The 188049-nt window shown below is 68.3% G+C and carries 175 protein-coding genes and 1 pseudogene (1 of these 176 running past the window's edge); 110 read left to right on the top strand and 66 right to left on the bottom strand.

Annotated elements, in window-relative coordinates; all coding sequences use genetic code 11:
- The 4 genes in view from ACXJKM_RS15045 to ACXJKM_RS15060 are tightly spaced (at most 50 nt apart) and all read left to right on the top strand, a layout consistent with a single transcriptional unit that may run on beyond the window.
- A protein-coding gene (locus ACXJKM_RS15045; RefSeq protein ID WP_457353346.1) for an MFS transporter crosses the window boundary here: on the top strand, nt 1–123 show its final stretch. Its footprint begins 1236 nt before the window's first position; only the last 123 of its 1359 coding nucleotides appear in the window; the start codon falls outside the window, past its left edge; the stop codon is at nt 121–123.
- A 50-nt stretch (nt 124–173) separates the two neighbouring features.
- The gene (locus ACXJKM_RS15050) at nt 174–1973 is read left to right on the top strand and encodes a GMC family oxidoreductase (protein WP_457353348.1); all 1800 of its coding nucleotides are present in this window, start codon (nt 174–176) and stop codon (nt 1971–1973) included.
- 2 nt (nt 1974–1975) lie between these two features.
- Entirely contained in the window at nt 1976–2590 is a 615-nt protein-coding gene (locus ACXJKM_RS15055; RefSeq protein WP_457353350.1) for a gluconate 2-dehydrogenase subunit 3 family protein, read from the top strand.
- The gene (locus ACXJKM_RS15060) at nt 2590–3252 is read left to right on the top strand and encodes a 3-keto-disaccharide hydrolase (protein WP_457353352.1); all 663 of its coding nucleotides are present in this window, start codon (nt 2590–2592) and stop codon (nt 3250–3252) included. Before ACXJKM_RS15055 ends, ACXJKM_RS15060 begins: the two co-directional genes overlap by 1 nt.
- Nucleotides 3253–3265: 13 nt before the next feature.
- On the opposite strand, the gene ACXJKM_RS15065 is transcribed toward ACXJKM_RS15060, so the two are convergent.
- Complete coding sequence (locus ACXJKM_RS15065) at nt 3266–4039, bottom strand: PEP-CTERM sorting domain-containing protein (protein ID WP_457353354.1); 774 nt, start codon at nt 4037–4039, stop codon at nt 3266–3268.
- A 185-nt stretch (nt 4040–4224) separates the two neighbouring features.
- On the opposite strand from ACXJKM_RS15065, the gene ACXJKM_RS15070 reads away from it, so the two are divergent.
- Entirely contained in the window at nt 4225–5238 is a 1014-nt protein-coding gene (locus tag ACXJKM_RS15070) for a hypothetical protein (protein ID WP_457353356.1), read from the top strand.
- A 147-nt stretch (nt 5239–5385) separates the two neighbouring features.
- Here the strand turns inward: ACXJKM_RS15070 and ACXJKM_RS15075 are convergent, their stop codons facing one another.
- The 4 genes from ACXJKM_RS15075 to ACXJKM_RS15090 form a co-directional block, all read right to left on the bottom strand.
- On the bottom strand, nt 5386–6111 hold the full coding sequence (locus tag ACXJKM_RS15075; RefSeq protein WP_457319764.1) for a response regulator: 726 nt from the start codon (nt 6109–6111) through the stop codon (nt 5386–5388).
- Between the two features lie 122 nt (nt 6112–6233).
- Nucleotides 6234–7472, bottom strand: a complete 1239-nt coding sequence (locus ACXJKM_RS15080) for a glycerophosphodiester phosphodiesterase (RefSeq protein WP_457353358.1) — start codon at nt 7470–7472, stop codon at nt 6234–6236.
- Between the two features lie 92 nt (nt 7473–7564).
- Nucleotides 7565–8725 carry a sensor histidine kinase gene (locus ACXJKM_RS15085; RefSeq protein ID WP_457353360.1) on the bottom strand — a complete coding sequence of 387 codons (1161 nt, stop codon included), beginning with the start codon at nt 8723–8725 and terminating at the stop codon, nt 7565–7567.
- Nucleotides 8715–10007, bottom strand: a complete 1293-nt coding sequence (locus ACXJKM_RS15090) for a sigma-54-dependent transcriptional regulator (protein WP_457353362.1) — start codon at nt 10005–10007, stop codon at nt 8715–8717. The genes ACXJKM_RS15085 and ACXJKM_RS15090 overlap by 11 nt, the downstream gene beginning before the upstream one ends.
- A 152-nt stretch (nt 10008–10159) precedes the next feature.
- On the opposite strand from ACXJKM_RS15090, the gene ACXJKM_RS15095 reads away from it, so the two are divergent.
- From ACXJKM_RS15095 to ACXJKM_RS15115, 5 genes are all read left to right on the top strand, one after another.
- Nucleotides 10160–12637 (top strand): FtsX-like permease family protein, encoded by a 2478-nt coding sequence (locus ACXJKM_RS15095; RefSeq protein ID WP_457353364.1) that lies wholly within the window; start codon nt 10160–10162, stop codon nt 12635–12637.
- Nucleotides 12638–12644: 7 nt separating this feature from the next.
- Nucleotides 12645–13904 carry an efflux RND transporter periplasmic adaptor subunit gene (locus ACXJKM_RS15100; protein ID WP_457353366.1) on the top strand — a complete coding sequence of 420 codons (1260 nt, stop codon included), beginning with the start codon at nt 12645–12647 and terminating at the stop codon, nt 13902–13904.
- A 3-nt stretch (nt 13905–13907) separates the two neighbouring features.
- Entirely contained in the window at nt 13908–14591 is a 684-nt protein-coding gene (locus tag ACXJKM_RS15105) for an ABC transporter ATP-binding protein (protein ID WP_457353368.1), read from the top strand.
- 16 nt (nt 14592–14607) lie between these two features.
- Entirely contained in the window at nt 14608–15441 is an 834-nt protein-coding gene (locus ACXJKM_RS15110) for a CPBP family intramembrane glutamic endopeptidase (RefSeq protein WP_457353370.1), read from the top strand.
- A gap of 125 nt (nt 15442–15566) precedes the next feature.
- Entirely contained in the window at nt 15567–18659 is a 3093-nt protein-coding gene (locus tag ACXJKM_RS15115) for a ligand-binding sensor domain-containing diguanylate cyclase (RefSeq protein WP_457353372.1), read from the top strand.
- On the opposite strand, the gene ACXJKM_RS15120 is transcribed toward ACXJKM_RS15115, so the two are convergent.
- Nucleotides 18646–19470 (bottom strand): alpha/beta hydrolase, encoded by an 825-nt coding sequence (locus tag ACXJKM_RS15120; protein ID WP_457353374.1) that lies wholly within the window; start codon nt 19468–19470, stop codon nt 18646–18648. The genes ACXJKM_RS15115 and ACXJKM_RS15120 overlap by 14 nt on opposite strands.
- Nucleotides 19471–19493: 23 nt before the next feature.
- Between ACXJKM_RS15120 and ACXJKM_RS15125 the strand changes: the two genes are divergently transcribed.
- The 4 genes from ACXJKM_RS15125 (at nt 19494) to ACXJKM_RS15140 (ending at nt 25794) form a co-directional block, all read left to right on the top strand.
- The gene (locus ACXJKM_RS15125; RefSeq protein WP_457353376.1) at nt 19494–20795 is read left to right on the top strand and encodes a M20/M25/M40 family metallo-hydrolase; all 1302 of its coding nucleotides are present in this window, start codon (nt 19494–19496) and stop codon (nt 20793–20795) included.
- An 82-nt stretch (nt 20796–20877) separates the two neighbouring features.
- Nucleotides 20878–23700, top strand: a complete 2823-nt coding sequence (locus ACXJKM_RS15130; protein WP_457353378.1) for a xanthine dehydrogenase family protein molybdopterin-binding subunit — start codon at nt 20878–20880, stop codon at nt 23698–23700.
- 595 nt (nt 23701–24295) lie between these two features.
- Entirely contained in the window at nt 24296–24820 is a 525-nt protein-coding gene (locus ACXJKM_RS15135; RefSeq protein ID WP_457319791.1) for a (2Fe-2S)-binding protein, read from the top strand.
- The gene (locus tag ACXJKM_RS15140) at nt 24817–25794 is read left to right on the top strand and encodes a hypothetical protein (protein ID WP_457353380.1); all 978 of its coding nucleotides are present in this window, start codon (nt 24817–24819) and stop codon (nt 25792–25794) included. The genes ACXJKM_RS15135 and ACXJKM_RS15140 overlap by 4 nt, the downstream gene beginning before the upstream one ends.
- Before the next feature lie 10 nt (nt 25795–25804).
- Here the strand turns inward: ACXJKM_RS15140 and ACXJKM_RS15145 are convergent, their stop codons facing one another.
- From ACXJKM_RS15145 to ACXJKM_RS15155, 3 genes are all read right to left on the bottom strand, one after another.
- The gene (locus ACXJKM_RS15145) at nt 25805–26485 is read right to left on the bottom strand and encodes a class I SAM-dependent methyltransferase (RefSeq protein ID WP_457353382.1); all 681 of its coding nucleotides are present in this window, start codon (nt 26483–26485) and stop codon (nt 25805–25807) included.
- 147 nt (nt 26486–26632) lie between these two features.
- On the bottom strand, nt 26633–27298 hold the full coding sequence (locus ACXJKM_RS15150; protein WP_056191087.1) for a glutathione S-transferase family protein: 666 nt from the start codon (nt 27296–27298) through the stop codon (nt 26633–26635).
- 32 nt (nt 27299–27330) lie between these two features.
- Nucleotides 27331–27789, bottom strand: coding sequence for a hypothetical protein (locus ACXJKM_RS15155; protein ID WP_457353384.1), 459 nt, complete (start codon nt 27787–27789; stop codon nt 27331–27333).
- A gap of 88 nt (nt 27790–27877) precedes the next feature.
- Here ACXJKM_RS15155 and ACXJKM_RS15160 point away from each other — a divergent pair, with 88 nt between their 5' ends.
- Nucleotides 27878–28456 (top strand): hypothetical protein, encoded by a 579-nt coding sequence (locus ACXJKM_RS15160; RefSeq protein ID WP_457353386.1) that lies wholly within the window; start codon nt 27878–27880, stop codon nt 28454–28456.
- A gap of 6 nt (nt 28457–28462) precedes the next feature.
- Here ACXJKM_RS15160 and ACXJKM_RS15165 read toward each other — a convergent pair whose 3' ends face one another.
- Nucleotides 28463–29878 (bottom strand): peptide MFS transporter, encoded by a 1416-nt coding sequence (locus tag ACXJKM_RS15165; RefSeq protein WP_056191091.1) that lies wholly within the window; start codon nt 29876–29878, stop codon nt 28463–28465.
- Nucleotides 29879–30032: 154 nt separating this feature from the next.
- Here ACXJKM_RS15165 and ACXJKM_RS15170 point away from each other — a divergent pair, with 154 nt between their 5' ends.
- Nucleotides 30033–31415 (top strand): ribonuclease E inhibitor RraB, encoded by a 1383-nt coding sequence (locus ACXJKM_RS15170; protein ID WP_457353388.1) that lies wholly within the window; start codon nt 30033–30035, stop codon nt 31413–31415.
- 5 nt (nt 31416–31420) lie between these two features.
- The gene (locus ACXJKM_RS15175) at nt 31421–32437 is read left to right on the top strand and encodes an NAD-dependent epimerase/dehydratase family protein (protein ID WP_457353390.1); all 1017 of its coding nucleotides are present in this window, start codon (nt 31421–31423) and stop codon (nt 32435–32437) included.
- A 38-nt stretch (nt 32438–32475) separates the two neighbouring features.
- Here ACXJKM_RS15175 and ACXJKM_RS15180 read toward each other — a convergent pair whose 3' ends face one another.
- From ACXJKM_RS15180 to ACXJKM_RS15190, 3 genes are read right to left on the bottom strand one after another with little or no spacing between them, the layout of a single operon-like run.
- Complete coding sequence (locus tag ACXJKM_RS15180) at nt 32476–32778, bottom strand: type II toxin-antitoxin system RelE/ParE family toxin (RefSeq protein ID WP_056191098.1); 303 nt, start codon at nt 32776–32778, stop codon at nt 32476–32478.
- Nucleotides 32775–32996 (bottom strand): hypothetical protein, encoded by a 222-nt coding sequence (locus ACXJKM_RS15185; RefSeq protein ID WP_056191100.1) that lies wholly within the window; start codon nt 32994–32996, stop codon nt 32775–32777. The genes ACXJKM_RS15180 and ACXJKM_RS15185 overlap by 4 nt, the downstream gene beginning before the upstream one ends.
- Before the next feature lie 17 nt (nt 32997–33013).
- Nucleotides 33014–35245 (bottom strand): helicase-related protein, encoded by a 2232-nt coding sequence (locus tag ACXJKM_RS15190; RefSeq protein WP_457353392.1) that lies wholly within the window; start codon nt 35243–35245, stop codon nt 33014–33016.
- Nucleotides 35246–35361: 116 nt separating this feature from the next.
- On the opposite strand from ACXJKM_RS15190, the gene ACXJKM_RS15195 reads away from it, so the two are divergent.
- Nucleotides 35362–35763, top strand: a complete 402-nt coding sequence (locus ACXJKM_RS15195) for an SRPBCC family protein (protein ID WP_457353394.1) — start codon at nt 35362–35364, stop codon at nt 35761–35763.
- Between the two features lie 19 nt (nt 35764–35782).
- Here ACXJKM_RS15195 and ACXJKM_RS15200 read toward each other — a convergent pair whose 3' ends face one another.
- Nucleotides 35783–36361: an ankyrin repeat domain-containing protein gene (locus tag ACXJKM_RS15200; RefSeq protein ID WP_457353395.1), complete on the bottom strand. Its 579-nt coding sequence runs from the start codon at nt 36359–36361 to the stop codon at nt 35783–35785.
- A 25-nt stretch (nt 36362–36386) separates the two neighbouring features.
- Complete coding sequence (locus ACXJKM_RS15205; RefSeq protein WP_457353397.1) at nt 36387–39125, bottom strand: polysaccharide deacetylase family protein; 2739 nt, start codon at nt 39123–39125, stop codon at nt 36387–36389.
- 107 nt (nt 39126–39232) lie between these two features.
- On the opposite strand from ACXJKM_RS15205, the gene ACXJKM_RS15210 reads away from it, so the two are divergent.
- Nucleotides 39233–41017 carry a DUF885 domain-containing protein gene (locus ACXJKM_RS15210; RefSeq protein WP_457353399.1) on the top strand — a complete coding sequence of 595 codons (1785 nt, stop codon included), beginning with the start codon at nt 39233–39235 and terminating at the stop codon, nt 41015–41017.
- On the top strand, nt 41014–41436 hold the full coding sequence (arsC, locus tag ACXJKM_RS15215) for an arsenate reductase (glutaredoxin) (RefSeq protein WP_457319820.1): 423 nt from the start codon (nt 41014–41016) through the stop codon (nt 41434–41436). The genes ACXJKM_RS15210 and arsC overlap by 4 nt, the downstream gene beginning before the upstream one ends.
- Before the next feature lie 3 nt (nt 41437–41439).
- On the opposite strand, the gene ACXJKM_RS15220 is transcribed toward arsC, so the two are convergent.
- Nucleotides 41440–42291, bottom strand: a complete 852-nt coding sequence (locus tag ACXJKM_RS15220) for an oxidoreductase (RefSeq protein ID WP_457353401.1) — start codon at nt 42289–42291, stop codon at nt 41440–41442.
- Between the two features lie 115 nt (nt 42292–42406).
- Here ACXJKM_RS15220 and ACXJKM_RS15225 point away from each other — a divergent pair, with 115 nt between their 5' ends.
- Together ACXJKM_RS15225 and ACXJKM_RS15230 are read left to right on the top strand one after the other, a co-directional pair.
- Entirely contained in the window at nt 42407–43360 is a 954-nt protein-coding gene (locus tag ACXJKM_RS15225; protein WP_457353403.1) for a LysR family transcriptional regulator, read from the top strand.
- A 91-nt stretch (nt 43361–43451) separates the two neighbouring features.
- Nucleotides 43452–44639: a DUF4382 domain-containing protein gene (locus tag ACXJKM_RS15230; RefSeq protein WP_457353405.1), complete on the top strand. Its 1188-nt coding sequence runs from the start codon at nt 43452–43454 to the stop codon at nt 44637–44639.
- On the opposite strand, the gene ACXJKM_RS15235 is transcribed toward ACXJKM_RS15230, so the two are convergent.
- Nucleotides 44636–45535: an SDR family NAD(P)-dependent oxidoreductase gene (locus ACXJKM_RS15235; protein WP_457353407.1), complete on the bottom strand. Its 900-nt coding sequence runs from the start codon at nt 45533–45535 to the stop codon at nt 44636–44638. The genes ACXJKM_RS15230 and ACXJKM_RS15235 overlap by 4 nt on opposite strands.
- Nucleotides 45536–45549: 14 nt before the next feature.
- Nucleotides 45550–46308: an SDR family oxidoreductase gene (locus tag ACXJKM_RS15240; protein WP_457353409.1), complete on the bottom strand. Its 759-nt coding sequence runs from the start codon at nt 46306–46308 to the stop codon at nt 45550–45552.
- A 144-nt stretch (nt 46309–46452) separates the two neighbouring features.
- Here ACXJKM_RS15240 and ACXJKM_RS15245 point away from each other — a divergent pair, with 144 nt between their 5' ends.
- Nucleotides 46453–47349, top strand: a complete 897-nt coding sequence (locus ACXJKM_RS15245; protein WP_457353411.1) for a LysR family transcriptional regulator — start codon at nt 46453–46455, stop codon at nt 47347–47349.
- 128 nt (nt 47350–47477) lie between these two features.
- Here the strand turns inward: ACXJKM_RS15245 and ACXJKM_RS15250 are convergent, their stop codons facing one another.
- Entirely contained in the window at nt 47478–48380 is a 903-nt protein-coding gene (locus ACXJKM_RS15250) for a LysR family transcriptional regulator (RefSeq protein ID WP_457353413.1), read from the bottom strand.
- 344 nt (nt 48381–48724) lie between these two features.
- Here ACXJKM_RS15250 and ACXJKM_RS15255 point away from each other — a divergent pair, with 344 nt between their 5' ends.
- The 4 genes from ACXJKM_RS15255 to ACXJKM_RS15270 are packed head-to-tail and all read left to right on the top strand — an operon-like array spanning nt 48725 to nt 53119.
- The gene (locus tag ACXJKM_RS15255) at nt 48725–50332 is read left to right on the top strand and encodes a GMC family oxidoreductase (protein WP_457353415.1); all 1608 of its coding nucleotides are present in this window, start codon (nt 48725–48727) and stop codon (nt 50330–50332) included.
- A 17-nt stretch (nt 50333–50349) separates the two neighbouring features.
- On the top strand, nt 50350–52296 hold the full coding sequence (locus ACXJKM_RS15260) for an alkyl/aryl-sulfatase (protein WP_457353417.1): 1947 nt from the start codon (nt 50350–50352) through the stop codon (nt 52294–52296).
- Between the two features lie 14 nt (nt 52297–52310).
- Nucleotides 52311–52760 (top strand): VOC family protein, encoded by a 450-nt coding sequence (locus tag ACXJKM_RS15265; protein WP_056191129.1) that lies wholly within the window; start codon nt 52311–52313, stop codon nt 52758–52760.
- Nucleotides 52757–53119 carry a hypothetical protein gene (locus tag ACXJKM_RS15270; protein WP_056191131.1) on the top strand — a complete coding sequence of 121 codons (363 nt, stop codon included), beginning with the start codon at nt 52757–52759 and terminating at the stop codon, nt 53117–53119. The genes ACXJKM_RS15265 and ACXJKM_RS15270 overlap by 4 nt, the downstream gene beginning before the upstream one ends.
- Here ACXJKM_RS15270 and ACXJKM_RS15275 read toward each other — a convergent pair.
- The 4 genes from ACXJKM_RS15275 to ACXJKM_RS15290 are packed head-to-tail and all read right to left on the bottom strand — an operon-like array spanning nt 53116 to nt 55396.
- Complete coding sequence (locus ACXJKM_RS15275) at nt 53116–54255, bottom strand: MBL fold metallo-hydrolase (RefSeq protein ID WP_056191133.1); 1140 nt, start codon at nt 54253–54255, stop codon at nt 53116–53118. The two genes, ACXJKM_RS15270 and ACXJKM_RS15275, sit on opposite strands and share 4 nt — an antisense overlap.
- Nucleotides 54252–54611: a YkgJ family cysteine cluster protein gene (locus ACXJKM_RS15280; protein ID WP_457353420.1), complete on the bottom strand. Its 360-nt coding sequence runs from the start codon at nt 54609–54611 to the stop codon at nt 54252–54254. The genes ACXJKM_RS15275 and ACXJKM_RS15280 overlap by 4 nt, the downstream gene beginning before the upstream one ends.
- An 8-nt stretch (nt 54612–54619) precedes the next feature.
- Nucleotides 54620–55000, bottom strand: a complete 381-nt coding sequence (locus ACXJKM_RS15285; RefSeq protein WP_457353422.1) for a RidA family protein — start codon at nt 54998–55000, stop codon at nt 54620–54622.
- A gap of 12 nt (nt 55001–55012) precedes the next feature.
- Nucleotides 55013–55396, bottom strand: coding sequence for a cupin domain-containing protein (locus ACXJKM_RS15290; protein WP_056191139.1), 384 nt, complete (start codon nt 55394–55396; stop codon nt 55013–55015).
- Between the two features lie 94 nt (nt 55397–55490).
- Between ACXJKM_RS15290 and ACXJKM_RS15295 the strand changes: the two genes are divergently transcribed.
- Nucleotides 55491–55814, top strand: a complete 324-nt coding sequence (locus ACXJKM_RS15295; protein ID WP_457322171.1) for a hypothetical protein — start codon at nt 55491–55493, stop codon at nt 55812–55814.
- On the opposite strand, the gene ACXJKM_RS15300 is transcribed toward ACXJKM_RS15295, so the two are convergent.
- The 5 genes from ACXJKM_RS15300 to ACXJKM_RS15320 form a co-directional block, all read right to left on the bottom strand.
- The gene (locus ACXJKM_RS15300; protein ID WP_457353424.1) at nt 55815–57878 is read right to left on the bottom strand and encodes a sensor histidine kinase; all 2064 of its coding nucleotides are present in this window, start codon (nt 57876–57878) and stop codon (nt 55815–55817) included.
- Nucleotides 57879–57984: 106 nt separating this feature from the next.
- Entirely contained in the window at nt 57985–58689 is a 705-nt protein-coding gene (locus ACXJKM_RS15305; RefSeq protein WP_457353426.1) for a response regulator transcription factor, read from the bottom strand.
- 58 nt (nt 58690–58747) lie between these two features.
- Entirely contained in the window at nt 58748–59335 is a 588-nt protein-coding gene (locus ACXJKM_RS15310) for a hypothetical protein (RefSeq protein ID WP_457353428.1), read from the bottom strand.
- A gap of 55 nt (nt 59336–59390) precedes the next feature.
- Nucleotides 59391–59792 (bottom strand): DUF1801 domain-containing protein, encoded by a 402-nt coding sequence (locus ACXJKM_RS15315; protein ID WP_457353430.1) that lies wholly within the window; start codon nt 59790–59792, stop codon nt 59391–59393.
- A 41-nt stretch (nt 59793–59833) separates the two neighbouring features.
- Nucleotides 59834–60370 (bottom strand): hypothetical protein, encoded by a 537-nt coding sequence (locus ACXJKM_RS15320; protein WP_457353432.1) that lies wholly within the window; start codon nt 60368–60370, stop codon nt 59834–59836.
- A 60-nt stretch (nt 60371–60430) separates the two neighbouring features.
- Here ACXJKM_RS15320 and ACXJKM_RS15325 point away from each other — a divergent pair, with 60 nt between their 5' ends.
- Together ACXJKM_RS15325 and ACXJKM_RS15330 are read left to right on the top strand one after the other, a co-directional pair.
- The gene (locus tag ACXJKM_RS15325) at nt 60431–60745 is read left to right on the top strand and encodes an NIPSNAP family protein (RefSeq protein WP_457353434.1); all 315 of its coding nucleotides are present in this window, start codon (nt 60431–60433) and stop codon (nt 60743–60745) included.
- A 102-nt stretch (nt 60746–60847) separates the two neighbouring features.
- On the top strand, nt 60848–61228 hold the full coding sequence (locus ACXJKM_RS15330) for a VOC family protein (RefSeq protein WP_457353436.1): 381 nt from the start codon (nt 60848–60850) through the stop codon (nt 61226–61228).
- Here the strand turns inward: ACXJKM_RS15330 and sodC (ACXJKM_RS15335) are convergent.
- Nucleotides 61225–61746: a superoxide dismutase [Cu-Zn] SodC gene (gene sodC / locus ACXJKM_RS15335; RefSeq protein WP_457353438.1), complete on the bottom strand. Its 522-nt coding sequence runs from the start codon at nt 61744–61746 to the stop codon at nt 61225–61227. The genes ACXJKM_RS15330 and sodC (ACXJKM_RS15335) overlap by 4 nt on opposite strands.
- A gap of 255 nt (nt 61747–62001) precedes the next feature.
- Here sodC (ACXJKM_RS15335) and ACXJKM_RS15340 point away from each other — a divergent pair, with 255 nt between their 5' ends.
- The 3 genes from ACXJKM_RS15340 to ACXJKM_RS15350 all read left to right on the top strand — a co-directional run bounded on the left by ACXJKM_RS15340 (nt 62002) and on the right by ACXJKM_RS15350 (nt 65209).
- Nucleotides 62002–63246: an SPFH domain-containing protein gene (locus tag ACXJKM_RS15340; protein ID WP_457353440.1), complete on the top strand. Its 1245-nt coding sequence runs from the start codon at nt 62002–62004 to the stop codon at nt 63244–63246.
- 6 nt (nt 63247–63252) lie between these two features.
- Nucleotides 63253–64743, top strand: coding sequence for a hypothetical protein (locus ACXJKM_RS15345; protein ID WP_457353441.1), 1491 nt, complete (start codon nt 63253–63255; stop codon nt 64741–64743).
- A gap of 118 nt (nt 64744–64861) precedes the next feature.
- On the top strand, nt 64862–65209 hold the full coding sequence (locus ACXJKM_RS15350; RefSeq protein WP_457322187.1) for a YciI family protein: 348 nt from the start codon (nt 64862–64864) through the stop codon (nt 65207–65209).
- Nucleotides 65210–65218: 9 nt separating this feature from the next.
- On the opposite strand, the gene ACXJKM_RS15355 is transcribed toward ACXJKM_RS15350, so the two are convergent.
- Complete coding sequence (locus ACXJKM_RS15355; protein WP_457353442.1) at nt 65219–65917, bottom strand: PEP-CTERM sorting domain-containing protein; 699 nt, start codon at nt 65915–65917, stop codon at nt 65219–65221.
- Between the two features lie 174 nt (nt 65918–66091).
- Here ACXJKM_RS15355 and ACXJKM_RS15360 point away from each other — a divergent pair, with 174 nt between their 5' ends.
- From ACXJKM_RS15360 to ACXJKM_RS15395, 8 genes are all read left to right on the top strand, one after another.
- Nucleotides 66092–66496: a YciI family protein gene (locus ACXJKM_RS15360; RefSeq protein ID WP_457322192.1), complete on the top strand. Its 405-nt coding sequence runs from the start codon at nt 66092–66094 to the stop codon at nt 66494–66496.
- A gap of 10 nt (nt 66497–66506) precedes the next feature.
- The gene (locus ACXJKM_RS15365) at nt 66507–67049 is read left to right on the top strand and encodes an SRPBCC family protein (protein ID WP_457353444.1); all 543 of its coding nucleotides are present in this window, start codon (nt 66507–66509) and stop codon (nt 67047–67049) included.
- Nucleotides 67050–67119: 70 nt separating this feature from the next.
- The gene (locus ACXJKM_RS15370) at nt 67120–67560 is read left to right on the top strand and encodes an SRPBCC family protein (protein ID WP_457353446.1); all 441 of its coding nucleotides are present in this window, start codon (nt 67120–67122) and stop codon (nt 67558–67560) included.
- 11 nt (nt 67561–67571) lie between these two features.
- The gene (locus tag ACXJKM_RS15375; protein WP_457353448.1) at nt 67572–67973 is read left to right on the top strand and encodes a VOC family protein; all 402 of its coding nucleotides are present in this window, start codon (nt 67572–67574) and stop codon (nt 67971–67973) included.
- An 8-nt stretch (nt 67974–67981) separates the two neighbouring features.
- Nucleotides 67982–68386 (top strand): VOC family protein, encoded by a 405-nt coding sequence (locus ACXJKM_RS15380; RefSeq protein ID WP_457353588.1) that lies wholly within the window; start codon nt 67982–67984, stop codon nt 68384–68386.
- 24 nt (nt 68387–68410) lie between these two features.
- Nucleotides 68411–68902 (top strand): VOC family protein, encoded by a 492-nt coding sequence (locus tag ACXJKM_RS15385; protein ID WP_457322368.1) that lies wholly within the window; start codon nt 68411–68413, stop codon nt 68900–68902.
- A 4-nt stretch (nt 68903–68906) separates the two neighbouring features.
- Nucleotides 68907–70166, top strand: a complete 1260-nt coding sequence (locus tag ACXJKM_RS15390) for an RNA polymerase sigma factor (protein ID WP_056191174.1) — start codon at nt 68907–68909, stop codon at nt 70164–70166.
- Between the two features lie 18 nt (nt 70167–70184).
- Nucleotides 70185–70829 carry a glutathione S-transferase family protein gene (locus tag ACXJKM_RS15395; RefSeq protein WP_056191176.1) on the top strand — a complete coding sequence of 215 codons (645 nt, stop codon included), beginning with the start codon at nt 70185–70187 and terminating at the stop codon, nt 70827–70829.
- Between the two features lie 36 nt (nt 70830–70865).
- On the opposite strand, the gene ACXJKM_RS15400 is transcribed toward ACXJKM_RS15395, so the two are convergent.
- From ACXJKM_RS15400 to ACXJKM_RS15410, 3 genes are all read right to left on the bottom strand, one after another.
- On the bottom strand, nt 70866–71060 hold the full coding sequence (locus tag ACXJKM_RS15400; RefSeq protein ID WP_056191178.1) for a PEP-CTERM sorting domain-containing protein: 195 nt from the start codon (nt 71058–71060) through the stop codon (nt 70866–70868).
- A 186-nt stretch (nt 71061–71246) separates the two neighbouring features.
- Nucleotides 71247–73760: a putative bifunctional diguanylate cyclase/phosphodiesterase gene (locus ACXJKM_RS15405; protein WP_457322374.1), complete on the bottom strand. Its 2514-nt coding sequence runs from the start codon at nt 73758–73760 to the stop codon at nt 71247–71249.
- 95 nt (nt 73761–73855) lie between these two features.
- Entirely contained in the window at nt 73856–74416 is a 561-nt protein-coding gene (locus ACXJKM_RS15410) for a DUF2242 domain-containing protein (protein ID WP_457322376.1), read from the bottom strand.
- A 300-nt stretch (nt 74417–74716) separates the two neighbouring features.
- Between ACXJKM_RS15410 and ACXJKM_RS15415 the strand changes: the two genes are divergently transcribed.
- Both ACXJKM_RS15415 and ACXJKM_RS15420 read left to right on the top strand, forming a co-directional pair.
- Entirely contained in the window at nt 74717–75379 is a 663-nt protein-coding gene (locus ACXJKM_RS15415; RefSeq protein WP_457322378.1) for a hypothetical protein, read from the top strand.
- Nucleotides 75380–75405: 26 nt separating this feature from the next.
- Nucleotides 75406–75861, top strand: coding sequence for an OsmC family protein (locus tag ACXJKM_RS15420; RefSeq protein ID WP_457322380.1), 456 nt, complete (start codon nt 75406–75408; stop codon nt 75859–75861).
- Nucleotides 75862–75997: 136 nt separating this feature from the next.
- Here the strand turns inward: ACXJKM_RS15420 and ACXJKM_RS15425 are convergent, their stop codons facing one another.
- The 8 genes from ACXJKM_RS15425 to ACXJKM_RS15460 form a co-directional block, all read right to left on the bottom strand.
- Nucleotides 75998–76774 carry an ABC transporter ATP-binding protein gene (locus ACXJKM_RS15425; RefSeq protein WP_057297562.1) on the bottom strand — a complete coding sequence of 259 codons (777 nt, stop codon included), beginning with the start codon at nt 76772–76774 and terminating at the stop codon, nt 75998–76000.
- Nucleotides 76764–77525 (bottom strand): ABC transporter permease, encoded by a 762-nt coding sequence (locus tag ACXJKM_RS15430; protein ID WP_235531765.1) that lies wholly within the window; start codon nt 77523–77525, stop codon nt 76764–76766. The genes ACXJKM_RS15425 and ACXJKM_RS15430 overlap by 11 nt, the downstream gene beginning before the upstream one ends.
- Nucleotides 77522–77956 (bottom strand): cupredoxin domain-containing protein, encoded by a 435-nt coding sequence (locus ACXJKM_RS15435; RefSeq protein ID WP_056191195.1) that lies wholly within the window; start codon nt 77954–77956, stop codon nt 77522–77524. The genes ACXJKM_RS15430 and ACXJKM_RS15435 overlap by 4 nt, the downstream gene beginning before the upstream one ends.
- Nucleotides 77953–78525: an SCO family protein gene (locus ACXJKM_RS15440; protein WP_457353450.1), complete on the bottom strand. Its 573-nt coding sequence runs from the start codon at nt 78523–78525 to the stop codon at nt 77953–77955. The genes ACXJKM_RS15435 and ACXJKM_RS15440 overlap by 4 nt, the downstream gene beginning before the upstream one ends.
- Nucleotides 78522–79562: an ABC transporter substrate-binding protein gene (locus ACXJKM_RS15445; RefSeq protein ID WP_457353452.1), complete on the bottom strand. Its 1041-nt coding sequence runs from the start codon at nt 79560–79562 to the stop codon at nt 78522–78524. Before ACXJKM_RS15445 ends, ACXJKM_RS15440 begins: the two co-directional genes overlap by 4 nt.
- A 143-nt stretch (nt 79563–79705) precedes the next feature.
- Entirely contained in the window at nt 79706–80977 is a 1272-nt protein-coding gene (locus ACXJKM_RS15450; protein WP_457353454.1) for a Glu/Leu/Phe/Val family dehydrogenase, read from the bottom strand.
- A gap of 201 nt (nt 80978–81178) precedes the next feature.
- The gene (locus ACXJKM_RS15455; RefSeq protein ID WP_457322392.1) at nt 81179–81775 is read right to left on the bottom strand and encodes a hypothetical protein; all 597 of its coding nucleotides are present in this window, start codon (nt 81773–81775) and stop codon (nt 81179–81181) included.
- Between the two features lie 14 nt (nt 81776–81789).
- Nucleotides 81790–82401, bottom strand: a complete 612-nt coding sequence (locus ACXJKM_RS15460) for a hypothetical protein (RefSeq protein WP_157280991.1) — start codon at nt 82399–82401, stop codon at nt 81790–81792.
- 183 nt (nt 82402–82584) lie between these two features.
- Here ACXJKM_RS15460 and ACXJKM_RS15465 point away from each other — a divergent pair, with 183 nt between their 5' ends.
- Both ACXJKM_RS15465 and ACXJKM_RS15470 read left to right on the top strand, forming a co-directional pair.
- Nucleotides 82585–84573 (top strand): cation:proton antiporter domain-containing protein, encoded by a 1989-nt coding sequence (locus ACXJKM_RS15465; protein ID WP_457353456.1) that lies wholly within the window; start codon nt 82585–82587, stop codon nt 84571–84573.
- Between the two features lie 115 nt (nt 84574–84688).
- Nucleotides 84689–85951 (top strand): acyl-CoA dehydrogenase family protein, encoded by a 1263-nt coding sequence (locus ACXJKM_RS15470; protein WP_457353458.1) that lies wholly within the window; start codon nt 84689–84691, stop codon nt 85949–85951.
- A gap of 299 nt (nt 85952–86250) precedes the next feature.
- Here ACXJKM_RS15470 and ACXJKM_RS15475 read toward each other — a convergent pair whose 3' ends face one another.
- On the bottom strand, nt 86251–87006 hold the full coding sequence (locus tag ACXJKM_RS15475) for an esterase/lipase family protein (RefSeq protein ID WP_457320055.1): 756 nt from the start codon (nt 87004–87006) through the stop codon (nt 86251–86253).
- 178 nt (nt 87007–87184) lie between these two features.
- On the opposite strand from ACXJKM_RS15475, the gene ACXJKM_RS15480 reads away from it, so the two are divergent.
- Nucleotides 87185–87418, top strand: a complete 234-nt coding sequence (locus ACXJKM_RS15480) for a DUF2805 domain-containing protein (RefSeq protein WP_056191214.1) — start codon at nt 87185–87187, stop codon at nt 87416–87418.
- A 1-nt stretch (nt 87419) separates the two neighbouring features.
- A complete protein-coding gene (locus ACXJKM_RS15485) occupies nt 87420–88643 on the top strand; it encodes an AGE family epimerase/isomerase (RefSeq protein ID WP_457353460.1) in 1224 nt (407 codons plus the stop codon).
- Nucleotides 88644–88646: 3 nt separating this feature from the next.
- Here ACXJKM_RS15485 and ACXJKM_RS15490 read toward each other — a convergent pair whose 3' ends face one another.
- Nucleotides 88647–89924: a peptide MFS transporter gene (locus ACXJKM_RS15490; protein ID WP_457320051.1), complete on the bottom strand. Its 1278-nt coding sequence runs from the start codon at nt 89922–89924 to the stop codon at nt 88647–88649.
- Nucleotides 89925–90172: 248 nt separating this feature from the next.
- Between ACXJKM_RS15490 and ACXJKM_RS15495 the strand changes: the two genes are divergently transcribed.
- The 15 genes from ACXJKM_RS15495 (at nt 90173) to ACXJKM_RS15565 (ending at nt 113865) form a co-directional block, all read left to right on the top strand.
- Nucleotides 90173–92815 (top strand): TonB-dependent receptor, encoded by a 2643-nt coding sequence (locus tag ACXJKM_RS15495; protein ID WP_457320049.1) that lies wholly within the window; start codon nt 90173–90175, stop codon nt 92813–92815.
- Between the two features lie 75 nt (nt 92816–92890).
- Entirely contained in the window at nt 92891–93844 is a 954-nt protein-coding gene (locus ACXJKM_RS15500) for a glycoside hydrolase family 43 protein (protein ID WP_457320047.1), read from the top strand.
- Between the two features lie 152 nt (nt 93845–93996).
- On the top strand, nt 93997–95751 hold the full coding sequence (locus tag ACXJKM_RS15505) for an IlvD/Edd family dehydratase (RefSeq protein ID WP_457320045.1): 1755 nt from the start codon (nt 93997–93999) through the stop codon (nt 95749–95751).
- Nucleotides 95752–95760: 9 nt separating this feature from the next.
- Nucleotides 95761–97347 (top strand): aldehyde dehydrogenase (NADP(+)), encoded by a 1587-nt coding sequence (locus tag ACXJKM_RS15510; protein ID WP_457320043.1) that lies wholly within the window; start codon nt 95761–95763, stop codon nt 97345–97347.
- 35 nt (nt 97348–97382) lie between these two features.
- Nucleotides 97383–98936 carry an alpha-N-arabinofuranosidase gene (locus tag ACXJKM_RS15515; RefSeq protein ID WP_056191226.1) on the top strand — a complete coding sequence of 518 codons (1554 nt, stop codon included), beginning with the start codon at nt 97383–97385 and terminating at the stop codon, nt 98934–98936.
- A 3-nt stretch (nt 98937–98939) separates the two neighbouring features.
- On the top strand, nt 98940–100496 hold the full coding sequence (locus ACXJKM_RS15520) for a glycoside hydrolase family 43 protein (RefSeq protein ID WP_082532317.1): 1557 nt from the start codon (nt 98940–98942) through the stop codon (nt 100494–100496).
- A complete protein-coding gene (locus ACXJKM_RS15525) occupies nt 100493–102859 on the top strand; it encodes a beta-L-arabinofuranosidase domain-containing protein (protein ID WP_457320039.1) in 2367 nt (788 codons plus the stop codon). The genes ACXJKM_RS15520 and ACXJKM_RS15525 overlap by 4 nt, the downstream gene beginning before the upstream one ends.
- A gap of 140 nt (nt 102860–102999) precedes the next feature.
- Nucleotides 103000–105045: an alpha-L-arabinofuranosidase C-terminal domain-containing protein gene (locus ACXJKM_RS15530; protein ID WP_457320037.1), complete on the top strand. Its 2046-nt coding sequence runs from the start codon at nt 103000–103002 to the stop codon at nt 105043–105045.
- Between the two features lie 209 nt (nt 105046–105254).
- Complete coding sequence (locus ACXJKM_RS15535) at nt 105255–106205, top strand: ABC transporter substrate-binding protein (RefSeq protein WP_457353462.1); 951 nt, start codon at nt 105255–105257, stop codon at nt 106203–106205.
- Between the two features lie 89 nt (nt 106206–106294).
- Nucleotides 106295–107833: a sugar ABC transporter ATP-binding protein gene (locus tag ACXJKM_RS15540; protein ID WP_457353464.1), complete on the top strand. Its 1539-nt coding sequence runs from the start codon at nt 106295–106297 to the stop codon at nt 107831–107833.
- An 11-nt stretch (nt 107834–107844) separates the two neighbouring features.
- Nucleotides 107845–110772, top strand: a complete 2928-nt coding sequence (locus ACXJKM_RS15545) for a TIM-barrel domain-containing protein (protein WP_457353466.1) — start codon at nt 107845–107847, stop codon at nt 110770–110772.
- A 17-nt stretch (nt 110773–110789) separates the two neighbouring features.
- Nucleotides 110790–111776: an ABC transporter permease gene (locus tag ACXJKM_RS15550; RefSeq protein ID WP_457353468.1), complete on the top strand. Its 987-nt coding sequence runs from the start codon at nt 110790–110792 to the stop codon at nt 111774–111776.
- A complete protein-coding gene (gene yjfF, locus ACXJKM_RS15555; protein ID WP_457353470.1) occupies nt 111773–112750 on the top strand; it encodes a galactofuranose ABC transporter, permease protein YjfF in 978 nt (325 codons plus the stop codon). Before ACXJKM_RS15550 ends, yjfF begins: the two co-directional genes overlap by 4 nt.
- Before the next feature lie 103 nt (nt 112751–112853).
- Nucleotides 112854–113549, top strand: a complete 696-nt coding sequence (locus ACXJKM_RS15560; RefSeq protein ID WP_457353472.1) for a DUF6250 domain-containing protein — start codon at nt 112854–112856, stop codon at nt 113547–113549.
- A gap of 16 nt (nt 113550–113565) precedes the next feature.
- Entirely contained in the window at nt 113566–113865 is a 300-nt protein-coding gene (locus ACXJKM_RS15565; protein WP_457353474.1) for a hypothetical protein, read from the top strand.
- A 93-nt stretch (nt 113866–113958) separates the two neighbouring features.
- On the opposite strand, the gene dnaA is transcribed toward ACXJKM_RS15565, so the two are convergent.
- Nucleotides 113959–115419 carry a chromosomal replication initiator protein DnaA gene (gene dnaA, locus ACXJKM_RS15570; RefSeq protein WP_056192510.1) on the bottom strand — a complete coding sequence of 487 codons (1461 nt, stop codon included), beginning with the start codon at nt 115417–115419 and terminating at the stop codon, nt 113959–113961.
- Nucleotides 115420–115801: 382 nt separating this feature from the next.
- Between dnaA and rpmH the strand changes: the two genes are divergently transcribed.
- The 8 genes from rpmH to ACXJKM_RS15610 all read left to right on the top strand — a co-directional run bounded on the left by rpmH (nt 115802) and on the right by ACXJKM_RS15610 (nt 122269).
- The gene (gene rpmH, locus ACXJKM_RS15575; RefSeq protein ID WP_054021782.1) at nt 115802–115936 is read left to right on the top strand and encodes a 50S ribosomal protein L34; all 135 of its coding nucleotides are present in this window, start codon (nt 115802–115804) and stop codon (nt 115934–115936) included.
- 47 nt (nt 115937–115983) lie between these two features.
- Nucleotides 115984–116463: a ribonuclease P protein component gene (locus ACXJKM_RS15580; protein ID WP_457353476.1), complete on the top strand. Its 480-nt coding sequence runs from the start codon at nt 115984–115986 to the stop codon at nt 116461–116463.
- A gap of 26 nt (nt 116464–116489) precedes the next feature.
- Entirely contained in the window at nt 116490–116777 is a 288-nt protein-coding gene (yidD, locus tag ACXJKM_RS15585) for a membrane protein insertion efficiency factor YidD (RefSeq protein ID WP_056192512.1), read from the top strand.
- Nucleotides 116770–118491 carry a membrane protein insertase YidC gene (yidC, locus tag ACXJKM_RS15590; RefSeq protein WP_056191247.1) on the top strand — a complete coding sequence of 574 codons (1722 nt, stop codon included), beginning with the start codon at nt 116770–116772 and terminating at the stop codon, nt 118489–118491. The genes yidD and yidC overlap by 8 nt, the downstream gene beginning before the upstream one ends.
- A gap of 199 nt (nt 118492–118690) precedes the next feature.
- A complete protein-coding gene (gene mnmE / locus ACXJKM_RS15595) occupies nt 118691–120055 on the top strand; it encodes a tRNA uridine-5-carboxymethylaminomethyl(34) synthesis GTPase MnmE (protein WP_457353478.1) in 1365 nt (454 codons plus the stop codon).
- 169 nt (nt 120056–120224) lie between these two features.
- A complete protein-coding gene (locus tag ACXJKM_RS15600) occupies nt 120225–121490 on the top strand; it encodes a choice-of-anchor K domain-containing protein (protein WP_162247719.1) in 1266 nt (421 codons plus the stop codon).
- 115 nt (nt 121491–121605) lie between these two features.
- The gene (locus ACXJKM_RS15605; protein WP_157280993.1) at nt 121606–121917 is read left to right on the top strand and encodes a hypothetical protein; all 312 of its coding nucleotides are present in this window, start codon (nt 121606–121608) and stop codon (nt 121915–121917) included.
- Nucleotides 121918–122095: 178 nt separating this feature from the next.
- Complete coding sequence (locus ACXJKM_RS15610; RefSeq protein WP_157280995.1) at nt 122096–122269, top strand: hypothetical protein; 174 nt, start codon at nt 122096–122098, stop codon at nt 122267–122269.
- On the opposite strand, the gene ACXJKM_RS15615 is transcribed toward ACXJKM_RS15610, so the two are convergent.
- Genes ACXJKM_RS15615 through ACXJKM_RS15630 form a run of 4 tightly spaced genes read right to left on the bottom strand, consistent with a single transcriptional unit; the run spans nt 122270 to nt 125492 of the window.
- A complete protein-coding gene (locus ACXJKM_RS15615) occupies nt 122270–123190 on the bottom strand; it encodes an SMP-30/gluconolactonase/LRE family protein (protein ID WP_457353480.1) in 921 nt (306 codons plus the stop codon).
- Nucleotides 123180–123650, bottom strand: a complete 471-nt coding sequence (locus ACXJKM_RS15620; protein WP_457353482.1) for an acyl-CoA thioesterase — start codon at nt 123648–123650, stop codon at nt 123180–123182. The genes ACXJKM_RS15615 and ACXJKM_RS15620 overlap by 11 nt, the downstream gene beginning before the upstream one ends.
- A gap of 16 nt (nt 123651–123666) precedes the next feature.
- Nucleotides 123667–124728 (bottom strand): aldose epimerase family protein, encoded by a 1062-nt coding sequence (locus ACXJKM_RS15625; RefSeq protein WP_457353484.1) that lies wholly within the window; start codon nt 124726–124728, stop codon nt 123667–123669.
- On the bottom strand, nt 124728–125492 hold the full coding sequence (locus ACXJKM_RS15630; protein WP_457326003.1) for an SDR family NAD(P)-dependent oxidoreductase: 765 nt from the start codon (nt 125490–125492) through the stop codon (nt 124728–124730). The genes ACXJKM_RS15625 and ACXJKM_RS15630 overlap by 1 nt, the downstream gene beginning before the upstream one ends.
- 217 nt (nt 125493–125709) lie before the next feature.
- Here ACXJKM_RS15630 and ACXJKM_RS15635 point away from each other — a divergent pair, with 217 nt between their 5' ends.
- The 17 genes from ACXJKM_RS15635 (at nt 125710) to ACXJKM_RS15715 (ending at nt 144416) form a co-directional block, all read left to right on the top strand.
- A complete protein-coding gene (locus ACXJKM_RS15635; protein ID WP_457353486.1) occupies nt 125710–126639 on the top strand; it encodes a dihydrodipicolinate synthase family protein in 930 nt (309 codons plus the stop codon).
- 75 nt (nt 126640–126714) lie between these two features.
- Nucleotides 126715–127638 (top strand): arabinan endo-1,5-alpha-L-arabinosidase, encoded by a 924-nt coding sequence (locus ACXJKM_RS15640; protein ID WP_457353488.1) that lies wholly within the window; start codon nt 126715–126717, stop codon nt 127636–127638.
- Between the two features lie 16 nt (nt 127639–127654).
- Nucleotides 127655–128746: an ABC transporter ATP-binding protein gene (locus ACXJKM_RS15645; protein WP_457353490.1), complete on the top strand. Its 1092-nt coding sequence runs from the start codon at nt 127655–127657 to the stop codon at nt 128744–128746.
- A complete protein-coding gene (locus ACXJKM_RS15650; protein WP_457353492.1) occupies nt 128743–129633 on the top strand; it encodes a carbohydrate ABC transporter permease in 891 nt (296 codons plus the stop codon). The genes ACXJKM_RS15645 and ACXJKM_RS15650 overlap by 4 nt, the downstream gene beginning before the upstream one ends.
- Nucleotides 129630–130466 carry a carbohydrate ABC transporter permease gene (locus ACXJKM_RS15655; protein WP_457353494.1) on the top strand — a complete coding sequence of 279 codons (837 nt, stop codon included), beginning with the start codon at nt 129630–129632 and terminating at the stop codon, nt 130464–130466. Before ACXJKM_RS15650 ends, ACXJKM_RS15655 begins: the two co-directional genes overlap by 4 nt.
- Entirely contained in the window at nt 130463–131776 is a 1314-nt protein-coding gene (locus ACXJKM_RS15660) for an extracellular solute-binding protein (RefSeq protein WP_457353496.1), read from the top strand. The genes ACXJKM_RS15655 and ACXJKM_RS15660 overlap by 4 nt, the downstream gene beginning before the upstream one ends.
- A complete protein-coding gene (gene arfA, locus ACXJKM_RS15665) occupies nt 131773–133299 on the top strand; it encodes an arabinosylfuranosidase ArfA (protein WP_457353498.1) in 1527 nt (508 codons plus the stop codon). Before ACXJKM_RS15660 ends, arfA begins: the two co-directional genes overlap by 4 nt.
- Nucleotides 133296–134234 carry a glycoside hydrolase family 43 protein gene (locus ACXJKM_RS15670; RefSeq protein ID WP_457353500.1) on the top strand — a complete coding sequence of 313 codons (939 nt, stop codon included), beginning with the start codon at nt 133296–133298 and terminating at the stop codon, nt 134232–134234. The genes arfA and ACXJKM_RS15670 overlap by 4 nt, the downstream gene beginning before the upstream one ends.
- Before the next feature lie 7 nt (nt 134235–134241).
- Entirely contained in the window at nt 134242–136137 is a 1896-nt protein-coding gene (locus ACXJKM_RS15675; RefSeq protein ID WP_457353502.1) for a glycoside hydrolase family 97 catalytic domain-containing protein, read from the top strand.
- A gap of 29 nt (nt 136138–136166) precedes the next feature.
- Nucleotides 136167–136919 (top strand): FadR/GntR family transcriptional regulator, encoded by a 753-nt coding sequence (locus ACXJKM_RS15680; protein WP_457353504.1) that lies wholly within the window; start codon nt 136167–136169, stop codon nt 136917–136919.
- A gap of 170 nt (nt 136920–137089) precedes the next feature.
- Nucleotides 137090–138070, top strand: coding sequence for a LysR family transcriptional regulator (locus tag ACXJKM_RS15685; RefSeq protein WP_457353506.1), 981 nt, complete (start codon nt 137090–137092; stop codon nt 138068–138070).
- A 118-nt stretch (nt 138071–138188) separates the two neighbouring features.
- The gene (locus tag ACXJKM_RS15690; RefSeq protein ID WP_457353508.1) at nt 138189–138542 is read left to right on the top strand and encodes a hypothetical protein; all 354 of its coding nucleotides are present in this window, start codon (nt 138189–138191) and stop codon (nt 138540–138542) included.
- A complete protein-coding gene (locus ACXJKM_RS15695; protein ID WP_457353510.1) occupies nt 138539–139699 on the top strand; it encodes a hypothetical protein in 1161 nt (386 codons plus the stop codon). The genes ACXJKM_RS15690 and ACXJKM_RS15695 overlap by 4 nt, the downstream gene beginning before the upstream one ends.
- 369 nt (nt 139700–140068) lie before the next feature.
- Nucleotides 140069–141181: a DNA polymerase III subunit beta gene (gene dnaN / locus ACXJKM_RS15700; RefSeq protein ID WP_457326050.1), complete on the top strand. Its 1113-nt coding sequence runs from the start codon at nt 140069–140071 to the stop codon at nt 141179–141181.
- Nucleotides 141182–141276: 95 nt separating this feature from the next.
- Nucleotides 141277–143826: a DNA topoisomerase (ATP-hydrolyzing) subunit B gene (gene gyrB, locus ACXJKM_RS15705; protein ID WP_457353512.1), complete on the top strand. Its 2550-nt coding sequence runs from the start codon at nt 141277–141279 to the stop codon at nt 143824–143826.
- A gap of 37 nt (nt 143827–143863) precedes the next feature.
- Nucleotides 143864–144178 carry a nucleotidyltransferase family protein gene (locus ACXJKM_RS15710; protein ID WP_457353514.1) on the top strand — a complete coding sequence of 105 codons (315 nt, stop codon included), beginning with the start codon at nt 143864–143866 and terminating at the stop codon, nt 144176–144178.
- Nucleotides 144168–144416, top strand: coding sequence for a HepT-like ribonuclease domain-containing protein (locus ACXJKM_RS15715; RefSeq protein WP_457353516.1), 249 nt, complete (start codon nt 144168–144170; stop codon nt 144414–144416). The genes ACXJKM_RS15710 and ACXJKM_RS15715 overlap by 11 nt, the downstream gene beginning before the upstream one ends.
- 172 nt (nt 144417–144588) lie before the next feature.
- Here ACXJKM_RS15715 and ACXJKM_RS15720 read toward each other — a convergent pair whose 3' ends face one another.
- Nucleotides 144589–146181 carry a tetratricopeptide repeat-containing sulfotransferase family protein gene (locus ACXJKM_RS15720; protein ID WP_457353518.1) on the bottom strand — a complete coding sequence of 531 codons (1593 nt, stop codon included), beginning with the start codon at nt 146179–146181 and terminating at the stop codon, nt 144589–144591.
- Nucleotides 146178–146315, bottom strand: coding sequence for an adenylyl-sulfate kinase (locus tag ACXJKM_RS15725; RefSeq protein ID WP_157280997.1), 138 nt, complete (start codon nt 146313–146315; stop codon nt 146178–146180). The genes ACXJKM_RS15720 and ACXJKM_RS15725 overlap by 4 nt, the downstream gene beginning before the upstream one ends.
- A gap of 60 nt (nt 146316–146375) precedes the next feature.
- Here ACXJKM_RS15725 and ACXJKM_RS15730 point away from each other — a divergent pair.
- The 7 genes and pseudogenes from ACXJKM_RS15730 to ACXJKM_RS15760 form a co-directional block, all read left to right on the top strand.
- A pseudogene (locus ACXJKM_RS15730) lies at nt 146376–146588 on the top strand (hypothetical protein); the annotation flags it as partial.
- Nucleotides 146589–146750: 162 nt separating this feature from the next.
- Nucleotides 146751–148877, top strand: a complete 2127-nt coding sequence (locus ACXJKM_RS15735) for an N-6 DNA methylase (protein WP_457353520.1) — start codon at nt 146751–146753, stop codon at nt 148875–148877.
- Nucleotides 148877–150121, top strand: coding sequence for a restriction endonuclease subunit S (locus tag ACXJKM_RS15740; protein ID WP_457353521.1), 1245 nt, complete (start codon nt 148877–148879; stop codon nt 150119–150121). The genes ACXJKM_RS15735 and ACXJKM_RS15740 overlap by 1 nt, the downstream gene beginning before the upstream one ends.
- A 41-nt stretch (nt 150122–150162) precedes the next feature.
- Nucleotides 150163–153423 (top strand): type I restriction endonuclease subunit R, encoded by a 3261-nt coding sequence (locus ACXJKM_RS15745; RefSeq protein ID WP_457353523.1) that lies wholly within the window; start codon nt 150163–150165, stop codon nt 153421–153423.
- Nucleotides 153424–153601: 178 nt separating this feature from the next.
- The gene (locus tag ACXJKM_RS15750; protein WP_457353525.1) at nt 153602–154306 is read left to right on the top strand and encodes an ATP-binding protein; all 705 of its coding nucleotides are present in this window, start codon (nt 153602–153604) and stop codon (nt 154304–154306) included.
- 178 nt (nt 154307–154484) lie between these two features.
- Nucleotides 154485–154646, top strand: coding sequence for a hypothetical protein (locus ACXJKM_RS15755; RefSeq protein WP_457353527.1), 162 nt, complete (start codon nt 154485–154487; stop codon nt 154644–154646).
- 60 nt (nt 154647–154706) lie between these two features.
- On the top strand, nt 154707–156218 hold the full coding sequence (locus ACXJKM_RS15760; RefSeq protein WP_457353529.1) for an N-6 DNA methylase: 1512 nt from the start codon (nt 154707–154709) through the stop codon (nt 156216–156218).
- Nucleotides 156219–156269: 51 nt separating this feature from the next.
- On the opposite strand, the gene ACXJKM_RS15765 is transcribed toward ACXJKM_RS15760, so the two are convergent.
- Nucleotides 156270–157223: an alpha/beta hydrolase gene (locus ACXJKM_RS15765; protein ID WP_457353531.1), complete on the bottom strand. Its 954-nt coding sequence runs from the start codon at nt 157221–157223 to the stop codon at nt 156270–156272.
- A 347-nt stretch (nt 157224–157570) separates the two neighbouring features.
- On the opposite strand from ACXJKM_RS15765, the gene ACXJKM_RS15770 reads away from it, so the two are divergent.
- Nucleotides 157571–158824 carry a D-alanyl-D-alanine carboxypeptidase family protein gene (locus tag ACXJKM_RS15770; protein ID WP_457353533.1) on the top strand — a complete coding sequence of 418 codons (1254 nt, stop codon included), beginning with the start codon at nt 157571–157573 and terminating at the stop codon, nt 158822–158824.
- Nucleotides 158825–158839: 15 nt separating this feature from the next.
- On the opposite strand, the gene ACXJKM_RS15775 is transcribed toward ACXJKM_RS15770, so the two are convergent.
- From ACXJKM_RS15775 to ACXJKM_RS15785, 3 genes are all read right to left on the bottom strand, one after another.
- Nucleotides 158840–159595: a ThuA domain-containing protein gene (locus ACXJKM_RS15775; protein WP_457353535.1), complete on the bottom strand. Its 756-nt coding sequence runs from the start codon at nt 159593–159595 to the stop codon at nt 158840–158842.
- Complete coding sequence (locus ACXJKM_RS15780) at nt 159592–160452, bottom strand: alpha/beta hydrolase family protein (protein WP_457353537.1); 861 nt, start codon at nt 160450–160452, stop codon at nt 159592–159594. Before ACXJKM_RS15780 ends, ACXJKM_RS15775 begins: the two co-directional genes overlap by 4 nt.
- 73 nt (nt 160453–160525) lie before the next feature.
- The gene (locus ACXJKM_RS15785) at nt 160526–161482 is read right to left on the bottom strand and encodes a DMT family transporter (RefSeq protein WP_457353539.1); all 957 of its coding nucleotides are present in this window, start codon (nt 161480–161482) and stop codon (nt 160526–160528) included.
- Nucleotides 161483–161614: 132 nt separating this feature from the next.
- Here ACXJKM_RS15785 and ACXJKM_RS15790 point away from each other — a divergent pair, with 132 nt between their 5' ends.
- Nucleotides 161615–162496, top strand: a complete 882-nt coding sequence (locus tag ACXJKM_RS15790; RefSeq protein WP_457353541.1) for a LysR family transcriptional regulator — start codon at nt 161615–161617, stop codon at nt 162494–162496.
- Here ACXJKM_RS15790 and ACXJKM_RS15795 read toward each other — a convergent pair.
- Complete coding sequence (locus tag ACXJKM_RS15795; RefSeq protein WP_457353543.1) at nt 162493–163527, bottom strand: hypothetical protein; 1035 nt, start codon at nt 163525–163527, stop codon at nt 162493–162495. The two genes, ACXJKM_RS15790 and ACXJKM_RS15795, sit on opposite strands and share 4 nt — an antisense overlap.
- Nucleotides 163528–163928: 401 nt before the next feature.
- Here ACXJKM_RS15795 and ACXJKM_RS15800 point away from each other — a divergent pair, with 401 nt between their 5' ends.
- Both ACXJKM_RS15800 and eutC read left to right on the top strand, forming a co-directional pair.
- On the top strand, nt 163929–165299 hold the full coding sequence (locus ACXJKM_RS15800; protein ID WP_457353545.1) for an ethanolamine ammonia-lyase subunit EutB: 1371 nt from the start codon (nt 163929–163931) through the stop codon (nt 165297–165299).
- 145 nt (nt 165300–165444) lie between these two features.
- Nucleotides 165445–166239: an ethanolamine ammonia-lyase subunit EutC gene (gene eutC, locus ACXJKM_RS15805; protein ID WP_457353547.1), complete on the top strand. Its 795-nt coding sequence runs from the start codon at nt 165445–165447 to the stop codon at nt 166237–166239.
- Here the strand turns inward: eutC and ACXJKM_RS15810 are convergent.
- The 4 genes from ACXJKM_RS15810 to ACXJKM_RS15825 form a co-directional block, all read right to left on the bottom strand.
- Nucleotides 166236–166433 (bottom strand): hypothetical protein, encoded by a 198-nt coding sequence (locus ACXJKM_RS15810; protein WP_056191317.1) that lies wholly within the window; start codon nt 166431–166433, stop codon nt 166236–166238. The genes eutC and ACXJKM_RS15810 overlap by 4 nt on opposite strands.
- A 70-nt stretch (nt 166434–166503) precedes the next feature.
- On the bottom strand, nt 166504–166854 hold the full coding sequence (locus ACXJKM_RS15815; protein WP_056191319.1) for a PRC-barrel domain-containing protein: 351 nt from the start codon (nt 166852–166854) through the stop codon (nt 166504–166506).
- 202 nt (nt 166855–167056) lie between these two features.
- Nucleotides 167057–167509, bottom strand: a complete 453-nt coding sequence (locus tag ACXJKM_RS15820; RefSeq protein ID WP_457353549.1) for a RidA family protein — start codon at nt 167507–167509, stop codon at nt 167057–167059.
- Nucleotides 167506–168369: a TolB family protein gene (locus tag ACXJKM_RS15825; protein ID WP_457353551.1), complete on the bottom strand. Its 864-nt coding sequence runs from the start codon at nt 168367–168369 to the stop codon at nt 167506–167508. The genes ACXJKM_RS15820 and ACXJKM_RS15825 overlap by 4 nt, the downstream gene beginning before the upstream one ends.
- A 645-nt stretch (nt 168370–169014) precedes the next feature.
- Here ACXJKM_RS15825 and ku point away from each other — a divergent pair.
- Nucleotides 169015–169944: a non-homologous end joining protein Ku gene (ku, locus tag ACXJKM_RS15830; protein ID WP_457353553.1), complete on the top strand. Its 930-nt coding sequence runs from the start codon at nt 169015–169017 to the stop codon at nt 169942–169944.
- Nucleotides 169945–170044: 100 nt separating this feature from the next.
- Here the strand turns inward: ku and ACXJKM_RS15835 are convergent, their stop codons facing one another.
- A complete protein-coding gene (locus tag ACXJKM_RS15835; RefSeq protein ID WP_457353555.1) occupies nt 170045–170977 on the bottom strand; it encodes a LysR family transcriptional regulator in 933 nt (310 codons plus the stop codon).
- 88 nt (nt 170978–171065) lie between these two features.
- Here ACXJKM_RS15835 and ACXJKM_RS15840 point away from each other — a divergent pair, with 88 nt between their 5' ends.
- From ACXJKM_RS15840 to ACXJKM_RS15855, 4 genes are all read left to right on the top strand, one after another.
- Nucleotides 171066–172046 carry an MBL fold metallo-hydrolase gene (locus ACXJKM_RS15840; protein ID WP_457353557.1) on the top strand — a complete coding sequence of 327 codons (981 nt, stop codon included), beginning with the start codon at nt 171066–171068 and terminating at the stop codon, nt 172044–172046.
- 3 nt (nt 172047–172049) lie between these two features.
- Nucleotides 172050–173426, top strand: coding sequence for a M28 family peptidase (locus ACXJKM_RS15845; RefSeq protein WP_457353559.1), 1377 nt, complete (start codon nt 172050–172052; stop codon nt 173424–173426).
- 174 nt (nt 173427–173600) lie between these two features.
- Nucleotides 173601–174359 carry a cytochrome c oxidase assembly protein gene (locus ACXJKM_RS15850; protein ID WP_457353561.1) on the top strand — a complete coding sequence of 253 codons (759 nt, stop codon included), beginning with the start codon at nt 173601–173603 and terminating at the stop codon, nt 174357–174359.
- Complete coding sequence (locus tag ACXJKM_RS15855; protein WP_457353563.1) at nt 174356–175018, top strand: cytochrome b; 663 nt, start codon at nt 174356–174358, stop codon at nt 175016–175018. Before ACXJKM_RS15850 ends, ACXJKM_RS15855 begins: the two co-directional genes overlap by 4 nt.
- On the opposite strand, the gene ACXJKM_RS15860 is transcribed toward ACXJKM_RS15855, so the two are convergent.
- The gene (locus tag ACXJKM_RS15860; RefSeq protein WP_457353565.1) at nt 174942–175592 is read right to left on the bottom strand and encodes a c-type cytochrome; all 651 of its coding nucleotides are present in this window, start codon (nt 175590–175592) and stop codon (nt 174942–174944) included. The two genes, ACXJKM_RS15855 and ACXJKM_RS15860, sit on opposite strands and share 77 nt — an antisense overlap.
- Here ACXJKM_RS15860 and ACXJKM_RS15865 point away from each other — a divergent pair.
- The 3 genes from ACXJKM_RS15865 to ACXJKM_RS15875 all read left to right on the top strand — a co-directional run bounded on the left by ACXJKM_RS15865 (nt 175591) and on the right by ACXJKM_RS15875 (nt 179845).
- Nucleotides 175591–176025 carry a c-type cytochrome gene (locus ACXJKM_RS15865; RefSeq protein WP_457353567.1) on the top strand — a complete coding sequence of 145 codons (435 nt, stop codon included), beginning with the start codon at nt 175591–175593 and terminating at the stop codon, nt 176023–176025. The two genes, ACXJKM_RS15860 and ACXJKM_RS15865, sit on opposite strands and share 2 nt — an antisense overlap.
- A gap of 254 nt (nt 176026–176279) precedes the next feature.
- Complete coding sequence (gene coxB / locus ACXJKM_RS15870) at nt 176280–177245, top strand: cytochrome c oxidase subunit II (protein ID WP_457353569.1); 966 nt, start codon at nt 176280–176282, stop codon at nt 177243–177245.
- Nucleotides 177242–179845 carry a cbb3-type cytochrome c oxidase subunit I gene (locus ACXJKM_RS15875; protein WP_457353571.1) on the top strand — a complete coding sequence of 868 codons (2604 nt, stop codon included), beginning with the start codon at nt 177242–177244 and terminating at the stop codon, nt 179843–179845. The genes coxB and ACXJKM_RS15875 overlap by 4 nt, the downstream gene beginning before the upstream one ends.
- Nucleotide 179846: 1 nt before the next feature.
- Here the strand turns inward: ACXJKM_RS15875 and ACXJKM_RS15880 are convergent, their stop codons facing one another.
- Nucleotides 179847–180857 (bottom strand): NADP-dependent oxidoreductase, encoded by a 1011-nt coding sequence (locus ACXJKM_RS15880; RefSeq protein ID WP_457353573.1) that lies wholly within the window; start codon nt 180855–180857, stop codon nt 179847–179849.
- Nucleotides 180854–182089, bottom strand: coding sequence for an MFS transporter (locus ACXJKM_RS15885; protein ID WP_457353574.1), 1236 nt, complete (start codon nt 182087–182089; stop codon nt 180854–180856). The genes ACXJKM_RS15880 and ACXJKM_RS15885 overlap by 4 nt, the downstream gene beginning before the upstream one ends.
- Before the next feature lie 76 nt (nt 182090–182165).
- Between ACXJKM_RS15885 and ACXJKM_RS15890 the strand changes: the two genes are divergently transcribed.
- Nucleotides 182166–183134, top strand: coding sequence for an AraC family transcriptional regulator (locus tag ACXJKM_RS15890; protein ID WP_056191348.1), 969 nt, complete (start codon nt 182166–182168; stop codon nt 183132–183134).
- A gap of 21 nt (nt 183135–183155) precedes the next feature.
- Here the strand turns inward: ACXJKM_RS15890 and sodC (ACXJKM_RS15895) are convergent, their stop codons facing one another.
- On the bottom strand, nt 183156–183692 hold the full coding sequence (gene sodC / locus ACXJKM_RS15895; protein ID WP_457353577.1) for a superoxide dismutase [Cu-Zn] SodC: 537 nt from the start codon (nt 183690–183692) through the stop codon (nt 183156–183158).
- Nucleotides 183693–183727: 35 nt separating this feature from the next.
- On the bottom strand, nt 183728–184351 hold the full coding sequence (locus tag ACXJKM_RS15900) for a hypothetical protein (protein WP_457353579.1): 624 nt from the start codon (nt 184349–184351) through the stop codon (nt 183728–183730).
- A gap of 157 nt (nt 184352–184508) precedes the next feature.
- On the opposite strand from ACXJKM_RS15900, the gene ACXJKM_RS15905 reads away from it, so the two are divergent.
- The gene (locus ACXJKM_RS15905; RefSeq protein ID WP_457353581.1) at nt 184509–184826 is read left to right on the top strand and encodes a helix-turn-helix domain-containing protein; all 318 of its coding nucleotides are present in this window, start codon (nt 184509–184511) and stop codon (nt 184824–184826) included.
- Between the two features lie 13 nt (nt 184827–184839).
- Here ACXJKM_RS15905 and ACXJKM_RS15910 read toward each other — a convergent pair whose 3' ends face one another.
- Nucleotides 184840–185631: a PEP-CTERM sorting domain-containing protein gene (locus ACXJKM_RS15910; RefSeq protein WP_457353583.1), complete on the bottom strand. Its 792-nt coding sequence runs from the start codon at nt 185629–185631 to the stop codon at nt 184840–184842.
- 192 nt (nt 185632–185823) lie between these two features.
- Here ACXJKM_RS15910 and ACXJKM_RS15915 point away from each other — a divergent pair, with 192 nt between their 5' ends.
- Nucleotides 185824–187077, top strand: a complete 1254-nt coding sequence (locus tag ACXJKM_RS15915; protein WP_457353584.1) for a cation:proton antiporter — start codon at nt 185824–185826, stop codon at nt 187075–187077.
- A gap of 87 nt (nt 187078–187164) precedes the next feature.
- Nucleotides 187165–187629, top strand: a complete 465-nt coding sequence (locus tag ACXJKM_RS15920) for a hypothetical protein (protein WP_457353586.1) — start codon at nt 187165–187167, stop codon at nt 187627–187629.
- Nucleotides 187630–188049 lie beyond the last annotated feature (420 nt).

The raw sequence follows: 188049 nt of genomic DNA on the forward strand, positions 1-188049 counted from the left end.
GCCCTGGCCGGCCTGCTGTTCGACCCCGTCACGCGCCAGGTCTTGCCGGTGCTGCTGCTGGCGCTGGGGCTCGTCACCGTCGCTGCCTTGATCAGCCCCCGAGCCCAACCCAACAACCACTGAAAACGCTTTCTGCTGGTGGCACACTGCGCCGTCTTCCGCGGGAGAGGTGCATGGGTTTCGTGACGACGCGCAGCTTGGCCAGGGACTACGACGTCATCGTCGTCGGCTCAGGCGCCGGTGGCGGCCAAACGGCCTACACGCTGGCGCTGGAGGGCGTGAAGGTGCTGATGCTGGAGGCCGGCCGCAACTACGACTTCCGCACCGAGACGCCGATGTTCCAGACCAGCGTGGACGCGCCGCTGCGCGGTGCCGGCACGCCGGACAAGCCCTTCGGCTTTTACGACGCGACGGTGGACGGCGGCTGGCAGGTGCCCGGCGAGCCCTACACGCAAGCTTCCACTGACCCCCAGCAGCGCTTCGACTGGTGGCGCTCACGCATGTTGGGCGGCCGCACCAACCACTGGGGCCGCATCTCGTTGAGAAACGGCCCCTACGACTTCAAGCCCCACAGCCGTGATGGCCTGGGCTTCGACTGGCCCATCGGCTACGACGACCTGGCGCCCTACTACGACAAGGTTGAGATGCTGGTCGGCATCTACGGCAGCGACGAGGGCCTGGAGAACACACCTGACTCGCCCGAGGGCTGCCTGCTGCCCGCGCCAGCGATGCGCGTGGGCGAGCGACTCATCAAGAAGCACGCGGCGACGCTGGGCGTGCCCGTCGTGCCCATCCACCGCGCGGTGCTGACGAAAAAGCTCGACGACGCCCGCATCCCCGCCCTGCTGCACCCCGGCAACCCGCGCGCTCAAGGTTTGGTCGCCCAGGCCATGCGCGACCGCGCCGCCTGCTTCTGGGCCACGCCCTGCGGGCGCGGCTGCAGCATCGGCGCCACCTACCAGAGCCCGGCGGTGCACCTGCCGCCGGCGTTGGCCAGCGGCAATCTGGACGTGCTCTGCGACGCCATGGTCTACGAGGTGACGACCGCCGGCGGCAAGGCCAGCGGCGTGCGCTTTGTCGACCGCAAGACCGGCAAGCACATCAAGGCCAAGGCCCGCGCCGTCGTGCTGGCGGCCAGCGCCTGCGAATCGGTGCGCATCCTGCTGAACAGCAAGCCGGGGGGCCTCGCCAACGCCAGCGGCAAGCTCGGCCGCTACATCATGGATACCGTTGGCAGCGACCTGTCGGGCCAGGTGCCGGGCCTGGAAGCCTTGCCGCCCCACAACGAGGACGGCGCCGGCGGCGGCCACGCCTATTCGCCCTGGTGGCTTTACCAGCAGCAGGGCCGCGACTGGCACAGGAAGCTGGGCTTTCCGCGCGGCTATCACATCGAGATCAGCACAGGCCGGCGCATGCCCACCTCGGGCACCGGCGCGGGCTTGGAGTGGCTGACCCAGGGCAGCTATGGCGCGCGCTTCAAGCAGGACGTGAGGCGGCTGTACGGCTCCTTCGTCCACTTCGCCGGCCGCGGCGAGATGATCCCCAACGAGCAGTCCTGGTGCGAAATTGACCCGACGGTGAAGGACCGTTTCGGCATCCCGGTGCTGCGCTTTCACTGGCAGTGGGCCGAGCACGAGACCCGCCAGGCTGCGCACATGCAAAGGACCTTTGCCGACATCATCACCGCCATGGGCGGCCGCGTGCAGGACGGTGGGCCGGAACTGGACGGGGCCAAGGCCATCGCGCCGGGCGGTTCCATCATCCACGAGGTCGGCGGCGCCATCATGGGCGCGGATGCGCGCAACTCGGTCACGAATGGCTGGGGTCAGACCTGGGACGTGCCCAACCTCTTTCTGTCCGACGGGGCGCCCTTCGCGTCCAACGCCGACAAGAACCCGACGCTGACCATCATGGCCCTGGCCTGGCGCCAGGCGGACCACATCGTCGAGCGCATGCGCAAGAAGGAGCTCTGAGCATGGACCGCAGACAGACCCTGCAATGGATGCTGGCCGCCAGCGCCGCCATGGGCGTGGAGGTGTCGGCCGGCGCTACACCCGCTGCGCGCAAAGGCAGGGGCTATGGCACGGATCCTCAACTCACCAGGACCTATCGTGGCGGCGAGCTGTGGCCGCTGACCTTCACGGCTGATCAGGCGCGCGCCGCGCAGGCGCTGTGTGGCCTCATCATCCCGGCCGACGAATACTCACCCAGCGCCGCGCAGCTCAAGGTCCACTTCTTCATCGACGAGTGGATCAGCGCGCCCTACCCAGATCAGGTCAAGGACAAGGACGTCATCGTCGCGGGCCTGGGTTGGCTGGACGCCGAGAGCCGCTTGCGCTTCGGCAAACGCTTCGCCGAACTCGATGTCACCGCGCAATCGCAGATCGCCGACGACATCTGCTGGGTGCAGAAGGCCAAGCCCGAGCGCGCCGCCGCGGCACGCTTCTTCAAGCGCTTCCGCGACCTGACGGCCGGGGGCTTCTACACGACGCCCGAGGGTTCGAAGGACCTCGGCTTCGTCGGCAATGTCCCATCCGTCACCTTCGACGGCCCCCCTCTCAAAGTCCTTCAGATCGTCGGAGTCGCCTGATGCGCCAACTTACCGCAATTGCCGCCAGCCTCGCTGTCGCCACCGCTGCCCACGCCGCCGACATGAATATCAACACGCTGAGCGCCGAAGAAACCGCCGCCGGCTGGAAGCTGCTGTTCGACGGCAAGACGCTGGAGAACTGGCGTGCGAGCGACGCGCCCGGGAGCTTCAGCGTCAAGGACGGTGCCCTCATCGTGCAGGGCCCGCGCTCCCACCTCTTCTACGTCGGCCCCGTGCAGCAGCACGACTTCAGGAACTTCGAGTTCAAGGCCGACGTGATGACCTTTGCCAAGGCCAACTCCGGCGTCTATTTCCACACCAAGTGGCAGGACGTCGGCTGGCCCAGCCTGGGCTACGAGGTGCAGGTCAACAACTCCCACAGCGACCCCAGCCGAACCGGCGGCCTGTGGGGCGTGCAGGACTTCCCCAAGGTCATCGCCCCCGACGGCCAATGGTTCACGCTGACCATCCGCGTCGAGGGCAAGCACGTCACCACGTTCGTCGGTGCCGAGAAGACAGCCGACTACACCGAAGAGTCGCCCATCGTGCGCAAGAAGGGCTTGGAGCAGCGCTACCTCGCCAGCGGCACCTTCGCGCTGCAGGGCCACGACCCCGAGAGCACGGTGCACTTCAGAAATATCAAGGTGAAGGTGCTGCCCTGAAGACCGGCGACCTTCAGCCGCACCTTGCCAGCCGCCGCCGGGCCCAGGGCAGCACGGCCAGGCCGGCCAGCATCAGGCCGTAGGTGGACGGCTCCGGCACGGCCGCGGTCATGAAATGGCCCGAGGCCGACGTGGCCGTGACGCCCATGGGCAGGTCCCAGTTGAAGCGGGCGGTGTGCGAGAAGTCTGCCACCGCGCCGCCTTCGGCGAACACGGACAGCGAGCCATAGATGTAGACCACCAGCGATTGGCCATGCGCCGGCACCAGGAAGGTGCTGCTGATCTCGCGTGAACTGTTCTTGGCGTCGAGCGTGATGGCGTTGCGCCAGCCCTCGGGATTGGTCCCGACATAGAAGCGACTGGTGGCCGAGGAGCCGCTCCACCATTTGCCGCGTTTGGTCTCGCCCTCGACCGACCAGCTCCAGCTGACCGGGTCGCCCGGGTCATGGCTCTCGTCGGCCTGCAGCGTGACCTTGTCGTAGAACCAGGCGTCGGCGCTGGTGCCCCAGTTGCACGACAGCATGTCGGGCCGGCAGCCCTTGGGCAGCGTCGGGTTGTTGCTGGACCAGGCCAGGGCATGCAGGCTGCCCGTGTTCAGCGACGCCTCGGCGGAAGCCTGCACGTTCACGTTGGCAAAGCTGTTGCTGACGTGCGACTGGCCGGCACCGCCGGCGGTCTGGCCGCCCGCGCTGGCGTGAACACCGGAAGTGGCGAAAGGCTGACCGGCCGCCGCATTCGCGGTCAGCACGGTCGAAGCCAGCAAGAGGGGGGTCAGGAGCAGTTTCATGGCGGTGATGGCAGGGTTGTTGACGGCCGGAAGTGTGTTTTTCAGGCCCTCCCGGCGCATCGCCCGCGAAGAGCCACGTGAGAGCCATGGCACTGTCATAAATCCATGGCTCCCCATGGGTGATGCGCCGCTGGCGCCTGCGGCCGACGATGCCGGCCATCACATCCCTGCCGGAGTTCTTCCCCATGCCTTCACATCCCACCGCCCCGACGCTGCTGCTCGCCCTCGCCGCCTTCAGCCTGCTGGCCGACACCACGCAAGCGCAAACCGCTCAGCAGCGCCGCCTCGTGCTCGACGTCGAACTGCTGCGCCAGGGCCCCGTGCAGGCCGGCGCGGACCGCGGCGAGCAGACGCTGAGCCAGCGCTGGCAGTTCAGCGCCCTGCTGCAGAGCGACGGCACACCCATCCCCTACAACCCGCTGGACCCCGACGATCACCGCCGCCAGCTTGAAGCCGCCCAGCGCGCCGTCACGGCCGCGCCCGCCGCCCCCACACCCGACTGGCGCGCCATGCAGGCCAAGGCGCAGGCGCTGCAGGCACGCTGCGGGCAGGACAGTGCCTGCCTGATGCGCGAGGCGTCGGCCTTGAGCGCGGGTGCGATGCCCGGCGTCAACCGCGGCAGCCAGGGCGTCATGCAGGGCTATGGCCAGGCGGTGGCCGCCTGCGAGCGCCAGCCTGCCGGCAAGGCCCGCGAGGCCTGCCGCGCCGACGCACGCCGCGCCGCCGGTGGCGGTGCCGATGCACCCGACGATAGCGGCCCGGCCACGCCTTACTTGCTGTTCACCGGACCGATGGCCTGCAACCTGCAGTTGAGCGCCAAGCTGGACGAGCGCGTGCAGGGGCGCTTCAACGATGTGCAGGGCGTTGTCCCCTTCACCGAGACGGCCCAGGGCAGCGAGACTCGCCGTGACGATGCGCCCTGCCCGACGCTGCAGGCCGTGCTGGACACCCGCAACGGCCGGGTCTGGACGGCGCTGGGCCTGGTGCCGCAGGATGTGCAGGGCGTGCAGACCCGCGAGGAGGCCAATCGCCGCAAGCAGCGCCACGAGGGCCGCATCGGCCTGCAATGGCGCGAGGCCCAGCCCTGGCTGCAGCAGCGCCTCGTGCAGCTCAGTTCAGGGGGCCAGGATCAGGCGCGCCTGCCGGCCGGCACCGGTCAGGCGGAGATCAAGATGAAGTGGAGCTTCAGGCCGACGTGACTGACGCCCCTCGTCCGGTCAGGCCTCGCTGAACGTGGGCCTGACCGGCCGGTCCCCCGAGGGGACGGCGATGCTCGCGGCTTCGAGCCGCGAGCACATCGCCAAACGCGGGCCGGCTAGGGAGCGGCCCGGCGCTCGGCCCGCAAGTTACGTGCTCGGCGGTGGCGGGGCGCGCAGGTCGCTGACGCGGCGGCCGCGCTTGCTGGCGGCGCTGCGCAGGTGCACCAGCGACTCCACGCGCTTGAGCAGTTCGCGGTCGTTCCAGGGCTTCTTGAAGATGCCGTAGACGCCCTCGATCTGGCCGACGCGGCCGTGCAGCTCGTCGTGGCCGGTGATGGCGATGACGGGCAGGTCTTCGGTGATCAGGCTGCCATGCACGTCGGCGATCAGCTCGAAACCGTCCTTGTTGGGCATCTCGAGGTCGGTGATCAACACGGCGATCTCGGGCTTCTCGTCCAGTTGTGCCATGGCCTCGTTGCCGTCGTTGACCTGGACGACCACGAAGCCCGCACCTTCCAGCAGGCGCTTGAGCTTGGTGCGCACGACGGCCGAGTCATCAGCGATCAGCACGGTGGGTGGCCCCTCCGGCACCACGGGCGCGGGGGCGGCCGGCGGCTGCATCGGCGTAGGCGCCGTGACGAAGGCGCTGGCCATCGACGGGCCAGCAGTGGCTGAGCCAGGCAGCGGCGGCAACACCACAGGCGCGTTGGCGCGCTGGCCCCCTTGCGGCGGGCGTGGCGGCGGCGTGTATTCGCGCGGCGGACGGTAGTCGTCACGCTTGAAGGCGGCGATGAGCACGATGATGGCCAGCGGTATCGCGATCAATACCGGCATCAGATAGGCGCCCAGCAACTCCTGCAGCTCGTGAAACATCGACTCCATCCCCGGGGTGTAACAGCGGGCAGCCTAACACCCGCCACACGGTCACACCACCGAGGAAATCAGGCATAAGTCGACGATTTGCCGCGACTTTGCACGCCTGCCGCAGTGCAACCTCAGTCGCGGCTGCTCACACAGCCACGGCCGTTGACCAGGCAGCGGGCGTAGCCGGCGTCGTTCTTCAGCAGGAACATGGCCCGCGCCGCGAAGGCCGAGTCGGCAAAGTCGGCGAACACACCGTCCACGCCCAGCTCGTAGAAGGCCAGGTATTCGTTGACCGGGCTGCCCTGGTAGTCGCTGGCCAGGCGCTTTTGTTCGCTGCGGAAGGTGTAGGGGTGCACCACCAGGCCGAGCTTGTGCGCGTTGGCGACGATGTCGCTGGCGGGCAGCAGCTTACGGTCGCGCTCGTCGACCAGGCCGTCGCCGTTGCTGTCGGCACAGCCACCGCCCGCGGCGACCGTCTTGCAGGCGCTGGACATCAGGTAGACCTTCCACGGGCCGATGCCATCGGCATAGGTCTTCACCTCGGCCAGGCCGGCTGGCGTCAGCAGGTCCTTGAACAGGCCGGCGCGGCCGGACACGACCCAGTCGTAAGGCTTGTCATAGGGCTTGTTGAAGGCCAGGCTGCCGTCGGCATTGACGTCGTCGGCATCCACCAGCTGCACCAGGCGCAGGCTGGACTTGCTGCGCAGGTATTTCAGGTTGGCCGTCTCGAAGGACTGCACGATGACCGGCGCGCTGCGATGGTTCCAGCCAGCTTTGGTCAGCACGCGCAGCAGGCGGTCTTCCAGGGCCAGGCCGAGGCTCTGGTGATAGGTCGGGTGCTTGGTTTCCGGGTAGATGCCGATGCGCCGCCCTTCCTCGGCCGACTTGCGCTTCACGAAGGCGATGACCTCCTCCAGCGTCGGGATCTCGAATTGGCCATTGAAGGATGGGTCGCGGTCGGCCAGCGGCTGGATGGCGCGCAGCGTCTTGATCTCGGCCAGCGTGAAGTCGCTGGCGAAGAAGCCCGTCTCGGTCGCGCCATCGATGACGGCGGTGCGCTTGCGCGAGGCGAACTGCGGCAGCGAGGCGACGTTGGTCGTCGCGATCAGGTTGGGCTCGTGGCGGACGATCAAATGGCCGTCCTTGGTCGCGACAAGATCAGGCTCGACATAGTCGGCGCCCATGGCGATGCCCAACGCGTAGTTCTCCAGCGTGTGGTCGGGCAGATAGCCGGTGGCGCCGCCGCGGTGGCCGATGACCAGCGGCGCGTTCTCGGCGCGGCCGCGGTCATGGGCGGTAGCGCTGAATGACGAACTCAGCGAGGCGAGGGCGAGCAGGCACAGGCCGGCCCAGCGAAGGGGTTTGAACATCGGATGGCTCCTGGGTGACCGAGCGCCGCAGGGTAGGCGGCGGCGGTGACGAGGCCGTGAACCTGGAACCCCCTAGCTCCGCTGCAACTGCATCAAAACGTCAAGACGAAGCAGGCGCCGCCACCCGGCCGTTTGGCGTGGCGCACCGAGCCGCCAAGGCCATGCACCAGCTGGCGCACCACGGCCAGGCCCACGCCGCTGCCGCCCTCGCGCGTCGTGAAGAAGGGCGTGAAGATGCGGCTCTCCAGCCCCGGCGCCACGCCCGGACCGTTGTCGGCCACCGTCAGCCGCAGCCGTGCGCCGCGGCTCAGCCGGGCTTCGATCAGCAGCTCGGGCTTGGAATAGCCGGCGCAGGCCTGTAGCGCGTTCTGCGCCAGGTTGATCAGCACCTGTTCCAGCTGCGCCGCGTCCGTGCGCAGGGCCAGGCTTTCGGGTTCGACCACGATCCTGACCGCGCCGCCGGCCACTTCCCAGGCCGGCGCCAGCAGCCGCTGCACCGCCTGCAGCAAGGGCAGCAGCGGCGTGTCGGCCAGCGTTGGCGCGGGCGGCTGGCTGACGCTGCGGTAGCGCTCGACAAAGGCCTGCAGATGCGCCGCCCGCCGCGCCAGCGTCGCCAGCGCCGCCTGCAGCTCGTCGTGCTCGCCGGCGTCCAGCAGGGCCGGCGCGCTGGTGGCGAGCGACGCGATCGGCGTCAGCGAATTCATGATCTCGTGGGTCAGCACCTGCACCAGCTGGCGCCAGGCGGCCAGCGTCTCGGTCTCCAGCTCGGACTCGATGGGTGCCAGTGCCGCCAGCCGCCAGGCCTGGCCTTGCACGGTCAGCGCCGACACGGCCAGCACGGCGCGCTCCTGGCCATGCTCGGTGGGCAGGGTGACGACGCGCCGGCCGGGGCCGGTGTCCAGCAGAGCAAGCAGCGCCGCAGGTTCGGCGGCTCGGCCCGGGGCGATGAGCCGGCGCGCGGCGGCGTTCAGCGCGAGAGGCGGTGTACCGGCCATGAGGCGCCACAGCGCGAGCGGGGCGTGTTCGAGTGCGGCATCCAGGTCCGGGCGCGGTGCGGGCGGTGGGTCGGGTGGGAGCGGCGTCGGCCGGTGGGCAAGGCGACTCAGTGCAGTCCACCCAATGGCAGCGGCGAGGCAGCCGGTCAGCGCGCAGGCGACGAGCAGGCGCGGGGCGTCCAGTGAAGCGGCGGCGCCCGCCGCGCTTGCTGCCAGCCCCATCGCAGCCACCACGACACGGGTTCGTTCAAAGCCCATGCTTCTCAAGCCGTCGATACAAGGCCGCGCGGCTGACGCCCAACAGCTTGGCCGCCTGGCTGATATTGCCGTCGGCCTGTGCCAGCGCCGCCTGCACGGCCTCGCGCTCGCGCTGGGCCAGGTCCAACCCCTGCTCGGCAGGCGCAAGCGGCGCGGCGTTGAGGCCGAAGTCGTCCCACGCGAGCACCGGCCCGCGTGCCAGCAGCGTCGCGCGCTCGCAGGCCTGGCGCAGCTCGCGCACATTGCCAGGCCAGCGGTAGGCACAGAGCCTGGCCAGGGCGTCCGGTGTCACCTCGACGGTGCGCTCCTTGGCGAACTGCGCGAGGTAGTGGCGCAGCAGCAGCGCGATGTCGCCGGCACCGCGCTCGCGCAGCGGCGGCACGCGCAGCACCACGGTGTTGAGGCGGTACAGCAGGTCGGGCCGGAAGCGCCGCGCGTCGAACAGCTCGGCCTCGGCCACATTGGTGGCGGCCAGCACACGCACATCGACCGGCACCGGCTTGTCGCTGCCCAGTGGCGTCACCTCGCGGCGCTCCAGCGCGGCCAGCAGCTTGGCCTGTTGGGCCAGTGGCAGGTTGCCGATCTCGTCGAGAAACAACGTGCCACCGGCCGCTGCGACGAAGCGCCCGGGCCGTGACTCGCGGGCGTCCGTGAAGCTGCCGCGGCGGTGGCCGAAGAGTTCACTCTCCACCAGTGCCTCGGGCAGCGAGCCCATGTCCACGGCCAGTAGCGGCCCGGCCGCACGCGGCGAGGCGCTATGCAGTGCGCGCGCCACCAGCTCCTTGCCGACGCCGTTCTCGCCCAGGATGAGCACGCTGGCTTCGCTGGCGCCGACTTGCGCGATCTGCGAGCGCAGGGATTGCATCGCCGTCGACTCACCCAGCAGCTCGCCCGCGGCAGGCGCGGGAGCACGTCGGGCCAGCGCCGCCTGCACGCAGGCCACCAGCCTGTCGTTCGCCCAGGGCTTGGTGATGAAGTCCACCGCGCCGCTCTTGAGCGCCTGCACGGCCAGTTCCACCTCGGCATAGGCGGTCATGACGACCACCGCCGGCGCGTTGCGGCGCGCCACCACCTCACGCAGCAGCGCCAGGCCGGCCACGCCATCGCTGGCGCCGGGTGTGAAGTTCATGTCCAGCAGCAGCACGTCGGGCGCCATCTCGTCCAGTGCGGCGGCCAGCTCGCGCGGGTCGTTGCGCACGGCCACCGCGCTCAGCCTGCGCAGCGCAAGCCGCGCGGCCAGGGCCACGTCGGGGTCGTCGTCGAGGATGAGGATGCCGGGCATGAGAGGGCGCGACTCTAAGCGGGGCCGGGGCTGCGGGGAAGGTGGTGTTCGGAAGCGGACAGTCGAGCTGTCCGCTTGCGGACGGTCGCCATGCCTTCAGGCCGCGTTGGCCTGGGAGAACGCGCCTGGCCCGCCTCTTGCAAAACCCGGGCATGACCCTGCTCCCCACCTCCACCGCCTGGCGCGGCGCCTGGCGGCAACTGCGCGCCGAACCCGGCCCGGCCGCCCTCGTCATCGCCGGCCTGGCGCTGGGCCTCGCGCTGACGCTGCTGACCGCGAGCTTCCTGCAGGACACGCTCTGGCCCGATGCCCGCCTGCCCGAGCGGGATCGCCTGGTCACCTTCGAGTGGCGGGTGCGCGGCCCCGGCGGCATCACGACCGACTGGTTCGGCGACGTGCCGGCCGTGCCGCTGCACGCCGCCTTGCGCGACACCGGCGCACCGGTGGGGCCGATGAGCCGCGTGCTCTACACCTTTTTGCACGCGCGCGCCAGCGAGGCGCAGGGCCAGCCCCGTGGCGTGCGGCTGGTCATCGCCATGGCCGATCCCGACCTGCAGACGCTGCTGGGCTTGCAGCCGGTCGCCGGCGACCTGAAGGCCGCGACGTCGTCGCCCGAAGGCATTGCGCTGACGGAAGTCGCCGCGGAGCGGCTCTTCGGCACCGCGCAGGTCCTCGGCCGCACCTTCACCCTGTCCTTGCCGCCCGACCCCGAGGGGCACACGCCGGCCATGCAGTTCGCGCTGACCGTCAAGGCGGTGCTGCCCACGCCCAACATGAACGGCCCGCTGATCTACGACGCCATCGCCGGCTTCCAGGCACCGGCCGCCAAGGCCTACCTGGCGCGCTCCAACAACTGGTATCAGAACTCCGGCCGGCTGTTCGCACGCCTGCAGCCGGGCGCGACGGCCGAGCAGCTCAGCGACCTGGCGCAGCGCCTGGTCGACCGCCAACCCCTGCCACCGGGCTTTCCGATGGACTTCCTCAAGGGGGGCGGCAAGCCGGCCTATCTGCGCGCCCTGCCCGTGGCCGATATCGGCCTGCACGGCGCCGGCAGCCCACAGCGGCGCCAGCAACTGGCCGGCCTCGCCGCAGCATCGGCCGGCGTGCTGGGCCTGGCGGTCATCAACTTCGTCAACCTGTGGAGCGTGCGCACGCTCAGGCGACAGCGCGAGATCGGCCTGCGCAAGTCCCTGGGCGCGGGCGCCGGCCAGCTGGCCGTGCAGTTCTTTGCCGAGGCGGCCGTTGTCGCGGGCCTGGCCGGCGCGCTCGGAGTGCTGCTGGCCTGGTGGGCTTCGCCCACGGCGTCGGTGCTGCTGCAGCATCCCTTCGACGCGCCGGTGCTGTCGCCCGTCATGGTGGCGCTGACGGGCCTGCTGTGCCTGGCCATCGCGGGGCTGAGCTCGCTGCCCCTGGCGGCCATCGCGCTGCGGGTGCGGCCGGCGGAGTCGCTGGCCGGCCGCAGCCACAGCGAGGGCGCGGCCAGCCGCTGGCTGCGCCGGCTCATGACGGCGCTGCAGTTCGGCGCCGCCGCGCTGTTCGCGTCGCTGGCGCTCACCGTGCTGTGGCAGGCCGAGCATGCCGGCGGCATGCCGCGTGGTTTCGAGCTGCAGGACCGCGTCGCCGTCGACCTGCCCTGGGAAGCGCAGCCGGCGCAGACGATGGCGGTGCTCGAGGAAGTCCGCCGCTGGCCCGAGGTCGTCACCGTGGCCGCCGCCGACGACGTGCCGGGGCGGGATTTTTCGAGCTGGTTCTCCGAGTTCAACCGCCCAGGCGCCCCGCCCATGAACCTGCGCACCGGCGTCGGCTTCACCCCTGGCTATCTGCAGGTCTATGGCATGCGGGTCATCGCCGGCCGGCTGTCGGCCGACCATGTCGCGGAGGTGGCGCAGAACGGCCTCGTGCTGGACCGCAGCGCCGTGCGCGCGCTCGGCTTTGCCAGCCCCGAGGCGGCGGTTGGCCAGACGCTGGGGGTGTCCCCCAACTTCCACGATGGCAAGCCCGCCACCGTCGTCGCCGTCATCGAAGACATCCGCCTGGAAGGCCCGCGCAGCCCGCCGCAGCCGCACGCCATCTCGGCCGTAGCGACGCGCGGCGCGGGCGCCATCGGCGTGCACAGCCGTGACCCGCAGGCCACACGTCGCAAGCTCACGGCACTGCTCAACGAACGCTTTCCCGACTCGTTCATCGAGGCCCTGCCAATGCGCGACATGCTGCTGCAGAAGGTCGCAGAGGACACCCGCCTGGGCCGGCTCATCGGCTTCGCGGGTTTGCTGGCCCTGGCGCTGGCCGCCGTGGGCATCTACGCCCTGGCCGCCTACACGCTGCGCCGCCGCGAGCGCGAGATCGTGCTGCGCAAGCTGCACGGTGCCGGCCCCGGTGCAGTAGCGGGATTGCTGGCCGCCGAGTTCGTCGGCGTGCTGGCCGCCGCCTGCGCCGTGGCGCTGCCGCTGGCGGCCTGGCTGTCGCAGCTCTACCTGAGCGGCTTCGTCGAGCGTGCGCCGGTGGGACCGTTCTCGCTGTGGGCGCTGCTGGCCGCCGTCGCGCTGCTGACCGTGGTGACGACGCTGGCCGTGGCGCGGCACCTGCATGCGGCGCTGGCGCAGCGGCCACTCCAGGCGCTGCGTGGCTGACGCGCCAATGAGTGCCGCGCTCTCCGGCGCCGCCATGGACCGCCGCGTCGCGGTGCCCAGGCGCTACGGCCTGATCGTGCTGGCGGTCCTGGCTGCGCTTGCCGCGGCCTTGCTGCTGGTGCGCTACTGGCCGCGCGGAGTGGCGGTGGCGCGCGCCGATATGGAAATTGCCACCGCGAAAACCGGTGCGTTCCGCGATGTCGTCGTGGGCCGCGCGACCGCGCAGCCGCTGCAGTCCGTGCTGCTGGACGCGACCGAGGATGGCCGCGTCGAGCAGGTGCTGGTGAAGGATGGCGCCAGCGTCGCGGCCGGACAGCTGCTCGTCGTGCTGAGCAGCACCCAGCGCGCCCAGGAGCTGATGGCGCGCTCCAGCGAGGCGGCGCAGCAGCTGGCCAACCTTGCCACCTTCCGCGCCGGGCTGGCCCAGGCGAAAGCCGCGCAGCGCCGCGAGCTGACGCAAGGCGAGTTCGAGCTGGAGCGCGTGCGCCGCCTGCACCAGCGCAACGTCGGCCTGGCCGCGCAGGGCTTCCTGTCGCCGTCGGCGCTCGAGGACTCGGCCGACAAACTGGCCATGGCCCAGCACCTGCTCACGCAACTGCAGGCCGACGGCCGCGAGGAGCTGCGCACCCGCGAGCAGTCCGTGCAGGCCATGCAGCGCGCCGTCACCGACCTGGACCAGCGCCTCACCGCCATGCGCGCCGCCAGCGAGGGCCTGGCCGTGCGCGCGCCGGTGGCCGGCCGCGTGACGGGCCTTGCGCTGCAGGTCGGCGAGAGCGTGCGCAGCGGCACTCGCATCGCGCGACTGGACAGCCTGGGCCGCTTCAAGCTCGACCTGCGGCTGGACGATTTCCACCTCGGCCGCGTGCACGAAGGCCTGGCCGGCGCGCTGGCCCACGAAGGCCGCAGCCATGCGCTGCACGTCGCGCGCATCGACCCGCAGGTCAAGGACGGCCGCTTCACCGTCGAGCTGGCCTTCGACGCCGAGCCGCCCGCGCTGCAGGTCGGCCAGGGTCTGGACGTGCGCCTGACGCTGGGCCAGGCGCAGGACGCGCTGCTGTTGCCCGACGGCGGCTTCTATGCCGACACCGGCGGCGCCTGGGCCTTTGTGCTCGACTCGGACGGCCGTCATGCCCAGCGCCGCCCGCTGCAACTGGGCCGGCGCGCCGACGGTGTCGTCGAAGTGCTTGGCGGCCTGCGGCCCGGCGAGCAGGTCGTCGTCTCCCCCTACCGCGCCTTCACCGGTGCTTCCGCCCTGGACCTTCACTGAACCATGTTCAAACTCCGCCACCTCACCAAGACCTTCCACACCGGCGACATCGAAACCACCGCGCTGGATCGCATCGATCTCGACATCGAGGCCGGTGAATACCTCGCCATCACCGGCCCTTCGGGCTGCGGCAAGTCCACGCTGCTGGGCATCCTCGGCCTGCTGGACGCGCCGAGCGGCGGCGAATACTGGTTCGACGGCCAGAACGTCGCCGGTTGGACCGAGAAGCAGCTCAACACGCTGCGCCGCGGCCGCATCGGCTTCGTGTTCCAGAGCTTCAACCTCATCGACGACCTCAGCGTGGCCGAGAACATCGCGTTGGCGCTGGAATACGGCGAACTGCCCGCGCGCGCTCGTCGCGAGCGCATCGCAGAGGTTATGGAGCGCCTGGGTATCGCCCATCGCGCAGGCCACCGGCCCAGCCAATTGAGCGGCGGCCAGCAGCAGCGTGTGGCGATCGCCCGTGCCATTGCCGCCAGGCCCGCGTTGCTGCTGGCGGACGAGCCCACCGGCAACCTCGACAGCGCCCATGGCGCGGAGGTCATGCGGCTGCTGCGCGAGCTCAACGCCGAGGGCACGACGCTGGTCATGGTCACGCACTCGCTGGAGCATGCGGCGCAGGCGTCGCGAACGCTGCGGCTGCTGGATGGCAGGGTGGTGGTGGATGCGGTGAGTGCGGTGGGTTGATATTAGAGTGCGGCCGATGCCGCACGTTGCCGACACCGCGCTGACAACCCAAGCCCGCCGTTGGCTGGCACTGCGCAGCATGGCTTTTCTGCTGTGCGCCTTCCCGCTCGTGGTCGTCGTCTACCAGGGCCTGCCGTTTCCGGTCGGTCCGCACAGGCCGATGTTGTACGGCCTGGCGACCGCGCTGTTGCTGGCCGCGCTTGCGCGTGCCCTGATGCGCCGCGAGGGCCGGTCGCTGGCCGACCTTGGCCTCACGGTGTCGGCCCGTGCCTTCAGCCACCTGGGCCTGGGACTGGTGGCGGGCCTGCTGCTTTTCGCCGCGGCGACACTTGTCATGGCGCTGTGGCTGCCCGTTGAATGGCGGATGAAGGCGGCGCTGCTGCCGGCTTCTATCGGTGGCGCCCTGCTCTTTCACCTCCTGACCAATGCCTGCGAGGAACTGGCCTGGCGCGGCTACGCCCTGGACGGCCTGCTGCGCAGCCTCGGCCATTGGCCGGCGCAAATCATCGTGGCGCTCGTCGCGGCTGTCTTTCATGTGCTGTCCGGCTGGAGCTGGCAGGTTGCGCTGGTCAGCACGACGGCCGGATCCTTGCTGTTCGGTCTGGTCTTCATCCGCTGGCGCAGCGTGCCGGCCGCCATCGGCGTGCATGCAGGCTGGAACTGGGCGCGCGACCTGGTGATGTCGCCCGACGGCGCCGCCGCGGTACTGGACGTGCGCGGTCCGCAGGCCTGGAGCCTGGGCCAGTGGGAGGTGGCACAGGCCGTCTATGTGGGCGTCACGCTGCTGGCCTGCGTTGCGCTGCTGCGGTCGCTGAACCGCCGGCCGCCTGCCGTGCAGGCGTGGACATAGCCGCGGCATTACGCGCGACTGTGGCATGTCAAGTCGCCGATCGCCGACAGCACCGCACATCTCCCCCGTCCGCGCTAACCCCAGCAGGCCGGCGCCGTCAATCGCCGCCTTTAGGATGCCGGCCCATGCACCCCCTAATTCAAGGCCTGCTTGGCCTGATGCTGCTCGGGGCGGGTCTGGCCCGCGCCGACGCCGGCGTGGGCCCGCTGGAGGTGCAGTTCCGCAGCGTGACAGTGCCGCAGAACTCGGTGCCGGCGATCTCGCAGGACCGGGCCGGGTTCATGTGGATCGCCACGAGCAAGGGGCTGACGCGCTACGACGGCTACCGGCTGCGGCCCATCGAGCAGGCCGGTGACACGACGGCCAAGCGCAGCCTGGGCTGGGTGCGGGCACTGGCGCCAGCGGCCGACGGGCGCATGTGGATAGGCACGGAGTTCCAGGGCCTGGTGGCCTACGACCCCGAACAGGACCGCGTCGAAAGCCATGGCAGCGCCCAGGGCGGCGCGGGCCCGCAGCCGCCCATACGCGCGCTGGCGGCGGCGCCGGACGGTGCCATCTGGGTCGGCACCCTGGGCCAGGGCCTGTACCGCTACGACCCGGCGGCCAAGCGCTTCGAGGCCCACGAGCTGCGCTGGCGCGGCCAAGTTGAGAAGCGGGTGCTGGCCCTGCAGGTGGGCGCCGACGGGGTCGTCTGGGCCGGCCACTGGCGCGGCCTGGCCCGCTTTGTCAACGGTGCCTGGGAAAGCCTCGCCCTGCCCGGCCTGGAACGGGGCATGCCCGTGCCGGCCCTGGCCGAGGATCGCGGCGGGCGCATCTGGCTGGGCACGCAAGACGGGCATCTGGGCGTCGTCGAGCAGGGCCAGGTGCGCTGGGTGCAGACGCTGGACATGCCCATCAACGCGCTGGCGGAAGGCCCGGACGGGCGGCTCTGGGTGGGCGGCAAGGTCGGGCTGTTCTGGGTCAACCCGGCTAGCGGCGCCATCGAGGCCAGGCTGCGCCAAGACCCGCGCCGCGCGATGGGCCTGGCCGGCAACGACATCAGCGGCCTGCTGCGCGACCGCAGCGGCGCGATGTGGGTCAGCGGCTATGGCCTGGGCGTGCAGCGCCATCTCTCCCACCCGGCCCTGGCCGTGCGCGGCCCCGATGCCGACCTGAACAGCCCGCTGGCCGAGGCCGATGTGCGCGCGGTGCTGGCGCTGAAGAACGGCGAGGTGCTGGCACCGACGCAGACCGGCCACATCGCCCGCCTGGACGGCCGCCCGGGCCGCGACCTGGCGACGCTGGGCGAATGGCCGCGCGAGCGGCGCAGCGTCGTCGAGCTCATGGCCGAGGCGGGCGACGGCAGCCTGTGGATGGCCGCGGCCGGCCGCCTGGAGCACCGCGCCGCCGATGGCCGCCTGTTGCGCGACTGGGCGCTGGACGGCGGCCGTGCCCAACAGCTGCTGCTGCGCGCCGACGGCAGCATCTGGCTGGGCATGCAGGAGGGCCTGTACCGCCTCGCCGGCGATGGCGCCGCAGCGCTGGAGCGGGTGCATCCGCTGAGCGGGCCGCTGCACGGTGGCGTCTATGTGTTGAGCGCCGCGCCGGACGGGCGCCTCTGGGTGGGCGGCCAGCAGGGCCTGTTCCGCGAGAGAACCGCTGGCCAGGGCGGCCTGGAGGTGGTGCCACAGGCACCCGCCGAGTCCCTGGCCAGCCCCATCGTCATGAGCCTGCTGTGGGGGCGCGACGGGCGGCTGTGGGTGGACACGCCGGTCAGCGGCCTGCATCGCCTCAAGGGCTGGGACGGCGAGGGCCGCGCGCGCTTCGAGCGCATCAGCGAGCGCCATGGCGTGGAGGGCGTATTCGGCGGCAATCTGCACGAGGACGCGCAGGGCCGTATCTGGAGCCAGCTCTATGTCTACGACCCGGCGGCCGACCGCCTGGACAGCTTCGGCAGCGCCGAGGGCGCCAACTTTGGCAGCTTCTGGTTCTTTGCCAGCACCGAGCTGCCCGGCGGCGGCCTGCTGTTCGGCGGCAGTCGAGGCCTGCTGCGCGTGCTGCCTGACGCCTACCGCGCGCAGCGCACCAGCCCGCCGCTGGTCGTCAGCGGCCTGCGTGTCAACGGCCAGCCCTGGGAGCAGCCCCGCAATCTTCTGGACGGCCTGAAACTGCCGCCCGGCAAGCGCAGCCTGTCCATCGAGTTCGCGGCGCTGGACTATGCCGACCCGTCTCGGCTGCGCTACGAATACCGTCTGGAAGGCCTGGACAGCGACTGGACGCGCGTCGACGCCAGCGGCCGCAACCCCAGCTTCGGGCCGCTGCGGCCCGGCCACTACACGCTGCAGGTGCGTGCCACGGCCCACCACAGCCTGTGGGGCACCGAGCAGCTGCAACTGCCCATCACGCTGGAGCCGGCCTGGTGGGAGACCACGTCGGCCCGCATCGGCGGCGGGCTGCTGGCCCTGCTCGCCATCTGGGCCTGGATGCGCTGGCGCACGCGGCTGCTGCGCCGCCGTGAGGTCGAACTCAAGGCCCTGGTGGACGAGCGCACGGCCGAGCTGCGCGAGTTGAGCCTGACCGATGCACTGACAGGTCTGCGCAACCGCCGCTACCTCGAGCTGCGCCTGGACGACGACCTGCGCCTGTGCCTGCGCCGCTTCGAGACCCCCGGAATTGAAGGAGCGGGCGAAGGTCCCGGCCCGGATGCCGACCTGCTGCTGATGCTGCTGGACCTGGATCATTTCAAGCGCGTCAACGACGTGCATGGCCACGCGGCCGGCGACGCGGTGCTGGTGCAGGTGGCCGAGCGGCTGCGCCAGGTTTTTCGCGAGACCGACTCCCTGGTGCGCTGGGGCGGCGAGGAAATCCTGGTGCTGGCCCGCGAGACCGAGCGGCGCGATGCCGCCGAGCTGGCCGCGCGCGTCTGCGCCGCGGTGCGCGACCAGCCCTTCGAGATCGGCCCCGGCGAGACCGTGCACGTGACGGTGTCCATCGGCTTTTGCGCCTTCCCGCTCGACCCGCGCCACCCGCGGCTGTGGGACTGGCGCGCCTGCCTGGCCCTGGCCGATTCGGCGCTGTACGCCACCAAGGCCCAGGGTCGCGACGGCTATATGGGCGCCATCCGCGCCAATGGCCTGTCGCCGCGCGAGGCGCCCGACGGCCTGGCCGCCTGGCGCGGAGAAAAGCGGCTGCAGGTCGCGCGCAGCACCGCCGTCGACGACGCCGTCAGCCCAGCCTGAACAGGGTTTTCAGCGCCGCCGGCAGCTCGGCGCGCCAGGCCGCCTCGTTGTGGCCCGCCTCGGCGGCGATGTGCAGGCTCAACTGCTCGGGCGGCATTTGGCGCGCCAGCTGCTTGTGCATCTGGCGCGTCTGCCCCGCCATGCTGCCGCCTTCCCGGCCGCCACAGTAGAGGTGGATGCGCGTGTCGGCTGGCAGCCGGGCCGCAGCGGTCGCTTCGAAGAGCTGGGGCGCCGCCCAGTAGGACGGGCTGAACAGGCCATAGCGGCCGAACACCTCGCCATGGCTGAGCAGGGCCGCATGGCTGATGAGGCCGCCGAGCGAGCTGCCGATCAGCGCCGTGTGCTCGCTTCGGGGCCGCGTGCGCCAGCCGTTGTCGATGAAGGGCTTGACCGTGTTGACGATGAAGTCGAGATAGGCCGGGCCCTCGGCCTTGCCGAGTTCCTTGTGGTCGTAGGGCGCCATCTCGCTGTTGCGCTTTTCGGCGCCGTTGTCGATACCGACGACGAGGGCCTCGAAGCCGGTCTCCTTCCCCAAGGCTGCCATCGTCTCGTCCACGCCCCATTCGCCGGCAAAGCCGGTGGCCGCATCGAACAGGTTCTGGCCGTCGTGCATGTAGATGACCGGGTAGCGACGCTCGGGCGCGCTGTCGTAGCTGGTCGGCAGGCACAACCGCAGCGTGCGGCTGCGGGCGAGCCCCGGCATGGCCAGCGGCTCGGGCAGGACCCGCACGCTGGGCAGGGCCGTCGACGGGGCGGACCGTGCCGGCAGACAGGACATTAGGGGCAGGGTCAGCAGCAGGCGGCGTTGCATGGCGGGTGTTGGACACTCAAGGCATGAAGACCCCGCACGCTATCCGAACCGCCCTCGCCCTGCTGCTCGTCACGTCCTCGGCGGTGGCCGCCGGGCTCGACGCCCAGGAGCAGCAGATCGTCGCCAACGTGAAGCGCCACACACCCGACGCGCTGAAGCTGCTGGAGCACAGCGTCCTCATCAACAGCGGCACGCTGAACCCGACCGGCGTGCGCGAAGTGGGCGCCGTCTACGCCAAGGCCTTCGAGGCCATCGGCTTCAAGGCGCACTGGGTCGACATGCCGGCCGAGATGAAGCGCGCTGGCCATCTGGTGGCCGAGCGCGCTGGCGACAAGGGCAAGCGCGTGCTGCTGATCGGCCACCTGGACACCGTCTTCGAGAAGGACAGCCCGGTGCCGCCCTGGCAGAGCGACGGCAGCAAGGTGCGCGGCCAGGGCGTGTCCGACATGAAGGGCGGCGACGTCATCATCCTGCTCGCGCTGCGGGCGCTGAACGACGCCGGCGCGCTGGATGGCCGCACCGTGCGGGCCGTCTTCACCGGCGACGAGGAGCGTGTCGGCAGCCCCGCCGAGGTGGCGCGGGCCGCCTTGATCGATGCGGCCAAACAGAGCGACGTGGCCCTGGCCTTCGAGGGCGCGACCAAGGACGAACAGGGCTGCGACGCCGCGACCATCGGCCGGCGTGCCTCGGGCGGCTGGCATCTCAACGTCACGGCACGCACCGGCCATTCGGCAGGCGTGTTCGGCAAGGATGGCTACGGCGCCGTCTACGAGGCGGCGCGTGTGCTGAACGCCTTCCGCGAGCAGCTCATCGAGCCCGACCTGACCTTCAATGCCGCGACGATCGTGGCCGGCACCAGCGCCAAATGGGATGACGGCGAGAGCCAGGGCCAGGCCTTCGGCAAGACCAATGTCATCCCGCGCGACGCCCAGGTGCGCGGCGACCTGCGCTACCTGACCGCCGAGCAGGGTGCGAAGGCGCGCGAGCGCATGCAGGCCATCGTCGACCAGGCCCTGCCCGGCACGCGCTCGAAGATCAGCTTCCACGAGAGCTACCCGCCGATGGCGCCCACGCCGGGCAATCTGAAGGTGCTGGAGGCCTATTCCCAAGCCAGCGCTGACGCCGGCCTGAATGCCATCGTGCCCTTCCCGCCCGGCCTGCGCGGCGCGGGCGATGTGCAGTTCGTCGCGCCGCTGGTCGACAGCCTGGATGGCCTCGGCGCGGCGGGTGGCGGTGCGCACACGCCTGACGAGTGGCTGGAGATCGCCTCCATCGAGCGTGGTGCCATCCGTGCGGCCTTGCTGATCTATCGACTGACTCGATAGGGCATCGACTCAGGCAAAACCCCCGCCAGACAGGGCGGCTGGCGGCGCCAAACTCCCCCCATCGCATGGAAGGGAGACAAGCGTGTCGCAGAACACAAACGGGCCATTCCAACTGACGCGGCGCCGCGTCATTGGCAGCGGCGCAGCCGCAGTGACGCTGCTGGTGCATGAGCTGGCCCTGGCCTTCAAGCCACCAGCCCTGAAGAACCCCGGCGCCCTGCCGCAGCCGGAAGGCACGCCCGTCCAACCGCATGCGCCACCGGGTGCGCCCGACTGGTCCGGCGGCCCCGGCAAGGCGCGCTTTCGCATCGACGGCCTGGCCAAGGTGACGGGTCAGAAGATCTACGCCCGCGACTTCCGCGCCGTCGACATGCCCGGCTGGCCGCAGACCGAGCGAATGGCGATGATCCTGCGCGCGACCGATCCCGGCCTCGCCTTCGCGGGCCTGGACCTGTCCCGCCTCGACGCCGCCGATGCGCGGCCGCTCCTGATCATCACGCAAACGCCTCTTCCCGGCTACACCGGGCCGCAGCGCGACCTGGCCTCCCTGAACCTTCAACTGCCCTTCTCCAGCGCGGGTGCCGATGGCGTCTACCAGCTGCTGGTGCCGGTCGGTACGGCGCCGCAGTTCTACGGCCAACCCGTGGCCATCCTGATCTTTGCTGATGGCAACACCTACCGCCGCGCCAAACGTGCATTGCAGTTCCAGCCCGGCGTCGTGCAGACCGCCGGCTTGGCTGCGGCTCCCGCCCAGCCCTGGGTGATGGCCTACAGCCCGGTCAACTACCTGACGCGTTATGAGGCGGCGGGCATCGAGCCGTTCTCGCAGGTGCAGGTGGGCTGTGCGTCCGACCCCTACCAGCCCGACTCCAAGACCCAGCCCTACAACAGCACCGCCCGCCGGCTGCGCGGCCGCATCGACGCCGCGCTGCAGTCGCCCAACCCCGCCGTGCTGCAGCTCGGCGGCAGCTACAGCACCCAGGTGCTGGACCCGATGTTCATGGAGCCCGAGGCGGGCCTGGCCTGGCTGGACCGCTCCGGCACCGGCACGCTCAACCTCGTGCTCGGCACCCAGGCCACCAACGGCGACTCGGGCGACAGCCTGGCGCTGTTCAGCAAGGACTGCCCCGTCAAGGTCGCGACCGTGGTGCTGAACTCCTGCTATCCCGGCGGCGGCTTTGGTGGGCGCGACGTGTCCACCTTCCCGCCGCTGCTGGCCGTCACGGCGGCCCTGGCCGACGGGCCGGTGCGCATCGCCCAGGACCGCTACGAGCAGTTCCAGGGCGGCCTCAAGCAGCTGGCCAGCCACATCACCCAGCGCATCGCGGTGGACGCGAAGACCGGCAAGTTCCTCGCCTTCGGCAGCCAGCAGGTGCTGCCGTCGGGCGGGCAAAACAACTACAGCCAGTTCGTCGCCATGCTGGCGGCTTATTGCGGCCTCAGCGGCTACGACATCCGCCAAGCCTATGTCGATGCCATCGCCCAGCCCAGCACGGGCGTCGTCGCCGGCTCCATGCGCGGCTTCGGCGGGCCGCAGGCCAGCTTCGCGGTGGAGACGCTGGTCGACGAGGTGGCCGTGGCGCTCAAGCGCGACCCGATCGCGCTGCGCGAGCTCAACGCGCTGCGTGAAGGCGACCGCACCATCACCGGCGCGCCGTTGAACCAGGCAACGACGCTGCGCGAGATCTGCCGCCGCTCGCGCGAGCACGCGCTGTGGCGCGACCGCGAAGCGGTGAAGGCCCGCAAGGCGCGCGAGGGCATCCGCTACGGCGTCGGCTTTGCGCTGGCCAACCAGGCCTATGGCACGGGCAAGGATGGCGTCATGGCCGAGGTGGCCATGGACGGCATCGGGCGCCTGACCGTGCGCACCAACTGCGTCGACATGGGCAATGGCTCGGCGACGACGCTGGCGATCAGCACGGCCGCCTGGCTGGGCCACAACGCGCATGACATCGTCATGGGCGACGTCGGCAGCTTCAATGCGCTGGACGTCAGCACCTATGCCGGCGGTGACTGGAGCAAGCCGAACTGGACGGCGGGCTTCGCGATGTCCAGCAGCGCCTGCCTGACGGCCTTCCACCAGGTGCATGTGACGGAGCAGGCCAGCCAGGTGCTCTTCCAGGCCGGGCTGCTGCCCGCCGCGGCGGCGCTCTGGGGCGTGCCGCTGGTGCAGGTCCAGGGCAAGACGAAGTGGGACAAGGGTCATCTCACCGCGCCCGGCCTGGCGCCCTTGGCGCTGCGTGCGCTGGCCACCAAAGTCCACCAAATGGGCCTGACCTCGGCTGCCATGGTGCATGGGCTCTACGAAGGGTCCTGGGTGGTCGGCACCTACGCCGTGCCGGCCGGGCCGCCGCTGCAGCTGCCCATCGACGGCTTGTCGCTGCGCGCCGCGGGCCAGGCGAGCTGGACGCCGGTGCTGCGCCAGAACGTCATCCCGCCCAAGCCCGAGGCCGCGCTTTACGGTCGCAGCCTGTATGCGCCGTCGGGCGTGCTGGTGGCCGTCGAGATCGGGCCCAAAAGTTTTGCACCACGCGTCGTCGACGTGCAGCTGCTGGTGGATGCCGGCAAGGTGCTGCAACCCGACCTGCTCTTGGGCCAGGCCCAGGGCGGCATCGCGATGGGCATTGGCTATGCGTTGCTGGAAGACCTGCCGCTGGAGGCGGGCGGCGCGGGCGACGGGCGCTGGAACCTGGACCGCTATCACGTGGCATTGAGCGCCGACGTGCCGCTCGCGCGCATGAGCATCACGCCGCTGCCAACCACCGAGACGACGGCCAAGGGCATTGCGGAGGCGGTGCTCTGCCCCATTGCGCCGGCGATCGGGAATGCGATCGCCCATGCGACAGGGAAGCGGTTTCGGTCGTTGCCGATTACTGGCGCTGACATTGAGAGGGCTTTGTCATGAGCGGCTTTGTGGCAAGGCCCAGCGGGGATTTCGCCCCCGCGGGCGACCTACTTTTTGCGCCGCCAAAAAGTAGGCAAAAAGCTCTCCCCTGCGAAACCGCCCCTGTCGGGGTCCCCTGCGATGCTCGAAGCCCGGGGCCGCGCCCAACTCACTTCGCTACGCTCCGTTCAAACAAAGGGGCGCGAAGTCAGAAGTTGATGCGAGCTGCGCTCGCGCCCCGGGCTCCTGGGCTTCTCGGCGGTTTAGAAGGGGAGGCTCCTGAACAGCCAACAGCCAAACCCGGAGGCCGTTCGCAACGAGGCATTTCTATTGCCCCCTCTGAGCCTGCCGAGGAACGGAGGGCCTTGAGGCCGCGTGCGCAGCACGCTTCAAGAACTGACTCCGCGCAACTGTTTGACCGCAGCGTAGCGAAGGGAGTTTTGCGCGGGGCCTCAAGGCCTGAGTACCGCAGGGGACCCGAAGCGCAGCGAAGGGCGGGCGGATCGGGGGTCGTTTCTTTGCCTACTTTCTTGTCGACACAAGAAAGTAGGTCGCCCGCCGGGGCGAACTCCCGGCTGGGCCTCGCCATCAACCAACACCAACGAGAGGCCTCCCAATGACCGACCTCGTCCCCGTCCAATTCCACGTCAACGGCCGCCCCATCAAGACCGAGGTGCCCACCGACCTGCCCCTTGTCGACTTCCTGCGCGAAGAGCTCGGCTTGTCCGGCACGCGCCTGTGCTGTGGCATCGGCGTCTGCAAGGCCTGCACCGTAGCCGCGCGGCGTGCGCCATCGAGCCAGGCCCAGCCCATGCTGGCCTGCTCGACGCCGGTGGCCCTGCTGCAAGGCCAGAGCATCACGACGGTGGAGGGCACCGGCAGCATGGAAAAACCCAGCGCTGTGCAGCAAGCCTTCCTCGACCACTTCGCCTTCCAGTGCGGCTACTGCACGCCGGGCTTTGTCATGGCGACGGAGATGCTGCTCGGGCGGCTGCGCGCGCAGCCCATCCGCCGCGAGCAACTGGACGCGGCGATTGAAGACGCCGTCGGCCAGCACATCTGCCGCTGCACCGGCTACGCCCGCTACCACCAGGCCATACGCACCGTCGTGCTGGCGGAGAAAGGACTGGTGGTCGCATGAGAGCCCTGTTGCTACTGCTGCTGGCCGGTGCCGCCCAGGCCGAGACCTTGTACGAATACGGCCGCCAATGCGCCGAGCAGATCAGCGAGATCCCTGCTTTCAACTGCATGGCGGGCGAGGAGATCCCCATCACCGTCGACGGCAGGCCCGTGCCATCGCAACCCGCGCCACCGCGCTGCGACAGGCCGTCGCTGCTGCCCCAGCACGATGTCGGCAGCCAGGGCCAGTGCGTGCCCGGCAGCCGCGCCCTGGTGCTGCGCGACGACAAGACCGCGCAGATCAGTGCCGTCTGCCGCAAGCAAGTCGCGCGGCCCGTCGGCAGCCCGCTGTTCGACGAGATCAACGTCATCTCGCACAGCCTCAAGGACGGCAAGACCTGCTGGTTCACCGCCAAGGCCAAGGCGCCACTGACTGAGGGCGCGGGCATTGATGGCCGCGCCGTGCCGTCGCCCAGCACCCTGAAGCGGCCTGCGGTGCCGGCCGACAAGATCTGGCTGTCACCCTACGAGGTGGCCTTCAAGCAGCCCGCCTGCATCGGCTGCCACGACAGCGGCCCCTTCATGTACAGCCCCTACATCGCCCAGACGACCATGTTGCCCGGCGATCCCTTTGGCTTTTACCAACCCAAGGCCATTGGCGAGGACTTCAAGCGCGCCTGGGCGAAGTTGAATGCGTTCGGCATCACCACGCGCGGCAACACCTGCACGGCCTGCCATCGCATGGGCAACATGAACTCCTGCCAGGTGGCGATGAAGCAGTCCACCGGCAATGCGCCTCAGGAGGGTGGCGACGAGTGGTCCAAGAAGTTCCCGCAATCACACTGGATGAGCCCGGGCAACCTGCACAGCCAGGCGCAGTGGAACGAGCAGTTCAGCGAGAGCCTGAAGAAATTGGCGGCTTGTTGCGAGAACCCACAGGGGGCGGGGTGCAGGGTGGTGGAGTACGGGCCGAAGGGAGCGCTGCCCAAGCGTTGAGGCAGCCGCGTCAGCCGCGCACAAACCGCATCAACCGCCCGCGGTAGTCCGGCCTCCCCGCTTCCGCCCCTAACAGCACCTCACTGAACTCAAACCCCAGCCCCGCCATCCGCTTGCCAAACGCCGCGCGGTTGCCCCGGTTCGGGTCGACGATCAACAGCTCGCACTGCGGCAGCGCGTGCTTCTCGACGAAGGCCGCCAGTGCGCCGCCGTCGTCGCGCTCGTAGAGCACATCGCTGCCGATGATGAGGTCGAAGCGGCCCTGCACGCGGGGTGCGCCGCCTTCCGCCGCAACCGCGTCCTCGCTCCAGTCGCCATGGCAGTAGCGCATGGGCGTGAGCTCGTTCAGGCGCAGGTTCTCGAGCAGGAAGGCGCCGGCCAGCGGGTGGATGTCGCTGGCCGTGACCTCGGCGCCGCGGCGGTGGCACACCAGGCTGGCCAGGGCCAGACCGCAGCCGATCTCCAGGATGCGTTCGCCCTCTAGCAGGGGCCGGATCGCCATCGCGGCGGCCAGATGCAGCCCGGAGGGCCAGACCTGGCCGAACAACGGCCATTGCGCGGGCGAGATGCCCAGGGCCTCGGCCGCACCCGCCGGGTCGGCGAACTGGTCGTTGTCCAGCAGCGAGCGGATCTGCAGATCCGCCGCGCCATCGATGGCGAGCGCCTGGACTTTGATTTCATAGCCGGGCATGAGAGCCCCAAGGTGACCTGCGTGTCAGAGCGCAATGCGACACGGGGAGGTCAGCGCCGCTGTTCGTTCACAGCGGCCGGGCGACAGGCCGGCGGGGCAAGACGGTAGCGGCCGCGCGGAGCGCGCGGCCGTTGAGCCAGTGTAGGGTCAGCTCATCAGGCTGTAAGGCCCGCCGCGTTCCAGGGCCTTCTTGTAGGCCGGCCGCGCGTGGATGCGGGCCAGGAAGTCCTTCAGCTTGGGGTAGCTGTCCATCGTGCCCCGTGCTGCCGCGGCTTCGACAGGAAAGCTCATCTGCACGTCGGCCGCGCTGAACTCGGCGCCGGCAAACCAGGGCCGCGACGCCAGCTCGCCCTCCAGGAACTTCAGCTGCGCGTCGATATTGGGCTGCACAAAGCTGTTCAGCACCTTGTCGGCAATGCCCTTGGCGATGGGCTTGACGAAAAAGGGCATGGGCGCGCGCTTGACCTTGTTGAAGACGAGCTTCATGACCAGCGGCGGCATCGCCGAGCCCTCGGCGAAGTGCATGAAGTAGCGGTAGTGCAGCAGGTCCTGCTCGCCCGTGGGCTTGAGCCGACCCTGGCCGTAGCGGTCCACCAGGTACTCCAGGATGGCGCCGCTCTCGGCGACCGTCAGCCCGCCGTCGGTGATGACGGGGCTCTTGCCCAGCGGGTGCACCTGGCGCAGCTCGGGCGGCGCCAAGCCGGTCTTGGCATCGCGCTGGTAGTGCTTGATCTCGTAGGGCAGGCCCAGTTCTTCGAGCAGCCACAGCACGCGCTGCGAACGGGAGTTGTTGAGGTGGTGGACGGTGATCATGTGCCGCAGTGTAGGCAGGCACCCTACCGACGCTACACCGGCACTTCAGCGGCAAGGCGGCGCAGCTCCTCCAGCTGCCAGTCGAACTCGGGCTGGAAGGACTCGCGCTGCTGCACGGCGCCATAGCCGCCCTCGCCATAGACCGTGGCATAGGCGGCGTACTCGGCGGCTTGCAAAGCCCGGCCGGCGAGAGCGTTGGCGACGGCATAGGAAGCCGACACGGCCGCGTGGCCTACGCCGTCCAATGACCGCGAACCAGGGTGGTGGTTGGCCAGCTGCGCAGCTTCGGCAGCCGCCGCGTCCAGGTCTTCCCGCGTCGCACCTGCAGCCACCAAACGGGCCAGTACATCGAGGCAGGCGACCACCGCTGCGTCCTCCAGCAGATGCCGCACACGCTGTACGCAGGCCAGGCCAAAGCGCAGCCGCAGCGCCTGCTGCGCCGGTGCGTCCAGCGCAAGCTCACGGGCCAGGCGGTCAAGGGCGTCGTTCATGGCCACCCAGTTTAGGCAGACGGGATTGCACCGCAAGGCCGCGGCCGGCTACTCTGCGGCGCGGCACGCCGTGCCGAAGGAGGGTCGCATGGCTCAATGGCCGACACTGGAAATCGCCAAGCTCATCGTCGGCGTGTTGACGCCGCTGTCGGTGGCCCTGCTGGGCTGGCTGTTCAGTCGCCAGCTCAAGCGCCTGGACGTCAGCAACTGGACCAACCAGAAGCTCATCGAGAAGCGGCTGGCCATCTACGACGACATCGCGCCTAAGCTGAACCAGCTGCTGTGCTTCTTCACCTGGGTGGGCTACTGGAAGACCATCTCGCCGGCTGATGCCATCCATGCCAAGCGCGACCTGGACAAGACGCTCAACATCTACCGGCATGTGTTCGAAGCCGAGGTCTACGAGGCCTACCAGGACTACATCCACGTCCTGTTCGAGACCTACACGAGCGCGGGCCACGATGCCAAGCTGCGCGCGCTGGTGCGCAGTCCCGATGGCGACCGCCGCACCGACAGCGGCTATGCCTGGAGCGAGGCCTGGAATGCCTGCTTCTCGGAGCCCGAGAACGCCGTGGACAAGCGTGAGGTGCGCGACAAGTACAAGGCGTTGATGGCGGCCCTGACACGCTCGCTGGGCGTTGGCACGGCCCAGCACGCGCGGGCATGAGCCCGGTCAGGCCTGGGCCGGCGCCTCGTCCGGCGCCAGCAAGCGGCCAAACACCAGCTTGACGATGAGCAGCCCCACCCCGGCCGCGGCCACCAGTACCGCATGCAGGCCCCAGAACTGTGAGCCCGGCATGGTCTCAAGCAGCCCGGCCAGCCAGCCGACGAAGGTGTTGCCGAAGAACAGGTGCAGGTAGTAGATGCCGATCATGACCCCCTGCAGGCCGCGCGGCGCGGCGCGTGAATACAAGGCCAGGCCCACTGGCATGATGTTGGCGAAGCCGATGTCGTTGACCAGGGTGTAGGCGAAGGTCCACAGGATGCTGATCTTGCCGCCGCCGGCTTCGATGGCGAAAGCCGGGATCAGCAGCAGCAGCGGCGCGCCAGCCGCGACAAAGGAGCCCAGCGCCATCTTGGTGACCTCGTCGGGTTCGCGTCGCCGCGTGGCCCACCAGCGCCAGAAGGCGATCGAACCCAGCATCGTGATGAAGCTCACCGTGGCGTCCACGGCCTGCAGCCAGGTCACTGGCACCTGGAAACTGCCGACCATCATGTCCATGTGCTGCTGCGACCACAGTGGGTAGGCGTTGTTGAACTGCTGATTGCCGACGATGGACAGCATCAGCAGCGGCAGGATGCCGACGAGCAGGGCGACCTGCACGACGCCACGGCGGCCCAACGGCGGACGCACCTCGGCTTTGGCTGCGCTGCGCTGCGGTTCGGGCGGCAGCCAGCGACGGCCCGCCAGATAGACGAACAGACCGATCAACATGCCCACGCCGGCCGAGCCGAACCCCCAGTGCCAGCCCACCTTCTCGCCGAGGGTGCCACAGACGATGGGGGCGGCGATGACGGCGATCTGAATCGCCAGCATGAAGATCTGGAAGGCGCTGGCGCGGCGCTTGTCGCCCGGCGCATAGAGGTCGCCCACCTGGGCCGCGATATTGCCCTTGAAGCAGCCCACGCCCAGCAGCAGGCAGCCCAGGGCCGGCAGCAGCGCGGCCTCGATGGCCATCAGGAAGTGGCCAGTGGCCATCAGCAGCGCGCCGATGACGACGGTCTTGGTGCGGCCCAGCAGCCGGTCGGCGATCAGCCCGCCGAAGATGGGCAGCAGGTAGACCAGGCCCACATAGAGGCCGAACACGGCAGACGCCAGCTGCTGCGGCGAGCGCGGACCGGTGACGTTCTCTATTGCCGAGCGCAGCGCATCCATGCCGGCCACATGGCCGATGTGGGCCGGCAGGAAGAGGTAGTTGCTCAGATAGAGCACCAGCAGCGCCTGCATGCCGTAGTAGCTGAAACGCTCCCACAGCTCGCAGAAGGACAGCCAGCCCAGGCCGGCGGGGTGGCCCAGGAAGGATCGGTCATGGCGGGCGCGTGCGTCGCTTGTGGCGTCGGCGGCCGCGGTCAGGGTGGCGGAGGTCAAGGGGGTGTCCCGGAAACTTGCGGAAAGCCGAGACTGTCCATGCCGGGTGACCGTCTGGCAATGGGAATGGCCCGGGCATGACGGGCGTCATGGGGGCGGCCCGTCGTTTTCGTTGCTTACGATGGGGCGCATTCATCCAGGGAGAGGCGTCGGCATGGAAAGCTTTGTCACCGAGGAGCGTTTCGAGCGCAGCGTGGCTCGGGCGGCTTGGAAAACGCCCCAGCAACTGGCCTCGCTGCGGGCCTGGCGAGTCCAGCCGACCGACGAAAAGCCGCTGAAGTTCTTCTTCCACACCAACACGCAGGCCAAGGCCGACGCGCTGGCGGCGGTGCTGAAGGCGCGCGGCTATGAGCCGCAGGCGCGCAAGACGGGCGCTTTCGTGGACTGGACCGCCGCTTCGCTGGTGGTGGCGTCGTGGGTGGTCACCGGCCACACCCCGCCTGTGCTGATGACGGAAGACGCCTTGCTCGCATGGACGAAGGAGATGTGCCAGCTCGGCCCGCAGCATGACTGCGAGTTCGAGGGATGGTTCGGCGAGACGCCGGACTTTCTCGAGAAGAGCGATGACCACTGGCTGCAAGGGCGCCCTGATGGCACGCTGGATCTGGACATCTACCGCTGGAGCGCCGCCTCGGAGGCCGCACTGGCGGAGAACGACGTCTACTGGGTCAGCCCTGGTGCCGGCGTGGGTTCGCTGGGGGCGCTGCAACCCTACGCCCACAAGATCCGCGGCCTCAGGAGCCCGTCTGAAGAGCTGAGCCTGGAGAGCATCGATCTGCTGCCGGCGCTGGAGCAGATCTACCTGCACAAGGCGCCGCAAGCTCATGGCGACTACCGCAAGCTGCCCAGGCTGCGCGGCTTTCGCTGCCTGGATGCGGAGAAGCTCGATCCCCGAGGGCTGAACAACCCCAGCCTGCGCCGCGTGGAGCTGAGGCGGCCCCGCAAGCTCAAGTCCTTGAATGCACTCGACGGCTGGAGCGGCCTGGAATCGCTCATCCTTGCCGGCGCGCCGCTGACCTCGCTGGAAGGCCTGGCGCGGTTCTCGGCGCTGCGTGAACTGCGCCTGGCGCATTGCCTGAGCCTCACGGACATCAGCGAGCTGGCTCAGACCCCGGGCATCGAAATGCTGGAGATCTACAAGACCCCCAAGGTGCAGAGCTTCGAGCCCATCGCGGGGGTGAACCGGCTGCGCTGGGTCTTTGTCTGCAGCCGCGGCGGGACGCTGGCCAGCTACGAGACCTTGAGTCACTGGCCGGAGCTGCAGAACGCCGGCGTGTTGCTGCACATGGGCCAGGTCGACTTCGCATCGCTCGCCCGGCATCCTTCGGCAGCGGAGCTGCTGCTGTACACCCAGCCAGGATTCCAGCTGCCCAGCGAGGATGAGCTGCGCCGCGCACTGCAGGCCCAGGGCAGGCAGGTTCGCAGCGTGTTCCTGCGGCCGAAGGACGAGTGCCCATCCATCCACGTCACCTTTGAATCGCCCTACTGGCGCTCGCCCGCGGCGCACGAGGGGCACGCGCGCGTGTTCGTGGAGTGAAGCGTATGAACACCCCTCCCCGCGTCCTCGTCACCGGCGGCAGCGGCTACATCGCCGGCGTGCTGATCCGCCAGCTGTTGGCCAACGGTTGGCAGGTGCACACCACCGTGCGCGACCTCAGGCGCGAGCCGGCGTTGCGCCAGCTGCTCGGCGTTGGCGCGAGTGACCAGTTGCGCTGCTTTGCCGCCGACCTGATGGCCGACGCCGGTTGGGCCGAGGCGGCCGCTGGTTGCAGCCACATGGCCCACCTCGCGTCGCCGCTGCCGGTGGGCGTGCCGCGCGACGCCAACGAGCTGATCGTGCCCGCCCGCGACGGCGCCCTGCGCGCGCTGAAGGCCGCGCGCGATGCCGGCGTGCAGCGCGTCGTCATGACCTCATCCGTCGCGGCCATCTCCTATGGGCATGGCCCGGGCGAGCACCATTTCACCGAGGACGACTGGACGCGGCTGGAGACGCCCGGCATCCCGCCCTACATCCAGTCCAAGACCATCGCCGAGCGGGCGGCGCGCGACTGGGTGGCGCGCGAGGGCGGCGGGCTGGAGTTCTGCACGGTCAATCCGTCAGTCGTGCTCGGCCCGGTGGCGAGTGCCGACTACTCGGCCAGCGTCGTCATCGTCAAGAGCCTGCTGCAGGGCAAGGTGCCGGCCCTGCCCAACATCGGCTTCGGCATCGTCGACGTGCGTGACGTGGCCGAGCTGCACTGGCGCGCGCTGACCGCGCCGGGCATGGCCGACGAGCGCTTCATCGCCTGCGGCGGCTTCCTGTGGCTGCGCGAGATTGCGGCCATCCTGCGTGCCGAACTGGGCGAGCAGGCCCAGCGCGTGCCGACACTGCAGATGCCGGACTGGGCGGTGCGCCTGCTGGCCAAGGTCAGCCCGGCGGTGCGGGCGGCGGCGAGCGAGCTGGGCACGGCGCGGCATCAGGATTCAAGCCATGCGCGGGAGCGGCTGGGCTGGGTGCCACGGCCGCCGCGGGAGGCGATCGTGGCGACCGCTCGCGATCTGATCGCACTGTGCATGTGACGCGGCGTTGAGCCGATTTGGCTGACCTGCCAGCGAACTCAGAGAGACGGCGACTGCCTGCTGGCGTGCCAGAACGCGAGGATCACCACCTTGTCCGGCAGCGCCTGGTAGTAGACGTGATAGCGGATGCGGGCGAGGAAGAGCCGTCGCAGGTCCGGGTAGTGTGGCGACGCAGAGCGCGCACCCAATTCGGGTTGAAAGGCCAGCAGACGCAGTGCGTCCTCGAAATCGTTCGCCACGGCGTCAGGCGCAGCCGGCCGGTTCTCGCGCCACCACGATGCTGCCCGCTCCAACTGGGTGGCGGCCCTGCGGGTCACCACCACGGCGACGCGGCCACTCACGATGCCATGCGAAGTCGTTGCAGCAGCACGTCGGCCGGCATCGTTTCGTCGCGCTCCAACTCGCCGAGCGATGCTTGCAGCTCGGCTTCGAGTTCAGGAGACACAAGGAAGGTCTCGTTCCTATCGCGTGTCAGGATTGTGACGACCGTGCCCTCGGGCAGCGGATCTCCTTCGACGACGATCTTGCCGCCAACGACGGTGCCAGTGGTGAGCTGCATGGCTGCAATGGTACGCCTCACCTTCCCCGTCTCTGCCACAACGGCTTCTTCCCTTTCAGGTGCCTCTCGATGCCGTCGTTGAGCCGGCCGCGCAGGTCGATGACCGCCTCCACGTGCCCGAACACCTCGGGGAAGCGCAGGTCCAGCCACAGCCACAGCGTGCACTGGCGCAGCGCCTGTTCCATGCGGTCCAGGCGGCTGTGCTCGTCGACGTCATCCAGGAACCAGGGCGTGCCGGCCTTGCCGGTGCGCGCGTGGCTGGCGGCCCAGGCCTGGAACTGCTCGACGACCTGCGGCAGGCGGTCGTCCACCGGCGCCTGCGCGTAGCGGAAGCGCTCCTGCAGCGACAACGCGCCCGCGTTGCGGTCCAGCATCTCGGCCAGGCCCAGCATCTGCTCCAGCTCGGCCACTTCGAAGTGGGCGTCGTCCAGGCGCAGCTGCTGCATGAAGACGGTCAGCACCTGGTGCAGGCTGTTCACGCCCAGGCGCGCCGAGATCGTCTGCACATGGCGCCAGTTGGGCGCCACCGGGCATTTGAAGTCACGCGGCGCGCGCGGCTCCTTGGGCAGCAGCTCGCGCAGCGTCTTCATCGCGTCGGCCTCGGCCTCCTTCAGCACGCTGACGAAGCCTTCGTCATGCATGCCGTAGCGGCCGGCGCGGCCGGCGATCTGGTGCACCTCGCTGACCGTCAGCGCGCGGTCGCCGACGCCGTCGTACTTCTCCAGCGTCGAGAACAGCACGCGGCGGATGGGCAGGTTCAAGCCCATGCCGATGGCGTCGGTCGCGACCAGCACCTGGCTGGCGCCGACGGCAAAGCGCTCGGCCTCGCGGCGGCGCACCTCGGGTGGCAGCGCACCGTAGATGACGCTGACAACGTGGCCGTTCTGCGCGATCTGGTCGCGCAGCATCAGCACGTCGCGGCGGCTGAAGGCCACCACCGCGTCGCCCGCGTGCAGATGCGTCATCGGCACCGGTGCCGGCATCAGCTGCACATGCTGCTTGCGCTCGAAGACGCGGCGCTCGGGCTTCTCGCCGCACAGCTGCAGCAGCCGCTCGATGGCCGGCGCGGCATAGGCCGAGGCAATGATGATGAGCTCGCGCGCCGGCACGCCGACGATGGCCTGCGTCCAGGCCCAGCCGCGCGAGTCGTCGAAGATCATCTGCGCTTCGTCGATGACGGCCACGTCGATGGTGTCGCGCGTGTTGACCATCTCGATGGTGCTGCTCACGACGCGGGCGTCGTTGGCAGGCACGTTCTCTTCGCCGGTCAGCAGCGAGCAGGGCACGCCGCGGCCCACCAGCCGGTCGCGGCCCTCCAACGCCAGCAGGCGCAGCGGTGCCAGGTAGGCGCCGTCCAGTGCCTGCGCCAGCCGCTCGAAGGCGGCATAGGTCTTGCCGCTGTTCGGCGGGCCCAGGTAGAGCGTGACCTTGCGGCCCAGCTTGCGCGCCGCGTCGAAGCTGTCCGGGTAGCCCTGGAAGGCCAGTTCGCGGCCGAGGCTGGCCAGCGTGTCCTGCTCCTCGACCGTCTGCTCCCAGCGGTCCTGGGCGCGGTTCAGTGCGGCCTTCAGGTCCTCGTAGGGCATGGGCACGCCGCACTCGGCCTGCAGCCGCGGCAACAACGACGCGAGCTGGCTGGCATGGCCCATGGCCTCGCTGCGGGCGATGAGGTGGTTCAGGTGCAGGATCAGCTCGGCCGTGTAGGAGTACTCGGGCGCCTGGCCCAGGTTGTGGCGCAGCGCGGCCGTGTCGCCATCACGGAAAAAGGCCCAGACGGGCTCCTCGGGCACCGGCACGCGGTGCGACAGGTCGATGCGCCAACCCTCGTGCGCGAGCGTGATCGGGTGCACGCACAGCCGCGTGAACACCAGGCCTTCGCGGCGCAGCCCCAGGCTTTCGAGCTGGTGCAGGCGCTGCTGCAGCTGTGGGCGCAGCGTGTTGGTCTGCGGCGTGGCTTCGAGCTGGGCCAGGGCGACCGGGATATGGGCCGGCAGGATCCAGCGGCTCGGCCGGCCACCGCCAGCGGCCCGGGAGATCTGGATGCAACCCAGGCGATCCAGCGACTCGTCGCTGCCATCGTCGAAATCGGCGGGCACCAGCACCTGGGGCAGCGCGTGCGCGGCCTGGCGGATGCGGGCCCAGTCCTCAGGCGCGAGGCCCGCGGGGAAGCGGGCGGCGTGGCTGGGTTGCGGGAGGGGAAAAGCGGGTGCGGGCGGCTTGGCCGGCTTGGGCGAGGAGACTTCGGAATTCACGGCGGAAGTGGAACACAGGCGAGCTGACTGCGTCCTCGCCACGAGGGCCGACGGGCGCGCGGTTTGCCGGTGCCCATTCCTTCGTGACAAGCTCTGCAACTGCTTTGGAGGCCTGCATGCCACGCGAAATCAAGGTCGTCAGCGAAACCGTCGCCGCACCGGCGCACGAGGTCTACGAGTTCGCCAGCCGGCGCGAGAACCTGCATCGCTGGGCCTCGGGCCTGGCGTCGGCCGACATCGAGCAGGAAGGCGACCACTGGGTGGTGACCGACTCACCCATGGGCCGCATCCAGATCAGGATGGCGCCGCGCAATGACTTCGGCGTGCTGGACCATGACGTGACGACGCCGGATGGCGTGACCACGCACAACGCGTTCCGCGTCACGCCTGTGGATGAGGGCTGTGTGCTGACGTTCGTGGTGCTGAGGATGGCCGGGGCGAGCGACGAGGACTTTGAGCGGGATGCGGCGCATGTGCGCAAGGATTTGCGGGCGTTGAAGGTGTTGATGGAGAAGTAGGCCGACAGGCGGCGCAGACTCAGTGCTTGCTCGACAAAAGCGCGACGCAGCGTTCGCTGTTGTGGCGAATCGCCATGTCAAGCGCGGTCCCGTCATAGCTGTTTTGAAGGTTGGGATCAGCGCCGTGCTCAAGAAGCAGTTGCGCAATCTCCAGGAGGTCATCTTCAGCGGCAAGATGCAACGGGGTATCGGCAAAGTCCGCTTGCTGATTCACGTCCGCGCCGGCTTCCAGGATCAGGCGGGCGGCCTCAACATGGCCTCCGCGAACTGTCTGGTGCAACGTTGGTTCGAGTTGGCCATCCAGCCAAATTGAAGCGCCTGAATCGAGCAGCAGGCGAACCAGTTCAACGCGTCCGATTGAGGCCGCATCCGACAAAGGGGTCGACCCACAGTCGCTGAGGGTGTCGACCTCGGCGCCGCGCCTGATCAGTTCTTGGATTGCGGTTATCGGGCTATCAAAGCAAGCCAAATGCAGAGCCGTTTCGCCGAGGCTTGTCCTCAAATGAACAGCTGTTGGATCTGTCGCCAGTACCGCTAGGCCCTCCTCCAAAGAGGAATCGAATGCCTGCACCAGCCGGACAACGCGCTCGTCGCTCATAAGGTCATACGGTCAGCTTCGATCATCACACCGGCTTCGGCCGCGTCCCCTCCGACGGATTCGCAATCCACCCCTGCAGCTCCGCCGCCCTCGCATGCTTGGGCGCCAGCTCCAGGAAGGTCTTGTAGGCCGCCATCGCCTTGCCCTCGTCGCCGGCCAGCAGGCGCGCGTCGCCGAGGTTGAGCCAGGCCAGGGACCGGCTGCCGTCCATCTCGACGGCCTTCTCGAACCACACGGCCGCATCGGCCGGCTTGCCACGCCGGTACAGCACAAAGCCCAGGTTGTTGGCCGCCAGCGCGAACTTCGGCTGCAGCTGCAGAGCCTCCTTGAACGCCGCCTCGGCCTCGTCGTAGCGGCGCTCGCGATACAGCTGCAGGCCGCGGTCGTTGGCGCGCTGGGCGGCGACGCGGGCGCCGGGGTCGACGCGGGCGGTCGTGGCGGCCAGGGCCTGGTCCTTGCCGTCCAGGCCCTTGATGGTCACTTGAACACCACTGGCCGCGCCACTCGCGGCGGTGGCGACCTGGCGGCCGGCGCTGCTGGCCTCGTCGAGCTTGGCGGCGAACTGGCTGGCCTTGTCATCGAGCTGGGCCACGGCGCCGCTCAGTGCGGGCTCCTGCGCGGTTGGCAGCTCAAAGATGAACTCACCGCCTTCGCTGCCCGGCAGGCTGCCGAAGGCCGGCGTCTGGTGGGCGATGGCTGACACGGCGGGCGCCACGTAGGCGGCCAGCTCGGTGGCGGTGATGAGGCCGTCGCCGTTCAGGTCGGCCTTGCCGTTGAGGGCCTGCAGCAGCGTCCACGTGAACACCGAATGGCCGCCGGGGCCGTCGTCGGCCACCTGCTGATCGGCGCCGCCGGCCGTCATCATCTGGCGGCCGATGCGGCGCGCGTTGGTGCGAGCGAAGTTGCTGTCGGCTGCCGCCGAGCCGCCGCGCGTCAGGCCGAGACCCGAGTAGCAGGCGTCGATGACGAACAACGCATGCTTGGCCGTGATGGCCTCGGCCACCTCCTGCAGCTGGGGCATCGCGATGGCGTCGGCCTGCAGGTCGTTGAGCCCCGCGTCTACCGGCACGATATAGCCGACCTCGCGGCCGCTCGGCAATTTGCGCGTGCTGCCGTGGCCGGCGAAGAAGACAAACACCCGGTCGTCGCGCTTCACGCGCTTGGCGTCGCCGAAGCGCTCGTTGAGCGCTTTCAGGATGTTGGCGCGGGTGGCGTCGCCGTCAGCCAGCAGCGTCACGTTGTCGGCCCGAAAGCCGAAGCGCGTGACCAGGGACTCGCGCACGGCCTGGGCGTCGCGCACCGCGTGAGACAGCTTGGGCCAGGCGGTGTATTGGTTGATGCCGATGACCAAGGCATGGCTGTCGCGGTAGAGCTCACCCGGGGTGACAGGAGGCGGGGCGGCGGCGCGCTCTGACGACACGACAAACTGCCCATCCTTCCAGCTCGCAAAGCGCCAGCCCTCGGCGGCGAGCTGGTCCAGCACCAGGGGCAGCGCCTGCACCGTGCGGGCGTGGATGTCGTGGAAGAGCACGATGCCGCGCTGCTGCTTGTCCAGCTCGGCCATCACCCGCGCGGCGATGCTCTTGGGAATGGGGTCGCTCCAATCCAGCGAGTCGACGTTCCACATCATCGAGCGCAGCTTCAGCGCCTCAATGGTGGTCAACGCCCCATCGTTGCGCGCGCCATAAGGAAAGCGAAACAACGCGTCGCCGTTGCGACCCGCCGCGTCCAGCAGCGCCTCCGTGTTGGCGGCTTCTTCCTTGACCTTGACGAGCTCGAACTTGGACATCAGCCCATGCGTGAAGCTGTGGTTGGCCAGCTGGTGGCCGGCCGCGAGAACGCGCTTGGCGACGGCGCTGCCATTGCCCGGCTGGATCTTGCCGTCGGCGCCCACCTTGCCGAGGTTCTGGCCGAGCTGGAAGAACACAGCCGGTGCGTTGTAGCGCTTCAGGATCTCCAGGATCTCGTCCGTGTAGCGCGCATGCGGGCCGTCGTCGAAAGTCAGCAGCACGGTCTTGGGCGGCAGCTTGTCGCCAAAGACCTCGCGCTCCTTGGCGGCGACACCGCGCATCGCACCTGACGCGGCGGGCTCCGGCGCCAGGTCAGCCGCGGCCGGTAGCTGGGCGCCATGTTGCTTCATGACAGCGTCGCGCGTGTGCAGGGCCTTCAGCTTGGCCACGTAGTCGCTCCAGCGCTCGCGCTTGAGCTCGATGCCGCGCTTGGCAAAGCCGCCAAACACTTCCTTCAGCTCCTGCTCATACGCCTTCTCGACTTCGGCCAGCGTGTCCAGGTCCTCCTGGGCGCGGCGGGCGAGCTTGATGCCGTCCAGCGTTTGCGCGCTCTTCAGTCCGGTGGCGAGCTGGCCCAGCACTTCCTTGAAGGCGAGGCGGTCGGCGTCGAACCAGCTCGGCTCGCTCTCGATGCGCGCCAGCAGCGCGGCGGTGGCGTCCAGCGATTCGGGCTTGAGCGCCAGATCGGCCAGGCGCTGCTGGCGCTGCAGCAGCTCGTGGAAGAGCTGCTGGCCCAGGGCCTGGACCTCGCGGCGCTGGGCGGCCGGCAGGGTGGCCTCGCCGTCCATCAGCACGACGATCTGGCGGTGCAGGGCCAGCATGCCGTCGCCTTCCTCACGCAGCTTGGCCGTGGCACTGCTGTCCTGCGCGGCCGAGGCGGCTGGCAGCGCGGCTGGCACTTCACTGAGGCGTTTGTTGCAGCCGGGCAGGGCAAAGGCGGTGGTCAGCAGCAGGGCGAGTGAGATGAGGCGCATTGCGGGGTGAAAAAGTCAGCCGCGAGATTGTGGGGCTGCCCGCGCTGCTGACAGCGCCAGGCCGCGGACGCCGACAGAATGCCGTCCTCCCAACAAGGACGATAACGATGAGACTGCTCGCCCTGACCCTGGCTCTTGCCTGCTTCATCGCCCCCAGCCAGGCCGCCACCCCCGCCGAGCGCCTGGCCGATGTGGCGACGCGCTACTACGACACCCGCTCCCGCTTCGACCCGCTCAACGCCACCCAGGCCGGCGACAACCGCTTTGACGACCAGCTGGGCCTGGACATCGCCCCGGCCGAGCGGGCCAAGCGGTTCGCCGCCTGGCGTGGCTTCCTGAAGGAGCTGGCCGCCCTGCCCGCCGCCGGCCTGCCACCGGCCGAGCGCCTGAACCGCGAGCTGCTGGAGCAGCAGCTGCGCGCCCAGCTCGCCTTCGAGCGCTACCCCGACCACCTGCTGCCCTTGCACCAGATGGGCGCCACGCCCTTCCAGTTGGCCTTCTTCTCCAGCGGCCAGGCCGGTCAGCCGCTGAAGACGGCCGCCCAGCTCGACGCGTATCTGAAGCGCGTCGCCGGCCTGCCCGCCTGGTGCGACCAGGCCATCGCCAATATGCGCGAAGGCATCAAGCGCGGCGTTGTCCAGTCACAGCCCGTCGTCGAGGCGGCGCTGCCGCTGCTGCGCAACCTGGCCGAGGCCGACGCCGAGCACAGTGCCTACACGGCGCCGGTGCGCGCCCTGCCTGCCGACATCAGCGCGGCCGACCGCACCCGCCTGACCGAGGCCTACCACCGGGAGCTGACCGAGCGCGCCCAGCCGGCGCTGCGCCGCCTGCTCGCCTTTGTCGAGATCGACTACCTGCCCGCCGCGAAGCGCCGCGGCAGCATCGGCTGGGCGTCCCTGCCCAATGGCCAGGCCTGGTACCGCCAATGGGTGCGCGAGCAGACGACGACTGACATGACGCCCGAGCAGATCCACGAGCTGGGGCTCAAGGAGGTGGCGCGCATCCAGGGCGAGATCACGCGCATCGCGCCGCAGCTCGGCTTCACGGGCGACCCGCTGAAGAACGGCGGCCTGCTGGCCTGGGCGCGCAGCGATGAGCGCTTTCGGCCCTTCAAGACCGAGGCCGAGATCCTGGACGCCTATCGCGCCATCAACGCCCGTGTCGCGCCGCAGCTGCCCAAGCTCTTCGGCCAGCTGCCGCGCATGGCGCTGGACATCCGCGCCGAGCCCGAGCTGACGCGCGAGACGGCTTCCGATCACTACACCGCCGGCCAGGCCGACGGCAGCGCGCCCGGCGTGTTCTGGGCCGTCATCAACGACCCCAGGGACTACTCCGTGGCGACGATGACCGCCCTCTTCCTGCATGAGGGCCAGCCCGGGCACCATTTTCACTTTGGCCAGCAGGTGGTGATGCCCATGCCCGAGTTCCGCCGTCGCATGTGGATCAATGCCTATGGCGAGGGCTGGGCGCTGTATGCCGAGACCCTGGGCCATGAACTGGGCCTGTATGGCAACGACCCCGTGGCCTACGCCGGCATGCTGCGCATGGAGATCAGCCGCGCAGCGCGCCTGGTCGTGGACACCGGCATGCACGCCAAGGGCTGGAGCCGCGAGCAGGCGCTGAAGTATTGGATGGACACGACCGGTGCTGGCGAACAGCAGGCCGTCGCCCAGATCGACCGCTACCTCGCCTGGCCGGGCCAGGCCCTGGGCTACAAGATCGGCGCGCTGAAGATCCAGGAACTGCGCCGTCGCGCCGAGCAGAAACTGGGCGCGAAGTTCAGCCTCGCCGCCTTCCACGACCAGGTGCTGGGCGAGGGCTCGCTGCCGCTGTCGGTGCTGGAGAAGCGCATCGATGCGTGGATCGCCACACAGGCTAAGGTGGCGCGATGAGCGACATCACGATCTTCCACAACGCGAAGTGCGGCACCTCGCGCAATGTGCTTGCGCTGATCCGCCATGCCGGCCTGGAGCCGCGCGTCGTCGAGTACATGCAGACGCCGCCGAGCCGCGACGAAATCCGCGCGCTGGCGGCGGCCGCCGACCAGCCCTTGCGCGCGTTGCTGCGCGAGAAGGAGGCCGTCTTCACCGAGCTGGGCCTCGCCGATCCGGCTCTGAGCGATGACGCCCTGCTGGACGCGGTTCAGCAGCATCCGGTGCTGCTGAACCGCCCCATCGTCGTGACGTCCCTGGGCACGGCGCTGTGCCGTCCGTCGGAGGCGGTGCTGGAGCTGCTGCCCGTCGGGCCGTTGCCGCCCTTCACCAAGTCTGACGGCGAAGTCGTGCACGACCACGGCCGTCGGCGCGGCTGAGGTTCAGGCCGGAAAGTCCGTCGATGCCGCGAGACCGCGCCATTCGGCCGTCTCGCGCTCGACAAAGGCGTGCTTGTCGGCAATGGCCTGCAGCGTGTCCGTGCCCAGCGGCAGGCGCAGTGGCGGGGTCTTGGCATCGACCAGCGTCAGCATGGCTTGCGCCAGGCGCTCGGGGTCACCGGGCTGGTTGAGGCTGATGCGCTTGGCGGCCTCGCGCACCTGGCCGGCGCTGGCGGCGTAGTCGGCCAACTCGCGCGGCGAGGTGACCAGGGACTGGCCTTCCAGGAACTCGGTGCGGAAATAGCCGGGCTCGACGACGGTGGCGTGGATGCCCAGCGGCGCGAGCTCGGCATGCAGGGCCTCGGTGATGCCCTCGACGGCGAACTTGGTCGAGCAGTAGACGCCGAAGCCCGCGGCCGAACGGACGCCGCCGAGCGACGAGATGTTGATGACATGGCCGCTGCGGCGCTCGCGCATCTGCGGCAGCACGGCGCGGGTCACGTTCAGCAGGCCGAAGACATTGGTCTCGTACAGCCGGCGCACTTCATCGGCACTGGCTTCCTCGACGGCACCGAGCAGGCCATAGCCAGCGTTGTTGACGAGGATGTCGATGCGGCCGAAGCGGCTCAGCGCGGCGGCCGTGGCCTGGGCGGCCTGGGCTTCGTCGGTGACGTCCAGGGCCACGGCCAACAGGCCGGGCTGGGTGCCCAAGCGCTTCTTGATGCTCGCGGCGTCACGGGCCGTAGCGACGACGGCGTCGCCATGGGCCAGGGCGGCTTCGGTGATGCGTGCGCCGATGCCGCGCGAGGCGCCGGTGATCATCCAGACGCGCTTGAAGGTGGGGGTGGTGGTCATGTTGGGCTCCGGTGTGGGGTGAAGGGTGGATCGGCCGATGGAGCGAAATTTAGGATCGGGATTGATCTTCAACTAGCCCAGAATCGCTTCATTGATTGGCAAGTAAATCCTGACAATGGCCTTCAACGAACTGCGCGCCATCACCACCTTCACCAAGGCCGCCGAGCTGGGCAGCCTGCGCCAGGCCGCGGTGGCCCAGGGCATCACGCCGCAGGCGGCGAGCCAGGCGCTGACGCAGCTGGAGGCCCACCTTGGCGTGCGCCTCTTCCACCGCACGACGCGTCGGCTCAGCCTGACCGAGGAGGGCGAGCGCTTCCTCGGCGCCGCAGCGCCCGGGCTGCAAGCACTGCAGCGCGCATTGCATGGCGCGCGCCTGGGTCGTGACGTCATTGCCGGGCCGCTGCGCATCACGGCCTCGCGCTCGCTGATGCTGCCGGTGCTGTGGCCGGTGCTGGAGGAGTTCTGCGCCCGCCACCCCGACGTCGAGCCCGATGTGCAGTTGGACGACCGCATCGGCGACTGGGTGGCAGACCGCGTCGACGTGGGCTTTCGCGCCGGCACGCCGCCGGGCGAAGGCCTGATTGCCCGCCACCTGCTGCCACTGCAGCTCATCGTCTGCGCCGCGCCCGCCTACATCGCCCGCCATGGCGCACCGCAAAGCATCGACGAGCTGGCCCGGCACCGCTGCAGCGGCTTTCGCCACCCGAGCACGGGCAAGCCCATGCCCTGGGAGTTCCTGGTGGGCGACGAGATCGTCGGGCGCGACGTCGCCTCGGTCTTCATGACCAACGACGTCGAGCTGGAGGCCAATGCCGTCGTGGCCGGCCAGTGCATCGGCCAGCTCGTCGGCGCCACTGCCGCCCCGCTGATCCGCAGCGGCCAGCTCGTGCCGCTGCTGACCGAGCATGTCTGCGCCCACCTTGGCCTGTACCTGTACTACGGCAGCCGCGTGGCCCAGCCGGCGCGGGTGCGGGCCTTCATCGACCTCGTCGTTGAGCGCGTGGTGGGCAACCCGGCCTGGGTGGTCAGCGCTCAGGAGCTGGCTGCGGCCGCCCGCAAGCGCCGCTGAGCGGGTAACAAGCCGACGCGATTGGTAAAGCCTGGGCACACGGCGAAAGCCAACACTGCAGACGGGGAGGGCATCTGAATTGGAGGCTCTCATGAGCTACAGAACTCTGGGCGTATGTGCGGCGGCCGTCGCCCTGGCGGCTTGCGGCGGTGGTGGCGGCGATGCCGGCACTCCTGTCACGACGCCCTCGAACAGCACCTCGGGCACGCTGGCTCTGAGCCTGACCGATGCGCCGGCCTGCGGCTTCGACCATGTCTATGTGACGGTGCAGAAGGTCCGCGTCAACGCCAGCGCCGACGCCGCCGAAGATGGCGCCGGCTGGACGGACCTGGTGGTGGGCCCGACACAGCGCTTTGACCTGCTGGCGCTGCAAAACGGCGTGCTCGCCAGCCTGGGCCAGGTGCCGCTCGCCGTGGGCCATTACGCGCAGCTGCGCCTGGTGCTGGCCGAGAACGGCGGCGCCACACCGCTGGCCAACTCGGTCGTTCCCACGGGCGGCAGCGAGGTCGCGCTGAAGACGCCCAGCGGCCAGCAGAGCGGCCTCAAGCTCAATGCCAGCATCGACATCGCGGCCAACCAGATGGCCGACTTCGTGCTCGACTTCGACGCCTGCAAGTCCGTCGTCACGGCTGGCAACTCGGGCCAATACCTGCTCAAGCCCGTCGTCGCCGTCGTGCCCAACTTGCTGTCGGGCGTCAGCGGCTATGTGGATGCGAGCGTCGCCTATGGCGGCACCCAGGTCAGCCTGCAACAGGGCGGCGTCGTGCTCAAGGCCACCGCGCCGGACAGCAGCGGCAAGTTCGTGCTCACGCCGGTGGCACCGGGCAGCTACGACCTCGTCATCAAGTCCGCGGCCCGAGCCACCATGGTCGTGACCGGCGTGCCGGTGACGGCGAATACCGTGACGGCTGTCAGCACCAGCGTCGCGCCGCTGTCGCCCGCCCCGGCCATCGATGGCCAGGCCATGGGCACGGTGATGGTGGATGGGGTGGTCAACACGGCGGCCGTCGCGGCGACGCAGAAGCTGGCCAGCGGCGGCATCATCACCATCGCCGAGACCCTATCGGACTCGACGACCGGCGCCTTCAATCTGACCCTGCCCGCCGCGCCGCCCTGGGTGGCGCCCTATGCCGCGCCACCGGCCGGGCTGGTCTTTGCGGCGGACGTGACGGCCGGGCTGTCCTACTCCTTCAACGCCAGCCTCAACGGCACGGTCAAGGTTGTCGGCCCCTTGGCCGTCACGGCGGGTGGCACGCTGACGGTCAACTTCGGCTTCTAAACGAGAGTGGGCTTGAGCAGGTCCGCGATGCCGATGCGCGCGGCAAAGTCCTCGCGCACCCGCTCGGCCACCTCGGTCACCGCCGCCGCGCCGTCGTCCATGAAGTCGACGACCGAGCGGAAGGGCCGCTCGCCATGCGCCAGGCCGACGACGCGCACGACCTCGTCGGCGACGGCCTGCGGGTCGGCTTCGGGCGGCATCAGCGCGGTCAGGCGGGCGCCGATCTGGTCCATCAGGCCGGCGTAACGGGCGTAGGCCGCGGCCTTGGCTTCGTCGGCTGGCTTGCCGGCGTTGGCGAAATGGTCGGTGCCGCTGGTGAAGGCGCCGGGCACGACGATGCTGGTCTCGATGCCAAAGCGGGCCAGCTCGAAGCTCATGGTCACGGCCAGCGAGTCCATGGCCGCCTTGGCCGCCGCATAGGGGCCGAGGAAGGGCGGGAAGCCGCCGCGTGTCGTCGTGCTGCCTATCCACAGCAGCAGGCCACGCTCCTGCGCCCGTAGCACCGGCAGGGCCGCGCGGTTGACGCGCTGGGCGCCGAGCACATTGGTGTCGAAGACGGCCGTGATCTCTTCCGGCGTGTAGGCCTCGGTCGGCCCGACGACGAGGTGGCCGGCGTTGTGCATGACGACGTCCAGGCGCCCCTGCTCGGCCACGATGGTGGCAACGGCCGCGTCGGCACTGGGCTGCGACAGCACATCCAGCTCGACGACGCGCAGGTCCAACCCGCGGGCAAAACTCCAGTCGCGCAGCTCGCGGGCCTTGGCCGCGTTCTTGGCGGTCACGCCGCGCATGCTGGCGTAGACGGTGTGGCCGGCGGCGGCCAGGGCCAGCGCGCTCAGCTTGCCGATGCCGCTGGAGGCGCCGGTGACGAGGATGACTTGTTGTTGGTCGTTCATGGTGCGGTCCTCCTTCAGACGATGCCGCCGTTGACACGCACGGTCTGCCCATTGACCCAAGCGCCCTGCGGCCCGGCCAACACGCCGACCATCGCCGCGATGTCCTCGGGTTGGCCCAGGCGCTCCAGCGGCGCCATCTTGGCCAGGCGCTCGACCTGCTCGGGCGTCTTGCCGTTCAGGAACAAGTTCGTTGCCGTCGGGCCGGGGGCCACGGCGTTGACGGTGATGGCCTTGCCGCGCAGCTCCTTGGCCAGGATGTTGGTCATGGTCTCAATGGCGCTCTTGGTGGCCGCGTAGACGGCATAGCCTGGCAGGCCCAGGCCGATGACGCTGGTCGAGAAATTGATGATGCGCCCGCCCTGGCGCAGGCGCTTGGCCGCCTCGCGCATGGCCAGGAAGCTGCCCTTCACATTGATGTCGAAGAGGCGGTCGAAGGTCTCGTCGCTGGTGTCGGCCAGGTGGGGCAGTTCGTTGGCCATGGCGCCGGCGTTGTTGACGAGCACGTCCACGCCGCCGAAGGCCTCGGTGGCGGCATCGAACAGCAGCCTGGCGGCGCCCGCGTCGGCCACGTCGGCCTGCACGGCGATGGCGCGGCCGCCGCGGTCGGTGATGGCATCGACAACCTTTTGCGCTTCGACGGCATTGCCGGCGTAGTTGACGACCACGGCATGGCCATCGGCCGCCAGTTGCTGCGCGATGGCCGCGCCGATGCCACGCGAGGCGCCGGTGACGATGGCGACGCGGGAAGAGGAAGAAGAATTGGTGTTGTTCACGGGGTGCTCCAGTCGTTGGGTTGGAAGGCAGAACCGGGTGGTGGCGGCCCTGTGAGTTCAATGTATTGTTCGAGCAGGTTCGGATAAATCAGACGAACAAGACATCACAATCCAATCCAACTAAACAATCGGAGCCAAACGGCCATGGACCGACTCGATGCGATGCGCCTCTTCGTGCGCATCGTCGACCTGGCCAGCTTCACCAAGGCCGCCGACGAGCTGCAGCTGCCGCGCGCCTCGGTCAGCCTGGCCCTGCAGCAGCTGGAGGCGCGCCTGGGCGTGCGCCTGCTCAACCGCACGACGCGCCATGTCAGCCCGACGCTGGATGGCCAGGCCTATCACCTGCGCTGCCAGCAGATCCTGCAGGACGTGGGCGAGGCCGAGGACCTGTTCCGCAGCGCCCAGCTCAAGCCGCGCGGCAAGCTGCGCGTGGACATGCAGGGCAACCAGGCCCAGCGCTTCGTGCTGCCCTATCTCGGTGACTTCCATGCCCGCTTCCCCGACGTCGAGCTGGAGATCGGCCTGGGTGACCGCTTTGTCGACCTTGTGCGCGAGGGCGTGGACTGCGTGCTGCGCTCGGGCGAGCCCAAGGATTCATCCATGGTGGGCCGGCGCGTCGCCCAGCTGCGCCAGGTGACCTGTGCGAGCCGCGACTACATCGCCCGCCGCGGCCTGCCGCGCACGCTGGAGGAGTTCGCCAACGAGCACCTGGCCGTCAATTACATCGGCAGCAGCGGCCGCGTGCTGCCCTTTGACTTCATCGTCGATGGCGAGGCGCACAGCCTCACGCTGCCCGGCCCGGTCACCGTCAGCAGCGCGACGGCATATGGCGCCTGCTGCCTGGCCGGCCTGGGCTTCATCCAGGCGCCGCGCTACAACTTCGAGAAAGAACTGGCGAGCGGCGAGCTGGTCGAGGTGTTTGCCGACTGGCAGCCGACGCCTATGCCGGTCTATGTGCTGTATCCCCATGCCCGCCAGCTGTCGTCGCGGGTGAGGGTGTTTGTGGATTGGTTGGCGGAGCGGATGGCGGCGGCGGGCTGAGCGACGTTGACCGGTGAGCGCTTATGAATCGCTGCACTCGGTGGGCCTAGGGGCCGACGTGGTTGCCTATCTGCATCGAGGCGCTGTCGTGAGCATCTGGACGCGGTTCGGCGCTGCGGGCCTCCTCGTCACCCACCCGACCCCGCCACCGCCCTGAACAGCCGGATCGCCGTCTCCGCCGCCGGCGCCAGCGTGCGGCCGCGCAGCCAGACGGCGTGGGCGTCCACGTAGAGTTCGCTCATGGTCTTGAGCCCGCGCACGGGCTGCAGGCCCAGGGTCTGGATGATGGGCAGGGCACGCGGCAGCGCGGCCAGCAGGTCGCCGTCGGCCGCCAGCCGGGCCAGTGTGACGAGGTCGTCGCATTCGACGACGACGGGCAGCTCGGCCGGCGTCGCAAAGCCCAGGCCCTGGGCCACATAGGCCTGCAGCTGCGGCGACACCGACACCATGGCCAGGCCGTAGTGCACCAGGTCGGCCGCTGTCACGGTCGTGGCGTCCAACAACGGATGGCCCGCGCGGGCATAGACGGCGCCGCGGATGCGCGTCACCGGCGCCATCTCCAGCCGGCTGGCGTCGGTCAGCATGCGCGGGTCGGCGACGAAGAACTCGATGGCCTCGTCGGTGAGCAAGGTCAGCAGGCTGTCGACATTGCCGTAACGCACGCGGGCGACGACGCCCGGCGCCTGGCGGCGCAGTTCGGCCAGCAGCGGCGGCACCAGTACGGCGGCCGGCACGGGCCCCGCGCCAAAGGCCAGTTCGCCCAGCAGGCCGCCGCGCAGCAGGTCGGCGTCGCGCTCCAGGCAGTCGGCGTCGAAGACGAGGCGGCGGGCGCGCTCCACCAGCGTGCGGCCGGCTGGCGTCAGCAGCGCGCCCTGCGGCCCGCGCTCGAACAGACGCAGGCCCCAATGGGCTTCGAGGGCCTGGATGCTGCGGCTGAAGGCGGCCTGGCTCAGGTGCACACGCTCCGCCGCGGCGACGAAGCGGCCCTCGTCGGCCAGCGCGATCAGGTGGGAGAGCTGGCGGAGGTTCAACCTAGATCCGGCAGTTGGACACGTCCGAGGGGCGGACGAGGCGAGCCGCCGGCAAGGCGCGCCGACGAAGTGGGCTGATGCCCACGAGGAGAAGCAACGCCGCCTGCGGTTTGCAGCGGCCGACCAGCGGGCGTGCAGCGTTGTTCATCGAAGCGGCGAGGGTGGCAAATCGGCCAGCGTGCCGAGGTTGAAGGCATGGCGCCATGGGGAGCGGCCGACTGCCGGATCTGGGTTGCTATGCAGTGAACGCAATGAATGCCGACCAATTATGCGTTGGACGTAACGCCGGCCGGCTTTCATCCTTCGCTCCCCGGCCCGCTCAGAGGCTGGAGGAGGCAAGCGCCGTGGAGTTCGATTACGTGATCGTGGGCGCCGGTTCGGCGGGCTGCGTGCTGGCCGCGCGCCTGAGCGAAGACCCCGGCGTGACGGTGGCCCTGCTGGAAACCGGCGGGCCGGACAGCAGCGTGCTCATCCACGCGCCGGCCGGCGTCGTCGCCATGGTGCCCACCCGCATCAACAACTACGCCTACCAGACCGTGCCCCAGCCCGGCCTGATGGGCCGCCGCGGCTACCAGCCGCGCGGCAAGACCCTGGGCGGCAGCAGCTCCATCAACGCCATGCTCTATGTGCGCGGCCACCGCCACGACTACGACCAATGGGCGAGCTTCGGCAACGCCGGCTGGTCGTATGACGAGGTGCTGCCCTATTTCCGCCGCGCCGAGCACAACGAGCAGTTCGGCGACTGCCCGCTGCACGGCCGTGGCGGGCCGCTGAACGTGACGCTGCCGCGCAGCGCGAGCCCCATCAACCAGACCTTCCTGACCGCCGCGGCGCTGCAGGGGGTGCCCCATATCGGCGACTACAACGGCGCCGAGCAGTTCGGCTCTTTCGTCTACCAGGTCACGCAAGTCAACGGCGAGCGCTGCAGCGCCGCCAAGGCCTATCTGACGCCCAATTTGGGCCGCCCGAACCTCAAGGTCATCACCCACGCGCAGGCGACGAAGCTGCGCCTGGCCAATGGCCGCGCGGTGGGCGTGGACTACCGCGTCCACGGCCAATCCCGCTTCGTGCGTGCGCGCCGCGAAGTCCTGCTCAGCGCCGGCGCCTTCGGTTCGCCGCAGCTGCTGATGCTCTCGGGCATCGGGCCTGGCGCACACCTGCGGCAGACGGGTGTCGAGGTGCAGCACGACCTGCCCGGCGTCGGCCAGAACCTGCAGGACCACATCGACTATGTGCAGACCTGGCGCTGCAGCTCGGACACGCCCACCTTCGGCGTCTCGCTGCGCGGCGGCGCGCGGCTGGCGCGGGCGGTGGGCGAATGGCGGCGCCATCGCACCGGCCTGCTGACGAGCAGCATTGCCGAGTCCGGCGCCTTCCTGCGCTCTTCGGCGGATGTCAGCGTGCCCGACCTGCAACTCGTCTTCGTGCTTGGCATCGTCGACGACCACGCCCGCAAGCTGCACTGGGGCCACGGCATTTCCTGCCATGTCGACGTGCTGCGGCCGCACAGCCGCGGCACGGTGGAGCTGGCCGGGCCCGACCCGCAGCTGGCACCGCGCATCGACCCACGCTTCCTCAGCGACGAGCGCGACATGCGGCTGCTGCTGAGGGGCGCCCGGTTGCAGCAGCGCCTCATCGAGTCCAAGCCTTTCGACGGCCTGCGCGGCGACATGCTCTACCCGGTGCGCGCCGACGACACCGAGGCGCTGGCCGCCGACATCCGCGCCCGTGCCGACACGCAATACCACCCGGTGGGCACTTGCCGGATGGGCCCCTTGGGCCGCGACCCATTGGCCGTTGTCGACGACAGGCTGCGCGTGCACGGCATCGGCGGCCTGCGCGTCGTCGACGCCTCGGTGATGCCCACCATCGTCGGCGGCAACACCAACGCCCCCACCATCATGATCGGCGAGAAGGCCGCCGACATGATCCGCAACGACGCACGGCAATGAACCGGAGGAGACAAACAATGAAGACAACGACGACCGTCCTGATGGCGGCTCTCATGCTGGCTGGTTGCAGCCGTGAGACCGCAGCGCCCTCCGGCGACGCGAGCGCGACCACGGTGCAGGCGAACGCGCAGTTCGCACAGACCCTGCCGCTGGACGAGGCCCAGGGCTTCGAGGATGCCAAGCGCGGCCTCATCGCCCGCCCGGAGGGCAAGATCCTCGCGGTCGACGGCAGCGTGCTGATCGACTTCGACGCCTTCAAGTTCGTCGATGGCGCGGCGCCGCCCACCGTCAATCCGAGTCTCTGGCGCCACGCCAAGCTCAACGCGCAGATCGGCCTCTTCAAGGTCGTCGATGGCGTCTACCAGCTGCGCGGCTTCGACATGGGCAACATCACGCTGATCGAGGGCAAGACCGGCTGGATCGTCGTCGACGCGCTGACCTGCCGCGAGACCGCGAGCGCGGCCATGGCCTTCGCCCGCAAACACCTGGGTGACAAACCGGTCACCGCGCTGCTGTTCTCGCACAGCCACATCGACCATTTCGGCGGCGCTCTGGGCGTGCTGACGGCCGAGCAGGCGCGCACCGTGCCGGTCATCGCTTCGGCTGGCTTCATGGAAGAGGCCACCAGCGAGAACGTCATGGTCGGCACCGCCATGGGCCGACGCTCCGCCTACCAGTTCGGCAAGAACCTGGAACGCTCGCCCAAGGGCCTGGTCGACACCGGCCTGGGCAAGGCCGTGGGCTACGGCAGCTTCGGCGTGTTGGCGCCGACCGACCTCATCACGCAACCCACCGAAGAGCGCGTGCTGGACGGTGTGCGCGTCGTCTTCCACAACGTGCCCGGCGCCGAGGCGCCGGCGGAGATGACCTTCTCGGTGCCGTCGCTCAAGGTCTACGGCGGTGCCGAGAACCTCGCGCAGACCATGCACAACCTGCTGCCCGTGCGCGGCGCCAAGGTGCGCGACGCGCTGCGCTGGGCCGCCTACATGCAGGGCGCGCTGGACCAGCTCGGCGATGCCGAGGTCTATGTCGGCCAGCACAACTGGCCCGTCTGGGGGCACGACCGCATCGCCGACTTCATCACCAAGCACCGCGATGTCTACAAATACACCCACGACCAGACCGTGCGCCTCATCAACGCGGGCCTGACGCCGGCCGAGATCGCCGACCAGATCCGCTTGCCCAAGTCGCTGCAGGGCCACTTCGGCGCACGCGGCTACTACGGCGACCTGCGCCACAACGTCAAGGCCGTCTACCAGTTCTACCTCGGCGCCTACGACGGCAACCCCGCCCACCTGGACCCACTGCCGCCGGTGGACGTCGCCAAGCGCTATGTGGCCCTGGCCGGCGGCGCCGACAAGGCCGTGGCCGCCGCGCAGACGGCCTTCGACCAGGGCGACTACCGCTGGGCTGCCGAGCTGCTGAACCATGTCGTGTTCGCCGATGCCGGCAACAAGACGGCGCGCGAGCTGCTGGCGCGTGCCTACGACCAGCTCGGCTATGTGGCCGAGGCCTCCACCTGGCGCAACAGCTACCTGACGGCCGCGGCCGAGTTGCGCGGTGGCGCGCCCAAGCAGGGCGTCAACCGCGCGGCCTTCCTCGACATGCTGGCCCAGACGCCCATCGAGCGCTTCCTTGAGGCCATGGCCGCCGGCCTCAACGGCCCGGCCGCCGAGGGCAAGGACTTCAAGATCAACCTGGTGCTGACCGACACCAAGGAGAGCTATGTGCTGTGGATCGAGAACGCCGTGCTGCACCACCGCCGCGCCGAGCCGGCCGCGGATGCCAACGCCACGTTGACGCTGACCCAGGCCTTTTTCGTCCGCATGATGGCCGGCACGGCGGGCGCCAAGGACCTGCTGCTGTCGGACGACGTCAAGGTGAGTGGCAGCAAGATTGACCTGGGCCGCTTCCTGAGCCTGATGGACAAGGCGACGGGCACCTTTCCCATCGTGTCGCGCTGACGCAAACTGCGGGCATGCAAGCCAATCGCTCCATTCCCGCTGCGACCGTCCTGCCCGAACTGGCCTATCCGGACGTCAACGCCGCGGCCGATTGGCTCTGTCGCGCCTTCGGCTTCGCGGTGCGGCTGCGCATTGCCGACCATCGTGTGCAGATGAGCGTGCCGGGCGGTGGCGCCTTGGTGGTCAAGCAGGGAGAGGTGGCGCCTGACAGCTGTTCGTCGCACTCGGTCATGGTGCGAGTGGCCGATGTCGATGCCCACCACGCCCGTGCGGCAGCGGCTGGCGCCGCGGCGGCCGGCGCGCCGACAACCTACCCCTTCGGCGAGCGGCAATACGGCGTGCGCGACTTCGCCGGCCACCACTGGGTTTTCACGCAGAGCGTGGCCGATGTGGACCCGGCGAGCTGGGGCGGCGAGCTGCATGCAGAATCAGCCACTCCTCCCCACGGATTGGAAGACTCGTGAAGCGCATGTCCCCTGCCCTGGTACTTGCCGGCCTGTTGATCGGTGCGCCCGCGATGGCGGCCGATGAACCTCCGTCAACGCTCGAAAAGATCGAAGGCGCCGTGACGCGCGGCGCCCAGGCTGCGGCCAGCGGGGTTGCCCGTGGCGTGCACGCGGCGGCGAGCGGCATCGAGCGCGGCGCCAAGGCGACGGTGCGCGGCGTGGAAAAGGGCGCCAGTGCGGCCGCCCGCGGTGTCGCACACGGTGTGGATGCGGCGGCCAGCGGCGTCAAGCGCGGTGCCGACGCCACCAGCAATGCCGTGCGCAAGACGGCGAACAAGGTCGAAGGCAGCGGCTCAGCCGCCAGCTCCTCGAATTAATCCAAGGGCCAGGGCATGGCCTTGGGCATCTTGGCGGGGTCTTGGGGCTCCGCCGGCCTGGTGCTCTTGCGCGCCGGCGCATCGGCCTCGCGCCACCACGGCGTCGCGGGCTCGCCCTTGGCCGGCTCCACGGCCTCACCCAGACGAGGCATCAGCAGCTGGGCGCCCTGCTTCGGGCCAAGTTCCAGCAATGTCTCGGCCGGTGCATCCCAGTCATGCAGGGCTAATGAAAAGGTGCCCCAGTGCACCGGCAGGAAGGCGCCGCCGCCGAGCAGCTGGTAGGCCTTGAGCGCGTTCTCAGGCCCGAGGTGGATGTCGCCCCAGGACGGGTGGAAGGCGCCCACTTCGAGCATGACCAGATCGAAGGGCCCGAAGCGTTCGCGGATGGCCGCGTACTCGCTGGTGAGGCCCGTGTCGCCGCTGAAGAAGACGCGGTGTTTCGGCGTCTCGATGACGATGGACGACCACAGCGTGGCGTTGCGGTCGGTCAGCGAGCGGCCCGAGAAATGCTGCGACGGCGCCGCATGGATGCGCAGTTCGGAGTTCGGCGCCTGCCAGTGCTCCCACCAGTCCAGCTCGACGATGCGCTCCGCCGGGATGCCCCAGGCCTCCAGGTGGGCGCCGACGCCCAGCGAGGTGATGAAGGGCACCTCCTGCAGCTTCACCAGCTCCTTGACCGTGCCCATGTCCAGGTGGTCGTAGTGGTCGTGGGAGATGACGACGGCGTCCAGCTTGGGCAAGGCCTTCAAGGCCAGCGGCACCGGCTGGAAGCGTTTCGGCCCGGCCAGCTGCGAAGGTGAGGCGCGCTTGCCCCAGACGGGGTCGGTCAGCACACGCAGGCCGTCGATCTCGATCATCACCGTGGAGTGGCCGAGCCAGGTGGCGCGCAGGCCGGTGTCGGTGGGCTTGAGCCAGGCGTCCAGCGGGTTGACGGAGGGCAGGGTGCCGGCCGGTGTGCGGCGGCCTTCGGAGCAGATGAAATCGCCCAGCGATGGCCGCTCGCTGCGGTCACGCAGCCCCGGCTGGATGGGATGGACGTTGCGAAAGCCCTCGCCTGCCTCCGTGGCCAGGTAGCGCGGCGACGCCCGCATGCGTTCAAGACGGAGGCCGGTGGCGCGTTTGCCGAGTGACTTCATGGCAGCAGGTGTTGGGGCAGACCTGCCGAGATGGCGGCGTGGCGCGGGCTTTCAAGGCCGTGGGCCGCACGGGCCTTCAGGCATTGGCTGTCGCCGGGCTGCACGCCGCGGCAGGTGCTGGAGCGCTGGGCGTAGATGCTGCAGCCTACTTCCTGGCCCACCTCGCCGCGCAATGCGATGCAGCGCACCGGCCGCGTCTCGGTGCCAGCCATGCAGCGGTGCAGCGAGCCGACCGGCCGCGTCAGCGCCACGGGTACGGTGCCGCCCGGCACGTCATCGGCTTCGGCCCAGTAGAAGGACACGCGGAACACCGCGCAGCAGGCGCCGCAGCGCTGGCAGTCGAGTTCGTCGTCCATGCGAGGTCTCAGGCCTCGGCAATTGCCGCGATGGACACCTTCGGCCCCGGGACGCGCGCCGGCAGCTTGGCGCCCTGGCGGGCCGGCGGGTTGACCGGGAACCAGCGCAGGTATTCCTCATTCATGCCGGCGAAGTCATCCTCGTCGGCCAGCACGATGGTGATGCTGACGATCTTGTCCATGGCGCTGCCTGCAGCGTCGAGGATGGCGGCGATGTTGGTCAGGCACTGGCGGGTCTGTTCCTGCACCGTCGTGCCGACGAACTGGCCGGTCTCGGGATCTGTCGGCGCCGTGCCGGACACGAAGACCAGCCCCGCCGCCTTGACGGCCTGGCTGTACATCGGGGGCGGCTTGGCGGCCTTGGGGGTGTAGACGATGTCGCGGGGCATGGGAGGTCCTCTTCACGCGGGTTGGTGCTGGGTGCCGGCGCCCATCGTGATGAAAAACATGCGGCTGGGCCGGAGCACCTTGGCCGTATGCCAGACGCCGCGCGGCACGACGACGGCGCCGCGGTCGGTGATGCGCTGGGCGGTGGCAACGCCTTCGGCCGTCTCCATCAGGAATTCGATGTCGCCGTCCAGCAGGTAGACGAACTCCTCGCCGTGGGGATGCATCTCCCAGCTGCCCCAGTCGGCGTCGCAGAGGAACTCCGACACCAGCCAGTCCTTGCCCAGTGCGTCCAGGGCCTCTTGCGGCTGGTTCCAGAACTCGCGGCCGCCCACCTCCTGGCGGATGCCGCCGTTGGCGTCGAGCAGGGCATAGGTTTCATCGGGCAGGAACTTCATCGGGAGGCCTCCTGGCGCTGATTGTGCGGGCCGGTGTGCAACATGCCGCAACCGGGCGGCTTGAAATGTGTGGGGGTGGCGGCATGTGGGACGCATGCCTTCCGTCATCAAGCTCGCTGTCCCCGCCGAACTGCTGTCCCTCGTGCGCCTGGCCCAGTTGCTGCAGGCGCTCGAAGGCCAGGGTCATGCGGCGGACCCTCATCAATACCAACTCCTCGTCCAGAAGCTTGGTGCCGAGTTGCACGAGCACCAGGGCCATCCGACGCTGGCGGGCCTGCTCGACCACTTCCCCGCTGCGGCCGAGGTCTACGAGAACCTGCAGTACGGCCATGCCGGGCTGGTGCGGGCGCCGCTGGAGATGTCGCTGAGTTCCGAGCTCGCAGTGCGCGAGCTGCTGGGCCGCGTCCGCAAGCGCTGATCAGCTGCGCCGCAGCGCGATCTCGAACACGACGCCGTCGGCGACATTGCGCGCCGCGATGCTGCCGCCCATCTTGGCCAGATAGGTCTTGGCAACGAACAGCCCCTGGCCGCGACGCTGGCCGTTCTCCGGCTCGGCATCACTGACGCCGTAGTCGAAGATGCGCGTGAGCTGATCCTCGGCGATCTGCGGGCCCTGGTTGTGGATGTCGATGATGGACAGCTCGCCTTCGATGCGCAGCGCCAGCGTGATGGGCGTGCCGGGCACGCGGTAGCGGTCGGCATTGGTCAGCACATGGGTGATGGCGTCTTCCAGCGGGTACTCGTCGGCCTGTACCCAGACCGGTTCGTTCGGCGCGTAGGTGACGTTGGCGATGCCCGCATAGGCCGCGTTCCCGGCCACCTGGCGCAGGAAGGCGTCCAGGTCCAGCCGGCCCACGGCCAGCGTCGCGGCGGCGAGGGCCTCGCTCGGTGAGGCCTGGCCGTAGAGCACCTTGACGGCCTGCTGCATGCGCTGCACATAGCGCCGGCTCGGATCGGCTTCCGATCCGTGCAGCAGCATCAGCGACTGCAGCGGCGACATGATCTCGTGGCCCACGGCATGCCACTGGTCGTGCTCGCGCTCGGCGCGCAGCTGCTCGCGGCGCAGGCTGTCGCGGGCGTGCTGCAGCAGGTCCGACAAGCTGCCGGCCAGGATGCCCAGCTCGTCGCGGCCGCGCAGGTCGGCCACGTCCAGGGTGCCGAGCTCGAAGCGCTCGGGCGACTGCAGCTGGTGCGACAGCGCGGCGGCGCGTTTCGTCAGCATCGCGACGCGGCGGATCAGGCCCATCTCGATGATGAGCCAGGCCAGCGCTATTGATCCCAGCATCGCGCCCACGGGCCAGGCCAGGCGGGCAGCGCTGGCGCTCAAAGACCGGTCCAGTCCTTGCAGGTCACCGCTCAGCGTGATGTCGAAGCGGCCCGCCGGCGTCGTCACGCTGTCCCGGGCCTGCAGCGTGCGCGGCGTGGCCGGCGCGGGCAGGTGCTGGATCAGGGCCGTCAGCCAGGGCGAGGGCGGCGTGCCGGTTTCGTCGGCGCCCTGCAGCAGGGCGATGACGTTGCTGCCGTGGGTGATCCTCAGCGTCTCGCCGGGCGCCAGCGTGCCGGACAGCCGCGCCAGCGATAGCGGCGCTTGAGCCGCGGCACTGCTGCTGTCGAACAGCACGGTGCCACCGGGGCCGAGCAGGGCCAGGCGCAGGCCGGTACGGGACAGGTCCGCCGGCGGCCATTGCGGGCCGCCGGGGCGGAACAGCGCCTCGCGAAAGGCCTCGACCGGCAGGCGGATCGAGACCGTCGTGCGGCGCGGGCAGGGCTCGGCCGTGCTCAGGCAGGGGCCCTCGCGCCAGACCCAGCCACGGAAGTYGCGTTGCGGCCGGGCCTTGTGCGGCAGCGTCGCAGTGTTGCCGGCCTCGTTGACCGTGAAGCCGGGCAGCTGGCCGCGCTGGGCGTCCAGCATCTCGACGGGAGCCAGCCAGTACTGCTCGGCGCCGTCGCGCTTCAGGCTAATGCGCACGCGGTGCACGTCGGCCAGGTCCAGCGTGCCGCGCTCACGCGAGACCAGCGGCGGCGCATCCAGTGCCGCCACGAGATAGATGAAGCCGCCCGCATAGGCATTGCTGCCCACTGCCGTGCACAGGCTGGCGCCGCCCGGGTATTGCAGTGCGCAGCCGGCCATCTCGACGGCTCGCTGGGCCTTGGTGGCGTCGTCAAAGTCGATGGCCGCAAAAGGCAGCAGCAGCGGCGCGACCCAGCCGGCCTCGACCTGGGCCGGCTCGGGGTTCATCAGCGCCAGCTGGCCCGACGGGTGGCGCAGCTGCGCCACGATCTCGGCCAGGGACTTGGCAAAGGTCTGCTCGTAGCGCTGCGCATTGCGCTGCCGCTCCTCGTTCAACAGGGCCAGGGCCAGGGCCAGCGTGGCCAGGGCCAGGGCGATGAAGACGAGGTGGAAGACGATGCGGTTGCGGAAGGCCGCGACGCCGAGGCGCGGCATGTCGGGCAGCGGGAAATCAACCCGGCCGAGCTTCATGGCGCGCGATGAGCTTTGGAAACAAAGCCACAGAGACACAGAGGCACAGAGATGCGCACGGAGAAATTCGCCATTCCTCTGTGTCTCAGTGCCTCAGTGGCTGTGTTCAAGAATTCCTCGGCGTCCAGCGGAAACCGCGCATGGGGATGTTTTCAATCCCGTCAAACGTCGGGTCCACGTCCCTGAACGCATCGCGGATGGTCGCCACATGCTTGCGCACGTTGTCGCGGTTGCGGCCGCTCTTGACGACGTCGAACAGTTCCTCGTAGCTGACCACCTCGCCGGCGCGAGCGTGCAGGGTCGCGAGGATGCGTTGGGCCGTCAGCGGCAGGTTGATGCGCTGGCCGCGCCACATGGGGGTGCGCTGCTTCAGCGGGTCGAGCTGCAGGCTGCTGTCCTCGGCCTTGGCGATGGCCTTGACAGGTTCCTTCAGCCGAGCCGTGCGCAGGATGTCGAGGAAGGTCTCGATGAACTCGGCCTCGTCGAAGGTCGTCTTCTGCAGATAGTCCCAGGCGTCCAGCGCCTTCATGATGCTGCGGTAGATGGCCGCCGGCATGGCAGACACGACCAGCACCGGCGTGCCCAGGCCCTGCTTGTTGATCTCGTTGATCAGCGCCACGCCGGCATTGCGCTCGCGGCCCAGCTCGATATCCAGCACGACGAGGTCATAGCGCTCGCGCAGCAGGGCCGCTTCGGCGGCGTCGCGGTCGAACCATTGGTCGACGGTCAGCTCTGGGCGGGCGGTGCGAATCCAGCCGGCCAGCTGTTCGCTGGTGGTGGGGTCGTCTTCGATGACGGCGATGCGGGGCATGGCGGGGATTATGTGAAGGCCTGCCGGAGAGCAGCGCGGAAGGAATCCTCCGCGCTCGTTAGCAGCCTGCCTGCGAGGTCGCGCTGCGCTTGACTTCGCCCGTCTTCAAGTGGACCTCCAGCGTGGCGCCCAGCGCATCCATGAGTTCCAGGGTCGGCCCACGAGCGTCCAGCCGAGGCTCCGATCCACATCGCCACCAGACCGAAGAAGAGCTCAGACGGAACTTCTGCAACTCGGCAGGTGAATAGAGATCCTCCAAGCCGAGACTGCGCACGACCTTGCCGTCGGGTGAATAGACAACGATGACGGAGGGTCCGATGCCCATGTTGTGCCAGTTGTCCAGAGTGATCAGCTCGCCCGAGTCCGCGATCGCCGCAAAGACAGGCGAGATCGGATTCACCAGCTGGACCTCCTGGCGCTCTTTGTAGTTGCCCGATGCATCGAGTCGGTACACACGCGCCTTGGCTGCATGTCCTCGCTGAGCGCCGGCGAAGCCAAAAACTGCGCCCATGTCGGTTCCGGGGATGACACGGATAACCCGCTCGCCTTTGGGGCTTGCATGGCCAGACACCTCGGGCGCTTGCCAAGAGTCCGCAGCCGCAGCGCAGACGGCAACGCACAACAGCAGCGCAAGCAAGTACTTCATAGGCATGTGGTTCCGTGGTGGCTTGGCGGTGAGGCTTGGCGTCGCAACGATAGCTTCAGACGTGGGCAATCCATTGCTTGACGAGGGCTTGCAGCGCAGGAAGCTTGGTCTGGAAATCTGTGGCTGACCCGAACTCGACTTGCGCGCGGTCCTTGCCCAGCCACCTCAGCAGGCCGGCGGGGTCCGCGATCAGCAGGCCGCCTGCGGGCGACACGCGCGCCTTGGCGCCCCGATGCAGGATCAAGCCCAGCCCGGCCTTGCTGCGCAGATGCGTGGTGGCGAAGTACTCGGTCGTGCGCCAGCTCGGCGCATTCCACTTGATGCCTTCGGCGATGGACGGGTCCACGGCGAGCATGGCCTGGCGCAGTGCCTCCATCTCGGTCTTGAAGGGGTGGTCCAGGGCCGCCATGAACCGGTCCACGGCGGCGGTGGTGTCGGCGGCGGTCAGCTTGGGCATGGTGGGATTCTCGGCAAAGCGAGCCCTGCTGCAGGATCGCATTACATCCAGACGTTGTGGGGAAGGTAATGCCGCAGCTCTTCGCAACGCTTTTCAACTTCGGCTTCAAGCTTTTCGACGATGCGTCTCATGTGACGCAGTTCAGCTTGTCTAAAAGGGGTTCGCGTGGCGCGGCATATGCCTCCGTCGCCGTCGGGAAAAACCTCGATCGACATATCGAGGATGTCCGCATCTGAATGTGCAACCTCATGGTTGCGAATGTTGAGGAGTGCGTCGTGAGACCTTCTTTCAACCGCGGTTAGAACCCGAAGGCAAGACCCGGGGACTGCCTTCTCAGCGACTGATTGACCTCGTGAAGTGATGAAGGGCCGTGCATAGGCGACAACGAGAGCAGTTGTTAGTGCTTGCAGCAGCGGGCTCGGCTTCTTGCTGCGAGGCAAAGGGATTTTTCGGCGAATCAATTCGTCGACGGTTTCCCGCGTTTCCTCTAGATCGATTCGAGTGAGCCACAGCCTTCGATACAGGCGCAGGTGGGACTCTTGCTCGGTGGAAAGAGCAGTTTCGGACTGGCGAAGCATTTGTCGACCCTTTTGAGCGCACCGCAGAATCGGTGGCTCATCGAACCACCATCCAGCCCCATGATCACCTGCTATCTGCGCTACGTCATCGATCCCAACAAGACCAAGGARTTCGAGCACTACGGCAAGCTSTGGMTKCCSCTGGTCGMGAARTTCGGCGGCACGCACCAYGGCTACTTCCTGCCGTCGGAGGGCGCCAACAACATCGCGCTGGCCTTGTTCTCTTTTCCGTCTCTGGCGGCCTACGAGGACTACCGCAACCGCTCGCTTCAAGACCCGGAATGCCAGGCTGCCTTTGCGTATGCGAAGGAAACGCAGTGCTTCCTGAGCTACGAGCGCAGCTTCTTCAGGCCCGTGCTGGCGGGCGATGCCTAGGAATCCCATCCACTGATCGGAGGTGGCGCCGGCTTGGCGCCCGTCCTATGCTCGACGCCCGGCCAGCCTCCCGCGTGACCGGCACGAGCGAAAGGACTGCATATGCTGAACAGCGCTCCCGTCACGACGATGCTGCCCGTGGCCGACATGGCCCGGGCGCGGGCTTTCTATGAAGGCTGCCTGGGGCTGGTGCCCGGCGGCCTGAAGCCGGATGGCAAATTCGTCTACAGCGTGGCCGGCAGCACGCTGGCTCTCTTCCCCAAGCCGGGCGGCACCAAAGCCGACCACACGGCCATCAGCTTCAAGGTGGACGATATCGCTGCCAGCATCGCCGAGCTCAAGCGGGCGGGCGTCGTCTTCGAGGACTACGACTTCCCGGACTTCAAGACCGTCGACCACGTCTGCGTGCTGGGGTCAGAGAAGGCGGCCTGGTTCAAGGACACCGAGGGCAATTACCTCTGCATCCACGAGGATCTGGCTTAGCCGCCAATCACGCCACAGCCCATGCGTGCACCACCGCCGCCCAGCGGCATCGGATGGTCAGCGTGGTTGTCGCCGCCGGCGTGAACCATCAATGCATGGCCTTTGACATCGGCCAGCTTGAGCCGCGGGCCCAGCACGGGCGACGTGGCGGTGCCGTCGGCACCCACATACAGCGGCGGCAGGTCGCCCAGGTGGCCATCGCCCCAGGGCTCGCCATGCTTCTTCGTGCCCTGCGGGTCGAGGTGGCCGCCGGCGGCACCGGCCGGCACGACGGCGCCGTTGCTCTCGGCGGGCGCGCAGGAGGGCTTCTCGTGGACATGGAAGCCATGCAGGCCGGGCGGCAGGCCCTTCAGCTGGGGATAGAAGGCCAGGCCATAAGGTGTCTCGACAATGCGGACGGTGCCGAGCGCAGCGCCATCGCCCTGCTTTTCGGCCAGGTTGAGGGTCACGGTGGCTTCGGCGGCCACGGCCAGCGAGCTGGCAAGCAGGCAGGCACCGGCGATGAACAGGCTTTTCATGAGGTCTCCTTGGTAGGTTGCCAAGCGTAGGCAATGGCTCACGGCGTTCGAATGTGACATGTACCGGCTTGACGGTACATGTCGTCTGCGTTGAGGGGATGGCCCACGAAGGTGGATGCTGACATGTCCGGAAGATTCCTTCCATGACGTCGGAAGACACCCACCGCGCGTCGCTCTCGTCCCTTCCCGCATGACTGGGAACCATGGCCGCCATGCATCGAACACCGGTGCACATCGCCCAAGGAGCCCATCACCATGCTGCAACGCCTCAAGACCCTCGCCGCTTCCATCCGCCACGCCTTCAGCCGCGGAGCCAGCCGCGGCCTTGAAGCTGCGCCCAGGGCCGCCCGTTCGCTGCGCCGCGCCCTGCCTCCGCTGCTGATCCTGACGGCCGTGACCGGCGTCGGCTATGCCGTCGTCACCCACCCGCCCCTGCAGGCCGTGCCCCACGGCCAGGCCGCGCTGCGCACCAACCAGTTCAGCGGCGGCACCAGTGAGTTCCGCGAAGGCAGCTTCATCCGCATTCCCGGCCTGCACGAGGTGCGCCTGTTCCCGCTGCGCGATCAGAGCTACCACCCTGAAGCCATCGCCAAGGCCCAGGGCTCGGCGCCGCTGCAGTCGGTGGAGGGCCTGTCCCTGGGCCTGGACATGAATGTGCGCTGGGCCGTGGATGAGAAACGCCTGGCCGAGCTGTCGCGCAAACTGCCCGACAACATCGAGGCCGACGTCATCGCGCCGGCCGTGCAGGCCGTCGTCTACAAGCAGATCGCCAAGCGCACCGTGCGCGAGATCTTCTCCAGCCAGCGCGCCGAGATCGCCGCGGCCCTGGAAGCCGAGCTGCGCGCCAAACTGGCCAACGACGGCATCGTGCTCAAGGGCGTGCAGATCGGCTCGGTGGACCTGCCGCCCGACTATCGCCGCGGCATGGACAGCCTGCTGGCCGACAGCCTGGCCAGCGAGCGCATGCGCTACACGCTGGAGATCGCCGACAAGAAGGTCAAGGAGACCGAGCTGACCGCCGCCGCCGACAAGGTGCGCCGCGAGACCGCCGCCGAGGCTGCCGGGCGCGAGCAGATCATTGCTGCCAAGGCCCAGGAAGAGGCCATGAAGCATGTGCTGCCCTTCAAGCAAAAGCAGATCGAGCAGCGCGCTCTCGAGGCGCAAGCCGACAGCGCCGCGCGCATCCAGCAGGCCGAAGGCCAGGCCAAGGCGCGCCGCATCGAGGTCGACGCCGAGGCCTCTGCGCGCCAGAAGCTGGCCGATGCCGAGGCCTACCGCCTGGGCCAAGTGGGCAAGGCCAATGCCAGCCAGATGGCGGCCGAGGGCGCGCTGCTGACCAAGCACCCGCTGCTGGTGCAGAAGGCCATGGTCGACAAGCTGTCGGACAAGGTGCAGGTCATCATTGCCCCGCCTGGTTCGGGCGGCTTCATCGGCAGCGCGCTGCTGGGCGGCACCTCGGCTCAGCCGCGGGCCACTGAAGCCACCACGGAGAGGGAGTAAGCCATCATGCGTCGCATTGCGCTGATCGTCGTCGCCTCCGCCGTCGCCGCCGTCGTCATGACCAAAGCTGAAGCCGCGCCTTCCGCCGAGCTGCCCGCGTTCCCGCGCGCCGGCCTGGTGGTGCAGGACGCGCCGCTACGCGGTGCGCCGCGCGACACCGCCTCGCTGCAGGCCCAGATGGCGCGCGGCGAGGCGCTGGAGATCCGCGCCGAGCGCGGCGACCACTGGCAGGTCTGGGACTACCGCCGCGAGCGCGGGGGCTGGCTGCGCAAGGGCCAGATCCTTGTGGTGCCGCGTGGCGAGGGCGCCAGCGCCGAGCTGCTGTCGCAACTGCGCCTGGCTCGCCAGCAATGGGGCACCGAGGGCCTGGGGCTGGGCCTGGCCGCGGCCTATGTGCAGCTGGCCACGCCGGCCGAGTTCGCCGGCCCCGGCGGCGCCGAGGCGCTGGAGGCCATGGGCATGTTCGCCGAGCGCATTGCCGACCGTGCCTCACAGCCGGCCGCCAAGCCGACCGAGGGCCAGCTGGCCGCGCAGATGGACGTCGCGGCGCGCTATGGCCTCAAGTTCGAGTCCTTCGACGTGGAGGAAGGGCGTGTACAGGTCTGCTACGACGGCGAGGTGTTCCGCCGCATGCTGGTCACGGCCGCCACACCCGAGCAGCGCGTGCGGGCCGTGCTGGCGATCACGCGGCCCGACTGCCTGAACCCGCGCGCCACCCCGCGCGAGGCCGAGGCGCGGGATCAGTGGCGCCAGCAGGTGCTGGCCCAGGTCGATGCGGCCAGCCTGCCCGCCTACTGGAAGAACCGTCTGTTGATGCGCCGCGCCAGCGTTGCCGCCAGCCTGGCCTTTGCCCAGGCGCGCCGCGGTGCGGGGGGCGAGGCCGTGCCGGCCCTGGCCGAGTTTGCCGGCATCACGCCGACCGAGCTGACCGAGGACGACCAGGCCGCCTATGCCGACGCCGCCATGCGCGTGAACGCGGCGCGCTGGCTGGGCACGGCCGCCACGGCACGTGACTTCGGCGCCGTGCAGCTCACGCTGCAGCCAGGTGCGGACGGCGAGCGCTGCGTGGAGTTGAAGGAGGGCGGCAAGCTGGCTGCGCGCCGCTGCAGCTATGGCCAGATCGCGCTGGCCTCGGCCTCGCTGAACCGCGAGGGCCGTGCTCTGGCCCTGGCCGCCCAGCCGCTGGATGGCTGGCGCGAGCTGTGGGTGTTCCTGAAGGAGCCGGGCAGGAGCGGCGGCTGGCGCATCGAGGTGATGCCGCCGGCGCCGGCCCAGCCGGGCCTGGGCGTGGCCGAGTTCGCCGGCTGGGTGCCGGGTGGCGCGCAGATGCTGCTGGCCCGCGAGTTCCGCGCCGAGGGCAAGTACCGCCGCAGCTTCGAGGTCGTGTCGCTCAGCAACCTGGCGACCGAACGCCAGTCCAGCGAGCCGGCATTGATGGGCGCCTTCCAGCGCTGGGCCGACCCCGCCTGGCGGGGCAGCTCGCCGATGCGGCGTTGAGCGAAACCTCGCTGGCGCTTCGGCTGTGGCTCATGACGTCGTTCAACCCAACTGCCAGGAATGAGATTCGACAGGCGCCAGAATGCCGGCCTGTTGCCACGGACTGCGGAACCCGACCATGCCCCAGATGCTGCTCATCGTCGAACCCACGGGCCAGCGCGCCGAACGCGGCCGCGTTGCCGGCGAGGCTGTCTACCAGCGCATGCTGGACTTCACCGCCGAACTCAAGGAGACCGGCCTGCTGCTGGGCACCAACTCCCTGGGCACGGCGGCCAAGCGCTATGCCAAGCGCAGCGGTGACGCCCAGGTCTGGGACGGCCCATTTGCGGAGGCCAAAGAGATGGTGGGCGGCTATTTCCTGCTCGACACCGAAGACCCCGCCGTTGCCATGGCCTGGGCCGAGCGATGCCCGGCAGCGGAATGGGCCACCGTGGAGATCCGCGGCGTCGGGCCTTGCTACATGTAGGCCTCCCGTTCAGCGCCGCCGCCGTGCCAGTGCCGCCAGGCCGCCGAGCATCAAGGCCCAGGTTCCCGGCTCGGGCACGGCGGCGATGCGCAGGCTCAAGTCCACCGTGTCGCCGTTGAAGGCCCCGTCGGCGCCGAAACCGACGGCGAAGTCCAGGTGGTCGCCGGCCGCGAGCACGATGGTCTGCGAGAACGACGACCCGGGGTGGGACGCGTCGAGCGCGACGGCGTGCAGCGCCAGCTGGTTCCTCAACACGTGGACGTCGGTCAAGCCGACGTCGTCGCGCGTGAAGGTGGCCTCGACGCGGAAGCTGCCCGCCTGCGGTGCCGTCCATCGCACGATGCTGAGCCGGCCGTCATTGCCCGGGTGCAAACCCAGCTCGCCGGGCAGGACGGCGCCGCTGCCATAGTCGATGGCGGCGGCGGTGCCGTTGTGGAACACCAGCGGGTACATGCCGGGAAAGGTGAGCCCGCCGGCATTCCAGCTGCTGGCGCCGTAGAACACCGTGCCGGGCGTGCCATAGGCCTCGAAACTGCCGCCCAGCGTCGCCGTCGAGCCATAGGCCCACGGCCCCGTGGGGTTGGCCGCGCTGGAGAAGTCGGCCGCGGCATCGAACACCTGGGCCGAGGCCAGCAGCGGCGCCACTGCCAGTGCAGCGAAGGCCACGGCGCGAGGAAGACGGGTGCAGCGCAGGGAGAAGGGGTTCATCGCAGTGGCCTGGATCGTGGAGACACCACCAATGTGCCGGGCCACCGTCTCCGCTCCGTCTCCACGGCGCAGGCGGCCTAGGTAATTTCCCTAGGCATGTCGATTCGGGCCCATCTGCATCGTCGTGCAAGTGAAGGCCGCGAAAGCCGCCGCCTCGTCACCAGGAGACCTGCCATGCGATTCATGATCCAAGTCCGCGCCCGAGCCACCAGCGAGCGCGGCGACCCGCCCGGCCCCGAATACGCCAAGCTGTTCGAGGAGATGGGCGCCTTCCACGAGGAGATGGCGCGCGCCGGCGTGCTGCTCGACGGTGCCGGCCTGCGGCCCAGCCGCGACGGCTGGCGCCAGCGCTACGGCAAGGACGGCAGCCGCACCATCATCGACGGCCCCTTCGCCGAGACCAAGGAGCTGATCGCCGGCTACACGCTGATCCAGGTGCGCTCCGTCGAGGAGGCCCGTGCCTGGGCCAGCCGCTTCCCGCAGCCCTTCCTGAGCGAGGACTGCGAGATCGAGGTGCGGCGGCTCTACGAAGACGCCGATTTCGCCCCCGGCGGCGACATGGCCATCCGTGCCGAATGAGGAGCGCACCATGAGCAACCTCACCATCATCTTCATCTGCCTGGGTGTCGCCCTCGTGCTGCTGCTGGCCTATGCCGCCACCCGGCCCGACGTTTTCCGGGTCGAGCGCCACGTGCGCATCGCCGCACCGGCCGACAAGGTCTGGCCCCTGGTCAGCGAGTTGCGCGCCTTCAACCGCTGGAACCCCTATGAGCGCAAGGACCCGCTGATCAAGAGCGCCTACAGCGGCGCCTCGAGCGGCATCGGCTCCCGCTACGACTGGGACAGCAAGGAAGTTGGCAGCGGCAGCCTGGAGATCGTCAGCCAACAGCCCGGCCGCGCCGTGCAGATGAAGCTGGATTTCGTGAAGCCCTTCGAGGCCCACAACCAGGCCGAGTTCGTGCTGCAGCCCACGCCCGACGGCGCCACCGAGGTGCGCTGGGCCATGCACGGCCCGGCCAACTTCATCAGCAAGCTGATGGGCGTCTTCATCGACATGGACAAGATGGTGGGCCGCGACTTCGAGGCCGGCCTGCAGAACCTGCGGCAGCTCTCGGAGGCCCAGACGTCATGAGCGCCGCCCGGCCGTCCGAAGGCGCTCAACTCCCGCTTGGCGGGACAGCGCGCAGCACGAAGGGTGCCCAATGACCGACCTCGACTTCAGCATCGACATTGCCGCCCCGGTCGCGCGGGTCTGGGACTGCATGTTCGACCCCACCGCCTACCGCGACTGGACCCGCGCCTTCGCCGAGGGCTCCTATTACGAAGGCGTCTGGGCGGCGGGCCGGCGCATCCGCTTCCTCGACCCCAAGGGTTTTGGCATGGAGGCCATCGTCGACGAATGCATCCTGCACGAGCGCTTGTCGCTGCGCCTGGTCGGCGAGATCAAGGACGGCCGTCCGCTGCCCGACAGCCGCCTGTACGACGAGCCCGCGCACGAGCGCTACGTCTTCAGCGCCACGCCCGCCGGCACGCAGCTGACGGTGCACCTGCAAAGCTGGGACGACGGCTTCACCGACTTTCTCCAGACCACCTGGCCCCAGGCGCTGCGCCGCCTCAAGGCCCTGGCCGAATCCATTCACTGAAAGGAATCACCATGCAGATCAAGATTGCGAGCGTCATGGTCGATGACCAGGACAAGGCCTTGGCCTTCTATACGGGCAAGCTTGGCTTCAAGAAGATGGCCGACATCCCCATGGGGCCGACCTACCGCTGGCTGACCGTCGTGTCGCCCGACGGCATTGCCGGCGTCGAGCTGGCCCTGGAGCCCATGGGCTTTGCGCCGGCCAAGGTCTACCAGAAGGCCTTGTTCGAGGCCAACATCCCGGCCACCGCCTTTGTCACCGAGGACGTCGAGGCCGAAGCCCGCAAGCTGCGCGAGCGCGGCGTCGTCGTGCGCGGCGAGCCCGAGAACATGGGGCCGATCAAGGCCGTCATGTTCGAGGATGGTTGCGGCAACCTCATCCATCTCGTCCAACCCCTCGTCAAACCCGAGTGAGCATCACTATGCACAAGCAGATCTACGTCAACATGCCTGTCAAGGACCTGGCCAAAAGCAAGGCCTTCTTCGAGGCTGTGGGCTACAAGTTCAATCCGCAATTCACCAACGACAAAGGCGCCGCCATGGAGCTGGGCGAGAACCTCTTCGCCATGCTGCTGGCCGAGGACTTCGCCAGGACCTTCACCCCCAAGGCCTTTCCGGACGCCAAGACCGCAACCACGGGCTGGGTGTGCCTGAGCTGCGAAAGCCGCGAGGAGGTCGACGCCTTGGTCGCGAAGGCGAAGGCTGCCGGCGGCAACATCCCGAGCGAGCCGCAGGACCATGGCTTCATGTACGGCCATGGCTTCGAGGACCTGGACGGGCACCACTGGGAACTCGTCCACATGAGCGGCATGCCGCCGCAAGCCTGACCCCGCAACGTCAAGGAGACGACCATGCAGATCCAGCAAAAACTCGCACCCTTCATCTGGTACCAGCGCGGTGCCGAAGACGCGGTGGCGCACTACCTGAAGGTGTTCGGCGCCGACAAGGGCCGCATCATCCACACCCAGCGCTGGGGCCAGGACTCGCCCGGCGAGGCCGGCAGCGTCATGCTGCTCAACTTCGAGCTGTTCGGCGTGCACATGACGGCCTTCAATGGCGGCACCCACTTCAAGCTCGACGAGGCTTTCTCGTTGACCGTCGCTTGCGAAGACCAGGCCGAGATCGACAAGCTCTGGGAGCAGTTGCCCGCGGGCGGTGGCAAGACGTCGGAATGCAGCTGGCTGAAGGATGCCTGGGGCCTGTCCTGGCAGATCCTGCCCGCAGCCTGGTTCGACATGATCCGGGACCCCGACCCGGCCCGCGTGCAGCGCGTCTTCCAGGCCATCTGGCGCATGCAGAAGATCGATCTCGCGGCCCTCAAGCGCGCCTACGACGGCACCTGACGCCGTGAGCCATGCTGAACTTGCCGCCGGCGTCTGGCGCATCGAGCGCAGCCGCCTCGTGGGCGCGGCGGCCAAGATGCTGCGCGACCTCGACGAGGCCGAGGACTGTGCCCAGGACGCCCTCATCGCTGCCATGGAGAACTGGCCGCGCGACGGCCAGCCCAACAACCCTGCCGCCTGGCTGATGACCGCCACCCGCAACAAGGCCCTGGACCGGCTGCGCCGCCGCGCGATGCTGGAGCGCGAGCATGAGCACCTCGCGGCCGACGATGAGGCCGCCGGCACCCACGTCGTGCCCGACTTCGTCGACCACCTCGACGCCGCCCGTGACCAAGCCGAGATCGGCGACGAGCAGCTGCGCCTGATCTTCATCGCCTGCCACCCGGTGTTGCCGCGCGAGGCCCAGGTCGCGCTGACGTTGCGCCTGCTCGGCGGCCTGGAGACGCCCGAGATCGCACGCGCCTTCCTGCAGCCCGAGGCCACCGTGGCCCAGCGCATCGTGCGCGCCAAGAAGGCGCTCAACGGCCAGGCCTACGAGCTGCCGAGCGCCGACGAGCGCGAGCAGCGCCTGGGCGCCGTGCTGGCGGTCGTCTACCTGATCTTCAACGAGGGCCACAGCGCCGGCAGCGGCGCCAGCCTGCTGCGGCCGGCGCTGTGCGACGAAGCCCTGCGCCTGGTGCGCCAGCTGCAGCACCTGCTGCCTCAAGACGCCGAAGTGCATGGCCTGGCCGCCCTGCTGGAGATCCAGGCCTCGCGCCTGCCCGCGCGGCTGGACGCCCAGGGCCGCCCCGTGCTGCTGCCCGACCAGGACCGCCGCCGTTGGGACCCGCTGCTGATCCGCCGTGGGCTGGCGGCGCTGGAACGCGCGCTGAGCCTGGGCGAGCCAGGGCCTTACACCTTGCAGGCAGCAATTGCGGCTTGCCATGCGCGCGCGGCGCGCGCCGAGGACACCGACTGGCACGCCATCGTCGGCGGCTACGACCGCCTGCTCGCGCTCAACCCCTCGCCCGTGATCGCGCTGAATCGCGCCGTGGCCGTCAGCTTCGCCGACGGGCCGGCCGCCGCCTGGCCGCTGCTCGAGCAACTGGCCGCCGAGCCGCAGCTCAAGCGCTACCCCTTCCTGGCCGGCGCCCAGGCCGACGTGCTGGAGCGCCTGGGCCGCGTCGGCGAGGCGCGCGAGGCCTATCTGCGGGCCGCGGAGCTGACGGACAACGAGGTGCAGCGCGAGCTGCTGACGGAACGGGCCAGGCGACTGGCCAACTGAACCGGAAGGATTGCCACCATGACCATCACCATCACCGCCTTTGACCGTTCGCCCGACGGCGGCAAGGGGCTGGCGCGCGACACGCGCGTGCGCTGGGCCCTCGAGGAAACCGGCCTGCCCTACGAGGTTCGCCTGGTGCCCATGCCGGCGATGAAGGAGGCCGCTCACCTGGCGCTGCATCCCTTCGGCCAGATCCCCACCTACGAGGAAGGCGACCTCACGCTGTTCGAGACCGGGTCCATCGTGCTGCACATCGCCGAGCGCCGGCCGGGCCTGTTCCCCGCCGATGCCAACGCCAGGGCACGGGCCATCACGTGGATGTTCGCCGCGCTCAACTCGGTCGAGCCGCCCATCCTCGAACTCGTCATCGTCAAGTTCGCGGAAGGCGACAAACCCTGGAAGGACGAGCGCCAGCCTCTGGTCGAGAACCGGGTGCGGGCGCGGCTGACCCAACTGGCCGCCCGCCTGGGTGATGCCCAATGGCTGGACGGCGATTTCAGCGCGGGTGACCTGCTGATGGTGTCGGTGCTGCTGCGCGTCAGGCCGTCCGGCCTGCTGAACGAGTTCCCCAGCCTGGCTGCCTACGTCGCCCGCGGCGAAGCCCGCCCTGCCTACCAGCGGGCCTTTGCCGCCCAGCTGGCCGTCAACACGCGCGCAGCCTAGGCATGGGCCGGTCTCTGGCGAGCCCGGCGGGCGGGGTTACTTGCGCCGAATGAACTTGACGGCGACCAGTACGCCCAGGGCCAGCGCCACCAGGGGCCAGCTGCCGGGCTCCGGCGTCGGGCACGGCGGCGTGCCCGGCTGGCCGCAATTGGCCTGGGCCTGAGCCAGGGCGGGCAGCAAAGCCATGCCGGCCACGGCCGCGCGGCTCATCAGGGTGGACAGGGTTCTCATGCTTGTCTCCTTGCCCGGAATCCCTCCGGTGTGAAGAGCTTGGGCGGCGCTTCACCCGCTTTCAACCGGGCTTGTCCTGCAAACGAGTGGCAGACCCCGCAGATCCGGGGGAGGTTCGCCTTCGCCTGAGGACGGCCGCGCGACGGTACGGACCCCTGAAAGCCGTCAGGCCGCCGACTTGGCCGCTCAGAATTCGCCGCCGCTGAAGCGCGTGTCAGGCAGCTGCAGCAGGCTGCGCAGCTGCAGCCGTGTCGACGGCCAGACCGTCAGCGGGGGATTGACGGAGTCGAGGTGGGCCTCGCGCGCGGCGCCCAGGCCCTGGCGGTGGGCCAGCTCGACGAAGGCCTGGGTGGCATCGCGCGGCAGGGCCTGGGCGAACAGAAAGCCCTGGCCCAGGCTGCAGCCCAGCTCGGTCAGCACCTGGTGCTGCTCGGCGGTCTCGATGCCCTCGGCCACCGTGTGCAGGCCCAGGGCCTGGGCGAGGTCATGGATGGCCGCGACGATGGCGCGTGCCGTCGCGCCGGCCTGCGGGTGGTCGAGATCGGCGATGAAGGCGCGGTCGATCTTGAGCTGGTCCAGCGGCAGGCGGCGCAGATAGGCCAGCGACGAGAAGCCGGTGCCGAAGTCGTCCAGCGCAGTGCGCACACCCAGGGCGCGCAGCCGCGTCAGCAGGTCGATGGCGTGTTGGCTGTCCTTCAGCAGGGCCGATTCGGTCAGTTCGATCTCCAGGCGGTCGGCAGGCAGGCCGGTGCGCTCCAGCGCCTCCAGCACATGCAGCTCGATGGGGCTGCGCTCGAACTGCAGGGCCGACACGTTGACGGCGACGCGCAGCTCGCCCGGCCAGCGCGCTGCGTCGCGGCAGGCGATGAGCAGGGCCCAGGCGCCGATGGTGATGATGAGGCCGCTGTCTTCGGCCAACGGGATAAAGACGGCCGGTGGCACCAGGCCGCGCACGGGATGGCGCCAGCGCATCAGCGCCTCGAAGCCCCGCAGCTTGCCCGTGGCCAGCTCGATCTGTGGCTGGTAGTGCATCTCCAGTTGATCCGCGTCCAGCGCCAGCCGCAGGTCGGCCAGCAGGGCGAGGCGGTCCTGGGCGGCCTGCTGCAGGGCCGGCTCGTAGAGCACGAGGCGGTCGCGCCCGGCGGCCTTGGCGGCGAACAGGGCCAGGTCGGCAGCGCGCAGCAGCGGGTCGGCTGCCTGGGCATGGCGAGGCGCGCAGGCCGCGCCGATGCTGACGCGCACGTCGATCTCGTTGCCGTCGATGGAAACCGGCACGCGCAGGGCCGAGCGCAATTGCTTGCCCAGGCGTTGCATGGCTTCGGGGCTGAGCTCGCCGCGCAGCAGCACGGCGAATTCGTCGGCGCCCAGCCGCGCGACCAGGTCGCCGTTGCCGCGCCGCGCTGCCAGGCTGTCGTGCAGCCGCTCGCCCACGGCGGCCAGCAGGTGGTCGCCGGCGGCATGGCCCAGGCTGTCGTTGACCTGCTTGAAGCAGTCCAGGTCCAGCAGCAGCACGGTGCACGGCGAGATGGGCCCGCCGCCGCCGAGATAAAGGGCCAGGCGGCGGTGGAACTGATGGCGGTTGGCCAGGCCGGTGACGGTGTCCTGGTCGGTCAGGCGCAGCAGCTCGCGTTCGCGCTCGCGCACCTCGCTGATATCGCTGCCCACGCCGCGCCAGCCGCCGTCGCCTTCCAGGCGCCGCCCGCTGAGCGTCCACCAGACATCCTCGCCGCCAACCCGCAGATGCAGGGCGTGATCGCTCAGCGGTTCGGTCGCCAGCAGCGCGTCGCCCAGTCGGTCCAGGCGCTGCTGGGCGTCGGCGTTGTTGGCGGGCAGCTGGTGGGCCAGTACGGCCAGCAGCGGCTCGCCGATCAGGTCCTGCGCCCGCTGGCCCAGGCTTTCGGCCATGCGCTGCGAGACATGGCGCAGCCGGCCGTCGCGGCCCAATTCCCACAGCCAGTCGCTGGCGTGATGTTCGAAGTCGCGCAGCAGCAGCGACACCGTGAGCCGGTCCCGTGCGGCCTCGTGCTGGGCGTGGCGGCCCAGCAGGAAGAGGCGGGCATTCAGCAGTGCCGCCATGCACAGCGCGATGGCGTACAACGGCAGCAACGGCAGCAGCCCGTCCATCCAGGGAAGCGGCAGCAGCGCGATGCCCACGGCCAGCGTGCCGCAGGCGCCCAGCACCCAGCCGATGGCCACGGCGGGCAGCAGCGCGAACATCCAGGCTGCGGCGGCAATGGCGCCGGCCGCGGTGGCCACCAGCGGCGCGTGCAGGCCGGGCTCGGCCTGCTGGGCAACCTGCAGCAGCAGCACCGCGTCCAGCACGCCGCCGGCAAAAAGGTCCAGCGCCAGCAGCAGCCCGGCACGGATGCCGCGCGGCGGCGCGTCGGGTGGGCGGCGGTGGCGTTCATGCCGCCACAGCGCGAAGTTGAAGCCGTTGAGCGCCACCAGTGCCATCAGCGTGGGCGCGACGGGCAGCAGGTCAATGCGCCCTTTCAGTGCCACCAGCAGCAGCGCGATGGCGATGGCCGTGGCCACGACCGAGGCAGGCAACTGGCCGACGACGGCGCGCCACTGGTCGTCCCGCAGCTTGGCCGCCTCTGCCGGATCGCCCGGCACCTCCCAGGCGGCATGGATCAGCCGCTTGAACCCCGCCAGCGGCCACCGGGCAGGCAGTGCAAAAGGGGGCAGTGGCTCGGCCATGGCGAGCCCATCCTAGGCGGGCCCTGGCCGGCGTGGGTGTGACGCAATGCCGATTCGCCCGCAATCAGCGCGGCGCAAGCTTCACGGGCCCAGGGTCAGCGCTGTGCCGTGTTCTCGCGCACCATGCGCTGCATCAGCGTGAAGAAGCGGTCGTAGAACTCGCCCGCGGGAATGGTCTCGGAGGCCACCTTGACGAGGGAGTCATCGCTCGATGACAGCGGCACCGAGATCGAGCCCAGCGCGCTGACGCCGAGGCTGGCGGCCTGGTTGCTTTTCTTCAGCGCGTAGCGGTCCTGCTGGGCGCTGACATAGGCCGTCGCGATCTGCTGCTTGGGGCCATCGCCGACGCAGACAACGTTGAATGCGATCTCCACATGCACCTCGCCCGCGGGCTGGAAGTGCTTGGCACCGCGCACGACGCCGCTTTCCGCCTTGCTGATCACATAGCCCTGGCTGAGCAGGGCGCGCCGGGCGGCCTCGCAGGTGTCGTCGACATTGGCGTCGAACAGCCGCGAGAAAGTCTCCTCGGCAGCAAAGCTCTCACCCTGGTAGACCGATTTCTCGGCTTTCGTCGACCTGGAGGGCAGGCCGCCGCAGCCAGCCAGCAGCGTGAGGAGCAGGAAGGCGGACAAGGTCAGGGAGCAGAGGCGATGCATGGGTCGATTATTCCGTCCGCGAAAGGGCGCTTTGTTGCCGGGCGGGCGCCGGGGCCCGCGCGCAACGCCGCCGGGCCGGGATCCGATGACAGGGACATTCAGGGGAAGGTGCGGCATTCAGCGTGCCCATCAGCCGGGCAGACGGAACGCGAAGCGGCAAGGCTGCCACGGACGGTGCAGGCAGGCGGCAATGTAAGCGCGGGCTCACAACGCTGAACTCTGCGATGCCCATCCGGACCGGCATCGACCGTTGATCGGGTTTTGCTTCACATGCGGCCATTGAGGGCGAAGATGCGCCGCATGAAGCGCCGTACCTTCGCATTCGCCGCACTGCTGCCGGCTCTGGCCTGGGCCGAAGAGACTGCTGAGTCCGCATTCGGCGGCCATGGCATGGCCGTGTTCGGCGGCCGCGAGGGCCTGTATGCCTCGCACCTGCCGATGTTCCACACGCCGCATGACAGCCAGGTGCTGCTGCGCTTTCACCTCGCCGATGCGGCGGCCGACAAGTCGCTGCGCGAGACGCTGGCCCGCCAGCCCAGCCTGTGGACCTTCGACCCCGAGGCCTTTGACCTGCTGCGCTTCACACCAGGCCACGCCAAGCCGCTGCGCGAATTCAAGGCGCGCTTCTTCGCGGGCCACTTCGAGCGTGGCGGCAAGCCACAGTCGGCCGAGCAGCGCGTCGTCGTCGATGAGGTGATGCTGTTTCGGCGGCTGAGCCCCGCTCAACGCGAGGCATCGACCGGGCGCTATCGGCTGATCGGCAAGGGCAGCGAGTGGTTCGCGGTCAAGACCATCGACCGCCGCCCGGACTTCGACCACATCGTGCGCCTGAAGGCACCCCAGGTCCGCGGCGAGGTCGATGTGCCGCTGCAGGGCGTCGCCAGGCCTGGCGCCACTGTCCAACGTGCCTTCAAGGCCAAGGGGCTGACCGAGATCTACTTCGAGACCGACGACCTGCGTTGAGAATCGCTTCCAACCCAGGAGGCTTTATGGACAACCCCAGCGTCACCCTGATCCAGCGTCAGGGCTACCAGTTCGAACACCATTACGCGCCGGAGCTGCCGGTGCTGCTATCGGACGAGCCCGTGCCCTTCGGTACCGGGCTGGGGCCCGATCCGGTCGAACTGCTGGCCTCGGCCATCGGCAATTGCCTCTCCGCATCGCTGTGGTTTGCCTGCCAGAAGTACAAGGACGACCCGTCGCCGCTGCGTACCGAGGTCAAGGCGACCGTCGGCAGGAACGAGCGCGGGCGCAACCGCGTGCAGGGCCTGGCGGTGGACCTGCACCTGGGCAAGCCAGCCGACCAGCTCGGCCACATTCAGCGTGTGCTGGACACCTTCGAGGACTTCTGCACCGTCACGCAGAGCGTGGCGCCGGCCATTCCCGTGACGCTGCGCGTGCTGGACAGCACTGGTGCGGTTCTGAAGCCCGCCGCGGCCGTGTGAATTCTTTGCGGGTCGAGCGCCGGGCCGCTCCCTAGCCGGTCCGCGCTGGCGATGTGCTTGCGGTTCGATACCGCGAGCATCGCCGTCCCCTCGGGGGACCGGCCAAGGTACTCCTTGGCCGAGGGGCTTCATTTTTCTAAGCGGGCATTTCCAGGCCGAGTTCCTTCAGGATCGCCTCGCGCAGCGCATCCATCTCCGGGCTGATCAATCGCCTCGGGTGCGGCATGTCCAGCTCGAAGCGGGCCTGGATGCGCGTGGGTCGTGGCGACAGCACGAGGATGCGGTCGGCCATGTAGAGGGCCTCGTCAACGTCGTGGGTGATGAGCAGCACCGTGTGCTTTTCTTCGGCCAGGATGCGCAGCAGCTCGTTGCGCATGCGCAGGTTCATCAGTGCGTCCAGCGCCGAGAAGGGTTCGTCCAGGTACAGGATCTCGGGCTTGACGATGAAGGCCCGCGCCAGCTCCACGCGCTTGAGCATGCCGCCCGACAGCTCGTGCGGGTAGGCACCTTCGAAGCCCTTGAGCCCCACCATGGCGGCGTAGTGATCGGCCAGCTTGACGCGCTCGGCATCGACGCCATGCTCCTGGCCGGTCAGGCCGAACATCAGGTTCTGCTGCACCGTCAGCCAGGGGAAGACCGAGCCGTATTGCGAGATGACGATGCCCTGGGGGCTGGGGCCGGGATGGGGCTGGCCGTCGATCAGCAGCGAGCCGCCGTCGGTCTTTTCGAAGCCCGCGAGGATGTTCATCAACGTCGACTTGCCGCAGCCGGAAGGGCCGACGATGGCGACGAACTCGCCTTCGGCGACGTCGAAATCCACACCCTGGATGACGGGCAGCTGGCCGCCCTTGGCGGACTTGAAGCTCTTCGTCAGACCATTGACAGCGATCTTGGGAGTCTTGTTATCGGACATAGCGCCAACGGACGGTCTTGAGTTTTTCGAGCAGGCGGGTCACGCCGTCCAGCAGCAGGCCGATGACGCCGATGAGGATCATGCTGGCGATGACGAGGTCATAGCGGTTGCCGGCATTGCGCGAATCCATGATGAGATAGCCCAGGCCCGAGCGCAGCGCGATCATCTCGGCCGCCACGACGACCAGCCACGCCACGCCGATGCCGATGCGCATGCCGATGATGATTTCCGGCAGCACGGCCGGGATGACGACGCGGCGGAACATCACCGCGCGCGACACGCCGAAGTTGGTGGCCGCGCGCAGGTAGCGCCGATCGATGGTGTGCACGCCCGAGGTCGTCTGAACGATCAGCGGGAACACGGAGGAGATGAAGATCAGGAAGATGGGCGAGGTGTCGCCGACGCCGAACCACAGGATGGCCAGCGGGATCCAGGCGATCGGCGAGATCGGCCGCAGCATCTGGAAGATCGGGTTGAAGGTGCGGTAGGCGCCGGCCACCCAGCCCATCCACAGGCCCAGCGGGATGCCGATCAGCATGGCCAGGCCGAAGCCGATGCCCACGCGCATCAGCGACGCGGTGATGTGCTCCCACAGCGTGCCGTCCTGGGCCAGCTCCAGCGTGCCGGTGACGACGGCCCAGGGTGTCGGGAAGATGGGGCTCTCGGTGTAGACGACGATGCCCCACCAGGCCGCGATGACCAGGGCAATGACCGCCAGCGGCGGCAGGATTCGATTCAGGCGCAGGTTCACCGCCCCTCCTTCCAGTGGTTCTTCATGAGGCGTTGCCAGCGCCATTGCAATGCTGGCCAGCCGCGCGCTGGCGTTGGCGCGACGACGACGGCCATCTGGCCGCTGGCATGTGCGCTGCACGCGAAGCTATAGGTCGATGCGACCTCGAAGGGCAGGCGAAAACTCTGCCCCGGCATGATGAGCACGGGGCCGAACTGCTGCGGCACCTCGTCGCGGTTGCGCAGCAGCAGCACGTCGTTCAGGCCCAGCGTCAGGTCGATGCGATCGGGCAGGATCTCGACCTTGTCACCGGCCATGCGGCGGGCATAGGTGCCTTGCGGGATCTCGAACAGCTCGTCGCGCGTGGGCAGTTCGATGGGCGCCAGCGCCGCCCAGGCCACCAGGGCCAGCGGCAACGTGACCGGCAGGAGCCAGACCCAACGCTTTCTCACTTCGAAGCCAACAGCAGCTTGAGGTCGTGCACGAAGTCCTTGGCCTCATGGCCATAAGGCATCATGGCCCGCAGCTTGCCGGTGCGGTCGATCAGCCAGACCGACGTGGAGTGGTTCATGCCGTAGGCGTTGCCTTGCTTGGGCGCGATCTTCTCGGCGACGACGCCATAGCGCTTGCGCATCGCGGCCAGCTTGTCCGGTGCCTCGGTGCCGCCGATGAAGGTCGGGTCAAACGCGGTCAGGTATTGGCGGATGCGCGGGATGTCATCGCGCTCGGGGTCCACCGTTACGTAGACGACCTGCACGTCCGCCGCGTCGGTGCCCAGCTGCTTGCGCGCCTGGGCGAGCGTGGCCAGCGTCGTCGGGCAGACCTCGGGGCAGTGGGTGAAGCCGAACACCAACAGCACCAGCCTGCCCTTGAAGCGGGCGAGATTGAGGGCGGCACCGTCGCTGCCCTGGAGAGCGAATTCGGGCGCTGCCTGGGCGGGCTCGAAGACGCCGGCCTTCAGCGTCGGCGCAGCCTGCGCCGTCAAAGGCAGCGCGGCCCACAACAGGGCGCGGCGTTTCATATCGGGATGGGCGCGGCCTTGGCCGCCTTGACGAAACTGTCGTCCACGTATTTCTCGTAGGCCACCGGGGCCTTGAGCGTGCCGGCCTCGATGGAAAGCTGCATCAGGTCGTCGAACTCGGCGCGGATCATGCGCAGGTCGCCATAGGTGACGCGGTCCGTCGGGTTCTCCATCACGAAGCGCAGGATGTTGGGGTCCTGGTTGAAGAACTTGCGGCCGGCGGCGATCTGGATGGCCTTCTCGCGGTTGGCGGCCTGCAGGTCCAGCCAGTTGCCGGCACCCTGCACGTGGTTCACCAGGTCCTGCACCAGCGGCCGGTTCTCCTTGATGAGCTCCTCGCGCACCGTCAGCACACAGCAGATGTAGTTGCGCCATTCGTCGCGCGTCATGCGCAGCGGCCTGGCATAGCCGGCGCGCTGGGCCGAGGCGCCGAAGGGCTCGCCGGTGCAATAGGCGTCCACGGCCTTGGCAAAGAGGGCGGCCGGCATGTCGGGCGGCGGCATCTCGACGATCTGGATGTCCTTGGGCGTCATGCCCTCCTGAGCCAGCATCTTGCGCAGAAACAAAAAGTCGACAGCGAAGCGGCTGGGGATGGCGATGCGCTTGCCCGTCAGATCCTTGAACTTCTTGTAGGGCGAGTCGGTGCGCACCATGATGACGGCGCCCGAGCGGTGGCCCAGCGAGACGATCTTGACGGGGATCTTCTTGTCGGCCAGGTCCATGACCAGCGGCGCCAGCATGTAGGCGGCCTGGATGCCGCCGGTCATCAGCGACTCCTTGATCTCGGGCCAGCCGTTGTACTTGCTGTACTCGAACTGGAAGGCCGAGCTGCCGGAGGCCTTGTTGGACGCCAGGCGTGCCGAGCAGGCCACCGGCAGCGTCAAGTTGCAGGTGACCGGCAGGCCGCCGACGATCAGCGGGCCGGAAGCGGCCGCCGCGGGCAGGCCCAGCGTCGGCAGCGCTGACGCCAGCGCGCCGCGCAGCAATTGCCGGCGATCAAGGCCGGCGGGTGGGGATTCAGGCAGTTCGTGAGTCATGACCAGGGCGCATGACTTTGCCAACTTCTAGGGGGCTGTCCATGCGGGCTGACCGAATTGTGCCTACGTACCTACTTTGAAACTGCACCGCCGCCAGGCCTTGCGGCGGCTGGCGGCGGTGCATGGGCGGGGCCCAGCGCGGATTACGGGTACAGGCCGCGCTCCTCGCGCGCCTGCAGCACCCGCGTGCAGGCCACCGTGAAGGCGGCCGTGCGCAGCGTGATCTTGTGCAGCTCACTGGTTTCCCAGATGTGCTTGAAGGCACCGATCATGATCTTGTCCAGGCGGACATTGATCTCGTCCTCGGTCCAGAAGAAGGACGAAAAGTCCTGCACCCACTCGAAATAGGACACCGTCACGCCACCGGCGTTGGCAATCACGTCGGGCACAACGACGATGCCGCGGTCGGCCAGCACGGCCTCGCCGTCCGGCGTGGTCGGGCCGTTGGCGCCTTCCAGCACCAGGCGGGTCTTGATGCGCTTGGCGCGCTCGGCCGTGATCTGGCCTTCCAGAGCGGCCGGGATCAGCACATCGCTGGCCACGTCCCAGAAGTTCTCGTCGCTGATCTTGTCGGCACCGGCAAAGCCCGCCACACCCTTGTAGGCGGCCACGTGGTCGAGCAGGCTCTGCATGTCAAAGCCGTTCTCGTTCAGGATGGTGCCGGTGTGGTCCTGCACGCAGACGACCTTGGCGCCATTGGCGGCGAACAGCTTGGCGGCGATGGAGCCGACGTTGCCGAAGCCCTGCACCGCGATGCGCGCGCCTTCCAGCGGCTGGCCCAGGCGGCGCATCGCTTCGCGGCCGACGACGAAGACGCCGCGGCCGGTGGCGGCCACGCGGCCGAGGGAACCACCCAGCTCGATGGGCTTGCCGGTGACGACGCCGGTCGCCGTGGCGCCGGTGTTCATCGAATAGGTGTCCATCATCCAGGCCATGATCTGGCCGTTGGTGTTGACGTCCGGCGCCGGGATGTCCTGCTGCGGGCCGATGATGATGCCGATCTCGCTGGTGTAGCGGCGCGTCATCTTCTCCAGCTCTTTGAGGCTCAGCAGCTTGGGGTCGACGCGGATGCCGCCCTTGGCGCCGCCGTAGGGCAGGTTCACCGCGGCGTTCTTGATCGTCATCCACGCCGACAGGGCCATCACTTCTTCGAGCGTGACGTCCGGGTGGTAGCGCACACCGCCCTTGCCCGGGCCGCGCGTCAGGCTGTGCTGCACACGGTAGCCCTCGAAGTGGGCGATGCTGCCGTTGTCCATCTCGATGGGGATGTCGACGATCAGCGCGCGCTTGGGGCGGCGCAGCGTCTCGACCCAGCGGGCCAGGCCGCCGAGGTAGGGCTCGACCGCATCGATCTGCGACAGATAGGTTCCCCACGGGCTGTTTCGCGTCGGCGAAACAAAGGACAGGTTGGGCATGAAACGCTCCGTAACTTTGAGTGGGCCGAACGGTAGCGCGAAGGTCCGGTCCCTCGGCGGGGCTTGTCTAGCCAAGTCCGTATGCGCCCATGCATGCAATGCATGGCAACGGTTTCGGGTGCCGGATTTCACGGCGGCGTACCGCGTCGGGCAACAAAAAACCCGGCCTGGGGCCGGGTTCAAAGGACGGGCGCAGCGACCCTATTGGGTGGCCAGTGCGCGCTTGAAGTCGGCGTCGTCGAACAGTTTGCCGACCAGGGTCTTGTAGAGCGCGCCGTATTGGTTGATGGCTGCCGGCAGGGCGATCGCGCCAACGAAGGACGATTCCCAGGTGGACTCGGCAATCACTTCCTTGTCGAACACCGTCTTGCCTTCGCGCTTGATCTGGATCTTGGCGGCCAGCCGTCCCTTGCCGGTGCTCATGCCGGCATCGACCATGCTGTCGGTCAACTGGCCTTCGATGACGATCTTGGACTTCGAGTCCAGCAGGCCTGCGGCCGTCAGCTCAGCGGCGATCTCATCGCGCAACTGGCCCGCGAAGCTGCCGCCTGCCGGGCTGAGCGACGAGCCACGCAGGCCGCCCAGTGTGGTGTCCATCTCGGCCGGTTTGCCGGCGGCGAGCTTGAAGCTGCCGACCTGGGCGGGCACGAGCTTGGTGGCGCGCAGCTTTTCGGCGTTGGCGGCGCTGGGCGCCGGGGCGGGCATTTTCACGGACGCACAGCCCGTCAGCGCGGCCAGCAGGACGACCAGGGCCAGGCGCTGCGTGGTGGCCCGGGAGGAGAGCAAGGCATGGATCATGGTTCGGTCGTCCTTCACTTGAAGCTGGGGTCTTGAGAAATGTCGTTCAGTACGTTGCTGACAACCTGGTTGGTCATCTGGAACGCTGCTTCCTGAAGGTTGGGCATCTTGGTGGCATTGCCCGGTGTCGCGGCTGCGCCCATGGTCGTGTGGATGGCGTGACGTGCCTGCTTGACGACGGGTGCGGCGTCGCCCGACGCCCGGTAGGTGGCCGTGCAGATGTAGCCGTCCGACACTTGCGAGCCGGCGAGGCCGAAGGTCAGTCCGGTCACGAATCCCTTGGAGAAGGCGTTGTCGGTCAGCGGCACGTTGTTCAGCGTGATGCTGAGGACGGCTCCATTGGGTACGGCGGCACTGCCCACTTCACTGAACATGCCGCTGGCCTTCACCTGGGCAGAGACGCGATCACGCAGCATGGCCGTGGCCTGCGCGTTGGCCACCCCCTTGGTCTGGAAGTCGAACAGCACCTGCACCGGCGCTGGAGCCGGCGGCTTCTTGAACTGCGCCGCTGCAATTTCCTTGGTGCTGCCGTCCAGATAGGCGCTGGCGCAGCCTCCCAACAAGGCCGTGGCGGCCAGCAGCGTGCCGAGCGCAGCTCGCCGCGCCCATTCCTTCAACGTAAACATGAGATCTCCCTGTTGCATCACACGCGCCGCTCTTCGACGGCGCGAACCGGTGTCGCCGGGTCGTCTTTGCCGGGGTGTGAGCCCGCGGCGACCTGGGCGGCGCGAACTATAGGGACGTACCGCGCCGTTGCCGGTCCGAACTATCCCCAGTCAGCGAGCGAAGGTGACGAATACCATCCGCGGGTGACCTCCCTCGACCTCGCCCTGCTCTATCTCGTGGCCGCCGTGCTGGGGGTGGTCGCCTGCCGCCTGCTGAAACTGCCGCCCATGCTGGGCTATCTGGCCGTCGGCGTGTTGATCGGGCCGAACGCCCTGGCTTTTGCCCACGATTCCGCCAGCATCCAGTACCTGGCCGAGTTCGGCGTCGTCTTCCTGATGTTCGCCATCGGGCTGGAATTCAACCTGCCCAAGCTGCGCGCGCTGAGGACGGCCGTCTTCGGCATCGGCATGGCGCAGGTGGCGCTGACCATTGCCGGCGCCATGCTCGGCAATGCGCTGCTGATCGCCGGCTTCGCGATGCTGGGCAGCGCCTGGCAGATGGGTTGGCAGGGGGCTCTGGTGCTGGGCTCGGCGATGGCCATGAGCTCGACGGCCATCATCGTCAAGCTGATGGCCGAGCGGCTGGAGCTGGAGAGTCCGCACGGCAAGCTCGTCATGGGCGTGCTGCTGTTCCAGGATCTGGCCGTCGTGCCGCTGCTGGTGCTGATCCCGGCGCTGAACAGCACCGGCAGCGAGATGATGAGCGCGCTGGCCTGGGCCGGGCTGAAGGCCGCGGCCCTGCTGACCCTGCTGCTCTACGGCGGCCAGAAGGTGATGCGCTGGTGGCTGACGCTGGTGGCGCGGCGCAAGAGCGACGAGCTCTTCATGCTCAACCTGCTGCTGGTCACGCTCGGCCTGGCCTGGCTGACCGAGCATTTCGGACTCAGCCTGGCCCTGGGCGCATTTGTGGCCGGCATGCTGATCTCGGAGACCGAGTACCGCCACCAGGTGGAGACCGACATCCGACCCTTCCACGACGTGCTGCTGGGCCTGTTCTTCATCACCATCGGCATGAAGCTGGACTGGCGGCCGCTGGTGGACACCTGGTGGCTGGTCATCCTGCTCACCCTGGCGCCGGTGGCGGCCAAGTTCGCGCTGATCGCCGGCCTGGCTCGCCTGTTCAAGTCACCGCCGGGCGTTGCGCTGCGCACGGGCCTGTACCTCGCCCAGGCCGGCGAATTCGGCTTCGTGCTGCTGACGCTTGGAACGCAGCACGGCCTGGTGGCGCAGCAATGGGTCAGCCCGGTGCTGGCCAGCATGGTGCTGTCCATGCTGGGCACGCCCATCCTCGTCATGTACAGCAACCGCATCGTCATGAAGTTGTCCAGCAGCGACTGGCTGATGCAGTCGGTGCAGCTGACGATGATCGCCAAGAAGTCCATCCAGTCCGAGGCGCACGTCATCATTTGCGGCTACGGCCGCTCGGGCCAGAACCTGGCGCGGCTGCTGGAGGGAGAACACATTCCCTATATGGCTCTGGACCTCGACCCGGACCGCGTGCGCCAGGCCGCGGCGGCGGGCCAGAGCGTCGTCTTCGGCGACGCGGCCAAGGTCCAGAGCCTGATGGCCGCGGGCCTGGCGCGCGCCAGCGCGGTCGTCGTCAGCTACCACGACACGCCGTCGGCACTGAAGATCCTCGACCTCGTGCGAGCCCATGCGCCCAGGGTGCCGGTCGTCGTGCGCACCATCGACGACACCGACCTCGAGCGGCTCAAGACCGCCGGCGCCACCGAGGTCGTGCCCGAGGCCATCGAGGGCTCGCTGATGCTGGCCTCGCATGCGCTGGCATTGGTGGGGGTGCCGATGCGCCGCGTCATCCGCATCACGCGCGATGCGCGCGACAAGCGTTATGGCCTGTTGCGCGGCTATTTCCACGGCGCCGACGACGACACCGCCGACGAGCGCGACCAGGCCCGCCTGGCGTCGGTGACGCTGCCCACCGCCAGCCCGCATGCCGGCAAGTTGCTGGACGACCTGGCCCTGCACGCCCTGGGTGTCGCCGTGGTGTCACTTCGACGCGCCAACGGCAAGGGCCTGCTTGCTGACGGCGCGACGCTGGCCAGTGGTGACACCCTGGTCATCAGCGGCAAGCCGGAGGCCTTGGCGCTGGCCGAAGAGAAGCTGCTGGGCTAGGGCCTGGCAACGCGACCCATTGCCGCGCCATTGCCAGGCTCTGCCACCTGAGTGACAAGCGCCCGCGGGTCGCTGGGCCACACTGGCGCACCCCGCACTCGAAAGAAGCCGCGCCATGAACTTCGACTACAGCCCCAAGGTCGCGCAGATGCGTGAGCGCCTGCTTGCCTTCTTCGACGAGCACATCTATCCGAACGAGAAGCGCTATCTCGACGAGGTGGCTGCCAACCGTCGCGCCGGCAATCCCTGGGTGCCCACGAAGGTCATCGAGGAGCTCAAGCCCAAGGCCCGCGCGGCCGGTTTGTGGAACCTCTTCCTGCCCAAGTCCGCTCGCGCGCCCGAGGGCCTGTCCAACCTCGAATATGCACCGATGTGCGAGATCATGGGTCGCGTGTTCTGGGCGCCCGAGGTCTTCAACTGCTCGGCACCCGACACCGGCAACATGGAGACGCTGGAGCGCTATGCGTCCGAGGGGCTGAAGGACAAATGGCTGGAGCCGCTGCTGCGCGGCGAGATCCGCTCGGCCTTCCTGATGACCGAGCCGGCCGTGGCTTCGAGCGACGCCACCAACATCGAATGCCGCATAGAGCGTGATGGAGATGACTACGTCATCAACGGCCGCAAGTGGTGGAGCTCCGGTGCTGGCGACCCGCGCTGTGCCGTCTACATCGTCATGGGCAAGACCAACGAAGAGGCCGGCCGCCACGAGCAGCAGTCCATGATCGTCGTGCCGGCGAACGCGCCGGGCATCACGGTGGTCCGTCCGCTGTCCGTGTTCGGCTATGACGACGCGCCCCACGGCCACATGGAAGTCGAGCTGAAGAATGTGCGCGTGCCCGCCAGCAACATCCTGCTCGGCGAGGGCCGTGGCTTCGAGATCGCGCAGGGGCGCCTGGGCCCGGGCCGCATCCACCACTGCATGCGCAGCATCGGCGCCGCCGAGCGCGCCCTGCAGCTGCTGTGCGAACGCGCCATCGCCCGCACGGCCTTTGGCAAGACGATTGCCCAGCAGACCGTCACGCAGGAGCGCATCGCCGAGTCGCGCTGCATGATCGAACAGGCGCGCCTGTTGACGCTGAAGGCCGCCTACATGATGGACACGGTGGGCAACAAGGTCGCCAAGGCCGAGATTGCGATGATCAAGATCGTCGCGCCCAACATGGCCTTGCAAGTCATCGACTGGGCCATCCAGGTCTTCGGCGGCATGGGCGTCAGCGACGACACGCCGCTGGCCATGATGTGGGCACACCAGCGCACGCTGCGCCTGGCCGATGGCCCGGACGAGGTGCACCGCAATTCGCTCGCCAAGCTGGAGCTGGCCAGCCACATGAAGCTGCCGGCCGACAGGGTCTCGATGCCGGTGACGCGCGGCGGCTGATCGTTAGCCCCTTGTCCAGTCCGCCTCGCTGAATGCGGGCGCCCTGGTCGGTCTTGCAGACCGCGCCGCGGCAGGTGCCGCAGCTCTTCGGCAGGCACATCCCGCCCACTGGGCGCGATGTGTCCGGCCTCAGCCCCCGAGGGGACGGCGATGCTCGCGGCATCGAGCCGCGAGCACATCGCCAGCGCAGGCCGGCCAGGTGAACTGGAGTCGGACACAAGCAGTCCCTGCGGACTGCTTGTGCCTACGGAAGGCCATGGGCCTCTGGCCCATGGCAGGCCCGGCGCTCGGCCGCGAACTCAGGTGGTCTGGCGGCGGCAGCCCAGCACGCCCGTCACGTGGTTCAGCACCTCGGGCGCCCAGCCCATGCCCATATGGCTGGCCTGCACCTCGATGTCTCGCGCCAGCGGCCAGCGGCGCGCGTGCGTGCAGGCTTCCCACGAGACGACACCGTCGCGGCGGCTGTACAGCGAGATCGTCGGCACCGGCGGCGGCTCCGCCAGGCGCTCGCGCAGCGCCGCCTCGGCGGGGGCCTCGCGCCCGTTCAGCAGGCGGAACAGCCAGCCCACGTTGGTGTCGTCGACGCTGCCATTGAAGGGCGTGCCGATGGTGACGACGTGGTGCACGCGGTCGTGCCAGCGCTTGGCCAGCTCGCGCGCATAGAAGCCGCCCAGGCTCCAGCCCACGAAGCTGACCTCGCGTGCCGGCGCCACGCGCTCGTGCAGCTTGTCGGCCAACGTCTCCAGCCAGGCATCGACGTCGCCCTTGGGCCCGGTGTTCATGCCCTGCCCCCAGTCCAGCGCCCGAAAGCCGGCGCGCTCCAGATGCCGGCGCAGCGGCCACAGCGTCAGGCCGTCCGTTCCCAGGCCCGGGAACAGCACCACGGTATGGCCGGCGCCGACCTGGCTGGGCGTCTTGCCCCACTGCATCAACGCGGCCCAGGCTTCCAGCGTGGCGCGCGCCGGCTCGGAGGCCAGCAGTGACAGGGCGGGCCGCCGGTTGGGTGCGGTGACGGGCTTGGGTGTCAGGGTCACGACGGGAGTGGAAGAGGTCATGGCTGTAGCGGCGCGAGCCGATGGGTCAGTCAATGGCCCCGATGCTGGCGTGCCGCACCGAGGCGTGGTGCCAGCGCGACGGCACAGGCGCTGTAGGACGGCACTGGCCGCTTGGGCGAAGGGCCCCACCCCCGCATTGGCGGGGTGAGCCCGGTGCTTCGGCTGACAGAATGCGGGCATGGCCAAGCCCGCACCCAAGCTCAATCCAGAAGAAGTCAAGCGTGTCATCGCCACCGCGTTCGAGGACACACCGCCCTACACCAAGGTGTTGCTGATGCACGGCATCGGCCATGGCGAGCTGGTGGCCCTGCTCAAGCGCGAGCTGACGCCGGCGGCCTACAAGCTCTGGACCGCGCGCGGCAGGTCGAGCAAGGGCCCGACCAAGCGGGCCACCTGGCCCCATGGTCGTTGACGTGAAGCTCGACCGCCGGTCTGTCCTCGCGCTGCTCGCCGCCCTGGCCGCCTGCAGCGACCCGGATGCGCGCATCCGCAACCGCATCGATACCGGCTGGCACCGGGACGATCTTGAGGCCCTGCTGCTGCACTGGCATGCTCATGCGCTGCGGCCCGACGGCAGCTTCCAGCTGGCCTTCAACCGCGCCTGGCAGCCCCAGCCCCAGCCGGAACTCGAGCTGATCGGCCAGGCCCGCCTCGTCTACGCCTTCGCCGCTGGCCATGAGTTCATCCCAGATGCGGGTTATCTCAAGGTGGCCCGGCGGGGCGCCGACTATCTGTTGCAGCGCTTCCGCGACCCGGTGCATGGCGGCTTCTTCCACACCGTGGGAGCGGACGGCATCCCGCGCGCCTCGATCAAGCGCGCCTACGGCCATGCCTTTGCGTTGCTGGCGCTGGCCGAGATCTACCGCATTGGAGGCGATGTGCGCTATCGCGATGCGGCCCTGCAGGCCTGGCGCGAGATCGAACTCAACTTCTTCGAGCCGGCCGGTGGCCTCTACAACGAATGCGAGCGTGACTTCAAGCCCATTCCGGGCGCGCGCACGCAGAACCCGGTCATGCACATGTTCGAGGCGCTGCTGGCTCTGCGCGATGCCACCGGCGACAAGACCGTCGAGGCCGGCGCCCGGCGCCTGGGCGACTTCGTCGCCTACAAGCTGCTGCAAGGACAGGCCGAGGGCAGCGCCCACATCCCCGAGTGGTACGACGAGGGCTGGAAGCCCTTGCCGACGCGGGAAGCCGGCGGCTATATCGACATCGGCCACCAGTTCGAATGGAGCCATCTGCTGATGAAGGGCGCGCTGGTGTCGCCCATCTATGCCCAGGTGGCCGAGCGAGTGCTCGCCTATGCGCTGGCCACCGGCTATGACGACATCGACGGCGGCTGCGGCCTGAAAGCCTTTCCGGACGGAGGCAAGGCCGACGCGCACAAGGGCTGGTGGCAGCAGGCCGAATGCCTGCATGCCCTGCTCGTCGCGGGCCAGGCCACGGGCCGCAACGACCTGTGGCGGCGCTACGAGCAGACGCAGGGGCTGATCAAGACCCAGCTCATCGACGCCGAGCATGGCGGCTGGCGCGCGGCCGATGCCCTGCCCTGCAAGAGCGGCGGCTGCCGTGATGCGCAGCCCGATCCCTATCACATGGTGCGCCTGCACCAGGCGGCGCTCAAGGTCGCCAGCTGACGCTCAGCCCGGGCGCAGGTCGCCCATGCCGGCGTATCGCCGCAGTGCGCCGGACGCCGAGATCAGCAGCAGGCCCCCGGCGATGCCGATGGCGGTCACCACCCCGTAGAGCGACAGCCCCGTCGGCAGCAGCCAGCCATAGAGCTGGCCGGCCAGCAGGCCGGCCGTGGCCTTGGCCAGCATCCAGGCGCCCATCAACGTGGCCGCCCAGCCGGCTGGCGCATACCGTGACACCACGGCCAGCCCGATGGGCACGACCAGCAGCTCGGCCAGCGTCTGCACGCCGATGACGCCGACCATCATCCAGGCCGGAATGACCTCGCCCTGCGCGGCGCGGCCCTGCAACGCCTGCAGCAGCACGAAGCTCAGGCCCAGCACCATCATGCCCAGGCCCTGCACGCGAAATTCCGGCCAGCCCAGCCGCGAAAGCAGGCGCGCTGACAGCGGCGCCAGCAGGATGACGAGCAGGGGGTTCACGGCCAGGAACTGCGCGGCGGTCAGCTCGATGCCGAGGAATTGCGGCGAGACGTGGTCGCGCACGAACAGCGTCATCGCGCCAGCCGCCTGTTCGTAGCCGATGTAAAAGCAGATGGCCACCAGCGACATCAGCAAGATGACCTGGATGCGGCGCCGCGCCTGCGCATCAGTCCAGGCCGCGCGTGCCGGCTCGGGCGCTGGCGCAGCCACAGGCGGCAACCAGCGCCAACCGGCCATGAAAACCACGACGCCGACGGCCATGCCCGCCGCGGCAGACATGAATCCATAACCCCAGCCGTGGCGCTGCGCCAGATACCCACCGATCAGCGCGGACAGGGCCGCGCCGATATTGATGCCCATATAAAACACCGTATACCCACCCTGGCGCCGCGCGTCGTCTGGCAGATATAGCGCACCGACCATGGCCGTCGTGGTGGGTTTGAAAAGGCCGGTGCCCACCGCCAGCAAACCCAGGCCCAGGGTGACGGGCTGGCCCGCGCCGAGTGCGACATGGCCGGCCATCATCAGCAGCATGCCCAGCAGCACCGCGCGACGCTGGCCCAGGAGGCGGTCCGCCAGCCAACCGCCGAAGATGGCGCAGAAGAACGCCGAGCCGGTATACATGCCGACGACCGAAACTGCGTCGGCCCGCGAATATTGCAAAGCCTCCACCAGATACAGCACCAGCAGCGAGCGAACGCCGTAGAAACTGAATCGCTCCCACATTTCAGCGCCGGCGAGCACAAACAGGCCGAACGGTTGGCGGAGGTTTGCAGTGGGTGGCGAAATAACCTCGGCGGACATGGATCAAGGGTTTGGGGCGGCGGCTTTCGATAATAGGGGCGCGCCATCACCCGGCCGTCAGGGTCATTGCCGCCTTCCTGGTAAATACCCGCGGTAATGATGCGAAAACCAGCATCGATAAATCCAAAAATGTGATTAGTCGCGAATCGGTCGGGCCCCTAGCATGATTTCAGACCCGAGCCACCGGCCCCCGAGAGGCCGACGCTGCCAGGGTTGGATCTGCACCCATAACGATTTCCGGAGACAAGATGAAGCAACAAGGCCTGGCGCCGCGGCATGCGCGTGCCCATTTCCAGAATTTCCCGAGCTTTGCCCTGAGCCTGACGGCCGCCGCCGCGCTGGCCGCCCTGTCCGGCAGCGCGCTGGCGCAGCAGGCCGCCGCGGCCGCTGCCGACCAGCAGCTGGAGACTGTCGTCGTCACCGGCGCCCGCGCCTCGGCCGAGACGGCGCAGGCCATCAAGAAGAATTCCGACCAGGTCGTCGACTCCATCGTCGCCGAGGACATCGGCAAGTTCCCCGACAAGAACGTTGCCGAGCTACTCGGCCGCGTCACCGGCGTGCAGATCCAGCGCGGCAACGGCGAGGCCGGCACGGTCATCGTGCGCGGCTTGGGCGGCATCGTCACGCTGCTGAACGGCCGCGAGTTCTTCTCGGACTCGGGCCGCAGCCTCTATCTGGCCGACGTGCCGGCGACGATGCTCAAGCGCATCGACGTCTACAAGACCCAGGAAGCCAGCCTGCCCGAAGGCGGCACGGCCGGCGTCATCGATGTGCGCACCAACCGCCCCTTCGACTTCAAGGGCGCCCAGTTCGTCGTCAACGGCCGCATGGAGCACCGCGACAAGGCCGACGTCAACAACCCTGACCTGAGCGGCATGGCCTCCAACCGCTGGAAGACCGACCTCGGCGAGGTTGGCGCCCTGTTCGGCCTGTCCTACCAGCGCGGCAAATACCACGATGAGCGCGCATGGGTCGGCGACCCGCTGACCTTCACGAACGCCGGCCGCAGCATCGTCGGCTCCGACGCCGTCGGCCGCGTGCTCGACCTGGGCGACCGCAAGCGCCTGGCCGGCAACTTCGCGCTGCAGTGGAAGCCGAGCGCCGACAAGGAGGTCTACCTGGAAGGCTTCGGCACCAGCATCAATCACCGCTTCCAGCAGTCCTTCCTGGTGGCCGGTGCGCCGGTCTTCGAGCCGACCTCGGTGGTGACCGTCAAGCCCGGCACCAACTTCATGGACACGGTCACCAACACCAACTACAACGGTTGGGGCTTCACTTCCACGCAGGCCAAGCACGACACGGTCAGCAATGCCCAGGTGGCCCTGGGCGGCCACTGGGACGTGACCGACCGCCTGCGCCTGTCCACCGAGCTGGTCCGCACCAACAGCCAGATCGACTGGGTCAACCGCATCCTGGACACCGGCTACTCGCCCACCAGCACGGTGGCCAAGGTGCAGGACGGCGGCGGCTACATCAACTACCCCAACCTGGACTTGACCAGCAAGGCCAACTTCCGCATCAACGGCGGCGTGGATGTGCGCGGCGAGCGCGAAGGCAAGAACACTGACTGGCGCGGCGACGCGACCTATGACATCGGCGACGGCTTCTTCCGCGAGGTCAGCGGCGGCGTGCGCCTGGCTAAGCGCAGCGCCATGTCCATCGGCACCACCATGCCCTGGACGACGAGCTTCTCGGCCGTGGGCAAGTCGACGGCCGATGCCGCGCTGGCGGAGATGTTCTCGGTGTCGCCGCCCACCTGGGGCGACTACGGCGTCAAGCAATACGTCTATGCCGACCGCGACTGGCTGCTGAACAACGGCGAAGCCTTCCGCAAGCTGCTGACCAACGGCAACGGCGCGCTGACGGCCTATGACCCGATGACGCTGTTCGATGACAGCGAGACGACCCAGGCGATCTACGGCCGCACCAAGTTTGGCTTCAACGCCGGCGGTGTGCCGGTGACCGGCGTGTTCGGCCTGCGTGTCGTGCGCACCGAGCAGAAGCTGATGGGCAACTCCCGCAATGCCAGCACCGGCGTCATCACGCCGGTCAACATCGACACCTCGCGCACCGACGCGCTGCCGACGCTGTCGCTGAAGGCCGAGCTGACGTCCAAGCTGATCGCTCGCCTGGTGACCGGCAAGGCCATCGAGCGCCCGAACTTCGTCGACTACAACCCCGGCATCACTTTCACGCCCCCGGGCGGCGGCGTCACCTACGGCACGGCCAACGGCGGCAACCCGCAGCTCAAACCGACCGAGTCCACCAATGTGGACGCGGCGCTGGAGTACTACTTCGCCCGCACCGGCTCGGTGACGGCCACGGCTTTCGAGCACAAGTTCAAGAACCGTGTGTACTCGCAGACGGTCGAGACGACGATCGGTGGCGTGCCTTACCGCATCACGCAGCCGATCAACATCAACAAGGCCAATCTGCACGGCTACGAGCTGAGCTACCGCCAGTTCTACGACTTCCTGCCCGGCTGGCCTGGCGGCTTCGGCCTGGAGGCCAACTACACCTTCATGACCGGCAAGCAGACCGACCCGAACGGCGTGGTCGGCCCCTTCCTGGGCCAGTCCAAGTCGGCCTACAACCTGGTCGGCCTGTACGAGTACGGTGACATCTACGCCCGTCTGGCCTACAACTGGCGCAGCAAGTTCCTGGCCGAAAAGCCCTACCGCACGACCGGCCGCGAGCTGTGGGTGGCGCCGCTGCGCACGCTGGACGCCTCGTTCGGCTACAGCTTCAACAAGCAGCTGACGATGTCGGTGGATGTCACCAACCTGCTCAACCAGTCCTATCACGACTACTTCGACCAGACCCCGTCGCTGGTGCGCGACGTGCGCTACTACGACCGCACGGTGGGGGTGTCGGTGCGCTGGAAGCTTTGAACCCGGCGACCCTCGGCTCGTCCAGGGCGTTGCAGGCGCCTCGCCGGTAACGCCCCTTTTTATGCCGCCGTACCCATGTCTGACCTGCTTGAACCGCTGATCCGCCAGCGCGCCGACCCCCACGTCTCGCGCCACGCTGATGGCTTCTATTACTTCACCGCCTCGGTGCCGCAGTACGACCGCATCGAGATCCGCCGCGCCCTCACCATCGAGGGCCTGGTGGATGCGCCGGTCTTTGACGTCTGGCACAAGCCCGACACGGGGCCGTATTCCGAGCTGGTCTGGGCGCCCGAACTGCATTTCAACGACGGCGCCTGGTATGTCTATTTCGCGGCGGCGCCGACCCGCGCGCTGGACGGCCTGGGCATGTTTCAGCACCGCATGTATGCGATCAGGAACATCGCCCAGGACCCACTGGGCGGCCCCTGGGAGTTCCTCGGCCAGGTCGACTCCGGCATGGACAGCTTCTGCCTGGACGCGACCACCTTCACGCACCGCGGCCAGCTCTATTACCTGTGGGCGCAGAAGGACCCGGCCATCCCGGGCAATTCCAATCTCTATATCGCGCCGATGAGGACGCCCTGGCAACTGGGCGGCGCGCCGGTGTTGTTGAGCCGGCCCGAATACGACTGGGAGTGCCGCGGCTTCCTGGTCAACGAAGGGCCGTCGGTGCTGCAGCGAAACGGCCGTGTCTTCATCAGCTACTCGGCCAGCGCCACCGACGAGAACTACGCGATGGGCCTGCTGTGGGCGGACGACGGCGCCGACCCGCTGGACCCGGCGAGCTGGCGCAAGTCCGTCCAGCCGGTCATGCGCAGTTGCGCCGAGGACAGCGTCTTCGGCCCTGGCCACAACAGCTTCACGACGGGCCGGGACCCCGACGAGGTGCTGCTGGTCTATCACGCCCGCACCTGCACCGAGATCGTCGGCGACCCGCTGTGGAACCCCGACCGGCACAGTTTCGTGAAGCCGCTGCGGTGGTCGGCCGACGGCATGCCGCTGTTTGGCAAGCCTTCCCGGCTTGATTGATGCCGGTTTCGATATCGATACGTTGTGGAATTTGATTGGATCGCGTATCCCTCGGCCCCTAGCATCGTTTGACGGGCTGCCCGCGTCTGCATGGCGCAGCCAGCTCCATGAAGCGGCAAACCTGCGTGCCGGGAACGACATCGAGACAACACATGACGACTGACGACAAGAAGAGCAAGGTCAAGCTGCGCTCCGCCGAGTGGTTCGGCACCCAGGACAAGAACGGTTTCATGTACCGCTCCTGGATGAAGAACCAGGGCATCCCCGACCATGAATTCCAGGGCAAGCCCATCATCGGCATCTGCAACACCTGGAGCGAGCTGACCCCCTGCAACGCCCACTTCCGCAAACTGGCCGAGCACGTCAAGCGCGGCATCCTGGAGGCGGGCGGCTTCCCGGTCGAGTTCCCGGTGTTCTCCAACGGCGAGAGCAACCTGCGCCCGACCGCCATGCTCACGCGCAACCTCGCCAGCATGGACGTCGAGGAAAGCATTCGCGGCAACCCGATGGACGCCGTCGTGCTGCTGGTGGGCTGCGACAAGACCACGCCGGCCCTGCTGATGGGCGCGGCCAGCGTCGACGTGCCGGCCATCGTCGTCACCGGCGGCCCGATGCTCAACGGCAAGCTCAAGGGCAAGAACATCGGCTCGGGCACGGCCGTGTGGCAGCTGCACGAGCAGGTCAAGGCCGGCGAACTCAGCATGCACGACTTCATGGCCGCCGAGGCCGGCCACTCGCGCTCGGCCGGCACCTGCAACACCATGGGCACGGCCTCGACGATGGCCTGCATGGCCGAGGCGCTGGGCACGTCCCTGCCGCACAACGCCGCGATTCCCGCCGTCGATGCGCGCCGGTATGTGCTGGCCCATCTGTCGGGCATGCGCATCGTCGAGATGGTGTGGGAGCAGCTGACGCTGTCCAAGGTGCTGACCAAGGAAGCCTTCGAGAACGCCATCCGCGTCAACGCCGCCATCGGCGGCTCGACCAACGCCGTCATCCACCTGAAGGCCATCGCCGGGCGCATCGGCGTGGACCTGGAGCTGGAGGACTGGACCCGCATCGGCCGTGGCACGCCCACCGTCGTGGACCTGCTGCCTTCGGGCCGCTTCCTGATGGAAGAGTTCTATTACGCCGGCGGCCTGCCCGCCGTCATCCGCCGCCTGGGCGAGGGCGGCCTGCTGCCGCACAAGGACGCGCTGACCGTCAACGGCAAGAGCCTGTGGACCAACTGCGTGGACGCGCCCATCTATGACGACGAAGTCATCCGCCAGCTGGACAAGCCGCTGATCGCCGACGGCGGCATCTGCATCCTGCGTGGCAACCTGGCGCCGCGCGGCGCCGTGCTCAAGCCCTCGGCCGCCACGCCCGAGCTGATGAAGCACCGCGGCCGTGCCGTCGTGTTCGAGGACTTCGAGGACTACAAGGCGCGTATCGTCGATCCCGACTTGGACGTCGACGCCAACTCAATCCTCGTCATGAAGAACTGCGGCCCCAAGGGCTACCCCGGCATGGCCGAGGTCGGCAACATGGGCCTGCCCCCGAAGCTGCTCGCCGCTGGCGTCAAGGACATGGTGCGCATCTCGGATGCGCGCATGAGCGGCACCGCCTACGGCACCGTCGTGCTGCACGTCGCGCCCGAGGCGCGCGCCGGTGGGCCGCTGGCCGTCGTCAAGGAGGGCGATTTCATCGAGCTCGACTGCGCTAGCGGCCGCCTGCACCTGGACGTGCCGGAGGCCGAGCTGGCCGAGCGCCTGGCCGCCTGGGCCGCGGCACAAACCGTCGACCCCCAGGACGCCAGTGGCTATCGGCACCTCTACGTGCAGCACGTGCTGCAGGCCGACGAAGGCTGCGACTTCGATTTCCTGCGCGGCAAGCGCGGCTCTGCCGTCCCGCGCCATTCCCATTAAGGACGCCTCATGAGCAACACTATCCAAGGCCTGGCGCTGATCGGCGGCCAGCCGGTACGCGGCGCCGGCAAGCCCTTCCAGGCTTTCGACCCGGGCAAGAACGAAGCCATCGGCCCCGACTTCAACGCCGTCGATGCCGCCCAGGTGTCCGAAGCCTGCGCGCTCGCCGGCGCCGCCTTCGACGCCTACCGCGCGACGACGGATCAGGAGCGTGCCGATTTCCTGGAGCAGATCGCCGCGCAGATCCTGGCGCTGGGCGACGACCTGATCGTGCGCGCCATGGCCGAGACCGGCCTGCCGCGTGCCCGCCTGGAAGGCGAGCGTGGCCGCACGATGAACCAGCTCAAGCTGTTCGCCGAGCTGCTGCGCGAAGGCAGCTGGCAGGACGCCCGCATCGACACGGCGCTGCCCACCCGCACACCGCCGCGGCCGGACCTGCGCCTGCGCTTCGTCGGCGTCGGCCCGGTGGCCGTATTCGGCGCCAGCAACTTCCCGCTGGCCTTCTCGGTCGCCGGTGGCGACACCGCCGCGGCCCTGGCCGCCGGCTGCCCGGTCGTCGTCAAGGCGCACTCGGCCCACCCGGGCACGTCCGAGCTGGTCGGCCGCGCGGTCGTCGAGGCGGTCAAGCTGTCCAACCTGCCCGCCGGCGTCTTCGCGCTGCTGACCGGCAGCGGCCACGGCATCGGCGACACGCTGGTGCGCCACCCGGCTATCCAGGCTGTCGGCTTCACCGGCTCGCGCAGCGGTGGCATCGCGCTGATGGCCGCGGCGGCTTCGCGGCCCCAGCCCATCCCGGTCTACGCCGAGATGAGCAGCATCAACCCCGTCGTCCTGCTGCCTGGCGCGCTAGCCGCGCGCGGCGCCGAGATCGCGACCGGCTTTGCGGGTTCGCTGACGATGGGCGTCGGCCAGTTCTGCACCAACCCTGGCCTGGTGCTGGGCCTGGCCAGCGCGGACTTCGACCGCTTCGCCAGCGCCGCTGCCGAGGCCCTCAAGCCCATGCCGGCCGCCACCATGCTGACTCCCGGCATCGCCGGCGCCTACCAGCGCGGCGAGGACCAGCTTGCCGGCCAGCCTGCCGTGGACACGTTGCTGCGCGGTGAATCGAGTGCCTGCAAGGGTGCGCCCAGCCTGTTCAAGACGACCGGCGCGGCCTTCCTGGCCAACCACGCGATGCAGTCCGAGATCTTCGGCCCCGCCTCGCTGCTGGTGGCCTGCTCGGACCTGGACGAACTGCTCGCCGTCATCGAGAGCCTGGAAGGCCAGCTGACCGCGACGCTGCAGCTGCAGGACGACGACGAGGCCGACCTCGCCGCCGCCCGCCGCCTGCTGCCGGCGCTGGAGCGCAAGGTCGGCCGCATCCTGGCCAATGGCTACCCGACGGGCGTCGAGGTGTCGACGGCCATGGTCCATGGCGGCCCCTTCCCGGCGACCAGCGACGGCCGCAGCAGCTCGGTCGGCACGGCCGCCATCCAGCGCTTCCTGCGCCCGGTCTGCTACCAGAACATGCCGCGCGCGCTGCTGCCGCCGGTGCTGCGCGAACCGAACGAGCGTGGCCTCTGGCGCCGCCGCGACGGCGCGCTGACGCGCAACTGAAGATCAACACAAGACAAACGACAGGAGACAAGACGATGAAGAAGCAACTGCTCGCCAAGGTGGTCGCGCTGGGGGCGACCCTGGCCCTGGGCGCCAGCGCCCTGGCCGCCGACATCAAGCTGGTGGTCAGCCCCGACCAGCCCGGCCCCGTCATCCACCGCAACATCTACGGTCAGTTCGCCGAGCACCTGGGCACCGGCATTTACGAGGGCATGTGGGTCGGTCCCGACTCCAAGATCCCCAATGTGCGCGGCTGGCGCAAGGACGTCGTCGCGGCGCTCAAGGAGCTCAAGGTGCCGCTGGTGCGCTGGCCCGGCGGCTGCTTCGCCGACGAATACCACTGGCGCGAAGGCATCGGCCCGCGCAAGCAACGCCCGGTCAAGGTCAACAGCAACTGGGGCGGTGTGCCCGAGGACAACGCGGTTGGCACGCACGAGTTCTTCGACCTGGTCGAGCAGATCGGCGCCGAGGCCTACGTCAACGGCAACCTGGGCACCGGCAGCGCGCAGGAAATGTCCGAATGGCTGGAGTACATGACGGCCGAGGGCAAGTCCTCACTGGCCGAGCTGCGCCGCAAGAACGGCCGCGACAAGCCCTTCCGCGTGCATTACTTCGCCGTCGGCAACGAGACCTGGGGCTGCGGCGGCAACATGCGCCCCGAGTACTACGCCGACCAGTTCCGCCAGGTCGCCTCCTTCCTGAGGGCGCCCGGCCACAACCGGCCCATCATCATCGCCAGCGGCGGCAACGGCATGCAGACCGAGTGGACCGACGTGCTCAGCAAGGGCGTGCCGGGCGTCAACGCGATCTCCCACCACGCCTACACCCTGCCCACCGGCAACTGGGAAAAGAAGGGCGCGGCCATCGGCTTCCCCGAGAGCGAATGGATCTCGACGCTGGGCAACGTCCAGCAGATCGAGCAGATGATCGCCAAGAACTCGGCCGTCCTCGACAAGAACGACCCCAGCAAGAAGATCGGCTTCTACTTCGACGAGTGGGGCAGCTGGTATGACGCGGACCCCGGCACCAACCCCGGCTTCCTGGTCCAGCGCAACACGCTGCGCGACGCGCTGCTCGCGGCCCTGCACTTCAACGTCTTCCACGCCCATGCCGACCGCGTGCAGATGACCAATATCGCGCAGATGGTCAACGTGCTGCAGGCCATGATCCAGACGACCAAGGACAAGCTGGTCCTGACGCCGACCTACCACGCCTTCGCGCTGTACACGCCCTTCCAGGACGCGACCTCGCTGCCCGCCAAGATCGAGAACAACCCGGTCTACAAGGTCGGCGCGGCCGAGATGCCGGGCCTGAGCGTGACGGCCGCGCGGGCCAAGGACGGCAAGCTCTACGTCGGCCTGGTCAACGCCAACCCCAACCAGCCCGCCGAGCTGAGCGTGCAGGTCGGCGCCGGTGCAGCCAAGGCCGCGCGCGGCAAGCTGCTGACCGCCGCCGCGATGGATGCGCAAAACGAACTGGGCAAGGCGCCGCTGGTCACGCCGCAGGCCTATGAGGCGCAGGCCGTCGGCGGCAAGCTCACGCTGAAGCTGCCTGCCAAGTCCGTCCTGGTCGTCGCCATCGAAGGCTGAGCCATGAGCGCCCCCAAGCGACGCGAGTTCCTCGCGGGCGCAGCCGTGCTCACCTTGACGGCCTGCGGCGGGGGCGGCGGCGACTCGCCGGCGCCTTCGCCTGCACCGACGCCGGCACCCGCTCCGCCTCCCGCACCTGCACCCGCGCCCGCGCCGGCCCCAGCGCCTGCGCCTTCGCAGGCACCGGTGAGCTTCGCCAACGTCGCCGTGCATGACCCCTCGGTCATCCGCACCGACGGCACCTTCTACGTCTTCGGCTCCCATCTCGCCGCGGCCAAGACGACGGACCTGATGAACTGGACCAAAGTGGCCGATGGCGTCAACGACGCCAACGCGCTGTTCGGCAACAAGGTCACGACGGCCCTGGCGGATACCTTCGCCTGGGCCCAGGTCACCGACCTGTGGGCGCCCGACGTCGCAAGGCTCGACGACGGCAAGTTCTACATGTATTACTGCGCCTGCAAGGGCGACTCTCCGCGTTCGGCGCTGGGCGTGGCCGTGGCCGACAAGGTGGACGGCCCCTACGTCAACAAGCAGATCCTGCTGAAATCGGGCATGTGGGGGCTGCCCAGCGAGGACGGCACGGTCTATGACGCGACCGTCCACCCCAACGTCGTCGACCCCCAGGTGTTCAAGGACGCAACGGGCAAGCTGTGGATGATCTACGGCTCCTACTCGGGCGGCCTGTTCATCCTGCAGCTGAACGCGACGACCGGCCTGCCGCTGCCGGGCCAGGGCTACGGCAGGCACCTGATGGGCGGCAACCATGCGCGCATTGAAGGGGCCTACGTTCTCTACAGCCCGCAGAGCCAGTACTACTACCTGTTCACGTCCTTCGGCGGCCTGGATGCGGCCGGCGGCTACAACGTCCGCGTGACGCGGTCCCTGCAACCCGATGGGCCCTACGTGGATGGTGCCGGCACCGACATGGCCACCGTCAAGGGTGCGGCCGGCACGGTCTTTGACGACGCCAGCATCACGCCGCACGGCATGAAGCTGATGGGCGGCCACCAGTTCGCCAACGCGGCCGGCGAGACCGGCACGGCGCTGGGCTATGTCTCGCCGGGCCACAACTCGGCCTACCACGACGCGGCCACCGGTCAGTACTTCATCATCTTTCACACGCGCTTCCCTGGCACCGGCGAGGTCCACGAGGTGCGGGTGCACGAGATGCATCTGAACGAGGACGGCTGGCTCGTCGTCGCGCCGCTGCGCTACGCGCCGCTGAGCCTGGCCACGCCGGCGCAGACGGCCGACGTCAGCGCCGCGCAGGCGGCCGGCAACTACAAGCTCGTCAACCATGGCAAGGACATCACGGCAGTGAGCAAGACTTCGATCAACGTCACGCTGAACGCCGATGGCACGCTCGGCGGCGGCATGACAGGCAACTGGATGCACAAGGGCAGCAACAAACTGAGTGTGGTGAGCGGCGGAGCGACCTATGCCGGCGTACTGTCCCGGCAATGGAACACCAACTCCAGCGCATTCGTCGTGACCTTCAGCGCGCTGTCCTCCGGCGGCGTGTCGCTGTGGGCGGTTCGCACAGGGAGCTCGCAATGAAACGCCTTCTCGCCATCTTCGCCCTCGCGCTGTGTGCCCACGGCGCGCATGCGGCGACGCAAGCCTTTGCGCTGGATCGTGTACGTCTACAGGACGGGCCGTTCCTCGACGCGCAGAGCACCGACCTGCGCTACCTGATGGCGCTCGACCCCGAGCGCCTGCTGGCGCCCTTCCGCCGCGAGGCCGGCCTGCCGGTGCCTACGCCCAGCTACGGCAATTGGGAGTCCCACGGCCTGGACGGTCACATGGGCGGCCACTATGTTTCAGCGCTGGCGCTGATGTGGGCCTCCACCGGCGACGCTGAGGTCAAGAAGCGACTGGACTACTTCATCGCCGAACTCAAGCGCTGCCAGGACAAGCTCGGCAACGGCTACATCGGCGGCGTTCCCGACGGCGCCAAGGCTTGGGGCCAGGTGGCCGCGGGCGAGCTCAAGGTCGAAAGCTTCGGACTCAACGGGCGCTGGGTGCCCTGGTACAACCTCCACAAGACGTTCGCCGGCCTGCGCGACGCCTGGGTGCACGCCGGCAATGCCGACGCCAAGGCCATGCTCGTGCGCCTGAGCGACTGGGCGCTGCGCCTGACCACGCCGCTGAGCGACGCGCAGATGCAGGACATGTTGCGCGCCGAGCACGGCGGCATGAACGAGGTGCTGGCCGACGTGGCCGAGATGACCGGCGACCTGCGCTACCTGGCGCTGGCGCGGCGCTTCTCGCACCGGGCCATCCTGCAGCCGCTCGCGGCCGGCCAGGACAAGCTCACCGGCCTGCATGCCAACACGCAGATCCCCAAGGTCATCGGCTTTGCGCGCATCGCGCAGCAGGCTGGCGAGGACGAGGGCTGGCGCGCGGCGGAGTTCTTCTGGCGCACCGTCGTCGAAAAGCGCAGCGTGGCGATCGGCGGCAACAGCGTCAAGGAGCACTTCCATCCGGCCGACGACTTCAAGCCGATGCTCGACGCGGTGGAAGGCCCCGAGACCTGCAACAGCTACAACATGCTCAAGCTGACCGCGCTGCTGGCGCAGGCCCGGCCGAAGCAGGGCGCGGGAACGGGCAAGTACGCCGACTACTACGAGCGCACGCTCTACAACCACATCCTCGCGTCCCAGCACCCGGGCGATGGCGGCTTGGTCTACTTCACGCCGATGCGGCCGCAGCACTACCGCGTCTACTCCAAGGTGGACGACAGCATGTGGTGCTGCGTGGGCTCCGGCATCGAGAGCCACGCGCGTCACGGCGAGTTCATCTACGCGCATGAGGGCGACGACGCACTGGTCGTCAACCTCTTCGTCGCCTCCAAGCTGGACTGGCGCGAGCGCGGCATCAAGCTCACGCAGTCCACCCGGTTCCCCGACGAGTCGCGCACGCGGCTGACGGTGGACGGCGCCGGCAGCTTCGCGCTCAAGGTTCGCTACCCCGGTTGGGTCGCGCCCGGCGCGCTGAGGGTCAAGCTGAACGGCAACCCCGTCAAGGTGACGGCCAAGCCCGGCGACTATGTCGAACTGCGCCGCGACTGGAAGGCCGGCGACCGGGTCGACATCGAGCTGCCCATGCGCACGACGCTGGAGCCCATGCCCGGCCTGAAGAACTACGTCGCCGTGCTGCACGGCCCCATCGTGCTGGCCGCCAAGACGCCGCAGCCGGGCGAGACGCTGAACTTCATGGCCGACAGCGCGCGTGGGGACCAAGTCCCGGCCGGCGCCGTTTGCCCGCAGGACAGCGCGCCGGTGTTCGTCAGCGACAAGGCCGACTTCATCCGCCGCTTCAAGCCCGTGCCCGGCCAGCCGCTCACCTTTACCGCGCCCGACCTCATCCAGGGTGGCAAGGACGCGGACAAGCTGCAGCTCATCCCCTTCTTCCGCCTGCACGACTCGCGTTACATGGTCTATTGGGCGCGGTCCACGCCGGCCCAGCAGAGCCTGATGCGTGCCGAGCTGGCCAAGGCCGAGGAAGAGCGCCTGGCGCTGGACGCGCAGACCATCGACCAGGTCGCCCCGGGCGAGCAGCAGCCCGAGTCCGACCACAGCTTCCAGGGCGAGGGCGCCGAAACCGGCATCGCGCCGGCCGGCCGCTGGCGGCATGCGAAGCAGTGGTTCGGCTACACGCTGAACGACCCGCAGGCACAGGGCCGGCTGCTGCGCCTGATGCTGGCCAGCGGCGATGCGGGCCGGCGCTTTGACGTGGTCGTCAACGGCCGTGTCGTCGCCGAGCTGGCGCTGGCCTCCGAAGCCCAGCCGCTGTATGCCCGCGAAGTGCCACTGCCGCCCGATCTCGTCGCTGCCGCAGGCGGCAAGCTGGAGGTGCGCTTCGTTGCCAAGCCGGGTTCCCTCGCCGGTGGCCTCTACGGCCTGAGGCTGTTGCGTTGACTGATGGCAGCGGCGCAATGTTGCTGCTCATGGACAAGCGCCTGGCCTTGCGTTGTTGGCACCACGTTCGCGGCGCAGATGCCGCGAACCTCACACATAAGCGCCCGCAAGCGCAGTTTCACTCACGGACCATCCTGCCCATGACCTCGAACATTCCATCGCACAGCGCCGCCATGCCCATCGTGCAACGCCGCTTCCGCCTCTCCCGCCTGGTGTCGCTGGTTGCGCTGATCGCCCCGCTGGCGATGGCGCAGACCACCGTCAGGATCGACCTCACCAAGCCTGGCCTGCCGGTCAGCCCGACCCTGTACGGTTTGATGACCGAGGAGATCAACTTCTCCTACGACGGCGGCCTGTATGCGGAACTGGTGCGCAACCGCGCCTTCAAGAATCACGGCTACACGCCGGAACACTGGTCGCTGGTGCAGGACGCCGGCGGCAGCGCCGCGATGGCGCTCGACGAGCGTTACCCGGTCGCCGGCACTGCCCTGACGACCAGTCTGCGGATCGACGCCGAGAACGCTTCGCCGGGTCACCGTGTCGGTATCGCCAATGCGGGCTACTGGGGCATCCCTGTCACGCCGAACACCAGCTACCGCGCCAGCTTCTACGCCAAGACGTCCGGCGCCGCCGGCGTGCCGCTGACCATTAGCATTGAAGGCGTCGACGGCAAGACCGTCTACGCCCAGGCCGAAGGCGGCCGCATCGACGGCCAATGGAAGCGCTACAGCGTCACCCTCACCACCGGTGCGAACGTCAAGCCGACCGCCGAAGCGCGCCTGGTGCTTGCCACCGAAAGCCCGGGCAAGGTGTGGTTCAACCTGGTGTCGCTGTTCCCGCCGACCCACAAGGACCGGCCGAACGGCCTGCGACCCGACCTGATGCAAAAGATGATCGACATGAAGCCGGGCTTCCTGCGCTTCCCCGGCGGGAACTATGTCGAAGGCGGCAGCGTGACGAACCGCTTCAAGTGGAAGGAAACGCTGGGCCCGATCGACCAGCGCCCAGGCAATCCCGGCACCTGGGGCTACCGCTCCACCGACGGCATGGGGCTGCTCGAATTTCTGCTGTGGTGCGAGGACATGAAGGCCGAGCCGGTGCTGGCGGTGTTCGCCGGCTACGCGCTCAACGGCGAGTCCGTCCCAGTCGGCAAGGAACTGCAGCCCTTCGTCCAGGACGCGCTCGACGAAATCGAATATGTGACCGGCGACGTGAGCACGAAGTGGGGCGCCAAGCGCGCCAAGGACGGCCATCCGGCGCCGTTCAAGCTGCGCTATGTCGAGATCGGCAACGAGGATGGCTTCGAGAAGAACAAGACCTACGACGGCCGCTACACCCAGTTCCACGACGCCATCAAGAAGAAGTACCCGAAGATCAAGCTGATCTCCACGGTCAATGGCAAGGACTGGCTGGGCCAGCAACAGAAGTTGTCCAGCCGGGTGCCCGACCTGATCGACGAGCACTACTACTACAACCCGATGGAGATGATGAACGACGCCGCGCGCTATGACAGTTATGCGCGCAGCGGGCCGAAGGTCTTCATCGGCGAATGGGCGGGGCAGGAAGGCTCGCCGACCACCAACCTGCACGGCGCACTGGCCGATGCCGCCTTCATGGCCGGCATGGAGCGCAATGCCGACATCGTCGAGATGTCCTGCTACGCGCCGCTGTTTGTGAACGTGAACCCGGGCGGCATGCAGTGGCAGTACAACCTGATCGGCTACAACGCGCAGTCCAGCTACGGTTCGCCGTCGTACTACGCGCAAAAGATGTTCAGCAACTATCTGGGCAATGTTTCGCTGCCGGTGCACGCCGAGAAGGTCAGCACGCAAACCTGGCAGCAGCAGCCCAAGAAGGAGACGCCGCAGGACGTGCCGCCGGCCAGGCAGGTGCCGACGATGTTCTTCTCGGCGACCAAGTCGGACCAGCGCGGCGAGATCTACCTGAAAGTCGTCAACGCGATCGGCAACGCGCAGACGGTGCAGGTCGACCTGGCCGGCGCCGCCAAGGTGGCGGCCGAAGGCGAGGCCATCGTACTGAGCTCGGCGCACAAGGAAGACACCAACACCATCACCGAGCCGACCAAGGTGGTGCCGGTGACGAGCAAGGCGAGCGGGCTCGGCAAGCAGTTCAGCTACAGCTTCGCGCCGTATTCTGTGACGGTGCTGGTGCTGTCGACCAAATAGGCCGCCAGTACCGCGTGGACGCGCTGTGTCGGTTCCTTTGTTTACCTGGCCTTTCCGACACAGCCGCGGCGACCGCGCCAGGCCGCTCGGCCAGAGGTGAGAGACTGGCCCATACCGAAATCGACATGGCTTGACGGAGAAATGTCATTGGTCGCGCATCACTGGCCTTCCTACCATCGGCTGTCACAAGACCCCAGATGGAGACAACCATGAGAATTCTGCGTCGCAGCCTGCTGGCCGCCGCTTTGCTGACCCCTGCGTTCAGCGCCCTCGCCGCCCCGCTCGTCATGGGCTTCTCCCAGGTGGGCGCCGAAAGCGAATGGCGCACCGCCAACTCCGCTTCCATCAAGGCCGCGGCCAAGGACGCCGGCATCACGCTGAAGTTTGCCGACGCMCAGCAGAAGCAGGAGAACCAGRTCAAGGCMATCCGCAGCTACATCGCCCAGAAGGTCGACGTCATCGCCTTCTCGCCGGTCGTCGAATCCGGCTGGGACACGGTGCTCAAGGAAGCCAAGACGGCCGGCATCCCCGTCATCCTGACCGACCGCGCCGTCAAGGTGGCCGATCCGTCGCTGTACGTCACCTTCATCGGCTCGGACTTCGTCGAAGAAGGCCGCAAGGCAGCCAAGTGGTTGCTCGAGCGCGCTGCCAAGACGCCTGGCGCTTCGCTGAACATCGTCGAGCTGCAGGGCACCGTGGGCTCGGCGCCCGCGATCGACCGCAAGAAGGGCTTCGAGGAGGTCATCAAGACCAACCCCAAGCTGCAGATCATCCGTTCGCAGTCGGGTGAGTTCACGCGCGCCAAGGGCAAGGAAGTGATGGAGTCCTTCCTGAAGCAGCGCGACAAGAAGATCGACGTGCTGTACGCGCACAACGACGACATGGCGATCGGTGCCATCCAGGCGATTGAAGAGGCCGGGCTCAAGCCCGGTCAGGACATTGCCATCGTGTCGATCGACGGCGTGCGCGGTGCCTTCGAAGCGATGAAGGCCGGCAAGCTCAACGTGACGGTGGAGTGCAATCCGCTGCTGGGCCCGCAGCTGATGCAGCTGGCCAAGGACGTGGTCGCCAAGAAGCCGGTAGAGAAGCGCATCACCGTGACGGAGGGCGTGTACACGGCGGATCAGGCGGCCAAGGAATTGCCGAACCGGAAGTACTGAGTGAGGACCGAGGACAGGACCTGCGTCCTGTCCGACGCCTTACGAAGGACCCGGCGCCTGCAAGCGCCGTGGCTTGAGAACGCGAAACCATGATTCCCCAAAGAACCGCCGAGCCCGTGCTGGAGCTCTCCGGCATCCACAAAGGCTTCCCCGGCGTCAAGGCGCTCAGCGACGTCAGCCTGCGCTTGTTCCCCGGCGAGGTTCATGCGCTGATGGGCCAGAACGGCGCCGGCAAGTCCACGCTGATCAAGGTGCTGACCGGCCTGTACACGCCCGAAGCCGGCGTGATCAGACTCGGCGGCGAGACCATCGCCCCGCGCCGCACCGAAGAAGCCCAAGCCCTCGGCATCCAGACCGTCTACCAGGAGGTCAACCTCTGCACCAACCTCAGCGTCGCAGAGAACATCTGCGCCGGGCGCTTCCCGCGCCGCTGGGGTCGCATCGACTGGTCTGCGGTGAACGCCGAAGCCAAACGAGTGCTCGCCCAGATGGACCTCGACATCGACGTGACCACGCCGCTGTCGCGCTACTCGCTGTCCGTCCAGCAAATGGTGGCCATCGCCCGCGCGCTGCGCGTGCAGGCCCGCGTGCTCATCCTGGACGAGCCCACCTCCAGCCTCGACGACGCGGCCGTGCAGCGCCTCTTCACCGTGCTGCGCCGCCTGCGCGAGCAGGGCCTGGCCATCCTCTTCGTCACCCACTTCCTCGACCAGACCTACGCACTGGCCGACCGCATCACGGTCATGCGCAATGGCGAGACCGAGGGCGAGTACCTGGCGAGCGACCTCAGCCGTCTGGCCCTCGTCAACAAGATGGTGGGCGCGCCGCCCGACCAGCAACCCACCCGCCTGGACAGCCGCGCCCCGAACACCGGCGCCGCGGTGTTGAAGGCGCAAGGGCTGACCCGGCGCGGCGCGCTGCACCCGCTCGACCTGGAGCTCAAGCGCGGCGAGGTGTTGGGCCTGGCCGGCCTGCTGGGCTCCGGCCGCACCGAGGCCGCGCGCCTGCTGTTCGGCGCCGACGCCGCCGATGCGGGTCATGTGGAAACCGAAGGCCGTACGGGCCGCTGGCACTCGCCGCGCGAGGCCATCGCTGCCGGCATCGCCTTCTGCTCCGAGGACCGCAAGCACGAAGGCGCCATCCTCGACCTCTCGGTGCGCGAGAACATCCTGCTCGCGCTGCAGGCCCGGCACGGCCTGGGCCTCGTCATGAGCCGTGAAGCGCAGCAGGCCCTGGCCGACGACTACATCAAGCGCCTGGGCATCAAGACGCCGAGCGCCGACACGCCCATCGGGCAACTCAGCGGCGGCAACCAGCAGAAGGCCCTGCTGGCGCGCTGGCTGGCCACGAATCCGGCCGTGCTCATCCTCGACGAGCCCACCCGAGGCATCGACGTGCGCGCCAAGGAAGACCTGATGGATGCCGTGCGCGCCCTGGCCCACAAGGAAGACGGCAGTGGCATGTCCATCCTCTTCATCTCGTCTGAGTTGCCCGAGGTCCTGCATTGCAGCGACCGCGTCCTCGTGATGCGCGACCGCCGCGCCGCCGGCGAATACCGCCGCGGCGAGCTGGACGAACGCAGCGTGCTTGAAGTCATCGCCGCGGAGCCTGTCTCGGCTGCGGCCTGAGCGTGTCCAACATGAATCACCCCACCGTCCCCGCGCTGCGCGCCGCCCTGGCCACCCTGACCCTGCTCTGCCTGGCGGCACTCACACCGGCCGCGCTCGCGCAGTCGCCGACCGGTCTTGACGCCCAGGGCCAGGCACAGCGCCAGCCACTGACGCCCGACGCACGCGGCTTTGCGTGGACGCCGCTGGCCGCAGGCGCCCAGGTGCAGCTCGGCGCGCTGACCCGCAACATCTTGTTCTACGGGCCAGGCCTCGTCCGCGTGACGGCTCACCTGGGCCAGAGCCATGCCACCCAGCCCAGCCTGGTGGTCGTGGCCGCGCCGCAGGCCGTGCCGCTGGACGTGAAGGAGTCTGCCGACGCGTTGGTGCTGACCAGCGCGGCCGTGCGTGTGGAGATCGACAAGCGCAGCGGAGCCCTCGCCTTCTACCGGCCTGATGGCAGCCTGTTCACCCGCGAGCAGGCGCCCGCCGCGCTCAAGGCCATCGAGATATCCGGCGCGCCGACCTACGCGATGACCCAGGCCTTCAGCCTCACGGCCGACGAGTCGCTCTACGGCCTGGGCCAGTACAACGAGTCCTACATGGACTACCGCGGCCGTGACGTGCTGATGGTGCAGACCAACATCGGCACCGTCCTGCCCTTCATGATCTCGACGCGGCGTTGGGGCGTGCTGTGGGACGTCTATTCCAAGATGCGCTTCACCGACGACGCGCAGGGCGCCCGCTTCTGGGCCGAGAGCGCGCCGGCCGGCGCCGACTACTACCTCGTCGCCGGCACGACGATGGACGACCTGATGGCGGGCTACCGCCAGCTCACCGGCGCGGCGCCGCTGTTCCCGAAGAGCGCCCTGGGCCTGTTCATGAGCAAGGAGCGCTACAAGACGCAGCAGCAGTTGCTCGACGTCGCGAAGCGCTTCCGTGCCGACCACTTCCCGCTCGACACCATCGTGCAGGACTGGCAGTACTGGGGCGGCGACAAGGACGGCACCTGGAGCGGCATGACCTGGAACGCCGAGCGCTTCCCCGACCCGCGCGGCATGGTCGACACGCTGCACCGCGAACTGAACACCAAGCTGATGGTGTCCATCTGGCCCTCGATCGGTGACGACACGGCACTTGCCAAAGAGCTCGACGCCAAGGGCTTGCGCTTCGCGCCCAAGCACTGGATTTCCGGCAAGGCGCAGGTCTACGACGCCTTCAGCGCCGAAGGCCGGGCCATCTATTTCAAGCACACCAAGAAGGGCCTGTTCGACATCGGCGTGGACGCGCTGTGGATGGACGGCACCGAGGTCGAGGTGGGCGGCGCCGCGCATGACCCCGGCGAGGTCGAGGCCGACATCAAGCGCCTCGGCCGCAATGCCATGGGCGACTTCACGCGCTACCTCAACGTCTACAGCCTGGTCACGACGCGCGGCGTCTATGAAGGCCAGCGCGCCAGCAGCAACAAGCGCGCGATGACGCTGACCCGCTCCGCCTGGGCCGGCCAGCAGCGCTACGCCGCGCTCCCCTGGTCGGGCGACACGACGGCCAGCTGGGCGACGCTGCGCGCGCAGATCGCCGGCGGCCTGAACGTCGGCATGGCCGGCACGCCTTACTGGTCGCAGGACACCGGCGGCTTCTTCGTGCCCTACCCGGGCGGCGAGCGCAACCCGGCCTGGCGCGAGCTGTACGCGCGCTGGAACCAGTTCGGCATCTTCAACCCCATCTACCGCATCCACGGCACGGACGTCGAACGCGAGCCCTATCTGTACAAGACGCTGGACCCGGCCGTCTACCGTTCGCTGTTGAGCGCCGCCCAGCTGCGCTACCGGCTGCTGCCCTATCTCTACGGCCTGGCCTGGCGCGCCCACGACGAGGGCTACGTGATGATGCGCGGGCTGGCGATGGACTTCCCCGACGAGACCGCGCTGCGCAAGGTGGATGACACCTATATGTTCGGCCCCGCCTTCCTCGTGCAGCCCGTCACCCGGTCCACGCTCTATGCCGAGGTGCCGCCGGCTGCCACCATTCCCGCCAGCGCGCTGCGTACGCCTTCCGGCGAGCCGGGGCTGGCGCTGGAGTACTTCGCCGGCATGAATTTCGAGAAGCCGGCCAGCCGCACCGTAGACGGCCCGGTCGCCCACGACTGGCCGCCCGCGCCGCTGGGCAGCGTGCCGCCCGGCCTGCAGAGCCTGAACCAGTTCTCGGCGCGCTGGCAGGGCACGCTCGTCGTGCCCGAATCGGGTGAGTACGAGATCGGCGTCGAGGGCGACGACGGCTTCCGCCTGTGGCTGGACGACAAGCTCCTGGTCGACGACTGGAAGAACGGCGCCGCGCGCTTCGAGGGCAAGCGCGTCATGCTGAACGCCGGCCAGGCCGTCAAGCTGCGTATCGAGTTCTACCAGGACGGCGGCGGGCGCAAGCTGCGCCTGGCCTGGCGCACGCCCGGCCAGCTGCTGGCGCTTGCCGACGAGCAACGCCACATCGACAAGCGCCAGGCCACGCTGCTGCCGGCGGGCGCCGCGTGGTTCGACTTCTGGAGCGGCCGCCGCCACGCCGGCGGCGAGACCGTGTCCCGCGAGTACCCGCTGGACCAGTTCCCGCTGTTCGTGCGCGCCGGCAGCATCGTGCCGATGGGCCCGGTCATCGAGCATGTCGGTCAGCGGCCCGATGCACCCATCGAGCTGCGCATCTACCCCGGTGCCGACGCACAGTTCACTCTCTACGAGGATGACGGTGAGACCTACCGTTACGAGAGCGGCGAGCGCGCCACCGTCACACTGCGCTGGGACGACGCCCGGGGCGTGCTGGACGTTGGCGCACGCGACGGCCGCTTCCCCGGCCTCGTCGAGCAACGCCGCTTCGACGTGACGCTGGTCGACGCGCCCGGCCGCAGTGCAAAGACCCGGTCCGTCCTTTACCGCGGCAAGGCGACGGCGCTGCATTTCCCGAGTCCATGAGTTCTCCCGCCCTCGCCATGTCTTCTCCTCCCGCGCCCGCTGCCTTCTGGCGCCATCCCCTGCTGAGGCCGCTGGCCGCGCTGGCACTGCTGCTGCTCGTCGCGGCCGTCTTCGTGCCCGGCTTCCTGCACCTCGAGATCAAGGACGGCCACCTCTACGGCAGCCTGGTCGACATCCTGCACCGCGCCGCACCGCTGATGCTCGCCGCTTTGGGCATGACCCTCGTCATCGCCACGCGCGGCATCGACGTGTCGGTGGGCGCCGTCGTCGCCATCGCCGGCACCGTGGGCTGCGTGCTGGTCGGCTCGCACGGCCTGGCCATTGCTTTCGCGGCGGCCCTCGGCGCTGCCCTGCTGTGCGGCCTGTGGAACGGCCTGCTCGTGTCCGCCCTGGGCCTGCAGCCCATCATCGCGACGCTGATCCTGATGGTCGCCGGCCGCGGCCTGGCGCAGCTGCTGACCGACGGCCAGATCATCACCGTCTACGAACCCGCCAGCTTCTTCTGGCTCGGCGGCGGCTATCTGCTCGGCCTGCCGGTGTCGCTGTTCATCGTCGCCGTCGTCGGCGGCCTCACCGCGTTGCTGATGAAGCGAACGGCGCTGGGCCTGTTCATCCAGACCGTCGGCATCAACCCCGTCGCCGCGCGCCTGGCCGGCGTGCGCACGGCGGCCATCGTCTTCTTCGTCTACGTCTACTGCAGCCTCGGCGCGGGGCTGGCGGGGCTGATGATCTCGTCCAACATCAAGAGCGCCGACGCCAACAACGCCGGCCTGCTGCTGGAGCTGGACGCCATCCTCGCCGTCACCCTCGGCGGCGGGCAATTGAGCGGCGGCAAGTTCAGCCTGGCCGGCAGCCTCATCGGCGCGCTAATCATCCAGACGCTGACCTCCACCATCTATGCGATGGGCGTGCCGCCGCAGGTCACCATGGTCGTCAAGGCCGTCGTCGTGTTCGCGGTCTGCATCTCGCAGTCCTCGGCCTGGTCGACCTGGAGGAAGGCATGAAAGCCTTGCGTGCGGCCATGGCCGCCCCCTCCTTCACCAGCTGGGTCAGCGTCGTGCTGATGGCCGTGCTCTTCATCGCCGGCGCTGCCAATTACACGGGCTTTGCATCGACGCAGGTCGTCTCCAACCTGCTCATCGACAACGCCTTCCTGCTCGTCATCGCGGTGGGCATGAGCTTCGTCATCCTGTCCGGCGGCATCGACCTGTCGGTGGGCTCGGTGCTGGCGCTCACCACCATGGTCGCCGCCTGGCTGCTGCAGGTGGCGCACTGGCCGGCGGAGCTGGTCATCGTCATCGTGCTGCTCGGCGGCGCGGCCTTCGGCGCGCTGCAGGGCCTCGTCATCCATGTGTTCAAGCTGCAGGCCTTCATCGTCACGCTGGCCGGCATGTTCCTGGCGCGCGGCCTGTGCTTCCTCATCAGCGTGGACAGCATCACCATCGACGCGCCGCTGTTCGTCTCCCTGTCACAGACGCAGATCCCGCTCTTTGCAGGCGCCTTCCTGTCGCCCGGCGCGGTCATCGCCCTCGTCGTGCTCGGTGTCGGCCTGTGGGTCGCGCACTACACCGCCTTCGGCCGCACCGTCTACGCACTGGGCGGCAGCGAAGCCTCGGCGCTGATGATGGGCCTCAACGTCGGCCGCACCAAGGTCGCCGTCTATGCGCTGAGCGGCTTCTGCGCCTCGCTGGCCGGCCTGCTGTTCGCCTTTTACATGCTGAGCGGCTACGGCCAGCATGCCCAGGGCGTGGAGCTGGATGCGATCGCCGCGGTCGTCATCGGCGGCACCGTGCTGACGGGCGGTTATGGCTATGTAGCCGGCGCGTTGTCGGGCGTGCTGGTGCTCGGCCTGATCCAGACGCTGATCGCATTCGACGGCACGCTCAGCTCCTGGTGGACCAAGATCGTCATCGGCGCCCTGCTCTTCGTCTTCTGCGCCGTGCAGCGCCTGCTGTCCCTGAAGAAGGTTGCTGCCTGATGCTCAAGAGGCGGTCTCTCGATCGCGCTGTGGCCTTGACGTGCGCCAGGCTCAAGGCCAACGGGCCATGGAGCTGCGCCCATTCGTCGCCTGGCTGCAAACCATGAAAGTCCCGCGCCGCGCGCTGCTGTTCTGGCTGGCGTTTTGCGGTGCAGCGATGGCCGACCCCGCACCGCTGGGCGAGCGTGGCCGGCTGATCTTCAGCGATGACTTCAAGCAGGCGCTGGACCCGGCCACCTGGGTCGCGGAGATCGAGGCAAAGCCCGGCTCGACGGTTCGCACCGAGAACGGCCACCTCGTCCTCGACACAGCCGGCGGCGTGACCGTCTGGCTGAACCGGCGCCTGAACGGCAACTTCCTCATCGAATACCGCCGCCGCATCGTCCTGCAGGGCGGCGCCAACGACAGGCTCAGCGACCTCAACCAGTTCTGGATGGCGACCGGTGCCGGTGGCGGCTCCCCGCTGGGCCGCAATGGCGCGTTCGAGTCCTATGACGCCTTGAGCCTGTACTACTTCGGCATCGGCGGCAACGGCAACACCAGCACACGGCTGCGCAAGTACGGCGACGGCCAGCGCGTGTTGTTGCAGGAGCGGCTGGACGCCGAACACCTGCTCAAACCCAACCACGACTACCTCGTCCAGACCCTCGTCAAGGACGGTCGCTCAACTGTCTACGTCGACGGCCAGCTGCTCTTCGAGCACCGCGACGAGAGCCCGCTGCGCGAGGGCTGGTTCGGCCTGCGCAGCACCTGGTCGCGCCAGCAGGTCGGTGCGCTGCGCATCTACGCGCTGGACTGAGTTAGCCTGCGCAGCGATGCGCTACCTGATCTTCGATTTCAGCGACGGCGACGACGGCATCGCCACGCTGGAGGCCATGGCCTCGACGCGAGCCGAGGAGCACAGCCGCGTGCTGGCCGAGGCTCAGCAGGTGCTGGACTGGGCGCACAGCCGCTTCCCTGGTCGCCACGGTCCGGTCGAGGACGGCCAGGCCTGGGACCACGAGCTGCTCGTGCAGCAGGAGGAGGGCGGTTGGCTGACCGTCACGCTGACGCTGAGCGCGTCGGCGGAATTTCTCGAGGCATTCCTGGCGGTCTACGGCGAGGCCGAGGACTGAACGCCTTCAACCTTGCAGGCCGCGCCCGCGCTTTGCATGCGCGGACTGTCAGACAGGCGTCGCCGAGCCCGCGGGGGCTCAGCTCGGTCCAGCCTAACCCTTGAGCGTCTGCTCCAGCACGTGCAGCTGCTGGTTCAGCTCGGTGTTCTTCTGGCGCTCGGCGCCGATCTTGCGCACCGCGTGCAGCACGGTCGTGTGGTCCCGCCCGCCGAAGAGTTCGCCGATCTCGGGCAGGCTCTTCTGCGTCATCTCCTTGGCCAGGTACATCGCAATCTGGCGCGGCCGGGCGATGCTGGCCGGGCGCTTCTTGGAGTACATGTCGGCGATCTTGATCTTGTAGAAGTCGGCCACCGTCTTCTGGATGTTCTCGACACCGATCTGGCGGTTCTGGATGGACAGCAGATCCTTCAGCGCCTCGCGGGCCAAGGTGATGCTGATCTCCTTGTGCGAGAACTTGGCATAGGCCAGCACCTTGCGCAGCGCGCCTTCGAGCTCGCGCACATTGGCGCGCACGTTCTTGGCGACGAAGAAGGCGACGTCCTCGGGCATGGGCGTGCCCTCGGCCTCGGCCTTCTTGATCAGGATGGCGACGCGCATCTCCAGCTCGGGCGGCTCGATGGCCACCGTCAGGCCGGCGTCGAAGCGACTGGTGAGGCGCTCGTCGATGTCCACCAGCCCCTTGGGGTAGGTGTCCGACGTCATGATGATGTGCGCCTTCTTGGCCAGCAGCGCCTCGAAGGCGTTGAAGAACTCCTCCTGCGTGCGGTCCTTGCCGGCGAAGAACTGCACGTCATCGATCAGCAGCAGGTCCAGCGAGTGGTACTTGGCCTTGAGCTCGTCGAAAGTCTTGCGCTGGTAGTTCTTGACGACGTCGGAGATGAACTGCTCGGCGTGCAGATAGAGCACGCGGGCGTCCGGGCGGTCCTTCAGCAGCGCGTTGCCCACGGCGTGGATCAGGTGGGTCTTGCCCAGGCCGACGCCGCCGTAGATGAACAGGGGGTTGTAGGTCACGCCCGGCGCGCCGGCGACGTGAAGTGCGGCCGTGCGCGCCATCTGGTTGGCGCGGCCGGGCACCAGCGTGTCGAAGGTCAGCTGCGGATTGATGCGGTGCTTGGCCGAGGCGGGCGCCTGCGAGGGCAGCATGATGGTGCTGGCCGGGGGCGCGCTGACGGGCCGCAGCGCGGCGCTCGGTTCGGCCGCAAACGCCGACGGCTGCTGAGGTGCCTGAGCGGCGCCCGACATCGAGCTGGGCACGGTGATGGGCACACTCGACGCATCGCGCGCAACCAGGGACAGCTCCAGCCGCGTCGGGCGGCCGGCCAATTCGGTCAGGATGGCTTCGATGCGGGCCGCGTACTGACGGCGGATCCAGTCGCGCTTGAAGTGGTTGGGCACCTTCAGCGTCGCCACGAGGGCGCTGTCGGCGGCTTCGCCAGACACCGTGGCGGGTGGCAGCGGGCGAATCCAGGTGTTGAACTGCTGTTCAGGCAGCTCGGTGGCCAGGCGCTCGCAGCCCCGCCGCCAAAGCTCTGACGCCCAATCCGGCGAATTCATGCCCTCTAAGCCCGTCATCACGCCCGTCTTCAAAGCCTGCACCCCATCCACCGTATGTTCTTCTTCGCTCATTGTGGAAAACTTCTTTTCGAGCGGCTGGATTGTACGGACCCGAGGCCACCGAAGGACGGGTTATCCACAGAATTTGGCAGGGGGTCAATCCCTGGCAAACCCGGCTTGAGACTGGCGACTTATTGACCGAGTCGGCGGGTTCTGCTGTAATGCCGGGTTTTCGCGCATTGCCGGCCGGTTGCGACTGGTTCGCCATGCGCTTTTCTTGCCGGATACGAACCGGCCATTCTTGCCGGGTGTCAAAACCGGCCTTCTTGCCGGGTGCCAACCGCTGTGCCCGGCCTGCACAAACCCTCCAAAGAGGTTTCCCATGAAGCGTACCTACCAAGCCTCCAAGACCCGCCGCGCCCGTACCCACGGTTTCCTGGTGCGCATGAAGACCCGCGGTGGCCGTGCCGTCATCGCCGCACGCCGCGCCAAGGGCCGCAAGCGCCTGGCCGTCTAAGCCGCGCGACGACGCCACCCGTGCGTCGTCAGCCTGTCGGGCACCCGATGATCGGCAAGCTGCAGCGCCCGGTGGACTTTGAGCGTGTGCTCGGCAGACAAAGCCGGGCCCGCAGCGCGCATTTCGCGCTGCACCATCTCTCGGCCAACCCGGCGCCCAGCGCTTGGCGTGCCGCCAAGTTGCGCACAGCCTCAGTCGAGTTATCAACAGGCGAATCACAGCCTGTTCACAACCCTGTGGAACAGAACCCGCCCATTGCGCCTGAAGGCTGCTGGGTGGGCATCGTCGTTCCCAAGCGGCATGCCAAGCGCTCGGTGACGCGCCAGCTCTTGAAGCGCCAGATCCGCGCCGCATTTGCTGCAGCGACCGGCATGCCGCCGGGTTTGTGGGTTGTCCGCTTGCGCGCTCCGTTTGACCGCCAGAAGTTCCCCAGCGCCGCTTCCGACGCGCTGCGCCAAGCTGCCCGAGCCGAGCTGGCTCAGCTTCTGGATAAAGCCATGGCGTCCAAGCCGGGCACGAAGACGTGAAGCCGAGCTGGCCCGCCCGCGCTTTGATGGCCATCGTGCGCGGCTACCGCCTCATGCTCAGCCCCTGGCTGGGCAACGCCTGCCGCTTCGAGCCGACCTGCTCCCGCTACTCGCTGGGCGCACTTGAGAAACACGGTGCGCTGGCCGGCAGCTATCTGACCGTCCACCGCATCCTGCGCTGCCAGCCCTGGTGTAACGGCGGGCACGACCCCGTGCCTGACAATCCGCCGCGGCTGTTTTCCCGCCTCCTCTCTCCCCCCGTGACGCGCGCCTCCTGCGCGTCCTCTTCCTCGTCCGAGTCTCCTCATGACTGATATTCGCCGCACCGTGCTGTGGGTGGTGTTCACGATGTCTCTCGTCCTGCTCTGGGACGGTTGGCAAAAGCACAACGGGCATCCCTCGATGTTCAGCCCGACGCCCAAGACCGTGTCGACGGCACCGGCCGGACCTGCGTCGTCTGGCGTACCGGCAGCGACCGCTGCTGGCGGTACGGCTGCTGCCCAGGCGCCCACGACCGCCGCACCAGTGGCCGCGCCGTCCGAGCAGATCACCATCCGCACCGACGTGCTGACGGTCACGGTGGACACCCTGGGCGGCGACATCGTCCGCGCCGAGCTGCCCAAATACCTGACGTCGCCGGACCCGACCGTCACCGACCAGCTGCTGCAGATGGTGCATCTGCAGAAAAAGCCCGAGTTCACGCCCCAGCCGGTCGTGCTCTTCAATGAGGGCCAGCACTACCGGGCCCAGACCGGCCTGGTCAGCGCCCAGGGCCCGCTGCCTGCCCACACCACGCCGATGACGGCGGTGGCCGGCGAGCGCGAGCTCAAAGAGGGCCAGAACGAGGTCAAGCTGCGCCTGGAATCGGCCGAGGTCGGTGGCGTCAAGCTCATCAAGACCTTCACGTTCAAGCGCGGTGTCTACACGGTGGGCGTTACGCATGAAGTCGTCAACCACGGCGCCGCGCCCGTCACGCCGCAGGTCTATCTGCAGTTGGTGCGTGACGGCAGTACCGTCACCGGCGGCGCGGCTTTCACGCCCAGCTTCACGGGCCCGGCGGTCTACAACAGCAACACCAAGTTCAAGACGCTGAAGTTCGAGGACATCGACAAGGGCAAGGTCGACATCGAGAAGCAGGCCAACGACGGCTGGGTTTCGATGGTGCAGCATTACTTCGCCAGCGCCTGGCTCGTCAATGAAGCCGGCAATCGCGAGTTCTTCGTGCGCAAGCTACCTGGGCAGGCCGGCGTGCGCGGCGACGCCTACGCCACCGGCATGGTTTTCACGCTGCCCACGCTCGCACCCGACACCAGCGCGACCCAGCAGGCCACTCTCTTCGCCGGCCCGCAGGAGGAAAACAACCTCTCAGCACTGGCGCCGGGCCTGGAGCGCGTCAAGGACTACGGCATGCTGACCATCCTGGCCGAGCCGTTGTTCTGGCTGCTGGACAAGCTGCATGGCTTCATCGGCAACTGGGGCTGGACCATCGTTGCCCTGGTGCTGCTGCTCAAGATCGCGCTGTACAGCCTGAACGCCAGCGCCTACAAGTCCATGGCCCGCATGAAGGCCGTGGCGCCCCGCATCAACGAGATGAAGGAGCGCCTGAAGGACAAGCCGCAGGAAATGCAGCAGGAGATGATGAAGATCTACCGCGAGGAGAAGATCAACCCCATCGGCGGCTGCCTGCCCATCTTCCTGCAGATGCCCATCTTCATGGCCCTGTACTGGGTGCTGCTGTCCACCGTCGAGATGCGCCAGGCGCCGTGGACGCTGTGGATCACCGACCTGTCCGTGCGCGACCCCTACTTCATCCTGCCGCTGCTGATGATGGCGTCCAGCCTGTTCCAGGTCTGGCTCAACCCGCCGGCCGCCGATCCCATGCAGCAGAAGATGATGTGGATCATGCCCGTGGCCTTCGGCGTCATGTTCTTCGTCTTCCCGTCCGGCCTGGTGCTGTACTGGCTGACGAACAACATCCTGTCCATCGCCCAGCAGTGGCTGATCAACAAGCGATTGGGCGTGAACTGAATCACGTGAATCTGCACAGCCCCCGCACCCGGGGGCTTCTTTCTGCCCGGGGTTAGCAGTTCAATGGCTTCGCGGGGCAGAGAACACCGGCCCGGACGGGACTCACGAGAGCGCCCGAACCGAGCCTCCCCCGCGCCAACCTCTGATGCAGCCGCTCCTTCGAGCGGCTGTTTCTTTTTGCGCCGCGACAATTGCATTCATGCTCGCTCGTCACGCAGACACCATTGCTGCCATCGCCACCGCTCCCGGGCGCGGCGCCGTGGGCATCGTCCGCGTGTCGTCACCACAAGGCCTCGCGCCGCTCATTGAAGCCGTCTGCGGCCGCGCGCTGAAACCTCGCGAGGCGACCTACCTGCCGTTCCGCGATGAAGCCGGCGCGGCCATCGACCAGGGCCTGGCCCTGCACTTCCCGGCGCCGCATTCCTATACAGGCGAGCATGTGCTGGAACTGCAGGCCCATGGCGGCGCAGTCGTCATGCAGCTGCTGCTGGCGCGGGTCATCGAGGCCGGCGCGAGCGTTCGGCTTGCCGAACCGGGCGAGTTCACGCAGCGCGCTTTCCTGAACGGCAAGCTCGACCTCGCCCAGGCCGAGGCAGTGGCCGATCTCATCGATGCGAGTACGGAGGCTGCGGCGCGCAGCGCGAGCCGGGCGCTGGGCGGCGCGCTGTCGCACGAGGTCGGTGTGCTGCGCGACCAGCTCATCCAGTTGCGCATGCTCGTCGAGGCGACGCTGGACTTCCCGGAAGAGGAGATCGATTTCCTCGAAAAGGCCGATGCATTTGGCCGGCTGGACCGCCTGACCGCGCAACTGAGCGCCGTGCAGGCCCGCACGCGCCAGGGTGCGCTGCTGCGCGACGGCTTGAAGGTGGTGCTCGCCGGCCAGCCCAATGTCGGCAAGAGCTCGCTGCTGAATGCACTCGCCGGCGCCGAGCTCGCCATCGTCACGCCCATTCCCGGCACGACGCGCGACAAGGTCAGCCAGACCATCCAGATCGAAGGCGTACCCCTGCACATCACCGACACCGCCGGCCTGCGCGATGCGACGGCCGACGAGGTCGAGCGCATCGGCGTGGCGCGATCCTGGGACGCGATCGCGGACGCCGACGTCGTGCTCTTCCTGCACGACCTGGGCCGCGTCGGCCAGGCGACCTACGAGGCCGAGGACGAGCGCATCCGCGCGCGGCTGCTCGGTGTGGACGCAAGCCGCATCGTGCAGGTGTTCAACAAGGCCGACCTGGCTGGCGCGCCCGAAGGCGAGATTGCGCTGAGCCTGAAGACGGGCGAAGGCCTCGAAGCGCTGCGCCAGCGCCTGCTGCAGACGGCCGGCTGGCAAGCGGTGCCCGAAGGTTTGTTCATCGCTCGCGAGCGCCACGTGCAGGCCTTGGCGCGCACGGCTGAGCACCTGGCCTTGGCTCGCGAAGTTGCCGCTCAGCGCGACGCAGCGCTGGACTTGCTCGCCGAGGAGCTGCGCCTGGCCCACGATGCGCTGGGTGAAATCACCGGCGTGTTCTCGGCCGATGAGTTGCTCGGCGTCATCTTCAGCAGCTTTTGCATCGGCAAGTAGGGATTTCTGGAGTCGGCGCCACAACGGCACAAGAACGAATCCCTAACCGCACCATCCTCCTCCAAGTTGAGGAGGAACGTCGTGCATGAGGCCGCAGCTCGGCCGACAAGCATTGACTGTCCCTTGCTACAACCGGTGTACTGCGCCCATCTCAAAAGAGGGAGTCTCCATGTTGAACTTCACCGGCAAAACGGTCTGGGCATCTTTGCTTTTGCTCGCCATTGCGGCGCCCACGAGCGCAGCGGACTATGCGCTTTCAGCGGACGGGAATGCGGTCGTCCGCGTGGTGCCACAGACGTCCATCGGGAGCGCAGGATTCAACACCTCGCTCGTCACCTCTGCCTATCCGGGTTGGACAGTGAATACCGCCGGTGGAGTGGCCGGCAGCAGCATCACCCCAGGGACCTATTCGGCAGGATGGAATCAGGGCAGTGGGGGTGCACAGTTCACCGCAACTTACAGTCAAACCAGCGCCGTTGCCGCGGGGCACCAACTGCACTGGCTGCAGTTCATCGACACCAACCAGCCTCTCGGTGGCGCGTCTACGCCCTACATTGACCCACGTCCGAACGACGATAACCTGCCCTTCTACTGGACCACCAGCGAAGTGGCCGGAAAGTCAACCAGCAAGTCGGTTGCGTTCAGCGACTATTCGAAGCGCGGCGCCAACGCGCTCAATGCCGTCAATCCGGTGACCTGGAACGCCAGCCTCTATGCGGTGGAATATGACGGCGCCACGGGCATCACCGTGCGCGGCGGCGTGACTTGGGGCTGGACCATGAAACCCGCGACGGTTGGCTCGTCCAGCGCAACGTTCACCAGTCCGACACCCGGCTGCCCACCGGCCACCTGTTCCGGGCTGGGCACGCCCGCCGTGAACTGGGGCATCGGCGAACCGGGTTCGCTGAGCTTCACCGCCGCAGCCTTTTCCCCTGTGGTGGGTGACTTGTTCAAACTCGGGACCTTGACCTATCACAACGGTGCAACGCAGGTTGGAAGTGCGCTCGACGCGATCGGCCTCGATATAGCGATGAACTTTGCGAATGTCTCCGAAGCCAACTTCACCTACCACTCGCAGCTGGCCATCACCAATACGACCAACACCAACGACCCCATCGCGAGCGCCGACTTCGTCCGGTTCACGTCCGGCGGATTCACCAACACCTTCAACGTGCTCGAAGGCGGAACTGCGTCTGTCGACCTGATGGCACGGCTGACGCCGGTCCTGCAGGTCACGCCAAGCAGCACGGGCACCGGCGCCGACAAAGACCCGATTGGCGCGCCGGACCCGGCCATCCAAGGCTTCCAAGTCGAACTCGTTAGTTTTGCCAACGCGACGGCGGGTGGTTTCATCTCGTCGGTCCCTGAGCCCGCGACGCTTGCGCTTTGGCTCGTCGGCCTCTGTGCAATCGGGGCCGCTCGGCGCCGTTCCTAGAGCCGTGCGCGCGCTGGTGGTGCTCTTGCTGGCGTCGATCTCCGGCCTCGTGGGTGCTTCGGGCACGCCGGAGAACTGCATATGTTTCGAGCATGTGGGCATCCAGGACAAACCCATGCCAGACTTCTGCTTGAGCTCGCGCGACTGCACGGCCTGCGCCAAGACCGAGACCGAGACGCTGGTGCTGCCCACACCTGAATGGGCATCGGTCCAGGCCAGCCTCAGGCCGGCGGCACCGCCTGGCTTTGGGCAAAGGCTGGGCGACTACATCGCGCGCGCGCCGGATGGCTCCGCGGCAGGCGCCATTGACGGCGAGGCCATGCGTGGCCTCGTCCGGTCTCTCATCGCCTCGGCTGAGCGCCGAAACGCCGTGCCGGCGCCGCTGTTGCTGCGCCTGCAAGCCCGCCTGCAAGACGCACCCCACTGACTTGCGGGACTCAGGCATCGCCCGGAGTCTGACGAAGGTCTAAAAGCTGGGCTTCAGGATCTAAGCGAGTCATCCGATCGCGATCCTTATGCGTTCTTGACTCGAGGGAACCAAGCTTGATACCGGCTTGGTACCCCGCTACCCAGAGTGGCACAGTCCCGATGCACGAGGAGCTCGCATGCGACCCCTTCAACACGTCAGCGTCACAACCGAAGCCGCGCAGCACCGGCCTAAACCACAGGCCAAGCCCGTCGCACTTGTTCCGCCGCGCGACGAGATGTGGCGCTCGCGCCGCGTGCTGTCGGGGTCCGACTGGATGGACGCCTGGGTGCAGAAACCCGGCAAGCGGTGATCAGGCGTCGTTGAACAGCGGGTCGGGCAGGTAGAGGCCGGGCTCAATGGTCATGCCGAACAGGCTGCCCGACAGCGGGCGGGCCATCAGGTCGGCGGTGCTGAGGCCTTCGCGGGCCGTCGTGACGAGGATCTGGTCACCGGCCGGGCCGCCAAACGCGGGGCAGGTGACATTGCTGACTGGCACCGAATAGCGGCCCAGCAGCCGGCCGTCGGGCGCGTAGCGGGCCACCGCCGCGTTGCCCCACTCGGCATTCCACAAACACCCCTTGGCATCGATGACGGAACCGTCCGGCCAACAGTTGTCGTCGAACTCCTTCTTCGCGAACAGGCGCGGCTCGCTGACCTGGGCGCTGTCCGCGTCGTAGTCGCAGACCATCATGCGAGGGGTGGTCGTGTCGCAGTAGTGCATGCGCTTGCCGTTGGGGCTGAAGCAGATGCTGTTGGAGATGCTCACGCCGTCCAGCGCCAGCCGGCGCAGGCCGTGGGCCAGCGAGTACTGGTAGAAGCTGCCGATGCGCTGGCGCGGGTTGGCTTCGTCCAGCGTGCCGAAGACGAAGTTGCCACTGCGGTCGCAGCGGCCGTCATTGGCACGCGTGGTGGGCAGGTGGGCTTCCAGTGGCGTGAGGGTCTCGGGCTCGGCAGCGATGCTGCCGGTGGCCTGCAGGTCGGGTAGCGTCAGGCGCGCGAGGCGCTTGGCCATGGCCAGGATGATGGCGCCGGAGCGGCCATGCACGAAGCTGCCCACGCGCTCGGGCAGGCGCACCTGCAGCGTGGCGCTGTCGCCCGGGGTCCAGGCGTAGATGCAGGCGCCTTCGATATCGGTCCACCACCAGCGGCCACTCGCGGCATGCCATTGGATCCCTTCGCCAAGGTTGTTGGCCAGGGCAAGGGCGAGGGCGAAAGGGTGTTCAGCTTGCATCGGGTGAGGCTTCCAGGCTTGCGCGAGCCTGCTTGCGGGCGATGGCCGCCGCGTGGCGGCGGCGCTCGTCGGGAGTGAAGGGGCGCAGCGGCGCCACGGCCACCGGCTTGTTGTCGTCGCCCACGGCCACCATCGTGAAGTAGCAGCTGTTGACGTGGCGCGTCTCCTGCGTGCGGATGTTCTCGGCCACGACCTTGATGCCGACTTCCATCGACGAGGTGCCGGTCATGTTGACGCTGGCCAGGAAGGTGACCAGCTCACCGACGTGGATGGCCTGGCGGAATATCACCCGGTCCACCGACAGCGTCACGACATAGCGGCCGGCATAGCGGCTGGCGCAGGCATAGGCGACCTGGTCGAGCAGCTTGAGGATGTTGCCGCCATGGACATTGCCGGCGAAGTTGGCGGTGTCCGGCGTCATCAGCACCGTCATCGTCAATTGGTGGGCGGGCAGGTCCATGGCGTTCTCTTCGCGGTCAGGAGAAGCGATGGATTGTGGTGCTGCGCCACACCTCGCCGGGCCTCAGCACGGTGGTGGGCCAGTCGCTGCTGGCTTCGTGGTGCGGTGAGTCGGGGTTGTGCTGGGTCTCCAGGCACACGCCGTCGCCCTGGCGGTAGATGCGTCCGCAGGGACCGCACAGGCTGCCGTCGAGGAAATTGCCCGAATAGAACTGGATCGCCGGCTCGCTGGTCAGCATGTCCATGCGGCGGCCGGAGTGGGGGTCTTCCAGCGTGGCGGCGGGGCGCAGGCCGTCGGCGTCCAGATCGCCGTCGAGCAACCAGTTGTGGTCGTAGCCCTTGGCGCGCAGCAGCTGCGGGTATGCCTGGCGGATGCGGGCGACGATGGCGGTGGGCGCGCGGAAGTCGAAGGGCGTGCCCTCGACCGCGGCGTGGCGCTGCGGGATCAGGTGCTCATTGACCTCGCTGTAACGCGAGGCGGGAATGCACAGGCGGTGGCGCAGCGCGCTGCCCTCGCCGGCCAGGTTGAAGTAGTTGTGATGCGTCAGGTTGACGACGGTGGCGCGGTCGGTCGTGGCTTCGTAGTCGATGCGCCAGCTGTTGTCCGTCGCGCTCAGCGAATAGCGCACGCTGACCTTGAGCTCGCCGGGGAAGCCCTGATCGCCGTGCGGGCTGGTGAGGGTGAACAGCAGTGCCTCGGCCTCGCCGGCGCGGGGCTCGATGGGCTCGGCAGCCCACAGCCGGTGGCCGAAGCCCTCGGTGCCGCCGTGCAGGCAGTTGGGGCCGTTGTTGCGGGACAGCGTGTGGGTTTCGCCGTCCAGCTCGAAGCTGGCGCCGGCGATGCGATTGCCGTAGCGGCCGACGATGGCGCCGAAGAAGGGGTTGCGAAGGGCGTAGTCTGTGAGGTTGTCGAAGCCGAGCACGATGTTGTCGATGCGGCCCTCCCGATCCGGCACCCACAGGCCGTTGACGATGCCGCCCAGCGTGATGGCCGTCAGCGCCAGGCCCAGTCCGTTGGTCAGCGTGTATTCATGCACCGGCCGGCCGTCGGCCAGCACGCCATAGTCGCGGCGCTGCATCACGCCCACCCGCCGTCGACGATGAAGTCCTGCGCCGTGCACATGGCGCTGTCGTCGGCCGCCAGGAACAGCGCCATGCTGGCGATGTGCTGGGGCATCAGCGGCGCGTCGATGCACTGGCCCTTGGCGATCTCGACCTTGGTCTCTTCGGTGACCCAGAGCTTCAATTGCTTCTCGGTCATGACCCAGCCCGGCACCAGCGTGTTGACGCGGATCTTGTGCGGGCCAAGGTCGCGTGCCAGGCAGCGCGTCAGGCCCTGCGCCGCCGCCTTGCTCGCCGTGTACGCCGGCATGCCGCCCTGCTTGAGCATCCAGCTGATGGAGCCGAAGTTGATGATGGAACCAAAGCCCGCCGCCTTCATGTCTGGCAGCACGGCTTGCGCAGTAAAGAACTGGTGCTTGATGTTGACGGCCACGCTGGCGTCCCAGAACTCGGGCGTCGTCTCTTCGACGGCGTGGCGCTTGTCGTTGGCGGCGTTGTTGAGCAGCACCGTGAACGGGCCGCTGCGCTCGCGCAACCCGGCGATGGCCCCGCGCAGGGAATCGACGTTGGACAGGTCCGCCGCCATGAACTGAGGCGCGTGGCGCGAACCAGCCAGGCGGGCCGCGAGCGCGTTGCCCTCGTCGGCGGCCAGGTCGATGAAGGCCACCTTGGCGCCCTGTTCGGCAAACGTCTCCACCAGYGTTTCACCGATGCCGGTGGCCCCGCCGGTGATCAGGACGCCGCGGTCCTGGAGGCTGGGGTAGCGGGCGTAAGAACTCATCAGACTGTCTCCTGCGATAGGCGGCCCAGCTGCTTTGGCCGGGCGGTAGATGGATTATTAGTCATACTATTTTGTTTGCAAAGCCGGCGAATTTCGGGTTAACCCCGATAATCAAGGGTAAATAGTCATACTTTAATGAGAGGCATGCCGGCGATGACAGCCAGCCTTGCGCCGCCAGCCGGCGCTTGAACCAACTTCAGAGACAAGGGCCCGCACCATGAGCGCCTCCACCAGTCGTCCTTATCGCGGCGTCTTCCCCGTCGTACCGACCATCTTCCACGCCGACGGCACGCTGGACGTTCCCGGCCAGCTGCGCTGCGTCGACTTCATGATCGACGCCGGCTCCACGGGCCTGTGCATCCTCGCCAACTTCTCCGAACAGTTCGTGCTGTCGGATGCCGAGCGCGAAACGCTGACGCGGGCCATCCTGGCGCACGTGGCCGGCCGCGTGCCGGTCATCGTCACGACGACGCATTACTCGACGCAGATCTGCATCGAGCGCAGCCGCCKCGCRCAGGACCTSGGCGCGGCCATGGTCATGGTSATGCCGCCSTACCACGGYGCCACCWTCCGCGTGTCCGAAGGCCAGATCGAGAGCTTCTACCAGCGCCTGTCTGACGCGATCGGCATTCCCATCATGATCCAGGACGCCCCGGTGGCGGGCACGCCGCTGTCGGTGCCTTTCCTGGCGCGCATGGCGCAGAACATTGCCAACGTGAAGTACTTCAAGCTGGAGATGCCGCAGGCCGCCAGCAAGATGCGCGAGCTGATCCGCGTCGGCGGCGCGGCCATCGAAGGCCCGTGGGATGGCGAGGAAGCCATCACGCTGCTGGCCGACCTGGACGCTGGCGCCACCGGCGCGATGACGGGCGGCGGCTTCCCCGACGGCATCCGCAAGATCTTCGACGCCTTCCACGCCGGCGACCGCGAGGAAGCCGTGGCCCAGTACGGCCGCTGGCTGCCGCTGATCAACTACGAGAACCGCCAGGGCGGCATCCTGACCGCCAAGGCGCTGATGAAGGAAGGCGGCGTCATCAAGAGCGATGCGCCGCGCCACCCCTTCCCCGAGATGAGCCCCGAAGTGCGCGCCGGCCTTCTCGACGCCGCCAAGCGACTCGACCCCCTCGTGCTTCGCTGGGGCAAGTAGCCCAACCCGACCGGCTGCGCCGCACGATGGTCGGCGTCCCGCGCCGCCGAGCTTCGGCGTACGGAGATGCATGTGATGCGATTGCTCCTGATCCTGTGTTCCGCGTGGCTCCTTGCCGGCGATGCGTGGGCATGGGAGCCGCAGGGCGACACGGGCGCGCATGACCCGACGCTGCTGATCCAGGGCGACCGCTGGTTCGTCTTCACGACCGGCCGTGGCCTGCAGCGGCTGGAGTCGGCCGACGCTGGCAAGACCTGGCGCTGCCTTGCGCCCATGTTCGGCGAGCCACCCACCTGGTGGGCCGACGCGGTGCCCGAGCACAAGGGCCTGGACGTGTGGGCGCCCAAGCTCTTCCAGCATCGCGGCCGCGCCTGGGTTCTGTATTCCGTCTCCACCTTCGGCAAGAATCGATCGGCCATCGGCCTGGCCAGCAGCGACAGGCCTGACGGCGACTGGCGCGATGAGGGCCTGGTCGTGCAGAGCCGCGCCGAGGACGGCTTCAACGCCATCGACCCCGACCTCTTCGTCGACACCGACGGGCGGCTGTGGCTGAGCTACGGCTCCTTCTGGGGCGGCATCCGCCTGACCGAGCTGAGTGCCGACACGCTGCGCCCTATCGGCGAGACGCGCTTTATTGCTCGCCGAAAGGGCGGCATCGAAGCGCCGACGATTGCCCGCCATGGCGACTGGGTCTATCTGTTCGCCTCCTACGACCTGTGCTGCCGCGGCGCGCAGAGCACCTACAACATCCGCGTCGGCCGCGCTCGCGGCGTGACAGGCCCGTACCTCGATCGCGATGGCAAGGACCTGATGGATGCGGGCGGCACGGCGCTGCTCTCGGGCGGTGCGCGCTGGAAGGGCCCCGGCCACCAGGATGTCGTCGGCGACTGGCTGGTCCATCACGCCTACGACACCGAGCGCGGCGGCAAGCCGCATCTGCGCATCAAGCGCCTGAGCTGGTCCGACGATGGCTGGCCTGTGATCCCCCAAGAAGAATGAACCGGAGACACCCAACGTGGCTGGCTTGAAGTTGGAGAACGTCTGCAAACGCTATGGCGCGGTGCAGGTCATCGAGAACCTGTCGCTGGACGTGGCCGAAGGCGAGTTCGTCGTCTTCCTCGGCCCCTCCGGCTGCGGCAAGACCAGCCTGCTGCGCATGGTCGCGGGGCTGGAGGAAGTCAGCGGCGGGCGCATCCTGATCGGCGAGCGCGACGTCACCGTCGCGCCGCCGGGGCAGCGCAACCTGGCCATGGTGTTCCAGCACTACGCGCTGTACCCGCACATGAGCGTGCGCGAGAACCTGGCGTTTGGCCTGAGGAACATCGGCATCCCGGCCGACGAGATCACCAAGCGCATCCAGGAGTCGGCCCGCATGCTGGAGTTGGACACGCTGCTGGAGCGCAAGCCGGGGCAGTTGTCGGGCGGCCAGCGCCAGCGTGTCGCCATCGGCCGCGCGGTCGTCAAGGAGCCGGACATCTTCCTGTTCGACGAGCCGCTGTCCAACCTCGACGCGGCGCTGCGTGGGCGCACGCGGCTGGAGCTGGCGCAGCTGCACCAGCGCCTGGGCGCGACGATGGTGTTCGTCACGCACGACCAGATCGAGGCCATGACGCTGGCCACGCGCATCGTCGTCATGAAGGGCGGCGCCATTGAGCAGGTGGCAACGCCGGCGGAGTTGTATCGCCGCCCGGCCACGCGCTTCGTGGCGAGCTTCATCGGCACGCCGGGCATGGGCTTTGTGCCGGTGCAGCGCGCACCGGACGACCGTGGGCGTGCTGTGGTCACGGTGCCGGGTGGGCATTGGTTGACGACGCGTGTTGCGGCCGACGACCTGCCTTCACAGGGCTTGGTGCTGGGCGTGCGGCCCGAGAACCTGCGCGTCGCCGAGCAAGGTCCGCTGCGGGGTCGCGTCGAGCTGGTCGAGTTCCTCGGCGAGCGCACGCTGGCGCATTTGAAGCTCGAAGGTGGCAGCCCGCTCATCGTCACGGTGCCTGCCGGCACATCGCCCAAGCTGGGCGGCCATGTCGCCGTCAGCGTGGACGTGGCCGAGGCCCATCTCTTCGACGAGAGCGGCCGCGCCCACCATGCGCAGGAGGTGCTGGCATGAGCGCCAGCGCCGTCGGGCTGCGCGCCTCGCGCCCGGCCTATGCCCTCTTTGTTTTGCCCTTCGTGGCGCTCTACGCGCTGCTGCTGCTGTGGCCACTGGCCAAGGGCGTGTGGATCAGCTTCCACGACCACGACCTGCTATCCAACGACAGCTTCTGGGTCGGCCTGGCCAACTACCAGGAGCTGTGGGGCGACGAGGTCTTCCACCAGGTCGTCTGGAACACCCTCCGCTTCGTGCTCATCAGCACGCCCATCTTCGTGGTCCTGTCGCTGATGCTGGCCCTGGCGCTGAACCGCGCCGGCAAGCTGGCCACCTTTCTGCGCGCCACCTTCTTCTGCGCCTCGGTGTTTTCGGTCACGCTGATCACGCTGGTGTGGAAGCTGGCGCTGATGCCCGAACGCGGCCTGATCGCGCAGTTCTTCAATGCGATGGGCCTGCCCGAACTGCCGCTGCTGACCAGCGACAACCTCGCGCTGCTGACCGTGGCGCTGGTGACCGTCTGGTGGATCATCGGCTTGCCGATGATCATGTTCCTGTCGGCACTGCAGCAGATCCCGTCGGACATCTACGAGGCCGCGGCGCTGGACAACACGCCGCGCTGGCGCGTGTTCACCCACATCACGCTGCCAAGCCTCAAGCGCGCCATCATCCTCGTCGCGCTGATCGAGGTGATCCGCCAGTTCCAGGTCTTTCCGCAGATCATGCTGATGACCAACGGCGGGCCCAACAACACGACGCGCTCGGTCGTGCAATTCATCTACGAGCAGGCGTTCATGCAGCTCTCGCTGGGCTATGCCACGGCAGCTTCGCAGGTGCTGCTGGCCATCATGCTGGTGGGCGTGTCCACGCAGCTCTGGCTGGAACGTGACCGCGGAGGTCAACGATGAACCCCTTGCTCCGAAGAAGCTGGTTCGACCGCGCGGTCATGGCAGCACTCACGCTGCTGGCGTTGGTCTGGATGGCGCCGCTGCTGTGGGTGCTGGCGCTGTCGTTCAAGCCCAACGAGTTCCTGTTGACGCGCACCGACGTCTTCCTCGCGCCGCCCTACACACTGGCCAACTACCTCGACATCCTGCAGACCTCGCAGGTGTTCCGCTGGCTGGGCAACAGCGCCCTCGTCGCGTTGCTGCAGACCGTTGGCGTGCTGGTGCTGTCGTCGCTGGCCGGCTACGGCTTTGCGCGCTGCGAGTTCCCGGGCCGCAAGTGGCTGTTCGCGCTGGTCATGTTCGGCCTGGCCGTGCCGGCGCAGTCGGTCTTCATCCCGCTGCACCGCCTGTTCTCGGACTGGAACCTGCAGAACACGATTGCCGGCCTGACGCTGCCGGGCCTGGCCGCGCCCTTCGGCGTCTACCTGATGACGCAGTACTTCAAGGCCATCCCGGCCGAGCTGGAAGAGGCCGCGCTGCTGGACAACGCGTCGCGCTTCAAGACCTTCCTGACGATCATCCTGCCGCTGACGTTGCCGGCGCAGGCCACGCTGGGCATCTTCACCTTCCTGGGTTGCTGGAACGACTACCTCTGGCCGCTGGTCATCGCGACGCAGCCGGACATGTACACGCTGACCCGCGGGCTGGCGTCCACGCAGACCAACTTCGCGCAGTCGGAAGGCCTGGGCTTCCTGATGGCGCAGGCCGTGTTCGCCGGCATGCCGGCACTGATGCTGTATCTCTTCTTCCAACGCCATCTGGTGACGGCCGTCGCAGGGACGGGCAAGTCATGAAGCGCCTGCTCGTGTGTGCGGTCGCCGCGCTGCTCGCCGCCTGTGGCGCCAGCAAGGACAACTCGGGCAAGACCGAAATCACGCTGATGCGCTTCTTCGGTAGCTGCGAGGCGCAATACGGCCAGGTCGTGAAGACGTCCGAAGGCGTCGGTGAATGCGGCATCGTCACGGCGCTGGTCAACGAGTTCAACGCGACCAACACCGACGGCATCGTCGTCAAGACGCAGATCGGCGAGTGGGGCCCCTACTACGACCAGCTCACCGCGCGCCTCGTCTCCAAGGACATCCCGACCATCGCCGTCATGCACGAGTCGGCACTCGGTGACTACGTGCGCCGCAAGCTGGTGCTGCCGCTGGACGAAGACTTCAAGCGCGTGGGCGTGCCGGTGGACGATTTCACCGAGCACGCGCGCCGCGGCACCTCGTTCAATGGCCAGACCTATGCGCTGCCCTTCGACACCTGGGCCTGGCTCTGGCACATCAACACCGGCTTGATGAAGAAGGCCGGGCTCGATGCGCTTCCGCGTTCACCCGAAGAGCTGCTGGCACAGGCGCGGCAGTTCAAGCAGAAGACCGGCAAGCCATACTTCGCCTGGGCCGTGGCCAATGAGACGGCGGCGAATGACCGCACCTTCCTGACGTTGGTGGCGCAGCAGAACGTCCAGCTGTTCTCCGCCGACGGCAAGACCATCAACATGCACCAGCCCGCCGTCGTCAACGCGCTGACGCTGATGCAGACGCTGTACCGCGAAGGCCATGTGCGGCCCAACCTCGACTACGCCGCGGCCAACCAGGCTTTCCTGAACGGCGAGGCGGGCGTCGTGGTCGTTGGCACCTGGACCATCGACCAGTTCCTGCGCGAGTCGCAAAAGCCCGAGTCCAAGCTCCAGGGCGCCTACGCCGTGAAGCCCTTCCCGCAGCTCTACGACAAGCCCGCCGTGTTCGCCGACGGCCACTCCTGGGCGCTGTTCAAGGGCGGTGCCAAGGATGCCAAGGCCCACGAGGCGGCGTCCAAGTTCCTGAAGTTCGTCTGGGACCACAGCGCCGAGTGGTCGCGCACCGGCCACCTGCCCGTCAGCAAGACCGTGGCGCAAAGTGACGCCTTTCGCGCGCTGCCGCTGCGCGCGGCGCTGACCGAGATCACGCAGACCGGTGTCGGCATGCCCGGCAACGTGCCCACGCAGCGCGGCATCGAGCTGCTGATCGGGGAGGACGTGGCCAACGTGATGATTTCTGGCAAGCCGGTCGACGAGGTGCAGGCCAGCGTCGAGAAGCGCGTCAACAAAGCCTTGAAGAAAGCCCGCCGATGACGTTTGAAGCCAAGCTCACCGTCGACCGCGACTTCGACCTCGCGCCACTGGACCGCCGCCTGTTCGGTGTGTTCGTCGAGCACCTGGGCCGCTGTGTCTACAACGGCATCCATGAACCGACGCACCCGACCGCCGACGAGCACGGCTTTCGCGGTGACGTGGCAGACCTGACGCGCGAACTCGGCGCCACCATCGTGCGCTATCCCGGCGGCAACTTCATGTCGGGCTACAACTGGGAAGACGGCGTCGGCCCGAAGGACCAGCGCCCCCGCCGGCTGGACCTGGCCTGGTTCTCCACCGAGACCAACCAGGTCGGCACGCACGAGTTCATGGCCTGGTGCCGCAAGGTCGGCATCGAGCCGATGTTCGGCGTCAACCTCGGCACGCGCGGGCCGGACGAGGCGCGCCACTACCTCGAATACTGCAATCACCCGGCCGGCACGGCGCTGTCAGACCTGCGCCGCAGCCACGGTGCCGAAGAGCCGCTGGGCATCAAATTCTGGTGCCTGGGCAACGAGATGGATGGCCCCTGGCAGATCTGCCAGAAGACGCCCGACGAGTACGGCCGCATCGCCAAGGAGACCGCCAAGCTGATGCGCTGGGTGGACCCGACGATCGAGCTGGCCGCCTGCGGCTCGTCGGCCTACGACATGCCGACCTACGGCGTCTGGGAAGACCGCGTGCTGGAGCATTGCTTCGAGTTCGTCGACTACCTGTCGCTGCACAGCTACTTCGTGAAGCCTCCGAGCGACACGAGCACGGAGAGCTTCTTCGCGCAGATCGAGACAAACGCGCGCTACATCGAGGACACGGTGGCGATCGCCGATTCGGTGGCGACGCGCAAGCGCTCCAGCAAGCGCCTGAAGCTGTCCTTTGATGAATGGAACGTCTGGTACCGCGCCCGCCACGGCGAGCACTTGAAGCAGGCCGGCTGGCCCGAGGCGCCGCGCCTGCTGGAAGAGGTCTACACGCTTGAGGACGCCCTGCTCATCGGCGGCATGCTGACGATGATGATGAACCACGCGGACCGGCTCAAGGTCGCCTGCATGGCGCAGCTGTGCAACGTCATCGCGCCCATCATGACCGAGCCCGGCGGCGCGGCCTGGCGGCAGACGATCTTCCACCCCTTTGCGCAGGCCGCGCGCTGGGCGCATGGCGACGTGCTGCGCTCGGTCGTCAAGTCGCCCGGCTATGCCAACGCCAAGCACGGCGAGCTGCCCTATCTGTGCGCCAGCGTCGTCGATGACCCGGCCACGGGCCGCACCGCCGTCTTCCTGCTGAACCGCCACCTGACGGAGGAGATGGACCTGTCCATCACGCTGCGCGGCCTGGGCACTGATCGCCGGCTCGTGCAGGCCGAGCAGTTGCACGCGGCTGACCTGAACGCCACCAACACCGCCGACGCGCCCGACCGCGTCGCGCCCCAAGCGCTGGATGGCATCGCCATCGACGGCGAGCACCTGCGCGTCAAGCTCAAGCCCGCCTCCTGGAACGTCGTCGTCACCCAAGCCGTCCGCGCATGATCTGGAACAACCCCGTCATCCCCCAGCGCGCCGACCCGCATCTGAGCTTGGTCGACGGCCGCTACTGGTTCACGGCCTCCGTGCCCAGCTACGACGCCATTGAGATCCGCAGCGCGGGCAGCATCGCCGGCCTCTCGACCGCCGCGCCCAAGACCATCTGGCACAAGCATGACAGCGGCCCGATGAGCTTCCACGTCTGGGCGCCGGAGCTGCACCGCATCGCCGGCCGCTGGTACGTCTACTTCGCTGCGGCTGAGCGCGACGACATCTGGAAGCTGCGCATGTACGTGCTGGAGTGCCAGGGCGACGACCCGCTGGCTGACGCCTGGGTGGAGCGCGGCCAGATCGTGACGCCCGAGGAAGGTTTCTCGCTGGACGCGACGCCCTTCGAGCACAACGGCCGCCGCTACCTCTGCTGGGCGCAGAAGAGCCCGCCGATGGAAAGCAATCTCTACCTCGCCGAGATGGCCAACCCGTGGACCTTGAAGTCCGAACCCGTCGTCATCACGCGGCCCGACCTGGCCTGGGAGCGCATCGGCTTCTGCGTCAATGAGGGCCCGGCTGTGCTCAAGCGCAATGGCCGCATCTTCATCGCCTACTCGGCTGCCGCGACCGACGCCAACTACTGCATGGGCCTGCTGTGGGCCGACGAGAACGCCGATCTACTGGACGCCAAGAGCTGGAGCAAGTCGCCCACGCCGGTCTTCACGACCGACGAATCTGTGAGCCAGTTCGGCCCTGGCCACAACAGCTTCACGACGACACCCGACGGCAGGACCGACCTGCTGGTCTACCACGCCCGCAATTACCGCGACATCGTCGGCGACCCGCTGAACGACCCCAACCGCCACACGCGTGCGCAGGCCTTTGGCTGGCGCGACGACGGCTTCCCCGACTTCGGCGCACCCGTCGCCGATGGCCTTTACTCAATCTGAGATCGATATGCGCCTCATCGCTTCGTTCATGCTCGCAATCCCTGCGCTCGCCCAGGCCTTGAACAGCCCCGACGGCCAGCTCCAGGTCGACGTGTCGGTCAACGCCGAGCAGCAGCTCGTCTACACGGTGCAGCGCGCCGGCCAACCCGTGCTGCTGCCGTCACGGCTGGGCCTGGTGCTGGAGCAGGGCGATTTCGCCAACGGCCTCAAGCTCGTAGCCACGTCGAAGGTGAAACCGCACCGCGAGCAGTACACACTGGCCGCCGGCAAGAAGAGCCGCGTGGACTACCGGGCCAACGAGCAGCGTTTCACCGTCGCCAACTCCGCCGGCCAAAGGCTTATCCTGACCCTGCGCGCCTCCAACGACGGCCTGGCGCTGCGCTACACGGTGGACGGCCCCGGCCGCAAGCAGTTCAAGGACGAACTGACCAGCTTCGCCTTCGCGCCCGATGCGCGCGCCTGGCTGCAGCCCATGGCGACCGCCAAGTCGGGCTACAAGCGCGTGAACCCGTCTTATGAAGAGCACTACCAGATGGGCATCGCCGTCGGCACGCCGTCGCCCATGCCGGCCGGCTGGATTTTCCCGGCGCTGTTCCGCAGCGGCGCCAATTGGGTGGCGTTGACCGAAGCCGGCATGGACGGCCGCTTCCACGCGTCGCGCCTGCAAGCCGACTCGACCGGCGGCACCTACCGCATCGGTCTGCCCGACCCGAGCGAGGTCTTCACCGGCGGCCACCTGCTGGCGCAAGTCGATGGGCCGCTGACCACGCCCTGGCGCGTGCTCGCCATCGGCCCGCTGAAGACGGTCATGGAGTCCACCCTCGGCACCGATCTCGCCGCCCCCGCCGTACCCTTCGACAAGGCCAGGCTCAAGCCCGGCCATGCGTCCTGGAGCTGGGCGCTGCTGAAGGACGAGGCCACCGTCTTCGAGGTGCAGAAGCGCTTCATCGACTACGCCGCCGACATGGGCTGGAACTACACGCTTGTCGACGCCGAGTGGGACCGCCAGATCGGCGACGCCAAGATGAAGGCGCTGGCCGACTACGGCCGGACCAAGGGCGTCGGCCTGCTGGCTTGGTACAACTCCGCGGGCGACTGGAACGACACCCCGCAGACGCCTCGCAGCATGCTGCTGACGCGCGCCGACCGGCAGCGCGAGTTCGCGCGCATGAAGGCCATCGGGGTGAAGGGCTTGAAGGTGGACTTCTTCGGTGGCGACGGCGCCTCCATGCAGGCCTACTACGTCGATCTGCTGAAGGAGTCCGCGGCGGCTGGCCTGCTGATGAACTTCCACGGCGCCACGCTGCCGCGCGGCTGGAGCCGCACCTATCCCCACCTGATGACGGTGGAAGCGGTGCGCGGCCTGGAGTTCACGACCTTCACGCAGGAAGACCAGGACGCCGTCGTCACGCACGCCGCGATGCTGCCGTTCACGCGCAACCTCTTCGACCCCATGGACTTCACGCCCATGGTGTTCGGCGACGTCCCCAACATCAAGCGCGCCACGCGCAACGGCTTCGAGCTGGCCGAGAGCGTGCTGTTCCTGTCGGGCATCCAGCATTTCGCCGAGACGCCCGAGGGCATGGCCACCGTGCCAGCCTATGTGAAGGGCCTGCTGCGCGAGCTGCCTCGCCACTGGGACGAGGTGCGCTTCCTGGACGGCGAGCCGGGCAAGTTCGTCGTCATTGCCCGCCGCGCCGGCAAGCAGTGGTTCGTCGCCGGCCTGAACGCCGACGAGCAGCCGCGCGAGATTTCGCTGGACCTGGGCTGGCTGGGCCGGGCCGAGGGCCAGCTCATCACCGACGGCGCCGGCGAGCGCGAGTTTGCTGAAAGCAAGCTCGCCGCACCGGCGGCCAAGCTGACGCTGGCACCCAAGGGCGGCTTTGTCGCGCGCTTTCGATAATGAAGGCTTTAGCAATCGGCCTGGCGTCCATGCGAACCCGAGCAGACCACTCCACCTACAGCGCCCAGACCGAGGGCAAGAGCCAGCACGGCCGCATCGTCAGCGAGCTGGGGCTGTCCATCGTCGGCGGCGAACTGCAGCCCGGCGACAAGCTGCCGCCCGAGGCCCAGCTGCTGGAGCGCTACGAGATCAGCCGCCCCGTGCTGCGCGAGGCCGTGCGCGTGCTCGTCGCCAAGGGCCTGGTGGTGTCGCGCCAGCGCGCCGGCGCCATCGTGCGGCCGCGCAACGAGTGGCATCTGCTGGACCCCGACGTGCTGTACTGGCTGATCCAGTCCCGCCCGCAGCGCGACTTTGTGCAGACGTTGCTGGAAGTGCGCCAGATCTTCGAACCCGCCGCCGCCGCACTGGCTGCCCGCGCCGCGACGGACGAGCAGCTCGCATCCATCGCCACCGCCTACGCAGGCATGGCGGCTGCCAGGACGACGGAGGAGCTGCTGGAGCCCGACCTGGCCTTTCACCGCCGCATTGCCGAAGCCACGGGCAACGACCTGCTGGCCTACATTGGCAACATGCTGTCGCTGGCGCTGCGCGAGTCCATCACGCTGTCCAGCCAGCTGCCCAACACGCACGAGCTCTCGCTGCCGCGCCACAAGGCCATCCTGACCGCGCTGCAGGCCCGCGACCCGCTCGGCGCCCGTCAGGCGACGCTGGTGCAGCTGGACGAAACGGGCGACGACATCAACAGCGTCTTGGCCAACGACGGCAGAGTCAATCTTGCGTGACATGAAGCCCCTCGCCCAAGGCGTACCTTGGCCGGTCCCCCGCGGGGACGGCGATGCTTGCCGGATTGACCGGCAAGCACATCGCCAGATCGGGCCGGCTAGGGAGCGGCCCGGCGCTCGGCCCGACGCAATGCACTACAGCCGCCGCGAACGTGGAATGGACGACTGACATGGCCCGCCAAGATGACGATGACAGCGGCGGCCTGACCGACGCCAGCCCCAACCCCAACTGGTTCCTGCGTGCGCGCCTGAAGACGCGCCAGCTGCTGCTGCTGATTGCGCTCGACGATGAGCGCAACATCCACCGCGCCGCCGAGGTCCTCTGCATGACCCAGCCGGCCGCGTCCAAGCAGCTCAAGGACCTGGAGGACATGCTGGACGTGAAGCTCTTCGAGCGCCACCCGCGCGGCATGGAGCCCACGCTCTACGGCGAAACCATGATCCGCCACGCCCGCATGGCGCTGACGTCGCTGTCCGCCGCGCACGACGACATCGTGTCGCTGAAGAACGGCCTCGCCGGCCAGGTCGAGGTGGGCGTCATCATGACGCCGGCCATGGGCCTGCTGCCCCGCGCCATCTCGCGAATCAAGCTGCAGGCGCCCAAGCTGCGTATCGGCGTGCACATGGAGAGCAGCAAGCAGCTGGTGGACATGCTGCAGCGGGGCAAGCTCGATTTCATGATCGGCCGCATCGTCGAAGAGCAAAACGCCGCCGGCCTGCACTATGAGGAGCTGACGGTCGAGCCCGCCTGCGCCGTGGCGCGCGTGGGCCACCCGCTGCTGAAGGAAGACAACCTCAAGCTCGCCCACCTGGCCGACCAGCCCTGGATCCTGCCGCCCACGGGCAGCGTGCTGCGCCACCGCTGGGAGCTGATGTTCCGCCGCGCCGAGCTGGAGCCGCCGGCCAACAACGTCGACACCACGGCCCTGTTGCTCATCACGGCGCTGCTGCAGCAGACCGACTCCTTGCACGTGATGCCCGTGGAGGTGGCGCGCTATTACGCGTCGCTGAACGTGCTGGCCATCCTGCCCATCGACCTGCCCTGTCACATGGACGCCTTCGGCATCATCACCCGCGAGGGGCACCTGATGTCCCCGGGGGCGCGCCAGCTGCTGCATGAGGTCCGGTCGGCGGCACGGGATTTGTACTGATTGGCGCTTCGCGCCCAGGCGCCCGCATCCACTAAGTTCCGGCGCGCACCACAGATCTGAGGATGACGTCCTCAGGGGCTGAACGCAGCATGGCCGCCACCCACTGATGGAGGCCCCCATGCTTAGACAGTCCGCATCTCCCGTCGAATTCGAATTCAGTCGCTCAGGCGGCACCATCGTTCTGGCCCAGCTCGACATCTGGCAGCCTGGCGCCAACGACTGGACGCTGGTCGCGACCCAGCCTTTCAGCAAGGCCAAGCGTCCGAGTGAGAGCGTCGCTCTGAAACTGCCCAAAGGCAGCTACACGTGCGTCTTCCAGTGCTTCGTGCAGGAGTCTCTCAACGGTAAGTACGGCTTCACGTTCGCCGTGGCGGGCCAAGACACCTATGCCGACGGCGGTGACGTGAACACCACAGCGGCAAAGGACGACACCAAGGCGTTCAAGGACCAATTTATCCTGGAGGTCGCATGAACCCCTCCGCGCGCTTCATGGTGCTGCCCGGCCTGCTGCTTTCGGTCGCTGTAGCGCAGGCTGAAACGGCACAGCAGGAGATCTTCAGCAAAGGCGGTGCGACATGGGCCAGCCTCACCGAAGACACTGGTGCCGGCGCAGTGGCCGCAGCGGGCATGCTGGGCATGGCAGGCGACTCCGTTGCTACTGTGGAAAACGTCAAAGGTCTCGTGGCATCGCTGAAGGGGCTCAACGTCGGAGGTAGCAAAGGCGCGCTGGCCCTTGGCATCACCCCGGCACGTACGTCGTTCGCGCCGATGAACCTCAGCACCTACGCCGGGTACGGCAGCCTTAACGCGACCGTGGCCCGCATCCTGGGGTCAACCACGGTGGGATATGCCCAGGGGCAGAGCCAAGTATCGGCAGTGGACTATGACCGCCGGGCGCTGTCTGTGCAGACCACTTGGTTTCTGCGTGCGAGTGACGATCCGGTGCTGGCTGTGGCTGAAGCGGCGGAATCGTGCAAGGTCTTCGATTCGAGCAAGCCGAAGCCAGCTGCGCCAACGGCCGTGACGCCCGGCCCGGCAGGTGCCGCCGCCAAACCGGCTGAGGTCGATCCTGCCGAATCGAAGGCCCGGTTCGCGGATTGCACGAAAAAAGCGATAGCTAACTTGCGATGGAACCGCTCGCTCGCTTCTTTGTCGGTTGCACGAGGTTGGATACGTCGCAGCGACGGCAGCGCCCCTGAACTCTCTATGGGCACCGCCCTGACGGCCAACTTGACGCTGGGCTTCAACCCCGCCGTCGGCTGGTTTGACCAAGGCCTCGCGCTGACTCTGGGCTATCGCCATACACGCAATGAACCTGTGCTCGCGACATTGGCAAATGCCGCTCCGGAACGGCGCCGTACCCAGCTTGCACTTGTTCGCGTGACAGGAGGCAGCGACGAGTCGAGGTTGTTCGCCGAGTTGAGCAATGCCCGGCGGGAGAAGGTGACCGAGAGCCAGCGGGCCTTCAAATATGCGGTGGGTATCGATACCCGATTGATGCCGGATGTGTGGCTCAACCTGCGACTCGGCAAGCAGCGGACCATCACCGGAGAGAAGCTGGAGACCGCCAGTCTGCTTTCGCTCAGCTGGAGCCCCAAGGCATTGATGAACGTCGGCACGGGGCCTTGACCTGCGCAAAGCCCGTTTCGGGCTTTGCGCGCATGAGACGCTGCACGGTCGTTGCTGAAAGACCAAGGCGCCTGCAAGTGCGTTCGTGGCGGTCGCGCGACCCAGCGGCGCTACCGCTTGGCCCGTACGGCCAGCCTGCACGGGAATTTCTCCAAGAAAAGGCAGGTTCGGCCGCCAACTCACGCAATTTAGTTCCGAGTCAGCCCGCGCTGCTCAGCCGGGCGACTCCGCCTCCGGGTTGTCCCGTAGCCTCCGAGACAGCCCTCTCGGCCGGCCGGGCACCGTTTCCGGGCGACAATCGCAGCTTCGCGCGCGCGTTGTGCTTGGGCGCGCCGAAACTGCCCCCCAGAGATCCCCCAAGAGGCCTCCATGATCGTTTTGAAAGCTCCCCAGGATCAGGTGCTCGGCGCGCTGCAAGCGGTGTCCGGCATCGTCGAGCGGCGCCACACGCTGCCCATCCTGGCCAATGTGCTGATCCGCAAGACCGGCAACCAGGTGGAGCTCACAACCAGCGACCTCGAGATCCAGGTGCGCACCACCGTGCAATTCGACGGCGACACCGGCAACCTGCAAACCACCGTCGGCGCCCGCAAGCTGATCGACATCCTGCGCTCCATGCCGGCCGACCAGGTCGTCAGCCTGACCAGCAACGCCAACAAGATGACCCTGCAGGGCGGCAAGAGCCGCTTCACGCTGCAGACCCTGCCGGCCGACGACTTCCCCCTCGTGCAGGAAGCCGCCGACTTCGGCCCCGCCTTCAGCGTGCCGCAAAAGGCGCTCAAGGGCCTGATCAACCAGGTCCACTTCGCCATGGCGGTGCATGACATCCGCTACTACCTGAACGGCATCCTGTTCGTCGCCGAAGGCAAGAACCTGACGCTGGTGGCCACCGACGGCCACCGCCTGGCGCTGGCCCAGGCCGAGCTGGACACCGACATCCCCAAGCAGGAAGTCATCCTGCCGCGCAAGACCGTGCTGGAACTGCAGCGCCTGCTGAAGGACGGCAAGGAAGACGACGCCATCGAGATGCGCTTTGCCGGCAACCAGGCCAAGTTCTCTTTCAGCGGCATGGAGTTCGTCACCAAGCTGGTCGAGGGCAAGTTCCCCGACTACAACCGCGTCATCCCCAAGAGCCACAAGTTCCGCCTGACGCTGGGCCGCGCGCCGCTGCTGAGCAGCCTGCAGCGCGCCGCCATCCTGACCAGCGAGAAGTTCAAGGCCGTGCGCCTGACCTTCGAGCCGGGCCTGCTGTCCATCGCGTCCAGCAACGCCGAGCAGGAAGAAGCCAAGGAAGAGATCGAGATCGACTACGCCGGCGACAAGATCGAGACCGGCTTCAACGTCACCTACCTGATGGATGCCCTGGCCAACATGAGCCAGGACATGGTCTGCATCGACCTGAACGACAGCGCCAGCAGCGCGCTGCTGACCATCCCCGACACCACCGGCTTCAAGTACGTCGTGATGCCGATGCGAATCTGAGCCAGCACCCTGGCTTGGACACAGCGGGCTTCGGCCCGCTTCAGTGCTTTTAAAGGGCGATGAATTTGTCGCCCGCGAGTGAGAGAGAGTTCCCGATGAGTGATGTTTCCAGCAGTGCCGACCACCCCGATGGCCTGAACGCCAACCAGCAGGCGGCCGCCGCGGCCGAGGCCAAATCGGGCGCGGTGTACGACGCCGATTCCATCCAGATCCTGGAAGGCCTGGAAGCCGTGCGCAAGCGCCCCGGCATGTACATCGGCGACACCTCCGACGGCACCGGCCTGCACCACCTCGTCTTCGAAGTGGTGGACAACTCCATCGACGAGGCCCTGGCCGGCCACTGCGACGACATCGTCGTCACCATCCACACCGACAACTCCATCTCCGTCATCGACAACGGCCGCGGCATCCCCACCGGCGTCAAGATGGACGACAAGCACGAGCCCAAGCGCTCGGCCGCCGAGATCGCGCTGACCGAGCTGCACGCCGGCGGCAAGTTCAACCAGAACAGCTACAAGGTCTCGGGCGGCCTGCACGGCGTGGGCGTGTCCTGCGTCAACGGCCTGTCCAAGTTCCTGCGCCTGACCGTGCGCCAGAACGGCAAGGTGCACTTCATGGAGTTCGCCAAGGGCATCCCGCAGGACCGCGAGATCGTCATGGTCAACGGCTTCGAAACCAGCCCGATGAAGGTCATCGGCGAGACCGACAAGCGCGGCACGGAAGTCCACTTCCTGCCCGACACCGAGATCTTCAAAGAGAACAACGACTACCACTACGACATCCTCGCCAAGCGCCTGCGCGAGCTCTCGTTCCTGAACAACGGCGTCAAGATCCGCCTCGTCGACGAGCGCAACAACAAGGAAGACAACTTCGCCTATGCCGGCGGCGTGAAGGGCTTCGTCGAGTTCATCAACAAGGGCAAGACCACCCTGCACCCGAACATCTTCCACGCCCAGGGCGACAAGATGAGCGACCAGCAGACCAACATCGGCGTCGAAGTGGCGATGCAGTGGAACGACGGCTTCAACGAGAACGTCCTCTGCTTCACCAACAACATCCCGCAGCGCGACGGCGGCACCCACTTGACCGGCCTGCGCGCCGCGATGACCCGCGTCATCAACAAATACATCGACGACAACGAGCTGGCCAAGAAGGCCAAGGTCGAGGTCGCCGGTGACGACATGCGCGAAGGCCTCGCGTGCGTCGTCAGCGTCAAGGTGCCCGAGCCCAAGTTCAGCTCGCAGACGAAAGACAAGCTCGTCAGCTCGGAAGTGCGCGGCCCGGTGGAAGACATCGTCTCCCGCCTGCTGACCGACTACCTGCTCGAGAACCCCACCGACGCCAAGATCATCTGCGGCAAGATCCTCGACGCCGCCCGCGCCCGCGAAGCCGCCCGCAAGGCCCGCGAGATGACGCGCCGCAAGGGCGTGCTCGACGGCCTGGGCCTGCCCGGCAAGCTGGCCGACTGCCAGGAAAAAGACCCGGCGCTGTGCGAGATCTACATCGTCGAGGGCGACTCCGCCGGCGGCTCCGCCAAGCAGGGCCGCGACCGCAAGTTCCAGGCCATCCTGCCGCTGCGCGGCAAGATCCTGAATGTCGAGAAGGCCCGCTACGAGAAGCTGTTGACCAGCAACGAAATCCTGACGCTGATCACCGCCCTGGGCACCGGCATCGGCCGCGGCGCCGGCGGCGACGACTTCAACCCCGACAAGCTCCGCTACCACCGCATCATCATCATGACCGACGCGGACGTGGACGGCGCCCACATCCGCACCCTGCTGCTGACCTTCTTCTACCGCCAGATGCCCGAGCTCTGCGAGCGCGGCCACATCTACATCGCCCAGCCGCCGCTGTACAAGGTCAAGGTCGGCAAGCACGAGCAGTACCTGAAGGACGCGCCCGAGCTCGACAGCTTCCTGCTCAAGGTCGCGCTGCAGGACGCGAGCCTGGACACCGGCACCGGCAACACGCTCAAGGGCGACACCCTCGACACGCTGGCCCGCAAATACGTGGCCGCGCAGTCCGTCATCGCGCGCCTGTCCAACTGGATGGACATTGAAGCCCTGCACGTGCTGGCCAACGGCCTGGCCCTCAAGCTTGACACCCACGAGGACGCCGACGCCAGCGCCGCCAGCCTCAAGGGCCTGCTGCACGACGCGCTGGTGACGGTGGAGACCGACCCGCGCACCGACAAGTTCTTCCTGAAGATCGCCCGCACCCACCACGGCAACGTGCGCGCCAGCGTCATCCACGCCGACTTCGTGCACGGCGCCGACTACGAAGTGCTGGCCGACGCGGGCCTGAGCTTCCAGGGCCTCATCCAGGCCGGCGCCATCGTGCGCAAGGGCGAGGGCGAGAAGGCCAAGGAAAGCAAGGTCGACGACTTCCGCGCCGCCATGGCCTGGCTCATGCTGCAAGCCGAAAGCGCCGTCGGCCGCCAGCGCTACAAGGGCCTGGGCGAGATGAACCCCGAGCAGCTCTGGGAAACGACCATGGACCCCACCGTGCGCCGCCTGCTGCGCGTGCAGATCGACGACGCCATCGAGGCGGACAAGGTCTTCACGATGCTGATGGGCGACGAGGTGGAGCCGCGGCGCGACTTCATTGAGACCAACGCGCTGCGCGCGGGCAACATCGACGTTTGACGTTGACGCGGCCCCGCGCAACGGCTTGAATCCGCTCATGCAAGTCCCGGCCCTTGTCACCGAGCGGAGCGAAGCCATTGCAGCGCTTTGCAAGCAAGCTCACGCGCGGCGGCTGGACCTGTTCGGGTCAGCGGTCCGGGAGGACTTCGACGCCAGGTCCAGCGATCTCGACTTCCTCGTCGTGTTCGAAGACCTCCCGCCCGTGCGTTATGCCGAGGCGTTCTTCGAACTGAAGCGCAGCCTGGAACGGCTGTTCGCCCGGCCGGTCGACCTGGTGGTGGAGCGTGCGATCCGCAACCCGTACTTCAAGCAACGGGTGAGCGCAGAGCGACAGCCGGTCTATGGCGCCTGACCTGCGCAAGTACATCTGGGATGCCAAGGAAGCTGCCGCGCGTGCGCTGCGATTCACTGCCGGCAAGTCTCTTGATGACTACGTGGGTGATGAGCTGCTGCGCTCTGCCGTCGAGCGCCAGTTCCTGATCCTTGGCGAAGCCCTTGGGGTGTCGTTGCCGGGCCGCTGGAGCAGATGCTCAGCGAACTCGAGTCGCTTTGATTTGCGGCAGGACTTGCCTCGGGTTCATCAGGAATAAGTCGTTGCTCATTGGGCGACGATCGTTGCCACGCCATTACATGTCGATTTAATGCCATTAAATCGACATCTAAGGGCTCTCATGTCGACGCAAGCCCGGTGCGCCGACACGAACGTGAGGCGCATCCCCTAAGCGTCAGACGCTGGGGCGTCGTCGGCGGTGGCCGGGCCGGTCACCCCCCTGTCGCGGCGAAACGATCGCGCAGCGGGTCGAGCAGCGGGCCGTAGCGCTGCCCCGGCGTCGACGCGGCGCGCATCGGCTGGCGCACCTGCAGCGCGCTTGGCGTGCGGATCGCGCGCGCCGTCTCGTGGAAGCGCAGGCAGGCCGGCTCGAAGTCGAGGCCGCAGGCGGCGAGCAGCGCGTGGATGCCGGCGTTCGGGTCGGCGACGAGGTCCTCGTACCGTTGCACGACGAAGCGGCCCGGGTACCGCTCGGCCCAGAAGCGGGCGAGCTCTTCGTAGGCGCGCCAGTACGCCGCGAGCCCGTCGAAGCTGTACGTGAAGTGCACCATGCCCGGCCCGAAGAGCTGCTTGTAGCAGGACCACGCAGTCTCCACCGGGTCGCGGCGGCAGTCGATGATGCGAGCCCCGGGCAGCATGCGCAGCACGGCGCCTGCATAGAGCCAGTTCTCGGGCAGCTTGTCGGTGGCGATTGGCTTGCCGGTGCGCCAGCGCGCGCTCGCCCGCAAGTAGGCGTCGCCGAGCCGCCGCCAGTCAGCGTCGCTGGCATCGGCGACCCAAGCCGGGAACGGCTTGCCGCGCCGGCGAGACTCGGCGTCGAGCAGGTGCGGCAGGTACGGCAGCTCGCTCGCGCCTTCGACCTGCGAGTGGCTCGCGAGGATCTGCTCGACCAGCGTCGTCCCCGACCGCGGCAGTCCGACGAGGAAGATCACCTCACGCCCCGGCCCTTCCTGCGGCGGCGGCGGCGCGCCGGCGAACGCGGCGCGGATCGCGTCGACGTGGCGCGCGAACGCCGCGGTGTCCCACGGCCGCGACGCGCGCGCCGCATCGTTCGCCGCGCACAGGACCCGGAACGCGTCGGCGTGCCGGCCCGCGTTCTCCAGCCCGTGGCCGAGGGCGAAGCGCAGGAACAGCCGTTCCTCCGCCGGCATCGTCGCCGGCGGCGCGGCGGCCTTCGCCTCGAGCTGCGCCAGCTCGTCGGCGGTCATCGGCACGACCTTCAGGTCGGCCAGCGTGAACCACGCGTGCGCGACCAGCTCGCCGCGCGCGATCAGGTGCCGGCAATCCGCGGCCGCGACATCGCCATGGCCGAGCGCCGTGGCGCAGCGTGCGCGTTGCAGCCGGGCGAGCGGCGCCGCCGGGTCAAGCGCGACGGCGCGCTGCACGGCGCCGTACGCCGCCGCCGGCTCGCCGGCGTTGTCATGCTCGAACGACAGCCCCAGCCAGTCGGCCGATGTCGTCGCGTGTGCCTCGCCTTCGCGCAGCGTCGCGACCACCGCAGCGTGGTCATGTGCGTGCTCCTGCGCGGCCGCGAGCTGCGAGCGGAGGTCGAAGTCCTCGGGCCGCTGCGCGAGCGCGCGCGCGAGGTCCTGCGTTGCGCCTTCCCAGTCGTCGTCGCCGGCGCGGCAGACCGCGCGCAGGCGCAAGACCTCCGGGTGCTCCGGCGCGCTGCGCGCCAGATCGAGCAGCAGCACCCCCGCGTACATGCGGTCGCCCGCCTGCAGCGCCTGCGTGGCGCGGGCCAGCTGCTGCACGTCGGCAGGCTTCAGCCCCCGCAGCGGATCGCTCGACACCGCGCGCTTCATGCCAGTCTCGCGACGAGACGCGCCGCCTGTGCGATCGTGGACTTGCCGGCGCCGGGCAGGCCGGTCAGCCAGAGCACTGCGGCGCGTGGCAACGGTTTGCCGCCGCCTTCATCGGGAACGGGTCGTGAAATCATGCGGCGGATTGTGGCGCCGCGCGCGGCGGGCTCGGCGGCTGTCGCCGCGATGCGCCTCCCGCGCGCCAGCGCTACAAGGGCCTGGGCGAGATGAACCTCGAGCAGCTCTGGGAAGCGACAATAGGCCCCACCGTGCGCCGCCTGCTGCGCGTGCAGATCGACGACGCCATCGAGGCGGACAAGGTCTTCACGATGCTGATGGGCGACGAGGTGGGGCCGCGGCGCGACTTCATTGAGACGAATGCGTTGAGGGCGGGGAATATCGACGTTTGAAGCGTCTGCCCTTGTCACACGCGAATCCGGGAACTTAGCGATTTCCTTTTCGCGCCGCTGAGTTGCAATCCCACCGCGCCGATCAGGTCCGGTGGGATTCCTTTTTGTAGCGAGCCTCAGCTCGCGTACCAGTTCCAGCTGCCCGCACAGCTCACAAGATTCATGAACCGCGAACAACTCAAAAAACTAGAAGCCGACCTCTGGGCTGCCGCTGACAAGCTGCGCGCCAACTCCGATCTCAAGGCCAGCGAATACAGCACTCCGGTGCTCGGGCTGATCTTCCTGAAGTTCGCCGACAACAAATACCGCCAGCACGAGGCGGCCATCGAGCAGGCCTACAAGAAGCTCAAGGGCACCCGCGCCGAGCGCAGCGAGCAGGACATTGCCATTGAGAAGTGCGGCTTCTACCTCAAGCCCCAGGCCCGCTACGACTACCTGCTGAACCTGCCCGAAAAGGAAAACATTGCCAAGGCCATCCGCTCGGCGATGGCCAGCATCGAGAACACTAAGCCCGAGCTGCTGGGCGTGCTGCCGCAGGAGGAGTACGACCGCTTCACCCGCAGCCCCAAGAACCAGCACATCCCCAAGGACCTGCTCAAGCTCTTCTCCGACATCCCGGTGGACGCCTCGGGCGACGTCTTCGGCCAGATCTACGAGTACTTCCTGGCCAACTTCGCGCTCAGCGAGGGCCAGGGCGGCGGCGAGTTTTTCACCCCGCGCTCCGTCGTCAAGCTGATGACCGAGATCATCGAACCCCATGGCGGCAAGGTCTTCGACCCGGCCTGCGGCTCCGGCGGCATGTTCGTGCAGTCGGCAGACTTCATCCTCCAGCACCAGACCGACAAGGCGGCCGACCTGGACGTGTTCGTCTGCGGCACCGAGAAGACGCTGGAGACCGTCAAGCTCGCCAAGATGAACCTGGCCGTGAACAACCTGCGCGGCGACATCAAGCAGGCCAACACCTACTACGAAGACCCCTTCAACGCCTTCGGCGCCTTCGACTACGTGATGGCCAACCCGCCCTTCAACGTGGACGACGTGACGCTGGACGCCGTGGAGAAGGACCGCCGCTTCAACACCTACGGCGTACCGCGCAACAAGACCAAGGCCAAGGCGGCGGCGGGCAAGGACGGCAAGGAGAAGGCCGTCGAGACCGTGCCCAACGGCAACTACCTCTGGATCAACCTCTTCGCCACGTCGCTGAAGCCCGGCGGCCGCGCCGCGCTGGTGATGGCCAACTCGGCCAGCGATGCCCGCCACTCCGAGGCCGACATCCGCCAAACGCTGATCGAGCAGAAACTCATCTACGGCATGCTCACGCTGCCGTCCAACCTGTTCTACACCGTCACGCTGCCGGCCACGCTGTGGTTCTTCGACAAGGGCGAGAGGGCCGATGACAAGGTGCTGTTCATCGACGCCCGCAACATCTTCACCCAAGTGGACCGCGCCCACCGCGAGCTGAGCGACGAGCAGATCCAGAACATTGCCCTCATCCCCCGCCTGCACAAGGGCCGCCGCCAGGAATTCGTGGACCAGGTCGATCGCTACCTGCACCAAGGCATGGCCCAACTCAAGGACGCAGCCGAGCACCTGCCCGCGCTGAGCGAACGCCTACTGGCTGTGCTCGCTGAGGAGGCGGCCGATGCTCAAACCAGCCAGGCCGCGCGCGAAGCCATCGCCGCGCTGCAGGCCCAGTGGGGCCAGCTCGCCGAGCTGGCGCAGGCCCAGGACCAGCACGAACGCACCCGCGGCCAGAAGCACAGCGTGGACGCCCGCAATACCGCCCAGCACCTGCTCCGCGCCCAGTTCACGCCCTTCTTCACCGGTCTGCACGCGGCGGTGAAGGCGCTGGACAAGGCCATCCGGGAGATGGACAAGCGCAAGGCCGAGGCCGCCAAGGCAGACGGCAAACGCGCCACCGCCAACCGCCAGACCAAGGGCGTGAAGGCAGCCGTGCAGGCCCTGCATGACGAGCTGAAAGCCGCCGAGCTGTATTACCAGCATGTGAGCTGGCTGCAGGAGCGCTTCCCCAAGGCCGCCTACGAAGATGTCACCGGCCTGTGCAAGCTGGCCAGCCGCGAGGAGATTGCCGAGCAGGATTGGTCGCTGAATCCAGGGCGGTATGTCGGCGTGGTGATTGAGGAGGATGGGAAGACGGAGGAGGAGTTCCTCGCAGACTTGGCCGCTGCACGCGATCAGCTTCAGGAACTGAGCGACGCCGCAGGCGTGCTTCAGCGCACCATCGCCGCCAACGTCTCGGCTGTATTGGGCGAGGAAGCGACCACGTGATGCAAGAGCCCATCCTCTTTTCCGATCTCATCGCCGAAACCAAGGACGGCGAGTGGGGTGAAGGGCAAGAAGCGCCGGGTCACGTGCTCTGCGATGTGATCCGAGGAACAGATTTTGCTGACCTGCACGCTCCAGGCATTGAGCTACCGCAGCGCTGGATTCCCGAGCATTTGGTCGCGCGTAAAGCGCTGGCGGCTGATGACATCCTGATCGAAACAGCGGGCGGCACTGCCAAGCAATCGACAGGCAGAACCGCACTCATCACCAAGGAGTTCTTGGCCTCCCGAGGAGGCCGACCGGTCTTGTGCTCAAGCTTTGCCCGGCATCTGCGAGTTGACCCGGCCAAAGCTCACACGATCTACCTGTACTACGTGCTCCAAGCGCTGTACGGGTCCGGGTATATGGGCGTCTTCAACCTTCAGCACACAGGCGTTGCCCGGTTCCAGTTCACAGCTTTCAGGACAAAGACTCGGCTCACGCTGCACGAGAGCGCAGCCCAGCCCAGGATCGCCGCGACGCTGAAGAGCTACGACGACCTGATCGCCAACAACCAGCGCCGCATTGCCTTGCTGGAGTCCATGGCCGAAGAGATCTACCGCGAGTGGTTTGTGCGGATGCGGTTTCCTGGATATGAGCGCGCCGAGTTCTTTGCGGGACGCCCAGTGGCTTGGCAGCCCAGGAGGCTAGGTCAGGTTCTGCAGCTTCGATACGGTAAGGCTCTTCCTGAGGGGCAACGTGTTCCCGGACCTTATCGGGTCTACGGTTCGGCAGGCGTCGTCGGCACGCACAGTGAAGCCCTCGTCACAAAGCCCAGCATCGTGGTGGGACGCAAAGGAAATGTCGGCAGCATCTTCTGGGCAAGTAAGCCGTTCTATCCCATTGACACGGTCTACTACGTTGAGTCCGAGCTTCCGCTGATCTACCTGCGCTTCCTGCTCGCGGGCATGAACTTCATCAACAGCGATGCTGCAGTGCCGGGGCTCAACCGCGAACAGGCATATGCCAATGAGGTGCTACTTCCCCAGGATTCGTTGCTGAGCAGGTTTGAAGAGGTTGTTGGGCCGCTCTACCGCCAGCTTGGGGCGCTGGAAGATCAAGTCGCCTGCCTTGGGTCTACACGCGACGCCCTGCTTCCACGCCTGATCTCCGGCAAACTCCGCGTCGAAGCGTTAGACATCCAGTTCCCGCCCAGCATGCAACAGCCGCCCGCAGAGGCCGCACAGCGTGAGGCGATAGCCCGTTAGCAGGTCTTCTTCTCCACAACCGGCAACACCAGGGAGGTGCCGTGGCCGCCGCGAAGAACTTCATCAGTGAGGACGACATCGAGCAGGCCCTGCTGCAGCGGCTGCAGCACCTGTGCGGCTTTGATGCGCTGAACTGCTTCACGGCCCAGCCGGACGACTTGAACGACGGCTCCGGCCGTGCCGACAAGCGCGAGGTGGTCCTGGCCGACCGGCTTCGCGCCGCGCTGGAGCGGCTGAACCCGCAGGCCCCTACCCACGCGGTGGACCAGGCCCTGGCCGAGCTGTTGCGTCCGCGCACGGCGATGAGCCTGGTGGCGGCCAACCGCGAGATGGACGGGCTCATCCGTGACGGTGTGCCGGTGACCTACAAGCCCGAGACCGGGCCGCAGGCGGGGCAGATGGTGACCGAGCGGCTGCGGGCAATCGACTTCGACGCGCCCGACCCGCGCGCTGGCCGCAACCACTACTTGGCGATGAGCCAGCTCTGGGTTCGCGGCGAGCATGGCTACCGCCGGCCCGATGTGCTGCTCTACGTGAACGGCCTGCCGCTGGTGTTCATCGAGCTGAAGAACAGCAACGTCAAGCTGCGCGCCGCCTTCGACGACAACCTCACCAACTACAAGGCCGAGATCCCGCAGCTCTTCACCGCCAATGCGCTGTGCCTGCTGAGCAATGGCATCGAGACCAAGCTGGGCAGCATCACCGCGCAGTGGGAGCACTTCTTCAACTGGCTGCGGGTGGACGACGAGAAGGAGAAGCTGGACCGCAAGGCCATCGCCGCCCAGGGGCTGAGCGTGGAGCGCGCCGTGCTGGGCCTGCTCACGCCCGACCGCCTGCTGGACTATGTGGAGAACTTCTGCGTGTTCTACCGCGAGACGCAGAAGGTCATCGCGCAGAACCACCAGTTCATCGGCGTGAACAACGCCTTCGAGCAGTTCCGGCACCGGCGCGAGCTGGGCGGCAAGCTGGGCGTGTTCTGGCACACCCAGGGCTCGGGCAAGAGCTTCTCGATGGTGTTCTACACGCGCAAGATCTTCCGCAAGCTCACCGGCAACTTCACCTTCGTGGTGGTGACCGACCGGGACGACCTGGACGGGCAGATCTACCGCAACTTCCTGCACACCGGCGTGGTGGCACCTAAGGACGATGTGCGGCCCAAGGGCAGCGCGCAACTGCGCGAGATGCTGGGCAAGAACAAGCGCGTGGTGTTCACGCTGATCCAGAAGTTCCGATTCGAGAAGGGCAAGGACTACCCGCTGCTGTCCGACCGTGACGACATCGTCGTCATCGTGGACGAGGCCCACCGCACGCAGTACGCCGGCCTGGCCGAGAACATGCGCGCCGGCCTGCCGCATGCGAACTTCCTGGCGTTTACTGGCACGCCGCTGCTGGGGGCGGAGCGCAAGACCAATGCCTGGTTTGGCGGCTATGTGTCCGAGTACAACTTCCAGCAGAGCGTGGAGGACGGCGCCACGGTGCCGTTGTTCTACGAGAAGCGCGTGCCGGAGGTGCTGATCCAGAACGACGACTTGACCGAGGAATTCGCCGAGATCCTGGAAGACGAGAACCTCGACGCCCAAGCGCAGGAGAAGCTGGAGCGGCGCTTTGCGCAGGAGATGGAGGTCGTCAAGCGCGAGGACCGGCTGGACACGATTGCGCGCGACATCGTCTATCACTTCCCCCGCCGCGGCTACCTTGGGAAGGGGCTGGTCATCTCGGTGGACAAGTTCACCGCTGTGACCATGTTCGACAAGGTGCAGGCGCTATGGAAGGCGGAGATCAAGGCGCTGAACGGGCGCATCACGGCGACAACAAACGACGTGGAGCGCCGGCGCCTGAAGCAGTTGAAGGCCTGGATGGGCGCGGTGCAGATGGCGGTGATCGTCAGCGAGGAGGCGGGCGAGGAAGAGAAGTTCGCGAAGAAGGGCTTAGACATCAAGCCGCACCGCCAGCGCATGAATGCGCTGGACGAGCACGGCCACGACATCGAGTTCAACTTCAAGGACCCTGAGCACCCGCTGCAGCTGGTGTTCGTCTGCGCCATGTGGCTGACGGGCTTTGACGCGCCGACGGTGAGCACGCTCTACCTGGACAAGCCCATGCAGGGCCATACGCTGATGCAGACCATCGCGCGGGCCAATCGGGTGAGCGGCCACGAGATCCTGGGCGTGTCCAAGCGGCACGGCGAGATCGTGGACTACTACAACGTCTTTCGCCGCATGAAGAAGGCGCTGAAGGACTACGCCGCCGGCCCCGAGGACGACGAGCTGCCGGTGCGGGACAAGAGCCATTTGTTCACGCTGCTGGACGAAGCCATCGAGCAAGGGCTGGCTTACTGCCAAGCCCAAGGCGTGCCGCTGCACGAGGCGCTGGACCGTGGCGACGTGTTCACCAAGCTGGGCCAGTTCAACGGCTTTGCCGACACGCTGCTGGCGAGCGATGAGCAGCGCAAGTCCTTCAACGTCTACGAGAACACGATCTCGTCGCTGTACGAGGCCTGCAAGCCCGAGGTGCTGGGGCAGAAGAAGGGCCGTGTGGTGTCGGCTTTCCAGTACCTGCGTGGGGTCATGGACAGCATCGTCGAGCAGGCAGACATCGACAGCGCCGTGCGGCGCATCGAGGCGCTGCTGGACGCCAGCGTGGTGGTGGACAACGCCGAGGCCTTCTCGGCCAAGGAGTTCGAGGCGCAGTACAAGATCGTGCAGCGCGGCAAGGCCTGGGACCTGAGCAAGGTCAATGTCGAGAAGCTGCGCGAGGAGTTCAAGCAGGCGCCGTTCAAAAACATCCAAATCGCAGACCTGCAGGCCTTCCTCCAGCGCAAGCTGGCCGAGATGCTCGCGCAGAACAGCACGCGGGTGGACTTCTTGCAGCGGCTGCAGCAGGTGATCGACGCCTACAACTCGGGCGCCACGTCCACCGAGAACTACTACGACGAGCTGACGGCCTTCGCCCAGGAGCTGAAAGACGAGGCCGAGCGCCACATCCGCGAAGGGCTGAGTGACGACGAGCTGGAGCTTTTCGACCTGCTGAAGAAGGACCCACTGACGCAGGACGAGACGCAGCGCGTCAAGCTGGCGGCCAAGCATCTGCTGAAACGCCTGGTGGAGGAGCAGCCCAAGGTGCTGATCCAGAACTGGCACCAGAGCGGGCAGACGCAGAAGCAGGTCAGGGCGGAAATCGAGCGCGTCCTCAATGAAGACCTGCCGGACAGCTATGACCGGACCACCTTCAAACAGAAGTGCGACAACGTCTACGACTTGGCGGTGGAGTACGCGATCAGGGGCAAGAAGTGGGCGGCTTGACGTGGGCCGCTGACTGGGTGGTATCGAGGCACGTGGTTTAACCAGGGCGGCGCATCCAGCAGCCCACGCCGCTTCACCGCGTCTGCTCCTTGCCCAGCAACCCCCGCTGCCGCAGCCACTCCTCCACCCGCCTCGGCCACGCCGACGCCGTACCCAACCCGTCGCGCATGCCGATGCCATGCCCGCCCTGCGCGAACAGGAAGGCGGCCGCGGTTACGCAGCAGCTTTCGAGGGCCTGGTGGGATTCATCAACGGGCTGCTGCCGAGCAGCGAGGTGATGGGGCAGGCGCTGCGCAAGTCCGTGCCGATGTACCCGGAGCTGGCCATTCGTGAGTTGGTGGCCAATGCCTTGATTCATCAGGACTTCTCGGTCACGGGCAGTGGGCCGATGGTGGAGCTGTTTGGTGATCGGTTGGAGATCACCAATCCAGGTACGCCGCTGGTGGACACGCAACGCCTGCTGGATCACCCTCCGCGATCACGGAACGAGGCGCTGGCATCGGTGATGAGGCGCGTGGGCATTTGCGAAGAGCGCGGCAGCGGCGTGGACAAGGTTGTCTTTGAGACCGAGTACTACCAGTTGCCGGCGCCCGCCTTCGAGGTGGTGGGGGAGTCCACGCGGAGCACGCTGTTTGCGCCCCGATCACTGACCAAGATGGATGCCAGTGACCGCGTGCGGGCGATCTATCTGCACGCCTGCCTGCGTTACGTCGAGCGCGATTTCATGACCAATACCAGCTTGCGCGGGCGGCTGGGGCTCGATGTCAAGAACAGTGCCGTGGCGTCGAGGCTGATCAAGGAGGCGCTGGGTCAACAGATGATCCGCCTCCACGATGCAACGGCTCCGCCGAAGTACCGCAAGTACGTGCCGTTCTGGGCGTGAGGGGGCTGTACTTGACGAAGATCGGCTCAGGGCGGTGGTTGCGACCACTCGCTTCATAGAAATCAATGGCTTAGCGACGACTTCGGTACTTGACGGTCACTTGATGGACTCCGTCTGGGCGTGTTTCTGGGTGTCGCCACCGCAGGTCGTTTGAGCGGTAACTTCTTTATTCGCGGCCGTGGAAAACAAAGGCCGCATCGGCATTCTTTTCAAACAAATCAAAGACTTAGCGATGCAGTTATTTTCCAAGCACGCCAATCGCTACTTGATGGCGCTGTGTCGCTCCTCAGAAGAGTCGCCAGGACGTGGTCGTGCGGCATCTGAAAAATCAACAACTTAGCCAAGATTCCGAGTACTTGCAGGTCACTTGATAGAACCAATCGACCCGGCACCCATATCCATGAACACCTCCACCCTCATCCAGAAAGTCTGGAACTTCTGCCACACGCTGCGCGACGACGGCGTGGGCTATGGCGACTACCTGGAGCAGCTGACCTATCTGCTGTTCCTGAAGATGGCGCACGAGTACGCCGCGCCGCCCTACCAGCGCGACACCCGCATCCCCAAGGGCTACGACTGGGCCACGCTACGCCCGCTGACCGGCGAGCCGCTGGAGTCGCAGTACCTGACCACGCTGCACAAGCTCGGCCAGCAGGGCGGCATGCTGGGCGCGATCTTCTTCAAGGCGCAGAACAAGATCCAGGACCCGGCCAAGCTGAGTCGCCTGGTCCAGATGATCGACGAGCAGTCCTGGGTGGGCATGGATGCCGACACCAAGGGCGACCTCTACGAAGGCCTGCTGCAGAAGAACGCCGAGGACACCAAGAGCGGCGCCGGCCAGTACTTCACGCCGCGTGCGCTGATCCAGGCCATGGTGGCCTGCATGCGGCCTAAGCCCGGCCAGACGATTGCCGACCCGGCCTGCGGCACGGGCGGCTTCTTCCTGGCGGCCAACGAGTGGCTGACCGGCACCGGTCCCTGGCTTCGCGATCACGGCCACTGGCTGGGCCACGAGACGCCGCGACTGACAAAAACGCAGAAGCACTTCCTGCGCGACGAGGCCTTCCACGGCAACGAGATCGTGGCCGGTACGCGCCGCATGTGCCTGATGAACCTGGTGCTGCACGGCATCGGTGACCTGGTGGGCGAGCCCTCGGTGGAGCGGGCCGATGCGCTGATTGCCGAGCCGCGCCTGGCTGTGGACATGGTGCTGGCCAACCCACCGTTCGGCAAGAAGAGCAGCATGACCATCACGAACGAGGATGGCGAGGAGGACCGCGACGCGCTGACTTACGAGCGCCAGGACTTCTGGGAAACCACGTCCAACAAGCAGCTCAACTTCTTGCAGCACATCGTCAGCATGCTGAAGGTGAATGGCCGCGCGGCGGTGGTGCTGCCGGACAACGTGCTGTTCGAGGGCGGCGCCGGCGAGAAGATCCGCAAGAAGCTGCTGGAGACCTGCGACGTGCACACCGTGCTGCGCCTGCCCACTGGCATCTTCTACGCGCAGGGCGTGAAGGCGAACGTGGTGTTCTTCGACAACGCGCCGAAGGACGGCCGGGCCCATACCAAGGGCGTGTGGTTCTACGACCTGCGCACCAACCAGCACTTCACGCTGAAGACACGGCCACTGAAGCTGCCCGATCTGCAGGACTTCATCCGTTGCTACAACCCGGCCAACCGGCATGAGCGGGTGGCGACGGATCGCTTCAAGTTCTACGCCTACGAGGACTTGGTCGCCCGCGACAAGGCCAGTCTGGATGTGTTCTGGCTGAAGGACGAAAGCCTGGACAACCTAGATGACCTGCCGATGCCGGATGTGCTGCAGCAGGAAATCATTGAGCATCTGGAAGCAGCGCTATCTGCGTTTCGGGACGTGGCTGCGGCCCTGCCGCCGTTTCCGCGTTCTTAGCTGTTTGCTTCAGGCGTTCGACTGAACGCCCGCCCATCGCAGCCCCACGCCTCACCGCCCCACCGCGCCCAACAACCCCCGCTGCCGCAGCCAGTCCTCCACCCGCCTCGGCCAAGCCGACGCCGTACCCAACCCGTCGCGCATGCCGATGCCATGCCCGCCCTGCTCGAACAGGTAGAGCTCGGCCGGCACGCCGGCGCGGGTGAGGGCCTGGTAGTACAGGATGCTGTTCTGCACCGGCACGGTCTTGTCGCCCTGCGTGTGCAGCAGCACCGTGGGCGGGGTGGCGGCCGTCACCTGCTGCTCCAGGGAGGCCAGCGCCAGCAACGCCGGGCTGGGCGCGTCACCCAGCAGCGCGCGGCGCGAGCCGGCGTGGGCGGCGGGGTCGGTCATCGTGATGACGGGGTAGACGAGCACGGCGAAGTCGGGCCGGGCGCTGACGCTGTTGTCCAGCGCGGCGCCGGTGCGGCCGTCGGCATGGTCGAACAGCGTGCTGGCGCTGGCCGCCAGGTGGCCGCCGGCGGAGCTGCCCATCACTCCGATGCGCTTCGGGCCCACGCCGAACTCGGCCGCGCGCGAGCGCACCAGGCGGATGGCGCGCAGCACGTCCTGCAGCGGCGCGGGGTGGCCCCACTCCTGCAGGCGGCTCTTGAGGATGAAGGTGGTGATGCCCAGCGTGCTCAGCCAGGCGGCGTACTGCTCACCCTCACGCTGCCACGACAGGTAGCGGTAGCCGCCGCCCGGGCACAGGATCACGGCGGTGCCGTTGGGGCGGTCGACGGCGGGCGGCACCACGGTGAGCGTGGGCACCGACACGTTGGCGATGCTTCCGTTCGCGTCGACGCGTTCGGCGCCGAGGTCCCCGCGCGCTGCTGGCGCATCCGCCCGCACGGCGGCGGGCACGCCCTCGGGCCAGAGCGGCAGCACGTTCGGCGAGGGCGCGGCCCGGCTGAGCGACGGCAGCAGGGTCAACAAGGGCGACAGGATCAACGGGCGGCGCTGCATGCGTTGGGCGGGCTCGGTCGCCCGTGTTCAGCTTCGTTGGAGTGCAGTTTGCCCGCGGGATGCGTTCATGGCGGTGAGTGATTGCGCGCCGGCGCAGTTGTAGAGATTCGTGAGATCTCCATCGCCAGGGCCGTTGTAGGCATCCGAGGGGACACAATTGGCCCCCGAATCGCCTGGCGCGATCCCGTGCCGATGACATCCCGAGCGCGATTTCGCCGCCCCGGGCCGGTCCATCGGACACCTGGGGTGCGCTTCGCGCCAGCACAACGAACCGCCCATCTCAGTGATCAGCGAATTGATCGCGAGCGACCGAACTACCTATTGGCTTCTCCAGCAAGCATCTCTCCATGACCCGCACACCGCGCATTTCCCATCTGCTCCCCTGCGTTCTTGCCAGCGCGCTCCTCATCAGCTCCGTCGGGCTCGCCAGCGCCGCTTCGCATGCCAAGCCCCACGCCGCTGCCAAGAAGGCTAAGAAGGCTGCCGCCCCCGCCGAGCAGGCGATCACGACCGACGCGAGCGGGCAGTCGGTGCCGGTGCTCGAGAACAAGGCGTGGGTGCTGATGGACTTCAACACGGGCCAGCTGCTCGCGTCGTCCAACCCGGACGAACCGCTGCCGCCGGCGTCGCTCACCAAGATGATGACCAGCTATCTGGTAGAGCAGGGCCTGAAGAACGGCAAGCTCAAGCCCGACGAGATGGTCACCATGAGCGAGAGCGCCTGGTGCCGCGGCGGCAAGGACGGCGACAGCTGCATGTTCGTGCCGCTCAACGAGAAGGCCTCCTTGATGGACATGCTGCGCGGCGTGGTCATCGCCAGCGGCAACGACGCCTCCAAGGCGCTGGCCGAACACGTCGGCGGCTCGGAGGCCGGCTTCGTCACCCTGATGAATGCCGAAGCCGCCAAGCTCGGCATGACGAAGACGCACTTTGCGAACGCCGCGGGCCTGCCCGACCCCAACAACAAAGCCTCAGCGAAGGACCTGGCCGTGCTGGCCGCGGCCATCATCCGCAACAGCGCCGAGTACTACCCGATCTACGCCGAGCGCGAGTTCACGTACAACAAGATCAAGCAGGGCAACCGAAACGCACTGCTCTACACCGACTCGACCGTCGACGGGCTCAAGACCGGGCACACGGAGGACGCCGGCTATTGCCTGACCGCCTCGTCCAAGCGCAATGGCATGCGCTTGATCTCGGTCATCATGAACGCGAACAGCAAGCAGGCCCGCGCTGACCAGACCCGGGTGTTGTTCAACTGGGGCTACGCCAATTTCGAGGAAGCCACGCCGGCCCAGGCGGGCGCTGCGCTGGCCAACGCCAAGGTGGTGTATGGCGTGGCCCCCGAGGTGGCGGCGGGCCTGGCCAAGCCTTGGACGCTGGTGGTGCCCAAGGGCCAGGCCGCCGCGGTCAAGACCGAGCTGACGCTGAACCCGGGCCTGGAGGCGCCCATCGCCAAGGGTGCCGTGATCGGCAAGGCGGTCGCGGTGGCCAATGGCAAGACGCTGGGCGAGGCGCCGGTCGTGGCGCTGGCTGATGTGGAGCGCGCCGGCTTCTTCCTGCGCATCAAGCAGCGCATCGCCGGCTGGTTCTCGAAGTAGGCCGAACCCGGGTCGTCAGCGCCCGGTGGCGGCCCACCAGATGCCACCCCAGAGGTGGTCCAGGTAGCGCTCGTCGCGGTACATGGCCTGGTTGTGGCCCAGCGCCGTGACGAAAACGCGGCCCTTTTCGTAGGCCTGCCACCAGCTCACCGGGTGGTCGGCGCCCATGCCTTTGGCAACCTGGCCGGGCCAGATCTTCGTGGGGTCGTAGCTGCGCTCGTCCACGGCCAGCACGGGGTGGATCTTCACGCCGTGCGGGTTGCTGAACTCGTACCACTCGTCGCTCCAGATCCAGCGGTCCGGCAGGCCGAAGGTGGCGGGGTGGCTGGCGTCGGTCTTGGTGACGACGGCCGTCTGCAGCATGGGGTGGATGACGAAGGAGCGGCCCACCAGCTTCTCGTACCAGGGCCACAGGCCCGGCTTGCTGATGATGGCGCGGTGCACGACGACGGCGTTGCCGCCGGCTTTCATGTAGCGCTCGAAACCGCCGCGCTGAGCCTCGTTGAACTCCTCGCCCGAGCTGTTGAGCAGCACGACCGCCGCGTACTTGCTCAGGTCGCCCTCGAAGGCGCCGGGCTGGGCCGTCCAGGTCAGCTCGAAGGCGTGCAGCCTGGCCAGCTTCTCGAAGCTCTCGCGCGCCACCGGGATGTACTCGTAGTGGTACTTGGTGGGCATGGCCAGCACGAGGACGGCGAACTGGGTGTCGGCCGCCAGGGCCGGCGTGCTGGCCACGGCGGCGGCCACCGCGAGGGCGTTCAGGGTTTTCTTCATCGTGCGGTCGATTCTTCCAGCAACCACCCGCCCAGCTGCCGCATCGCCGCGGGCGTGCGCGCCAGGCTGCGGTGGTTGGTGCCGGCGAGCTGGTGCACGGTGACGGCCGAGCCGGCATGCTGTAGCGCCTGCACGAGGGTGTGTGAATGCGCGTGCGGCACCTGGCGGTCCTGCTCGGCCAGCAGCACCAGCACCTCGCAGTTCAGCGCGCGGGCGGCGGCGACGCTGTCCAGCGGCGAGCGCAGCCAGGGCGTCAGCGGTGCGAGCAGCAGGTTGCGCCGCAGCACGGCGCGCAGGCTTTTCAGCGGCGTGATGAGCGCGACGCTGGCCACCGGGCGGGCGGCCGCGGCCAGGCGCGCCGCGAGCTGCATGGCCACGCCGGTGCCCAGGCTGCGGCCARCCAGGTGCAGGGCGCCCGGCGGCAAGCCGAGCCGCGCCAGCCCCCAGGCCGCGGCGGCTTCGGCGTCGGCCACGCAGGCGGCCTCGGACGGCCAGCCGCCGCTCTCGCCCAGGCTGCGGTAGTTGAAGGCCAGCAGCGCGCAGTCGTCGGGCAGCCAGCCGGCGAGGTCGGGCGTCCAGGCGACGTTTTCGTTGCGACCGCCAAACCACAGCAGCAGGCGGCGGGGTGCCTCGCCCGCGGGCTGGGTCAGCCAGCCCTGCAGGCGCACGCCGCCGGGGCGCGCCAGCCAGACGGCCTCGCTGCGCCGGCGCGCGGCGGCGGGGCCGGGGTCGGTGCGGCGGATGACCCAGGTGCGGCCGAACAGCAATTTGCCCTGCAGGGCGATGAGGGCGGCCGGCAAGGCAAGCAGGGCGAGCAGGGCCCAGGCCCAGGGCAGGAGAGCGGTCAGCGGTGGCATGGGCGCAGGGAACCTCGGCGGCGTGAGGCGCCGAGGCTAGGCCGCCTGCATGACAGCGTGGTGAGCGCGGGCTTCAACGTGTGCAAGGCGCCGCGTTGCCCAGGGCCACGCGCGGCGCCGGCACCGCGGCGGCCTTGGGCGCCCACACTGTCAGCGCCAGGCCCAGGCCCACCAGCGCCGCGCCGGCGATCTCGTTGGCATGCGGCGCCTCGCCCATCACGGCGTGCACGGCGATGACGGACACCGGCACCATGTTCAGGAACAGCGTCCCCAGCGGCGCGCCGAGCTTCTTCACGCCGGCATTGAAGGCCAGCACGGCGGCCACGGTGGGCACCAGGGCGATGTAGACGAGCTTCGGGCTCAGGCCCAGCAGCAGCTCGGCCGACGGCGCCTCGGCCCAGCCCAGCAGCGTGGCCAGCAGCGCCACCAGTGCCAGCCCCGGCAGCGCGGCGATGGCCGTCAGCGCGGTGTACTCCAGCGGGCTGTGGTCGGGCACCTTGGCCATGGCGCGGGTGTAGAGCACCCAGCCCAGCGTGCCGGTCAGCGTGATGGCGTCGCCCAGCAGCATGCGGGCATTGATCTCACTCGCCTGGCCCAGCAGGTTGGCCACGGTGGCCACACCCGTGAGCGCGAGTGCGGCGCCGAGGATGGCGCGCAGCGGCGGGCGTTGGCCGTCCAGTGCCCAGCGCAGCGCCATGGTCGTGAAGGGCATGGTGGCCATGATGACGGAGCCGTGCGAGGGCAGCGACAGGCGCAGGCCATGGAACACCATGATGCTGAACACGCCATAGCCGGCCAGGCCGACGAGGCTGTGGCGCAGCGCGTGGCGGCGCAGCTTGGCCCAGGGGTGGCTGCCGGCGAAGTGCACCAGCACGGCCAGCACCGCGGTGGCCAGCGTGTAGCGGGAGAAGGTGAACCAGACGGGGTCGAGCTGGGCGACGACGGTCTTGCCGATCAGGAACAGGCTGCCCCAGGTGGAGGTGGCAAAGAGCAGGGCGGTGATGGCGCCGGGCCGGGTGTTGGCGGTCATGGAGGGTCTCCAGACGAATGTCGATGCCTTCACTCTCGGCGCCTGGCGCAATTTCATCCATTCGTTTCGGCCGACCGCCCCGTTCAGAAAATCCACACCCCCGCCCCGCCGCCCCTGAGCAGAATGGCGGCCATGGAGATCTACCAGCTCAAGACCTTTGTCGCCGTGGCCACCGAGGGCAACCTCACGCGCGCCGCGGAGCGCGTGTTCACCAGCCCGCCGGCGGTCAGCGCCCAGCTCAAGGCGCTGGAGGACGAGTTCGGCGTGAAGCTGTTCGAGCGCAGCGCCCGCGGCATGGCGCTGACGGCCGCCGGCGAGCGCCTGCTGGAGGAGGCGCGCCGCACGCTGGCCGCGGCCCAGGGCATGCAGGCGGCGGCCGCGCAGATCCGCGGCGAGGCGCGCGGCCAGGTGCGCATGGGCACGGTCAGCGACGCGGTGGCGCTGCGCCTGGGCGAGGTGTTCGTGCACCTGGCCGAACACCACCCGGGGGTGCAGCTGCAGTTGCAGCAGCTGGTGTCACTGCGCGCCATCGCCGCCGTGCGCCGTGGCGAGCTCGACTGCGCCTGCGTGCTGCACGAGCACGCCGAGATCGAGGGCCTGGAAGTGCGGCGCCTGCAGGCCGCCGAGATCGTGCCCGTGGTGCCGCAACGCCTGCTGATACACGGCGGCCTGCCGCCTGACCTGGCCGGCCTGGCCGCCCTGCCCTGGGTGACGACACCGCCCGACTGCGGCCTGCGCAGCCACCAGGAAAGGCTGTTCAGCCAGGCCGGCGCCGTGCTGGAGGTGGGCCTGCAGGCCGACACCGAGGTGGCGGTGCGCAGCATGGTGGCGGCCGGCATGGGCGCCGGCATGGTGCGGCGCGACCAGGCCACGCTGATGGAAGACGCCGGCCAGGCCCGCATCTGGCCGGGCTGGTCGGCGCCGACCTGGTTCTGCTGGATCAGCAGCCCGGCGGCGCTTGCCGTGCCGGCCGTGGGCGCGGTGCGGGACGCGGTGGCGCTGACCTGGGTTTAAGGCGTCTTGGCCGCGGGTGTGCGCAGCTGGGCGACGGCGGCCTCGAACTGCTGGGCGGCCTGCTTCAGCGCATCCAGCTCGGTGCTGGCTCGCGCCAGTGCCTTTTGGGCTGCGTCACGGGCAGCGGCCTCGCCGCCGGCCGGCGCCGCGGCGATGGCACCCAGGCGGGTCTGGGCCTCGGTCAGCGCGCGGGCGAGCTGGTCGCGCAGCGCGTCCAGGCGGCTCGACAGGCCCTGCGCCTCGTCCAGCTTCTGGCGCCTTGCCGCGTCGACGTCACCCGGCGCGTTGCGCAAGCCCTCAAGGGTCTCGCGATCGCTCTTGATGTGGGCCTCCAGCGCATCGCGCTCGGTGGCCAGAGCCGCCTGCTGGCGCTGCGGGGCCGCGGGGTCGGCGGGCGTGCCCTCGTTGCGCGCACGCAGGCCGTCACCGGCGCTCTTGCTGCCGAAGTAGAAGCCCACCACCGTCGTCAGCAGGGTGATGATGGCGGTGAGCAGCTGCTTTTGCGCGTCCATCGCGCTGGCCGAGGGGCGCGACTCCAGCGTGTAGAGATTGAGCTTGGCATTGGCGCCGGCATCGGTGCCCGAGGCGGCGCGGCCGGGTGAGGCGACGACGACCAGCAGCGAAGGCACCTGCTTGTAGCGCGTGATCTCGTCCGGCAGCCGTGCCAGCGGCACCTCGATCTGCTCGAAGGGCTTGTCGCCGGGGCGGGGCATGCGGGCCTCTTCTTGCGCTTCGCTGAAGAACTTGAGGCCGAACACCGCGAACAGCACCATCACGCCCACGGCCAGCAGCGTGCGCACCGAACCCGAGGGCAGGCCGAAAGCCTCGTTGGCGTCGTTGAGGTTGAGGCCGCCGAAGACGATGGCCGTCAGCGTCAGCGCGGTGGCCATCAGCACCAGCAGGCCGACAAACCAGAGCGCGGAATCGCCTCTCGGGTTCGGCGCCAGCAAGGTGAGCGCCAGGACCGCGCAGATCGCCAGCAGCCCGATGACGCCCCATTTGACCCGCCGGGAAACTTTCTCATCGTCCATGGCAATCTCCCGCGCTGATATGCAGGATCGCGACGCTAACCGCCATGGCCGGGCCGGGCATCCTCAGCTTTGCGGAGCCGGCCGCGTCACACCTTGGTCATGCAAGCGAAGCGGTCGCAGCGCAAACTAAGGGCCTGTTGGCACTGCGAGGATCGGATGCGTTGTGATTCAAAAGCCCGCGAGCAAGGCATGAGGCGCAGACGGGTTTGCTACCCGGCGAGGCCGAGAAACGCCGCGGGCGGGCTTTTGAGTCACAACCCTTCGGGAGAGGGTCTGCGCGGGCGCATGCCGTTGTTGCACGCCTTGCCCGGGCGAGAAGCCCGGGCTTCGGCGTGGCGTCTAGCCCTGCACCCGCGCAAACCCTCTCGCACCGATCCCCGCAGTGCCAACAGGCCCTAGCCATGGCCTACACGCACACCCTCGGCGGCGAGCGCTACAGCTTCGCGGACCTGCGCACCCTGCTCGCCAAAGCCAGCCCGCGGCGCTCGGGGGACGAGCTGGCCGGCGTGGCCGCGGCCAATGCGCGCGAGCGGGTCGCCGCGCAGCTGGCGCTGGCGGACCTGCCGCTGACGACTTTCCTGAACGAAGCCGTCGTGCCCTACGAGAGCGACGAGGTCACGCGGCTGATCGTCGATACGCATGACGCGGCCGCCTTCGCGCCGATCTCGCATTTGACGGTGGGCGGTTTGCGCGACGCGCTGCTGGCAGATGCCGTCGACCCGGCGCAGATCGCCCCGGGCCTGACACCCGAGATGGCCGCTGCCGTCAGCAAGGTCTGCCGCGTGCAGGATCTGATGCTGATTGCGCAGCGCTGCGAGGTCGTCACGCAGTTCCGCAGCACCATTGGCCTGCGCGGCCGGCTGGCCACGCGGCTGCAGCCCAACCACCCGACCGACGACGAGGCCGGCATCGCGGCCAGCCTGCTCGACGGCCTGCTGATGGGCGCGGGCGACGCCGTCATCGGCATCAACCCCGCGACCGACAACCTGCCGCAGGTGATGCGCCTGCTGCAGATGCTGGACGCCGTCATCTCTCACCACGAGATCCCGACGCAGAGCTGCGTGCTGACGCATGTGACGACGACGATCGAGGCCATCGCGCGCGGCGCGCCGGTGGACCTGGTGTTCCAGTCCATCGCCGGCACCGAGGGCGCCAACCGCGGCTTTGGCATCACGCTGGCGGTGCTCGAAGAAGCACGGCAGGCGGCGCTGGCGCTCAAGCGCGGCGGCCGCCACGTCATGTATTTCGAGACCGGCCAGGGCAGTGCGCTGTCCAGCGGCGCCCATCATGGCTGCGACCAGCAGACGCTGGAGTGCCGCGCCTATGCCGTCGCGCGGCGCTTCGAGCCGCTGCTGGTCAACAGCGTGGTCGGCTTCATCGGGCCGGAGTATTTGTTCGACGGCAAGCAGATCCTGCGCGCCGGCCTGGAAGACCACTGCTGCGGCAAGCTGCTCGGCCTGCCCATGGGTGTGGACGTCTGCTTCACCAACCATGCCGAGGCCGATGTCGATGACGTCGACAGCCTGCTCACGCTGCTGTGCGCCGCCGGCTGCAACTACATCATGGGCGTGCCGGGTTCGGACGACATCATGCTGGGCTACCAGAGCACGAGTTTTCACGACGCGCTGGCGATGCGGCGCCTGCTGGGCCTGAGGCCGGCGCCGGAGTTCGAGGCCTGGCTGCAGCGCATGGGCATCTTCGAGGCCGGTGACGTGCCGCGGCTGGCCGAGGGGCTGCCAGCGCGTTTTGCGGTCTTGCTGGAGCAGACGTGAGCGCCGCGCCGGGCCGCCCCAAGCAAGCTCGCTCCCGCTTGGCGGGAGTGAGCCCGGACATGGGATGCCCAGTGGGCATCCCATGCCTGGCGAACGCCTGGCCGCGCTGTCGGCCAGGCAAGGCCGCAGGCCGAAGGGTGCACCAGTGAGCGTCATCGAGCAACCCTGGGCTCGCCTGCGCCGCTACACGGCCGCGCGCATCGGCCTGGGCCGCGCCGGCATCAGCGTGCCGACCGCGGCCCACCTCGCCTTTCAGCAGGCCCATGCCGAGGCGCGCGATGCGGTGCATGCGCCGCTGGATGCCGACACGCTGCTGGCCGGGTTGCGCGCCTTGGGCGAGGCGCCGTTGCGGGCGCAAAGCCGGGCGGCGGACCGGGCGAGCTATCTGCAGCGACCCGACCTCGGCCGGCGGCTCAATGAGGCCGACGCCCAAGCGCTGCAAGAGTTGAACGCACCGGCAAGCGACCTCGCCTTCGTGTTGGCGGACGGCTTGTCGGCCCTGGCCCTGCAGCGCCAGGCCCTGCCGCTATTCACGGCGCTGCGCGAGCAGCTGTTGCGGGAAGGCGGCTGGACCTGGGCGCCACCGGTCGTCGCGACGCAGGCTCGCGTGGCTCTTGGAGATGAGATCGGCGCGCTGCTGCATGCGCGCTGTGTCGTGGTGCTGATCGGCGAGCGGCCGGGGCTGTCGGCGCCGGACAGCCTGGGTGTTTATTTCAGCTGGGCACCGCACCTCGGGCTGGCTGATGCCGAGCGCAACWGCATCTCCAACGTGCGCCCCGAAGGATTGCCACCGCCAGCGGCCGCGGCCAAGCTGCACGCGCTGCTAGGCCTCGCGCGATCACGGCAAGTGAGCGGCATTGGGCTCAAGGATGAAGCGGACGAACGCGGCCTGCCGCACGCGGCGACGGCGGCGCCGCTGATGCGCCTGTTGGGCGGTTAGCGGCCCGGCCGGGGCGTCATCGTGTCGATGCCCGCGCCGGGGTCTTCCTCACCGGCCACGGAGTCATCGAAGGCGCCGTTCTTCACGTCGCGCGCGGGCCGCTGCTTGGCGGTGGGCCGCTCGACATCGCCGGCCTGTGGTGCGGCCGGTGCGGGCTCGGGCGGGATCGGCGGGGTGCGGGTCGGGTCAGGCATGGGGCCTCCGGGGTTCAATAAAAAGGGGCGGCAGCGCCGCCCCTTCGATCAGCAAGCGGCGAGAGCTTGCTTACATCCACCAGGTCGAGCCGTAGTAGTCATAGACCTTGCGGCCGTACTCGTCGTTGTAGGTGGGCGTTTCGTCGCTCGGGTAGCGCGGTGCGCGCTCCAGCTGGGCCTTGTCGACGTTGACGACATAGCCATCCTTGCTGGTGTCGTACTTCAGCTGATCCCATGGCAGCGGGTAGCGGTCGGTGCCCATACCGAGGAAGCCGCCGAACTCCAGCGCCGCGTAACGAACCTGGCCGGACTTCTTGTCGATGACGAGGTCGTCGATGGAGCCGAGCTTGTCGCCGCTGGGGCTGTAGACCTTGGTACCTTCGACCTTGGAGGAAGAGATGGTGGGAGTGACGCTGGCCATGATGGAACTCCTGGAAAGTTGAACACGGGTCACGGGGCAGGCTTTAACCCGCTCCGCCAGGTGCTGTGCACCATGCGTTGAATATGCTTGTTATGGCGGGGCCTGGCAGTCGGGCTAAGCGCCCAGCCCTTGTAGGAACCGGCCGACCGGCGGCCCGTTCTCGTCCACGCAGATCTGCCCCTGGCGGGACACATGCCTGGCGTCAGTCGGCCGCGATGGCCTCGATCTCCAGCAGCCAGTCGCTGTCGTAGATGCCGGCGATCAGCACGGTCAACGCCGGGCTGCGCGCGCCCAGCACCTCGCGGCGGATGGCGGAGTTCTCCAGGGCGTGTTTGCGGTCACCGAGATAGGTCGTGACCTTGACGAGGTGGTCCAGCGTCATGCCGGCCGCGCGCAGCTGGGCGTCGATGTGGGCCCAGACGAGGCGGCATTGCCCGGCGAAATCCTTGGGCACGGCGCCCGCCTTGTCGACCGGGATCTGGCCGCTGATGAAGAGCAGGCGCGACGGCGCCCGAAGCTCCAGGGCCTGGGCATAGCCACCCGACGGGGCGGGCGCTTCGGCGGCATTGATGGCGCGGGTCTTGGCCATGGCGGCTCCTGCGGTGGATGTCGTTGTCGCCAGGCCCAGGGCCAGGGTGCGGCGGGTGAGATTCATGGCTTGCTCCCGGGGCAGGCCGGCGGCCAGGTGGAGTCGGCGCCGGTTTGCAGGTCGATGACGAAGAGCTCGCCCGAACGCTCGCCGTCGGCCTGGGCAAACAGCAGCCGGTCGGCCTTGGGCGACAGCAGCGGGCCGACCTGGAAGACGTCATCGCGCGCCGGCACCCGGCCCAGGGGCCGCCAGCCGTCGCCGCCGCGCGCGAAGCGGTAGAGGTGGGAGCGGCCCTCGCGGTCGGACACGACGACGGCCTGGCTGCCGTCGCGCGACATCTCCACCTCGTAATCGTTGCTGGGCGTGTTCAGTGGCGAGCCCAGGTTGGCGACACGCCAGCCGCCGTCGGCTCGGGGCGTGGCCACGTAGACGTCATTGCCGCCCAGGCCGCCGGGGCGGTCGGAGCCGAAGAAGAGGCGGCCGTCGGGCAGGCGGCGTGGCAGCAGCTCGGATTGCGCTGAGTTGATGGGTTCGGGCAGGCGCCGTGGGGCACCCCAGCCGCCGCGGCCGTCGCTGTCGGCGACCCAGATGTCCAGGTCGTCGCCTCGCTTGCCGGGGAAGGGCCGGTTGGACACGAACCAGAGCTGTCGGCCGTCGGCCGTGATGAAAGGGTCAGCCTCGCTGGCCGGCAGCGGCGCCGCGATGGCCAGCGGCACGGCCTCGCTCCAGCCCCGCGGGCCGCAGCTCGACTGCATGAGGCGGTAGGCCGAGAACTGCGGGTTGGCGCGCATGAAGATCATCGTGCGGCCGTCGGGGGCGAAGCTCGGCGAGGACTCGTACTGATCGGTCGAGACGCGCTCGGGCGTCCATCGCGAGGGGGCGCTTGCCGCGGTGGCGGCGAGAGCGAGAGTCAGCAGGGCCTTCATGCCGGTCTTTCGATGTCAGGTCGGTCGCAGTCTTGCGCCCGCAAGCCCGGCCTGACCTTTCGCATCGCGGATTCCGGGGACGAGGGCCTGCTAACACTACGGCAATGGGTCGCGTTGAGGCCAGAAGGGCCGCGAGCAAGGCGCAAAGCGGAGCCGGGTTGGCCACCCGGCGAGCACTTGCAACGCCGCGCGCGGCCTTTCTGGCCTCAACCCTTCGGGAAGGCCCGTCGCCAGGGGCCACTCGGCGTTGCACCGCTTGCCCGCACATCAGTGCGGGCGGCGTGCTGCGTCTTGATTGGCCCCTGGCAGCGAGCCTTCGCGACCCATTGCCGTAGCGTTAACAGGCCCTGGTCGGCGCAGACCTACAACCGGACGGTCCGGCCGCCGACGGCGCGGCCGCAGCGGGTCGCCCATAGTGTCGGGGTCACGTTGACCGATTCCGAAATGCCGCCCCGACAGAGATTTCAGCAATTGACCGCGGCCGTACTGGTCGCCGTGGCTGGCCTGACCGCCTGCCGCAAGGAAGTGCCGCCACCGCCAAGACCCGATGAGGTGCCCAGGCCCAAGGCGGCGGCTTCTTCGGCCTATGCCTTGCCCACCGCGTACGCGCGGTTTGGCCGCTGAGGCAAGCACCGAGGCAAAGACATGGCAGGCCCCAGCGCCAATCCCCGCGCCATCTGGAAGGGCGCCATCTCCTTTGGCCTCGTGCACGTGCCCGTGTCCCTGCACAGCGCCACGCAGGAGCAGGAGATCGATTTCGACTGGCTGGACAAGCGCAGCATGGACCCGGTGGGCTACAAGCGCATCAACAAGCGCACCGGCAAGGAGATCGACAAGGAACACATCGTCAAGGGCGTCAAGCTCGAGGGCGACGAGTACGTGGTGCTGTCCGACGACGAGATCAAGGCCGCCTACCCCAAGCGCACGCAGACCATCCAGATCGAGAACTTCGTCAAGGCGGCGGACGTGTCCTTCGTCTACATCGAGAAGCCTTACTACCTCGCACCGGATGGCCGGGCCGATCGCGTCTATGCGCTGCTGCGCGAAGCGCTGGAGAAAGCCGGTGTCATCGGCATCGCGCGCTTCGTGCTGCACAACAAGGAGCACCTCGCGGCGCTGATCCCGGCCGGCCCAGCGTTGATGCTGGGCGTGCTGCGCTGGGCCGAGGAGATCCGCTCGCCCGATGCGCTGGACTTGCCTAAGGTGGGAGCCGCTGGCGCTGCGGGCGTCAAGCCCGCCGAGCTGAAGATGGCCCAGCAGCTCATCAATCAGATGACTGCGGCCTGGAAGCCCGAGAAGTTCAAGGACGACTTCACGAGCGCCATCCATGAGCTGGTCAAGCGCAAGGCCAAGGCCGGCAAGACGGCGACCGTGCAGCCCTTCGAAGAGGCGCCGGACACGAGCAGCAGCAATGTCGTCGACCTGACCGAGCTGCTGAAGCAGAGCTTGGGCGGCAAGGCGCGCAAGGCCGAGAAGGCGGCGAAGGCACCGGCCGATAAGGCGCCGGCGAAGAAGGCGGCAGCCAAGCCCGCGGCCAAGCGTGGCGCGGCAAACCGCGGCAGGAAGGCCGCGTGAATTCAGGCGCACCGACGTCCTGCGGGAACACCTTTCGCCGGTGGTTCGACTGCGCCGCCGAAGACGTCGCCGAGTTCTGCTCTGGTCCGCTGACGGCAAGTCAAGAGCTGGCGGAGGCCTGATCGGTCAGCAGCTCCCATTCGCCGCGAAGGCTCTTGAGCGCGTAGTCGGCAAAGTGGCGTACGCGCGGGGCCAGATGCAATGCATGCGGGTACACGACATGCAGCGGTGCGCTGGGGATGCCGTATCGGCCCAGCACGCGCACCAGCGTTCCATCCCTCAGCTCCGAGCCCACATCCCATATTGACTTGAGAAAGATCCCGCCGCCGGCGAGCGCGAGTGCTTTGGCCGCGTTGCCGTCATTGCACAGGAAGGTCGCGTTCACCTCGGCCGAGACCGGTTTGCCTTCATGCTGGAAGAGCCAGTGCCGCGTGCTTCGCGTGCCGTAGAGGATGCAGTTGTGCGCTGAGAGCGCAGCAGGCGTGTCGGGAGAGCCGAAGCGCAGCAAATAGTCCGGCGCGGCGCACAGGACGAGCTCGCTGTCGGCGATGTGGCGTGCCGTCATCGTCGAGTCGTTGAGCACCCCGAAGCGCAGCGCCAGGTCAATGCCTTGTTCCACGAGATCCACGACGTCGTCGCTCAAGACGATCTCGATCCGCAACGCCGGATGCATGGCCTGGAACTGCGCCGCCAGGGGGGCGAGATAGCGCGTGCCCAGCATGCGCGGTGCCGTCACCCGCAGGTGCCCGTTGATGTCGGTGCGGCTGTGCTGCATCACCACCTCGGCCTGCTGCACCTCCGCAAGGATGCGCACGCAATGCAGGTGGAAGCGTTCGCCTTCCTGCGTCATGGACTGCCGCCGCGTGGTCCGGTTGAGCAGGCGAACGCCCATGCGCGCCTCGAGGGCGGCCAGGCGTTTGCTGACCACTGCCAGCGACAGGCCCAGCGCGTTCGCGGCCCCCGTGAGGCTGCCGGCACTGGCGACCTTGTCGAAGATCGTCAGCTCGGCCAGGTTGTCGATCATTGTTTCCATATCGTTGATTGTGAAATAGCTATATCGATCTTTATAAACAAGATGGCGATAAATATAGTGGCTTTCATCGCTTAACAGGAGCCTCACGATGAAACGCACCTTCCTTGCGGCCTTCCTGGCCGCCACTGTCGCCACCAGCCTGGTCGCCCCGGTCTCGTCCGCGGCCGAGGCGCCTGCGACCAAGGTGAGCCGCTATCAAGCCGGCTACTACCACTTCAAGCTCGGCGACTTCGAGATCGCGGCACTCTCCGACGGCACACTGCCGATCCCGACGCTGAAGCTGCTGACCAACGCCCAGCCCGGCGAGGTGGCGTCGCGCCTGGCGGACACGTATCAGACGACCGAGGTCGATGCCTCGATCAACGCCTACCTGATCCGGGCCGGCAACCGCCTGATCCTGATGGACGCCGGCACCGGCGAGCTTTACGGCCCGACGTTGAACAAGCTCGAGGCCAGTCTCAAGGCGGTGGGCGTCACGCCGGCGCAGATCACCGACATCCTGATCACGCACATCCACACCGACCACACCGGTGGCTTGATGGATGGCCAGCGCATCGTGTTTCCCAACGCCACGGTCCACATCGAGCAGAAGGAGGTCGCGCACTGGCTGAATCCCGACAACCGCGCGCGGGCGCCGGAGGCGGCGAAGAAGTACTTCGACGAGGCTTCGGCCAAGGTGCAGCCCTATGTCGATGCCGGCAAGGTGAAGACGTTCTCCGGCGCGACCGAGCTGTTCGCCGGCATCCGTTCCATCCCCGCTCCGGGCCACACACCGGGCCACACGTTCTACGCGCTCGAGAGCAAGGGCGAGAAGCTGGTGTTCTGGGGCGACCTGGTTCACGTGGCGGAAGTCCAGATGCCCAACCCGGGCGTGACGATCGTCTTCGACGTCGATCCCAAGGCCGCCGCAGCAACGCGCAAGAAGGCTTTCGCCGACGCGGTCAAGGGCCGGTACTGGGTCGCGGCCGACCACATCTCGTTCCCCGGCGTCGGCCATCTGCGCCGCGATGGCACAGGCTACCGGTGGGTCCCCATGACCTACGTGAACGACCACTACGAGGCGAGGTGAACCATGGCCCAGCGGTTGCTGAATCACTCCGCGGCACTGCTGCTGGCCGCGTGTCTTGCAAGCCCTTTCGCGGGCGCTGAAACGTTGCCGGCTTCCGCAGCGAACGAAGCGACCGCCGGGCTCCTGAGGGAACGCGCGCTGGCGGACAGCGGGGCGTACAAGATCGTCGCATCGCTGACCACGGAGGTCGGCGCGCGCCCCGCCGGGTCCGAGGCCGACGCCCGCGCGGTGGCGTGGGCCGTGGCGAAGTTCCGTGCGCTGGGCTACGACAAGGTCTACACGGAGCCCGTCAAGTTCACGGCTTGGCGCCGGCTGTCCGAGAGCGCCGAGGTGATTGCGCCGCTCACGCAGCGCCTTGCCGTGACCGCGCTGGGCAACAGCGTGGGAACCGACGGCCCGCTCGATGCCGAGATCGTGCGATTCCAAGACTTCGAAGCGTTGCAGTCGGCGCCGGCCGAATCGGTGCGCGGCAGGATCGTCGTGCTCACCCGGCGCATGGAACGCGACCGCGATGGGTCGGGATACGCGCGGGTCCTGCAGATGCGCAGCAGTGCTGCCTCGTTGGCCGCCACCAAGGGCGCCGTGGCGCTGCTGATCAGATCCTTGGGAACCGACGACAACCGGCTGCCGCACACCGGCAGCGTGAACTACGCTCCCGGGAACGCGATTCCGGCCGCCGCCATCTCGGGCCCGGATGCGGATCTCCTTGAACGGCTGGGGCTTCGATATCCCTCGGTACGGCTGCGCCTGAACATCGCGACGCAAACACAGACCGACAGCACCTCGTACAACGTGATCGGCGAGATCACCGGGCAAGACGCCAAGGGGGAGATCGTGATGATGTCTGCGCATCTCGACTCCTGGGATCTGGGCACGGGCGCAGTCGACGACGGGTTCGGCGTGGCCCTGACCATGGCAGCCGGGGCGTTGATCAAGCAGCTGCCCCAGGCACCCCGCCGCACGATCCGCGTGGTGTTGTTCGCCAATGAGGAGAACGGCTTCGATGGTGCACGCGCCTATGCGGCGCGCGATGCGGGCGATCTGTCGCGGCACTATCTGGCGATCGAAAGCGATTGGGGCGCAGGGCCAATCTACGCGTTGCGTCATCCGCCGCTGGACGCTGAGCTCACGGCACGGCTGTCACGCGCGCTGGCTCCGCTGGGCATCACGCTCGACGGTGCCGCTGGCGCACCGGGACCGGATCTGGGCTTCCTGGCCAAGCGTGGCGTGCCGTGGATCCAGCTCGCACAGGATGCCACGGACCTCTTCGATCATCATCACAGCGCCAATGACACCTTGGACAAGATCGACCCCGCGTCCTTGAACCAGAACGTCGCCGCCTACACGACGTTTGCCTGGCTGGCAGCGAACGCGCCGTAGATATGCGCAAGCTCGCCATCTCGGCGATTGAAACGGCGCTCAAGGGCTGAACGGGCTACGGCAAAAGTTGCCGCAAAGCCTTGCGCTCCCGGACCGGCCCCCTCTCGTGGGGCGGCCACGAACGCGGGCAAGTCGTGTGCCCGTGCAGCGTTGAACTAGACGCGGAAGACGACCATGGACGGCCGGTGGATTCCCTATTGCGGCGAGGCGCCCGGCCCGGACGCTTGGCTGAGCCGATGGAACCTCGACCCGGTGCTCGGCACGGGCCTCGTGCTGCTGGCGCTGGCACTGTGGCGGCCGTCAGCGGCGCAGGCTGCAACGCCGAGACAGCTGCGCTGCCTGCGCTGCGCCTGGGCGTTGGCGGCCCTGCTCTACGTGTCGCCGCTGTGTGCGCTGAGCTCGGCGTTCTTCACCATACGGGTGGTCCATCACATGGCCCTGGTGCTGGCGATGGCGCCGTTGCTGGCCATCGGGCTGGAACGCTGGCTGCGCCGCCTGCCGACACCGCTGTGGACCAGCACCGCCGTCGCCACCGTCACGTTCTGGACCTGGCATGCGCCCGCGCCTTACGCGGCGGCCCTGTCGTCGGTGGCCCTGTACGCACTGATGCAGTTCACGCTGCTGGCCAGCGCGGTCGCCTTCTGGGTCGCGGTGCGGCGCTCCGGCGCGGTCGCTGCAACGGGCGCCATCCTCGCCACGACGGTGCTGATGGGGTTGCTGGGTGCGCTGATCACGTTCGCCGCGCGGCCGCTGTATGCGCCGCACTTCGCATCGGCGCTGAGCTGGGGCGTCTCGCCGCTGCAGGACCAGCAGCTCGCCGGCATCGTGATGTGGGCGCCAGGCAGCATGGCCTACCTGGCCGCCGCGATGTGGATAGGCTGGCGCTGGATGCGCGCTGAACGTGCACGCGGCCTGCGTGCCGGGCCGGCATGAATCTCGTTGCCGCCATCGAATGGGCCGAGGGCCATCACCGGCGCGGGCTGTATTCGCCGATCGGCGTGGCCTTTCACTGGGCGATGGCGGCGCTGATGATCTTCCAGCTGGCCTATGGCTGGTACCTGGGCTGGCAGCCGGCGGGCGGCGACAAGTACATCGGCTACCAGACCCACACGGAGGTCGGGCTGGCGATCATGCTGCTGGGCACGCTGCGCTTCCTGTGGCGCAGCCAGATCGGCACCCCCGACAACGTCGACGAGTCATCGTTCTCGGGCAGGGCCAGCCATGTGCTGGAGGTCTGGTTCTATTTCAGCTTCTTCGCGCTGCCGATCAGCGGCTGGGTCATGTGGTCCACGCTGCCCAGTGACCTGCCGCTGTCGATCGCCGGTGTGATTCCCTTCCCCAACCTGCCCTTCGACCAGTTGTCCGAGGGCCTGCAGCACCGCCTGATGCAGTGGGCCGCGACGGCGCACACCTGGGTCGTCTGGATCACGGCGCTGGCCATTCCCGGCCACGCCGGGGCGGCCGTGCTGCATTACGTGATCAAGCGCGACCGCGTGCTGCCCTCGATGTTCGACCTCAACGGGCCGCAGGCGCCGGGCGTGGTGGGATCCGCGCCAGATAAAGGCTCAGCTGATGAACCTCCTCGGGCTTGAGCCGCTGGGCCGCTGTCAGCATCTGATGATTGCCGTCATTGCGCCGCTTCGACACCTGCCAGTCCTGCAGCTGCTGGGCGAGGTAGAAGGCCGGCTGGGCATTCAGCGGCGGCCCCTTCGCGCTGCCGCTCCCTTCATCGCCATGGCACTGCTGGCAGGCCGCGGCGTACAGCGCCGGGGTCGTCGCGGCGATGGCTTCGGCGGTGGCGGGCGGCAAGGCCTGGGGCGGCAGGCCGGCGTAGTAGTGGGCCACCCGCACGCGTTCGGCGCTGTCGAGAAAGCGCGCCACGTCGCGCATGACCTCGTGCGCCCGCAGCCCTGCCGCGTAATCCTCCATCTGCTTTTGCAGGTAGCCCGCCGGCAGGCCGGCCAGGCGAGGTGCGTCGAAACCATTGCCCTCGCCGCGCGCGCCGTGGCAGCTCACGCAGGCGTAGCGCGCGCCGCCTTCGCCGCCACTCATCGCGATCAGCTCGCCGCCGCGGCCGAAGCGGTCGTCGCTCGGGCTCATGCGATCGGTGCAGGCGGCGGCCAGCAGCGTGAGGATGATGAGAGTGAGAAGAGACAGGTGGCGCATGGCGGGTGAATCATCATCCCTGGCAAAGGAAGCGCCGAGCAAGTCCCAGCGATGCGCTGCGCGCGAGGGACTTGTTCGGCGCTTCCTATTCGTGCTCGCCTGTGCCTTCCTCGCCGCCTGCGATGGCCCGCCCGACCGCACGCCGACCCTGGGCGACGCGGACGCCGCACGGGGCCGGCAGCTCGTGGCCGACAAGGGCTGCGTGGCCTGCCACACCTTCCCCGACGTGAAATGGCCGCGTGGAGGGCTCGGGCCGTCGCTCGAGAACTTCGGCAGGCAAGGCCTGATCGCAGGGCAGCTGCCGAACCAGCCCGGCTTGTTGATGCAGTTCGTTCGCAACGCACCGTCGATGGTGCCCGGCACGGCCATGCCGGCCATTCCCATGTCCGACCAGGAAGCTCGCGATGTCACCGCCTACCTCCTCACGCTATAGGGCCTGTCATCCTATGAATCCCCCCCGCGTGGCACCCCACAGAGCCTGCAATCTAGGCGCAAACCGCAGCCGGGGTGGGGCCCCGGCGAGGATTTGCAACGACGAGTGCAGGCTCTGTGGGGCGCCACCCGAAGGGCCGGGGCTGCAAGGGGCGCCCCGCGTCGTTGCGAACCTAGGTCGGGGAAGAGCCCCGACCGTCGGCTCGCGCCTAGCGCTGCACCCCTTGCAGCCCCGGCGCGGGGGAGATTCATAGGATGACAGGCCCTAACCTCGCTGAGGCCTTGAGCGGCTGGCCGCCGCCGGTGCTCGATCCGCACGGGCCGTTCTCCAACTCGGTCACGACGCTGGCCTGGGTGCTGATCGCGCTCGTCACATTGATCTTTCTGGGCGTCTGCGCGGCGATGTGGGTGGCGCTGTATGGCAGCGATGAGCTGCGCGCCAGGCTCGGCGGCGAGCGCGTCGTCAAGTGGTTCGGTCTGATCATCCCGGCCGGCGTGCTGTTGCTGCTGCTGGCCTGGGGCCTCACGCTGGTCGCGGGCATGTCCACCATCAAGGGCGACGAGCTGCGCATGCGTGTGTCCGGCAACATCTACTGGTGGCGCGTGTCCTACCTCGATGCGGCGGGCCGCGAGATGCTGGCCGATGCCAACGAGCTGCACATCCCGGTGGGCCGCCCGGTCGTCGTCGACATGGTCTCGGAGGATGTCATCCACAGCTTCTGGGTGCCCAAGCTGGGCGGCAAGATGGACATGATCCCGGGCCGCACCAACCGGCTGAAGCTGCAGGCCGACAAGGCGGGCGTCTATGGCGGGCAATGCGCCGAGTTCTGCGGCGGCGCGCATGCGCTGATGGGCTTCGTCGTCGTCGCGCATGAGGCGGCGGACTGGCAGCGGTGGCTGGATTCACGCCTGAAGCCGGCCCCTGAGAGCAACGTCAGCGTCGAGGCGCTGCGCGGCAAGCAGCTCTTCAACGAGGTCGGCTGCGCGGCCTGCCACCGTGTCGCCGGCACCTCGGCGCAAGGCGTGTCGGGCCCTGACCTGACCTTCGTCGGCTCGCGCCAGTCGCTGGGCGCCGGCATCCTGCCGAACACGCGCGGCACGCTGATCGGCTGGATCGGCGACAGCCAGTCCATCAAGCCGAACAACCGCATGCCCGCCTACCGCTCGTTGAAGGCCGACGAGTTGAACGCACTCGCCAGCTACATGGAGTCGTTGAAATGACGTTGCCCGCCAGCCCCGGCGTGGAAGGCGCCGTCCGCGATGCCGCAGCCGAGCCGTCCGAGACCGGTTTCGATACGCGGCTCTACGCGCGTTTCCCGACCCAGGGCGGCCGGCCCGCGGGCGAGCTCGAGGCGCTGGAGAAGACCTGGGAAACGCCGACCGGCTGGCGCGCGTTCAGCGCCGTCAACAACAACTTCATCGGCTTCCTGTTCATCGCCACGGCCTTCGGCTTCTTCATTGCGGCCGGCATCCTGTCGCTGGTGATGCGCGTGCAGCTGGCCGCGCCGCTGGCCGGCGTGGTGCCGCAGGAGACCTACAACCAGCTGTTCACGATGCACGGCTCGGTGATGATGTTCCTGTTCGCCGTGCCGGCCGTCGAGGCCATTGCCGTGTTGCTGCTGCCGCAGATGCTGGCCGCGCGCGACCTGCCCTTCCCGCGGCTGTCGGCCTATTCGTACTGGGCCTATGCCATTGGCGGCGTGGTCTTCTTCGGCTCGGTCTTTTTCAGTCTGGCGCCGTCGGGCGGCTGGTTCATGTACCCGCCGCTGAGCTCGGGGGTCTATGCCAAGGGCATCAACGCCGACTTCTGGCTGCTGGGCATCGGCTTCATCGAGATCAGCGCGATCGCCGGCGCCATCGAACTGATCGTCGGCGTGCTGCGCACGCGCGCCCCGGGCATGACGCTGGCCAAGATGCCGGTGTACGCCTGGGCCATCCTGATCTTCGGCGTCATGATCATCCTGGCCTTTCCGGCCATGATCATGGTGACCTTCCTGCTGGAGCTGGAGCGCGCCTTCAACTGGCCGCTGTTCGACGCCACGCGCGGCGGCGACCCGCTGCTCTACCAGCACCTGTTCTGGTTCTTCGGCCACCCCGACGTCTACATCATCTTCATCCCGGCCTCGGCGATGGTGTCGACCATGGTCGTCACCGTCGCGCAGAAGAAGCTGGTCGGCCACGAGCTCGTCGTGCTGGCCATGATCGCCACCGGCTTCATCAGCTTCGGCGTGTGGGCCCATCACATGTTCACGGTCGGCATGCCCGAGCTGGCAGCGGGCTACTTCTCGGCCGCGTCGATGGCAGTGGCCGTTCCCGCGGGCGCCCAGGTGTTCGCATGGATCTGCACGCTCGCGTCTGGCCGTGTGCAGCGCAACGTGCCGTCGCTGTTCCTCGTCGGCGGCATCCTCATCTTCGTGATGGGGGGCTTGAGCGGCGTGATGGTGGGCATGGTCGCCTTCGACGGCCAGGCGCACGACACGTACTTCGTCGTCGCGCATTTCCACTACGTGCTGATCGGCGGCATGCTGTTCCCGCTGTTCGCCGGCTTCTACTACTGGACGCCGATGATCAACGGCCAGCAGTTGTCGGAGCGGCTCGGGCGCTGGGTGTTCTGGCTCAGCTTCGTCGGCGTGCACGTCTGTTTCCTGCCCATGCACCTGACCGGGTTGATGGGCATGCCGCGGCGCGTCAACACCTACCTGCCCGACCGGGCCTGGGACCTGCCGAACCTCATCTCCACCGTGGGCGCCTTCATCATGGCCGCCGGTGCGCTGTTGTTCGTCATCGACGCGGTCCGCTGCTACGTCCGCAGCGGCAGCAGCGGCAATGCCCGCAATGCGTTCCATGGGGGCACACTGGAATGGCTGTCGGCGGGCAACTACGGCGTGCGCTCCATCCCGGTGGTCAACGACCTGGAGCCGTTGTGGGCCGACCCCCAACTGGCCAACGACGCGCAAGCCGGGCGCTACTTCCTGCCGAACACGGCCACCGGCCAGCGCGAAACGCTCGTCACCAGCCCCGCGCGCGCCGAGCCGCAGTACGTGCAGATCATGCCGGGGCCGTCATGGTGGCCGCTGCTGTCGGCGCTGTTCACGGCCGGCTTCTTCCTGCTGCTGACGGTGAAGGCCATGGCCCTGAGCGCCGTCTGCGGCGTGCTGACCGTGATCTGCCTGATGCGCTGGGTGTGGAGCAACGACCGGCACCTGCCGCCGCAGCAGAGCCAGGTCGACGCTGGCGCCGGCATCCTGCTGCCGACCTATGTGGCCGGGCCGCAGGCGCACGGCTGGTGGGCCGCGGTGCTGCTCGACATCGTGCTCGGGACGATCTTCCTGATGGCGATGTTCGGCTACCTCTACCTGTACGCCGCGCATCCCGACTGGTGGCTGCTCAACGCGCCGCGCGGCGCGCTGGTTCCCGGCCTGTTGCTGCTGGGTGCGTCGGCGGCCCTTGCCTACGCTGCCCGGCCGCTGATGGCCAGGCTCAAGCGCGGCAGCGGCGCCAGCGCCGTGTTGATGAGCTTCAGCGCGGCGTGCCTGGCCGCCGCGCTGGCCGCGGACGTGCTCGACTGGTGGCACGCCGGGCTGCGCGGCGATGCCAGCGGCCAGGGCGCGACGGTCTACGCGATGCTGGCCTGGCACGGCAGCGTCGTGGCGGCCGTGATGCTGGCGGCGTTCTTCTACGCGCTGCGCTGGATGCGCGGCCTGGCACCCCGCCCAGCGAACAAGACGCTGGAGGCATTGCGCCTGCTGTTCATCTTCGCCGCGCTGGAGGGTGCCGCCGGCCTACTGCTGCCGCGCCTGCTGCCGTGGGGAGGTGCGTGAATCAAGCGACCTTCACCACCGTCTTGCCGAAGTTGCCGCCCTGCAGCAGCCGCGCCAGCGCGGCCGGTGCCTGCTCCAGCCCGTCGACGATGTCCTCGCGCAGCGTGATGCGCCCTGAATCCAGCCAGGCGCTCATCTCGCGGCGGAAGGTGTCGAAGCGTTCGCCATAGTGGTCCAGGATGATGAAACCCTGCATGCGGATGCGCTTGGCCAGCAGCGTGGCGACGAGGCCAGGCAGGCGGTCGGGGCCGGTGGGCGGCGCGGCGTCGTTGTAGTGCGAGATGAAGCCGCAGACCGGCACGCGGGCGTGCAGGTTGAGCAGCGGCAGCACGGCGCTGAACACCGCACCGCCGACGTTCTCGAAATAGACATCGATGCCCTGCGGGCAGGCCTCGGCCAACCGCGCGGCGAGGTCGGGGGCGTGGCGATCCAGGCAGGCATCGAAGCCCAGCACCTCGACGGCGTGGCGGCATTTGTCGACGCCGCCGGCAATGCCGACCACGCGGGCGCCCTTCAACTTGGCCAACTGGCCGACGACAGCGCCGACCGCACCCGTGGCCGCGGCGACGACGACGGTCTCGCCCGGCTTGGGCTGGCCGATGTCCTGCAGCCCGACATAGGCCGTGAAGCCCGGCATGCCCAGGCCACCCAGTGCGTGCGACGGTTGCGTCACGTCGCCCAGAGCCAGCAGGTCGCTGCCGTCGCTCACGGCGTATTCCTGCCAGCCAGCGTTGGCCAGCACCAGCTCGCCTTGCTTGAAGGCCCGGTGCCGTGACGCGACGACGCGGCTGACTGTGCCGCCCACCATGACGCCGCCCAGCGGCACCGGCGGTGCATAGCCGGGCCCCACCGGCGCCATCAGGTTGCGCATATACGGGTCGACTGACAGGTAGAGCGTGCGCAGCAGCACCTGGCCGTCGGCGGGTTCGGGCACGGGCTGGGTGTCGAGGTGGAAGTGCTCCGGCCCGGGCAAGCCTTGCGGGTAGGCGGCGAGAGTGAGGCGGCGGTTCATTGCGCACCTCGGGCGACGGCGCGCGGACCATGGCGCAGCGTCAGCAGCGTGCCCAGCGTCAACGCAACGACAGCAAAGGCCGGGCCGCCCAGCGCGCCAATGCGGTCCACCAGCAGGCCGCCTCCGATGGCGCCGCTGGCTATGGCGATCTGGAAAGCTGCCACCAGCAGGCCGCCGGCGCCCTCGGCCTGGTCGGGCGCGGCGCGCACGATCCAGGTCTGGAAGCCCACCGGGAAGGCGCCGAACGCAAAACCCCACAGCGTGATGGCCACGGCGGTGACGGCGGCCGATTGGCCGGCCACCAGCAGACAGGCCGCCAGCACTGCGATCAACACGCCGCCGAACACGATGGCGTGGCGCTCGCTGCGCCCGGCCAGCCAGCCGCCGGCGAAGTTGCCGAAGAAGCCGCCGATGCCATAGCCCAGCAGCACGCCCGAGATGGCGCCGACCGACAGGTGCGTGACCTGCTCCATCAGCGGCCGGATGTAGGTGAAGCCGGCAAAGTGGCCGGAGATGACCAGCAGCACCGCCAGCAGCGCCACGCGCACCGGCGGGCGGCGCAGCAGCTCGGCCAGCACACGCAGATCCGGCTTGTCGCGCGGCGGCAGGGCCGGCAGCGTGGCCGCCTGCACGGCCAGCGTGACGAGGCTGACCATACCGGCCGCGATGAAGGCGCTGCGCCAGCCCCACACGTCGCCCATCCACGCGCCGATGGGCGCGGCACAGACGGTGGCGACCGACACGCCGGTCAGGATGACCGACATGGCGCGGGCGAACAGGTTTTCGGGCACCAGGCGCATCGCCAGCGCCGCCGACATCGACCAGAAGCCACCCAGTGCGACACCGAGCATCACCCGCGCGACGAGCAGCGCTGCCAGGCTGCCGGCAGTGGCAGCCAGGAGGTTGGACAGCACCAGCAGCGCGCTCAGCGCCAGCATGACGAGGCGGCGGTCCAGCCGGCGCGTCAGCAGCGGCAGGGCGGGCGCGGCGACGGCGCCGACCAGGGCCGTGGCGGTGACGGCCTGGCCGGCTGCGCCGTCGCTGATGCCGAGGTCGGTGGCCATGGCCGTCAGCAGGCTGGCCGGCAGGAACTCGGCCATGACGAGGCCGAACACGCCCATCGTCAGCGAGGCGACGGCCGGCCAGCGGGCGGTGGTGTGGGCCGGGGCGGGCGCGGCGATGGCGCGGCCACCGGGGTCGGTGGGGCAGGCAGTGCAGGAAGAGGAAGTCACGGCGGCAAGTCCCTTTGTCAGCGAGGTCTGAATGCTAGGAATAGGCTGCCGGCGATTGAATGCCAGGAACGCCGAGATGCTTGACTTTTCGTCCAGACCCGAGGGCCGCGACACCCTGACCGAGATCCTGCTGGGCCTGCGCCTGGACGGCGTCGAGTACGGCCGCTGCATCCTGCGCGCGCCCTGGGCCGTGGCCTTCCCGGCGCAGCGCTCGGCGCGCTTTCACTTCGTTGGACACGGCGGCTGCTGGCTGCGCACCGCAGCCACCGACTGGGTGCGGCTGAACGCCGGCGACGCGGTGCTGCTGCCGCACGGCAGCTTTCACGTGCTGGCCAGCGCGCCCGACGTGCCGGCGGTGGACATCGACTCGCTGTCGCGGGTCGCCGTGTCGGAGAACATCTATTTGGTCGGCGCCGCACCCGGCTCCGCCGCCGCGGTGGTGGACGACGCCACCGACGTGATGTTCTGCGGCGCGCTGCGCTTCAACCTCGACCCGCTGCACCCCCTCATCGCGATGATGCCGCCCGTCATGCTGGCCGGCGACCTGGCGCAGAAAGACGCGACGGTGCCCGTGCTGCTGGACGCGATGGAGCGCGAGGTGGCGCTGGACCGCATCGGCGCCTGCGGCATCCTGGCGCGGCTGGCCGACGCGCTGGCCGCCAGCATCATCCGCGCCTGGGTGGAATGCGGCTGCAGCGACGCCACCGGCTGGATTGCCGCGGTGCGTTGCCCCAAGATCGGCAAGGTCGTCGCAGCCATCCACGCCGAGCCCGAACGCGACTGGAGCCTGCCCGAACTGGCCGACGTCATGGGCGCCTCACGCTCCAGTTTTGCCGACGCCTTCACGCGCACCATGGGCGAGAGCCCGGCCCGCTACGTCGCCAAGATCAAGATGTTCCAGGCCCGCCGCTGGATCGCCCAGGACGGCATGCGCGTGGCGACGGCGGCGGACCGGCTGGGCTATGAATCGGAGGCGTCGTTCAGCCGGGCGTTCAAGCGGGTGATCGGGCATGCGCCGAGTGCGGCGCGGGGGCCGTCGCCCTGAAGCACCGGCCCGGCGCCGCCCTCATTGCTCCCGCGCCCCCGACGGCGTCACGCCGCAGGCCATGCGACCCCCGCCGCCGCCCAACGGCATCGGGTGGTCGGCATGGTTGTCGCCGCCGATGTGGATCATCAGTGAGCGTGCACGCAGGTCGTCGAGCTTCAGCCGTGGCGCCAGCACGGCATGGCTGGCGCGCTCGTCGCCTTCCACCACCAGCGCGGGCAGGTCGCCCAGGTGGCCGTCGCCCCAGGGCGTGCCGTGGCGCTTGCTGCCTAGCGGGTCCAGATGGGCGCCCGCCGCCAGGCCGGGCACGGGCTGGCCATCGCGCAGGCCCGGCGCGCAGCTCGGGTTCTCGTGCACATGAAAGCCGTGGATGCCTTGCGGCAGGCCGCTCAGCGCCGGTGTGAAGACCAGGCCGTAAGCCGACTCGGTCACGATCACCTCGCCGATCGCCCGGGCCGCGCCCGTGCTGTCGATCAGGTGCATGGGCACGGTGATGGCCGCAGCCTGGGCCGCGGCGACGGGAATGGCCAGCAGTGTGGCGATGGAGAACAAGCGCATGGTGGGTCTCCCTGACAGCGGGCCGGACACCTCGTTCAGCCCTGCCCTGACAGACGTGCCGCCGGCGCCGAGGCGGACACGCGCCGCCGCCCCGCCGCGCCCAGGCCGCCCATGGCCACGGCCACCAGCGCCACGCTGGCGGGCTCGGGAATGCCGCTGACCGCCTCGACACGCAGGTCGAAGGCGCCGAAGTTGTCGCGGTAGAAGGTGTCATTGACCGAGGCGTAGATGTGGCCGGCGGTGGCCAGCGTCAGCGTCAGCATGTCGCCGATCAGGAACCAGTCGTCCGCCTGCGCGGCACTCGGGTCGGTGCCCAGGAAGGCGCCGGCGTTGAGGGTGCCGATGAGAGCGCCGATCCGGGCGTTCAGGCCGGCCCGCCCGTAGTGGTCGTCGGCGGTGTAGGACCCGTTCGGGTTGAAGCTCGCCACCAGCGGCGGGCAGGTGATGGTGGCGGCGGGCGAGCCGTCCGGCCGTATCAAGGCGCTGCCGCCCCCGCAGACGTCGACCGTGCCGGAACCCATCAGCGTGTAGCTGCCGGCGGCGAACAGGCCGAAGTCGGTCAGCCCGCCCGCCGACGAGACGGGGGCGGCCTGGGCCAGGGGCAGGAAGGCGGCGCAGGCCAGGGCGAGCGCGAGGCGGCGATAGAGAGAGCGTTGCATGGGTCCTCCGACGGGGTCGGGCCGGCGCACAGCGCACCGGTCCTGCTCTTCCAGACGGGCTGCCGGGCACAAAGCGGACAAGGGATGTGCGGGCAGGCGAGACCTGGCCGATGCGCCTACAGGCGGGGGCGCGAGGTGCCCGTCATCGGGGCGCAAGTTGCGTTGCCCCAAGATCAGCACGGTCGTCGCTGCCATCCACGCCGAGCCCGAGCGCGAAGGGAGCCTGCCCGAGCTGGCCGACGTCATGGGCGCCTCACGCTCCAGCTTTGCCGACGCCTTCACGCGCACCGTGGGCGAGAGCCCGGCCCGCTACGTCGCCAAGATCAAGATGTTCCAGGCGCGCCGCTGGATCGCCCAGGACAGCATGCGCGTGGCCACGGCCGCCGACCGGCTGGGCTATGAATCGGAGGCATCATTCAGCCGGGCGTTCAAGCGGGTGATCGGGCATGCGCCCAGTGCGGCGCGGGCAGGCTGAAAGCGGCCTGAGGTCAACGCCAGGCGCGTGCGATTTCAGCCGTGCGACGACGCGCGATGCAGGCGATGCCCGCCAGCCCGGCCAACCACAACAGGGCCGTCTCGGGCTCCGGCACCGCCAATGCCTGTTGGGCGAATTCGAAGCTGACGGTGCCGAAGCGAGCCCCATGTGCGGCGTCGGGCGAGTACTCGTAGGCCCTGAGGTTGGCGGCGTAGATCAAGGTGCCCGGCAGCACGGCGCCATAGTCAACGGCGTCGGTGATCCGCGTGAACCCGGCGTTGTTGACCGCCGCGGTGGCGCTGTTCAGATTGGCGTAGACGATGGCGTCGAAGCTGGTCTGCGTGACCACCACGTTGCCCATCGCCACCGAGTAGCCGCTGAGGCCCATCCCAGCCGCGTTGGTGATGCTGAAGTAGGCCAGCGTCGCATCGATGTAGTTACCGGTCTTGACCGTCTGGGCAAACGGGTCGAAGCGGGAGGCCTGGCCCACGACGCCGAAGTCCATCGCCAGCGTGAAGCCGATGCTGCCGGGGCTGCTGTCGGGCGTGAAGACGATTGCCGCAGCGTCCGGCGCCAGCTTCGTGTTGCCGGCAAACGGCCCGTTGTTCCAGACCGGGTGCGAGGGCAGCTGCCGCTGGGTGAAATCGAAGTTGGAGCCTGCGATGGTGCAGTTGCCGAGCGCGAGGATCTGGTCGAACGTCGCGGTCGGGCAGACCGTGGCAGACGCGGGGGCCGACAGCACCAGCGCCAAGGCTGGCGCCAGCAGCGTGGCAAGGGGACTACGCTGGCTTGTCGCAGAGGTCATGGGGCTCTCCTGATCGTGGGTTGGAGCCGCCGATGTTGCGCGCCCGTCCGACGGCGCTCCACCCACGGATGACCCACAGTCGAGCCGGGCAAGGGTCGTCGCGCCCCTGTTGGCGGGCCGAATGAGCGCTGCGGGGTGGCCACCTAAAATTCACCGCCCCAGCGTGCCGTTCAGGCGCCGTTCAACGATCCGATGACGACCACCACCCTGCTCCTGCAACTCATCGTCATCCTCGGCGTGGCCCGCGGCTGCGGCTGGTTGCTGCGTCATCTGGGCCAGCCGCAGGTGGTGGGCGAGATGGCGGCCGGCCTCGTGCTCGGGCCGGCTGTCATGGGCTTCTACCTGCCCGACCTGCATGCCCAGCTGTTCGCCAAGCCCTTGCTGGGTGGCCTGAACGCGCTGGCCACGCTGGGCCTGGTGCTGTTCATGTTCGTCGTCGGCCTGGAGATCCGCGCGCCGGGCGGCCTGCGCTTGCAGCTGCGTGCCGCCGGCAGCGTCGGCCTGCTCAGCGTCATCGCGCCGGCCGCGCTGGCCCTGGCCATCACGCCGGCCCTCTACTCGGTTTACCCGGGCTTGGCGCCGGCGGGCGTGGGCTTCTGGCCCTTTGCGCTGTTCATGACGGCCGCCGTGTCCATCACCGCCTTCCCCGTCATGGCGCGCATCCTCAAGGACCGCGGCATGACGCAGACCCGCTTCGGCCAGCTGGCCCTGGCGGGCGCTGCGGTCGTCGACGTGTTCGCCTGGGTGCTGCTGGCCTTTGTCGTCGCCCTTGCGGGAGTGGGTGAAGGCTATGCCGGCCTGACCCGGATCGCCGCCGGCACGCTGGCCATCCTCGCCGTCCTCTATTTCGTCGTGCGACCGGTCTATGCCCGGCTGCTGGCCGCCCGGGCGCCCGATGGCGAGCCGTCGCTGGGCGTGCTGGCGGCGCTGATGCTGGGCTTGCTGGGCTGTGCCGCCGCGACCGAATGGCTGCACCTGCACGCGGTGTTCGGCGCCTTCCTGTTCGGCGCCACGCTGCCGCGCGACGACCGCCTGCTGCAGTCGCTGATGCAGCGCATCGAGCCGCTGTCCATCGTGCTGCTGATGCCGCTGTTCTTCGCGCTGGCCGGCCTGTCGACGACGCGCTCGGCCTTTGCCGGCGGCGCCCTGGGCGCCATGCTGCTGGTGGTGGGCGTGGCGACGGTCGGCAAGCTGGTGGGCGGCTGGCTGGGCGCCCGCGTGGCCGGCCTCAACGGCGCCGAGAGCATGGCCACCGGCGCGCTGATGAACGCCCGCGGCCTGATGGAGCTCATCGTCATGAAGGTCGGCCTGGACGTCGGCCTCATCGGGCCCGACATGTTCACCATCCTGCTCATCATGGCCCTGGCCACGACGGCCATGACCAGTCCGCTGATCACGTTGGCATTGCGCTACCGCAAGCGGGTCAAGGGCGCGAAGGCGGCCTGAGTCGAGCGGCGGCAAGGCGACTAACATGGCCGCCCATCTGAATCGTTAGGCGAGCGCTGGCTTCTCCGGTGCAGCCTCCCCGCCGGCATGCGCCATCACTCACTCCTGTCACCGGCTATCACGCTGGCGTCCCTGCTGCTCGGTTTGGCCGCCTGCGGGGGCGGAGGCGACAACACGGAGTCGGTCGGCTGCCCGGCGATCGTCCTGAGCGACGGGCCTGCACTCATCCTCGCTTCCGTGCAGAGCGCCGCCACGTCTGCATCCATTCCGGTGGTCATTCTGAGCGACATGACGGCCAACGGCCTGAGCTTTTCGGCGGAGCTGTATTCACCGACGCAGAGCTTGAACGTACGCACGGTCGGCAAGACGCTGGAATGCACGCTGCCTTGCGGCTTCTCGTCGGCAACGGGCGAACAGTCCTTCACCGTCTCGGCCCCCGGCTACGTGCCGCTCAAGGTGACCGCCCAAGGCTCGTACGCCTCCAGCCGCGGGATCTGCCCGCCGACGCTGACGGATGGCCATCGAATCACGGTGAAGCTGGAGCCCATCTAAGCGGCGAGCCGGGCGGCCTGTCCGCCAGATCTCCGCCTCGTCCTTTGGCGTTCGTCGCGTGCCGGTCACGGCTCCGTAGGTTGGGGGAGCCACTCGAACCCCAGCTTCGACGATGCCGCGCCCCGGCAATACCGCTCTGCCGCCGTCAGTGTTGGGGTTCACCGCGTTCACCCCATACATGGACGCCCCCGTTTGCCAAGCGCTCTTTCAGTGGTGACGGAGAGGAAAAGATTGCAGCCATACATTCGGGCTTGGAGTGCGCGCTTGGCGCTGCTGCCCCTGATGGAATTCGCTGACCGGCGCCTCTATCAACCTATCGCGCTACTTGCGCCTTGGGGTGAGCGGGATTTGCCGGCCACGGTCTGACCTGTTCTGCCATCACGTCTTGATCGCCTGTGCAATCGCTGGAAGGCTGTCGGG

This window comes from Roseateles sp. P5_D6, from assembly GCF_054049415.1.

Coding starts and splice junctions, on each gene's coding strand:
- ACXJKM_RS15825 (WP_457353551.1), bottom strand. CDS start 168,369: ATGAAGGCCCTGCTGACTCTCGCTCTCGCCGCCACCGCGGCAAGCGCC.
- ACXJKM_RS15490 (WP_457320051.1), bottom strand. CDS start 89,924: ATGTCCGCCGAGGTTATTTCGCCACCCACTGCAAACCTCCGCCAACCG.
- coxB (WP_457353569.1), top strand. CDS start 176,280: ATGACAGGCCCTAACCTCGCTGAGGCCTTGAGCGGCTGGCCGCCGCCG.
- ACXJKM_RS15150 (WP_056191087.1), bottom strand. CDS start 27,298: ATGATCACCGTCCACCACCTCAACAACTCCCGTTCGCAGCGCGTGCTG.
- ACXJKM_RS15185 (WP_056191100.1), bottom strand. CDS start 32,996: ATGCAGCTCACCACTGGCACCGTCGTTGGCGGCAAGATCGTCGTCGAA.
- ACXJKM_RS15860 (WP_457353565.1), bottom strand. CDS start 175,592: ATGCGCCACCTGTCTCTTCTCACTCTCATCATCCTCACGCTGCTGGCC.
- ACXJKM_RS15415 (WP_457322378.1), top strand. CDS start 74,717: ATGAAGCGCCGTACCTTCGCATTCGCCGCACTGCTGCCGGCTCTGGCC.
- ACXJKM_RS15875 (WP_457353571.1), top strand. CDS start 177,242: ATGACGTTGCCCGCCAGCCCCGGCGTGGAAGGCGCCGTCCGCGATGCC.
- ACXJKM_RS15375 (WP_457353448.1), top strand. CDS start 67,572: ATGCAGATCAAGATTGCGAGCGTCATGGTCGATGACCAGGACAAGGCC.
- ACXJKM_RS15475 (WP_457320055.1), bottom strand. CDS start 87,006: ATGACCTCTTCCACTCCCGTCGTGACCCTGACACCCAAGCCCGTCACC.
- ACXJKM_RS15170 (WP_457353388.1), top strand. CDS start 30,033: ATGGAAAGCTTTGTCACCGAGGAGCGTTTCGAGCGCAGCGTGGCTCGG.
- ACXJKM_RS15735 (WP_457353520.1), top strand. CDS start 146,751: ATGAACCGCGAACAACTCAAAAAACTAGAAGCCGACCTCTGGGCTGCC.
- ACXJKM_RS15915 (WP_457353584.1), top strand. CDS start 185,824: ATGACGACCACCACCCTGCTCCTGCAACTCATCGTCATCCTCGGCGTG.
- ACXJKM_RS15050 (WP_457353348.1), top strand. CDS start 174: ATGGGTTTCGTGACGACGCGCAGCTTGGCCAGGGACTACGACGTCATC.
- ACXJKM_RS15820 (WP_457353549.1), bottom strand. CDS start 167,509: ATGAATCTCACCCGCCGCACCCTGGCCCTGGGCCTGGCGACAACGACA.
- ACXJKM_RS15680 (WP_457353504.1), top strand. CDS start 136,167: ATGCGAACCCGAGCAGACCACTCCACCTACAGCGCCCAGACCGAGGGC.
- ACXJKM_RS15545 (WP_457353466.1), top strand. CDS start 107,845: ATGAATCACCCCACCGTCCCCGCGCTGCGCGCCGCCCTGGCCACCCTG.
- ACXJKM_RS15225 (WP_457353403.1), top strand. CDS start 42,407: ATGGCCTTCAACGAACTGCGCGCCATCACCACCTTCACCAAGGCCGCC.
- ACXJKM_RS15560 (WP_457353472.1), top strand. CDS start 112,854: ATGAAAGTCCCGCGCCGCGCGCTGCTGTTCTGGCTGGCGTTTTGCGGT.
- ACXJKM_RS15295 (WP_457322171.1), top strand. CDS start 55,491: ATGCCTTCCGTCATCAAGCTCGCTGTCCCCGCCGAACTGCTGTCCCTC.
- ACXJKM_RS15890 (WP_056191348.1), top strand. CDS start 182,166: ATGCTTGACTTTTCGTCCAGACCCGAGGGCCGCGACACCCTGACCGAG.
- ACXJKM_RS15835 (WP_457353555.1), bottom strand. CDS start 170,977: ATGGAAACAATGATCGACAACCTGGCCGAGCTGACGATCTTCGACAAG.
- ACXJKM_RS15715 (WP_457353516.1), top strand. CDS start 144,168: ATGGCGCCTGACCTGCGCAAGTACATCTGGGATGCCAAGGAAGCTGCC.
- ACXJKM_RS15125 (WP_457353376.1), top strand. CDS start 19,494: ATGAAGACCCCGCACGCTATCCGAACCGCCCTCGCCCTGCTGCTCGTC.
- ACXJKM_RS15200 (WP_457353395.1), bottom strand. CDS start 36,361: ATGAGCGACGAGCGCGTTGTCCGGCTGGTGCAGGCATTCGATTCCTCT.
- ACXJKM_RS15720 (WP_457353518.1), bottom strand. CDS start 146,181: ATGAAGCGCGCGGTGTCGAGCGATCCGCTGCGGGGGCTGAAGCCTGCC.
- ACXJKM_RS15055 (WP_457353350.1), top strand. CDS start 1,976: ATGGACCGCAGACAGACCCTGCAATGGATGCTGGCCGCCAGCGCCGCC.
- ACXJKM_RS15655 (WP_457353494.1), top strand. CDS start 129,630: ATGAACCCCTTGCTCCGAAGAAGCTGGTTCGACCGCGCGGTCATGGCA.
- ACXJKM_RS15385 (WP_457322368.1), top strand. CDS start 68,411: ATGCAGATCCAGCAAAAACTCGCACCCTTCATCTGGTACCAGCGCGGT.
- ACXJKM_RS15320 (WP_457353432.1), bottom strand. CDS start 60,370: ATGCTTCGCCAGTCCGAAACTGCTCTTTCCACCGAGCAAGAGTCCCAC.
- ACXJKM_RS15245 (WP_457353411.1), top strand. CDS start 46,453: ATGGACCGACTCGATGCGATGCGCCTCTTCGTGCGCATCGTCGACCTG.
- ACXJKM_RS15160 (WP_457353386.1), top strand. CDS start 27,878: ATGGCTCAATGGCCGACACTGGAAATCGCCAAGCTCATCGTCGGCGTG.
- ACXJKM_RS15690 (WP_457353508.1), top strand. CDS start 138,189: ATGCTTAGACAGTCCGCATCTCCCGTCGAATTCGAATTCAGTCGCTCA.
- ACXJKM_RS15625 (WP_457353484.1), bottom strand. CDS start 124,728: ATGCAGCGCCGCGACTATGGCGTGCTGGCCGACGGCCGGCCGGTGCAT.
- ACXJKM_RS15285 (WP_457353422.1), bottom strand. CDS start 55,000: ATGCCCCGCGACATCGTCTACACCCCCAAGGCCGCCAAGCCGCCCCCG.
- ACXJKM_RS15910 (WP_457353583.1), bottom strand. CDS start 185,631: ATGACCTCTGCGACAAGCCAGCGTAGTCCCCTTGCCACGCTGCTGGCG.
- ACXJKM_RS15210 (WP_457353399.1), top strand. CDS start 39,233: ATGAGACTGCTCGCCCTGACCCTGGCTCTTGCCTGCTTCATCGCCCCC.
- mnmE (WP_457353478.1), top strand. CDS start 118,691: ATGCTCGCTCGTCACGCAGACACCATTGCTGCCATCGCCACCGCTCCC.
- ACXJKM_RS15290 (WP_056191139.1), bottom strand. CDS start 55,396: ATGAAGTTCCTGCCCGATGAAACCTATGCCCTGCTCGACGCCAACGGC.
- ACXJKM_RS15305 (WP_457353426.1), bottom strand. CDS start 58,689: ATGCCCCGCATCGCCGTCATCGAAGACGACCCCACCACCAGCGAACAG.
- ACXJKM_RS15480 (WP_056191214.1), top strand. CDS start 87,185: ATGGCCAAGCCCGCACCCAAGCTCAATCCAGAAGAAGTCAAGCGTGTC.
- ACXJKM_RS15605 (WP_157280993.1), top strand. CDS start 121,606: ATGCCAGACTTCTGCTTGAGCTCGCGCGACTGCACGGCCTGCGCCAAG.
- ACXJKM_RS15075 (WP_457319764.1), bottom strand. CDS start 6,111: ATGTTTCACGAGCTGCAGGAGTTGCTGGGCGCCTATCTGATGCCGGTA.
- ACXJKM_RS15370 (WP_457353446.1), top strand. CDS start 67,120: ATGACCGACCTCGACTTCAGCATCGACATTGCCGCCCCGGTCGCGCGG.
- ACXJKM_RS15495 (WP_457320049.1), top strand. CDS start 90,173: ATGAAGCAACAAGGCCTGGCGCCGCGGCATGCGCGTGCCCATTTCCAG.
- ACXJKM_RS15195 (WP_457353394.1), top strand. CDS start 35,362: ATGCCACGCGAAATCAAGGTCGTCAGCGAAACCGTCGCCGCACCGGCG.
- ACXJKM_RS15810 (WP_056191317.1), bottom strand. CDS start 166,433: ATGCCTGACCCGACCCGCACCCCGCCGATCCCGCCCGAGCCCGCACCG.
- arsC (WP_457319820.1), top strand. CDS start 41,014: ATGAGCGACATCACGATCTTCCACAACGCGAAGTGCGGCACCTCGCGC.
- ACXJKM_RS15840 (WP_457353557.1), top strand. CDS start 171,066: ATGAAACGCACCTTCCTTGCGGCCTTCCTGGCCGCCACTGTCGCCACC.
- ACXJKM_RS15530 (WP_457320037.1), top strand. CDS start 103,000: ATGACCTCGAACATTCCATCGCACAGCGCCGCCATGCCCATCGTGCAA.
- ACXJKM_RS15850 (WP_457353561.1), top strand. CDS start 173,601: ATGGACGGCCGGTGGATTCCCTATTGCGGCGAGGCGCCCGGCCCGGAC.
- ACXJKM_RS15815 (WP_056191319.1), bottom strand. CDS start 166,854: ATGGCCAGCGTCACTCCCACCATCTCTTCCTCCAAGGTCGAAGGTACC.
- ACXJKM_RS15615 (WP_457353480.1), bottom strand. CDS start 123,190: ATGCAAGCTGAACACCCTTTCGCCCTCGCCCTTGCCCTGGCCAACAAC.
- ACXJKM_RS15405 (WP_457322374.1), bottom strand. CDS start 73,760: ATGGCCGAGCCACTGCCCCCTTTTGCACTGCCTGCCCGGTGGCCGCTG.
- ACXJKM_RS15095 (WP_457353364.1), top strand. CDS start 10,160: ATGACCCTGCTCCCCACCTCCACCGCCTGGCGCGGCGCCTGGCGGCAA.
- ACXJKM_RS15695 (WP_457353510.1), top strand. CDS start 138,539: ATGAACCCCTCCGCGCGCTTCATGGTGCTGCCCGGCCTGCTGCTTTCG.
- sodC (WP_457353577.1), bottom strand. CDS start 183,692: ATGCGCTTGTTCTCCATCGCCACACTGCTGGCCATTCCCGTCGCCGCG.
- ACXJKM_RS15400 (WP_056191178.1), bottom strand. CDS start 71,060: ATGAGAACCCTGTCCACCCTGATGAGCCGCGCGGCCGTGGCCGGCATG.
- ACXJKM_RS15515 (WP_056191226.1), top strand. CDS start 97,383: ATGAAGAAGCAACTGCTCGCCAAGGTGGTCGCGCTGGGGGCGACCCTG.
- ACXJKM_RS15900 (WP_457353579.1), bottom strand. CDS start 184,351: ATGCAACGCTCTCTCTATCGCCGCCTCGCGCTCGCCCTGGCCTGCGCC.
- yidC (WP_056191247.1), top strand. CDS start 116,770: ATGACTGATATTCGCCGCACCGTGCTGTGGGTGGTGTTCACGATGTCT.
- yidD (WP_056192512.1), top strand. CDS start 116,490: ATGGCCATCGTGCGCGGCTACCGCCTCATGCTCAGCCCCTGGCTGGGC.
- ACXJKM_RS15865 (WP_457353567.1), top strand. CDS start 175,591: ATGGCGGGTGAATCATCATCCCTGGCAAAGGAAGCGCCGAGCAAGTCC.
- ACXJKM_RS15350 (WP_457322187.1), top strand. CDS start 64,862: ATGCCCCAGATGCTGCTCATCGTCGAACCCACGGGCCAGCGCGCCGAA.
- ACXJKM_RS15060 (WP_457353352.1), top strand. CDS start 2,590: ATGCGCCAACTTACCGCAATTGCCGCCAGCCTCGCTGTCGCCACCGCT.
- ACXJKM_RS15800 (WP_457353545.1), top strand. CDS start 163,929: ATGGCCTACACGCACACCCTCGGCGGCGAGCGCTACAGCTTCGCGGAC.
- ACXJKM_RS15135 (WP_457319791.1), top strand. CDS start 24,296: ATGACCGACCTCGTCCCCGTCCAATTCCACGTCAACGGCCGCCCCATC.
- ACXJKM_RS15115 (WP_457353372.1), top strand. CDS start 15,567: ATGCACCCCCTAATTCAAGGCCTGCTTGGCCTGATGCTGCTCGGGGCG.
- ACXJKM_RS15425 (WP_057297562.1), bottom strand. CDS start 76,774: ATGTCCGATAACAAGACTCCCAAGATCGCTGTCAATGGTCTGACGAAG.
- ACXJKM_RS15675 (WP_457353502.1), top strand. CDS start 134,242: ATGCGCCTCATCGCTTCGTTCATGCTCGCAATCCCTGCGCTCGCCCAG.
- ACXJKM_RS15525 (WP_457320039.1), top strand. CDS start 100,493: ATGAAACGCCTTCTCGCCATCTTCGCCCTCGCGCTGTGTGCCCACGGC.
- ACXJKM_RS15670 (WP_457353500.1), top strand. CDS start 133,296: ATGATCTGGAACAACCCCGTCATCCCCCAGCGCGCCGACCCGCATCTG.
- ACXJKM_RS15340 (WP_457353440.1), top strand. CDS start 62,002: ATGCTGCAACGCCTCAAGACCCTCGCCGCTTCCATCCGCCACGCCTTC.
- ACXJKM_RS15205 (WP_457353397.1), bottom strand. CDS start 39,125: ATGCGCCTCATCTCACTCGCCCTGCTGCTGACCACCGCCTTTGCCCTG.
- ACXJKM_RS15345 (WP_457353441.1), top strand. CDS start 63,253: ATGCGTCGCATTGCGCTGATCGTCGTCGCCTCCGCCGTCGCCGCCGTC.
- ACXJKM_RS15365 (WP_457353444.1), top strand. CDS start 66,507: ATGAGCAACCTCACCATCATCTTCATCTGCCTGGGTGTCGCCCTCGTG.
- ACXJKM_RS15265 (WP_056191129.1), top strand. CDS start 52,311: ATGCAAGCCAATCGCTCCATTCCCGCTGCGACCGTCCTGCCCGAACTG.
- ACXJKM_RS15540 (WP_457353464.1), top strand. CDS start 106,295: ATGATTCCCCAAAGAACCGCCGAGCCCGTGCTGGAGCTCTCCGGCATC.
- ACXJKM_RS15470 (WP_457353458.1), top strand. CDS start 84,689: ATGAACTTCGACTACAGCCCCAAGGTCGCGCAGATGCGTGAGCGCCTG.
- ACXJKM_RS15420 (WP_457322380.1), top strand. CDS start 75,406: ATGGACAACCCCAGCGTCACCCTGATCCAGCGTCAGGGCTACCAGTTC.
- ACXJKM_RS15410 (WP_457322376.1), bottom strand. CDS start 74,416: ATGCATCGCCTCTGCTCCCTGACCTTGTCCGCCTTCCTGCTCCTCACG.
- ACXJKM_RS15855 (WP_457353563.1), top strand. CDS start 174,356: ATGAATCTCGTTGCCGCCATCGAATGGGCCGAGGGCCATCACCGGCGC.
- ACXJKM_RS15085 (WP_457353360.1), bottom strand. CDS start 8,725: ATGGGCTTTGAACGAACCCGTGTCGTGGTGGCTGCGATGGGGCTGGCA.
- ACXJKM_RS15460 (WP_157280991.1), bottom strand. CDS start 82,401: ATGTTTACGTTGAAGGAATGGGCGCGGCGAGCTGCGCTCGGCACGCTG.
- ACXJKM_RS15105 (WP_457353368.1), top strand. CDS start 13,908: ATGTTCAAACTCCGCCACCTCACCAAGACCTTCCACACCGGCGACATC.
- ACXJKM_RS15440 (WP_457353450.1), bottom strand. CDS start 78,525: ATGAAACGCCGCGCCCTGTTGTGGGCCGCGCTGCCTTTGACGGCGCAG.
- ACXJKM_RS15065 (WP_457353354.1), bottom strand. CDS start 4,039: ATGAAACTGCTCCTGACCCCCCTCTTGCTGGCTTCGACCGTGCTGACC.
- ACXJKM_RS15330 (WP_457353436.1), top strand. CDS start 60,848: ATGCTGAACAGCGCTCCCGTCACGACGATGCTGCCCGTGGCCGACATG.
- arfA (WP_457353498.1), top strand. CDS start 131,773: ATGACGTTTGAAGCCAAGCTCACCGTCGACCGCGACTTCGACCTCGCG.
- ACXJKM_RS15880 (WP_457353573.1), bottom strand. CDS start 180,857: ATGAACCGCCGCCTCACTCTCGCCGCCTACCCGCAAGGCTTGCCCGGG.
- ACXJKM_RS15740 (WP_457353521.1), top strand. CDS start 148,877: ATGCAAGAGCCCATCCTCTTTTCCGATCTCATCGCCGAAACCAAGGAC.
- ACXJKM_RS15770 (WP_457353533.1), top strand. CDS start 157,571: ATGACCCGCACACCGCGCATTTCCCATCTGCTCCCCTGCGTTCTTGCC.
- ACXJKM_RS15685 (WP_457353506.1), top strand. CDS start 137,090: ATGGCCCGCCAAGATGACGATGACAGCGGCGGCCTGACCGACGCCAGC.
- ACXJKM_RS15640 (WP_457353488.1), top strand. CDS start 126,715: ATGCGATTGCTCCTGATCCTGTGTTCCGCGTGGCTCCTTGCCGGCGAT.
- ACXJKM_RS15660 (WP_457353496.1), top strand. CDS start 130,463: ATGAAGCGCCTGCTCGTGTGTGCGGTCGCCGCGCTGCTCGCCGCCTGT.
- ACXJKM_RS15360 (WP_457322192.1), top strand. CDS start 66,092: ATGCGATTCATGATCCAAGTCCGCGCCCGAGCCACCAGCGAGCGCGGC.
- ACXJKM_RS15175 (WP_457353390.1), top strand. CDS start 31,421: ATGAACACCCCTCCCCGCGTCCTCGTCACCGGCGGCAGCGGCTACATC.
- ACXJKM_RS15750 (WP_457353525.1), top strand. CDS start 153,602: ATGCCCGCCCTGCGCGAACAGGAAGGCGGCCGCGGTTACGCAGCAGCT.
- ACXJKM_RS15355 (WP_457353442.1), bottom strand. CDS start 65,917: ATGAACCCCTTCTCCCTGCGCTGCACCCGTCTTCCTCGCGCCGTGGCC.
- ACXJKM_RS15565 (WP_457353474.1), top strand. CDS start 113,566: ATGCGCTACCTGATCTTCGATTTCAGCGACGGCGACGACGGCATCGCC.
- ACXJKM_RS15070 (WP_457353356.1), top strand. CDS start 4,225: ATGCCTTCACATCCCACCGCCCCGACGCTGCTGCTCGCCCTCGCCGCC.
- gyrB (WP_457353512.1), top strand. CDS start 141,277: ATGAGTGATGTTTCCAGCAGTGCCGACCACCCCGATGGCCTGAACGCC.
- ACXJKM_RS15785 (WP_457353539.1), bottom strand. CDS start 161,482: ATGACCGCCAACACCCGGCCCGGCGCCATCACCGCCCTGCTCTTTGCC.
- ACXJKM_RS15790 (WP_457353541.1), top strand. CDS start 161,615: ATGGAGATCTACCAGCTCAAGACCTTTGTCGCCGTGGCCACCGAGGGC.
- ACXJKM_RS15760 (WP_457353529.1), top strand. CDS start 154,707: ATGAACACCTCCACCCTCATCCAGAAAGTCTGGAACTTCTGCCACACG.
- ACXJKM_RS15155 (WP_457353384.1), bottom strand. CDS start 27,789: ATGAACGACGCCCTTGACCGCCTGGCCCGTGAGCTTGCGCTGGACGCA.
- ACXJKM_RS15510 (WP_457320043.1), top strand. CDS start 95,761: ATGAGCAACACTATCCAAGGCCTGGCGCTGATCGGCGGCCAGCCGGTA.
- yjfF (WP_457353470.1), top strand. CDS start 111,773: ATGAAAGCCTTGCGTGCGGCCATGGCCGCCCCCTCCTTCACCAGCTGG.
- ACXJKM_RS15610 (WP_157280995.1), top strand. CDS start 122,096: ATGCGACCCCTTCAACACGTCAGCGTCACAACCGAAGCCGCGCAGCAC.
- dnaA (WP_056192510.1), bottom strand. CDS start 115,419: ATGAATTCGCCGGATTGGGCGTCAGAGCTTTGGCGGCGGGGCTGCGAG.
- ACXJKM_RS15275 (WP_056191133.1), bottom strand. CDS start 54,255: ATGAAGTCACTCGGCAAACGCGCCACCGGCCTCCGTCTTGAACGCATG.
- ACXJKM_RS15280 (WP_457353420.1), bottom strand. CDS start 54,611: ATGGACGACGAACTCGACTGCCAGCGCTGCGGCGCCTGCTGCGCGGTG.
- ACXJKM_RS15315 (WP_457353430.1), bottom strand. CDS start 59,792: ATGCCCAAGCTGACCGCCGCCGACACCACCGCCGCCGTGGACCGGTTC.
- ACXJKM_RS15580 (WP_457353476.1), top strand. CDS start 115,984: ATGATCGGCAAGCTGCAGCGCCCGGTGGACTTTGAGCGTGTGCTCGGC.
- ACXJKM_RS15550 (WP_457353468.1), top strand. CDS start 110,790: ATGTCTTCTCCTCCCGCGCCCGCTGCCTTCTGGCGCCATCCCCTGCTG.
- ACXJKM_RS15795 (WP_457353543.1), bottom strand. CDS start 163,527: ATGGACGATGAGAAAGTTTCCCGGCGGGTCAAATGGGGCGTCATCGGG.
- ACXJKM_RS15145 (WP_457353382.1), bottom strand. CDS start 26,485: ATGCCCGGCTATGAAATCAAAGTCCAGGCGCTCGCCATCGATGGCGCG.
- ACXJKM_RS15110 (WP_457353370.1), top strand. CDS start 14,608: ATGCCGCACGTTGCCGACACCGCGCTGACAACCCAAGCCCGCCGTTGG.
- ACXJKM_RS15220 (WP_457353401.1), bottom strand. CDS start 42,291: ATGACCACCACCCCCACCTTCAAGCGCGTCTGGATGATCACCGGCGCC.
- ACXJKM_RS15380 (WP_457353588.1), top strand. CDS start 67,982: ATGCACAAGCAGATCTACGTCAACATGCCTGTCAAGGACCTGGCCAAA.
- ACXJKM_RS15710 (WP_457353514.1), top strand. CDS start 143,864: ATGCAAGTCCCGGCCCTTGTCACCGAGCGGAGCGAAGCCATTGCAGCG.
- ACXJKM_RS15775 (WP_457353535.1), bottom strand. CDS start 159,595: ATGAAGAAAACCCTGAACGCCCTCGCGGTGGCCGCCGCCGTGGCCAGC.
- ACXJKM_RS15260 (WP_457353417.1), top strand. CDS start 50,350: ATGAAGACAACGACGACCGTCCTGATGGCGGCTCTCATGCTGGCTGGT.
- ACXJKM_RS15100 (WP_457353366.1), top strand. CDS start 12,645: ATGAGTGCCGCGCTCTCCGGCGCCGCCATGGACCGCCGCGTCGCGGTG.
- rpmH (WP_054021782.1), top strand. CDS start 115,802: ATGAAGCGTACCTACCAAGCCTCCAAGACCCGCCGCGCCCGTACCCAC.
- ACXJKM_RS15725 (WP_157280997.1), bottom strand. CDS start 146,315: ATGATTTCACGACCCGTTCCCGATGAAGGCGGCGGCAAACCGTTGCCA.
- ACXJKM_RS15845 (WP_457353559.1), top strand. CDS start 172,050: ATGGCCCAGCGGTTGCTGAATCACTCCGCGGCACTGCTGCTGGCCGCG.
- ACXJKM_RS15230 (WP_457353405.1), top strand. CDS start 43,452: ATGAGCTACAGAACTCTGGGCGTATGTGCGGCGGCCGTCGCCCTGGCG.
- ACXJKM_RS15445 (WP_457353452.1), bottom strand. CDS start 79,562: ATGACTCACGAACTGCCTGAATCCCCACCCGCCGGCCTTGATCGCCGG.
- sodC (WP_457353438.1), bottom strand. CDS start 61,746: ATGAAAAGCCTGTTCATCGCCGGTGCCTGCCTGCTTGCCAGCTCGCTG.
- ACXJKM_RS15090 (WP_457353362.1), bottom strand. CDS start 10,007: ATGCCCGGCATCCTCATCCTCGACGACGACCCCGACGTGGCCCTGGCC.
- ACXJKM_RS15310 (WP_457353428.1), bottom strand. CDS start 59,335: ATGAAGTACTTGCTTGCGCTGCTGTTGTGCGTTGCCGTCTGCGCTGCG.
- ACXJKM_RS15455 (WP_457322392.1), bottom strand. CDS start 81,775: ATGATCCATGCCTTGCTCTCCTCCCGGGCCACCACGCAGCGCCTGGCC.
- ACXJKM_RS15140 (WP_457353380.1), top strand. CDS start 24,817: ATGAGAGCCCTGTTGCTACTGCTGCTGGCCGGTGCCGCCCAGGCCGAG.
- ACXJKM_RS15235 (WP_457353407.1), bottom strand. CDS start 45,535: ATGAACGACCAACAACAAGTCATCCTCGTCACCGGCGCCTCCAGCGGC.
- ACXJKM_RS15505 (WP_457320045.1), top strand. CDS start 93,997: ATGACGACTGACGACAAGAAGAGCAAGGTCAAGCTGCGCTCCGCCGAG.
- ACXJKM_RS15765 (WP_457353531.1), bottom strand. CDS start 157,223: ATGCAGCGCCGCCCGTTGATCCTGTCGCCCTTGTTGACCCTGCTGCCG.
- ACXJKM_RS15120 (WP_457353374.1), bottom strand. CDS start 19,470: ATGCAACGCCGCCTGCTGCTGACCCTGCCCCTAATGTCCTGTCTGCCG.
- ACXJKM_RS15080 (WP_457353358.1), bottom strand. CDS start 7,472: ATGTTCAAACCCCTTCGCTGGGCCGGCCTGTGCCTGCTCGCCCTCGCC.
- ACXJKM_RS15500 (WP_457320047.1), top strand. CDS start 92,891: ATGTCTGACCTGCTTGAACCGCTGATCCGCCAGCGCGCCGACCCCCAC.
- ACXJKM_RS15620 (WP_457353482.1), bottom strand. CDS start 123,650: ATGGACCTGCCCGCCCACCAATTGACGATGACGGTGCTGATGACGCCG.
- ACXJKM_RS15600 (WP_162247719.1), top strand. CDS start 120,225: ATGTTGAACTTCACCGGCAAAACGGTCTGGGCATCTTTGCTTTTGCTC.
- ku (WP_457353553.1), top strand. CDS start 169,015: ATGGCAGGCCCCAGCGCCAATCCCCGCGCCATCTGGAAGGGCGCCATC.
- ACXJKM_RS15920 (WP_457353586.1), top strand. CDS start 187,165: ATGCGCCATCACTCACTCCTGTCACCGGCTATCACGCTGGCGTCCCTG.
- ACXJKM_RS15520 (WP_082532317.1), top strand. CDS start 98,940: ATGAGCGCCCCCAAGCGACGCGAGTTCCTCGCGGGCGCAGCCGTGCTC.
- ACXJKM_RS15650 (WP_457353492.1), top strand. CDS start 128,743: ATGAGCGCCAGCGCCGTCGGGCTGCGCGCCTCGCGCCCGGCCTATGCC.
- dnaN (WP_457326050.1), top strand. CDS start 140,069: ATGATCGTTTTGAAAGCTCCCCAGGATCAGGTGCTCGGCGCGCTGCAA.
- ACXJKM_RS15395 (WP_056191176.1), top strand. CDS start 70,185: ATGACCATCACCATCACCGCCTTTGACCGTTCGCCCGACGGCGGCAAG.
- ACXJKM_RS15450 (WP_457353454.1), bottom strand. CDS start 80,977: ATGCCCAACCTGTCCTTTGTTTCGCCGACGCGAAACAGCCCGTGGGGA.